We start from the raw sequence: 219,964 nt of genomic DNA on the forward strand, positions 1-219,964 counted from the left end.
GCTGATGTATGTCTGCGAACGCGACGGCTTCATCTCGATGGACGACAAGGTCCCGCTGCGCGGCCACTATCAGCCGGTGCGGTAGGCGCTTCAGCCGGTCGGCAAAGCCGCCGGATGTACCTGTCGGAAATATTCTCTCGGAAGCTCCATCCTCAGATAGTCGAAGCCGGCATTGACGTCCGGTCGATCGACGATCGAATATTTGACTGCGCCCTCTTCCTCGGTGCGCCGCAGCGGCAGGCTTTCGGCTACTGCAAAGCCCAGCCGCCTGTAGAGGCCGATCGCCTCCCCGGCATGCTTCTTGCATTGTTACTAATATTCTAACTCTTGGGGAGAAAATGCCATGCAATGGAACACATCGGCGGATTTTGCGCCTCTTGTTCTCTTTGTCGGAGCCGGGCACCAGCGGAGGATCGTCAGGACGCTCCGGGACGCAGCCGAAGTTCTGATGGTGGACTGGCCGTTTGAAGATGGAGAGGAATATGTCGCGGCGGTGAAGGCTTGCGCCGATGCCGTCATGGGGCAGGCGGGGATGAACGAACTCAGGGAATTGCTTCTGAGGGCCGCCAGAGAAGCCGGGATGGGGGTTCTGACCGTTATTCCCGACAGCGGCAAGACGATGGCCGAAATGGCCGCGTGAAGCCCACTGACGACGCCATCATTGATCCGGCCAAAGCGTGCCGACGCAGGAGATGCAAATGCAGCGAACTGCCCGGTAGGGACGCCACGCCGGTGTAAATAGATCCGCACGGGCTGAGCTTGATAGCCGGGCGGCGTGGTAGATATCGGGCAATAAAAAAACCCGGGAAAACCGGGCTTCTTTGCGTTGTTTCCTGACCGCTTGGGCGGCCTGAAACTGGAATGGTGCCCAGAAGAGGACTCGAACCTCCACACCCTTTCGGGTACCAGCACCTGAAGCTGGCGCGTCTACCAATTCCGCCATCTGGGCGACGGAGAGCGATGTAAGGGGGCGGCTCCTGACTGTCAACCGGGTTTTTGAAGTTTTTCTGACAGTTGGCGAAAAACAGTTGATCACATGCGAGGGAGTTGCCGGAGGGCAGGCATAGCGCTTCACTCGGTACGCCCTATATAGAGGAAATATCGAAGGGAATGCCCCATGCCCGTTGCCCGCACGCTTCTGTTCGCCGGTCTCCTTGCTGTTTTCGCGCCAGCCGTGGCGGGCGCTGATTCGCTGAAGCTGGGCAAGCCGGGGGTCGGGCCGCTCAACACCGGATCGACGCTCTGCGATTTTCGCGGCTGCTTCGGTTTCGGGCCGCAGCAATGGCATCGCCCCGCCTATGTCCAACCGAATTACCGCCCGCGCGGCGCGGGGCCGACCTATTACCTGCCGGGTGCCGCCGGGCGGCCGCAGCTAACCTATGATCCGCCGCCGGTGCGCCGGGTGCAGCCGAACGCTCCGAACAAGCATATCGCCTGGTGCACCAATGAATACCGCTCCTACAATCCGAGGACGGATCACTTCCTCACCTATGAGGGCGTCTACAGGGTCTGCCGCTCGCCCTATCGCTGAGAGCGTTGCGGTCAGCTTTCCAGCGAAGCGCGGTCGACATGGCCGAGATCGCGGCCGGGCTCGACGATATCGCGGACCCGCTGCTTCAACTCCTTCGGCCCGGGAAAGCCGCCGTCGCGCTTGCGTTCCCAGATCAGGTCGCCATTGACGCGGATCTCGAAATTGCCGCCGGTGGCGGGGATCAGCGCCACCTCGCCAAGGCTGTCGGAAAAAGTGTGCAGCAGTTCCTGCGCCATCCAGGCGGCGCGCAGCAGCCAGTTGCACTGGGTGCAGTAGAGGATCGAGACGCGGGCTTTTTCGGTCATGGCGATTTCCTTTCGTTCGCGTGGATTTAAGCCCTTGCGGCGTGCTCACGCAATGGCGCGCAAGCATCTTGCGCGTCGTTCGCCGGCATGGTCTCTTCCATAGTCGGTCATACCGGGGAGATCCCATGCGGATAGCAGTCATCGAAAACATGAGGAATACCGGTCTCGGCGCGCTTGCCAGAGCGCTCGATGAGGCGGGAGCTCATATCGAGTGGTTCCGCGTGTGGCAGGACGGCGTCTTGCCGACGGATATTTCCGGCCACGACGCACTGGTCGTTCTTGGTGGCGAGCAGAGCGCGCTGGATGACGAGACGCATCCCTATCTGCCGGAGCTCGTGCGGCTTTCGCGCCGATTCGGTGATGCCGGCAAGGCTGTGCTCGGCATCTGCCTCGGCAGCCAGATCCTCGCCCGCGCTTATGGTGCCGACAATCATCTCGGCACCGCCCGTGAGTTCGGCTGGCACGGGATCGGTGTCACCGGGGAAGGCCGGGCCGATCCGCTGCTGTCGGCGCTTGGCGGTGAATTCACCATTTTCGAATGGCATGCCGACACGTTTTCCCTGCCCGAAGGTGCGGTGCGTCTGGCGACGAGCCCGGTCGCCGAGAACCAGGCCTTCCGCATCGGTCGCGCCGTCTATGGCACCCAGTTCCATTTCGAGGCCGACCGAGCAGTTGTTGAGCAATGGAAGGCGGAATTCCCTGATACGATCGCCCGCATCGCCCCCGGTTGGCTGGAGAACCATGCCGAACTGGCGGCGCGGCATGGCGTCGCCGCCGATGCCGCCGGCCTTGCCATCGCGCGTGCCTGGGTCAGCCTGATCGAACCGGCAGAGATCGGAATATTGGCGGAGGCCTCGGCTTGAGAGGCGACGCAATGCCGGCGAGCGAACGCGAGAAGATGGCGGCAGGCGAATGGTATTGCTGCCTCGACGACGACCTCGATCTCTTGCGCCGTCAGGCGCGCCTTGCGGTCCATGCGCACAACACGCTGCCGCCGGACGCGCGCGGCGCCATGGCGCCAGTCCTAAGGGCGCTCTTAGCGGGCGTGGCACCCGATGTCTTCATCGAAGCGCCGTTTCACTGCTCTTACGGCATCAACATCACGCTCGGCGAGCGCGTCTATTTCAACGCCGGCTGTACCATCCTCGATTCCGGCCGGGTGACCGTCGGCGACCGCACGATGTTCGGTCCCGGCGTGCAGATCTATTGCGCCGAACATCACAAGGATGCCGCCCTTCGCAGCGCCGGCATCGAGATCGCCCGGCCGGTTGCGATCGGCAGCGATGTCTGGATCGGTGGCGCCGCCATCATCCTCGGCGGCGTCACGATCGGCGATGGTGCAATCGTCGGCGCGGGCGCCGTGGTGACCAGGGATGTGCCGGCGGGCGCCACCGTAGTCGGCAACCCGGCGCGTCGGATAAACGCCGTCTGAAATTCGGCCTGCCTCGCCTCCCTCGACAATGGCGCCCGCTCCGCTAGATCACGTGGCCAAGGGGAGAGATATCATGACAGCACAGAACCTACCCATGGAAGGCGGCTGCCGTTGCGGCCGCGTGCGGTTGAAGATCAGCGCGCCGCCGCTGCTAGCCATGGCCTGTCACTGCACAGGCTGCCAGAGGATGACCGCGAGCGCCTATTCGCTGAGCGCCGCCATCCCCAGCGAAGGTTTCGAGGTGACGAAAGGCGAGCCCGTCATCGGCGGCCTGCACGGCGTTACGAAACATTATTTCTGCCCGCATTGCATGAGCTGGATGTTCACCCGCCCGGAAGGCATGGACTGGTTCGTCAATCTGCGTGTCACGATGCTCGACGACCCCAGCTGGTTCACCCCGTTCATCGAGACCTGGACGAGCGAGAAGCTGGCCTTCGCCGAGACCGGCGCGGTGCACAGCTACGCCGCACTGCCGGAGATGGCGGCCTATGAAGGGCTGGTGAAGGAATATATGGGTCGGGGATGAGTCAAAACTGCCGGTATTTCGCAAATGGCAGGCCATGCTTCGCAACATATTCGTTTTGCTCCGCGATCGCCTCGGCGTTTTCAATTCGCCAAAGTCTTTCGCGTTCTTCGCGGCAGCGTTTCATCATCGCTTGTCTTTTAATCGACGGCCTGGACTTTGCCGCCCTTGTTGGGATCGGTATCTGCGCCTGCCGCCGATCCAGGCTTTCCGGTTGCTCGGCTTTCATTCTTCATGGCACAACCTCCCTAGCAAATGCTGGCGCATTGGCGCTGGCATCATACCTTGCGCAGTCTAGGCGATACACCCCGGAAATGCGACTTCCGGGCTACCGACGGGCTTTCGTTGGACGACTGATAGGGCCTGACCACTTCTCCTCCGTCATGCTCGGGCTTGTCCCGAGCATCTGCAGCCGGTTGATACGTTGGCAGATCCTCGGCACAAGGCCGAGGATGACGGAGAATAAAGAGCGAGGCTTGTCAACAAGCCAAGGAGACCCAGGTCTCGTCGTCAAAAAAGGCTCTGCGAAAGCCTATTCGTCGCCCATCTTCAACGCGGCGATGAAGGCTTCCTGCGGAATCTCCACCTTGCCGAACTGACGCATGCGCTTCTTGCCGGCCTTCTGCTTGTCGAGCAGCTTGCGTTTGCGGGTGGCATCGCCGCCATAGCATTTCGCGGTCACGTCCTTGCGCAGCGCCGAGATCGTCTCGCGGGCGATGACGTTGCCGCCGATTGCCGCCTGGATCGGGATCTTGAACATGTGCTTCGGGATCAGCTCCTTGAGCTTCTCGCACATGTCGCGGCCGCGCTTTTCGGCGGCCGTCCGGTGCACCATCATCGACAGCGCGTCGACCGGCTCGCCGTTGACGAGGATCGACATCTTCACGAGATTGCCCTCGCGGTGATCGGTGAGCGTATAGTCGAAGGAGGCATAGCCCTTCGAGATCGACTTCAGCCGGTCGTAGAAATCGAAGACGACTTCGTTGAGCGGCAGGTCGTAGGTCAGCATTGCGCGCGTGCCGACATAGGTCAGCTCGATCTGGATACCGCGCCGGTCCTGGCAGAGTTTCAGAATGCCGCCGAGATAATCGTCCGGAGTCAGGATCGTCGCGCGGATCCACGGTTCGTGGATTTCCGAGATTTTCACGACATCGGGCATATCGGCCGGGTTGTGCAGCTCGCGCTCCGAGCCGTCGGTCATGAACATCTTGTAGACCACCGACGGGGCGGTGGCGATCAGATCGAGGTCGAACTCGCGCTCCAGCCGTTCCTGGATGATTTCGAGATGCAGCAGGCCGAGGAAGCCGCAACGGAAGCCGAAGCCGAGCGCCGCAGACGATTCCATCTCGAAGGAGAAGGAGGCGTCGTTGAGGCGCAGCTTGCCCATGGCGGCGCGCAGATCCTCGAAATCGGCGGCATCGACCGGGAACAGGCCGCAGAACACCACCGGCTGCGCCGGCTTGAAGCCCGGCAGTGCCTGTGCCGTCGGCCGCTTGTCCTCGGTGATCGTATCGCCGACGCGGGTATCGGCCACTTCCTTGATCGAAGCGGTGATGAAACCGATCTCGCCCGGGCCAAGGCTGTCGACATTGACCATCTTCGGCGTCAGCACGCCGACACGCTCCACCTGGTATTTCGCATCCGTGCCCATCATGCGGATCGTTTGACCCTTGGTCAAAACGCCGTCGATGATGCGCACGAGAACCATGACGCCGAGATAGGTGTCGTACCAGCTGTCGACGAGCAGCGCCTTCAGCGGTGCTTTGTCGCCGCCCGGGCTCTTCGGCGCTGGCAGCTTGTTGACGATCGCCTCCAGCACGTCGGGAATGCCGAGGCCGGTTTTAGCCGAAATCAGCACGGCCTCCGAAGCGTCGATGCCGATCACTTCCTCGATCTGTTCCTTGATGCGGTCGGGTTCGGCGGCCGGCAGGTCGATCTTGTTGAGCACGGTGACGAGCTCGTGATTGTTGTCGATCGCCTGGTAGACGTTGGCGAGCGTCTGCGCTTCCACGCCCTGGCTGGCGTCGACGACGAGCAGCGAGCCCTCGCAGGCCGACAGCGACCGCGAGACTTCATAGGCGAAGTCGACGTGGCCGGGCGTGTCGATCAGGTTGAGAATGTACTTCTCGCCATTGTTTGCCTGGTAGTGCAGGCGCACGGTCTGGGCCTTGATGGTGATGCCGCGCTCGCGCTCGATATCCATATTGTCGAGCACCTGCTCGGACATTTCGCGCTCGGCAAGGCCGCCTGTCGTCTGAATCAGGCGGTCGGCCAGCGTCGATTTGCCGTGGTCGATATGGGCCACGATCGAGAAGTTGCGGATATGGGACAGCGGAGTGGTCGAATTGGTGCTCATGCGCGCCATATAGCAGCGCCGCCCCCTGCCGCAAAGCGGTAATTATCCCGCTGTTTACGCTATTTTGCGGGCCGGCCGGAGGCGTGTCAGACCGGCCAGGTCTCCAGCCGCCAGGCCGAATCCCAGAACATCCATTCATATTGCGAGGCGCGCACGAAGACATCGGTCATCTCTGTGCGTTCCGCCGGCGAGGCGGCGCGAGCGGCGATATCGGTCAGCGCGATCACTTCGCGGGCGCCGGCGGCAAATTGCGGATCGCCATAGGTATTGATCCAGGCCTGGAAGGCATTGCCCTCGATCGCCGGCCGGCTCTTGATCGCCTCGCCGACATGCCAATAGATCCAGAAGCAGGGCAGGATTGAAGAAAGTGCCACCGCGTAGGAGCGATGATAGGCGGTGGCGAGCAGAAAATTCGTATAGGCAAAGCAGGCAGGCGACGGTTCGGCCGCTGTCACATCTTCGGAAGTGATGCCGAACTGGGTGAGGAAGCCGGCATGCAGGCCCTGCTCGACGGTGATCGCCTTCTGCGCCGAACCGAGAAAGCGCAGCACCTGCGCATTGTCGGGCGCCTTGGCAGCGACGATCGCAAGGCAGCGCGCATAATGTTTGAGGTAAAGCGCATCCTGCAGAATGTAGTGCCGGAAAACCTCCGGCGGCAGCGTGCCGTCCGAAAGGCGCGTGAGCAGCGGCAGCACCTCGATCTCGGCCATGATGGGCGCGATCCTGTCCCAGGCGGCTGCCGTGAAGCTTTCCGTCAGTTCCGTGCTCTGCGTGCTGGCGTCCATCACTCTCTCCCATCGAATTGCGTTGCCATATATCGGTGACGCCGAGGCGAAAGCAAGATTGGTTTGCCGCCTCCGTCGCGGCTTGATTCCATCATCAGATCATGTATTTCTCTTATAGTAGAATCTGGGATCGGATATGGAAGAGCAACTGGAACAGGCAATCGGCATCCGTATCCGCAAGCTGCGGCTGGACAAAGGATTGACCCTTGACGATCTCGCCACGGCCTCCGGCGTCAGCCGGGCGATGATTTCGCGCATCGAGCGGGCGGAGGCGAGCCCCACCGCCTCGCTGCTGGCGAGGATTTGCGCCGCGCTCGGCTTGTCGTTGTCTGCCTTCTTTGCGGAGGAGGGGGAGCAGGCCTCGCCGCTTGCCCGCCGGCAGGAGCAGCAGGTCTGGCGCGATCCGGAGACCGGTTATCTCAGGCGGTCGGTTTCGGCACCCGGCACCGCCTCCGACGTCGATATCGTCGAAATCGAGTTCCCCTCTGGCGCCCGCGTCAGCTTTCCCCCGCATGCCGCCTCCCATGGCATGACCCAGCATATCTGGCTGTTCGACGGCGAGTTGGAGATGACGGCAGGCGAGGTGGTCTACCGGCTGCGCCCAGGCGATTGCCTCTTCATGCCGGTCGGCGAAGGCCATGTCTTCCACAATCCCGGCAACGCGCCGGCACGCTATTGCGTCGTGCTCGATCGCGGCGGCCGCTAACAGCTTCAGTTCAGGAGAAGACCATGCCCGATATCCGTATCCTTTCCGCCGAGGAGGCGCGCGCCGCCATTCCGGCGCTTGCGCAAGTGCTTGCAGATTGCGTCGCCGGCGGCGCCTCCGTCGGCTTCATGCAGCCCTATGGGCCTGAAGAGGCCGAGCACTATTGGCGCGATGTCGCCGATGCCGTTGCGACGGGCGGCAATCTGCTGGTGGTCGCCGAACTGGAGGGCAGTATTGTCGGCACGGTGCAGGTGGGGGCCGCGCAGATGACCAATCAGCCGCATCGCGGCGATCTGAGGAAGCTCCTGGTGCATCGCTCCGCCCGGGGGCGCGGCATCGCCCGGTTGCTGATGGAGGCCGCCGAACGCGAGGCGGCAAGGTGGGGCAAGACCCTGCTGGTGCTCGATACGGCAACCGGCAGCGATGCCGAGGCGATCTATCCGCGCCTGGGCTGGCAGCGGGTCGGCGTCATCCCGGATTATGCGCTGTGGCCGGAAGGCGGCTTCTGCGACACCACGCTGTTCTACAAGCGGCTCGCCTGATTGCGTCGGCTGGGCTCATTTCGGACGGCCGAAGGCGGAAAGCGTCTCATGCAGCCTCGCGCCCGCGGTCCATTGCGCAGCATGCCAGCCGAATTGCCGCGCCGCGTCGATATTTTCCGCCATATCGTCGATAAACGCGATTTCGCCGGGCAGGACGCCGGCCCGCTCGGTCGCCAGCCGGAAAAAATCGGCCGACGGTTTGCGATGCCCGAGCGCTGCGGAATAGAGGATACCGTCGAAATGCGCGCCAAGGCCGGCCTCTTCCATCAGATAGTGCGCCCGCCTGTGTTCCTGGTTGGTCGCCAGGAACAGCGCGACACCGCTTTGCTTGAGGGCGGCGAGCTCTTCCAGGAGCGTGAGATCAAGGCGGGAATCGTTTGCAAACCAGTAATCGATCAGCGTCGCGGCGCTGAGATGCGGCGCGATCTGTTCCAGTACTTTCGCGAGGCTGGGCTCCAACGGCTCACGGCCAACGATGATGTCAGCCCAGCACGTCTGCAAGAATTCCCGCTGCAGCAGCTCGGGTCGCAGCCCGAGATCGCGCTCGAGAAAGGTGAAATGCGGCAGGCCGTCAGCCGGCCGGCCATGAATGAGCACGCCGTCGACATCGACCATCAGCACTTTCATGCGGAAATTCCTCGTTCTCGAAGCAGCGGCGAGGGTGGCGTTATTGCGCTGGATGATCAAGAGCTCGCCGCACCGCTTTTTTGTCGCGGCAACCCCGTGTAAATCTCGACCTTCAATCACAGGCAGGATCTGAAATGCGCGTCATCTATTCCGAAGACCATAAGCTGCGTGACGCCAGGACCGAGCTCTACGCCGGTCAGCTGGTGACGCCCTTCGAGGCGCCGTTCCGGGCCGAATGGATCCTGGCGGCGGTGAAAGAGGCGGGCTTTACCGATGTCGTGGCGCCCGTTGCGCACGGGCTGGAAACGGCTGGAAAGGTGCATGATCCCGCCTATCTCGATTTTCTCGCCACCGTCTGGGATCGCTGGGTGGCGGCCGGTTTCACCGGCGAGGCGATCGCCAACTCCTTCCCAGTGCGCCGCACCAGCCAGCGCGTGCCCGACAATATCGTCGGCGCGATCGGCCATTACGCCAACGCCGCCGATACCTCGATCACCAAGGGCTCCTACGAGGCGGCGATCGCCTCGATGCGTTGCGCTTTGACGGGCGCCGATTGGCTGGCAGAGGGCCATCGTTTCGCCTTCGCGCTTTGCCGGCCGCCCGGCCACCATGCCGGCATCGATCTTTTCGGCGGCTATTGCTTCATCAACAATGCGGGCGTGGCGGCGCAGCGGCTGCTTGATCGCGGTGCGAAAAAGGTCGCGGTGCTCGATGTCGATTTCCACCATGGTAACGGCACCCAGGATCTCTTCTATCACCGAGGCGATGTCTTCACCGCCTCGCTGCACGGCGATCCGATGCACGCCTTCCCCTATTTCCTCGGCCATGCCGACGAGGAAGGCGAGGGGGCGGGAGCGGGCGCCAACCGCAACTATCCGATGCCGCCGGGCACGCCCTGGGAGGCCTGGTCGTCGACCCTTGCCGATGCGCTCGCCCGCATCAAGACCTTCGGGGCCGAGGCGATCGTCGTGGCGCTCGGCGTCGACACCTACGAGCGTGATCCGATCTCCTTCTTCGGGCTCACTTCTGACGATTTCACCCGCATGGGCGCGATGATTTCAGCCGCCGGCCTGCCGGTGCTCGTCTGCATGGAGGGCGGTTACGGCGTGCCGGAGATCGGCCTTAACGTCGCCAACGTGCTCAAGGGTCTGGAAGCCTGATTGCCTGGTATGACCGACGAGATCGTTCCATCCGATATCCCGACACCCCGCATGCTGAGCTGGGCGCGCAACTCGGCCATCTACCGCCTGGAGCGGCGGATGATGACGGAAAAGCAGCTCTTCGACGCCATCACCCGCAAGGCCAGGGAGAAGTTCGAGGATATCAGCGCGGGCCAGATCAAGGCCGTTGCCGATTTCGCCGTCAAATTTGCCTATGACAACAAGGTGCTCGACGATAGCGCCTTTGCCGAAATCAGCACGCGTTCTGCCGTGCGCGGCGGCAAATCGAAGCGCGCGATCGCCCAGAAGCTGACCGCCAAGGGCGTCTCCGGCGATAAAGTCGAGGTGGCACTCGAGGCGGCGGACGATCTCTATGCCGCGGCCATATTCGCCCGCAAGCGCGCCTTCGGCCCGTTCCGCCGCGTCGAGCTCGACGACAAGCGAAAGGCGAAGGAGCTTTCGGCTTTCGCCCGCAACGGCTTCAGCTTCGAGATTGGCAAGAAGGTCTTCGACATGAGCTTCGAAGAGGCCGAAGAGGTCATCCTCTCCGGCCGCCTCTGATGCATCAGGTCTTTTGCTGCCTGGATCAGAAGTTTGAATTTGTGGGTTGCAAATGGCCTTCGTATGAAGAGCGCGCAATCGGAGGCGGACATGGAAGACAGAACCAACGACGGCGCCGGCGTGCTGGCAATCGAAGGACCTGCAACATCCGGCGGCCTGGCGGCCGGCGCGCTGATGTGCCTGATGTCCATGTCCTCGATCCAGTTCGGCGCCGCACTTTCCTCCTCCGCCATTGCCGCCTATGGGCCAGCCGGTGCCAGTTGGCTGCGCCTGGCCTTTGCCGCCCTCATTCTGGCCGTCGCCGTCCGCCCGCGCATATTCAGCTATACGAGAGAGCAATGGACGAGTGCTCTGGTTCTCGGCACGACGACAGCGTTGATGACCATGAGTTTCTTCGCGGCGATCGAGCGCATTCCGCTCGGTCTCGCCGTGGCGATCGATTTTCTCGGGCCGCTTTCGGTCGCAACCATCGGCTACGGTCTCAGTCGGCGCCTGGTCTGGCCGCTGATTGCCGCGCTCGGCGTTCTGGCTCTTGCCCATGACGGTGAAGGCTGGGTTGGAAACATCCAGGGCATTCTCTTCGCCTGTGGCGCGGGAACCGGTTGGGCGATCTATATCGTTCTCACCAAGAAGATCGGCGCAAGCTTCAAGGGGCTGGAAGGGCTTTCCATGTCGCTGATGGTTGCCGCTGTCGTCGCGACACCTTTCGGCTTCGCAGGCGCCGTGCCGGCGCTTGACAGCTACGGCCTGATCGAAATGGCGGGCCTTGCCGTTCTCGTGCCGCTGCTGCCCTATACGCTGGAGCTGATTGCCCTGCGGCGCATGCCGACAACCTCCTTCGGCATCCTGATGAGCCTCGAGCCCGCCATTGCGGCTCTTGCGGGCTTCGCCATTCTGACGCAGCCCCTGACCCTTCTGCAGATGGCCGGAACGGCCCTGGTCGTTGCCGCAAGCGCCGGCGCCACCTTTTCCGCAAAGCAGTAGGAGATCAGCCCGTCTTCCTCGTCGGGTCGTCGAGGGCGGGATTGTAAAACAGCGACAGCGTCAGGCTTTTGGCAATCCGCTCGGCTGTCGCCATGAACCAGGCCTTTGCCTCCGGCGTTGGCGCGATATCGTCGAGCGTTGCGGCAAACAGCGACAGCCACTTCGGAAAGAGATCGGGCGTCAGGTTCTGGACACCGGTATGCGCCTGCACCGGCTTGCCGCCATAGGCGCCGCTGCGGAAGGCGACCGCCGACCAGAAGCTCTTCATTTTCTCCATATGCGCCGGCCAGCGGCCGGAGAGCCTGGCGTCGAACACCGGGCCGAGATCGGGATGCGCAAGCACTCTGGTATAAAAGGTCTCGACCAGCCTGCCGACAAAGGCCTCGTCGACGCCCATTTCTCGCATCTCGGCCTCAGCCCTTTCGCGGATCGCCGCGATATGGGCAGGGCGCCCCTGAATCTCATTGTCCATTGCAAAACCCCGGCGCCGCGTGATGCGGCGCTCTTTCATATAGGTGTTTAAGACAGCGAGCCAAAGTCATCGGTACCCGCTTGCGGCAATCTGTCAGCCAAGGCACTTCCATCACTTCCCACGCCCTTGACCGTCATCGCTTGCTTCTTTAGATTTAGAATAATTCTAAAATTGGAGAAGACCATGCTGGCGCGGTTTTTCAGATCCTCGAAACGATCGTTCGAATCGCTGTCCGAGCAGGAGATTCTCGCCCTCGCGATCGCCTCCGAGGAAGACGATGCCCGCATCTATCTCGCCTATGCCGACAGATTGCGAAGTGAATTTCCGGCCTCGGCCAAAGTCTTCGAAGATATGGCCGAGGTCGAGGACACGCATCGCAAGTCGCTGTTCGAAATCCATCGCCAGCGTTTCGGCGAGCGCATTCCGCTGATCCGGCGCGAGCATGTCGAGGGCTTCTACGAGCGCAAGCCCGACTGGCTCAGGGCAAATCTTACCCTGGAGGCGATGCGCCGGGAAACCGAGGCGATGGAGGAGCAGGCCTATCGTTTCTATGTCGAGGCGGCAAAACGCACCTCGGATGCCTCGACGCGCGAGCTTCTCGGCGATCTCGCTCTTGCCGAACAGGGGCACGAGGATATCGCCCGCATGCTCGGCGACAAACATACACCTGAAGATGTCAAGCATGACGAGGACGCGACGGTGCATCGGCAATTTGTGCTGACCTATGTGCAGCCGGGCCTTGCCGGGCTTATGGACGGCTCGGTCTCGACGCTGGCGCCGATTTTCGCCGCCGCCTTTGCCACGCAGGATACGTGGCAGACCTTCCTTGTCGGCCTGTCCGCCTCCGTCGGCGCCGGCATCTCGATGGGCTTCACCGAAGCCGCCCATGACGACGGCAAGATTTCCGGCAGGGGCTCGCCGGTCAAACGCGGCCTTGCCTGCGGCATCATGACGGCGCTCGGCGGCCTCGGCCACGCACTGCCCTATCTGATCCCGCATTTCTGGACGGCGACGATCACTGCCGCGATCATCGTCTTCTTCGAACTCTGGGCAATCGCCTTCATCCAGAACCGCTACATGGAAACCCCCTTCCTGCGCGCCGCCTTTCAAGTCGTGCTTGGCGGCGGCCTGGTGCTCGGCGCGGGTATCTTGATTGGGAATGGGTGAACTGCGGTCGGGCGCAGCCCGAGCAATCGATCCAGTGAATCGATTGCAGCAGCGAACGCCCGGAGCCATGCGGAGGGCCGGGAGACGGTGCGGCAAACGCAACCCATTAAGAGTGCCGCAAACTCCACGACGATTTTATATCACCCGCCGCAGGCACAACAATCAGCCCTCATCATGAGGCGCCTCGCGCCCCAGGATGAGGCTGGAGAGAGGGCGCGCCAGCATCCGTGCCCTTCGCTTACGCTTCGTGCATTCGCGGCTTTGCCGCTCACCCCCTCATCTGCCTGCCGGCATCTTCTCCCCGCTGGGGAGAAGGGGACTCGTGGCGGCGCCGCACTCCTCTTGAGACCTTTGATGCAGGAATGATGACCGTGCGGCTCGCTCCCCTTCTCCCCAGCGGGGAGAAGATGCCCGTCAGGGCAGATGAGGGGGGTGAGGAGCGTCAACGACGAACACCTTGAGCGAAGCGAAAGGTAACGGTCGACGCGTTTCCAATTTCCCCAAAGCAAAAGGCCGGCTTTCGCCGGCCTTTTTTCCCCACATTCCCCCCGGAAATCCTTACCGCAGTGCGCCGACCAGAACGTCGCGGCCGTTCTCGATGGTGACCCAGCGGCCGGCATTGTAGCTCGACTGGCGCTTGACGAAGGAATAAGGCGTCGCAAACCACGGCTTGACCTCGGCGGCGAGGTTGTCGAGCACGAAGTCGCCCTCGGCGCTGCGCAGCGTCAGTACCGCATGGCCTTCACCATCCGGCTTGCGCACGACGGTCATCAGCAGATCGGCAGCCGAAAAGCCGCGCTGGATCAGCATACGGCGCTTCAAGAGCGCGAAATCCTCGCAGTCGCCGGCGGTGGTCGGATAGGCCCAGACCTCATCCTTGCCGTAAATTTCCTTGTCGGTCATCGGGGTGATCGTGCGGTTGACGGTGGCGTTGACCGAACGCACCAGCGACCACTTTGCCGGCGTCATCTCGACCGGGCCGGAATTGCGGTTTGCACCGCATTCGCTGCGGTGGATCTGACAGAAATCATAGTGGCCGATCGGCTGGGATGTGGCATTGCCCGTTACCATGGAAGCATTTCTGCTGGGGGCCGGTATGGCGGCCGTCGCCATCGCAAACATGGCCATCATGGCCACAAAAATACCCTTCATCCGCACGCCCGCTCTTCCTCGCATCGCCCCTTATTTATTAACAAAGTGTTAATGGAGAGGGCCGAGAAGAGTCAATCGTTACTTCTTGGGAGCGCCTTGCGACTCGCCGACATGGTTAAAATGCAACGGCTCGGGCACTCGCGTCAGGGGAATTTCTTGGCCGGTGCCGTTCAAACGGGCATCTGCCTGCTTGTCGATGAACGGATGACACCTTTGACGGCGCCGAGGAGAAGCGCGATATCGCTCGGCCGGGACAGGCGGTGGTCGCCGTCGCGGATGAAGGTCAGCACCACGTCGTCGGCAGGAAGATGCTCCATAAGTTTCATCGCATGCGCATGCGGCACGTCCGCGTCTTTCATGCCCTGAAGGATATGCACTGGGCAGCCCGTTTCGATGATGCCGTCGAGCACCCGGTTGTCGCGGCCGTCCTCGATCAGCGCCCTGGTGTAAATGTTCGGCTCGGGACTATATTGCGACCGTTCCTCGAAATAGCCGCGCTCGGCAAGCGACTTGCGCTCCCTGGCCTTGAGGTTCGGTTCGATCAGCTCCGAGGTGAAATCGGGTGCCGGTGCAATCAGAACCATTCCTTCAAGTTTTGGGCCGTCCTGCCGCGCAAGCTCCTGCGCCAGCCTGAGCGCGATCCAGCCGCCCATCGAGGAGCCGACCAGGATCACCCGTTCTGGGGCGACATGGCGGATGACGGCCAGCGACTCCTCCAGCCAGCGCGAGATCGTGCCGTCGCGGAAGCTGCCCCCGGAGAGCCCGTGGCCTGAATAGTCGAGGCGGATGCAGGCGAGCCCAAGCTCCACCGCCAGGCCATCGAGTTCCACCGCCTTGGTGCCGCTCATATCGGAGCGATAGCCGGATAACCAGACGAGTGCTGGCGCGTCGCTGCCGGCTTGCGCCGGGCGGACGATGATAGCGATATCACGCGCAGCCTCACCTTCGCCGACCGTCAGGAACTGCGGCTGGGCATTCGGCATTTGATCGGACATCGGCGAAACTCCTGTTATTTTGGCCTAAAAAACAGATTCTTGGCAGGCTGACAGCGGGTGATTTTTCCGCTAAAGGATGATATTGACTCCGTTGCAGCGATGACGCGACACGTTTGTGCACCCCGATATGGGAGCGCGAGGCTGCAACGTTCCGAAACAACGCGAGGAGAATACGACCATTCGCAGACCTTTTAAAACCGACGCGCCCGTGAAGGACGGACCGCGCTCGAACCGAGAAATCCGCATTCCCAAAGTTCAGCTGATCGGAGCTGACGGCGAGAATATGGGCGTCGTGCCTACCGACCAGGCCTTGAGAATGGCTGAGGAAGCCGGCCTCGATCTCGTCGAAATTTCCCCGAATGTCGAACCGCCTGTGTGCAAGATCCTCGATCTGGGCAAGCTGAAATATGCCAACCAGAAGAAGGCTGCCGAGGCGCGCAAGAAGCAGAAGATCGTCGAAGTCAAAGAAATCAAGATGCGCCCCAATATCGACACCCATGATTATGAGGTGAAGATGAAGGCTATGGGACGCTTCTTCGACGAAGGCGACAAGGTCAAGGTGACGCTGAAGTTCCGCGGCCGTGAAATGGCCCACCAGGAACTCGGCATGAAGCTGCTGCAGCAGGTCAAGGCCGATACGACCGAGTTCGCCAAGGTCGAAGCCGAGCCCAAGCTCGAAGGCCGCCAGATGATGATGGTGCTGGCGCCGAAGTAAGCGCCAGGCACTTTTTCGCCCCAAGGCCGTCCGCAAGGGCGGCTTTTGTGCTTTCGGCCACTGTGGTTTCTGCCTCGCATTTGCAGGGCGCGAAGATTCCTCCGCGGCCCCGTTGCACTTTCAAGACGCTGCGGTTATAAGCGCGCGTCCGAACTGACCGGCAGGGCATGCCGTGGCAGTTTCGAATGCTTGCGGAACGGTTCGTCACTGAAGCCGCAGATCAACAACAAACGCTCCCGCACCTTGTTGCGACGGCCGGAGAACCGGACTTCGCGGGAAGGGCTTTTTGATGAAGCGCGCAGGGAGGACAGAAGGAGTAGCAAAATGCCCAAGATGAAGACGAAGTCCTCTGCCAAGAAGCGGTTCAAGATCACCGCGACCGGCAAGGTCAAGGCTGCCGCTGCCGGCAAACGCCATGGCATGATCAAGCGTACCAACAAGTTCATTCGCGATGCACGTGGCACCATGGTTCTCGCAGAACCGGATGGCCGCAAGGTTATCAAGAATTACCTGCCGAACGGTCTCTGAGACTCGTCCGCGAACGCTAGATTTAAGGAGATCATGATATGGCACGTGTAAAAAGAGGCGTCACCTCGCACGCCAAGCATAAGAAGGTTCTGAAGGCCGCAAAGGGCTTTTACGGCCGCCGCAAGAACACCATCCGGACTGCCAAGGCTGCTGTCGATCGTTCGAAGCAGTACGCTTACCGCGACCGCAAGGTCAACAAGCGCAACTTCCGTGCGCTCTGGATCCAGCGCATCAACGCCGCGGTCCGCGAATTCGGCCTGACCTACGGCCGCTTCATCGATGGCCTGAACAAGGCCGGCATCGAAGTCGACCGCAAGGTTCTCTCCGACATGGCGATCCACGAGCCGGAAGCATTCGGCGCGCTCGTCAATGCTGCCAAGAAGGCTCTTGAGTACCTCAAGGAAGCCGGTACGGCCAACGAGTTTGAAGGCGCGGTCAAGTAACCAGCGCTTCCCAAGCTTTGAATTTATGATTTTGGGAAACCCGCGCTGGTTTGGGCTAGCGCGGGTTTTTCTTTCTTTATATCCCTGCGCCGGCCTCTCCAGCCTGCCTTTAGAACGCCGCCTGATCTGGACGGAAAGAAGACAATGTCAGATATCGACCAGCTTAAATCCTCTTTGCTTGCCGAAACTGCTGCCGCTGGTGACGAGGCGGCGCTCGAAGCCGTGCGCGTTTCCGCGCTCGGCAAGAAGGGCTCCGTTTCCGAACTGTTGAAGACGCTCGGCGCCATGACGCCGGAAGAGCGCCAGACCCGGGGTGCTGCGATCAACGCCCTGAAGAATGCGGTGACGGACGCCATTGCCGAACGCAAGTCGGTGCTGAAAATGGCGGCGGTCAATGCGCGGCTGAAGGCTGAGACGGTCGATGTCAGCCTGCCGGTGCGCTCTTCGCCGGCCGAGCGCGGCCGCATCCATCCGATCAGCCAGATCGTCGATGAGATTACGGCGATCTTCGCCGATATGGGCTTCTCGATCGCCGAAGGTCCGGACATCGAGACGGATTATTACAATTTCACCGCGCTGAATTTCCCCGAAGGCCACCCGGCCCGCGAGATGCACGACACCTTCTTCTTCCATCCGGACGAGAATGGTGAGCGCAAGGTGCTGCGCACCCATACCTCGCCGGTGCAGGTGCGCACCATGGAAGCGCAGAAGCCGCCGATTCGCATCATCATTCCCGGCAAGACCTATCGCCAGGACAGCGACGCCACGCATTCGCCGATGTTCCATCAGGTCGAGGGCCTGGTCATCGACAAGAAGGCCAATGTCGCCAACATCCGCTGGGTGCTCGAGGAATTCTGCAAGACCTTCTTCGAGGTCGACAGCGTGACCATGCGTTTCCGCCCGTCCTTCTTCCCCTTTACCGAGCCCTCTTTCGAGGTCGATATCCAGTGCGACCGCTCCGGTCCGATCGTCAAGTTCGGCGAAGGCACCGACTGGATGGAGATCCTCGGCTGCGGCATGGTCCATCCGAACGTGCTGCGCTACGGCGGGCTCGATCCGGACGAATATCAGGGTTTTGCCTGGGGCATGGGCCTCGACCGCATCGCCATGCTGAAATACGGCATGCCCGACCTGCGCGACTTCTTCAACGCCGACGTCCGCTGGATGACGCATTACGGCTTCCGCCCGCTCGACATGCCGACGCTGTTCGGCGGCCTCAGCGCTTGAACGGAGAATTGGGACGATGAAATTCACGCTCTCCTGGCTGAAAGAGCATCTGGATACGGATGCCGGCCTCGATGAAATCTGCACGCGCCTCACCCAGATCGGCCTGGAGGTCGAGGATGTCGACGACAAGGCGGCGTTCAAGCCCTTCGTCATCGCCAGAATTGTCTCGGCGGAAAAACATCCGCAGGCCGATCGCCTGAAGGTGCTGATGGTCGACACCGGCGCCGGCGCGCCGGTCCAGGTCGTCTGCGGCGCGCCGAACGCGCGCGCCGGCCTTGTCGGCGCCTTCGCGGCACCCGGAACCTATGTCCCCGGCATCGATGTGACGCTTGCCGTCGGCAATATTCGCGGCGTCGAAAGCCACGGCATGATGTGCTCCGAAAAGGAGTTGCAAATCTCCGACAGCCACGACGGCATCATCGATCTGCCCGACGATGCGCCGGTCGGAAAGAGTTATGCGGCCTATGCGCATCTCGACGACCCGGTCATCGAGATCAACCTGACGCCGAACCGTCCTGACTGCACCTCGATCCACGGCATCGCCCGCGATCTCGCAGCCTCCGGACTCGGTACGTTGAAGCACCGGCCTGCGCCGTCCTTCCCCGTCGAAGGCGGGACGCCGGTGAAGCTGACGCTCGATCTCGACGATGCCACGCTCTGCCCCGGTTTTTCGCTGCGTCTGGTGCGCGGCGTCAAAAACGGCCCGAGCCCGCGCTGGATGCAGCAGCGGCTGACCGCCATTGGCCTGCGCCCGATCAATGCGCTGGTCGATATCACCAATTACATGACCTTCGATCAGGGCCGGCCGATGCATGTCTTCGACGCCGCCAAGGTCAAGGGCAACCTCACCGTCCGCCGCGCCGTCGAGGGCGAGAGCGTGCTGGCGCTCGACCAGCGCGAATACAAGCTCGGTCCGAACAACGTCGTCATCTCAGATGAAGACGGCATCGAATCGATCGGCGGCATCATGGGCGGCGAACACTCCGGCTGCGACGAAAACACCGTCGACGTGCTGATCGAGTCGGCCCTCTGGGACCCGATGAACATCGCCAAATCCGGCCGCGGCCTTGGCATTATCACCGATGCCCGCTACCGCTTCGAGCGCGGCGTCGATCCGGAGTATATGGTGCCCGGTCTCGAGCGCACGACGGAACTGGTGCTGGAACTCTGCGGCGGCACCGCCGCCAGGGCCGAGGTCGTTGGCTACAAGGGTTACGAACCAAGGATTGTCGATTTCCCCTATTCCGAGGTCAAGCGCCTGACGGGGCTCGACGTCTCGGATGCGGAAAGCAACAACATTCTGACCCGCCTCGGCTTCACCGTCTCCGGTTCCGGCGAGCGTGTCTCCGTCGCCGTTCCCTCCTGGCGTCCCGATGTCGACGGCAAGGCCGATCTCGTCGAGGAGGTCATGCGCATCCACGGCGTCGACAATATCAAGCCGGCGCCGCTCGAAAGCCATGCTGTCGTCAACGGCAAGATCCTGACGACGCTGCAGATCCGCACCCGCCTGGCCAAGCGGGCGCTTGCGTCGCGCGGCATGCTCGAAGCCGTCACCTGGTCCTTCATTCCGGAAGATCAGGCCAAGCTGTTCGGCGGCGGGTCGCCGGCCCTCAAGCTTGCCAATCCGATTGCCGCCGAAATGTCGGATATGCGCCCGTCGCTGCTGCCGGGCTTGTTGACCGCGGCCCAGCGCAATGCCGACAAGGGGTATGCCGACGTCGCCCTCTTCGAAGTCTCCGGCACTTATGAGAACGACCGGCCGGACGGTCAGCGCCGCGTTGCCGGCGGCATCCGCCGCGGCACGGCCTCGCTTGCCGGCGGCGGTCGCGCCTGGTCGAACGCCGCCAAGGGCGGCGGCAAGCCGGTCGACGTCTTCGACGCCAAGGCCGATGCGCTCGCCGTCATCGAAGCCTGCGGCCTGCCGATGGGCAATATCCAGATCGAGCAGGGTGGGCCGGAATGGTATCATCCCGGCCGCTCCGGCACGATCAAGATGGGGCCGAAGGTCGTGCTCGGCTATTTCGGTGAATTCCATCCGCTGACGCTTGAGGCGCTCGATGTCTCCGGCGCGCTCTGCGGTTTCGAGGTCTATCTCGATGCCATGGCCGAGCCGAAAAAGAAGGCGACCCGCACCAAGCCGGCGCTCGATCTTTCGCCCTTCCAGGCGGTCAAGCGCGATTTCGCCTTCGTCGTCGACAGGACGGTGGAGGCGGGCGCCATCATCAAGGCTGCGACCGGGGCAGACCGCAAGCTGGTCACCGGTGTCAATGTCTTCGACATCTTCGAAGGCGCTTCCGTCGGCGAGGGCAAAAAGTCGGTGGCGATCGAGGTTCAGATCCAGCCGGCCGAGCGCACGTTGACGGATGAGGATTTCGAGGCGCTGACGCAGAAGATCGTCGCCAGCGTGACAAAATTCACCGGCGGCGTTCTCCGAAGCTGATCCCGTCGGCCTCACCAAAACGAGAGACCGGCCGCCAAGGCGGCCGGTCTTTTCACGTGTGGAGATGATAGAGTTTGCTGACGATCGTCCAGCGGCCGTCGATCTTCAGCAGCGAGAGATAGTCGGTAAAGCGCATCCCGGCGAAATCGTCGGTGACCTTGACGCTCGCCGCGTCGCCCTCGACATCGACGTTCTGGATATCCATGAAGGGCTGCGTGCCGGGTGGCGCCGGCTCCTCCGCCAGGATGGCGGCGATGAATTCGTCCCGCGTCAGCCATTCGACGGCATTCTGGTAATAGCCGATGATCGAGCTTTTCGGGTGAAACGCCTTTTTCAAGGCCGCCTCATTGCCGAAGGCCATGCCTTCGACATAGAGATGAACCGTCTGTTCGACTGCCTGCCTGTCCGACATGTTTTCATCCCGTTTTCCGAGATGGCGTTAGATAGTTTCGTCGGCCGAGAAGGCAAGCCCGGCCGTTGCGTTAGAGCCTTTCCTGGTTAGATTGAAGCATTCTGCCGGAGCAGGTTTTCGTCAGGGCAGAGGCGATTGGCGAAGGGCATACCCCAGGTACGTCCGAGCCGATCGCCTCTGATCCTGGCGGAAAGATGCCCGGCCCTTCGGGTTGGCTGAAACGGGCCGGCTGATCGACCGGCCGGCTTGGCCGTAGAACTGGGCTACGACGCGCGCCGGCCGGTCGACCATCCGACTCCGTTTGAGCCACCAGAATGCTGCAATCTAACCAGGAAAGGCTCTAGGCCGGGCTTGGCCGCTCACAGGTTCGTCATCGCAAGCGAGGCATCGGAATAGCGTTTTCCCGCCACCTCTGAGACGGGGATCGCCGCGCTGAGTTCTGCAAGCTCCGCCGCGCTGAGCCCGATATCGGCGGCGGCGGCATTCTGTTCGAGATGATGAAGCTTGCGGGCGCCGGGAATCGGCACGATGTCGTTGCCCTGGCTCAGTACCCAGGCCAGCGCCAACTGCGCCGCCGTCACGCCCTTCTCGGCGGCAAGCCTCTCCAGCGTCGCGACGAGAGCGGCGTTGGCGTCGAAATTCTCCGCCTGGAAACGCGGCACCTGCCGGCGGAAATCGTCCTCGGCGAGATCTTCGACCTTGCGGATCGCGCCGGTGAGGAAGCCGCGGCCGAGCGGGCTGTAGGGCACGAAGCCGATGCCGAGTTCGCGGCAGGTGGCAAGCACATCCGCCTCGGGATCGCGTGTCCACAGCGAATATTCGCTCTGCAGTGCGGCGATCGGATGCACCGCATGGGCGCGGCGGATGGTGGCGCTGCCGGCTTCCGAGAGGCCGAGGGCGCGAACCTTGCCTTCCCTCACCAGCTCGGCCATGACGCCGACCGTCTCCTCGATCGGCACGTTGGGGTCGACGCGGTGCTGGTAAAACAGATCGATGGTCTCGATCCCAAGCCGTTTCAGCGAGGCTTCGGCGACGTCCCGAATATGCTCGGGGCGGCTGTCGACGCCGGCGATCGCGGCCGCACCGGCCTTGCTGGTATCGATCTTGAAGCCGAACTTGGTGGCGATCACCACCCGGTCGCGGAATGGTTTCAACGCCTTGCCGAGAAGGATTTCGTTGGTAAAGGGGCCATAGACTTCGGCGGTGTCGAAAAAGGTGACGCCGAGATCGACGGCGCGATTGAGCGTCCTCACCGATTCCGCTTCGTCGCTGGCGCCATAGGCAAAGCTCATGCCCATGCAGCCGAGGCCGACGGCTGAGATCGTGAGATCGTTTCCGAGTTTCCGGGTTTTCATGATGCGCTCCTTTTCTGAGCTGGGACCGAAGGAGCATGATGCCGAAAAGTGTGAGCGGTTTTCGGACAACCTCATGCTCTCAAAGAGGTCTTGCGGTAACGGGCAGACCATATCCTTGCCGCATCGGTCAGAAAATATATGCAATTTATAACGGCTTGTTCTATCATTTCGATCAATGAACAGAACACAGCTCTCGCAACTCGCCGTTCTCGCCGCCGTTTCCGAGCATCGCAGCTTCCGCACCGCAGCCAAGGAACTCCTCGTCGCGCCATCTGCGATCAGTCATGCGATCTCGAGCCTGGAGGAAAGTCTGGGTGTCCGGCTTCTGGCGCGCACCACCCGCAGCGTCGCGCCGACGGAGGAGGGGCGCCTGCTTCTCGACAGACTGCGGCCGGCGCTTGAGGAGATCGATATTGCCCTGGAGGCGGTCCGCGATACGCGCGCCAGGCCGGCCGGCAACCTGCGCATCACTGCGCCGCGCTTCGCCTCCGATCTCCTGCTCGCCCCGCGCCTTGGTGATTTTCTCAACCTCTATCCGGATATCACCCTGGAGATCGCCAATGAGGATGGCTTCACCGATATCGTCAAGGAGGGGTTCGATGCCGGCATAAGGCTGGAGGAGAGCCTGGAGGCCGATATGATCGCGGTCAAGATTTCGCCGGATCTGACGACCGTCATCGCCGCCTCGCCCGACTATTTCGAGCGCTATCCGAAGCCGGAGCATCCACGCGATCTCGTCCATCACCGCTGCATCAAGCGGCGCTTTACCAACGGCTCCATCTATCGCTGGGAATTCGAAAAGGACGGGCAGGAATTGGTCGTCGCAGTCGACGGGCCGCTTGTTGTCAGCGAGGATCGGCTGGCGCTGCTTGCGGCGCTGAACGGCGTCGGCCTTGCCTATCTCTTCGATATGCGGGTGGATGACGAACTGGCGAGCGGCAAGCTGGTGCGGGTGCTGGAAGATTGGTGCGCGCCCTATTCCGGGCCGTTTCTCTATTATCCCAGCCGGCGGCAGATGCGCCCGGCACTGCGGGCCTTCATCGATTTCTTCAAATATGTTTAGGAAGATCCGGGCGGCGGGTAGAGACCCGCCGCCCGTTCTCTTCACTGGATCAGGCAGCCTTTGCCTTCTGGTTCGCCGCCGTGGTGGCGAGCTGGGAGAGGATCTTGTCGGTCGCCGTTTCCTCCTGCAGCGTCTGGTCGAGCAGGCTGACGACGTCCTTGAAGCCGAGCGTCGCGGCCCAGGTCTTCAGTGTGCCGTAACGGGCGATTTCATAATGCTCGACGGCCTGGGCAGCGGAAATCAGGCCGGCATCCAGCGCCGGCGTGCCCTTGAATTCCTCCATGATTTCCTCGCCCTCGGCAATAATGCCCTGGATCGCCTCGCAGGTCTTGCCCTGGGCGCGTTTGCCGATCTTCTCGAATGCCTGCTGCAGGCGCTCGACCTGGCCTTCGGTTTGCTCCAGGTGCTTCTGGAAACCCGCTTTCAGTTCGGAGGACTGGGCGGCGCGCGCCATCTTCGGCAGGGCGCGCAGGATCTGCCGTTCGGCAAAATAGATGTCCTTGAGCGTATCGTAGAAGAGATCTTCCAACGTCTTTTCCTTGGCCATTTTCTCGATCCTTGTTCTGGGAAAGGCCGCGAATGCGGCGACACACTAAGAAGCAAGGATTACGCAAATTGTTCCCGATCGATTTCGGGTGGACTGGAAATCTGCTCCGGGCGATGTTTCCTGCCATCGATGCGGGAGGAAGGAAACGTCATGCGCAAGCCGGGTTCGATGAAGGGTCTGGAAGATCTTGGCCGGATAAGGCTGTCGCAGAACTTCTTCTTCCGTGATTTTCTGCACTCCGAAATTGCCGATTTCCACCGCATTCCCAATATCCCCGACGATCCCGATCTGGCGATCGAGGCGGGCAGGAGGCTTTGCCAGGAATTGCTGGAGCCGCTGGAAACGACCTTCGGGCGCCTGCATATCCGCTCCGGCTATCGCTCGCCTGATGTCAACAGGTTCGGCAACGACAACAATCTGAATTGCTCGACCAATGCCGCCACCGCTGCCCATCACATCTGGGACATGCGGGACTTCGACGGCTGCATGGGGGCGGCGGTCTGCATCGTCGTGCCTTGGATGCTCGACCGCTACAATGATGGAAGCGACTGGCAGCGGCTCGCCTGGTGGATCCACGACCATCTGCCCTATGCGTCGCTCTGCTTTTTTCCCAAGCTCTGGGCCTTCAATATCCAGTGGCACGAACGGCCGAAACGGGTGATCCAGAGTTATATCAGCCCCCGCGGCATCCTCACCAAACCGGGCATGGCGAACTGGGAAGGGAAGCATTCCGAGTGGTACGAAGGTTTTCCTGCCCTCAGAAGCTGATGCGATAGCGGATGTGCCCGTCGCTCTCGACATAGCTGTCGTAGAGCGCCCGGGCCGTCTTGTTCTGCTCGCTCGTATGCCAATAGAGCCGCGACCAGCCCTTCGCCTTGCCGAGGCCGACGAGATCGTCCATCAGCGCTCGCCCGATGCCTTTGCCGCGTGCCTCGGGATCGACGAACAGGTCTTCGAGATAGCAGTCCCTGCCGCGGATCCAGGTGCCCTCATGGGTGAGATAGAGCGCAAAACCCATGATCTTGCCGTCGACCTCGGCGACCCGCATGGCGATCGCCGACGCCGGATCGAAAACCCGGCGCCAGGTGGAATCGGTGATATCGGCATCGACCGTGACTTCGTAAAAGGCGAGGTAGGCGGCCCAGAGTTCGCGCCAGCGCGCTTCGTCTTCGGGGCGGGCATCGCGGATCGTCACGGTCATCGGCTCTCCCTCTTTCAGTTGCCGGCTTCGTCGAGCAGCGCCATCGCGTCATCGGATAGCTGAAGTGTCGCCGATTTCGCCAGGCTTTCAAGCTGCGAAAGGCTGGTCGCGCTGGCGATCGGCGCCGTCACGCCCGGTTTGCGCAAGAGCCAGGCAAGCGAAATTTCCGCGGGCTTGGCGCCGGTCTCGGCCGAAACCCTGTCGAGCGCGGCAAGAATGCGCATGCCTTTGTCATCCAGGTATTGCGAGACCCGGCCCTCGCGGGCCCGGCCCCGCGTATCCGCCTTGTTGCGGTATTTACCGGTGAGGAAGCCGGCGGCGAGGCTGAAATAGGTGATGACGCCGATTTCTTGCTTGATGCAAAGCTCGGCCAGCGACCCCTCGAAGCTTGAGCGCTCATAGAGGTTATATTCCGGCTGCACCACATCATAGCGCGGCAGACCGGCCTTTTCGGCAGCGTCGAAGGACGCTTGCAGCAGCGTCGCATCATAATTCGAGCAGCCGATGGCGCGGATCTTGCCCTGCTGCTTCAGCTTGGCAAAGGCGCCGAGCGTTTCCTCGTGCGGCGTATCGGCATCCGGCCAGTGCGAGAGATAGAGGTCGATATAATCAGTCTGCAGCCGACGGAGCGAATCCTCGACGGCCTTCAGAATATAGCTCTCCTTCAGCGTCTTTCCCTGTCCCATGTCCGAGCCGACCTTGGTGACGATCACGGCCCTGTCGCGGGAGACACTTGCCTGTTTCAGCCAGCGCCCGATGATCTCCTCGGAATCGCCGCCCTTGTTGCCCGGAACCCAGGCGGAATAGACATCGGCCGTATCGATCGTGTTCAGCCCCGCATCGAAGAAGGCGTCGAGAATGGCGAAGGATGTTTTCTCGTCGGCCGTCCAGCCGAAGACATTGCCGCCGATGACGATCGGCGCGACCGAAAGACCTGTTTTTCCAAGCCGGCGCATTTCCATGACGCTCTCCAAAAGGGTGATGGTAATTGAAATCGTGGACACGGCAGGACGCCGCCTTGCGAACAACCTAGCGCGATCCGGGCATGAGGGAAGGCAAACTTCCGTGATTTCCTGTCGCGCCATTGCGCCGCGGCCAGGGCCTGAATATGGTTCGCGGACATTTGTTTCGGGAGGCTTGGATATGCTGCGTTTCGGTATCATTTCAACAGCGAAGATCGGCCGCGACAATGTCGTTCCGGCGATCCAGGATGCGGAGAACTGTGTCGTTACGGCAATCGCCAGCCGCGATCTCGCCCGCGCCAGGGAGATGGCCGACCGCTTCTCGGTGCCGCATGCCTTCGGCTCCTACGAGGAGATGCTGGCTTCCGATCTCATCGACGCCGTCTATATCCCGCTGCCGACCTCGCAGCATATCGAATGGTCGATCAAAGCAGCCGATGCCGGCAAGCACGTGCTCTGCGAAAAGCCCCTGGCGCTGAAGGCAGGCGATATCGACGAAGTGATCGCCGCCCGCGACCGCAACCGGGTGGTGGTCACCGAAGCCTATATGATCGCCTATTCGCCGGTGTGGCGGAAGGTGCGGGCGCTGATCGAAGAAGGCGTGATCGGCTCGCTCCGGCATGTGCAGGGCGCCTTCACCTATTTCAATCGCGATGCCGCCAACATGCGCAACATCCCCGAGCTCGGCGGCGGCGGCCTTCCCGATATCGGCGTCTATCCCGTCATGGGCACGCGGTTTTCCACCGGCAAGGAAGCGCTGCGGATCCAGGCGGTCACCGAGCGCGATCCCGAATTCGGCACGGATATCTATTCGAGCGTCAAGGCCGATTTCGGCGATTTCGAGCTGAGTTTCTATATCTCGACGCAGATGGCCAACCGCCAGGTCATGGTCTTCCACGGCACCGACGGTTACATCGAGGTCAAATCGCCGTTCAACGCCAATCGCTGGGGCCCCGAGGAGATCGAGCTCGCCGACCGCAGCCACAATCAATCGCGAATCTTCCGCTTCCAGGACAGCCGCCAGTACAAGCGTGAGGTCGAAGCCTTCGCCCGGGCGGTGAAGGACGGCAACGAAGAGCTCGTCACGCTGGAAAATTCCAAATTGAACCAGAAGGTGATCGACGCGATCTACCGGGCCAGCGAGAAGGACGGCTGGGAAGCCGTCTAGCGCAATTTCGAGAACTATTCGGCGCGGAAGACGAAGCGCGAATAGCCGAAGAAGCTGAAGACCATCGAGGCGATGCTGGCGATCATCATCGCCGCCAGCGGCTGGAGCGCCGGCAGCGACAGCAGAAGCGCGGAATAAAGCCCGTAATTGACAAGCGCTGTCGTTACCCCGATCGAGCCGTAGCGGAAGCCTTCGACGGCGAGCGACCGGCCGGAGCGATCGAACGTGTAGCGCCGGTTGAAAACCCAGGTCACTGCCATTGCGCAAGCGATCGCGACAAGCCGTGCCAGGAACGGCCCAAGCGGCGTCAGATGCAGCAGCGCCGACAGCATGCCGGCATCGACGAGGAAGCCGATGCCGCCGGCGATGGTGAAGCGGATGAGCCTTCTCACGCCGCATCCGCCTTGCCGGGACGCCTGCTCGATGCCGGCGCTGTCTGGCTGAGCGGTGCCTTGACCATGCTCGGCGTCTCCAGATTCATATAATGGATGCGAAGCTGTTCGGCGCGGGCGCGGGCCACCGAATCCAGGATGACGCCGGCAGTGAACAGCATGAAAGAGATCATCATCAGTGCCATCGACAGCACCCAGGTCGGCATGCGGCTGACGAGACCCGTTGCGAAATATTCCGCCAGCACCGGCGCCATAAAGCCGAGGCTCGCCAGCATGAAGCTGGTGCTGATCGTGCTGAAGAAGGCGAAGGGCCGAGTTTCCTTCATCAGCATCGCGAACATCCAGAGGATCCTGCCGCCGTCGCGGAAGGTCGAAAGCTTGGAATGCGAGCCTTCCGGCCGGCGGCCGTAATCGAGTTCCAGCTCGCTGACCGGCAGCTTCAGCCGCGAGGCGTGCACCGACATTTCGGTTTCGATCTCGAAGCCGCCCGAGACCGCCGGGAAGCTCTTGACGAAGCGGCGCGAGAAAGCGCGGTAGCCGGAAAAAATGTCGGTGAAGTCGGGGCCGAAGATCGTCCGGTAGAGCAGGTTGAAAAGCCGGTTGCCGAGCGCATGGCCCTGACGGCCGGCATCGGCATGCACGCCGCGCCGGGTTCCCACAACCATATCGGCCCGCTCGGTCAGCAGGGTGCGCACCAGCTCTTCGGCGTCCTCTGGTGCGTAAGTGCCGTCGCCATCGGCGATGATGTAGATATCGGCCTCGATGTCGGCGAACATGCGGCGCACGACGTGGCCCTTGCCTTGCCGCCGCTCGCGAACGACATGCGCGCCGGCCAGCATCGCCTGCAGCGCGGTGCCGTCGGTGGAATTATTGTCGTAGACATGGACCGCCGCATCCGGCAGCGTCGCGCGGAAACCCCGCACCACAGGGCCGATTGTCGCCGCCTCGTTATAGCAGGGAAGCAGGACGGCAATATTCGGATTATCGGTATGCGATCGGGCCATGACTCTACTCGTTACACTGAAAGCCGCACGCAGCCTAAATCACCCGCCGTTAATAAGACCCTATGACGCAGGCAAAATCGGCGCCTGGCGCCACGGCTTTACACTTTCTTGATCGGCGACGGCTAAGCTTCGGCCATCTGGAAACGAAGCGCTAACCACGATGAACGCCGTGCAGCCGATCGCCAATGCCGCATCCGTGACCACCGTCCAAAGGGGCGGGCTGGGCAGGCTGATGATGCGCCTGTGGCCAACCGTCATCACCTATAGCGTCCTTCTCGCCGCCATCCTCCTCGTCGCCAAGCTTTGTACCGCCACCGATTATGTCGGTCCCGACAATGACGACGGAATGCGTCTGGTCGAGGTCCGCGATTTTCTTGCCGGGCAGGGTTGGTTCGATCTGATGCAATATCGCCTCGGCCTCGGTGGCGGCACGCTCATGCATTGGTCGCGGCTGATCGATCTGCCGATCGCTTCGCTGATCTGGTTCTTCGGCCTGTTTGCGCCGCGCGAAACGGCCGAGGCGCTGGCGCTTGCCGTCTGGCCGGTTTCGCTCGTCCTGCCCGCCATGCTTGCCATGGCCGTTGCCGGGCGCCGGATCGGCGGAATTGCCGGCATGCATATCTGTCTCGGCATGACCGGTCTTGCGATCTACACGGGCAACCGTTTCGCGCCGGGAGCCATCGATCATCACAATGCCCAGCTGGCGCTGGTTGCGACGATGGTGGCGATGCTGCTGGATCCTCAGCGGCGCGGCTGGAGTTATGCGCTTGCCGGTATCGCCGCAGCGGTCGCCATCGCCATCGGCGCCGAGACGACGCCTTTCGTTGCCGCCGTCTGTCTGACCATCGCTTTTCTCTGGGCCTGGGAAGGGGAAAAATTCGCCGCTGCCGCGAAGGCCTTCGGGTTGGCGCTGGCGATTGCGATCAGCATTCTCTTTGTCGCAACGGTACCGCCCCGCCTCTATTCGACGGTCACTTGCGACAATCTCTCGCTCGGTTATTACAGCCTGGCGGCGATCGGCGGCGGGTTGCTGCTGTTTTCGGCGGTTTTTGCCAGCCGCCTGCGCCGGCCGTTGCGCTTTGCCGCACTTGGCCTCGTCGGCGCCGGCGTTCTCGGTTCGGCGATGGTGATCGCGCCGCAATGCCTGAGCGATCCGCTCGCCGGTCTCGATCCGATGCTGGTCGAACTCTGGCTGAAGAATGTGTCGGAAGCGCAGTCGGCCTTCGTTCTTCTTCGCACCGATCCCTCCTCCCTCGGTGGCTTCTATGCGGCCGGCCTGTTCGGCATCGCGGTCTGCATCTTCCGCATCGTTCGGCGCGACCGCATGCAGATCCACCTGGTTCTGCTTTTCCTGCTCGCCATCAGCTGGGCGATCGCGCTGGTCCAGGTGCGCGGCAGCACTTTCTCGAACCTGCTCTCCATTCTGCCGCTTGCCTTGCTGATCATCGATATCAGACGGATCTCCAACAGCGACAGCGAGAACGTTTCCACCGCCTTCGTCTATATCGTGACGGTGCTGGCCAGCGTTCCGGCCGCCTGGGCAGTCGGCGGCGGACTTATCTCGCTGCAGATGGAGAATGGCGCGCAGAAGCAGGCGGCGGAAAAGCTGCATTCCTGCACATCGAAAGCGGCGCTGGCGCCGCTCGCCGGGCTTCCGGCCGGACTGGTCTCCGCACCCTCGGAAATGGGCGTGCCGATCCTCCGTTTCACGCAGAACCGGGTTCTCTCCGCGCCCTATCACCGCAATCAGGGCGGCATGCTGACGGAATTGCATATCGGGCTGGCGGAGCCGCAGGAGGCGGAAGCTTTCCTGAAGGGGGCTGATGTGACGGTGCTTGGCTTCTGCCCCGGTGACCTGCAGACGCGGGAGATCGCCAAATTGAAGCCGGATGGGCTCTACGCCGAACTCGGCAAGGGCAATATTCCGCCCTATCTGGAAAAGCTTCCGAAGGCGGCTGAGGTGGGTGTTCAGTTCTTTCGCTATCGGCCGGCGGCGAACTGACGCCGGCCTTTCGGCTGACCTTTAGTGGGAAACGCGCGTCGCGGGGCGAAGCCGCGTTTTGGCATAGAGCCCGAGAACGAAGAGCATCAGGCCGCCATTATAGCCGAGAACGGCATAGACGAAGGCCAGGATGGAGACCGGCCCGGGCGAGGTGATCGCCGCCGCGGCAAAGGTTATTCCGATCAGCGCGGCGATCAACGCGATCGCGGCAGCCGAGCGCGTTTGCCCGGCGGTGATGCCCAATGCTGCTGCTGTGAGAATAATCATTTCAGCACCTTCCCAGTGATAACGAGGGGAAGCATAGGAAGCGCCAGCTAACAAAGATTTACCGGCCGCCCCGGCCGAAAAGCCTTTGTATTGCGGTGGTTAGCAATCCCTTTCGTCTATAACGCGCATTCTAACTATGCGTTCCGCAACCAAACGGATTTACCCGATTTCGCTGCGATCTCGACAGCCGGGGAAACAGGCTTGTGCCGCGGCCCCGACCTTCCAGTTTGCCGCCGATCGACATAGAAAGAAGAGATGAGCAACCTCTTCGACAGCGATTCGCCGACCAACCTTGCCGAATACTCGGTTTCGGAGCTTTCCGGCTCGATCAAGCGCACCGTCGAAACGGCCTTCGACCAGGTTCGCGTGCGCGGCGAAATCTCCGGCTATCGCGGGCCGCATTCTTCGGGCCATGCCTATTTCGCACTGAAGGACGATCGCGCCCGCATCGACGCCGTCATCTGGAAGGGCACCTTCTCGCGGCTGAAGTTCCGCCCGGAAGAGGGCATGGAGGTGATCGCCACCGGCAAGGTCACCACCTTTCCCGGCTCCTCGAAATATCAGATCGTCATCGAGACGCTGGAGCCGGCCGGCGCCGGCGCGCTGATGGCGCTGATCGAGGAGCGCAAGCGCAAGCTTGGCGCCGAAGGTCTGTTCGATGCCGCCCGCAAGAAGCGGCTGCCCTTCATGCCCAAGGTGATCGGCGTCGTCACCTCGCCGACCGGCGCCGTGATCCGCGATATCCTGCACCGCATCTCCGACCGTTTTCCCGTGCATGTCCTCGTCTGGCCGGTGAAGGTGCAGGGCGAGGGCTCTGGCGAGGAGGTGGCGAACGCCATTCGCGGCTTCAATGCGCTGGAGCCGGCCGGTGCCATCCCCCGCCCGGACGTGCTGATCGTCGCGCGCGGCGGCGGCAGCCTGGAGGATCTCTGGAGTTTCAACGACGAAATCGTCGTGCGTGCGGCCGCCGAAAGCCGGATACCGCTGATCTCGGCGGTCGGCCACGAGACCGACTGGACGCTGATCGACTATGCCGCCGATGTCCGTGCCCCGACGCCGACGGGGGCGGCCGAAATGGCCGTGCCGGTCAAGGCGGAGCTTGAGGCGCAGGCCGCGGCCCTTGCCGCGCGGCTGCAGGGCTGCATGAACCGGCAGATGGATCAGCGCCGCCAGTCGGTGCGCGCTCTGATGCGGGCATTGCCGTCGCTCGATCAGCTTCTCGCCTTGCCGCGCCGGCGTTTCGACGAGGCGGCGGCCGGCCTTGGCCGCGGGCTCGAACTCAACACCATCAACAAGCGCCGCGGCTTCGAGCGCGTCGCCGCGCATCTGCGTCCCGATGTGCTGGCCAACCGCATCGCCGAGCGGCGGCAGACGCTGAATGAGCGAATGGTGCGGGCCGAGCGCATGGTCGAGCGGCTGATCGACCGCTCGAAATCCCGCGTCGGCCGCGCCGAGGCGGTCTTTGCCTCGCTGCCCGCCCGCCTGCAGGCGCAGACCGGCCGCGCCCGCGACCACCTCGCCAATCTCATCCGGCACGCCGACACCGCGACATCCCATCGGCTGATCCGCGCAAAAGCAGCCCTCGCGGCGCAGGATCGCGTGCTGCAGTCGCTCTCCTACAAGAATGTGCTGAAGCGCGGCTACGCGGTGATCCGCGACGAAGAGGACAGGCCGGTGTCGCAGGCTTCAGTCCTTTCGACAGGCGCCGCAGTCTCGATCGAATTTTCCGACGGCCGCATCGGTGCGGTGACCACGGAAGGCAGCGCACCGCCTGCCTCGCTGAAGAAGCGGCCCGCCAGGGAAACCGGCGATCCGTCGAAGCAGGGAAGTCTGTTTTAGAGCGGTTCCTGGCGGCCGACGCGCTGGTTGCTGTCATGGGTCCCCGGGTCGAGCCCGAGGACGACGGAGGGTGAGGTGCCTATGAGGCAGGGACCGCAAGCGCGTCGTGGTTTGTTGAAGCGGAGTGTAGGGAGTCTGTGCGGCAGGTAGGGCAGCGTTACTGTCGTTGCCGACGCAATTGCCACGCAAAAACCGCTGGCGCGCCTTGCTGAAATTCCTCCGGACGTTCCTATCTTGCCGCTCGGGTCCTCCACCTCCGTCCTGCTCGGGCTTGACCCGAGCATCCATGCCGCAAGCACGTCGCTACATGGTGAAGTCACTCGAAATCCGAAAGAAACTTCCTCAGCAGCCGGTCGAGTTCCGTCTTGTCGGCAGCGCTCAGATTCCCCGTCAACAGCCGCTGATTGGCGACATGCGCATCGACGGCCGCTTCCACCGTCGCCAGCCCCTTATCTGTCAGCGCGATCAACACGCTTCGCCTGTCATCCGGGTTGACGATGCGCTCGACGAAGCCTGATTTCTCCAACTGGTCGATGCGGTTCGTCATCGTGCCGGAGCTGACCATGGTCATCTCCAGGAGCTCGCCCGGCGAGAGCCGGTGCGGCGCGCCGGAGCGGCGAAGCGTGGCCAGCACGTCGAAGGCGGAGGTGGAAAGCCCGTGCTTCAGCAGCACCGCCTCCACTTCGCGGCCGAGATGGGTTCCGAGGCGCTTCAGTCGCCCGAGGATGCCCATCGGTTCGACGTCGAGGTCCGGGCGCTCGCGGCGCCATTGCGCCAGGATTCTGTCGACATGATCTTGCTTCTCTTCACCCATGTCACATCGATAGCAGGAGATATCTTGACGTCAAGATAAATTGTGCTATCCTGATTTTATCTTGATATAGAGATTCTTGAAGTGAAGACAAGCTCACGATATTTCGCCGATGTGCTGATCACCGCCGTGGCTCCGGCCATCTGGGGCAGCACCTATTTCGTCACGACATCCTTCCTGCCGCATGGTTATCCGCTCACCGTCGCGATGCTGCGCGCTTTGCCGGCAGGCCTGCTTCTGCTGCTCATTGTTCGCAAGTTGCCGACGGGCATCTGGTGGGGCCGCGCCTTCATTCTCGGCGCGCTGAACTTCGCGTTCTTCTGGGCGATGCTCTTCGTCTCGGCCTACCGGCTGCCAGGTGGCGTTGCCGCAACGGTCGGCGCGGTGCAACCGTTGATCGTCATCGCGCTGTCGCGCCTTTTCCTCGGCAAGGCGATCCGGCCGCTTGCCGTGCTGGCTGGTCTTGCCGGCATGGCCGGCGTGGGATTGCTGGTGCTGACGCCGAAGGCGGGGCTCGATCCTGCGGGCGTGGCTGCCGGTCTTGCCGGCGCCGTCTCGATGGCCTTCGGCACGGTGCTGACGCGGCGCTGGGCGCCGCCGGTGTCGAACCTCACCTTCACCGCCTGGCAATTGACGGCGGGCGGGGTCCTGCTGATGCCTTTTGCGCTTTTCCTCGAACCGGCGCTGCCGGAACCGACCATCGCAAATATCGCCGGCATTGCCTATCTCGCCCTGATCGGCGCGGCCTTCACCTATCTGCTGTGGTTTCGCGGCCTGTCGCGCATCGAGCCCTCGGCGGTCGCCTCGCTCGGCTTTCTGAGCCCCGTCGTCGCCACCCTGCTCGGCTGGCTGGCGCTCGGCCAGAGCCTGGCGCCGGCGCAGATCGCCGGCTTCGCCATGGTGCTTGCCAGCGTCTGGCTCAGTCAGCGCGCGACGACGCCGGTCAGGCCCATTCGCCCTGCCGCATCACCGGAACCCGCGAACCATCCGGCTTGAGACCGTCGATATCGACCTTACCCGAACCGATCATCCAATCGATATGGATGAGGCTGGAATTGCCGCCCTGCGCCTTGATCTCTTCCTGGCTCAGTGTCGCGCCGTTCAGGAAGCACTTGGAATAGCATTGGCCGAGCGCGATGTGGCACGAGGCGTTTTCGTCGAACAGCGTGTTGTAGAACAGGATGCCGCTCGCCGAGATCGGCGAGGAATGCGGCACCAGCGCCACTTCGCCGAGCCGGCGCGCGCCCTCGTCGGTATCGAGCACCTTGTTCAGGACCTCTTCACCGCGCGATGCCTTCGCCTCGACGATGCGCCCGGCCTCGAAGCGCACCTGGATATTGTCGATCAGCGTGCCCTGGTGCGACAGCGGCTTGGTGCTGGACACATGGCCTTCGACGCGCAGCGCATGCGGCGTGGTGAAGACTTCTTCGGTCGGAATGTTCGGATTGCAGGTGATGCCGTTCTTGGCGGTGGAAGCGCCGCCATGCCATTCATGCCCGTCGGCAAGCCCGACCGTCAGGTCGGTGGCCGGTCCCTGGAAATGCAGTGAAGCGAAGCGCTCGCCGTTCAGCCAGGCGGAGCGCTTGGCCAGATTGGCATTGTGTTCGGCCCAGGCGGAGACGGGATCGCTGACATCGACGCGCGAGGCGGCAAAGATCGCCTTGGCGAGCTTGGCGATGGCGATCGGTTCAGGATCGTCGGGGAAAACCACCTTGGCCCAGGACGGATTGGGATAGGAGACGATGTTCCAGTTGATGTCGAAATTCGAGATCTTTTCCAGCGCCGGCTTGTAGGCGGTCGATGTGGCGCGGTTGGCGCGGCCGACCTTACCGGCATCCTGCTCGGACAGGAGCAGCGGATTGTCGCCGGCAACCGCAAGGCGCGCCGCCCCGTTGGCATAGGCCTTGGCCATGCCCTCATAGAGCCAGTCGGAGGCGCGGTCGAAGCTCTCGTCGCTGCCGTGCTGATAGCGCGCCAACGTCGTTTCCTCGTCGGAATAGAAGGCGGTGACGAGGCCGGCGCCGGCCTGATAGGCGTGGCTGGTGATCAGCCGAACGAGCGGCAGCGCCACCACAGGCGCGGTGATCACCAGATCCTGACCCTTGCGCAGCTGCAGCCCGACCTTGACGGCGACCTCAGCCAGCTTCTCCAGCTTGACGGGATCAATGGTGTTCTGGCTCTGGGGCATGAAAGTCATGGTTCAACCTGCCTTCTGTCGTCGACGCTAGGGCAATTCCAGGAAAAGTGCGAAGCGGTTTTCTCAGGCAAAGCGCGAAGCGCTTTTGCCGGGAATTGCGTAAATCCAAAAGATTGGAGCGGTTCTGCGCTTCCGTGAAAAGCTGAACCGCTCCAAGAGGCTGGCAGACTTAGACCCGTTTGCGGCGAAAATGAAGCGTCGTGTCGCTGAATTGCGGGCGGCCGGCTGGATGTCCGGCCGCTGGCTGCGCTTCAGGCGGCGGCAGGCAGCCTGAGAAGGATCGAGTTGTGCTTCTCGAGGAATTCCGTCAGCCGCTGCGGGTAATCCTCGCCAACGGCGGCCTTCACGCTCGCGCGCTCGGACAGCGCCTGGCGCCAGCGCTGCACCCGCTCGAGCCCATCGAAGATGCCCCTGTCGCCGAGCGTATCGAAGAGATCGAAATAGCGGAAGACCGGCGCGAAGACGGCGTCGACCAGGCTGAAGCTGCTGCCGGCAAAATAGGGCCCGTCGCCCAGCGCCGCTTCGAGCGTCGCGAATTTGGACATCAGCGCTTTGCGCTTGGCGTCTAGCTGCAATTCATCCTGCGCCGTTTCATAACCCCAGAGATCGGAAAGCACCGAGGAGCCGAATTCCATCCAGCCGCGATGACGGGCGCGGGTCAGCGGATCGGCGGGATGCAGGGCGGCACCCGCTTGCGTTTCCTCCAGATATTCGCAGATGACGCTGCTTTCGAACAGCACGGCCCCGCCGCCATCCTCTTCCTCGATCTTGAGCAGCGGCACCTTGCCGAGCGGTGAAATTTTTAAAAACCAATCCGGCTTATCGGCAAGATCGATGTTGATGCGCTCAAACGGCACGCCCTTTTCGAGAAGCGCGATCGCGGCGCGCTGCACATAGGGGCAGAGATGATGGCTGATGAGGGTAAGCCTGCTCATGGAAATCTCCTGGTTATAATCCATGCAAATGCATCTAATATCGCTTGCGGCGGAATTCAAGATAGATGTAATTGCATTTATGTCCGAAAAAATGCCGAAACCGAACCAAGCCTGCACGCGTGCCTGGACGAGCATCATGCGCGTCCGCGAACGCTTGCTCGGCGCGATCGAAGCCGACCTGAAAGCGGCCGGCCTGCCGCCGCTTGCCTGGTATGACGTGCTGTGGGAACTGGTGCGCGCGGGGGATGGCAGGCTACGCCCCTATGAGATCGAAGAGCGGACTTTGCTTGCGCAATATAATCTTTCCCGCCTGGTCGACCGGCTCGAAAGAGAGGGGCTGGTCCGCCGCGAAGTCTTCGCCGAGGATGGACGCGGCCGCTGGGTGGTGATTACCGAGGACGGCCGGCGGCTGCGCGAGCGCATGTGGGCCGTCTATGCCGGATCGATCGAGACCCATATCGGTTGCAAGCTTGCCGAAGACGAGGCGAAGATGCTTGCCGGCCTGCTCGACCGCTTGCTTTGAGATCAGGCGACCAATGGCGCGCCGATAGCTTTCAGCGCTTTCAACGCATCCTTCGGATCGAGCCGCACCTGCAGCCCGCGCTGCCCGCCATTGATATAGACGAGCGGTTCGGCAAGGGCGGCTTCCTCGATTGCCGTCGGCACGCTCTTCTTCTGGCCGAAGGGACTGATGCCGCCGACATGATAACCCGTCAGCCGCTCGGCATCGGCAGGCTTCATCATATTGGCCGATTTGCCATGAAAGGCGCTCGCCAGCTTCTTCATGCTGACCTCGCGATCCGACGGCACGACGACGCAGACCGGCTTGCCGTCGACCTCGGCCATCAGCGTCTTCAGCACCCGATGCGGCGCTTCGCCCAAGGCCTCCGCCGCCTGCAGCCCGACGCGCTCGGCGCCGGGATCGTAATCATAGGTGTGGACGGTGAAGGCGACGCCTGCCTGGGAAAGAAGCTGTGTCGCGCGCGTGGTCTTGGACATTGGCCGCCTATCGGCCCGCGAAAGTGCCGGCGTAGACCTCCGGCTTGAACCCGACCAGCAGCTTGCCCTTCGCTGCCAGCACCGGACGCTTGATCATCGACGGCTGGTCGAGCATCAGCGCGATCGCCTTGTCGCGGCTCAGATTTTCGCGCTCGGAATCGGGCAGTTTGCGAAACGTGGTGCCGGCGCGGTTGAGCACGGTATCGAGGCCGGCCTGATCGATCCAGGATTCGAGATGGGCGCGGTCGATGCCGAGCGCCTTGTAATCGTGAAATTCATAGGCGACGCCGTGGGCTTCCAGCCAGCTGCGGGCCTTTTTCATCGTGTCGCAATTTTTAATGCCATAGATGGTGACAGTCATGCCGATCGATCTCCTGTGATGGCTGCGGGATAACATGCGGGAAGGGTGGCGCAAACGCCGCGCGGCACTTATCCCCGCCGCTCAATTCTCCAGCGTGCCGGCCTTGCGAGAGGCGTTGCTGGGGCTGCCGCAGGCGATCTTCATCAGGTCACCGCGCCGCCGCACCAGCCGGTCGGATGTCCGGGTCAGGATCAGCCCGTCCTGCGGCGCATGCAGGTCGAGGCTGCCGCCCGACTGCCCAGGCCGGGTGACGATCGTCGCCAGAAGCTCGCCCTGCACAATCCTTTCACCGATATTGCGATGGAAGAGCACGGCCCCGCCTTCTGGCGCGCGGAGGATCTCGACATTGTCGAGCGGCACGGCCGGGCCTAAAAATGCGGTTGCCTCTGTCCCGCCGTTGACGATCCCTCGCGCCGCAAGGAAACGCCAAAGCCCGTCCGCATCCCGCTTTGCCAGCGCCGGATCGACGTCGCGCTTGCCGCGCAGCTCGAGGGTGACGGAAAGCCTGCCCGGCAGCCGGGACCGGCGCTCGCCGGGAACCTCATACTTCCAGGCAAAGCCGACGGCTTCCTCGAAGGCCGAGCTTTCGCCATCCGAAAGCAGCACGGCCTGCAAGTCGAGCGCGGCGGCAAGATCGGCCGCTTCAGGCCAGAAGGCCTCGTCGATATAGGCATATTGCAGGGATTCGTCGTCGCAATGCAGATCGAGGACGAGATCGGCGCCGAGCGCCATGTGCAGAAGCTGCCGCTTCAATCTGTCGGTAGCCGGGCAATCATCGAGGTCTTCGATCAGCGTCGCCCGGTCGGCAAGGGAGATCAGCGGGAAATCCCGGTTGAAATTGGTGCGGGAGCCGAGGTCGAATCGGCCCTGCAAATCACCGAAATGCGACTGCGCCGCACCGATCGGATTGGCCTGCGGCACGACGGTGATGCCGCCGGCAATCCCGTCTTCGCTTTCCGCCTGCCGCAGCCGCTCGCAGAGGAAATGCAAGAGCGCCGTTCCCGGCAGCTCGCCGGCATGCAGTGCCGCCTGAATATAGATCTTCGGCGCCTTCGAATCGCGACCGAAAAAACGCAGCACCGGCAGCCGCCACTCCGTTCCCGGCGTATCGCCCGGGATGATGATCTCTGAAACATCCATGCTGTCTTCGCTCTCCGTTTGCCATCACCAACCGGCTTGCCGAGCTTTATGCGCGGAATTCGCGGAAGCGCAAGCGTGGTCCGCGGATGTCCTTGCCGTCAGCCGAGCAGCGGCCAGCGATCGATGATGTGGTGTTCGGTCTTTCCGAGAAGGCTGTGGATCAGCAGGAATTCCTGCGCCGTCCATGAAACCGGTTGGTCGAGGCTCGTCGGTGGCACCGCTTTGCGGTCATAGAGCAGCGTCATATGCGGCGTAAAATTGCGATCGATATTCACGCAATCCGGTATTGTGCATGCCGACGCCCAACTGGACATGCAGGCGCACGAGCGGCATCAGCCCGCCCTTGCTGCAGAGCACGAGAGGCCGCGCCTTGCGTTTCCGCTTGAAGCTCGCGATCCTGTCGAAGGTGACGGCAATCGGCGCGCCCTCGACTGTGGCGGCGGCCTGCCGGGCCGCGAAGATCACGTCCTCCGGCAAACATTTCATAGTCGCCGATGCCGATAACGCTCACATGCAGGGTCGTCAGCCGCGGCTTTCCAGAAAGGGAGAAGGTCTTGCCATAGTCATCGGCGATCGAAGCCGCTTGCCGTTCGACGATCGCAGGCGGGCGGAGCGCAAAGAAAAGCCTGTGGCCGCCGTTCTGGCTTTCACCCACCCGCCTGCGCCGATTTTGACCATGGTCGAAATCGAAAGAAATCTGGTCCATGCCTGTCAGGTCGTCATGACCGCCTCGCGCTCCAAAAACGGGTGAAAGATACGCCGGCAAGGGAGAATATCAAGAACAAAAAAAGAACACGAGGCGCAAGAATCGGGTTGAAACAGCGGCCGTCCCGTACGATTTTGGTGGCAATCGAAAAACGTGGAGGCTGCGTCATGGCCCAGACGATCCATCACTATCTCATGTTCGAAACCGCAGGCGGTTTCTGCGGCATATCCTGGAGCGACGCCGGTATCACCCGCTTCCAGCTGCCGACGAAGTCAGCGGAAGCGACCGAACGCCTGCTGCTGCGCCGCCTGCCGGAGGCCGAACCCGGCGCGCCGACGCCTGAGGTGCTCGAAACGGTCGCTGCCGTGAAGCGCTATTTCCAGGGCGAGGAGACGGATTTCTCAGGCGTTGAACTCGACCTTGCCGGCCAGGATGCCTTCTTCAGGGAGATTTATGCAGCGGCAAGGCGTGTCGGCTGGGGCCACACGACCACCTACGGCGCGCTGGCGAAAGAGCTTGGCGCCGGGCCGGAAGCCGCCCGCGACGTCGGCCAGGCGATGGCGAAGAACCCTGTCGCGCTGATCATTCCCTGCCACCGGGTGCTGGCGGCCGGCGGCAAGATCGGCGGCTTCTCGGCGCCCGGCGGTTCGTCGTCGAAGACCCGCATGCTGGAACTCGAAGGCGTCAACCTCGCCCCGCCGCCGCCCGCCCAGCAGTCGCTGGGGTTTTAAGCGACGGGGGCAGGCCAGCCGGGATATCGGTTGCTCAATGCGGGCTGGCCGTCGGCCGGATAATTATCTCGCTGACATCGACATCGTCAGGCTGGCTGACGGCATAGAGGATCGAATGGGCGACGGCCTCGGGGCTGATCGTGACCGCCCTGAAAGCCTTCATGGCGTCGCGCGCTGTGGGATCGGTGATCGTCTCGGCCAGTTCCGATGTCGTCGTGCCGGGCGAGATGACGGTGACGCGGATGCGATCGGTCTCCTGCCGCAACCCGTCCGAGATCGCACGCACCGCAAATTTCGTCGCGCAATAGACGGCGGCCGTTGGCGAGACACTGTGGCCGCCGATCGAAGCCAGGTTGATGATCTGCCCCGATCCCTGCGCTTTCATGATCGGCCGGGCTGCGGCGATGCCGTAGAGAACACCCTTGATGTTGACGTCGACCATCCGGTCCCACTCCTCCACTTTGAGAGCATCGAGCGGCGAGAGCGGCATGAGGCCGGCATTGTTGATAATGACGTCAAGCCGGCCGAATTCCAATCTGGCAAAACCGGCAAAAGCCTCGACTTCGGAACGGTCGGTGACGTCAAGCTTCCGCAGACGCACCGTTCCGCCCCTGGCTTCGATTTCACCGGCGAGCCTCTCCAAGCGCTCGGTACGCCGCGCGCCGATTACGATATGGGCGCCCGCGGCAGCCAGCACCTTCGACGCAGCCTCTCCGATGCCGCTGCTGGCGCCGGTGATGGCAATGACTTTTCCTTCGATACCAGACATTTCAAGCTCCTTTTGCAGGTTGAGGTTTCCTCGGATGTGCGATCAGCTGGGAAAATCGACGCCGGCGTCGTCTTCGCCCAGGCGTCGGTTATCTGCGGCGAAGCACCATGCCGCCATGATGGAGAGTATTGCCGTCGGCAAAATCGCCGTCGGCCGTAAAACCGGCGTCGTCCCAGTATTCGATGTGGCTTCCGGCGACTTCGTAACGGCCTCGATAGGCGCTCTTTCGGTTGCCGCGGGCATCGTCGTAACGGCCATTGGGCAAAAGTTCGTGGCGCACACGGCCGTCATCCGTGACCCACATGCCGACATAGGGATGATGCTGCATCGTGTTCTCGCCTGTTGGTTCGTGCATGGGCTCGGTCGTTCCTCGCCGTGACCCGAGCCCAGAGATAACGCTTCCTTCTGCAGTGATTAAGTTGCCAATCCTGGATGCCTTGGTTAGAAATGCTAACCAATGGTCGATGATCTCGAAGGCATTTCGGTCTTTCTCGCGGTGGCGGAAGCGCGCAGTTTCCGGCTGGCCGGCGAGCGGCTCGGCGTCACCCGCTCCGCCGTCAGCCAGGCTTTGCAGCGTCTGGAGGATCGCCTTGGCGTCGCGCTCGTCCAGCGCACCACACGCAGCGTCAGCCTGACCGAAGCCGGCGAAGTGTTTTTCGATGCGGTTCGCTCGTCGGTGCGGCAGGTCAGGGATGCGATGCAGACGGTGCAGGACATGCAGGCGCGCCCGAGCGGCCTTCTCAGGATCACCGTTTCCTCGATCGCCGAGAGTTTTCTGTCGGGCACCTTGTTGGCCGGCTTCATGAAGGCTTACCCCGACATCAAGCTCGATATCGCCGTCACCGATGACGAATTCGATATCGTCGAGGCGGGCTTCGACGCCGGTGTCCGGCTGGGCGAAGTCATCGAGCAGGATATGATCGCGATCTCCGTCTCCGCGCCGCAGCGGCAATGCGCCGCCGCATCCCCCGCCTATCTCGAGCGCCGCGGCCGTCCCCGCCATCCCGGCGAACTCCAGGCCCACGCCTGCATCGGCTGGCGGCCGCGCCCGGACACGGCGCCCTATCGCTGGGAATTCACCGAGAATGATCGCGACTTCGACGTCGCCGTCGATCCCGCGATGACGACGAACGACATGGGCATGATGATCCGCATGGCCTGCGCCGGCGCCGGCATCACCTTCGGCATGGTGGAAACCTTTCAGCCCTATCTCGACCGCGGCGAACTCGTGCCGCTGCTCCAAGATTTCTGCCCACCCTTTCCGGGCTTCTATCTCTATTATCCCCGGCGGCAGCGGCAGCCGCTGAAGCTGCGGGCGCTGGTGGACCATATCCGCGCCTTCGGCAGGCGGTAGATAGAGTCCGGCGCAGCGGCGGATCCTGGCGAATTGGTCTGAGGCTTCCCGGACCCTCTCATAGCCTTCCTTGCCGCCGATCACGCGATCTTGCCACGCAGACCGTCGGCCAGCGCGGAAAGAGCATTGGCGAGTTGCGCCGCTGTTTCCGGCGGCGGCAGCGGTATCTTCAGGCTTCGCGCGCCGGTGGCCGTATCGCGCTCTACCCATGGATGCGCCGTCGCATCGGAATCGCTGGCCGCCGCCAATGCGGCAACAAGCTGAGCGCCGATCTGGGCCAGGGCTTGCCACGGATCGGACGCGGCAGTGTGCGACGGTGCGGCAGCGGGTTCGGTTGGCGCGACCGCTTTCGTTCCCTTGTCGGGCTCGGCGTCCGCTTTGAAATCTTCGGCGGATCCAGGCCCGTCGGCGGTGACGAAATTCGCCACCTCCTCGGCCGGCGCCACGGCCTCGCCTTCACCCATGGTTGCTGCCGGCACGCGGTTTTGGTATCCCCCCAAGCGGAGCAGCGGTCGCGCTCTGCCCCATTCCGTTGCCGGAGACCATATGCTGGAAGACGTCTTTTCCATTCCGACCAGGGCCTTGATCCGCCAGGGCGGGCGGGCCTGTTTTTATCGCCTCGTCAATACGAGTCCCTTGCTGATCCAGGTGCAGTCGGGAACGAAGATCGTTATGGCGGATGATAAGGCTTTGCGCCTCGAGGCTGGCGCCTATGGCCTGCTGCCCGACTATCGGCCGTTGACGATGGAGAACATTCCCAAGGCGCCGCAGAAGTACCAGACCCTGGCGCTTCCTGTTCCGAGACAGCTCTTCGAGGATGCCTATACCAGGATGGGGTCGATTGCCGTCCCATCAAGGCCTGTCCCGGCAAGCGCCTCGAACCTGCCGGAGGAAGCCGCGGCCTTGTTTGACTATTGCTGCCGGCCCGGCAATCTGACCAGGCTTCCCGTCGCCATTGCCAAGGCTCGGTTGATGGAACTGATCACCTGGTTCGCGCTCTGCGGAGCGGTGCTGGGGCAATGCCAAAGCCCTAGGCTCGAGGACCGGCTGCGGCAGATGATCGAAAGCGATACGGCCGTTGATTGGACGCTGGGGCAGGCGGCGCGCGCGTTCGCCATGAGCGAAGCAACGCTCAGGCGCAAGCTGGCGGCCGAGGGGACCGGCTTCAGCGAGATCTTGAGCGATACGCGGATGAACCGTGCCTTGGCCCTCATTCAAACCACGACGCTGCCGATGGCCCAGGTGGCGCTTGAGGTCGGTTACGACTCGCCGTCGCAATTCGCGGCGCGATTCAAGGAGCGGTTTGGCGTCAATCCACGCTATGTGCGGAGCGGACCTGAGCACTTTGAGCGGATCGGGGCAGAAGTTGAGCGGAGCGGGGCAGATATGCTGCCGGGCTGACGCTAGTTTTCCTGCATTATCAACCGCAGGAAAACAGCATGCGTTTTATCACAGCAGCACTTCTCGCCGCCTCCGTCTTTGGCGCCACGGCCGCCCAGGCCGAAATGAAGCTCACCTCCAGGGATTTGACTGCAGGCAAGCCAATGGCCGATGCGCAGGTCTTCAACGGCTTTGGCTGCACGGGCAACAACATCTCGCCGGAACTCGCCTGGTCGGGTGCGCCTGATGGAACCAAGAGCTTCGCCGTCATGGCTTACGATCCGGACGCTCCGACCGGATCGGGCTGGTGGCACTGGTCGGTGTTCAACATTCCCGCCGATGCCGCCAAGATTGCCACCGGCGCCAGCAGTGAGAAGAAACTTCCTGCCGGCGCTGTGGAAGGCCGCACGGATTTCGGAATGTCGGGATATGGCGGCGCCTGCCCGCCAGCCGGCGATGCGCCACACCACTACCAGTTCACCGTCTACGCGCTCTCGGTCGACAACCTGCCGCTTCCCGAGACCGCGCCGGGCGCCATGGTTGGCTTCTATATCAGGGCAAATACGCTCGCCAAGGCCTCGATCGAGGTCACCTACGGCCGCTGAACCCTGCTGACCTCTGGGCGACGGGCTCAGGCCGGCCGATAGATCTGCGCCACCGCGCCGCCTGGAAAGGCTTTCGAGCTCATTAGCTTGAGAGACTTTGGCGCGGTGAGTCAGACGACGAGGCTGTCGATGGCGCGACGCACAGCTGCGCCTATCGCGCCGCAAAGCGCTGCTTTGCCGAATCCGTGAACGGCGTGAACAGTGCGACGAGCGTGCCTTCCGGATCGCGAAACTGCACCGACCGATTGCCCCACGGCATCAGTTTAGGCGCATGAACAAGGTCGACCTTATCCTTCAGTCGGGCATATTCTGCGTCGACATCGTCCACCATGAACTCGATGATCGCCGTTCGGTTGGCGCCGGCCTCGGCGCTGCCTTGCTTGAACAGCGGCACGGTTTCCAAGCCGCCAATGGCGAGTGCCGCAGAAGGGGTAACGATCTCGGCGAAAACCGGCGCCAACCACTCGGCAGATTGTCGGGTGACCATTTCGTAGAAGCCGACCATAGCCTTGATATCACCGGCGATCAGCCGGATTGAGGCAAATTTCATGAGCTTTTCCTTTCGATAAGACCGCAGAACTGCGCGCGGTATCGCTGCGGCCTTGTCGCACAGGCCTGTTGCCAGCATTATGGCAACAGGAGTCAATAGTAATGCGCAAAGCCGACCGTCTGTTTCAGATCATTCAGATCCTGCGCCGTACGAGCAGGCCGGTGACTGCCGCGGCAATAGCCGAAGAGATCGAAGTGTCCAGGCGTTCAGTGTACCGCGATATCGCCGACCTGATCGGCCAAGGCGTCCCGATCGTCGGCGAGGCTGGCTTCGGTTATGTGCTCGATCCTGGCTATGACATGCCGCCCTTGATGCTGACGCCCGACGAGATCGAGGCGATTGTGCTGGGTACGCAATGGGTCGCAACACGCGGCGATAAGGCGTTATCCGCAGCGGCACAGGACGTACTGAGCAAGATCGCCGCCGTTATCCCCGGAAGGCTGCGTCCATACATCGCCGAGCCCAGCGTTGGAGCAAAGCCCGGCAGGATCGTTCCGACAGACACGGTCGACGCGAACGAACTGCGCCATGCGATCCGTGAAGATCGGAAGCTTCGCCTGCATTATCGATCCGATACTGGGGAGGAGACTGAACGGGTCGTGTGGCCGGTTATCCTCGGTTACGGTGAAGCAACGCGCTTGATTGTAGCCTGATGCGAGCTGAGGCAGGACTTCCGTCACTTCCGAACCGATCGCATGTTCAAGATCGAGGTGCTGGAGGCGAGCAACGGGCTACGGAAGGGCGACCTGCGTCGCCGCTGGGAGCGATGGCGCGAGGAGCAGCGCTCTCGCTCCGACCACTGATCATCGGGAGTCGCCGAGCAGCGGATGGCAGGGTCGGGACTGGGAAGGGGGTGACGGCCGACGAGGCTGTCGATGCGCGCCGACCGCGCAATCTTGGTGAAAGCCCCATGTCTGGCTATATTACTGGAAATAAGCTGGAGGCTATCATGGGAAGTTCACAGAAGCGCGCGATCCAAAACTATCGATCTCGCCTTGGCGAGCGTGGTTTGGCGCGCTTCGAAGTGCTCGGCCGGGACGCCGATCGCGACCTTATCCGATCGCTCGCCCGACGCCTGTCGGAGGACACGCCTGAGGCTTCGGAGCTTCGCGCGGCTGTCAGCAAGTCGATCGCCGGCGAACCGCCGAAGCCTGGCGGAATTCTCGCCGCATTGCGTCGTTCACCGCTGGTCGACGCGGAACTCGATCTTTCCCGACCCCGTGAAGAGGGGCGCAAGGTCGACCTGTGACGCGCTTTCTTCTGGATACCAACATCCTCAGCAATATTGTCAAACCGCAGCCATCGGAATCGCTCCTGGCATGGATGTCGACACAACGCGACGAAGACTTGTTCATCGCCTCGCTGACCGTCGCCGAGATCCGCTGAGGCATTTTGGAGAAGCTAGGCGGCAAGAAACGCGACGCTCTCGATAAGTGGTTTTCGGGGCGCGAAGGGCCGCAGGCGCTGTTTGCAGGCCGCATCCTGCCGTTCGACGACAAAGCGGGCTTGATCTGGGCGCGACTGATGGCGGAGGGGAAAGCGGCAGGCAAGCCGCGCAGTGGGGTCGATATGATCATTGCCGCTGTCGCCGATGCCAACGAGTGCGTGGTGGTAACGGATAATGAAAAGGACTTTGCCGGACTCCGGATCGTCAATCCGATCCGTAGAATGACAGATTGATGCATAACTCCTCAAATGGGAATCGATTTGAGGAGTTATGCGGCAATTCCAAGTGTCACAGCGTCCCTTGCGCGTCTCTCAAACGCACGGTGCTGTGGCGCTGACGGCTATGCTCACTCCCACTCGATCGTGCCGGGCGGCTTCGACGTCACGTCATAAACCACGCGGTTGATGCCGCGAACCTCGTTGATGATGCGCGTTGCGGCGCGGCCGAGGAATTCCATGTCGTAGTGGTAGAAATCGGCGGTCATGCCGTCGACGGAGGTGACGGCGCGCAGTGCGCAGACGAATTCGTAGGTGCGCCCATCGCCCATGACGCCGACGGTCTGGACGGGCAGCAGCACGGCAAAGGCCTGCCAGATGGCGTCGTAGAGGCCGGCCTTGCGGATTTCGTCGAGATAGATCGCATCGGCTTCGCGCAGGATCTCCAGCTTTTCGCGGCTGATGCCGCCGGGGCAGCGGATGGCAAGGCCGGGGCCGGGGAAGGGGTGACGACCGATGAAGCTGTCGGGCAGGCCGAGTTCGCGGCCGAGCGCGCGCACCTCGTCCTTGAAGAGTTCGCGCAGCGGCTCGACGAGCTGCATCTTCATGCGCTCCGGCAGGCCGCCGACATTGTGGTGCGACTTGATCGTCACCGACGGGCCGCCGGTGAAGGAAACGCTCTCGATCACGTCGGGATAGAGCGTGCCCTGGCCGAGGAAATCGGCGCCGCCGAGCTTCTTGGCTTCTTCCTCGAAGGTCTCGATGAACAGCCGGCCGATGATCTTGCGCTTGGTTTCCGGGTCGCTGACGCCTTCGAGCTCGCCGATGAAACGGTCGGAAGCGTCGACATGCAGCAGATGCAGATTGTAGTGCTCGCGGAACATGGCGACGACGTTGGCCGCTTCGTCCTTGCGCATCAGGCCGTGGTCGACGAGGATGCAGGTCAGCTGGTCGCCGACCGCCTCGTGGATTAGCAGTGCGGCGACCGAACTGTCGACGCCGCCCGAAAGCGCGCAGATGACGCGCTTGTCGCCCACCTGCTTGCGGATCTCGTCGACCGCCTTCTGGCGGTAGGCCGACATCGACCAGTCGCCCTTGATGCCGGCGACGTTATGGATGAAGTTGCCGATCAGCTTGGCGCCGTCGGGCGTATGCACGACCTCGGGATGGAACTGCACGCCGTAATATTTGCGCTTCTCGTCGGCGATGAAGGCGTAGGGGGCGTTGGAGGAGGTGGCGACCACCTCGAAACCGTCGGGCAGTGCGGTGACGCGGTCGCCATGGCTCATCCACACCTGATGGCGCGAGCCGGAGGACCAGAGGCCCTCGAACAGCTGGCAGTCCTTGTCGACGTCGAGGAAGGCGCGGCCGAATTCGCGGTGATGGCCGCTTTCGACCTTGCCGCCGAGCTGCATGCACATCGTCTGCTGGCCGTAGCAGATGCCGAAGACCGGCAGGCCGCTGTCGAAGATGATCTGAGGCGCTCGCGGCGATCCCTCGTCCACCGTGGAGGCCGGGCTGCCGGACAGGATCACGGCCTTCGGCTGAAGGCGCCTGAAGCCCTCTTCGGCCGATTGGAAGGGAACGATCTCGCAATAGACGCCGGCCTCGCGCACGCGTCGTGCGATGAGCTGGGTCACCTGGCTGCCGAAATCGACGATGAGAACGGAGTCGGGATGTGCTGTCTGGGTCATGGCGAGGCTTTAATGAAAAGCGCTTCGCCTTGCAATCCGGGAAATCGGCGGCGTCGGGTTTTTATTGTTCCGATTGTCCCCCGCGCGGCTGACGCGCGGCGCTTTCGACTGGTCAGAACCAGAAAACCCCGTCCTCCAGCGCCGTGAACAGGCTGTCGACGCCGTAGGAGAGCTTGCGGTCGACGATGTGCAGATATTCGGTCCAGCCGGAAATATGCTGCAGCTCGACCGCGCCGTCGGAAATGCCGCGAAGGCCGATCAGCGGCAGCTTGTAGCCCTGGCAGGCGCGCAGCACCGCATAGGTCTCCATATCGACCATGTCGGCGTCGATGGTGCTATAGGCGGTCCCCGAGATGACATTGCCGCCGGTGGAAAGGCTGGCTTCGGCAATGCCCGGAATGCGCAGCGGCAGCTCGAGCGTCGCCGGCAGGTCGAGAAAGGGTGTGCGGCCCTTTTCGAAGCCGAGCGGCGAAGCGTCCATGTCGCGGTAGGAAACCGAGGTTACCTGATAGATTTCCGTCTGCTCCAGCTTCGCGGAGCCGGCCGAGCCGAGTGAAACGACAAGATCCGGCAGGTCGTCGGCGGCATCCAGCCGCGCCAGCGTCTTGGTTAGCGCGACCGCCGCCTCGACCGGACCGACGCCGGTCATCAAGGGTTCGATGCGCGACCGCAGGAACGGGCCGTATTCGGCCTCCGCCGCCATGACGAACAGCATGGATTTTCCCGCGACCGACTTCAGTTCGAACTTCATCCCGTAATTCCTTCTCTGCCGCGAATCACCATCATCGTTCCGGTCATGGAGGCGATGAGTTTCGCCGGCCCGTCGCTGATCGCGTAGCCTCGCCCGTCGGCAACGATGATGGTGGAGCCGGGTTTGGTGATTTCCCCGCGGAACAGGAAACGATCGCCACGCCCCGGCGACATGAGATTGACCTTGAATTCGATCGTCAGGATCGAGGCTTCGGGGTCGATGACGCTGTAGGCGGCAAAGCCGCAGGCTGAATCGAGCGCTGCGGAAATGATGCCAGCGTGCAGGATGCCGTGCTGCTGTGTCAGTTTGACGTCGAAGGGAAGCTCGATCTCGACGACGCCGTGCTCGACGCGCGTCAGCTCCGCGCCGATCGTCTCCATCGCCGCCTGCCGCGCAAAATTGCGGCGGATTCGCGCGCGGAAATCGCCCCTGTCAGTCTCGCTCATGTCTGCCCCTCTTGCAGCCGGGAAAGTGGCATGGCGGGCCGGATTCGACAAGCTGCACATTGCTGAAATCGGTCTCAGCGCCGATGGAAAGCTGCGGCCGTGTCGCCGGGGCAACCTTTCGTCTTTCCGTCGCCATGCAAGCGGGTGATGCAAGCCGGTGCGAAGACGATTGCAGCTTCGCGCCTAGCGCGTATTCTCCGCGTCATGTCTCGAAAGAACGGAGCGCCGGCGCATGACGACGATATCGCAATCGGTCCGGCATTTCGAGACCTGGCTGGCCGATGAGCTCGGCGGCGATTTCGTCAACGAGGATCTTCTTGAGAAGCACGAGAAGATGCGCAGCGGCGGCTTCGTCTTCCTGCGCGCCACCTATTGGCGCTGGTGCGAGATCATCCTCGATATCTGCCCGGAACTTGGCCGCGCGCCGGAGGTGCTGGCGATCGGCGATACGCATCTGGAGAATTTCGGCACCTGGCGCGATGCCGAAGGCCGGCTCGTCTGGGGCGTCAATGATTTCGACGATGCAGCGGTGATGCCCTATGCGCTGGATCTCGTCCGTCTTGCGGCAAGCGCCGTGCTGGCCCGTGGCGACGACGGTCCCTCGGTGCGGATGATAAGCGAGACGATCCTCAGCGGCTATCTCAGAGGCCTTGAAAATCCGCTGCCCGTCATCCTCGAGCGCGATCACAAATGGCTGCGCAAGGCGCTGATGCTGCCGAATTCCGAGCGCCGGGAATTTTGGGAGAAATACGAAATGCTGCCTCCTGGCAAGGAGTCGCCGCAATCAGCCTATGTCAAGGCGCTGACAACTGCGCTACCGCCCGGCTCGGGAGCCTTCGTGGCGAAGCCACGCAGCGGCGGCACTGGTAGCCTCGGTCGGCCGCGTTTCGTCGCCTATGCCGAATGGCAGGGCGGGCCGGTGCTGCGTGAGGCCAAGGCGCTGCTGCCGTCCGCCTGGTCGCTTCGCCACAGACCTGAGGACGTGGCGATCCATGCGGGAGAGATCGCCAATGGGCGGGCGCGGTGCGCCGATCCGCACTACCAGGTTTCCGGTCGCATACTCGTTCGCCGGCTCTCGCCGAACAGCTGTAAGATCGAAATCGACCGGCACCCCGAAATCCTGCTTTCGCCGACGATGCTCGAGCTGATGGGTTTTGAGATCGCCAATTGCCATTCCAACGATGCGGCGGCGGTCGCCGCGATCCTCGGCGATATCAAGGCGCGGGGAAGCGAATGGCTACACGAGGCGGCAAGGGCCGCGGCATCAAGCGTCAGCGCCGAGCAGAAAGCCTATTCGCGGTCTGGCTAGAGCCGCACGATGTGCTGATCCCAGGCGACGTCGCTACGGGTCGCCAGGAAATCGCCGTCGTAGGAGGAGACGGCAAAGCCGCTCTTTGCCGGCGCGATGCCGGCCGCGTCCGCAATGGTGGTCTCGGCCAGCACCTTGCCCGTCCCTGCGTCGATGGTCACCGAGGCGCCGCCCTTCGGCGAGGTGATGCCGACCAGGCCCTCGCGGCGATTGACGGCGATCGCTCCGACGTAATTGGCAAGCCTGCGCGTCGTCTGCTCCGGCAGGTCGATGAAGGAAAGGTCTTCGCCCTTGGCGAAATGGCCGACAAGCGGCGGCAAATCCTTGCGGTGGCCTTCATACTGGCAGGCAAACCAGATGCGGCCCTTGTCATCGAGATCGACGTGGCGGGTGGAAAGCTCCGCCCATTGCGCCGGCAGCACATGTTTTTCGATGAGCGCCCCGGTTGCCGCGTCGATCAGCACCAGCGACGGCTGCATCTCCCCGAGATTGAGTTTGGTGCGGCCGAAATCCGGATGCGTCTCGATGCCGCCATTGGCGACGATGAGAAGGCGTCCGTCGTCGGAAATCGTCATGTCGTGCGGACCGATGCCATAGGTCTCGTATTCGCCGATGCGAGCAAAGCGGTTGCTGGCGTCGTAGATGCCGATCATGCCGCGATTGCCGTCGAAGTCGTTCTCGCTAGCGTAAAGCAGACGACCATCGGCAGAAAAGGCACCGTGGCCGTAGAAATGCCTGTCTTCCCTGGCGCTGATGAGGATCGGCTCGCTTTTGTGCCGGGGATCGAAGATCATCGCATAGGTGCCGGGCCGGCGCGCGAAGGCGACGGTCCTGCCGGTGGCGGCGCTGAAGGCCATGCCGTGAGCGCGGGCAGGAAGCTTGACCTGATCGATGATCTCGCCGCGCTCGGTCACGGTGGCGACGGCAAAGGAGCCGTCGGCCGCCCGAATGCCCGAGGCATAGACTGCATCCGCCCGCTCCAGGGCCATCAGCGATCTCGGCGCCAAGGTGGCGAGGAAACCGAGTCCGGCCGCCTTGACGAAATTGCGTCGGTCGATCGCGGCGCTCCGCATCATCGCTTCAATCTCCGTCCGAAAAGGAAAAGCCGGCCGAAAGTCCGATGGCCGCGCCATAGTCGTCGCTGATCCGGGTGATCAGATCACGGCTTTCGGCCAAAAGCGTGTCGAGCTTGGCCTTTTCCGCATCGCTGGTGGCGGCGTCGATGTCGGGGTTGAGTTTCGGCACGCTGTCGAGCAGCGATTTGAAATCTTCGTCGATTGAGGCGGCGACTGCCTGTTTGTCCGGCGGCAGAAGCTCGGCCATGCCGGCCTTCTGCCAGAGCGTGCGCAGCCCCTCCAGATTGGCGGTCATCGATTTCCAGGTATTCTTCGAGCGCCAGTAAATCGCCATGCGCGGACGCGGCGGCGTATCCTTGCCCTTGTAGAACTGTTCGAGCCGCTGGTCGCGGACATTCTCCGCGCCGTGGACGAGAATGCCGAGCAGCGCGGTCACGGCCTCCTTATTGTCCATGAAATCGTCGCTCTGCGGGCTTGGATGTTTCCAGCTCGCCTGCACGCCGTCGGGTTTTTCCCAGGCAGCGACGACTTCGCCGGCCTCACGCTGGATATTGCCGGCGACCGCGGCGCCGTAGAGGCAGCGGAAGCCGCCCTTCTGCTCGATCAGATCGTCCGCGCCGTTGCCGTAAAGCACGTATTCCAGCGCCGTCAGGCCCTGCAGCGCCACGCTCTTGCCGGCGATCGCATCGACCGTCGCATCCTTCGGATCGGCCTTGGCGATCAACGCCTGCACCTGCTTCAGCCCCACGCCTTTGCGGTCAGGGTAGAACAGGATGTGCTCGAAAAGATTGTCCTGGATGACAGGCCCGGTCTGGACGATTTCGATGATCGACCAGTAGCGGATCGTATCGTCGAACGCCGATTTCGCCTTGTCGAGCGTCTGCTGCGTGCCGCCGTCGCAGAGATCCTTCATCGCCGTCGTCAGCCGGGCGGCCGATTGCTGCATGTTACGATAGCCGGGCCGGATCACCTCGTCGACGGCGCGCTGCATCACGGCGGGAACGGCATCCTCGTTCAGCCCTGCCGGAGGAGCGGCGGTCTGGGCGGCCGCCGATGTGGCGAGGCCGATCAGAGTGAGGCAGAGCAGGGGGTGCCAAAGGCGCATCAAAGTGACTCCAGGAATGTAATCAGGGCTGCCCTGTCGTCTTTCGACAGGGAGGAGAAAGCGTTGCGGGCCTTTTCAGCTTCGCCGCCGTGCCAGAGGATCGCTTCGGTGAGATTCCGCGCACGGCCGTCATGCAGGAAAAAGCTGTGTCCGCTGACAGTCCGGGTCAGTCCTATACCCCATAGCGGCGGCGTGCGCCATTCACGTCCGCTTGCAAGGCCGACCTGCTGTCCGTCGGCAAGCCCCTCGCCCATATCGTGCAGAAGAAAGTCGGAATAGGGCCAGATCAGCTGGAAGGACTGTGCCTTGTCGGGCGAATCCCGGCGGGTGACGAATTTCGGCACATGGCAGGAAATGCAGCCGCTTTCGTAGAAGATTTGCTTGCCCCGCAGGGTCTCGGGGAAGCTCGCCTTGCGGCGCGCGGGTACGGCAAGGTTTTCGGAATAGAAGGTCACCAGGTCGAGAATGGGACCCGGCGCTTCTTCTTCTCCCAGCCGTTTCTGCACGCCGGTCGGCATATCGAGGCATTTCTCTTCCGCCTTGGTGCAATCGCCATGCGCGTCCGGATGGTCGGGTGTCGAAATGCCGATATCATTGGCGAAGGCATCGGCATTCTGATCGCGCACCGTGGCGTTCTGCGCCTTCCAGCCGAAGCGGCCGAGCGCGATCTTGCCGCTGCGGTGGTCGCGGACGATCGCCGCCTTGCCGGAAATGCCGTCGCCATCGGCATCGTCGGGGTCGGTATGGGCAAGAATATCGGCCTCGGGGATCGCCTCGATTAGCCCGAGGCCGATCATGGCAGGGGCGACACGGGCCGAGATCGTCGTCGCGGCATCGAGCGGTCCGTAGGCAAGGTTGGTTGCCGCATAATGCGGCCGGCGCAACGACACGGTCTCGCCGTCGCCAAGTGTCACCGTCTCCTCATCGTAGCGGATCGCCATCCGGCCCTCGGCGGCAAGGCCGGGAACGGCAAGATCCTGCAGCTGATGGCCATAGACCGGATCGGGGAAATTGAGGGTATCGGCACTCGCTATCGCCTTTTCTTCCTCCGCCGTCCCGGCCGCACGGGAAAGCCGCAGGAACATCGAGACGGCGCTTGTGCCTCCCTCCGGCGGTTTGCCGCGGCCGTCATTGAGGTGACAGCTCATGCAGGAGCGGGCGTTGAAGAGCGGCCCGAGCCCATCGGAGGCCTGCGTCGAAGACGGTGAGGATACCCAGAGCTTGCGGAAAAGCGCGTTGCCGAGCTTGAAATTCTGCTCTTCCTCGAATGGGATATTGGCCGAAATATGCGAGAAACTGTCTTCGGTAACGGGATCGATCGAGGTTGCGCCGCCCGCCTGCATCGCCTCATATTGCTCGGCCTTGGAAAAATCCTTGGTCGGTTGGGTGACGTCGGCGATGCGTTTCAGATCAGCCGCGGAAAGATCGGTGCGTTTGGTTGGAAGATCGAAACCGGCGGCAAAAGCCACGGGCGCTCCGGCAAGGGCCGCGAAAACGGCGAGGCGAAGGAAGAGACGGAATTTTGAGAGAAGGTGATGAGCCCGAGCGGCAAGCTTGAGGGTGCTGACGCGCGCTTCCCTTTCCACGCCCTCATTCCTGTCCTCGGGCTTGACCCGAGGGATGTCACAGGAATCCAGTGCGCCCGAGTCCTTGGGCGCGGAAGACTTCCCTTTGACCAAGTCATTCACGGCGCCGACGCGCCGTGGCTGGATTCCTGTGACATCCCTCGGGCAAAGCCCTGAGGGCACAGGAATGAGGGAAGTAACAAATCGCATTTCAGAGTCCGGGCCGCCTCGAAAGCCGAAGCGGCCCGCCTTTTGCTTATTTGAAGACGGCGTTAGGATTATCCAAGCTGTCGGAACCTTCAAGCTGAACTGTGCCGAGATCGAGTGCGGCAATAACGCGCTGTACCGATTTCGTCTGGTCGATCAGCCCGTCGATAGCGGCCTGGACGACGGCATTGCCTTCCTTGTTGCCCTCGCCGATCATCTGGTCGTACTTCTCGACCGTCTCGCCGCGCTTTGCCATGGCGTTCATGGCATCGAGCGTCTTGTTGAGTTTGCCTTCCAACTCCGCATCGAGCGCCTTGTCCTTGGCGGCCACCAGGTCGTGCAGCGACGGGCCGGTGAGCTTGGTGCCGTCGACGCGCGTATAGTTGCCGGTATAGGCGGCGGCGATGCCGATCGCGTCGTTGAGATGCGAGTTGTAGGTATTATCGGAGAAGCAATCATGCTCTTCTTCAGGATCGTGCAGCAGCAGGCCGAGCTTCATGCGCTCGCCGGCAAGCTCGCCATAGGAGAGCGAACCCATGCCCGTCAAGATCGCAACCAGGCCGGCCTTCGGGTCGGCTTCGACGTTCTTCGTCGCAGCGCCGTCCGCCTTCCAGTTATCGGTCATTTCCTGCAGGTCGGACACCAGCAGCGTGGAGGCGGATTTCAGATATTCAGCGCGGCGGTCGCAATTGCCGTGCGTGCAGTTCTTGAGATCGTAATCGGTTGCCGGGCGGTCGCCGGCGCCGGGTCCCGTGCCGTTCAGATCCTGGCCCCAGAGGAGGAATTCGATAGCGTGGTAGCCGGTGGCGACGTTGGCTTCGATGCCGCCGGCCTCGGCGAGCGTGCCGGAGAGGAATTCCGGCGTCAGCTTGGAGGCGTCCACGTCCTTGCCGTCGATCTTGATCGTCTTGTTGGCGATGACATTGGCCACATAAAGCGAATTTTCGTCGCTCTCGGTGCCGTAGGAGGGGTCGACATAGTCGATCAGACCTTCATCGAGAGGCCATGCATTAACCTTGCCTTCCCAGTCGTCGACGATCGGATTGCCGAAGCGATAGACTTCCGTCTGCTGGTAGGGAACGCGCGCCTTGATCCAGGCGTCCCGGGCGGACTTCAGCGTCGCGTCATCAGGCGCCTTCAGGAAGGCGTCGATCGCGGCGTCGAGCGCCTTCGCCGTGGTCAGCGAGTCTTCGTATTTCGCATGCGCCACCTCGGCATAGTGTTTCACCACGGCGGCCGCATCGGTCTCGGCATGCGCGGGAAGGGCGAGCAGGGCGGCGGGGGCAATCGCCACCACCGCTGCGCGGAATGTATTGAGCTTCATGATCCTCTCCTGTGACGGATCTTCCGTCTAAATCGGGCTCCGTCTCTTCGCCCAAAAGCAAACTTGTGTCAAATGCTCTAGTTTGGAATGGTTTTAAGGATGGAGAGGGCCTGCAAACGCGCTTGTTTTGCAGCGGATTCGCCCGGAAAATCGGCAGCCGCCGCGCGCTTTCGCCGCGGGCTCAGCCCTTGCGCTGCATGCGGCAGAAGAAGAAGCCGTCCGTGTCGGTGGAAGCCGGCGTCAGCGTCAGCGTCAGCCCGTCGGAAGAGTGCGGGCGCGGGGCGTCTTTGCCGAAGAGGCCATCCCAGGCGGGCAGGGCGCTGACGATTTGGAAATCGGGAGTGTCAGCCGTGAAGCGGCGCACCTGTTCCTCATTTTCCTGGGGCAGCACCGAGCAGGTGACGTAGATCAGCTCGCCGCCCGGTTTGACGAAGCCGCCTGCCTGCGCCAGTGCGTCCTGCTGCTGGGCGGTACGCTCGTCGAGGTTCTTTGCCGTCAGCCGCCATTTCGTGTCGGGACGGCGGCGCCATGTACCGGTGCCGGTGCAGGGCGCATCGACCAGCACCTTGTCGCAACGCCCGGCAAGGCCGGAAAGCCCCCTGGCGTCGTCATGCACCTGGACATTGCGCGTGCCTGCCCGCTTCAGCCGCTCGATGATCGGCGCCAGCCGTTTGCGGTCGGCGTCATAGGCGTGAACCTGTCCCTTGTTCCGCATGGCGGCCGCCATGGCGAGCGTCTTGCCGCCGCCGCCGGCGCAATAATCGAGAACCTGGTCGCCCTCATGGGCGAGCACCAGATCGGCGACGATCTGCGATCCTTCATCCTGAACTTCGAACCAGCCTTTTTGGAACGATAGCTCGGCCGTCACGTTGGGAAGACGCGAGGCGCCTTCGCCGGCGGCAATCCGGATGCCGTAGCGGGCGATCTTCGCCGCCTGCGCGCCGGCTCTTTCGAGCGCCTTGACGGCCTTGTCGCGGGAGGATTTTAAAATGTTGGCGCGCAGATCAAGCGTCGGTCGCGCCGCGAGCGTCTGTGCCTCGGTAAGCCAGTTGGCGCCGAAGGCCTGTTCGAAGGAGGGTTGGATCCATTCGGGAATATCACCGCGGATATGCGGCGGCGCGTCGTCGAGCGAACGGCTTGCAAAGGCGGCCGCGGCATCGGCGCTCAGCGGCGCCGGCGCGAACTTGTCGTCCGCCAGTTCGGTGGCAAGACTGTCCGGTGTAAAACCCCATTGGCGAAACATGACGGCATAGGCAATCGCTGCGGCACTGTCGTCATCCATCAGCCAGGCATGGGAAAGCCGCATGCGCAGGGCGTCATAGACGATGTTGCCGATCGCCGCACGATCGCCGGAACCGGCGAAGCGGTGCGCAAGGCCCCAGTCCTTCAGCGCGTCGGCAACGGGCCGCTTGCGGGCATCGATATCCGCGAGCACAGAAATCGCCCCTTCGAGGCGGCCGCCCAGACGCATTCACTAGTCTCCTGTTGCCGTGGTATGCGATTGATCCGCGCTGGATTGTTCGCAAGTCTCAACCGCGTGGTAACCGCGATTGACGGCAAGAGCAAGCGCCGCTGACGGCGCAGCTGGGTTGTCAGGCTCGACTGTCAGCCTTAGCTGATCACCCCCGGCTGTCAGCTTAGCTGATCACCTGGTAGCAAACCTTCGCGGTGCCGGAGCTCACCATGCCGATGTTTTGTGCCGCAGCGCGTGAGAGGTCGAGCACCCGGCCACGGATGAACGGACCGCGATCATTGATGCGAACGACGACGGTGCGGCCATTGTTGCGGTTGGTGACCTTGACCTTGGTGCCGAATGCAAGCGAACGATGTGCGGCAGTCAAGACGGCAGGATTCATACGTTCTCCGGAAGCAGTTTTGGAGTGAAGTGCGTACCATGAAGCACCGCCGCAGCCATTTCCAGCAAAACTCTCCGCCGGAAGCAGGCAAGAGCAGGCTGCAATAGTTACGGCAGCGACAATAGAACGACGTATTTTCTTCAAAACAGAGTATCCCTCAACTATTGAACTCACGCCCTTGCAGGCGGCGGGGCTTAAATCTGTGAAAAAGTGGCGAAAAAGTGCCGCGCATGATCACGGAATGTTACAGATTGCAACATTCGTGAGCGCGGTGACGGAATTTCGGAAGCGGGCAGTGATCGCTGAGCCAGAAAAAACGCAGTGAAATCAGTTAAAATCCGAACGAATTTTTCAGTGAAGCGGTTAACATCCCCGCGTTCACAAAAATCGCGAAAATTTTTTTCCGGCTTCGCCATATTTTCCGCCACATTTGCGCAAATTTAAAGGCCGTTAACCATAATATACGGCCAAAATCGTCCCGCCAAATGGGGAAAGTAGGTATTTCCTACTCATTTTGGGTGCTGATGCTGGGCATATGAAACGCTTGGGCTCTAACCCCGCCAGGAGCCGTCCTGCCACAATTGCGCTAGCGACATCGGATAGTTCGGGAAGGAGAATTCGAAGCCGGCGGCCTTGAGTTTCGCATTCGAAACCCGCTTGTTTTCGCCGTAGAAGGAGCGCGCCATCGGCGTCAGCTCGGCGGTCTCAAACGCCTGCTCCGGCGGCGGTTCCACGCCCATCAGTCGCGCCGCCTCGACGATCACATCCTGCGGCGGGCCAGGGCGATCGTCGGTGATATTGTAGATGCCGCCGAGGCGCTGGTCCGACAGGAAGCGGGTCGCCGCGCCGATATCCTCGACGCGGATGCGGTTGAACACCTGGTCCTTCTTGATCAGCCGCCGCGCCGTGCCTTTTTCCAGATTGCAGAAGGCGTTGCGTCCCGGCCCGTAAATACCGGAAAGGCGAAGCACCGCCGCCGGCACGCCGCGCTCCCGGCCCATTGCCAGCCAGCCCTCTTCCGCTTCGAGCCGCTCCTTCGAGCGCCCGGAAACCGGCACGCAGGGCGTTTCCTCGTTTATCCAAGCGCCCTTGTGGTCGCCATAGACGCCGACGGTGGAGAGATAACCGATCCATTCGAGCCCGTGTGGCAGGCTTGCGCCGTCTTCGCCGAGCAGCCGCAGCAGCGGGTCGGCCTTTCCAGGTGCGATCGACTGCACGAGATGGGTGACATCAGCCAGGGCCCGGCGCAATTCGTCCTCCATGGTCTCGCCGTCGAAAAGGAAGGCTTCGACGCCGTTCTGCCGGAGCACGTCCATCTTGTCGGCCGAGCGCGTGGTGCCGGAAATGCGCACGCCGCCGCCGGCGAAGGCCTTGGCGATCGCCGTGCCGGAATAACCGCAGCCAAAAATCATCACATGCATCAGCCCACTCCTGCCAGCCGCCATTCATTCAGCACGTCGTCGTCGGTCTCATCAGCCCTTTGTGTCGCAAGGCCTGAAAAGTCGCCAGCCTCCATCAGTCGCGACAGCGCCCACACCGCCATTCCCCGCACCACCGGCGAGGCATCGTCGGCGAGCAGCCGACATTGGGCGATAAGAGCCTTCTCGCCGGAATTGCCGGCGGCGATCAGCACATTGCGGATGAAGCGATCGCGGCCGATCCGCTTCACCGGCGAGCCGCTGAAGAAGGCGCGGAAGGCGGCATCGTCAAGTGTCAGCAGAAAGGCGATCGACGGCTCCTGCAGATCGTCCCGCGCCTTCAGCTTCATCTCGGAGGCCGCACTTGCGAACTTGTTCCAGGGACAGGCGGCGAGACAATCGTCGCAGCCATAGATGCGATTGCCGATCGGCACCCGCAGCGCGGGGTCGATCGGACCCTTATGCTCGATGGTAAGATAGGAGATGCAGCGCCGCGCATCGATCTGATAGGGTGCCGGAAAGGCGGCCGTCGGGCAGACGTCGAGGCAGGCGCGGCAGGAGCCGCAATGATCCGTCTCTTTAGCGTCGACGGCGAGATCGGCGGTGGTGAACATGCTGCCGAGAAACAGCCAGGAACCGTGCGCGCGGCTGACGAGGTTGGTATGTTTGCCCTGCCAGCCGAGCCCGGCTGCCGCTGCCAGCGGCTTTTCCATGACAGGCGCGGTATCGACGAAGACTTTGACATCGGCGCCGGCCCGCGCCGCAAATCGCGTGGCGATCTCTTTCAGCCGGCCCTTGATGATGTCGTGATAGTCGCGGTTGCGGGCATAGACCGATATCGCCGCTCTATCGGATTTGCCGAGGATGCCGCGCGGATCTTCCTCCGGCGCATAGTTGAGGCCGAAGACGACCACGGATCGCACCTCGCTCCAGAGGGTGCGCGGATCGCCGCGCCGCTCTCGCGTCTCCGCCATCCACTCCATCGTGCCATGGCGCCCGGCATCGATGAACTGGCCAAGGCGCTCTTTGGCTTCGGGAATCGCGTCGGGCCGCGTGATGCGGCAGAGATCGAAGCCCTTGGCGGCTGATTCTGCCCGCACGAACATGGTCAAATTGTCGCGGCGGCGGCGCTCTTTGTCATCTCTATCGGCTTCGGGCATGGAGAGCCCTCGTCAGAAATCCAGATCGGCATAATGCGAAACCGGCGTCAAGCCGCGCACCCGCTCGGTCAGCATCGGCCGGAAGGAGGGGCGCGATTTCAGCCGCTGGTACCAGTCCTTGACGACGGGCGCATCCGCCCAGTCGATCTCGCCGAGATAATCGAGGATCGAGATCGAGGCCGCGGCGGCAAGGTCGGCATAGCTCATCCGCTCGCCCGCCAGCCATTGGCGCGAGCCGGCAAGCCAGGTGAGATAGCGCATATGCTGGCGGATATTCGCGCGGGCCGTGCGTAAAATCTTCGAATCCGGCGCGCCGCCGCCCTGATCTGATGTCATCTGCAACTTGTAGACCCGCTCGCGGGCGAGCGGCTTGGTCACGTCGTTTTCCATCTTCTGCATGAACCACTCGCTCAGCCGGCGGATTTCCGCCCGCTGGAAAGGGTCCTCGGCGAGCAGCCGCCGGTCGCGCTTCAACACGCCATGCGTCTCATCCAGGTATTCGGAAATGACGGTCGCGCCGCAGAGCGCCCGCATGCTGTCGTCGACATAAACAGGCAGCGTGCCGGCCGGGTTGAGCGCCAGGAAATCCCTGCGTTTCTCCCATGTCTGCTCCTCGATCAGATCCGCCTGATAGCCGTATTCGGCCAGGATCAGCCGGACGAAGCGAGATGCGGATGACATGGGATGATGATAAAGCGTGGGCATCGATACTCGAGCTTCGTGATTGCTGTTACAGGACTGTGTGGCAGCTCAGTTATAGCGCCCTAGTCATGACTCATTGGTTGAAGCTATAGGAGCTTGGCCCCGCCAATACAAGCGAATCGGATTTTACGCCATCTGACAATGGCGAGATACGGTCTAACGAACGAATGGAAGCGGCGGCCTGATCGACCCAAGCGGTCAGGCCCGACCGACCTTTAAACGGAGACAATGTATGGATTATATCAATGCTGCGCTTCTCGGTATCATCGAGGGGATTACCGAATTTCTGCCGATCTCGAGCACCGGCCATCTGATCATTGCGGAGCAATGGCTCGGCCACCGGTCGGACATGTTCAACATCGTCATCCAGGCCGGCGCCATCCTCGCCGTCACCATCATCTACTGGCGTCGGCTGCTGGATCTGGTGCTTGGCTGGCGGGAGCCTGAGAATCGCGATTATGCCGCCAAGCTGATCGTCGCCTTTCTCATCACTGCGATTCTCGGACTTATCGTCAAAAAGCTCGGCTTCGAACTGCCGGAGACCGCGACGCCGATTGCCTGGGCGCTGATCATCGGCGGTTTCTGGATGATCTTTGCCGAATGGGCTGCGGCACGCAAAGCCCCCCATAAGGAGATCACCTGGCTCGTCGCCATCCTGGTCGGCATCGCCCAGATCGTCGCCGGTGTCTTCCCGGGAACCTCGCGCTCCGGCGCCACGATCTTCGTCGCCATGCTGGCCGGCACCGGCAACCGCGCCGCAGCAACCGAATTCGCCTTTCTCGTCGGCATTCCCACCATGTATGCGGCGAGCGGCTATGAATTGCTGAAGACCTTCAAGGATGGCGGCGCGGCAAACGAAGACTGGACCGCACTCGGCATCGCCTTCGTCGTTTCCACCATCGTCGCGTTCATCGCCGTCAAATGGCTGCTGGCCTATATCAGAAGCAACCGGTTCACGCTGTTTGCCGTCTACCGCATCATTCTCGGCGTGTTGCTGCTCGGCATGGCCGCAACCGGCTTGATCGGCTGAGGCATCCCAACGCATTTGCATTCGCGCCGCGCCCCGGCGCGAATGCAATTTGCCGCGTCGAGCTTGCGGGCAGGCATGCGATTGCCAGCTGAGGGCGCCGTCAGATAACAATAAAAAGAGGTAGGTGCCTGCTGCTGTTTTGAAGCGGGCAAGACCGGGCGTTCATTATGGAGCGTCCTGCTTCAGGCGCTCCGACCGCTACGTGTCTTTATGAAAGATGCCGGCGGGAGGCCGGCCTTTCGTCAATGGCTGATCGAAGCCGTCGAGCAAGGATCGACGCCGTAGGCCGGCGAACAGCCGCCCTTCACTGCTGCGACCGAGCCGGACGCAACGAAGGAGCCTGCGAGGATAACCAGCGCCGCACACGCAAACAGGAGCGCGATTGACTTGCCCATCGAGAAATGCCTTTCACAGTGATTGCCGCACGCGATCCCAAGCGTTGAGTCCGTTGGAAGACGCGCGGGCTTGGTAGTCAGTGGAATGGCAAATAGCAATAAACGTTCCTGCTAAATTTGGCGTTAATTCCACAAAATTTCCGATGCGTCTTTTATGCAACGGCACTTGGTCTGACTGGCACAACAACATTTCAAACTTGCGCCGGCTTTGCTTGAACCGGCAAAAGAAAACGCCGTCCGCGGCATGCGCGAACGGCGTCGTTCCGACGGTTCAACAAATTGGTCAGGCGGCCTTGCCGGTGCCGGTATACTGGCCGTGCGGACGATAATGCACAAGATAGGAGCCGAGCACCGATGCGGCCATGGTCGGCGCAATGCCGAGGCCCTGCAACGTACGACCTTCCGCCTCGGCCGCAGCGGAAACGATGTTGTCGTGCTTCAGCATGCGCACCTGATCCGGCGTGACCGGCGGCGTTATGAAGGGGATCAGCGACGCGATGCTGCCGATCATCGACGCTATACCGAAGGGCAGGGAGACCAGCGGGTTTTTGCGGCACGTCACCTTCAGCATCGTCTCGAGACATTCGCGGAAGCTCAGCACCTCGGGCCCGCCAAGCTCATAGACCTTGCCACCGGCGACCTTGCCGTCGACGGCGCGGGCGACGGCCTCGGCGACATCCTCGACATAGACGGGTTGGAATTTCGTTTTGCCGCCGCCGATGAGCGGCAGGACCGGCGACATGCGGGCCATGTCGGCAAACTTGTTAAAGAAGCTGTCCTCCGGGCCGAAGACGATCGACGGGCGGAAGATCACCGCATCGGGCTTGACGGAGAGTATGGCGGTTTCGGCGCGGCCCTTGGTGCGGCCATAGCCGGACTCGGACTGGGCATTGGCGCCGATGGCTGAAATATGGGCGAGCGTGGCGCCAACGCCGCGTGCCGCTTCAGCAACCGCGCGCGCGCCGAATTCCTGCACGGCGTCGAAGGTGTTGCGGCCGGTCTCGTGCAGAATGCCGACGCAGTTGACGACATGATCGGCACCGTCGACGGCGCGGTCGATCGAATTGCGATAACGCAGGTTTGCCTGGACGAAGGAGATCTGCCCGACATTGCCGAGCGGCTGCAGGAAACCGGCGAGATCGGGACGGCGCACGGCGACGCGGATGCGATAGCCGCGTTTGGCGAGCGCCCGAACGACGTGCCTGCCCACGAAGCCGGACCCTCCGAACACGGTGACGAGCGGCGGCAGGTTGGCAAGGGTCATGGCAGGTTCCTCGAAAGGCTTGGCAGGATGCTGTATCGGCACCGTCTTAGCCCAATCCCGGCGCGACGGGAAGGCCTCTCGCACCGTCAGTTTTTGCGAATGCGAACTCGCCTGACGCATCGTGCGAAAGGACGCATGGCGCTCTAGATGCCTTCGACGACGACCATCTCCGCATCCGCCACTTCCTGGCGGATTTTGGCGGCGATCTGGTATTCCGGTGAATTGTAGCAGTCGACCGCATGCTGCATCGAGGGGAATTCGATCACCACGTTGCGGGCGCGCGCCTTGCCCTCGAGTTCGGTCAAGGCGCCGCCGCGTGCCAGGAAATTTGCGCCGTATTTTTCGAAGGCGGGCTTCGCCGCCGCCACATAATCCTTGTAGCGCTCGGCATCGCGAACATCGACGCGGGCGATCCAATATCCCTTAGCCATGGTCTTCTCCCTTTTGCGTTGCTGTCTGTCAGCGGTTTGCCGGCCAGCGCGCGGCAACCATTTCGTTGAGCACGGCGCGAGCGGCATGCCGGGGATCGGGCGCCTTGACGATCGGCCGGGCAACGACGAGATGCGTCGCCCCCGCCTTCAGCGCATCGAACGGCGTCATCACCCGCTTCTGGTCGCCATGCTCGCTGCCCGTCGGGCGAATGCCGGGCGTGACGATCGCCATGTCGGGTCCGACGATCTCGCGCACCTCGGCCGCCTCGGCCGCCGAGCAGACGATGCCGCCCATGCCGGCGGCGCGCGCCTGCCCGGCGCGGCGCAGCACCAGGCTGTGCGGATCCTGGCTGTAGCCGGCGTCGGCAAGGTCTTCGGCATCCATCGAGGTCAGCACGGTGACGCCGAGCAGGCAGAGGCCGGAGCCGGCGGCCGCCTCGACCGCGGCCTTCATCGCCTTGGGATAGGCATGCAGCGTCAGCATCGACATGCCCATCTTGGCAATGTTCTCGACGCCTGAGGCAACGGTGTTGTCGATGTCGAGCAGCTTCATGTCGAGGAAGATCTTCTTGCCGCTTGCCGCAAGATCGCGGGCAAATTCCAGCCCGCCGGCAAAGACCAGCTGATAGCCGATCTTATAGAAGAGAATGTCGTCGCCGAGCATGGAAACCAGTTTTTCCGCTTCGCCGATCGTTGGAACATCCAGGCCGACGATCAGCCGCTCGCGTGCGTCCATTTCAAGTCACCCCCGCCAGTCTTCGATGGGTGTCCAGTCGCATGTCAGGGCCAGATCCGCAAGGCCGAAAGCATAGAGATTGCCGCCGCCGCCCGGCTGGTCGCGGTCGCGGCCGATCGGTCTGCCGGCCAGGTGGCATTTGAGCAGCGTGCCGACGCCGCCATGGCCGACGAAGGCGATCGGGGCTGCCGCATCATGTGTGGCAAGAACGGTCTTCACCGCCGTAACGATGCGGGCCTGCGCGTCGACGGCGCGCTCCCAGCCTTTGAAGCTTTCTTCCGGATGGGCGAAGAACCAGTCGGCCGCTTCCTCGAATTGCGGCGGCGGCAGGAAGCCGGTGGCCGAACGGTCGTTCTCGTGCATGCCGTGGACGATCTCGATCGTCACGCCGGAGGCTGCCGCCAGAATTTCGGCCGTCTCGATCGCCTTGGTCTCGTCGCTGGAGATGATGCGCCGCAATTGCCGCACCCAGCCGCTCTCGGCGGCTTTGCGCGCCCGCGCCGCGCCGAGATCGGAAAGCCCCCATTTCGGCACCGGCACATTGGCGTCGATCCTCACCTGCGGATGGGTGATATAGAGCCCGAACATCAGCCGCGCCTGTAGATCCAGAGCTGCGCTGGCGGAATGTTGCGCATGACGAAGTCGAAATGCTGAATATGGTAGCGGTCGGGATTGGCGGCGATCGGCGAGATCGCGCCATAGGAGATCTGCACCACCGGCCGCCCCGGCGGCAGGCGGTCGAGCAGGCTTTCGAGCAGCGAGACGCGCATCGCCATCGGGAAGTTCAGGAGCGGAATGCAGGAGATGACACAATCGAACGTCCGGTCGCCGAATGCACCCAGCGTCGCCTGCAGATCGAAGGCATCGCCATTGATGAAGTGGACGCCGGGATAGGCGCGCTGCAGATGCTGGTGGAAATCCGTCGAATATTCGATCGCCACCAGATTGTCCGGCTTCACGCCGCGGCCGAGGATCGCCTTGGTGATGGCGCCCGTGCCCGGGCCAAGCTCCAGCACCGGCAGCCCGGAATGCATGTCGATGACGCTTGCCATGCGCTTGGCGGTGATCGACGAGGTCGGCACGATCGAGCCGACCGTCTTCGGCCCCTGCATCATGCCCCGGAAGAAACGAATTTCCTCATCGAATTTCTTGCCGAAGTGTTCCTTGACCTTGACCCTTAAGCGCATTCTCCACCCATCCGCATGTTGATCGATTGTCTTAGTATGCCGCTTGTCGCTGTCGGGACAAGGATTTTCGCAACAAGGACATCGGCATCAACAACTCATGCGGCTTTCGGCGCCGATCGCGGCACGAGACCGGCAAGCCTTTGGCTGAGATGCTCGGCGTCGACAGGCGCGCGCAGCTTCTTGTCGGTATTGTCGAAATAGAGATAGACGTCGCGGCCCTTGTTGGACGCTGCGAGCGGCGCCAGCACCCGCGTCGCATTTTTCGGTTCTCCGCCGGTTGCCCAGGCGCGGACGCGTTCGGCCCATAGGTCGAGTGCCTCGTCCTCATAGCCGCTGACATAGAGTTGTTCGGAACCATGTAGGCGGCAATAAACGAAATCGGCGGTGATATCCATCAGCAATGGCCATTCCACCGTGTCGGCGCAGACGAGGGCGACATTATGTCGCCGGAGCATCTCGATGAAGGCAGGAGAGCGGAAGCTGTCGTGGCGGATTTCCAGCGCGTGGCGGAGCGGCTGATCGCCGTCGCTTCGAAGCCAGGCGCGGCCTTTGACGTGCCCGTCATGCCGCTTGGCGAGTGCTTCAGCCGCATCGCGGTGCTGCGGCAGCAGCGCCAGGAAATTTTCGAAAAGATCGGGGTCGAAGGCCATGTTCGGCGGGAATTGCCAGAGGATCGGCCCAAGCTTGGGGCCAAGCCGCAGCAGGCCGGAGGCGAGAAAATTGGCGAGCGCCGTCTCGATCTCGCGCAGCCGCAGCATATGGGTGATGAAGCGCGGCCCCTTGACCGCGAAGACGAAATTCTCGGGTGTTTCGTCGCGCCAGCGGCCGAAGCTGTCCGAACGCTGCAGGCTGTAGAAGGTGCCGTTGATCTCGATCGACGGGAAGCGCCGGGCGGCATAGGAAAGTTCCTGCTTCTGCGGCAGGCCTTCCGGATAGAATTGGCCGCGCCAGGGCGCATAGGTCCAGCCGGATACGCCGATGCGCACCGTTCCCGTCTTTTTCGTCATCGGATCCTCCGTTTTTACGGGAGGAGCAATCCTCCGCTTAACAGGAGGAAAAACGGAGCCGGGCGGCCTTCGTTCCCGTCAGACGCGCATCGGCATCAGCACGTAGAGCGCATCGTCGCCCGCCGTGTCGCGGATCAGCGTCGGCGAGCCGGCATCGGCCAGCAGGAAGATCGCTTGCTCGCCGGAAAGCTGCGCGGTGATGTCGAGCAGGTATTTGGCATTGAAGCCGATTTCCATCGCATCCGTATCGTAACCGACGGCGACTTCCTCGGTGGCGCTGCCGGAATCCGGATTGTTGACGGTCAGCATCAGCTGCCCTTCGGACAGTGCCAGCTTCACGGCGCGGCCTCGCTCGGACGAAATGGTGGAAACACGGTCGACGGCCTGCGCGAAGGTCGTGCAATCGACGCGCATTTCCTTGTCGTTGCCCGTCGGGATGACCCGCTGGTAATCCGGGAAGGTGCCGTCGATCAGCTTCGAGGTCATGACGATCGAGCCGATGGTCAGTCGGATCTTGGCATCGGAGACCTCGACGGTCACCGTCACCTCCGGATTGTCGACCAGCTTCTGCAATTCTCCCACAGTCTTGCGCGGAATGATGATGCCGGGCATGCCTTCCGAGCCGGAGGGCGCATCGACATCGGCGCGTGCCAGCCGGTGGCCGTCGGTGGCGACCGCCCTGAGCTTCAGGTCGCCATTGCTCTCGATCGTGTGGAAGAAGATGCCGTTGAGATAATAGCGCGTCTCCTCGGTCGAGATCGCAAACTGTGTGCGGTCGATCAGCATCTTCAGGTCGGTCGCCTTCAGCTTGAAGGAATGCGTGAAGGTGCCGGCGGTCAGATCGGGAAAGTCGGATTCCGGCAGGCACTGCAGCGAGAATTTCGAGCGGCCGGACTGCACGGTCATCGAGCCGCCGTCGGTGCTGGTGGCGAGCAGCACTTCCGAGCCGTCGGGAAGCTTGCGCACGATATCGTAGAGAAGATGGGCCGGAACGGTGGTGGCGCCTGCTTGTTCGACGCTGGCCGGCGTCGCCTCGGTGATTTCGAGGTCGAGGTCGGTCGCCTTCATGTCGAGGTTCTGGCCGTCGGCCTTCAGCAATACGTTGGACAGGATCGGGATCGTGTTGCGACGTTCGACCACGCGGTGCACGTGGTTCAGCGATTTCAACAGGTTTGACCGCTCAATAGTAATACGCATGGAATGCTACCGCTTTCGACCGTGACTGTCCGGGCGCATCGAGCACCCGAAGAATGCTTTCCCGGCCTGAGACCGGAGGAGTGGACGGGCAAAATGGCAGACTTCAGCATCGGATTGCAAGAGGCATGGAGAGCCAAGCGCCTGCATTTGCGGTTTTCCCGGGCAATTCTCACAGAAATCCGAACCCTTGCCGAAGCCGTGCCGCTCGCCCATAAAGGCGCGACGACGGCGGGACGAAAGCAAATGGCATGAATGAGGAAACGACAGAGCAGGCCGCCACCCGGCGAAGCTTCCGCCTGCACAATATGGCGGTACCGGCGCGGCCGCTGGAACCGGCGCTCTATCTGGTCGCCACCCCGATCGGCAATCTCGGCGATATCACGCTGCGGGCGCTGGAAACACTGGCCGGCGCCGATGTGCTCGCTTGCGAGGATACGCGCGTCACCCGTGTGCTGCTCGACCGCTACGGCATCCAGAACCGCCCCTTCGCCTATCACGAATACAATGCCGACGAGGCCGGCCCGCGGCTCCTCCAGGCGCTGGAGGCCGGCCGCTCGGTGGCACTGGTGTCGGATGCCGGCACGCCGCTGGTCTCCGATCCCGGCTATCGGCTGGCGCAGCAGGCGATTACGGCAGGTTACCGCGTCATTCCCATTCCCGGCGCCTCGGCTCCGCTTGCAGCCCTTGTCGGCTCCGGCCTGCCGAACGACGCCTTTCTGTTCGCCGGCTTCCTGCCGGTCAAGGACAAGGCCCGCCGCGACCGTCTCGGCGAACTTGCCGCGGCCCCCGCGACACTGATCTTCTTTGAATCGCCGCATCGCATCGGCGCCACGCTTCTTGCAGCCGCCGACGTGCTGGGCAGCGCCCGGCCGGCCTCCGTCTGCCGCGAGCTGACCAAGACCTATGAGGAGTTCCGCCGCGGCACGCTTGGCGAGCTCGCCGCGCATTACCGGGAGGTGGACAACGTCAAGGGCGAGATCGTCCTCGTCGTCGGCCCGCCGGAACCGGTGGAAACGCCGGAGGCCGATGTCGAGGCCGTGCTGGCCGATCTCGCGAAAACCATGCCGACGGCCAAGGCCGCGACCGAGGCGGCCCGTCTCACCGGCCTGCCGCGCAAGGTGCTCTACCAGCGCCTGCTGGAGCTGAAGGGCGCCGATGGGCGATAGCGATCTCACCGCCTTGAAAAGGAAGGCGCTGCGCCGCGGCCTGATGTCGGAATATGTCGCCGCCGTCTTTCTGATGCTGAAGGGTTACCGCATCCTGGCGCTGCGCCACCGCACCCGGCTCGGCGAGATCGATATTATTGCCCGCAAGGGCGATCTCGCCGTCTTCGTCGAGGTCAAGGCCCGCCATGGCGAGGCGGCGGCCATCGACGCCGTCTCCGCCGCCGCCCAGAAGCGCATACGGGCGGCAAGCGATCTCTGGCTCGCCCGCCAGCCGGATCAGGCCCGGCTTTCCCAGCGTTATGATATCGTCGCGGTGATGCCGGGCCGGCTGCCGCGTCATTTCCTTGACGCCTTCTGACCTGGTTTCAACCCATCGCTGTCCCGATCGTTAAACTTTTAGTTCCCGCGTGAACCAGGTTCTTACGACTGTCTGTTACCCAAATCTCGGTTGGGATAAAGATTTGGGGGGTGTTTCATGGCCTGGAAGCTGATGCTTGCAAGTGCGGTCGCCATGGCCGCGCGCTCGGTGCCTTATGCCGTGGCGAAGCCGGCCGGCAAATCCTTCGTCGCGCATGCAAGCGATCTCTTGCCGCTGAAATCGACGCCGATCAACCCGGACTGGATTATCAGCGGCAATCCGCAGGCCCGCACCGCCGAACATTCGCGCGGTCATGACGAGGCCTCGCTGACGGCGATCTGGGACTGCACATCAGGCGAATTCCGCTGGTATTTCGGCTGGGACGAGACCGTGATGATCCTCGAAGGCGAGGTCCATATCACCGCCGAGGACGGCACCGAACGCACGCTCTGCGCCGGCGACGTCGCCTTTTTCGCCGGCGGAACCTGGGCGAGCTGGCGGGTCGATACCTATGTCCGCAAGGTCGCCTTCCTGCGCAAGCCTTTCCCCAAGCCACTGGCGATCGCCTATCGCCTGCGCAACATGCTGCGCAACGGCGGCAATCAGGGCATCGCCGCCTGAAAAGCGCCGCCGGCCATCATGCGCGGCTAGTCGGGCTGGGGCGGGGCGGTCGTTTCCCCCTCTAAAACCTCACAGGCAAACAGGATCGGATTGTCGAGTTCCGGCGCGGTCTGCTTGTTCAACAGAACGGCGACCGCGGCGGCGGCGACGTCCTGGATCGGCTGCTTCACCGTCGTCAGGCGCGGCGTCGTCATGCTGGCGAGCGGGATGCCGTCGAAGCCGACGATGGAAAGGGCCGCGGGAACCGGAATTCCCAGATCATGCGCCGCCCGCATGCAGCCGATCGCCTGCTGGTCCGAACTGGCAAAGATCGCCGTCGGCCGCTCGTTGCGGGCGCGGGCCAGAAGATAATTTCCCGCCGAGCGGCCGCTCTCATAGTCGAAGGCCGCCTCGGTGATCAGCGGCGGTCCGGCCGTTTTCGCGCTGCCGTCCGCCTGCTCACCCGCCTGCTCGATTGCGTCGAGATAGCCCCTCAGGCGGTCGTTGGCGGGGACCGAGTGTCCGGGCCCGGAAATGAAGCCGATGCGGCGATGGCCTAGCTTCAGAAGGTGCTCGACGCCAAGGCGAACACCCGCGCGGTGATCGGCGGCGATGCCGGAATATCCGGGCATAAGACGGTCGACGACGACGATCGGCAATCCTTTCGGCAGCTTGATCGTATGGAAATCATTGCTGGGGACGAGAATGATGCCGTCGACCTTCCGGCTCGTCAGTTGCTTGATCCGATCGGCCTCCTTGGCCGCATGATCGAGCGAGGTCATGACGATGATATTATAGCCGTGATTGGCCGCCGCCTGTTCCGCCGATTGCACAAGTTCGGAGAAGAACGGATTGGTCAGATCCGGGATGACGATGCCGATCAGGCGGCTGACCTTGCTGCGCATGCTTCTTGCCGATGGATCGGGCAGATAGCCCAGGTCCTTGATGATGCCTTCGACGCGCGCCCGCACGTCCCTGGTCACCGAGGGATGATCGTTCAAAACCCTGGAAACGGTGCCGGTGGAAACACCCGCAAGCTTGGCAACATCCCTGATCCCGACCTTTGACATGACAGAAATAGATGCCCTTCATCTTCGCCTGCGCAAGGCCCCCGACGGGGCCTGATCCTGGCTTCCAGCTAATGGTCTTCAGGCCCCTAGTCAAAGGGCCGTGTCTCGATTCCGGCGTCCGACCATCAGAGCAGCGCCTACCCAGAGGTATGGAAACGGTTCATCGCGCACATGTCAATATGCGTCGAACGTGGCGGTGCAGTTCGCTCTCGGGGGCTGTTTTGCTCGCTTGACAATTTTTGGAGGCGTGTTACCCATTTGGCGTTGGAAACGGTTCATTTGCCGCGGGCAACTCAGATGGAGCTGAGCCCAGGGCCGTTCGGAGGAAAAAATGTCCAATTTTAAGCGTGAATCCGTCTTGATCAATGCACCGCGCCGTGCGGCCTTGAAGCTCGGCCTCGCCGGCACCCTGGTGCTGGCGCTGTCCTGCAGCGTGTCGCCGGCCTTTGCGGCCGAGAAGCCGAAGGTCGGCCTGATCATGAAATCCTTGTCCAATGAGTTCTTCAAGCAGATGAAGGCCGGCGCCGACAAATATGCGGCCGAGAACAAGGACAAGTTCGATTTCAAGGCCGTCGGCATGAAGGACGAGCGTGACTTTGCTTCGCAGGTCGACGCCGTCGAAAACTTCGTCACCCAGAAATACGATATCATCGTCGTCGCACCGGCCGATTCAAAGGCGATGGCGACGCCGCTGGCAAAGGCGGTCAAGGCAGGCGTCAAGGTCATCAACATCGACGTGCCGCTCGATGCCGATGCCAAGAAGAAGGCCGGTATCGATCTGGCTTTCTTCGGGCCTGACAACAAGGAAGGCGCAAAGCTTGCTGGCGATGCGCTGGCCAAGGATCTCGGAGCCGGCGCCAAGGTGGTCATCCTCGAAGGCAACCCCGAGGCCGACAACGCCAAGGAGCGCAAGGAAGGCTTCATGGACTCGGTCAAATCGGGCAAGCTCGAGCTTCTCGATAGCAAGACCGCCCATTGGGAGACCGAGGAAGCCAATACCGTCATGACGAATTTCCTGACGAAGTATAAGGATATTCAAGGCGTGATGGCCGCCAACGACTCCATGGCCCTCGGCGTCGTCAAGGCTCTCGATGCCGCCGGCCAGGCCGGCAAGATCAAGGTTGTCGGCTTCGACAACATTCCGCCGGTTCAGCCGCTGATCAAGGATGGCAAGATGCTCGCCACCGTCGAGCAGTATGGCGCCCAGATGGCGGTCATGGGCATCGACTATGGCATGCGCGAACTTGCCGGCGAAAAATTCACCGGCTGGGTCAAGACCGACGTCAAGCTGGTCACCTCTGCCGATCTGAAATAATCGGATCGTCGGTTGTAAAACCAAAGAAGCGCCGGCTGCTGGCCGGCGCCAACCGCTACCAAACCGATTGATGCGTTGATCGCTCCGGAGGAGGCTTGTTTTCGAGCCTCTCCGATGCGCCTTGCGCGGAGGATCGTATAAGCGTGCATGAGGTCGACGTGTCAGACGCAGCAGATGACGACATCCTGAGGCTGGAAGGGATCGGCAAGCGCTTCCCGGGCGTCGTGGCGCTCAAGGATGTTTCGATGCGGATCGGCCGCGGCAAGGGGCATGTTCTCCTAGGCGAGAACGGCGCCGGAAAATCGACCCTGATCAATCTGCTCGGCGGCGTCTTCAGGCCGGATGACGGTCATATCCTGTTCGACGGCACGCCCTATCACCCGGCCTCGCCGCTCGAGGCGTTCAAGGCCGGCATCCGCGTCATTCACCAGGAACTGCACCCGCTATCCAACCTGACGGTTGCCGAAAACCTGCTGTTTGAGCATTTGCCGCGCCGCTATGGGCTGGTGAACTACAAGGCGATGAACGCGAGGGCCGCCGAACTGCTCGAAGAGGTCGGCCTCGATGTCGCCCCGACGACGCTGGCGAGCCGCCTCAGCGTCGCCCAGCTGCAACTGGTCGAGATCGCCAAGGCGCTGTGTTACGAAAGCAAGCTTCTCGTTCTCGACGAACCGACCGCGACCCTGACCTCCAAGGAGGTCGATCGCCTGTTCGAAATCCTGAAGCGGCTGAAGGGCCGCGGTGTCACCACCCTCTATATCTCGCACCGGCTGGAGGAAATCTTTGAAGTCGGCGACGATGTGACGGTGCTGCGCGACGGCCAGCATGTGATCACCCGGCCGCTGGCAGGCCTTGCTATTCCCGATATCGTCGAGCTGATGGTCGGGCGCAAGCTTGCCGATCACGGCATCTTCAAAGGCGACAGCACAATCTCCGGCGAAGCGCTCGGCGTCTCCGGCCTGAAGGTGACGCGCAGCAGCCCGGAATTGTCCTTCTCGGTTGCCAAGGGCGAAATCGTCGGCATTGCCGGCCTGGTCGGCAGCGGCCGCACCGAGGCGGTGCGCGCCCTCTTCGGCGCCGACCTGAAGGCCTCCGGCGAGATCCGCCTGGACGGCGAGCCGGTCGAGATCCATTCGCCTAGGGATGCGGTTGCCGCCGGGCTGTGCCTGGCGACCGAAGACCGCAAGATGCAGGGCCTGATGCTCGACATGAGCTGCGCCCAGAATTCCACCATCACCGATCTCGCCAAGATCTCCCGCAACGGGCTGATCAACCGGAGAGCGGAGGACGACCATTCGCAGCGCCTCGTGCGCGAGCTGCGGATCAAGACCCCCTCCATTCATCAGGCGGTCAGAACTTTTTCCGGCGGCAATCAGCAGAAGGTGGTTATTGCCAAATGGCTGTTTCGCGGCCCCAAGGTGCTGATCTTCGATGAGCCGACCCGCGGCATCGACGTTGGCGCCAAGGCCGAGATTTACGAGCTTTTGTGGAAATTTGCCGCCGAGGGAAAAGGTGTGCTGGTGGTATCTTCGGACCTGCCGGAGCTGATCGGCATTTGCCATCGCATCATCGTTTTCTCCGACGGCAAGATATCGGGCGAAATCGCCCGCGAACAATTTGACGAGAGCAGGATCCTGTCGCTCGCCTACAAGGAGTACAGCCGTGTCCGCCAGCATTGAAAAACAGACCGAGGCAAAAGAAGCGCGCTTCTGGGACAAGCTGATCCGGATCTCGATGAAGGAGGCGGGCGTCGCCATTGCCCTCGTCCTGATCCTGGCGTTTTTCTCGGCGACGGCGCCCTATTTCGCCACGCCTGAGAATTTCCTGAAGATCTTCGTGCAGATCGCCATCAACACCGTGCTGGCCGCGGGCATGACCTTCGTCATCCTGGTCGGCGGCATCGATCTCTCGGTGGGATCGCTGCTTGCCCTTTGCACGGTGATCGGCGCCACGATCATGATCAATCCGGCATTTTCGCCGTGGCAGGCGATCGTTCTCGCCTGTCTGGCCTCGATGGGCACCGGTGCTGCGCTCGGCGCCGTCAACGGCTGGATCTGCGAGAAGTGGAAGCTTCCCTCCTTCATCGTCACCCTCGGCATGCTCAACGTCGCCAGCGGCCTGGCCCGCGTCGTCAGCGACAATTCGACGATCACGGGCCTGCCGCAGCCCTTCGTCGATTTCGGCAACCTGATCTTCTGGGGCATATTCCCGTCGATCTTCCTGATTGCGATCATCGTCGTGCTCATCGGCTGGTTCGTGCTGCGCTACACCGTCTTCGGCCGCTTCGTCTTCGCCATCGGCACCAATGAAGAGGCCGTCCGCCTGTCGGGCCACCAGCCGAAACGATACAAGATCGCCGTCTTCACCATCTCGGGGCTGACGGCCGGCATTGCCGCCATGGTCTATCTGCTCCGCCTCAATGTCGGCAGCCCGGTCGCCGGCATCGGCTACGAGTTGAATGCCATCGCCGCGGTCATCATCGGCGGCACCAGCCTGTCGGGCGGCAAGGGTTCGATCATCGGCACGCTGGTCGGTGCCTGCATTCTGCAGGTGTTGTCGACCGGATTGCAGCTGCTCGGCGCCGACGACAACATCAAGCCGATCGTCATCGGCGCCGTCATCGTGCTCGCCGTCATTCTCGACAGCTATCGCGGCCGGCTGATGCGGATCCTCGAAACACGGTAATCGGCTGGCGCCGGAAGCCCTTGATTGACCGTTGCGTTTGATACCGGGCCGACCTACATCTGTCCGGCATTAAGCGAGGGACGGAAATGGCCAAGATCACCAATGTAGCGGTCCAGATGGATCATGTCGCCGGCATCAATATTGCGGGCGACTCCACCTTCGCCATGAGCCTGGAAGCCCAGGCGCGCGGCTACCGGCTGTTCCATTACACGCCTGAACGCCTGAGCTTCCGCGACGGCAAGCTCTTTGCCAGCGTCGAGCCGATGCTGCTGAAGGACGTCAAGGGCGATCACTTCGAGCTCGGCGCGCCCGAGCGCGTCGATCTGTCCACAATGGATGTCGTGCTGCTGCGCCAGGATCCGCCCTTCGACATGGCCTATATCACCTCGACGCATCTGCTCGAGCGCATCCATCCGAAGACGCTCGTCGTCAACGATCCGGCCTGGGTGCGCAATTCGCCGGAAAAGATCTTCGTCACCGAATTTGCCGACCTGATGCCGAAGACGCTGATCACCAAGGATGCAGCCGAAATCCGCCGCTTCCGCGACGAGATGGGCGATATCATCCTCAAGCCGCTCTACGGCAATGGCGGCGCCGGCGTCTTCCATTCGACCCGCGACGACCGCAATCTCTCCTCACTGCTCGAAATGTTCGGCCAGCTTTTCCGCGAGCCCTTCATCGCCCAACAATATCTGCCGGACGTGCGCAAGGGCGACAAACGCATCATCCTGGTCGACGGCGAATTTGCCGGCGCCATCAACCGCGTGCCGGCCGAGCACGACAGCCGCTCCAACATGCATGTCGGCGGCCGCGCCGAGGCGACCGAACTGACGCCGCGCGAACAGGAAATCTGCGAGCGCATCGGCCCGGCGCTGAGGGAACGCGGCTTCCTGCTCGTCGGCATCGATGTGATCGGCGATTATATGACCGAGATCAACGTCACCTCTCCCACAGGCATCCGCGAGGTCAAAAAATTCGGCGGCGCCGATATCGCAGGCCTGCTCTGGGATGCGATCGAGCGCAAGCGCGGCTGAGCCGCCGCGACCCCATGCCCTGCTGTGATCGGGTACAACCCCGGTCACAGGATATATCCGGCTGCGTTCCTTGATTGTTCTTGTTTTATTCTCGCTTCCATGCCAGATTGCAACCGCTGGCCCTGAAGGGTTGCAGGCGGTATAAGAGTTGGCGGGCAAGGGGTGGGCATATGGTCGCGCGTGTCAGTACGGTGGCATTTCAGGGCATCGAAGGCGTGCCGGTCGAGGTCCAGGTCATGGTCGCGCCCGGCAAGATCGGCATGCAGATCGTCGGTCTGCCCGACAAGGCGGTGGCCGAAAGCCGGGAGCGGGTGCAGGCCGCCCTTCACGCCTCCGGCCTGTCGCTGCCGGGCAAGCGGGTCACCGTCAATCTGGCGCCCGCCGATCTGCCGAAAGAGGGCTCGCATTTCGATCTGCCGATCGCGCTTGCCCTGATGGCCGCACTCGGCGCCATTCCCGCCGATGCGCTGTCGGATTATGTCGTCGTTGGCGAGCTTAACCTCGACGGCACCATCGCCGCCATTTCAGGCGCTCTGCCGGCTGCCATCGGCGCCAATGCGCTCGGCAAGGGGCTGATCTGCCCGGCCGAAAGCGGCGCCGAGGCGGCCTGGGCCGGCGCCGAGGTCAATATTCTTGCCCCGCGCAGCCTGATTGCCCTTGCCAATCATTTCCGCGGCACCCAGGTCCTCACCCGGCCGGAAGCGTCGATCCGCGCCAATGCCGCCAATCTGCCGGATCTCGCCGAGATCAAGGGCCAGGAAAGCGCCAAGCGCGCGCTCGAAGTGGCGGCCGCCGGCGGCCACAATCTCTTGATGGTCGGCCCTCCCGGCTCCGGCAAGTCGATGCTGGCGGCACGGCTGCCGTCGATCCTGCCGCCGCTCTCGGCCGCCGAACTGCTTGAAGTGTCGATGGTCCATTCGATCGCCGGTCAGCTCACCGGCGGCAAGCTGTCCGATCGCCGCCCCTTCCGCACCCCGCATCATTCCGCCACCATGGCCGCCCTCGTCGGTGGCGGCATCCGCGCCCGGCCCGGCGAAGCCTCGCTCGCCCATCACGGCGTGCTCTTCCTCGACGAGTTTCCCGAGTTCACGCCGCAGGCGCTGGATGCGCTGCGCCAGCCGCTCGAAGGCGGCGAATGCGTCATTGCCCGCGCCAATCACCGCGTCTCCTATCCGGCCAAATTCCAGCTGATCGCGGCGATGAACCCCTGCCGCTGCGGCATGGCCGGCGAGCCCGGCCATACTTGCGCCCGCGGCCCGCGCTGTATGAGCGACTACCAGGCCCGCATCTCCGGCCCGCTGATGGATCGCATCGATATCCGCATCGATGTGCCGGCCGTCTCCGCCGCCGATCTCATCCGCCCGTTGGCCGCGGAAACCAGCGCCGACGTCGCCCGCCGCGTCGCCCGCGCCCGCGAACGCCAGCAAGAGCGCTTCGAGGCCGCCGGCGCCAAGGGCATCGGCACCAATGCCCGCTGCTCCACCTCGATGATCGAAAAACTCGCCGAACCCGACGCCGCCGGCCTGCAGCTCCTGCGCGACGCCGCCGAAAAAATGAAATTCTCCGCCCGCGGCTACCACCGCGTCCTCAAGGTCGCCCGCACCCTTGCCGATCTCGACGGCAAGGCGACCGTCGGACGTATACATCTTGCCGAAGCGATTTCTTACCGGATCGCGGGGGAGAGGCTGACGGCGGCGGCGTAAGCAGAGGGGCGGCTGCGCAGATATTTTGAAGTATTGGTCGGCCGCCTAGCGATGCGGATCGCGCTTGCGCTGCGGGCTGCTACTCAGCGACATTCCCACTGAGCGCTGCCGGATTATGAAATTACATCGCCGCCGGCGAACCCAAGCTTCGGGACGATTGATTGCTGCCATAGCGGGCGTGCTGCCGGCTGCGATCGCCGTTGGCACGGAGGCTGATCTGCCGCAAGTGGTGCCGAGGCTGCCTGAGATGCCGATTTGAGCGTCCCACTGTGTTGCTTATCCGTTAGGGGTAAGGGCTTCTCCTCACTTCGTCGCTCTTTACAAATATTAGCTTCGGCTGAAAAATTTCGAGAAGGATGTCGGTACGTTCGACATAGTCGATCGGAGGTAACGGATGAGAAAGCCTGTTGCCGGGGATGCTTATGAGTAACGAATATCCGGGCTCGAATGCCAAGCCCTTGGAAGTGCTAGACTTGGCAAATGCCTACTCTCGCGCTTCCAAACTCCTGTTCAGCAGTGGTCAGAAGCAAGTTGTGCTATCCATTGCGCCGGCTCGGATGTGCGCCATTCACGCTATTGAACTCTACCTAAATGCCTTTCTCCGCCACGAGGGCGTTACTCCAAAGGAAATACGAAAACGGATGCACAACCTCGCTGAGCCAACGTTTGTTGCTAAACTTCAACTGAGAAAAAAGACCGCCCGGCATCTGGAGGCAATGACAGCAAAGCGTGAGTACATCATATCGCGCTATGCTCCGGAGCGAGCGAGAGAGCACACGGAGTTGAATCGTTTGACCGCAACGCTGAAGGAGGTCATGGCGAAGGTTGGCAAACATTTGGATTCAACTAGCTCAGGTGGAACATCGACATTCGTTATTGCGAACTAACGCAGAACTTCGTCCCACTTCGTCTGGAATGCAGGTGAACGGCACAAAAGAAGGGGCGGCGAAGCGCCCCGATATTTTGCAAGACAAATTGGTTGAGAAAAGCTCGGCCACAGCCAAGTTTAGCCCCCAAGCCCCTCAAACAGCGCCGTCGAGAGATAACGCTCCGCAAAGGACGGAATGATCACCACGATGTTTTTTCCGGCGTTCTCGGGACGGCTGCCGACCTTGAGCGCCGCCGCCAGCGCCGCACCTGAGGAGATGCCCACCGGCACGCCTTCGAGCCTTGCGACCAGGCGCGCCTGTTCGAAGGCCTCGTCGTTGGTCACGGTGACCACTTCGTCGTAGATGCCGGTGTCGAGGATTTTGGGGGCGAAGCCGGCGCCGATACCCTGGATCTTGTGCGGGCCGGGATTGCCGCCGGAGAGGATCGGCGAATCGGCGGGCTCGACGGCGATGATCTGGATCTCGGGCTTATGGCTTTTCAGCACCTGGCCGACGCCGGTGATCGTGCCGCCGGTGCCGATGCCGGAGACGAGGATATCGACGGTGCCCTCGGTGTCGTTCCAGATTTCCTCGGCGGTCGTCTTGCGGTGGATTTCGGGATTGGCCGGGTTTTCGAACTGCTGCGGAATGATGGCGTCGGGCAGCGACCCTGCCAGTTCCTCCGCCTTGGCGATGGCGCCCTTCATGCCCTTCGGCCCCTCGGTCAGTACCAGCTCGGCGCCGAGCAGCGCCAGCATCTTGCGGCGCTCGACCGACATGGTTTCCGGCATGGTGAGGATCAGCCGGTAACCCTTGGCGGCGGCGGCAAAGGCGAGCGCGATGCCGGTGTTGCCGGAGGTCGGCTCGATCAGCACGGTCTTCCCGGGGGTGATCTTGCCCTGCGCTTCCAGGCTTTCGATCATCGCCACGCCGATGCGGTCCTTGACTGAGGCGATCGGGTTGAAGAATTCGAGCTTGCCGATCAGGTTGGCCACCACGCCCTTTTCCCGCGCCAGCTTGTCGAAGCGCACGAGCGGCGTGTTGCCGATGGTCTCGGTGATCGAGGAATAGATGCGGCCGCGGCCGGGCTTGTGCGACATGAGTGCCTCCCTTTGAAATCCTGCTTCTGAAATCGAGGAGGAGAATAGGGTCAAAGGCCTGAAGAGGCTAGACCGCGTTGATGCCGGGAGAGCGGGACGCGGAGAAAAAAAGCTTTGAAAACCGTTGTCTGCCGGATGTTTATTTCAGGCCGCCCGCGTGGCGATGAAGGCCGCCGTGCCGGCCAGGATGCCGGCCGCGACCCGGTTCAGCGCCTGCAGGGCGCGCGGCTTTTTCAGCATCGTGCGGGCCCGCGAGGCCAGCAGCATATAGGGAACCAGCACGACGATCAGCACCACGAAGGTCACCGCAAGCAGCATCGCGTAGTCGCGCAAGCCGATATGGCCGATATCGATCAGTGTCGGCGCCAGCGCGACATAGAACAGCATCGTCTTCGGATTGCCGAGTGTCACCAGCAGGCCGGAGAGGAAGGAGAGGCCGATATTGCTGGATTTCTTCGCCGCGATATCCTGCGGCAGCAGCCCGGCAGTCCAGAGCTTCCAGGCGATATAGCCGAGATAGAGGGCGCCGGCGATCTTGATGGCGATGAACACCTCGGTAAAGGTCTGCGCCACGAAGGCAAGGCCGAGAATGACGGCTGTCAGATAGGTCATGTCGCCGAGCACCAGGCCGAGGCCCATGAAGAAGGTCTCGCGGAAATTCGAGCCGAGCGCGCGGGCGACGATCGCGGTGATCCCCGGCCCGGGAATGGCGGCGGCGATGAACAGCGCTCCGGCATAGGCGATCAGGGCGGTTAGGCTCATCTTTGATATCCACTGGATTGCGTGACCTCTCTATAGGCGCGTGTTGCGGCCTCATCAATGCTTCGGCGCTGATCGGTCCATCACCATCAGGAATAGGTCTGCGGCACCATGATCCACTTGGAAAGCGATCCGGCCTTGCTAGTTCTCTCTCTGCACGCGCGCCGTCGGCACCCTTGCGCTTTTCGAAAAGGCGCGCGGCGTTCTTGAGATTTCATCACCAAGGAGAAAATGCATGTCCCCGACCACAGCCGAAACCCGCAGGCTCCAGCCGCTCAAGACGCCGTCCACCCTGCCGACCAACGCCGTCACCGATATTTCGGCGGCGCTGACCGCGCTGCTCGCCGATGTCTTCGCGCTCTATCTGAAGACCAAGAACTTCCACTGGCACATGTCCGGCCCGCATTTCCGTGACTACCACCTGCTGCTCGACGAACAGGCCGAGCAGATCTTCGCCATGACCGACGACATTGCCGAGCGCGCCCGCAAGATCGGCGGTGTGACGCTGCGCTCGATCGGCCAGATCGCCCGCCAGCAGCGCATTTCCGACAATGACGCGGATTTCGTCACCGCCGAGGACATGCTGTCGGAACTGCGTGAGGACAATGGCCAGCTCGTTTCGCTGCTGCGCGAGGTGCACGATCTCTGCGACGAGCACAATGATGTCGCGACCGCCAGCCTGATCGAGAACTGGATCGACGAGGGAGAGCGCCGCACCTGGTTCCTGTTCGAAACGACCCGGCCGCAGAAATAATATCGCCAGCCGGGCGTGGTCTCATCTGTGCGGCACCCCGGCTCTCAGCTCTGCAGCGCCCTCGGCCGCAGCCATCTCGGGCTCCATCCGAGGTTCATGCCGGAGGCGGCAATGAGGATGATTGCGGCACCCGCGATCTGCAGCGGCTGCAGCGCGTGGCCGAAGGCCAGCCGGTCGACGAGGATTGCCGCGATCGGATAGAGGAAGGAGAGCGCGCCGGTCAGATGCGTCGGCAGCCTCTGGATGGCGCCATAGAGCAGCACATACATCAGCCCGGTATGGACGACGCCGACGGTAACAAGGATCGCCCATGTCCCGAGATCCGCGGGCGGATGGGAAAAATCCGTCATCGGCGCCAGCATCAGCATGCCGGTCGCGACCTGGATCAGCGCGATCAGATGCGGCGGCGTGCCTTTCAGCCATTTCGCGGCAAGCGCTGCCAGCGCATAGAAGAAGGCCGCGCCCAGCGCCATCAGGATGCCGAGGCCGTAGCCGTCTGATGTACCGCCGCTCCCGCCCGGTTTCGCCTGGACGATCGCCATCATGCCGGCAAAGGCGAGCACCAGCCAGAACAGCTTTGTAGCGGTGATCTTTTCGCCGAGAAACAGTGCGCCGAGCACCAGCAGCATGAAGGGCTGGGTATTGTAGACGGTCGTGGCGATCGAGATCGTCGCATGCGAATAGGAGGCAAACAGCAGCAGCCAGTTCAACACGATGGCGATGCCGCCGAAGATGGCGATGCCGAAGGCGCGCAACGTCAGGATACCCGGCCGCAGCAGCCCGAGCGCGCCGCAGATGACGAGCAGGGTCAGCGCGCCGAACAGGCAGCGCCAGAACACCACGCCGCTGACCGGCTGGCCCGACATGACGACGAACCAGCCGATCGTCCCCGAGATCAGCATCGCTGCCGTCATCTCCGCCATGCCTCTTTTGATGTCGCCGCTCATGATCGCCTCCGTTTTCGATGGCATGATAATATTGCGGCGGCGCGCGATTTTATATAAGGATGGAAAGGATTATGAACGACATCGCCTAATAATATGAGGAAATTTTGAAGTCATGCCTAACGATGTGCAATCGCTCGACGAAACCGATCAGGCCATTCTGGAAGCGCTGGCCGGCAATGCCCGCATCTCGCTGAAAGAATTGGCACAGCAGGTGGGGCTTTCCTCTCCAAGTGCTGCCGAGCGCCTGCGCCGGCTGGAGGAGCGCGGCGTCATCAAGGCCTTCACCATCGACCTCGATCCTGCCGCCGTCGGTTATCCCCTGCAGGCGATCGTCCGTGTGCGGCCCTTGCCGGGACAGTTGCACATGGTCGAGCGGCTCATCCAGGAGATTCCCGAAATCGTCGAATGCGACAAGGTGACCGGCGAGGATTGTTTTATCGCCCGCCTGGTGATCCGCTCGATGGCGGAGCTCGACGGCCTGCTCGACAGGGTCGCCGAACGGGCGGAGACCAACACCGCGATGATCAAGGCGTCGCCCGTCAAACGTCGCCTGCCGCCGCTGTCGCGGGGGAAATAGAGGCGGCGCAACGGGTTAGAAATCCGCCATCGGCGACAGCATTGCCGGAAAGTGCGGGACGTCGTCGCCGAGACCGCGGAGCATCAGCACCGTGCCGCTTTCCAACGGCTGCGCAGCGCCCGTCCAGTCGAGCTTATCGGGACGAAAAAACACGTCGACGGCGGCGGAGGCGATGTCGAGCCCGCCGAGGATTTCTGCCAGTGTCGGCATCTCCGCCGCCACGATGTCGAGAAGACTGAAGCGGCCCGCCGCATCCGTCTTCCAGGCGATGGCGGCTGCCTGATCTTCCAGGAAGCTGACGCGCACATCGGGATCGAGCTGCGTGTTGATGAGAAACATTGCCGCATTGGCTGTCACCGCGAGGGATGTCGAAACCGGGCTCCGTCTTTCCAGCAGCGATTGCAGCAGCGCAAGATCGTCCGCGTCAGTCGGCGCAAGCAGCCGAGCCGGGCCGGCGAAAGGAGAGGGGACGGGGGCCGCTCCTTCGTATCGATGCTGCGCGATCGCGCGAAAACCGTAGGCCTCGTAGAGCGACGGCTTGTCGGTATAGAGGATGACGGCTTCAAAACCCTGCCGTTCGCACCAATCGAGCGCCTTCACCGTCAGGTCGCGGTAGAGCCCGCGCCCGCGCCATGGCGGCCGCACGGCGCCCGATTGCAGCCCGGCGGCATGGACGAGCCTGCCGTTGAGAACGAAAGGCAGTGCAAAGGCTGAGATATTGGCCGCAAGTCCGCCCTCGGCATCGAACCAGCCGAACGGCATGCTGGTGGGATCGGGGCCGCCGAGCTGCTGCAGCGGGCCGATATCGATGCCGAAAATATCCTGGAGCAGGCAGACCAAAGCCGCCCAGCCGGCCGGGTCGCCGAAATAATCCTGCCGGAAGAAGAGGCCCGCGCTGTCGGGGCGCTTGGTCATCACACCCCGGTGGAACCGAAGCCGCCGGCGCCGCGCATCGTCTCGCTGGCCGTGGCGCTCTCGGCCACCCGCGCCTGGGTCACCGGCGCGATCACCATCTGGGCGATGCGCATGCCGCGCTCGACGGTGAAGGCTTCCTCGCCGAGATTGGCAAGCAGCACCTTCACCTCGCCGCGATAGTCGCTGTCGACGGTGCCGGGCGAATTCAGGCAGGTGATGCCGTGTTTGAAGGCAAGACCGGAACGCGGCCGCACCTGGCCCTCGAACCCCTCGGGGATCTCGAAAATGAAGCCGGTCGGCACCAGCGCCCGTTTGCCGGGCAGCAGCGTCAGCGGTGTATCGCCATCGACGGCGGCGCGCAGGTCCATGCCGGCCGCTCCCTTGCTTTCATAGGAGGGCAGGTCGAGGCCTTCGCCATTGGTCAGGCGGATGAGGTTCAGCGCCGGGCGCGTATCGTGATGAATGGTCATGCCCCATTACTTTGCGCAGCAAACGCCGAGGTCAATTGCAAAGCCGGGCTTTAATCGCTAGATACGCGGCAATTCCACAGGATTCACAGTATGGCCGAAAGTCTCGCCGAGGCGGTCTCCCGCCGCCGCACATTCGCTATTATCGCCCACCCGGACGCGGGCAAGACGACGCTCACCGAAAAGCTGCTGCTGTTCGGCGGCGCCATTCAGCTTGCCGGCGAGGTCAAGGCGAAGAAGGATCGCATGCAGACGCGCTCCGACTGGATGAAGATCGAGCGCGAGCGCGGCATCTCGGTCGTCACCTCGGTGATGACCTTCGAATATAACGACAATGTCTTCAACATCCTCGACACGCCCGGCCACGAGGATTTCGCCGACGACACCTATCGCACGCTGACGGCCGTCGACGCCGCGGTCATGGTCATCGACGCCGCCAAAGGCATCGAGCCGCGCACGCTAAAACTCTTCGAAGTCTGCCGCATGCGCGATATCCCGATCATCACCTTCATCAACAAGATGGACCGTGAAAGCCGCGATCCCTTCGAGATCCTCGACGAGGTGGAGGAGAAGCTGGCGCTGGATACGGCGCCGATCACCTGGCCGATCGGCCGCTCGAAAACCTTCTGCGGCTCCTACAATATTGCCGCCAACACGGTGCGCGGTTCGGATACCGAGATCGAGGGAACGCCGGTCAACGGTCCGCAGGCTGTTGCCGACCGGCTGCCGGAAAACGAGCGCCGGGCTTTCGTCGAGGAGACGGAGCTTGCGATCGAAGCCTGCCGCCCCTTCGACCGCGAATCCTTCCTGGAAGGCCATATGACGCCGGTCTTCTTCGGCTCGGCGCTGCGCAATTTCGGCGTTCGCGACCTGATCAACGCGCTTGGCGATTTTGCGCCGCCGCCGCGCGACCAGGTCGCCGATATCAGGACCGTGCACGCGACCGACGACAAGATGACCGCCTTCGTCTTCAAGATCCAGGCCAATATGGACCCGAACCACCGCGACCGCATCGCCTTTGCCCGCATCTGCTCCGGCAAGCTCGAGCGCGGCATGAAGGCAAGGCTTGCCCGCACCGGCAAGCAGCTCGGCCTGACGGCGCCGCAATTCTTCTTCGCCTCGCAGCGCCAGCTTGCCGACACCGCCTATGCCGGCGACGTCGTCGGCATTCCCAATCACGGGACGCTGCGCATCGGCGATACGCTGACCGAAGGCGAAGCCCTCGTCTTCCAGGGCGTGCCGAATTTCTCGCCTGAGATCCTGCGCCGCGTGCGCCTGGAAGATGCGATGAAGGCGAAGAAGCTCAAGGAAGCGCTGCAGCAGATGGCCGAAGAAGGGGTCGTCCAGCTGTTTTCGCCTGAAGACGGCTCGCCGGCAATCGTCGGCGTCGTCGGCGCCCTGCAGCTTGACGTGCTGAAGGAGCGGCTGATGGCCGAATACGGCCTGCCGGTCTCCTTCGAAATGTCGCGCTTCTCCGTCTGCCGCTGGATCTCGGCCGATCAGCCGGCCGATCTGGAAAAATTCCTCACCGTCAAACGCGGCGATATCGCCCGCGATCTCGACGGAGACCCGGTCTTCCTCGCCCAGGACGCCTTTTCGCTGCGGTACGAATCGGAACGCCATCCGGCGATCAAGATGGTCGCCATCAAGGAATATCACGCCGCCAAGGCGGCGTGATCGCTGCGGCGCCAGCTTAATCCTCGCGATCGAACCGCGGCAGCGGTGCGATATTCTCCACCCAGGGCAGGGCCGAGCGGCACCATATCTGTTTCTTCGGTGCCAGTTCCCGCCGCTGGTCGATGCCGCCGAGGCGAATGCCGATGGCGCCGCCTTCGCCATCGGTGCGATAGAGCGGCGATCCGCAGTTCGGGCAGAAGAATTGCCGGCTGAGGCCGCCGCTGTCGCCATATTTCGTATAACCGCGCGGCTCGCCTGCTACGAGCGTGAAGCTTTGCGGCCGCGCCGGCGCGGTAATGCGATAGGCCGAGCCGGTCAGCCGCTGACAATCGGTGCAATGGCAGATCGACACCCGCTCCGGATCGATCTCGGCCTGGTAGCGGATCGCTCCGCAATGGCATCCTCCGGTGATATGCATCGGCGTGTCCTCATTCCGCCGGCGGCGTGGCCGGGTGCGTGGCGTAGAAGGCCTTGGCATCCGCCGTGAAGGCGGCCCGCTGATCGGCCTTGGTATAGAACATATGCCCGCCGCGATAAAGTTTCAGCCCGACGCGGCCGCCGGCAAGCGACGGCGGCAGGTGATCGACAACATAGCGGCTGACGCCGTAAGGCGTCACCAGATCGCTGTAGCCATGCGCGATCAAAAGATGGAAGGCCGTGTTCGACGCAAGCAACTGCCTGATGTCGTCGGTGGCGCTGGCCTGCAAGCGCGATCCGCCGCCGCGCCCGCCGCCCCATTCCCAGCGCCGGCTGATATCGCTGTCGAGCAGCGAATAGGTCATCTCGGTTTTGAAGCCGAGCTCGTTGCGGGCATAGTCGGCAAAAGCGCCGCCATAGGCGCGGGTGAAGCCGTCGAGAATGGCGTCGTCGCCGCGGTCGTAATCCGATTCCGGATAGGCGTCGGGGGCGGCAAAGGCGGCATCGTAAGGGCTCATCACCTCGCCGCTGCCCCCGTCCGAATGTTTGACGAAGGAATTGCCGAGGAAGCCGCGGTTGCGCGTGACGATATCCTGAGGGATACCCGTCAGGTCGGCGATCCTGCCATAGAAGGCGGCGGCCTCAGTGCCCGTCGGCGGCGGCCCGGCGAGCGTCGTCAGATAATCGCCGAGCGCGAAGGTTTCCGCTGCGCGCTGCTTCTCTTCGTCAAAGGCGTTGTGCCGGTCGAGTTCGGCCGCCGCCAGCGACGGCAGCTCCAGTGCTGCGCCGAGTGGGAATTGATCGGCGTTGAACATCAGCTGACCCTCGAGCAGCGGCGAAAGCATTACCGCGCCGGCAACGATAATGCCCTGGCTTTCCTGCAGCGCCGAGGCGACCTTGGCGGCACGGAAGCCGCCGTAACTTTCGCCGAGCAGATATTTCGGCGCGTTGGAGCGGTTGTTGTGCGCGACATAGAGCGCGATCGCCTTGGCGATGCTCTCAGCGTCCGCGTTGACGTTGTAATAATTGGAGGCGTCGTCGGCCTTCACCGTCCGGCTCCAGCCGGTGCCGATCGGATCGATCATCACGAGATCGGTGAAATCAAGCCAGCTCTGCGGGTTGTCGACGAGCTGCGCGTGCGCGCCGTCGCGGGCCTGAGGCCCGAAATCCAGCACCTTGGGCCCGACCAGCCCGAGATGCAGGAAGGCGGAAGCCGCACCCGGGCCGCCGTTGAAGGCAAAGGTCAGCGGCCGGTCCGGGCCTGCATCCTTTGCAACATAGGCGGTGTAGAAGATCGCGCCGGTCGGCGCGCCGTCCTGGCCGAAGAGATCGAGCGTGCCGGCGGTCGCGGTATAGGCAATCTTCCGGCCGCCGATCGTCAGTTCGTGCTCGGTGACGGAATCGGCCGGCAGCAGCTTCAGCACGCCATCACGCGCACTGCGCTCGACATTCTCTCCAGATTGACCGCTTTCCTCAGCCGGGGAAAGGGCAGGGGCGAGCGACACCGCCAGAACGGCAAACAGAAACAGGGGTCGTAAACGCAAAGTGTCTCCTCCGGCGGTGCGGGCTGCGCCTTAGAGATAGCGTAACATCCGCGAACGGCGACCGGCATCAAGAGATGGTGATGGGTCGGTGAGGGCTCAGCTCACCTTTTCCACGGCATGGACATTGATCTCGACCGACCGGCCGGCCTTCCAGCCGTTGATCGCCGCTCCGAGCCCCAGCGCGACGAAGAGGGCGGCGCACCAGGAAAAGCTGCCGGTCCAACTGCGGATGAGGCCGACGATCAGCGGGCCGATAGCGGCAAGCAGGTAGCCGACGCATTGCGCCATGCCGGAGAGATGGGCGGCGACATCGGGATCGCGCGAGCGCAGCACGATCGTCGTCATCGCCGCCGCGATCAGCCCGCCCTGGCCGATGCCCTGCAGCAAGGCCCACAGCCAGACCGTCGACAGCGGCGCAAACAGCAGGCCGAGCAAGGCGATAACGGCGACGCTGCAAAGACTGGCATTGATCAGCCGCTGGTCTTTGCCACGCACGGCGATATGCGGCACGATCAGGCAGGATGCCGCCTGCACCATCACCGACAGCGAAACGATCGCCCCGGCGCTGACGCCGTCGAGGCCGCGTTCGCGCAGGATCGGAACCAGCCAACCGAAGACGCAATAGGCAAGCGCCGATTGCAGCCCCATGAACAGCGTCACCTGCCAGGCCAGCCGGTCCCGCCAGAGGCCTTTGACATGAAATCCGTTTCGCCTGGCCTGGCTGCCGCTGCGCAGAACCTGCGGCAGCCAGAGCAGGGCGACGATGAGCGCCGGCAGCGCCCAGGCGGCGAGGGCGCCTTCGAGCGAGCCGCAGAGCGCGTGCTCGATCGGCAGCGTCAGCCCGGCCGCACTGGCCGCACCGGCGCAGAGCGCCATGGTGTAGAAGCCGGTCATCAGCGCGGCGCGCCCCGCGAAATCCCGTTTCACCAGCCCCGGCAGCAGCACATTGCCGATGGCGATACAGGCGCCGGCGAGCGCGGTGCCGATGAAGAGCAGCGGCACCGAGGAAAGCCCGCGCAACGCAGTGCCGAGGGCCAGAAGCAGGATAACGCCGAGCAGCGTGCGTTCCGTGCCGAGGCGCTGGGCAAGACGTGGCGCAAGCGGCGAAAAGGCGCCGAGGCAGACGACCGGAAGCGTCGTCAGCAGGCTGGCGCCAAGCGCGCTGAGGCCAAGTTCCGCGCGGATTTCCGGCAGCAGCGCCGAGGCGCTCGAAAAGACCGGGCGCAGGTTGAAGGCGATCAGCACCAGGCTGGCGCCGAGCAGCAAACGATCCGCGGCACCGCGCAGCGGTGTTGCCTGCGGCGCCGGCAGGCTGCCGGCCTCGGCGTCCACAAGCAATTCGTCTGATACGTCGAGTGTCGTGACGGCATCGGCGGAAGATGTGGTCATGACAGGATCATCCGCTCGAGGGCGGCAAGAACCGGCGCCATGAAGCGGCGCACCGCCGCATCCGCTTGGTCGGGATCGCCGGTTTCGATGGCGTCGACGATATCGGCATGCGCCTGCATATCCGGTTCGGGAATATCCCCGCCGAGGGTGGCGGCGATCGTATCGGCGATCGAGGCCGAGAAGAAATCGTAGATCTCGATCATCGCCCGATTGCCGGAGGCGGCAATGACGGCCTTGTGGAAGGCGAGGTCGCGTTCAATGAAAGCCGACTGATCGCCGTCCTCGTAACTGCCGCGCTCGGCAAGCAGCCGGCGAAGCCCGGCAACCGTCGCCGGCGTCTTGCGGACCGCCGTCAGCCGCGCGGCCTCGACGTCGAGCGCCAGGCGTGCCTCGAACTGGTCGCGCAGGCTCGCGCGCCGCGCCATGGTCAGCGGCCGGCCGGCATCGCTGGTCGCGCGGACATAGGTACCCGACCCCTGCCGCGTTTCGAGATAGCCTTGGGAGACCAGAACCCGCACCGCCTCGCGCACCGTGCCGCGGCTGACCGAAAGCATGGCCGACAGCGCGGCTTCATTCGGCAATTTCCCGCCGACCGCCCAGCGTTGGCCGAGAATATCGCTGCGGATCGCCTCGATTGCCGCATCGGCGAGATTGGTCCTGCTGATCGCCCGCATCCCACTACTCATAAAGTCATCTGATGACTTTATGAGTAGTGGGCTCGCGATGGTTCGTCAATGCTGATGAAATCACGGCAATAAAAAAGGGCCGCCTCGGCGACCCTTTCCATGAGTTTGGCCTCAAACTGGCCTGGACTGTCTATGCAGCCCCAGGAAGGCGGGGATTACAGCGAGGGCTGCCTCGCTTTCATCATCTCTCCCATGCCCGTTACGAGGTCCGAAATCTCATTAGACATTGGATCACCTTCCTTTCGTTCTGTTGCTGATAGCTCGAAGGTAGGCTGATTCTTCGCAGATGCAAGAGAGAAATGCGATCAATGCGCCGCCTTGATGAAGGTGCCGTTCTGCAGTTCGCGCATCGCCTGCATGATTTCCTCGCGCGAGTTCATCACGATCGGGCCGTGCCATGCGACCGGCTCCTCGATTGGCTTGCCTGACACAAGCAGGAAACGGATGCCCTGGTCGCCCGCCTGCACCGTCACTTCGTCGCCGCTGTCGAAGACCACGAGCGTGCGGTTGCCGGACATGTCGCGAATGTTCAACTCCTCACCGTCGACTTCCTTCTCGACGCGCACGCCGAAGGGTTTCGACGCATCGCGAAAGGTGCCGGAGCCGGCGAAGATATAGGCGAAGGCGTTGCGATAGGTGTCGACCGGCAGACGCTTCTTCCTGCCGGGCGGCACCGAGACGTCGAGATAGATCGGCTCGGCGGCAACGCCGTCGACGGGACCGGCCTTGCCCCAGAAATCGCCGCAGATCACCCGCACGGCCGTGCCGTCATCATCGACGACGACAGGGATATCGGCGGATTTGACGTCCTGATAGCGCGGCGCCGTCATCTTCAGCGAGGAGGGCAGGTTTGCCCAGAGCTGGAAACCGTGCATGCGGCCGGCGAAATCGCCCTTCGGCATTTCCTGGTGCATGATGCCGCTGCCCGCCGTCATCCACTGGATATCGCCGGCGCCGAGCAGGCCACGGTTGCCAAGGCTGTCGCCGTGTTCGACGGTGCCGGCAAGCACATAGGTGATTGTCTCGATGCCGCGATGCGGGTGCCATGGGAAACCGCGAATATATTCCTCCGGATTGTCATTGCGGAAATCGTCCATCATCAGAAAGGGATCGGTCATCGCAGGATCGCCGAAGCCGAAGACGCGGTGCAGCTTCACGCCCGCGCCTTCCATGGTCGGTGTGGCGGTACTTTCATGTTTGACGGGGCGGATCGACATGATGTCCTCTTGAAGGTTCAACTTGGCGGCAACTATAGCGGCCCGGCCGCTAAGCGCGAAGCCTGCCCTGCGCACAACGCAGTGTTCACAAAAGAACACAGGCTTTCGCCGAATTTGAACATCCCGAGCGCCACGAAACCGTCACCTTGCACTTGCAAACCGGTCGCGCGTTAAGCTGTTGTTAGCCGCGACGGCAGAGAATTTAGCATGCCCGCCGATGCGGCGGCGGGTCCCGGAGCAAGAAAGTCATGTGTCGCTGGGCAGCCTATCGCGGAGACCCTCTCTATCTCGAGGAACTGGTATCCTCGCCCGCCCATTCGCTGATCGAGCAGTCTCATTGCGCCACCCGCGCCAAGACGGCGACCAATGGCGATGGCTTCGGCATCGCCTGGTATGGCGACAGGCCCGAGCCCGGCCGCTACCGCGATATCCTGCCGGCATGGTCGGATTGCAATCTGAAGAGCCTGGCGCGGCAGATCCGTTCGCCGCTCTTCCTTGCCCATGTCCGCGCCGCCACCGGCGGCGGCACGCGCCGTGACAATTGCCACCCCTTCACCCACGACATCTGGTCCTTCATGCACAATGGCCAGATCTCCGGCTTCGAGCGTCTGCGCCGTCCGATGGAGGCGATGCTCGACGATGAGCTGTTCAATGCCCGCGGCGGCACGACCGATTCCGAGCTGATGTTCCTGCTGGCGCTGCAATTCGGCCTGCGCGAAGCGCCGATCGCCGCTATGGCGGATATGGTCGGCTTCGTCGAGGAGCTGGCCGAAAGCATTCTCGGTTCGATCCTGCTGCGTTTCACCGCCGCCTTTTCCGACGGCAAGACGCTCTATGCCATCCGCTATGCCACCGATCGCAAGGCGCCGACGCTCTATGCCTCACCTGCCAGCGCCGGTTATTGCCTCGTCTCCGAGCCCTTGAACGACGATGTCGACGCCTGGGCCGAAATTCCCGATGGCAGCGCCGTCACCGTCGGCGAAAACGGCATCGATGTCTCAGAGTTCCGGCCGGGAAAGCGAAGTGCCGTCCAGCCGCAGCGCATGGCTATCCCTGCCTGAAACTCTCGGCGATCAGCGCTGCCAGCCTATCGGCAACCTCTTCCTTCGCGAGGTCAGGCCATCGCTCGACGCCGTCGTGACGGATGAGTCGGACGCTGTTGCGGCTGCCGCCCATGATGCCGGTCGCCGGCGAGACGTCGTTGGCGACGATCATGTCGGCGCCCTTGCGCTCGAGTTTCGCCCTCGCATTGCTTTCCACGTCCTGCGTCTCGGCGGCAAAGCCGATCACCAGCTTCGGCCGCATCGTATGATGGCCGACGGTTTTGAGGATGTCGGGGTTTTCGGTCAGCGCCAATGTCGGGATGGATTCGCCCGGATGTTTCTTCAGCTTCTGGTCGGCGGCCGAGGCAACGCGCCAGTCCGCCACCGCCGCCACCATCACGGCGATATCGGCCGGCAGCGCCGCGAGCACCGCGTCGCGCATTTCCTCCGCCCGCTCGACATGCACGGTGCTGACGCCGACGGGGTCGGCGATCGTCACCGGCCCCGAGACCAGCGTCACTTCGGCTCCCAGTTTGGCAAGGGCAGCGGCGATCGCATGTCCCTGCCGGCCGGATGAGCGGTTGGCGATGTAGCGCACCGGGTCGATCGGCTCGTGCGTCGGTCCTGAGGTGACGATCGCCTTGCGCCCCTTCAGCGGCTTCTCTCCGTCGTCGAGCATGGTTTCGGCCGCCGCGACGATATCAAGCGGCTCCGCCATCCGGCCGAGCCCGGCCTCCCGGCTCTCCGCCATCTCGCCGGCCATCGGTCCGACGAAGCGGATGCCGTCTGCCCGGAGCAGCGCCGCATTGCGCCGCGTCGCCGGATGCGCCCACATGCTGGGGTTCATTGCCGGTGCCGCCAGCACCGGCCTTTGGGTCGCCAGCAGCACGGTCGAGGCGAGATCGTCGGCAAGCCCATTCGCCATCTTCGCCATCAGGTCGGCCGTGGCAGGGGCGATGAGCACGAGGTCGCAGTCGCGCGCCAGCCTGATATGGCCGACATCCTGTTCGTCCTCACGCGAAAACAGATCGAGGAAGACGTGGTCGGCGGCCAGCGCGCCGACGGCAAGCGGCGTGACGAATTCCTGCGCCCCCTTGGTCATGATCGGGCGCACACTTGCACCGCGCTCGCGCAGCCGGCGGATCAGATCCAGGCTCTTATAGGCGGCGATGCCGCCGGAGATGATGAGGAGGATGCGTTTGCCGCTGAGAGCCATGGCTTTCTACCCGTCGCCTTATTGACCGGGCCCGACCCTAAGCCTTTGGCGCAGAACATGCAATCGCGGGGGGAAAGGCATCGGATCTGCTCAAGAGCGGTGAATAGTTGCGTAGTGAAGACCCCTCCCCAACCCCTCCCCACAAGGGGGAGGGGCTTAGATGCCGCGCCGCCTATATCCGTTTCATCGTCTCATCCGCAGAAAGGCCGATGTCTGTCGCAGTTGGTGCAACGTGTTAGGGGAGGGGTTGGGGAGGGGTCTTTTCCGGTCGATGGCGGTAGCCCTCGCCGTCTCAGCTGCGGGTGATCGAAATGCCGCCGTCAACCAGCGACGCCGTGCCGGTGACGAAGCTCGAATCGTCGGAGGCGAGGTAGAGAACCGAGCGGGCGAGTTCGTCCGGTGTGGCGACCCTTTTCAGGGCATGCATAGCGGTGACGGCAGCCTGCTTGTCGGCCGTATCGTTCATGTCCCGGTACATGTCGGTATCGACCGCACCCGGCAGAATGGCATTGACGCGCACGCCCTGCGGTCCGAATTCGGCGGCGAGCGCCTGCGTCAGCCCGATCAGCCCGGATTTGCTGGCGGCATAGGCGGCGACACCGGGAAAGGCGAAGCTGTAGCCGACGAAGGTCGAGGTGAAGATCACCGAGCCGCCGCCATTTTGCGCCATCGCGCCGATCTGATGTTTGGCGGCGAGGAAGGATGCGGTGAGATTGACCGCCAGCGCCTCGCTGAAACCTGCTTCCGAGACACCGGTGCTCGGACCGGCTTCGCCGATGATGCCGGCATTGTTGAAGGCGATGTCGAGCTTGCCGTAATGGGTCACGGCGGCCGCGACGAGTGCCTTGTGATAGTCTTCCGACCGGACGTCGCCGGCAACGGCCACGGCATCGCCGCCCTCTGCCTTGATCTCCGCGACAAGACTGTCGAGTTCGGCTTGACGGCGGGCGCCGACGATGAGCTTGGCGCCTTCTGCGGCAAAGAGCTTTGCCGTGACGCGGCCGATGCCGGAGCTTGCGCCGGTGACGATTGCGACCTTGTTGTTCAAGCGGTTCATGGTTCCATCTCCTGTGTTCACGCGAGGCGGCCCCTGCCGTCCCTTCCGTTGAATGGAAGATGGCATTTTCTTTTCGTTCGGATTAGTCTCCAGATCGGGGAATTCGAATTCGGAAAGACCGAACAATGATCAGGATCGAAGGCATTGCCGCTTTTGTTGCCGTCGTCGAGGCCGGCTCGGTCAGCGAGGCGGCCCGGCGGCTCAGGCTCTCCAAATCCGTCGTCAGCGAAAGGCTGGCAGAACTGGAGAAGGCGCTTGGCGGCATGTTGCTGCACCGTACGACGCGCAAACTCACTCTGACCGAGGACGGTGCGGTCTTCCTGGAACGGGCCGCGCGCATCGTGCGTGAGATCGAGGAGGCCGCCGCCGACATGGCCGAGCGGCGCGGCACGCTATCCGGGCCGATCCGCATCGCCGCCCCCGTCACCTTCGGCCGCATGCATCTCGGCCCGGCGCTCTACCCCTTTCTTGCCGACCATCCCGATATCGAGCTGACGCTCGATATCGACGACCGGCGTGTCGATGCGGGCTCGGACGGCTATGACGCCATCATCCGCAACGGCCCGATCGCCGACAGCCGACTGGTCGCCTGGAAGCTGACGCGCAGCCGCCGCCTGCTCTGCGCCTCGCCGGATTATCTCGCCCGTCAGGGCACGCCCGCGTCGCTGGCCGAGCTGAATGGCCATCGTGGCATCTTCTACACCAATCGCGGCGTCGCCGACTGGCGCTTCCAGACGCCGGAGGGTGCGGTCGTTGTCCGCGCGAAACTGGCGCTCGCCATCAACAATGGCGACATGCTCCGCGACGCCGCAATTGCCGGTCTCGGCATCGCGCTGCTGCCCGCCTTTATCGCCGGCCCGGCTATCCGCGAAGGCAGGCTTGCCGAAATCGATGTCGGTCACAGGCCGGAGGCCGAATTCATCTATATGGCCCATCCGGAGGGACGAAATCCCTCGGCCAAGCTGCGCGCGATTGCCGATCACTTGAAGAAGAGTTTCGGCGATCCGCCCTATTGGGATATTGCGGATAATCCGTGAATTCGAAGGCTCGTCAGGATGAAGATATGCCGCCATCCCATGCCGTGAAGTCCGCGTTCCCGCAGGAAAGGTACTACCTCTCGCGCGGCACCGGCGCTTATCGACGCGCCAGCCTGGCGCTTTTCCTCTCCGGCTTTTCCACCTTCTCGCTGCTTTATTGCGTGCAGCCGCTGCTGCCGATCTTTTCGCAGGAATTTGCCGTCAGCCCGGCGGAAAGCTCGCTGTCGCTCTCGCTCTCCACCGGCTTCCTCGCCCTCGCCATCGTCTGTGCCGCCGCCGTCTCGGAAGGGCTCGGCCGCCGCAGCCTGATGTCGATATCGCTGGTCGGCGCCGCCTTGCTGACGGTGGCCACGGCCTTTGCCCCGAACTGGCATCTGCTGCTCGTCGTCCGCGCCTTGCAGGGCTTCGTTCTCGGCGGCGTGCCCGCCGTCGCCATGGCCTATCTCGCCGAGGAAATCGATCCGCGCGGCCTTGGCGCCACCATGGGCCTTTATGTCGGCGGCACGGCCTTCGGCGGCATGTCCGGTCGCGTTCTCACCGGCATCTTCGCCGAATATCTCGGCTGGCGGCCGGCGCTTTTCCTCATCGGCGCCATTGGCCTTGCCGCCGCGATCGGCTTCATCGCCCTGCTGCCGCCGTCGAAGAATTTCGTCCGCCGGCCGGGCTTCGATCCGCGCTTTCACGCGAAAGCCTGGCTCGGCCATCTCAAAAATCCGGCACTGCCCTTCGTCTTCGCCATCGCCTTCCTGGCGATGGGCTCCTTCGTAACGATCTACAATTATGCCGGCTTCCGTCTCGTGGCGCCGCCCTATAACCTCAATCAGACCGAACTCGGCCTGATCTTCGCCGTCTATCTCTTCGGCATCGGCGCCGCCTCGATCGGCGGCCTCATCGGAGACCGGATCGGGCATTTTCGCGTGCTTCTCTTCGGTCTGGCGCTGACGGCCGCCGGCAGCGCCCTGACGCTCTTCGCCCCTCTGCCATCCATCATTCTCGGCATCGTGGTGCTGACGACCGGCTTTTTCATGAGCCATTCCATCGCCAGCGGCCTCGTCGGCAAGCTTGCGCATGGCACCAAGGGCCACGCCTCGTCGCTCTATATGCTCGCCTATTATGTCGGCTCCAGCCTGATGGGCTCGGCCGGCGGCTGGTTCTTTGCTGTGGAAGGCTGGGCCGCCGTCGTCCTCTTCACACTTGCCATGCTGGCGCTCGCCTTTATCTCCGCCTGTGTCGCCCAGCACTTCGTGAGGAGAAAAGCATGATCCGCATAGACCGTCTCGATCATCTCGTGCTGACCGTCGCCGATATCGCAGCCACCTGCGACTTCTATTCCCGCATTCTCGGCATGTCGGTCGAAACCTTTGCGGAAGGCCGAAAGGCGCTGAAATTCGGCAGACAGAAGATCAACCTGCATCAGGCCGGTCACGAATTCGAACCCAAGGCAACACATGCCGTCCCCGGCTCCGGCGATCTCTGCTTCATCGCCGAGACGCCGCTTGCCGACGTCATCGCCCATCTACGGGCGTCGGCCATTGTGGTCGAAGAAGGCCCGGTCGAACGCACCGGTGCGACCGGGCGCCTGCGCTCGGTCTATTTCAGAGACCCCGACGGCAATCTCGTCGAAGTTTCAAATCTGATCGATTGACGCATCTGTGCCGCAGGCTGTTCTTTGGCCGCTGTGGCGAAGTCGGGATCGACAGAACCGGTCACGTCGGCAAGCCATCCCCAATCGTCGGAAATCGGCTCGAGAATAACCGCCCGCCCCTGGCGCCTGATAGTGACGGCATCGCCTTCGAAGCGGAATTCCTTGGGCAGCCGGACGGCCTGGGAACCTCTTGACCAGAAGATCTTGGCTGTTTCCACGTCATCGCTCCTGGTGGGTATGACAACAGTCTATAGCAAGTCGAGAACTGTTCAACCAAGCCGGATATAGGGCACATCCTTCTTCGCCACTTCATCAAGCGCCTCCTCATAACCGGCATCGGCATACCGCATGACGCCGAGGGCGGTGTCGTTGGTCAGCGCGTGGTCGAGCCGCTCATCGGCGGCATCGCTGCCGTCGGCGACGACGGTGACGCCGCAGCTCGTCATGTAGCCGGCATAACCGCCGCCGCCGGAATGGACGACGACGAGATCGGCCATCGACGAGCAGAGCATCATCGCATCGATCAGCGGCCAGTCGGCGATCGCATCCGAGCCGTCCTTCATCCGCTCGGTCATGATATTCGGATGCGCCATGGCGCCGGCATCGAGATGGTCGCGGGAAAAGGCGATGGGGCCTTTGAGCTCGCCGCCTAGGACCAGCGCGTTGACGCGCCGCGCCAGCATCGTGCGTTCGCCGTGGCCGAGCCAAGCGATGCGGGCCGGCAGCCCCTCGAAGGGAACATGCTCGCGCGCCAGACGGATCCAGTTGGTGATGATCCTGTTGTCGGGGAAGAGTTCGAGCAACAGGTCGTCGATGCGGGCGATATCGCTCTCCGCGCCCGAGAGCGCCATCCAGCGGAACGGGCCGATCGCCCGGGCAAACAGCGGCCTCAGATAGGCTTCGGTGAAGATCGGAATGTCGAAGGCATTGGCGACGCCGCCCTCTTTCGCCTGGGTGCGGATGAGATTGCCATTGTCGAAGACTTCCGCGCCGCGCTTCTGGAATTCCAGCATCGCCGTCACATGCTCGACGATCGAGGCGCGGCTTGCCGCCATCAACTGCCCCTGGCCGTCGTCGCGCAGCCCTTTGACCTGATCGAGGCTCATGCCCTTCGGCACATAGCCGTAGACGAGGTCGTGCGCCGAGGTCTGGTCGGTGACGATATCGGGCACGATGCCGCGCCGGGCGATTTCGGGATAGACCTCCGCCGCATTGCCGACCAGCCCGACGGAAAGCGCCCGCTTCTCCTTGACCGCTGCATCGATCATCTGAAGGGCGGTATCGAGATCGGGGGCGATTTCCTGGAGATAACCGATCTGCTGGCGCTTGCGGGCCCGTTCCGGGTCGATATCGACACAGAGGATCGCAGCCCCCGCCATGCGGCCGGCGAGCGGCTGTGCCCCGCCCATGCCGCCGAGGCCGGCCGTCAGCACGAACCGGCCGGCAAGATCGCCGCCGAAGCGCCGCTCGGCAATGCGCATGAAGATCTCGTAGGTCCCCTGGATGACGCCCTGGCTGCCGATATATTGCCAGGCGCCGGCCGTCAGTCCGCCCCAGCAGATCAGTCCCATGCGCTGCAGCTCGTAGAACACCTCGGCCTTCGCCCATTGCCCGACGATATTGCAGTTCGCCATGATGACGAGCGGCGCCTTGGCGTGCGTCCGCACCAGCCCGATCGGCTTGCCGGACTGGATGAGCAGCGTCTGGTCCTCTTCCATCTCGGTCAGCGCCTTGACGATGCCCTTGTGCGCCGCCCAGCTGCGCGCCGCCTTGCCGAGTGCGGCATAGACGATCAGGTTTTCGGGATCCTCGCCGACGGACAGCACGTTTTCGAGCAACCGCAGCAGCGCTTCCTGCCGCCAGCCCTTGGCGCGCAAGTCCGGTCCGCCGGGAATCGGAAATTTCGGATGACGTGGATTGGCCTTCGGCATCGGGGGTTCCTTTTTGCGTCTCTGCTCTTTCTCTTCTCCCCGGTGGGGGTCCGAAGGACGGGTCGAGACCTGTGGCTCGACCCCGGTAGGTGGCCCGAAGGGTCGGATGAGGGGGCCACACGGTACAACATTCATTGCCCTTCGCTTGCGCTCAGTCACTCGCGGCTTCGCCGCTCGCCCCCTCATCTGTCCTTCGGACATCTTCTCCCCGCTGGGGAGAAGGGGAAAAGCTCAGTCTTTACTTCTCCGGCAGCGATTCCACATAGGCAAGCGCTGCATCGAGCAAACGCCGTCTCAGCCGATCGTCGCCATAAACCTCGGCGGTGGCCCGCACCCAGCCCTGCATCACCCGCTCGCCCGACAGCATCTGGATCACACCGGGCAGGGCCAGCGCCCAGCCGTCATTGCCTCTGCCGAGGCGGATCAGCATGCCGTCATGACGGGCGCCGCAAAGAAGATTGCCATTCAGCAGGAAGGCCCGACCGCCGAACATCGATTTTTCGGCAAGGCCCGGCCGGTCGCCGAGTTCCTCGCGCAGCAATTCTTCGAGGCCGGGATCGCGCGTCATGGTTCAGGCCTTCGTTTCCAAAGCGTAGCGGGCGATCTCGATCCCCATCGCCTTTTCGACGACGGGATAGACGGTGGGATCGAGCACGCTTGCCGACAGCGGTATGAGGTCCTTCGGCACATGCAGGATGAAGACGGACATGCCCTCCTGCAGCTGGCCGACGCTGAGCGGCTCCCCCTCCGGCGACAGCGTGGTGATCACCGCTGGGAAGGTCGCAAGCCGGCCGCCACCCGCATCGTCGACCGCCATATATTCGTTCATCACATGCAGCGTCACCGACTTTTCGCCCGTGCCGACGGTGACCGTGCCGATATCGAAAGCTTCCCTGGTGTAGACGACGTCCTTTCGAGATATGACGCCCTCGGCGAGGATATGCCCGCCCGTTGTCTTGCAGATGGCGTCGATCACAGCAGATCCGCCGCGTTTCTCCGCCGCGATGATCGCCTCGCCGAGCGCAAGCGCCATCGAGATGCCCCCGAGTGCTGCATGGCTGCGGACATAGGACGCGCGCAGCGGATTGCGGCAGCTGGCGATAAAACCGCCGGATTGGTCGGCGGCCGCGCGCAGCACCGGCGAAATCTTCGCCGTCGCCCCCTTCACCACCAGTTCGATATAGCGGTTCTCGGCGCGATTGCCGCCGACGGCGGTCTGGATCATTTGCTCGGGTGAACCGGCCATGCCGATCGAGCCCATGTCGCCGGTGGGATGGGCGCGGATATCGCCGACCGCGTCGACTACCTTGGTGCCGAGGATCGCCGAGGGCAGCCAGCCGTTCAGCGTCGAGGATTTGCCGTTCTGGCCGATGATCAGCCCGGAAAGCCTTTCACCCAGCGCCTCCTGCAAGAGCTGCACCGCCTTCACATAATCGATGCCCTGCATTTCCCAGGGCGTGGTGGAGGCGGGGGCGCCGATGGCGGCAGCGGTAGCAACCCAGTCCTCGTCCTGCAGTTCGTCGATCGAGACCAGCTCCGGCTTGCCGACATTGACGGCCGCAAGCCCGAGCATCCGCCCATGATCGGCCCAGCCGCCGCCGCCGGCGGCATAGACGGAGCCGCCCTTGACGGCGGCTTCGACGTCTTTCTCAACCAGTATGCGTCTCATCAGCCTTCTCCCGCTTCAAATCCTTGTCCATCTCGCGCACCGCTTCGAACAGCACGGAGGCACCGAGCGCGATATCGTCATTCTCGGCCCATTCGTCGGGGCAATGGCTTCGGCCTTCCCGGCAGGGCACGAAGATCATCGCCGCCGGCGCCACCTTGGCGATCCAGGCCGTATCGTGCCCCGCGCCGGACGCCATGCGTCGATATTTGGCACCAACACGGACGCAGGCAGCTTCGAGCGTCGAAAGCAGCCCGGCATCGTCGGGCGTCGGCAGATTGTCGGATACCCGGTTCGGCGCCGCGATCGTCACGCCATAGGCGTCCGCGAGCTTCTCGACATGGCCGTCGAGCCAGCGGCAGAAAGCTTCCATATCGTCGCGGATTTCGGCGCGGCCGTCGATCAGCAGCACCACTTTCGACGGTACGACATTGGCGGCATTCGGCTCGATCCGGAATTCCCCGACGGTCGCTGCGAAGTGGCCCGGCATCTTGGCAAGCTCGGCGGCGGCGTTGCGGATGTCGAGCACCAGCTGGGCGGCCGCCACCAGCGCATCCGCCCGCCGGTCCATCGGCGTCGTGCCGGCATGGTCGGCCCGGCCCTCGACGGTGATCTCGATGCGGGTGATGCCGGAGATCGCGGTGACGATGCCGATATCCTCCCGTTCGGCTTCGAGCACCGGCCCCTGCTCGATGTGTAGCTCGAGGAAGCCTGCCAGATCGGGCCGCTTCTGCTGTGCCAGCACGTCTGGACTTCCCCCCACCTCGGCGATGCCTTCGGCCAGGTCGCGCCCGTCGCTGACGCGCGAAAGCCAGGCCTCCGGCAATTGCCCGGTCATCCCGCGGCTGCCGATGCAGGAGACACCGAAGATGCTAACCTCCTCGGCGAGGAAGTCGACCACTTCGAGATCGTGGTCGAGTTCGATCGCCTTGTCGCTCAGTGCGCGCGCCACCTCAAGCGCCGAGATCACCCCGGCAATGCCGTCGAAACGGCCGCCGTCCGGCACCGTGTCGGAATGCGAACCGAGCATGATCGTGCCGAGCCAGGGTTTGCGGCCGGTGCGCCGGCCGATCAGATTGCCGGCGGCATCGATCCGCGTTTGCAATCCGGCGGCCTTCATCCGCGCTTCGATATAGGCCCGGCCTTCGAGAAAGAGCGGCGTGAAGGCCCGCCGCGTCCAGGGATGGCCGGGCTCGGTAATTGCGGCGAGCGCCTCGATATCCGCGGCGATCCGGCCGGCATCGACGGGCAGATTGCGGCTCATGCGGGCGCTCCGGCAACGACCTGGCGCGGCAGCGGCCTTACGAACCGGCCGGTGCCGGGTTCGGCCAGCACCTTGCCGCCCTCGGCGATCTTCTCGCCTCTGAGATAGGTGGTCGCAACGGTCCACGGCAGGCGGATGCCGTTATAGGGGCTCCAGCCGACGACGTTGTTGCCGCTTGCGGCGGCGTCATAGACGCTGTCCCGCGGTTCCAGCACGATGATATCGGCATCCTTGCCAGGGGTCAGCGCCCCCTTGATATGGTCGAGCCGGAAATGCCTGGCCGGATTTTCCGCCATCAGCTTCGCCGCCCATGTCAGCGGAATGCCGCGCTCCCTGGCGCCTTTGACGAAAAGCGGCACCATTACCTCCAGACCCGGAACGCCGGAGGCGTTGGCGAGCATGTCGGGATTGGTCTTGCGGTTCTCCGACCAGCTGACGTGATCGGTCGAGACCAGCCAGACATCGCCGTCGGCCACCTTCCGCCAGAGCCTCTCCACCTCGGCGCGCGGCCGCAGGGGCGGATTGATCTTCGCCTTGCCGCCGAGGCGCTTCACGTCGTTCTCTTCGTCGAGCGTCAGATAATGGATGCAGCATTCGACCGTCGCGGCAAAACCGTCACGTCGATAGGCGCGGGCGATGTCATAGCCGCGCCCGAGCGAGCAGTGCACCACATGGGCCGGGCAGCCGGTCGCAACCCCTGTCTCGAAGATCGTATGCATCGCCAGCAGTTCGGTGATCGGCGGTCGTGACAGGCCATGCGCCCGCCAGTCGGTGATGCCGCTCGCCTTTACCGCAGCCATGTAGCTGCGCACCGCCTCGTCATCCTCATTGTGCACGCCCGCCGTCAGCCCCGTCGGCGCGATCGCCGCAAAGCAGGCGTCGAGCAGGGCCGGCGGAATGCGCGGGAAACGCTTGGGATCGGTGCCGAAGGTCGAGAATTTGAAGGCGGCAACGCCTGCCGCGACCATCTCGCCGATCCGCGCCGGGCCTTCTTCCGGATCGACCGTGCCGTAAAGCGCGAAGTCGACACGCGCCTGCTGCCCGGCATGGTCGATCTTGCGTTTGACCGCCGCCGCCGAGCAGACGAGATCGCCCTCGTCATAAGGCATATCGACGATCGTTGTTACGCCACCGGCCGCCGCCGAACGCGTCGACCAGATGAAATCCTCCTGATCCTTCTGGGAAAGCGAGTGCACCTGGGCGTCGATCGCACCGGGCAGGATCAGCGCTTTGCCGAGCAGATGCCGTTCACGCGCCGCAGGCGGCACGCCGAGGCCGACCTCGGCGATCTTGCCGTCACGGGTGGCGACATAGCCTTCCTCGAGAATGCGGTCCGGCAGCACCACCGTGCCCTGCAGAACGAGATCGAAGTCCATGACGCTTCCTCCCTAAGCTGAGTTCAGAGTGCCTGCGGCTCGTGGCGGGGCAGCCGCTCCTCGATATGCTCCAGCGATCCGAGCGCAAAGAAATCGTCGAAGGAGGCGATCGGAACCTGCTCGGTCAGCCTCGAGAGGAAGTCGTCCGAACCGAGTTCCTCTTCGATCGCCTCGACCTCGGCCGAAAGCGGCCTGTCCACGATATAGAAATCCGCATGTTTGCGCACGACCTCGTAGAGCATGGCGGCGACGCCCTGCGGTTCATCGCCGAGAATGTCTATCGCCTGGGCCGAGAGCAGCGCCTCCAGCGCCGCCAGACGCTTCAGCGCCTGCATCTGCCGTTCGAAGCGCTCGATGACCAGCGGCAAGAAGGCCGCCTCGTCCTCCAGCCCGGCTGCCACCACCAGCGACTGCGCCGACACCGGATTGGACATCGACAGCACGCGCGAAAAAATCTCGCCGGCAAGCTTGATGATCGGCCCGAAACCGGTGGCGATCCGTCCCGGCGGCACCAGATTGACCGGCAGGTCGCGCCGCTGGCCGTTGCCGAGAATGACGCAGCGGTTGAAGGCATTGCGCGCCGCATGCGCCATGCAGAGTGCGGCCGATTCCAAGAGGATCGTCACATCGAGCGGCAGCGAACCGCCCGAGGTCATCACCCGGCCTTCGACCACGACGGGATTGTCGTCCGAACGGCCGGTGGCGGCAAGGATCTTATGGCCCGTTGACAGCAGGTTTTCGATCACCGCGCCGAACACCTGGGCAATCATGCGCAGGCTGAGCGGATCCTGCACATGCGTCGCGACGGGCCAGTTCCAGTCGTCGGAGGCATTGCAGAGCCAGGCGCCGATCAGCGCCTCACGCGCCGTGCCGACATGGCGGACCGCCTTCCAGGGATCGCGGGAGGCGCCGAGCGCGCCGGCCGCCATCATCGCCGTCGCCAGCAGGATGCGGATCGAGGCGGCGGCATCGCGTGTCGTTTCCGCAGCCGCGGCAAAGCTCACCGCATTGATGCTGAGCGAGGCGAGGCTGTCGCGCGGCGCCATCCGCACCGGCTGCAGCCCGGCCGCCCGGAAAGCCTCAGCCGCTTGCATCCGGTTGCCGCGATAGACCGCTTCGCCGACGCCGGTCAGCACCGCGCCGATCTGCCCCATCAGGCCGATATCCGCACAGCCGATCGAGCCGGTGCGGCGTACGACCGGAATGAGATCGGCGTCCAGCATGGTGATATAGGCCTCGATCAGCTCCGGCGTGCAGCCGACCTGGCCGGTCAGCGCCGTATTGACGCGGATCGCCATGGCGTTGCGCACGACATTGCAGGAAAACGGCGTGCCGGTACCGAAATGATGGGCGCGCACCAGGCCGAGATTGAAGGTGTCGAGTTCGTCGGCCGACCACTCCACATCCTTCATGGCGCCGACGCCGGTTGTCGAGCCGTAGACCGGCATGCCTGAAGCAATCGCATCCTCGACGATCTCGCGGGCAATGGCGATGCGGGCCATGCCGGTCGCCGAAGCCGAAATCCTCGCCTTGCCCGCACCGATCGCCGCCATCTCGGCAAAACCGAGCGGCCGTCCGGAAAGTTCGATGCCAGGGCGTTCGTGCTGCATGTGCCAGATCTCCTAGAACAGGATGATTTTAGGCCGGTCCGGCCGAAAATCTGAATCCTGTTCTACATTAAAGAGTCAGAGCATGATGTCGCCCGAAAACCGCTCACACTTTTCGGCATCATGCTCTAACGGTGAGACTAAGCGGCTCCTCCGTCACATGGGATATCCTAAATGCCGAACACAGCATGTTTACGGACGGATCAGCTCAGCATCCAGGCAATATAGAGAAGCGTCAATGCGATGATCCACAGCGCAATCCTGGCCGAACGGTTATGCCGCGCCTCGGCCTTGCCGATTGCCTCTGCCGTCTGTTCGTCGAACCGTAAGCCGTGTTCGCTCATATACAGAAGCTGGTGATGGAATTTTTCGGTCTTCGCCGCGATTTCCGGCACGGCTTCGGCAAGCTTCACCGCCGCCTTCAGCCCATCCTTGAGATCGGTGGCGATCCGCTTTGGCCCGAGATTGGTGCGGATCCAGTCGCCGACGACGGGTTCGGAGGCCTTCCACATGTTGAAGCGCGGGTTGAGCATGCGCGATACGCCTTCGACCACGACCATGGTCTTCTGCAGCATCACCAGCTCCGGCCGCGTCGCCATGTCGAAGAGTTCGGTCACTTCGAAAAGCAGCGTCAAAAGCTTGCCCATCGAGATCGTCTCGGCAGGCTGCCCATGGATCGGCTCGCCGATCGCCCGGATTGCCTGGGCGAAACTCTCGACATTGTGGTGGCCGGGCACATAGCCCGCCTCGAAATGCACCTCGGCCACACGGATGTAATCGCGGGTGATGAAGCCGTAGAGGATTTCGGCGAGGAACCGCCGCTCTTTTTTGCCGAGCCGTCCGACAATACCCATGTCGACGGCGACGATCATGCCGCCCGCATCGACGAAGAGATTGCCCGGATGCATGTCGGCATGGAAGAAGCCGTCGCGTAGCGTATGGCGCAGGAAGGACTGGATCAGCGTATCAGCAAGCAGGTTGAGATCGTGGCCGGCCGCGCGCAGCCCCTCGACGTCGGACATGCGTGTGCCGTCGATCCACTCCATGGTGATGACGTCGCGCCCCGTTCGCTCCCAGTCGACCTTCGGCACGCGGAAGCCGGGATCTCTCTCGGTATTCTCGGCGATCTCGGAAAGGGCGGCCGCCTCCAGGCGGAGATCCATCTCCATCTTTGTCGTCTGTTCCAGCGTCTTCGTCACCTCGACCGGCCGCAGCCGCCGGCTCGAAGGCAGGAAGCGCTCCTGCATATGGGCGACGAGATACATCGCCTCGATGTCATGGGCAAAACGCTGGCGCACGCCCGGCCGCACGATCTTGACGGCGACCTTCTTGCGGCCTTCCGGTGTCTCGACCTCGGCCGGATGCACCTGGGCGATCGAGGCCGCGGCGATCGGCTCGTCGAAGCTCGCATAGAGTTCGCCGATCGGCCGCCCGAGCGAGCCTTCGATATTGGCCTTGGCGGCAGCCGAGGGAAAGAAGGCCATCCGGTCCTGCAGTTGCGACAGGTCGTTGGCGAATTCGACGCCGACGACATCCGGCCGTGTCGCCAGGAACTGGCCGATTTTCACATAGGAGGGGCCGAGTCGCTCGACGGCGTGCGCCAACCGGTCGCTGCGCTTCTGGTGCCGCGCCTTGCTTCGCTCGAAGATCGTCACGAAGGATTTGGCGAGCGCCACCGGAGGCGGCAGCCCTTCGGAAGGCAGAGCCGAGACGACGCCTTCGCGCACGAGCACCCAGCCGACGCGCCAAAGGCGGAAATAGGCCCCGAAAGTGCTCATGCCACAGTGCCCCGCAGAGGGAGGTTTGTCTTTTTTTCTTCCCTCATTCCCTCAGAGCTTCCAGCCCGAATGTAGCGCGGCGATGCCGCCGGTATAATTGGTGTAGCTGACGCGCGAAAAGCCGGCCTGGCGGATCATTGCCGCGAAATTCTCCTGGTTCGGGAATTTGCGGATCGATTCCACCAGATACTGGTAGGGTTCGGCCTCGCCGGTGATCGCCTTGCCGAATTGCGGAATGGCATTGAACGACCAGGCGTCATAAATCTTGTCGAGAAGCGGCATGTCGACTTCGGAAAATTCGAGCACCAGCAGCCGGCCGCCGCGCTTCAAGACGCGATAGGCCTCCGACAGTGCGACATCGATCCGCGGCACGTTGCGGATGCCGAAGGCGATCGTATAGGCGTCGAAGCTGGCGGCCTCGAAGGGCAGTTCCTCGGCATTCGCCTCGACGAAGGTGAGATTGCCGGAAAGCTTCTTCTTTTCCGCCCGCTCGGCGCCGACGCCGAGCATCGAGCCGTTGATATCGAGCACGGTCGCATGCGCCTGCCGGCCCGAAGCCTCGACGATGCGGAAGGCGATGTCGCCGGTGCCGCCGGCAACGTCGAGCACCTTGTAGCCCGGCTCCTTGCGCGGGTTCAGCGCCGAAATCATCGCATCCTTCCAGGCGCGGTGCATGCCCATCGACATGACGTCGTTCATGATGTCGTAGCGTTTGGCGACCTTGTGGAACACCTGGTTGACGAGGCCCTGCTTCTCGCCGTCAGACACCTCGCGGAAGCCGTAGGAGGTCTCCATGCCGCCATCGGCGGAAGTGCGGCTTTCTGACATCAGACTGCTCCGTTCCTTGATATTCAGCCGCGCAGGCCATAGCGAAAGACCGCGCGCGACGTTATCACTGGGCCACGCTCTCCGCGGACCACTGGCGCTATAGCGCACATCGTCCTCGGTTGAAACACGTTAGATACAGATGGGTTAAGATGCCGGAATTGCCAGAAGTCGAAACGGTAAAACGCGGCCTGGCGCCGGCGATGGAGGGGGCTCGCGTCGCCAGGCTGGAGCTGCGCCGCGGCGATCTGCGCTTTCCCTTTCCGGAGGCTTTCGCCGACAGGGTTTCCGGCCGCACCATCGTCGGGCTTGGGCGGCGCGCCAAATATCTGCTGGTCGACCTCGACGACGGCAACACGCTGATTTCGCATCTCGGCATGTCCGGCTCTTTTCGCATCGAGGAGGGGGGCGTCGAGGAAGGCGCCGGAGCCGCCACGTCTGGCGAATTTTACCATGCGCGCTCGAAGGACGAGAAGCACGATCATGTCGTCTTTCATCTGGAAGGGGCAAGCGGCCCGCGCCGCGTCGTCTATAACGACCCGCGCCGTTTCGGCTTCATGGATATGGTCGAGCGCGCCGATCTCGCCGCCCATCCCTTCTTCCGCGATCTCGGGCCGGAGCCGACCGGAAACGAGCTTGGCGCCGCCGATCTCGCCGAGCGCTTCCGCAACAAGGCGCAGCCATTGAAGAGTGCGCTGCTCGATCAGAAGAACATTGCCGGTCTCGGCAATATATATGTCTGCGAGGCGCTGTGGCGCGCGCATCTTTCGCCGGTCCGCGCCGCCGGCACGCTGGTGACCGCAGGCGGTAAGCCGAAGCAGCAGCTCGACCTGCTCGTCGCCTCGATCCGCGACGTCATCGCCGATGCCATCGCCGCCGGAGGATCGTCGCTGCGCGATCATATCCAGACCGACGGATCGCTCGGCTATTTCCAGCATTCCTTCTCCGTCTATGATCGCGAAGGTGAGGCTTGCCGCACGCCCGGCTGCGGCGGTACGGTCGCCCGCATCGTCCAGGCGGGCCGCTCCACCTTCTATTGCGCCACCTGCCAGAAGTAAGCGAAAACCGGGAGAACAGCATGGCCTATGAGACCCTGATCGTCGAAACCCGAGGCAATGTCGGCCTCGTCACGCTGAACCGACCGCAGGCGCTGAACGCGCTGAATTCCACCGTCCTGAAGGAGTTGAAGGAGGCCTATGCCGCCTTCCACGCCGACGAGGCGGTCGGCGCGATCGTCATCACCGGTTCGGAACGCGCCTTTGCCGCCGGTGCCGATATCAAGGAGATGCAGGCGCTTCAGTTCGCCGATATCTATAAGAGCGATTTCATCAGCGGCTGGGATGAGGTCGCCAAGGCCCGCAAGCCGGTGATTGCCGCCGTCAGCGGTTTTGCGCTCGGTGGCGGCTGCGAACTGGCCATGATGTGCGATTTCATCATCGCCTCGGAGACGGCGAAGTTCGGCCAGCCGGAAATCACCCTCGGCGTCATTCCCGGCATGGGCGGCTCGCAGCGGCTGACGCGCGCCGTCGGCAAGGCGAAGGCAATGGATCTCGTCCTCACCGGCCGGATGATGGATGCCGCCGAAGCGGAGCGGTCGGGACTCGTTTCGCGTGTGGTGGCGCCCGAGCGTCTGATCGAGGAAGCTCTCGCCGCGGCCGAAAAGATCGCCTCGCTGTCGCAGCCCTCGGTGATGATGGCCAAGGAGGCGGTCAACCGCGCCTTCGAGACGACGCTGGAGGAGGGGCTCCGCTTCGAGCGCCGGCTGTTTCACAGCCTCTTTGCCACCGACGACCAGAAGGAAGGCATGGCGGCCTTCGTCGAAAAGCGCAAACCGGCTTTTAAGCACCGTTGAATGCTTTTCAGCATTTGCCGGTGGCAAAGCGTGAAAATCCGCGTTGACGTGGGCCGGCTTTAGAGTTATATGCCCGCCCACGGTTCGGAAAGCCGGTTTGGTTTTCCGCGATTGCTCCCGCATTGCTGGATTTTGTGGCCGCAGGGCCCGCGGTAATGGCGGAGTTTGTTCGAATTCTTGAGAGAGGCATCCATGGCCAATACAACTTCGGCGAAAAAAGCGACCCGCAAGATCGCCCGCCGTACCGACGTCAATAAGGCTCGTCGCTCGCGCGTTCGTACTTTCGTTCGCCAGGTCGAAGAGGCCATCGCATCCGGTGACGCCGACAAGGCGAAGGCCGCTTTCCTGGCCGCTCAGCCCGAGCTTGCCCGCGCCGCCAGCAAGGGTGTGCTGCACTCCAACACGGCATCCCGCAAGGTTTCGCGCCTGGCCGCTCGTGTGAAGGCTCTTTCGGTTAGCGCGACCGCGTAATCTTCCGTTAACGACTTCATCTTTATGATTAGCCCGGTAATTTTACCGGGCTTTTTCGATTCCGCCGATCGGCCCCTGTATGGTTAATCCTGCGACTGTTTCGTGTCAGTGCCATGACAGGAAAAAGCATTCAGAAACAAAGACTTGCGCAAGGATGCTTTCACGCCGCGCGACTCTGCCCCGACCTTCCGGGACCAGGGGGGAGTCAAGAAGATTTTTATTTTTTTTCTTTCCATGCGTGTCAAAATAGCCCGAACGGGGAATCTCCTTGATTCAAAAGCGATTCTTTTTTGACGCTGGTGTGACGCCCGAAAACGGCCCCCGGAGTCAATGCCCGCTTCTTAATTTTGCGTAAAATTCATCGTTGATATTGCCTTTTGATCCTGCCTAAATGGCTTTCAACAAAGGGCGCGGACATCACCTGCAGAGGCTCGGTCTTAACTGCCACGTCGGCAGGGCGATAAGTTTGTGCCATTTGTTACGGAGCCTTGCGCTTCCGTTTTTTCAAGCACTCGACGGATTTGGGCCGTAACGTGGCTGTTACGGGCAGGGATGTTTTGTGCCTTCAGTGGCCACACGTTTAAGGCGAGGCCGCCGGAGAAGGTTAAAGTGATATTGCGTTCGGGCTGATCGGTCGAAAACGAGGATCGACCGCTGGCCTGGCACGGAAAGCCGATGAAGGTTGCCGCATGAATGCGGTTCCTGCAACGGCGTTTTGTGCCGGTCCCTTCGGGGGCAGTGTTTGAGTGAACCGGCAGGTAAGCGGCTTCATGAGGATGCCGTCGGCCCGCCAAAGCGGGGAATAATCGGGCGGCTATTTTAGCGGAAGCCGCCCGGTGGAATTGAAAGGCGGCATTATGCAGATGAATACGATGACGACGGGCGGGCTCGACAATGGGGATGTGGCACCGCAGGCGTTTGGCTCCATTCGCCTCGAAGTGGGAGAAGCACAGGCGGAAATGAAGCACGGCATCTTGTTTGAGCGCGTCAGCGCGCGCTTGAAGGCCCAAGTCGGTCCTGACGTCTATGCCAGCTGGTTCGCCCGGCTGAAGCTGCATTCGGTATCGAAGAGCGTGGTTCGCCTGTCGGTTCCCACCACCTTCCTGAAGTCGTGGATCAACAATCGTTATCTCGATCTCATCACCGGCCTGTTCCAGGCCGAGGATCCGGAAATTCTGAAGATCGAAGTCCTGGTGCGCACGGCGACGCGCAGCGGCACGAAGGCGCTCGATGAGGCGGTCCAGCCCGAGCCGGTCGTTGCCCCCCAGGCGCGCCGCCCCGCAAGCGCCCAGCCGGCCGGCCAGGCCGTCCAGCAGGCGGTTTCCTCAGTTGCTGCGGCAAGGCCCGCAAGCTTTGGTTCGCCGCTCTTCGGTTCGCCGCTCGACAGCCGCTTCACCTTCGACACCTTCGTCGAAGGCAGCTCGAACCGCGTCGCGCTTGCGGCTGCGAAGACGATCGCCGAAGCCGGTTCCGGCGCCGTGCGCTTCAATCCGCTGTTCATCCATTCGGCGGTCGGCCTCGGCAAGACCCACCTGCTGCAGGCGATCGCCAATGCAGCGGTGCAGAACCCGCGGGCGCTGCGCGTCGTCTATCTCACCGCCGAATATTTCATGTGGCGCTTCGCCACCGCGATCCGTGACAATGACGCGCTGACGCTGAAGGATTCGCTGCGCAATATCGATCTCCTGATCATCGACGACATGCAGTTCCTGCAGGGCAAGATGATCCAGCATGAATTCTGCCATCTGCTCAACATGCTGCTCGACAGCGCCAAGCAGGTGGTCGTCGCCGCCGATCGCGCCCCCTGGGAGCTGGAATCGCTCGATCCCCGCGTCCGCTCGCGCCTGCAGGGCGGCGTCGCGATCGAATTCGACGCACCGGATTACGAGATGCGTCTCGAAATCCTCAAGCGCCGCCTGGCGGCCGCCCGGCTCGAAGATCCGTCGCTCGAAATTCCGGCCGACCTGCTGCAGCACGTCGCCCGCAACATCACGGCCAGCGGCCGCGAACTCGAAGGCGCCTTCAATCAGCTGGTCTTCCGGCGCTCCTTCGAGCCGAACCTGTCGATCGAGCGCGTCGACGAACTGCTGGCCCATCTGGTCGGCTCCGGCGAGCCCCGCCGCGTGCGCATCGAGGATATCCAGCGCATCGTCGCCAGGCACTACAATGTCTCGCGCCAGGAACTGGTCTCGAACCGCCGCACCCGCGTCATCGTCAAACCGCGCCAGATCGCCATGTATCTGTCGAAGACGCTGACGCCGCGCTCCTTCCCCGAGATCGGCCGCCGTTTCGGCGGGCGCGATCACACGACCGTGCTGCACGCCGTGCGCAAGATCGAAGAGCTGATTTCCGGAGACACCAAGCTGTCGCACGAGGTCGAGCTTCTGAAGCGGCTGATCAACGAATAACCATCCGATTTTCGCAAAGTTTTGACGGCTGGAAGCGATTCCGGCCGTTTTGCTTTATGAGCTTTTTATTCTATACCTCCGGCCGTCCCCTGCATGTCCGATTTGGAGCGGCGTGCATCGGACAAAGACTGAAGCGCCGGGAGGGCGCATGGGAGGATAATCAATGAGTTTTAGAAAGATCGCCGTTCTCGGCCTCGGCAAGGTCGGACGGCTGGCGGCCACGCTTTTGCATGAGGGCGGTTTCGAGGTCATCGGCGTCGATGCGCAGCTGCCGCTGAGCGACGTTCCCTTCAAGTGCCGGGCCGGCGATATTGCCGACGTCCAAGTGGTCGGCGAACTGCTGTCGAATGTCGAGGCGGTGCTTTCCTGCCTGCCTTACCATCTGAACATCGAATTGGCGCGCGCCGCCCATCTCGCCGGGATTCATTATTTCGACCTGACCGAAGACGTTCCCACCACCAATTTCATCATCGAACTGTCGAAGACCGCCCGCGGCCTGATGGCGCCGCAATGCGGCCTGGCACCGGGTTTCGTCGGCATCGTCGGCGCCAGCCTGGCCGACGGCTTCGAGCGCTGCCGGTCGATCCGCATGCGCGTCGGCGCCCTGCCGCAGCATCCGACCGGGCTGCTGGGTTATGCTTTCAACTGGTCGCCGGAAGGTGTCGTCAACGAATATCTGAACGATTGCGAGGTCATCGAGGGTGGGGTGCGCAAGCTCGTCTCGCCGATGGAATGGCACGAGACCGTCTATGTCGGCGGCGTCAAGCTCGAAGCCTTCACCACCTCGGGCGGCCTCGGCACCATGTGCGACACCATGCTCGGCAAGATCGACAATCTCGATTACAAGACCATGCGTTATCCCGGCCATATGGAGCTGATGAACTTCTTCTTCCACGAGCTTTTGATGCGCGACAAGCGCAAGCTTGCCGGCGAGATCCTGACCAATGCCAAGCCGCCTGTTGAAGACGATGTCGTCTATGTCCATGTCGCCGCCGAAGGCACGGAGAACGGCAGCCTGCGCCGCAAGGAGTTCGTGCGCGCCTATTACCCGATCGAGATTGCCGGCGCCCGCCGCACGGCGATCGCCTGGACGACCTCGGCCTCCGTCGTTGCCGTCATCGAGATGGTCCGCGACGGCCTGCTGCCGGCCACCGGCTTCCTGCACCAGGAGCATATTCCGCTGGAGATGTTCCTGAAGACGCCGACCGGCGGCCTGTTCAAGGCGGGCGCCACTACAGCGCCGCGCGTCTCTTCAGACGCGCAAAGGACGCTGTAGCACTTTGAATTGCTGCATAATTTTATCCTTAAAGTCGATTTCGATTTAAGGAATTATGCAGGGCCACGGCTGAGAATATTTTCCGGTGCGGCGGTAAGGTTATCGCCGCGCCGGAAACAATCCGTTATCCGATGTCAGCAGGCGAGATCGGCGACGACGGAATCGAGGATCAGCATGCCCGCCGGCGTGCAGCGCAGCCGCGAATTGCCGATCCGCTCGATGAATTTGTGTTCGAGCAGGAATTCCTCGCGTTTCGGGTCGAGGTCGCGGCCGGAAAGCTGCTGCCAGCGGGCAAGGTCGACGCCTTCCCTGAGCCGCAGCCCCATTAGCAGCAATTCGTCGGACTGTTCCTCGTAGCCGAGCCGCTCCTCGTCGAGAATGCCGTGGCCGTCGCGCTCGACCATGTCGAGCCAGGCTTCCGGCTTGCGCTCGGTCGCCGTCGCGATCTTTTCCGGCCCGCGCGTCAGCCGGCCATGCGCGCCCGGGCCGATGCCGGCATAATCGCCATAGCGCCAATAGGTCAGATTGTGCCGGCTTTCCGCACCCGGCCGGGCATGGTTGGAAACCTCATAGGCGGGCATGCCCTCGCGCGCGGTGATCTCCTGCGTCGCCTCGTAGAGCACGGCCGATTGCTCGCCATCCGGCACGATCAGCTTGCCTGATTTGTGCAGGCCATAGAAGGGCGTGCCCTCCTCGATGGTCAGCTGATAGAGCGAAAGATGATCGACCGCGTAGGAGATCGCTTGCCTCAGCTCTTTTTCCCATTGCTCGACCGTCTGATCCGGCCGGGCATAGATCAGGTCGAAAGACATGCGCGGAAAAATGTCGCGCGCCAGCCGGATCGCCTTCAGCGCATCGGCGACATCATGCAGCCGGCCGAGGAATTTCAGGTCCCGATCATCAAGCGCCTGCACGCCGAGCGAGACGCGGTTGACGCCGGCCGCCCGATAGCCGCGGAAGCGCTCGGCCTCGACGCTCGAAGGGTTGGCCTCCATGGTGATCTCGATACCATCGGGCACGTGCCAGTGCCGGGCAATGCCGTCGAGAATTGAAGACACCGTTGCCGGATTCATCAGCGACGGCGTGCCGCCGCCGAGGAAGATGCTGGTCACCGTCTTCGGCCCGCTCATCGCCCGCACCGCCGCCATCTCCTTCAGGAAGGCAGCGGTAAAGCGCTCCTGGTCCACCGGCTGGTGGCGCACATGGCTGTTGAAATCGCAATAGGGACACTTCGCCGCGCAGAAGGGCCAATGCACATAGACGCCGAAGCCGGGCTCGCCGGTATCGGGCAGCAGCGCCGCGTCGCGCGAGGGGCTTGGAGTGTCGAAATTGTCCACGTAGCGACCTTATGCCTCCAGGCAGGTTTCGACAAAGAGTTTGAAGGCGCGCGCCCGGTGCGACAGCGCCTGCGGCTTGCCGATGTTCCAGCCGTGTTTTTCCTCGCTGCTCATTTCCCCGAAGGTGATGTCGTAACCCTCTGGCTGGAAGACCGGATCGTAGCCGAAGCCCTGGGTGCCGCGTGGCGGCCAAGCGACGCTGCCCTCCACCTCGCCACGAAACAGTTCCGTGTGGCCGTCCGGCCAGGCAAGGCAGAGCACGCTGACGAAACGCGCGGTACGCTGTTCAGGCTTGGTCGCGCCCGCATCCTGCAGCGCCTTTTCCACCTTCGCCATCGCCATGTCGAAATCGCGCGTGCCGTCCGATGTCTCCGCCCAATTGGCGGTGTAGACGCCGGGATCGCCGTCAAGCGCGTCGACCACCAGTCCGGAATCGTCCGAAAGCGCCGGCATGCCGGCTGTTTTGGCGGAGGCCACCGCCTTGATCGTCGCATTCTCCTCGAAGCTGGTGCCGGTTTCGTCAGGTTCGACGAAATTCAGCTCGGCTGCCGATTTGGCGGTGAAGCCGAGCGGTCCGATCAATTCCTGGATCTCGCGGATCTTGCCGGCATTGTGGCTGGCGACGACGATGGTCTTCGTTTCGAGCTTGCGCATTCAGATATCCTGTTCGATGCCCCAGATTTTAGCCTCCGCGCATTCCAGGCTGTTGCCGGCGGGATCGCGGAAATAGATCGAGCGGCCGCCATTCGGCCAATGCACCTCGGATTCGATCGCCACACGGGCCGCTTTCAGTCGTTCGGCCATCGCATCGATGTTGCGACCGGAGACCCTGAAGCAGGCATGGCCCGCTCCGGTCGTGCCATGCGGCGGCACCTGCAGCGCGTCGGGCGCCGGTGGTTTGACCGTTTCCTCGGGATTGAAGATCAGCAGAACGCCGGGGCCGCAGCGGAAGAAGACATGCCGGTTGGCGGCGCGGGTGATCTTTTCGAGTCCGAGAACGTTCTCGTAGAACGCCTCGGCCTCATCGAGATCGCGCGCATAGAGCGCCGTTTCCAACATGCCTTCCAGCATGGGGTTCATCCCGCAATTGCCTGTTTCTGCAGGGCGACGAGTTCGCCGATGCCGTTCTTGGCAAGACCCATCAGCGAGGTGAATTCCTCTTCGCTAAACGGCGTGCCTTCGGCCGTGCCCTGGATCTCGACGATCCCGCCGGTGCCGGTCATGACGAAGTTGGCGTCGGTCTCGGCCGAGGAATCCTCGAGGTAATCGAGATCGATCACCGGCTGGCTGGCGAAGACGCCACAGGAAATGGCGGCGACATGATCCTTCAGGACCCGGTCGACCTTGATCATGTTGCGGCTTTCCATCCATTTCAGGCAGTCGTAAAGCGCAATCCAGCCGCCGGTGATCGAGGCTGTCCGCGTGCCGCCATCGGCCTGGATGACGTCGCAATCAAGGGTGATCTGGCGTTCGCCGAGCGCCTGCAGATCGACGACGGCGCGCAGCGACCGGCCGATCAGCCGCTGGATCTCCTGCGTGCGGCCGCCCTGCTTGCCGGCCGCCGCCTCACGCTTCATGCGCTCGCCGGTCGCCCGCGGCAGCATGCCGTATTCGGCCGTGACCCAGCCCTTGCCGGTATTGCGCAGCCATGGCGGCGTCTTTTCTTCGAGGCTGGCCGTGCAGAGCACATGCGTATCGCCGAATTTCACCAGGCAGGAGCCTTCCGCATGCTTGGAAAAATTGCGCTCGAATGAGACCTTGCGCATCTGGTCGATTTTTCTGCCTGAAGGCCGCATTCTTATCTCCTGGGGTTTGTTGACCGCTTCTACGATTGGCGGCGCCCATTTGCAAATTCCCTTTTGCCACGGCTGCGAGTTTGACTTACTTTTCGGGAAGTATCATCAGCGCGGGTTCGTAAGCTTCATGGGCATCAGGTCGACATCGGTTTCGGATGCCGTTGCTGCGCTGGACGAGCGCTCCAGGGAGATTTTTCGCCGCATCGTCGAAGGCTATCTGGAGAGTGGCGAGCCGCTCGGTTCGCGCAACCTGTCCCGCCTGCTGCCGATGTCGCTGTCGCCGGCCTCGGTGCGCAACGTCATGAGCGATCTCGAAGATCTCGGCCTCATCTATTCGCCGCATATCAGCGCCGGCCGGCTGCCGACCCAGATCGGCCTGCGCTTCTTCGTCGATGCCTTCATGCAGGTCGGCGATCTCTCCGCCGAGGACCGCGCCAGCATCGACCGTCAGGTGCGGGCCGAAAGCGGCGGCAATCCGGTGGAATCGATGATGAACGAGGCGAGCCGCATGCTGTCGGGCATTTCGCGCGGCGCCGGCCTGGTCATCACCTCGAAAAGCGATCCGGTGCTCAAACATGTCGAGTTCATCCGGCTGGAGCCGACAAAGGCGCTGGCCGTGCTCGTCGGCGATCACGATCAGGTGGAAAACCGCATCATTGAGCTGCCGGCGGGCGTCACCTCCTCGCAGCTGGCCGAGGCGGCGAATTTTCTCAACGCCCACATGTCCGGCCAGACCCTGCCGGAGCTGCGCAAACAATTGAGCCAGCTGAAGGATAACGTCCGTCACGAGCTCGACGCCCTGTCGCGTGATCTCGTCGAGCGCGGCATCGCCGTCTGGGCCGGCAGCCCTGATGAGGGCAAGCCGGCGCAGCTGATCATCCGCGGCCGCGCCAACCTGCTTGAAGGCCTTGCCGGCGCCGAGGATCTCGACCGGCTGCGGCTGCTGTTCGACGATCTCGAAAAGAAGGACAGCCTGATCGAGATCCTCAATCTGGCCGAAACCGGCTCGGGCGTGCGCATTTTCATCGGCTCGGAAAACAAGCTCTTCTCGCTGTCCGGCTCGTCGCTGATCGTCGCGCCCTATCGTGACGATGACGATCGGATCGTCGGCGCCGTCGGCGTCATCGGCCCGACGCGGCTCAATTATTCCCGCATCGTGCCGATGGTTGATTACACGGCCCAGCTCGTCTCCCGGCTTTCGCGCAATCCGCTTTGACGCCACTTTGAGGAAGACCGCGGAATTTTCGCTTCTTTGTCACGCAGACTTGATTTTTTCCGGTCAAACCTCGATATCGGGCGCATCTGAAGACACCCACCGGAGACCGTCATGACCGATGACACGACGAAAAACGGACCTGACGCAACTGCGGCCGATGCCGCAGCCGACGCTGCCGCCTACGTCGAGAACGATATCGCGCAGGAAGAGGCCCCCCAGCCTGATGCACTCGAGCTTCTGAAAGCCGAAAACGGCGAGCTGCGCGATCGCTATCTGCGCCTTGCCGCCGAAATGGACAATCTGCGCCGCCGCACCGAGCGTGAGGTCAAGGACGCCAAGTCCTATTCCGTCGCCGGTTTCGCGCGTGACATGCTGGCCGTCTCGGACAATCTGCGCCGGGCGCTGGATGCCATCCCGCCGGAGGTCAAGGACGCGGCCGATGCCGGCCTGACCACCCTGATCGAGGGCGTGGAGATGACTGAGCGTGCCATGCTCTCGGCGCTCGAGCGCCACGGCGTTCGCAAGCTGGAGCCGGTCGGCCAGAAGTTCGACCCGAATTTCCATCAGGCGATGTTCGAGGTGCCGAACCCCGAGGTGCCGAACAACACCGTCGTCCAGGTCGTGCAGGCAGGCTTTTCCATCGGCGAGCGCGTGTTGCGCCCGGCCATGGTCGGCGTCGCCAAGGGCGGCCCGAAGGCGGCCGAAGCCGAAAGCAATTCCGTCTTCGACGAGAAGGACGCCTGAAGTTGTTTTCCTTCTCTTGTGTGAGAGAAGGAAAACCAAAAGATCAGATGCGGGCGACGCGTTCGATCAGAAGATCGAAGAAACCGTCCGCATCGACATGACGCATCACCTTCGCATTGCGCTTTCGATCCGTCACATGCCACCAGTCGACCACCGTCATGCCGATGGTGAGTTCGGATTGGACCTCGATCGCGACATTGCAGTCCCGGCCCTGGAAAAGCTCCGGCTTCAAGAGGTAAGCGATCACGGTCGGGTCATGCAGCGGCCCGCCGTCGGAGCCGTATTTCTCGATATCGAAGCGCTCGAAGAATTCCAGCATCTCGACCATCGCCTTTGCCGGCGCCGTGCCGATCTCGGCCATGCGCTTCACCCGGTCCTTGCGGGTCAGCAATTGGTGCGTCACGTCGAGCGGCATCATCACGATCGGCACGCCTGAGCGGAAGACGATATCGGCGGCCTCGGGGTCGACATAGATATTGAATTCGGCCGCCGGCGTGATGTTGCCGCCCTCGAAGAAGCCGCCGCCCATCATCACCAGTTCGCGGATGCGCGGGGCGATGTCGGGCGCCTTCTGCAAGGCCAAGCCGATATTGGTGAGAGGCCCGAGCGTGCAGAGCGTCACGGTGCCTTCGCCCTCACGCCGCAGCGCCTCGATGATGAAGTCGACGGCATGGCCGGGCTGCAGCGCCATCGTCGGCTCGCTGAGTTCAGGACCGTCGAGGCCGGTCTTGCCGTGCACATGTTCGGCGGTCACCAGCTTGCGGGCGATCGGCGCGTCGGCGCCGGCAAAAACCTTGGTCTCCGTCCGGCCGCAGAGTTCGCAGACGATGCGCGCATTGCGGCTGGTCAGCGCCAACGGCACATTGCCGGCGACGGTGGTGATCCCCAGCACATCGAGCTCGTCGGGGCTGCCGAAGGCCAGCATGATGGCGGCCGCGTCGTCCTGACCGGGATCCGTGTCGATGATGATCTTTCTTGCGCCTGCCATCCAATGCACCGTTTTCTTCATTTCTCGTCGCAAATCGGCACATTGCGCGCCGGCACGTGTTGATGCGAGGCAGCAGGCGCTTTGTCAAGCAGCCCCGGCCGTCACCTTGAAATTGCGGGTGGCGCCGAGACGTCGCCTGCGTCTTGCAGCGCCGGGGTGCTGTCCCCATATTAGCGGCATCCGGATGCTGCCCTTAAGGTCCGGGATGGTCGCTTGCATCAAGGACTTGAAAAGAGATGAGCCGCATTACCCCTTTTGCCAGCCCGTTGCTTCTGGGCTTCGATGCCATGGAAAAGACGCTGGAGCGCATTTCCAAGGCAAGCGACGGATATCCGCCCTACAATATCGAACGCATCGGCGCCGACAGCGGCGCGCCGGAACGTCTGCGCATCACGCTCGCTGTCGCCGGCTTCGCCGAGGAGGAACTGGATGTTTCCATCGAGGAGAACCAGCTTCTGATTCGCGGCCGTCAGGTCGAGCAGGGGGAACGGGACTATCTCTATCGCGGCATCGCCGCCCGTCAGTTCCAGCGCACCTTTGTTCTTGCCGACGGCATGCAGGTGCTCGGCGCCGGTCTGAAGAACGGTCTGCTCTCCGTCGATCTAATTCGCCCGGAGCCGGCGCGCATGGTCAAGAAAATTAACATTTCGGTCTCACAGTAGCACAACGGTTTGTCGAACCGTTGGTCCCTTCTTCCGGAGGAACAGGAATGTTGATGAAAGAAGCCACGTCTCACTTGACCAAATCCGAGCTTGCCCACATCGGCAGCGGCGAGGTCGCCTATATCAGAAAAATGCGCACCGAAGAGGTCGCCAAATGCTTCCCCGAGGCGCCGGATATCGATCCGAACGTCGATCTCTGGGCACTGTTCGGCGCCGACGGAACACCGATTCTTCTGACGGACAACCGCTCCAGCACCTTCTTCAAGGCTGCCGAAGACGAACTTAAGACGGTCAGCCTGCACTGACCGTCAAGATAGTGCCTGGCGCGTTGTGCCGCTCTTGCGGTGCACTATCGCTTATTCGATTTCGCTGCGGAGGCTGCGTGAGGATAGGCTAATCGTCGTTCGTGCTGTGCCGTGTGGCCCCCTCATCCAACCCTTCGGGCCACCTTCTCCCCGCTGGGGAGAAGAGGAGGCAAGGCGCGCAGACACTGCCCAACCGAACTCTCCGCTTAAAGGCGCTCCGTCCAATTGGGGCGATAGCGAAGCGGCAATCTCCCTCTTCTCCCCAGCGGGGAGAAGGTGGCCCGCAGGGTCGGATGAGGGGGCCACACGGCACGCCCGTCACTATTGCCCTTTAGCCGCCGTTGAAACTCAGATCTTCCTGAACGTCAGATAGGCCGAAGACCGGCCCTCGCGTCGGGCCTTGGCCTCGTAGCGTGTGCTCGGCCAGCCCTCATAAGGCGTCAGCCAATCCGAGGCATTGTCGGCCATCCAGTCGAAGCCGCCATGGTCGCGGCATTTGAGCAGCGTCCAGTTGACATAGGTATCGATGTCGGAGGCGAAGCAGAACAGGCCGCCGGGCTTCAGCACGCGATGAAAGCGGTCGAGATTGGTCTTCGAGACGAAGCGCCGTTTCCAGTGCTTCCGCTTCGGCCAGGGGTCGGGATAGAGCAGGTCGATCTGGTCGAGCGAGGCGTCCGGCAGCCAGTCGAGCAATTGGGTCGCGTCGTCATTATAGACGCGGATATTGCGCGCGCCCGTCTCGCCGACGCGCGACAGCAGCTTCTGCATGGAATTGACGAAGGGTTCGACGCCGATAAAGCCGGTGGACGGTCTTTCCAGGGCGCGGTGGATCAGGTGTTCGCCGCCGCCGAAACCGATTTCCAGCCGCAATCTTTCGACCGGAGCCGCAAAAAGGGATGTCAGCGGCTCCAGCGGAGCCGCTGAGAGATCGATAAGGAATGCCGGCAGCAGACTGTTCAGCGTCTCGGCCTGATGTTCACGCAGGGCCTTGCCCTTGCGGCGACCGAAAAAGGCTTCGGTCGCCCGGCCGCGGCGTTCCATATCCGTCATGCTTTATCTCAGGCCTTCAGGCTTTCCTTGAGCGCCTTCACCAGATCGGTGCGCTCCCAGGAGAACGAGCCGTCACGGCCGGCCTTTCGGCCAAAATGGCCGTAGGCGGAGGTCTTGGCGTAGATCGGCTTGTTGAGGTCGAGATGGCGGCGGATGCCCGACGGAGACAGGTCCATGTTCTTGCGGATCGCCGCTTCGACCTGATCTTCGCTGATCTTGCCGGTGCCATGCAAGTCGACATAGATCGACAGCGGCTGGGCGACGCCGATGGCGTAGGAGATCTGGATCGTGCAGCGGTCGGCAAGGCCGGCGGCAACAACGTTTTTCGCCAGATAACGGGCGGCATAGGCGGCCGAACGGTCGACCTTCGTCGTGTCCTTGCCGGAGAATGCACCGCCGCCATGCGGGGCAGCGCCGCCATATGTGTCGACGATGATCTTGCGGCCGGTGAGGCCGGCATCACCGTCCGGTCCGCCGATGACGAACTTGCCGGTCGGGTTGATGTACCACTTGCAATCGTCGGCGATCTTCAGTTCGCCGAGCGCTTCGCGGATATAGGGCTCGACGACGGCGCGGACTTTCTTCGAATCCCAGCTCTCGTCGAGATGCTGGGTCGAAAGCACGATCGAGGTCGCTTCCGACGGCTTGCCGTCGACGTAACGCACGGTCACCTGGCTCTTGGCATCGGGGCCGAGCTTGGCGACTTCGCCGTCGCCCTTTTTGCGGGCGACTGCCAGCAGCTGCAGGATTTTGTGGGAATAATAGATCGGGGCCGGCATCAGATCCGGCGTTTCGCGGCAGGCGTAACCGAACATGATGCCCTGGTCGCCGGCGCCCTCGTCGCCCTGCTGGTCGGCAGCGCTGTCGACGCCCTGAGCGATGTCGGCCGACTGCGAATGCAGGAGCACGTCGATCTTGGCCTTCTTCCAATGGAAGCCGTCCTGCTCGTAGCCGATATCCTTGATGGCGCGGCGGGCGGCGGCCTTGAACTTCGACGGATTGATGACGTCCTTACCGTCCTTGTCCTTCTTCATCAGGCTCGGGGGAAGGCGGACTTCACCGGCGATGACGACGCGGTTGGTGGTCGCCAGCGTTTCGCAGGCAATGCGCACGCCCCACGGGTTGACGCCTGTCTTGGCCGCTTCGCGGTAGACCAGATCGACGATCTCGTCGGAGATGCGGTCACAGACCTTGTCAGGGTGACCTTCGGCAACAGATTCGCTGGTAAAGAGATAGTTCGCGCGCATTCCGGGATTCCCCTCAAAGAACAAAAGCTAGCTAGTAGGTACTCAGTTCGAGGCCCGATGACAAGCGCAGAAGGACATAAATATATCTTTATATCCGCGGCAAAGTGACAAATTTTGCCCTAAAAACGCAAAAAAGGCGGCCTTTCGACCGCCTTTCGGATTTTGCGATGGGGGTGGCTCAGTCGGAATCGGCCTCGGCTGCCAGAGCCTTCACCAGCTCCACGACCTTGCGGCGAACCTTCGGATCGGAAATCTTGACGAAGGCGCGGTTGAGCTGCAGTCCTTCGGACGAGGAGAGGAAATCGACGACGTAATTCGAGCTGGAGGCTTCCGCCATGCCGCCGCCGGCGCCGGAATGTTCGCCGGGTGCGTCCTCGAAGAAAAAGGAAACCGGAACATTGAGGATGTTCGAGATATTCTGCAGGCGGCTTGCGCCGACGCGGTTGGTGCCCTTTTCGTATTTCTGAATCTGCTGGAAGGTGATGCCGAGGCTTTCGCCGAGCTTTTCCTGGCTCATGCCCAGCATTGTTCGGCGAAGGCGAATACGGCTGCCAACATGGATGTCGATCGGATTCGGCTTCTTTTTGTTTTCAATCATGGTCGTGCCCTAGCTAAGAATTTCAACCTGTTTAACCGGCATGCCCCTGATCCATCCCAAACGCCACGTTGCAGGTGGTGAGAACCCACCTTTGAACATAGGTTCGGAACGCCGATTGTCATCACTATGCAATTTTAGGGGTTTTTGGTCAATTCAACCCGGAAATAAAACCTCTACGAGAAACCAGCGCAATCAAAATGAGCAGGATCTCGGTCAACCAGAAGTATGTTTGCCGGGAGTATGTCGTTCGGGCTTCTACGCCTGGCCTATCAAGAGTTGCATCAATATAGCCGATTTGTTCGAGGTCGAGGCCGGCAACAATCTCGCCTCGTGCATTCACAATTGCTGAAATACCGCTGTTGGCGTCGCGAATCAGCGGCAATCCGGTTTCAACAGCCCGCACCCGCGCCTGTTGGAAGTGCTGATAAGGGCCGGGCGTCGCACCGAACCAGGCATCATTGGTGATATTGAGGATCGCATTGGCGTCTTTGATGTCGCCGGTCATTTCCTCCGGGAAAATGATTTCGTAGCAGATTAGCGGATAGAGATTGAGCCCGCCGGGCAGCGCCAGCAGGTGCCGGCTCACTGCTGCTGAAAACCCTCCCGGCATCTCGACGACGTTCTGGATGCCGAATTCGGTGAGCAGGTCCTCGAAGGGCAGGTATTCGCCGAAAGGCACCAGATGCACCTTGTCGGAGGCGGCGACGATCTGACCGCGGCCGTCGATGACATAGATGGAATTATAGTAGCGCGCCGGCGTGCCCGGCCCCATCTCCTCGGCGCGCACCGCGCCGGCGATCAGGATCTGGTTGTCGTCGAGCGTATCGGCGATCCGCGTCAGCGCATCCTGGTTGTCGGTCAGGATGAAGGGGATCGAGGTTTCCGGCCAGACGATGATATCGGGCTTGCGCCCGCCATTTTTCGGCGCTTCGGCCGACAGCTTCAGATGGGTCTCGAAGATCGCATTGCGGTCGGCATCGTTATCCATCTTCGCAGCTTGGTCGATGACGGGCTGCACAAGCCGCACCACTGGCTGCTTATCTTCCGGCAAGGCCGCCGCCCGCGGCGCCAGATAGAGGGCATAGGCGCCGTAACCGAGATGGGCGGCAAACAGCAGGACGGCGAGCGCGATGCCCGCCCGTGCGCCTTGCCGGGTGCCGGCAAGGGCCGGCGCGGAGAAAATGAAGACGGCAAGGGCCGTCACCCCCATCGCCCCGATCACATGCGCCGACTGCATCATCAGCGGAACCGGCATCATGCCGTAGCCGATGGCGTTCCAGGGAAAGCCTGTGAGAACAACGCTTCGCAGCCATTCCATCAGCCCGAAGCTGGCCGCAAGTGCGGCGATCCGTCCCATGCCGTCGGACCAGAAGATGCGGGCAAGTGCGGCCGCCAGGCCATAGAAAATCGCCAGGCAGGCCGGCAGCCCGAGAATGGCGAGCGGCAGCGCCCAGGCGAATTCCTCCTGATCGACCAGCAGCGCATGGCCGAGCCACCAGAGACCGGCGACGAAATAGCCGAAGCCGAACAGCCAGCCGGTGGCAAAGGCCGGCCACAGCCTGCCGATGAGGCCGCTTTCCGGCGAAGCCGCCGCCCCGTCGATCAGCCAGACGAGCAGCGGGAAGGAGACGAACATTGCCGCGAAGAAGCCGAAGGGCGGCAGCGCCAGCACGGCGAATGCTCCGGCGGCGATGGCCAGCAGCGACCGTTTGAAACCCCAGACGAGGATAACCCTGTCCGCAAGCCGCTCCATGCGCACTCCCATCAAAACCGCGAATCAACCCGTTCGCAGTCTTTCAAAAAAGCGGCTCTTTGTCCTGTTAATGAAGATCGCCCGGAACCGTGCAGCCATTCCGGGACAACGACATGCACAAAATACAGTTTTAGTTGGCGGTCGATTCCGCCGGCCGGTCGTCGCCGGCGTCGGAGCCGGGCGGGATGTCGCCATCCACCTTGGCGCGGCGGCGGATCGCATGGCGCTTGCGGGTGATGCGCAGCCGCTTGATGCGGCGCGGATCGGCGTCGAGGATGTGGAATTCGAAACCGGGCAGCGCCTGGACGACCTCGCCGCGCACCGGGATGCGGCCAAGTGCCGAGAAGATCAGGCCGCCCAGCGTATCGACCTCGTCGACCTGCTCGCTGATGTCGAAATCCGGCCCGATCGCCGCGGCGATCTCTTCCAGTTCGACGCGGGCGTCGGCGATGAAGACGTCTTCGGCGACCCGCTTGAACATCACCTCTTCGTCGTCATGTTCGTCGTCGATATCGCCGACCACCATTTCGACGATGTCCTCATGCGAGGCGAGCCCGTCGGTGCCGCCATATTCGTCGATGACGAGCGCCATCTGCGTGCGGTTCACCTGCATGCGGCGCAGCAGGTCGGAGGCCAGCATCGACGGCGGCACGAACAGGATTTTGCGGATGATGCCGGCTTCCGTCAGCGTCTTCTGCAGGTCGACGCGGGCGAGATCCAGATTCTGCTTGGCCGGACGCGTGGTCTTCTGGATGTTTTCGGGCGCGACTTCGATCGCCGGCAGCGCCGGCAGGGCAACGGCCGGTTTCGCCGGGCCGCGGCGCTTGTTGCGCGCCTGCTTGGCGACATAGGAGAGCAGGTCGCGGATATGCACCATGCCGCGCGGATCGTCGAGCGTATCGGCATAGACGGGCATGCGCGAGCGGCCGGATTCCTCGAACAGGATCATCAATTCGCCGATGGTGATGTTCTGGTCGACCGCCTCGATATCGGCGCGCGGCACCATCACGTCGGCGACGCGCACCTCGCGAAAGCGCAGGATATTGTGCAGCATTGCCCGTTCGTCGGGCGAAAAGGCGTCGTCGCCGGCCGCGTCGGTCATCAGCGCGTCGGCAAGATCCTCGCGCAGCCGCGAGCCCTGCTGCGGGCGAAGGATGCGCGCGGCGCGCGACCAGAAGGATTGGGATCGGCCGGATGGCCGACTACTACTGCCCGCCTCGTCGGAAGAGGAGGATGGCTCGGAGTCCTTGGCGTCTGCCGCCGGCTTCGTCGTAAAGTCGCTCATGGTTCCATTTTAAGGTCTTGACCCTCGTAAGGATCAAATAGGCCGAGCTGCGCCAAAATGCGAGTCTCCAGCCCCTCCATAATTTCGGCTTCGGCACTATTCATATGGTCGTAGCCGAGAAGATGCAAGAAACCGTGCACCAGAAGATGGGTCAGATGGTCGTCGAAACTCTTTTCGAGTTCGATGGTTTCCCGCTCCACCGTCTCCCGGGCGATGATGATGTCGCCGAGCATCGGACCGGGCATCTTGCCGGGCTGCACCGGAAAGGCCGGAAAGGACAGCACGTTGGTTGCCTTGTCCTTCCCCCGCCATTCGGCGTTGATGTCCTGGATCGAGGCGTCGTCGGTGAAGACGAGCGACACCTCGGGCGGCATCGTCGGGAAGGGCTGCTTCTCGCTGTCGCGGAGATAGACCACGGCTGCCCCGAGCACACGCTCGCAGAAGGACAGCAACGTTTCCTCGCCCGGCCAGCCGATGTCGTCGACGCTGATCTGGATGTCGAGTTCGGCCATCAGTCCTGCCGGCTGACTGCTTCGGTTTCGACGGCATAGGTGGAATCATAGGCCCTGACGATGCGTCCTACCAGCGGATGGCGGACGACGTCGGTATCCTTGAAGCGCACGATCGAGATGCCCTCGACGCCGTTGAGAAGCTGCAGCGCCTCGACGAGGCCGGATTTGACGCCGCGCGGCAGGTCGATCTGGCTCGGGTCGCCGGTGACGATCATCCGGGCGTTTTCGCCGAGACGCGTCAGGAACATCTTCATCTGCATCGATGTCGTGTTCTGCGCCTCGTCGAGGATGATGGCGGCATTGGCGAGCGTGCGGCCGCGCATGAAGGCGAGCGGCGCGATTTCGATGACGCCGGCGGTGATCGCCCGGTCGACCTTGTCGGCGGGGATCATGTCGTAAAGCGCGTCATAGAGCGGGCGAAGATAGGGATCGACCTTTTCCTTCATGTCGCCGGGCAGGAAGCCGAGGCGCTCGCCGGCTTCGACGGCCGGACGCGACAGGATGATCTTTTCGACCGCGCCGCGCTCCAGGAGTTGGGCGGCATGCGCGACGGCGAGATAGGTCTTGCCGGTGCCGGCCGGGCCGACGCCGAAGACCAGCTCGGCACGCTCCAGCGCCCGGATATAGGCGTCCTGGGTCGGCGTGCGGGCGATGATCGTCTTCTTGCGGGTGGAAACCTGCGCCATCGTCAGCTTGGCCTTGCGCTCCATCGTGGGAAGGCTGAGCTGGTCGTCGGCGGCGACCGCCATGCGGATTGCGCCCTCGACGTCGGATCGTTCCACGCTGCCACCTTTCTGAAGCTTTTCATAGAGATAATCGAGCGTGCGCCGCGCCTGGTTGGTGGTCACGACATCGCCTGTAATGACGACCGAATTGCCACGGGCCCGTGCATCGATGTTGAGCCGTTCCTCGAGCAGCTTGAGGTTCTGATCGAATTGACCGAAGAGCTCGCTGGCGAAGCGGTTGTTCTCGAACGTCAGGACGAAGTGATTGGTGTCGCTCGGCGTGCGGGGGTGGCGCGGTGAAGAAGAAACCAATTCTTGTCCGTTCAAGCGGTCGGGCTCCTTGAGTTAAACCGCAGCCTCTGCGCGTTCGGCAAACAGGCTGTTGTTTCCGGTTCCTGTGATTCGCACTTTAATAATGTCACCGATTTGCGATGCTTTTGCATCAACATTCACGGATTGAAGCCAGGGAGAACGTCCGATCAGCTGTTCCGGCATGCGACCGGGCTTTTCCAGCAACAGGTCGATCTCTTTGCCGACGCAGGATTCGGCAAATTCCTGCTGCTGCTTCACGAGAAGCGCTTGCAGGCGTTCCAGCCGTTCTGCCTTGATCTCTTCCGGCACCTGGTCCTTCAGTTCCGCGCCGGGGGTGCCCGGCCGTGTCGAGTATTTGAACGAGAAGGCCTGCGCATAGCGCACCTTCTTCACAAGTTCTAATGTATCCTCAAAATCCTCGTCTGTCTCCCCCGGAAAGCCGGTAATGAAATCGCCGGACAGGGCGATATCGGGCCGCACCGTGCGAATGCGTTCGATCAGCGAGAGATATTCGGCCGCCGTGTGGCGCCGGTTCATCGCTTTGAGGATCCGATCGGAGCCCGATTGCACCGGCAGGTGCAGATAGGGCATCAGCGCCCGGAGATCGCGGTGGGCGTCGATCAGCCGGTCGTCCATGTCGCGAGGATGGCTGGTGGTGTAGCGCAGCCGCGCGAGGCCGGGGATCTCGGCAAGCCGGTAGAGCAGGTCGCCGAGGCTCCATGCCTCGCCCCGCGGCCCGGCGCCGTGCCAGGCATTGACGTTCTGCCCGAGCAGGGTGATCTCGCGCACGCCGCCTTCGACCAGCTTTTCGGCTTCCTCGACGATCTGGGCAACCGGCCGCGACACTTCCGAGCCGCGCGTATAGGGCACGACACAGAAAGTGCAGAACTTGTCGCAGCCCTCCTGCACCGTCAGGAAGGCGGTGACGCCGCGGGCGCGGATCTTCCGGCTCTCGGCGATCGGCAGGTGCTCGAACTTGTCCTCGATCGCATATTCCGTATCGACGACCCGCTGGCCCTCCTTGGCCCGGCGCAGCGCTTCCGGCAGGCGATGATAGGTCTGCGGGCCGATGACGACGTCGACGGCGGGTGCGCGGCGCAGGATTTCCTCGCCTTCGGCCTGGGCGACGCAGCCGGCAACGCCGATCATCATCTCCCGGCCGTCCGCCGCCTTCCTCTTTTTCATGTCGCGCAGCCGCCCGAGCGCCGAATAGACCTTCTCGGCCGCCTTCTCTCTGATATGGCAGGTGTTGAGCAGAACGAGGTCGGCCTCTTCCATATCCTCGGTCGGTTCGTAACCGTCGCGAGCGAGCGCATCGCTCATCCGCGTGGAATCATAGACGTTCATCTGGCAGCCATAGGTCTTGATGAAGACCTTGCGGCTGTTGGAGCCGTCGCGGAGTAGCTGTTCCGGGGCCTGGAGGAGGGCGCTTTCCTGTGTCATGGCGCGCTATTTAGTGGTTTTTGCCGCCCGAGAAAATCGAAATCTTACGTTAGGAGATTTCCCGCCCGCGCAGGCGGCTGTTCAGCAGGTTGCGAATGCGTGAGGCGATGGTCGCGCTCACCTCCTTGCGATTGGTGTCGGCGCGGTATTCCACCGCCTCGCCGAAGGAAACCTCGGCGTCGATGGCGCCGCAGCGCACGATGTCGAGGAGGTGCGGCAAGAGCTCGATATCGCCTGGCCAGGCGGCAAGCGGCCGGTGATAGCGGCCCATGGCGATGCCGTGCACCCTTGTATAGGCAACCGCCACCGGCTGCACCACCACGGTTCCGGTCGGCGAGGCGGGCACGGCCATCGCGGCGGCGCCGAACAGCGAAGATTTGACCTCCAGCAGCCGGTTGCCGTCCGAGGTCGTGCCCTCAGGGAAGAGCACGACGATCTCGCCGTCGGCCATGCGCCCGGCGATCTCGTTGGCCTGATGGCCGGTTTTGCGCCTCTCCTCGCGCACGACGAAGACGCTCTTCTGCAGCTTGGCGAGCGTGCCGAAAATCGGCCAGTCGGCCACCTCGATCTTGGCGATGAAGGCGACGTCGGCGACCGCCGACATCACCATGATATCCATCCAGGAGGAATGGTTGGAGCAGAGCATCAGCGGCCGCCGCTCTTCCAGCCTGCCGGTGACGCGCACACGGATGCCGAGACAATAGCAGACGATGCGGTGCCAGACACGCGGCAGCCGGCGCCGCAGCCGCCAGTCGAAACGGAGCGCCAGTATCTGCAGCGGCATGAGCACGATGCTGACGGTCAGAATGACGACCGCAGCACAGGCAATGCGCAGCCAGGCGATCAAAGGCTGGTCCCTCGGGCGGCCATCGCTTCAGAGATCGTCCTTCTTCAGCGGGATGCCGTAGAGCTCCAGCCGGTGGTCGACCAGTTGGAAGCCGTGCTCGCGGGCGATGCGCTCCTGCAGCGCCTCGATCTCCGGCGAGCGGAATTCGATGACCGTGCCGGTCTTCAGATCGATCAGGTGGTCGTGATGCTCTTCCGGCACCGTTTCGTAGCGCGAGCGCCCGTCGCGGAAGTCGTGGCGGGCGATGATGCCGGCATCCTCGAACAGTTTCACGGTGCGGTAGACGGTCGAGATCGAGATCTTCGCATCGACCTTCACCGAGCGGCGGTAGAGTTCCTCGACGTCGGGATGGTCTTCGGAGTCTTCCAGGATGCGCGCGATCACGCGGCGCTGCTCGGTCATGCGCATGCCGCGTTCGGTGCAAAGCTCCTCAAGGGTCTTGGCTACATCAGACATGGCCGGCCTCTAGGGATATTCGTGTTTCGAAAACGCCGCACGGCGTTGCGCCGTGCCTGCGTCCATGTTTCTCGCTGGCAGGGAACTACCGAAGAACGCGCTTCATGACAAGCGCCGTGGAGAGGGCGCCGTTTTCCTGCTTGTAATAACCCTTGCGTTCCCCGACCTTTTCGAAGCCGAGCTTGCGATAGAGGCCAAGCGCTGCCGTATTGCCGTCGTCGACCTCGAGAAACATGCTCTCGCCGCCGCGGGCGCGCGCTTCCCGCATCGCCGCCTGCATCAGCCGCCAGCCGAGCCCGGCGCGGGCGACCTTGGCCTGGACGGCGATCGTCAGGATCTCCGCTTCGCCCGCAACATGGCGGGCCAGGATGAAGCCGGGAAGCGGCTTTTTCAGGATGGCGTTGGTCTGGCGCGCGACGAAGCCGAACACGGTCTCCTGCATCAGCAGCCCGTGAAATTCACCGTCGCCCCAGGGCCGGGCAAAACGCTCGCCGTGCAGGACGGCGACGTCGCGGCAATCCTCGCGCTCCATCGCAATGATCTCGAATTCCGGCTTCAGCGTCAGATAGGCTTCCAGCATCGTCATACTCGTCGGGCAATCGCATACCCGGCCTGCGGCTTGGCATCGGGTCCGCGCAGATAAAGGGGCTTCGGCTTTCCGGCATCGGGGGAGGCGGCAGCACCGAGGCGCGCCACGATAGAGATCGGGAAACTGTTGGTATGATCGCTGCCGGCGTCGGCCTTCAAGAGCGGCGTCGCCGAACCGGTGATCTCCCCGTCGAAGCTTTCAGCAAAAGCTTGCGCTTGCGCAATGCTTAGCGCCCGTGGCGCGTCAAGGGGAGAACCGTCTGATGAAAAGGACTGGAGGTAGATTTCGTCCCGCTTGGCGTCCATCGCTGCCAGCACGGCGCGATGAGGCGTCTTCTCGCGCTGGGCTGAGGCCATGACCTCGAGCGTGGTGACGCCGACGGCGGGCACATTGAGCGAAAGCGCAAAACCGCGAGCGGCGGCAACCCCGACGCGGATGCCGGTGAACGAGCCGGGACCGATGGTGACGGCAATCCGGTCGATATCGGATAGCGTCATATCGGCCTGTTCCAGTGCGCGATCGACGATACCGATCAGATGTTCAGCATGCCCCTTGCCGATCATGTCCGATGCCTCCCCCAGCATCGTATTCCTGCCGCTGTCGTAAACGGCGGCAGCGCAGTCTACACCTGCCGTGTCGAGCGCCAGAACAATCATGCCATCAATTTCCGAAAAATCTATTGTCGCCGGATGATAAATTCATCCGGCCGAACGGGAGATGAACGGCCGGACGAACGAACGTTTTTAAGCGGCGATCACTTCCTGCACTTCCGGGACGAAATGGCGCAGCAGGTTCTGGACGCCATGCTTCAACGTCGCCGTCGAAGAGGGGCAACCGGCGCAGGAACCCTTCATGTTCAGATAGACCTTGCCGTCCTTGAAGCCGCGGAAGGTGATGTCGCCGCCGTCCTGGGCAACGGCCGGCCGCACGCGGGTCTCCAGCAGCTCCTTGATGGTCAGCACGATCGATTCGTCGCCTTCGTCAAAGAACTCGTCGCCGGCATCGACGTCCTCGGAAAGGATCGAGGCATCACCCATGACCGGCTTGCCGGACATGAAGTGCTCCATGATCGAGCCTAAAATAGCCGGCTTAAGATGCTGCCATTCGGCATCGTCCTTGGAGACGGAAATGAAATCATAGCCGAAATAGACGCCGGTCACGCCCGGGATTTCGAACAGGCGGGCAGCAAGCGGCGAAGCTTCGGCTTCCGCAGCGCTGCGGAATTCGGCCGTGCCGTTTTCCATCACCACCTTGCCCGGCAGGAACTTCTGCGTGGCGGGATTCGGCGTGGCTTCGGTCTGAATGAACATCTGGGTCTCCATGCGGCGGCCCATGGCTTCGCCGTCTTTAGAATTCTTCAAAAGAAGATAAGCCGATTGCCGGTTCCATTCAAGAGATTTTTACTCAAGAAATTCTCAGCAGAGGGCGTCGATTTCCTCATTGGTCAGCGTATCCGGCAGCACCGTGACCGGGATCGGAAACGCCGCCGCGCGGCCGGCAATCGACGAAACCAGCGGTCCCGGACCTTCCTTCGCCGAACCGGCGGCCAGAACGAGGATCGCGACATCGCGGTCGTCCTCGATCACCGCGTTGATCTGTTCGGCCGCACCGCCTTCGCGGATGACGATCTCCGGCTCGATGCCGATGGTCTCGCGCACGATCTGGGCGATCTTGGCCACCACCGCCTCGGCCTCCTCGCGCGCCTCGGCCCGCATGATCGCCTCGACGCCCAGCCATTGCTGGAAATCCCCGTCGGGGATGACGTAGAGCAGCACCAGCCCGCCATTGGAATTCTTCGCGCGCCGGCCGGCATAATGAACGGCGCGCTGGCATTCGGGTGTCCCGTCGATTACCGCCATGAATTTGCGGCGATGACCTTCGAGCCGTGAGAGTCGCTTCGATACCATGGCGCGGACTCTGACACCCGAAGCAGAAAAATTGCAAGCTCAGTTTTTCCTCTTCTCCCCTCGGGAGAAGTTCCCTCTTCCCCCAGCCGGGAGAAGAGGAGATGTGCCTTAATAGAGGAAGCCGATGACGTCGCGGAGCTGGCGCATCGTCACCTCGGCGCGTGCCCTGGCGCGTTCGCCGCCCTTGCGCAGGATCGCGTCGATATGGCTGGTATCGTCCATCAGCCGGCGCATCTCGCCGGTGATCGGCGCCAGCACATGGATGGCGAGATCGACCAGCGCCGGCTTGAAGACGGAGAACTGCTGGCCGCCGAATTCGGCAAGCACATCGGCCTTGGATTTGTCGGCCAAGGCGGCATAGATCGCCACCAGATTGTCCGCTTCCGGCCGGCCCTGCAGCCCTTCCACCTCGCTCGGCAAGCCGTCCGGATCGGTCTTTGCCTTGCGGATCTTCTTCGAGATCGCGTCCTCGTCGTCCATCAGATTGATGCGCGACAGGTCGGAAGGGTCGGATTTCGACATTTTCTTGGTGCCGTCGCGCAGCGACATGACGCGTGGCGCCGGCCCGCCGATCAGCGGCTCGACCATCGGGAAATAGGCATGCACCGGCTCGTTGCCGACGGTGATGTCGACGCCGTAACCGGTTCTGCGAATATGCTCGGCATAATCGAGATTGAACTTCATCGCGATGTCGCGGGCAAGTTCCAGGTGTTGCTTCTGATCCTCGCCGACCGGCACATGGGTGGCGCGATAGACGAGAATGTCGGCGGCCATCAGGCTCGGATAGGCGTAAAGGCCGAGCGAGGCCTGCTCGCGGTCCTTGCCGGCCTTGTCCTTGAACTGTGTCATGCGGTTCATCCAGCCGATGCGGGCGACGCAGTTGAAGATCCAGGCAAGTTCGGCATGCTGCGGCACGGCCGACTGGTTGAAGACGATATGTTTTTCCGGATCGATGCCGGCGGCGATGAAGGCGGCGGCGATCGAGCGCGTCTGGCTCGGCATGTCCTCATGCACCAGCTGGGCGGTGAGCGCATGCATGTCGACGACGCAATAGATGCAGTCATTGCCTTCCTGCAGCGCCACGAAGCGGCGGATCGCGCCGAGATAATTGCCGAGATGCAGATTGCCGGTCGGCTGCACGCCGGAGAATACGAGTTTCTTGAATTCGCTCATGTCGTCCTCGATAGGCTGGTGGAGGGCCCACAGCTTTGGTTTGCTGCATGGCAGCAGGGTTGTTCACCCATGTTGCCAACGCCGCGGCTTATGCACGGGCAACCGGTCGCAATCAAGGGGTTCAGGCAGTGGCATGCTGGATCAGATCGAAGCTGTTGCCGTAGGGATCGCAAAACACCGCGACCGTGCCGTAAACCTCATGCCGCGGCTCTTCGAGAAAGCGCACGCCGGCTGCCAGCATTGCGGCATGGTCGCGGGCGAAATCATCGGTCTTCAGGAAGAAACCGACGCGGCCGCCGGTCTGGTTGCCGATCGCCGCCCGCTGCGCCTCGTTTGCCGCCTGCGCCAGCAGAAAGGCGGCGCCCTCTCCACCTTTGGGCCTCACCACCACCCAGCGCTTGCCCTCCGGTTGTTTCTCGTCCTGAAGGCAATCGAAAGCGAGGGCGTCGCAGTAGAAAGCCTTGGCGCGATCGTAGTCGTCGACGACGAGGGTGACGAGGAAAAGCGACTGGATCGTCATGTCATATCTCCCGATTGAGATGTTTATTCCAATTTTGATCGGCAATATCCGTTATTTTAAGCCAAAATGATCAAGTTGTTTACTCACAATTGAGTATAAAATTTCACAGAAAAGCTTTTATTGAACTGAAAATCCTCGATCGCGCAGGGGCGTGCGATGGCCGCCCTGTCAACCGCCCGGAGGGACCATGCAGAACGCCAGTTTGCTCGCCATGGCAGGCCTTTTCGCCCTACAATCCGCAACCGGCGCCGTCGGTCAAGACAGCAAGAGACCGGCCATCCATATTCCCAAGCAGGAGGCGCGCCTTGCCTACACGGTCCAGACCGTCAGCGTCCGTGCCGGTTGTTTTCCCGAGCGTCTTCGGGCGGTGCTGTCGCATATCGCCGCAAAAACCGGACGCCGGCCGATGATCACCTCCGGCCTCAGGCCGCATCCCCGACGCCATGGATCCCTGCACGGCAAATGCCTGGCGGCCGATATCAGGATGCCGGGCCTGTCGGAGCGCACCATCATCGCAGCCGCCAGAAGCGCGCCGGGCATCGGCGGCATCGGCACCTATTGCAACGGCATCGTCCATGTCGATGTCGGACCGCAGCGGCGGTGGGTGGATTGTTGACGCAGAGTGGTTGTTCCGGTTTGTGGCCGGCGAAGACCCCTCCCCAACCCCTCCCCACAAGGGGGAGGGGCTAACTTGGCGCACTGTATGGCGCCAGGCAGCAACCTTTCTGCGGATGAAACAGTGAAGTGGAACACGTCGGGTGCGGCATCTAAGCCCCTCCCCCTTGTGGGGAGGGGTTGGGGAGGGGTCTTGAATCGTGGCTCGACGATGCCGGCATGCAACGGGCCGGCAGCGGCAATCTCCCTAGCCTTGCGGGTCCTTTGCCGGCACCGGCTTGCGGTTCAGGTTGCGCCGGATCATGCCGAGATTGGCTCCGCCGATCAGGAAGGCGGCGGCGAAATAGACCAGCATGGAGATCGCGATCAGCAGGCCCAGCGTGCCGATCTTGGTCAGAAGCGGCGCGCCGGAGGCAAGCGCAGGCGCGAAGTGCTGTTTGAGGAAGACGATGGCGCCGCCCATGACGGCTGCGGCGACGATCAGCAGCGCAGTGCGTTTTGCCAGCGCCCATTCCCATGTCAGATGGCCGCGGCGCAGAAGCGTGGTGAACAGCAGCATAGTGCTGATCCAGCCGGCGGTGGCTTCGGCAACGGCGATGCCGGGCGCGCCCATATAAGGAAAGAGGGTCAGAGCCGTAGCGCAGTTGGTCGCAACCGCGATCGCCGAAAAGCGCATCGGCGTCTTGGTGTCCTCTCGCGCATAGAAGCCCGGCTGCAGCGCCTTGATCAGCACGAAGGCGGGCAGGCCGATGCCGTAGATCGCCAGGATCGAGCCGACGACGGCTGTGTTTTCCTGATGGAAGGCGCCGCGCTCATAGAGCACGCGGATGATCTCGTCGGAGAGGATCCACAACGCGAAGGCGGCGGGGATCGTCAAGAACAGCACGAATTCGATCGAGCGGTTCTGCAGGTTTCCGGCCTCGCGCAGATGGCCGCCCTTCAGCGCCCGGGCGAGTTCCGGCAGCAGCACCACGCCGACGGCGACGCCGACGACGCCGAGCGGCAGCTGGTAGATGCGGTCGGCATATTGCAGCGCAGCGATCGCGCCGTCGCGCGACGAGGCGATCGCCTGGCCGATCAGCTGGTTGATCTGGGTGATGCCGCCGGTCACCGCCGCCGGCACCGCCAGGATCAGCAGCCGCTTGACATTCGGCGTCATCTTCGGGAAGCGGAAGCCGATGCTCATGCCGGCCGCCAGCACGCCGACATAGACGACGGCGAGCTGCAGGACGCCGGCGGCAAGCACGCCCCAGGAGAGATACCAGGCCGTCGTCAGCGGATCGGCGCCGGTATAGAGCGCATAAAACAGCGCCCCGATCATCACCACGTTGAGGAAAACCGGCGCGATGGCCGCCGCGAAGAAATGATGCAGCGAATTCAGCATGCCGCTCATCATCGCCGTCAGCGACATGCACATCAGATAGGGAAACATCACCGCCGCCATGCGGATGGTGATCGAGAATTTTTCTGGATCGTCGGCAAAGCCCGGCGCGATGACGAAGCGCACCAAGAGCGGCATGGCAAGCTCCATCACGATGGTGATGAGCAGCAGCACCGAAAACAGCACGCCGAAGACTTCTTCGGAAAAGCGCTTGGCGCCATCCGTGCCGTTCGCCTCGATCTCCTTGGCAAAAAGCGGCACGAAGGCGGCGTTGAAGGCGCCTTCGGCAAACAGCCGGCGGAACAGGTTCGGAAAACGGAAGGCGGCATAGAAGACGTCGGCCATCGGCCCGGTGCCCAGGGCGGCGGCCATCAGCGTTTCGCGGGCGAAGCCGAACATGCGGCTGCCGAGGGTGGCGCCGCCGACGGTCGCGAATTTCTTGACGAGACTCATGCGTATTGACTCATGCGTGTGGGGCTCATGCGGGCGAATCGGCTTTCTTGTCGGCTGAGGGCGATGTCCGGGCGGTGGCGGCCGGCGCGATGATGCCGGAGGGCATGCGCTCGCGCAGTTCGTCTTCCTCCTCGGCCATGACGGCCTTCATCCGGGCGGTGATGTTGGCGCGCTTGCTGTCGCCGGAGATTTTCTGTCCCACAAGATCGGTGACGTAGAAGGTGTCGATCACCTTCTCGCCGAAGGTGGTGATGCGGGCCGACTGGATGTCGAGCGACAGATCGGAGAGCACGGCGGTGATCTCCGACAGAAGTCCCGGCCGGTCGAGGCATTCGACCTCGATGACCGTGAATTTGTTCGACAGGCTGTTGGTGATGTTGACCGACGGCGGAATGACGAAGGCCTTGTTCTTCTTGCGGTTGCGCGCCCGCGTGGCGATCACCTCCGGCAACCGCTTGCGGCCGGACAGCACGTCCTCGATCATCCGTCCGATCGTGCCGGCACGACGCAGTTCGTCGGCATCGTCGGAAAATTCGCGGCTGACATGGATCGTATCGAGCGCCCGGCCGTCCGACGTCGTGAAAATCTGCGCGTCGACGATGTTGGCGCCGGCGGCGGCACAAGCGCCGGCAATGACGGCGAGCAGGCGCGGGTGGTCGGGCGACAGCACGGTGATTTCGGTGATCGCGTGGAAACTGTCGGTGCGCACCGTCGTGGCGAGCGCCTGGCCTGCCTTGTCGGCCTGGCGGATGAAATGGGCGTGACGGATCTGGTCCTCAAGCGGCACGGAGAGCAGATAGGGCTGGTAATGCAGCTTGGTATAGGTGTTGCGGTCCTTCTGGCTCCAGTCGGAGAGCGCGCCGCGCAACGCCTCGGCGGCGGCGTTCGCCCGCTCCTTACGCGAGACTTCCGAGAAACCGCCGGCCAGCAGCAGCTCGGTTTCATAATAGAGGGTACGCAGAAGCTGGCCCTTCCAGCCGTTCCAGACGCCGGGGCCGACGGCGCGGATATCGCAGATCGTCAGGATCAGCAGCATCTTCAGCCGGTCGAGCGACTGCACCCGGTCGGCGAAATCGGTGATGGTCTTGCGGTCGGTAAGGTCGCGGGTCTGCGCCACCATCGACATGGTCAGATGTTCCTCGATCAGCCAGACGACGATCTCCGTCTGTTTCTGCGACAGGCCGAAGCGGGCGCAGAGCTTGCGGGCGACGCGGGCGCCGGCGACCGAGTGATCCTCCAGCCGGCCCTTGGCGATATCGTGGAGAAGCACGGCGACGTAGAGCGCCTCGCGGTCCTCGATGTTCGCGATCAGCTTGTTCGCCAGCGGATGCAGATCCTCGGACCGCGACTTGTCGATCTCGGAGAGCACGTCGACGGTGCGGATCAGATGTTCGTCAACCGTATAGTGGTGATACATGTTGAACTGCATCATCGCGACGATCTTGCCGAATTCGGGAATGAAGCGGCCAAGCACGCCGGCCTCGTTCATCCGCCGCAGGATCAGCGCCGGATCGCGTTTTGATGTCAGGATCGACATGAACAGGCGGTTCGCCTCGTCGTTTTCCCTGAGCCGGTTATCGATCAGCGCCAGCGAACGGGTGACGCGTTTCAGCGCGTCCGGGTGGAATTCCAGCCCGTTGATGTCGGCGACGTGGAAGAGCCGCAGGATGCTGACCGGATCGCGCTTGAACACCTCGGCGTCGGCGAGCGCGATGCGGCCGCGGTCTTCGACGAATTCGACGCTGCCGGCGATCTTGCGGGTGCGATGGGTGAAACGGCTGATGACGCCGGTGAGGCCGGGGATCGACTTCGCCTGCTGGTCTTCGAGCGCGGCGCAGAGGATGCGGGTCAGATCGCCGACATCCTTGGCGACGAGGAAATAGTGCTTCATGAAGCGCTCGACGGCCGAAAGGCCGGGGCGGGTGTGATAGCCGAAGGCTTCGGCGATCTCGCGCTGGATGTCGAAGGACAGCCGCTCCTCGGCCTTGCCGGTGAGGAAATGCATATGGCAGCGCACCGCCCAGAGGAAATCGTCGGCCTTCTCGAGCAGGCGGTATTCGTGCTTTGACAAGACGCCGAGCTTGACCAGTTCCGCCTGGTCGCGCACGTGATAATAATATTTCGAGATCCAGAACAGCGTGTGCAGGTCGCGAAGCCCGCCCTTGCCTTCCTTGACGTTGGGCTCGACGAGATAACGTGTATCACCAGCCTTGCGGTGGCGCTCGTCGCGCTCGGCAAGCTTGGCGGCGATGAATTCAGGGCCGGTGCCGGTGACGATTTCCTTGTCGAAGCGGGTCTCGAGCTCGGTCCCCAACCGCTGCAGGCCGCAGATGTAGCGCATCTCAAGGATGGCGGTGCGGATCGTCATGTCGGATTTCGAAAGCGCGATGCATTCCTCCACCGTGCGGGTGGCGTGGCCGACCTTGAAGCCCATGTCCCAGAGGACGTAGAGCATGAATTCGACCGCCTTGTGCGTCTCCTCGGTCGGCCGCGGCGGGAAAAGGAAGAGCAGGTCGATATCGGAGCCCGGCGCCAGCGTGTCGCGGCCGTAGCCGCCGACGGCGGTGACCGTGAACTTGTCCTTCTGCTGCGGAAAGATATGGGCGGTGGCGAAATTATAGAGGACGGTGATGATCTGGTCCTGCAGCCAGGAAATCCGGTAGGCGCAATTCAGTCCGCCGCCATCGGCCATCAGCGCGGCCCGTGCCTTCTGCCGGCCTTCCGTGCTTGCCTTTTTCAGGACGGCGAGAAGGTCCGCGCGCAGCACGTCGGGCCGGTTGCGGTTGGCCTCGGCAACGGCGTCGCACTGCTTCTGCAAGAGGTCGACGTCGAGGATATGGGAAAGATCAAGCTCGCGCATCGCTGTCGCCGGGGCAGTTTCCTGTTCATGCCGGGCGGCCGGATCCGGGCTCGCCTCGTGTTTCGTCTGCATGCGCTATAACCCCTTCGTCAGGCGATCGACACGCGCCCTCATACTGCAAGAACCTTTAAATTTGGCGAAATGGTGTTGGTAAGCCGCGCGACAGCTTTCCCGAAAAACTCAGAGGGCGGCCCGCGCATTCAGCAAATGCAGCACCTGCCGTGTCTCTCTCATGATCTCCTCGAGCGACTGCCGGTCGCATTCGCGATAGCCGGCCTTGGCGATCGACGTGCCGAGTTCTGAGATCATAGCGCAACAGCGGGTGATTTTCAGCATCCCGATCGGCGACGTCCAGCCGCGCGCATTGCGGTCGGCGTCGGCGCGCCGCATCGTGTCGAGCATCGAGCATATGAGCGACAGACGCTCCGTTTCGCGAACCAGCTTTTCCATGAACATCGCGTGCCGCTACCCTATTTCAGCTTCTTCTTGAGGTCGTAAAGCGCGTCCATTGCCTCGCGCGGCGTCATGTCGTCAAGGCTCATCGCCTTCAGCGCCTCCTCGACCTTGGACGGCCCGCGGGCCGTGTCCTCGCGCCGCACCGCCACCTGGAAGAGCGGCAGGTCGTCGATCAGCTGGCTCGCCGGGTTCTTGCGGTCGGCATCCTCCAGGCGGGTGAGCACGTCGCGGGCCCGCGCCACCACCGAGGCCGGAAGCCCGGCCAGGCGGGCGACCTGGATGCCGTAGGAGCGGTCGGCCGCACCCGGCCCGACCTCATGCAGGAAGATGACGTCGCCGTCCCATTCCTTGACGCGCATCGTGGCGTTCGATAGCCGGCCAAGCTTTTCCGAAAGCACGGTCAGCTCGTGGAAATGCGTGGCGAACAGGCCGCGGCAGCGATTGGCCTCATGCAGGTGCTCGACGGCGGCCCAGGCGATCGACAGGCCGTCGAAGGTGGCGGTGCCGCGGCCGATCTCGTCGAGGATGACCAGCGAACGGTCGCTCGCCTGGTTGAGGATCGCAGCCGTTTCGACCATCTCGACCATGAAGGTGGAGCGCCCGCGCGCCAGATCGTCGGAGGCGCCGACGCGCGAGAACAGCCGGTCGACGATGCCGATATGGGCCGAGGTCGCCGGCACGAAGGAGCCCATCTGCGCCAGGATCGCGATCAGCGCGTTTTGGCGCAGGAAGGTCGACTTGCCGCCCATGTTGGGGCCGGTCAGCAGCCAGATCGCGCCGTCCTTGTCGCCGGTTTTCGGCGACAGATCGCAATGGTTGGCGACGAAGGGGCCGCCCGCCTGCCGCCGCAGCGCCTGCTCGACCACAGGATGACGGCCGCCGTCGATGGCAAACATCTTCGAGCCGTCGACCTGCGGCCGGCAATAGGCCTGCTCCTCGGCGAGCAGCGCCAGGCCCGCGGCAACATCGATGACCGCAAGCGCCCGGGCGCCGGATTTGATCGCCTCGGCCTCAGCAACCACGGCCGCCGTCATCCTCGCGAAGGCGGCGAGCTCGATCGTCAGCGCCCGGTCGGCGGCATTGGCGATACGGCTTTCGAGATCGGCAAGTTCGGTGGTGGTGAAGCGCATCGCGCTCGCCATCGTCTGGCGGTGGATGAAGCGGGCCTTGGCCTCAGCCGTGTCGGTCATCGGCGAGGCATTGCCGGCCGTGACCTCGATGAAATAGCCGAGGATGTTGTTGTGCTTGATCTTCAGCGACCGGATGCCGGTTTCCTCGGCATATTGCAATTGCAGGCCGGCAATGACCCGGCGCGACTGGTCGCGCAGCGCCCGGACCTCGTCGAGCTCGGGGCTGGCGCCGTCGCGCAGGAAGCCGCCGTCTCGCTTCAACAGCGGCAATTCCTCGGCAAGCGTCTCGGCGAGCAGGCTTTCGAGTGCTTCGGGAAGCGCCTGCAGCCCGGACAGCGCCTGGCCAAGCTCTTCCGGCAGCATCGCGCTGGCCAGCGCAGCCGCAACGTCGCTCGCCGCCTGAAGGCCCTGGCGGATCGCCGAGAGATCGCGTGGGCCGCCGCGGTCGAGCGCCAGGCGCGACAAAGCGCGCGGCATGTCGGGCACGTGCTTCAGCGTGTCGCGCAGCTTGCCGCAGAGCGAGGGTTCGTCGATCAGGAAGCCGATCGAATCGAGCCGGGCGTTGATGCGGGCGGGGTCGGTCAGCGGCGACATCAGCCGTTCGGCCAGAAGCCGTGCGCCGCCGCCGGTGACGGTGCGGTCGATCGCTTTCAAGAGCGAGCCGTTGCGGTCGCCCGACAGCGTGCGGGCCAGCTCCAGATTGGCGCGGGTAGCGGGATCGATGAACAGCGTCGACGCCGCACTTTCCCGCTCCGGCTTTCCAAGCGGCGGCCGCTCGGCGATCTGCGTCTTCTCGACATAGGCGACGGCCGCGGCCGCCGCTGCCAGCTCGGCACGCGAGAAGCTGCCGAAGCCGTCGAGCGTCGCGACGCCGAAATAACGGGCGATCCGGCCTTCGGCGCTGGCGCTGTCGAAAAGCACGGAAGGCTGTGGCACCGCGGTGCGGCCGAGTACGTCGAAGACCGGTTTCAGTTCCGGATCGTGGAAGATCGTGTCGGGCAGGATGAGTTCGCGCGGATCGATGCGCAGAATATCGGCAAGCAGCCGCGAGGCTTCGGTCTCGGCCAGTCGGAAGACGCCGGTGGAAATATCGATCCAGGCCAGCGCCAGCAAGGGCTCGGCGCCACCGCGAATGCGGGTCAGCGCCATCAGATAGTTGGATTCCGAGGGCGAAAGCAGCTTTTCCTCGGTGATCGTGCCTGGCGTGACCAGGCGGACGACATCGCGCTTGACGACGGATTTGCCGCCGCGTTTTTTCGCTTCGGCCGGATCCTCGACCTGCTCGCAGACGGCGACGCGGAAACCGAGCGAGATCAGCTTCTGCAGGTAATCGTCGGCCGCATGCACCGGCACGCCGCACATCGGGATATCCTGGCCCATATGCTGGCCGCGCTTCGTCAGCGTGATGCCGAGCGCGCGCGAAGCCTCCTGCGCATCCTCGAAGAACAGCTCGTAGAAATCGCCCATGCGATAGAAGAGCAGCGAACCCGGATTGTTCGCCTTGATCTCGATATATTGCTCCATCATCGGCGTGGCAGAGGCACGGCTTTCCGCCGTGGCAAGCTCGGCAGCCGAAAAGGCTTCGTTCTCTGTGTCTATTCGTGCGTTCACGGAGGTGCAGTTTTTCCCAAAAAAACAGGTGCCAACCCTATCCGCGCGCCGCTATAGATGACAACAGCATTTGAGGAAGAGCGAAGCGTCGCCCACAGGACGTTGGAGGATTTATGCCCGATATCGATAAGAAGGACCGGCCGGCGACATCAGTTACCGACCAGGAGGCGCTCGATTTTCACGCCACGGGCCGGCCCGGCAAACTGGAAGTCGTCCCGACCAAGCCGATGGCGACGCAGCGCGACCTGTCGCTTGCCTATTCGCCGGGTGTCGCCGTGCCCGTCAAGGCGATCGCCGCCGATCCGCAGACGGCCTATGATTACACGGCCCGCGGCAACATGGTCGCGGTCATTTCCAACGGCACGGCGATCCTCGGTCTCGGCAATCTCGGCGCACTCGCCTCCAAGCCGGTCATGGAAGGCAAGGCGGTGCTGTTCAAGCGCTTCGCCGACGTCGATTCGATCGACCTCGAAATCGATACGGAAAATGTCGACGAATTCATCAATTGCGTGCGCTTCCTCGGCCCCTCCTTCGGCGGCATCAACCTCGAGGATATCAAGGCGCCGGATTGTTTCGTCATCGAAAGCCGGCTGCGCGAGCTGATGGATATTCCCGTCTTCCACGACGACCAGCACGGAACGGCGATCATCGCCGCCGCCGGCCTGATCAATGCGCTGGAATTGACCGGCCGCGACCTGAAGACGACGAAGCTCGTCTGCAACGGAGCCGGTGCTGCGGCGATCGCCTGCATCGAGCTCATCAAGGCGATGGGTTTTGCGCCCGAGAACGTTATCCTCTGCGATACCAAGGGCGTCATCTACCAGGGCCGCACAGAGGGCATGAACCAGTGGAAATCGGCGCATGCGGCAAAGACCGACGCGCGCACGCTTGAGGAGGCGATGGAGGGCGCCGACGTCGTTTTCGGCCTGTCGCAGAAGGGCGCCTTCTCGGCCGAGATGATCCGCTCGATGGCGGATCGGCCGATCATCTTCGCCATGGCCAATCCCGATCCCGAGATCACCCCTGAGGAGGTGGCCCGCATCCGCGACGACGCCATCATGGCGACCGGCCGTTCGGATTACCCGAACCAGGTCAACAATGTCCTCGGCTTTCCCTATATTTTCCGCGGCGCTCTCGACGTCCGTGCTTCCACAATCAACGACGCGATGAAGATCGCCGCCGTCAAGGCGCTGGCAAACCTTGCCCGCGAGGATGTGCCGGATGACGTCGTTGCCGCCTATCAGGGCAACCGGCCGCGTTTCGGCTCGCAGTACATCATCCCGGTTCCTTTCGATCCGCGGCTGATCTCGGCGATCCCCGTCGCGGTCGCTGAAGCCGCGATCGAGACCGGCGTCGCCCGCAAGGTCATCACCGATATGGCGGGTTATGCCCGCGAGCTTTCGGCGCGCCGCGATCCGATCGCCTCGACGCTCGCCAGCCTCTATGAGCGGGTGCGCCGCCGCCCGAAGCGCATTGTCTTTGCCGAGGCCGAGGAAGAGCAGGTGCTGCGCGCCGCATTGTCCTACGCCAATCAGCAGCTCGGCACCGCCGTCCTGCTCGGCCGCGAGGACCTGATCCGGTCGACGGCCGAACGCGCCGGCATCGATCTCAACCGGCCGGGGCTTGAAATCGTCAATGCCCGTATTTCCACCCGGGTCGAGGCCTATATCGATTATCTCTATGCCAGGCTGCAGCGGCACGGTTATCTCCACCGCGACGTCCAGCGGCTGATCCACAACGACCGCAACCATTTCGCCGCCACCATGGTGGCGCTCGGGGATGCCGACGGCATGGTGACGGGCATCACCCGCAACTATTCCACCGCGCTGGAGGATGTGCGCCGCTGCATCGACGAGAAGCCTGGCCACCGCGTCATCGGCGTGTCGCTGGCACTCTGCCGCGGCCGCACGGTCTTCGTGGCCGATACCGCCGTGCACGACATGCCGACGGCCGAACAGCTTGCCGATATCGCCGAAGAGGCGGCGGGCCTGGCGCGGCGCATGGGCTATCAGCCGCGCGTCGCCATGCTTGCCTATTCCACCTTCGGTCATCCCTCGGGCGAACGCTCCGAGCGGGTGCGCGAGGCAGTGAAGATCCTCGACAAGCGTCGCGTCGATTTCGAATATGACGGCGAGATGGCGGCCGATGTCGCATTGAACCGCAAGGTGATGGAGCAATATCCCTTCTGCCGCCTGTCCGGCCCTGCCAACGTGCTTGTCATGCCGGCCTTCCACTCCGCCTCGATCTCGACCAAGATGCTGCAGGAGCTCGGCGGCTCGACGGTGATCGGCCCGATCCTCGTCGGTCTCGACAAGCCGGTGCAGATCACCTCGATGGGCGCCAAGGACAGCGACATCGTCAACATGGCGGCGATCGCCGCCTATGGCGCGGGTTCGTAAACTCGCTCTGTCTCCCGTATGAGACGGCATTCTGTGCCCGGCCGACAACATGTCGGCCGGGCACAGCTTTTCTGGCTTACCCACCGAGGCCATGGTTGAAAGGGTTTTCCTGATAAGTCATACTTTTGATACAAAGTGCGGGCCATAGATTTTATATTTTCATCAGCCCTTTAGGTTCCCATGCCGGAAAATGCATCCCCCCATTTCATTGCCCGATTTCAGGGGGCAACTTTCGACGATATGGTCGAGGCTCTGACCAAGGGGTTCGGTTCGTTCGACGCATGGCGCAACGGCCGAGAGAAACCACTCGACTGGAAGGTCGGGTTTTGGGGCGATGAGAGGTTGTCGCTGGTCAGCAACCAGGATTCCGGCGGCTGGGGTGCAAGAACGGCACAGGGAACACCGGAAACTCTGGCCATCATCGTTCCGCGCATGGGGGCTCTCGATGTCGGCTTTGGCCGGTCCGTGGCCGAAGCGATCCCGGGGCGGCTGTTGCTGACGAACAATCTTGAGCCGGAACGGGTTTCCGTGAGGGCAGCGCCGCACCGGTCCGACACACTCAGCCTCAGCTGGTCGATCATCGCTCAGACCGTCGCCGCCGTATTGGAGACCCCGCTGACCGGGGCAATGGACCTAGCGCCGGTCGTTGATCGTTCCACCGCGGCGGGACAGTTGATCGGCGGTCTCGCCCAGACCATGATCATCGGCATGCGCAACGACGGCCCGCTGCTCCACTCGCCAATTGCGATGTCGAACCTGATCCAGGCCTTTGCCGATCTGGTGGTGCGCTTGGTTCCTCACCGGCTCTCGCATCTCCTCGACAAGAAAATCCACCTGATCGCCCCGCGGCATGTCCGTCGCGCAATGGAATTCATGCATGCCAATATCGCGCAGCCGTTGACGATGCAGAGTGTCGCGGAGGCGGCGGGCATTTCCATTCGCGCTCTTGAAGTCGGTTTTCGTGCCTTCAAAGGAACGACACCGTCTGCCTACCTCAGGACGATCCGCTTGCAGGCGGTCCGGGAGGATCTGCGCGATCCTTCCAACCGGCAGCCGTTGCGGGACATCTGTCTGAAGTGGGGATTCTTTCACCTCGGCCGTTTTGCGGCAACCTATCGGGCGGCGTATGGAGAGAACCCGTCGGATACGAGAAGGCGATACGATATGTGAGGGCACGCCGTCGAAGAGCCTGCAGCGCCGCGCGCCTTTTCAGACGCGCACAGGGCGCTGCGGCAGTTTGACAAGCAGACGGCTCAGCTCGCGAAGCGGCCGGCGTCGGCGCCGTAATAATTGAGGTAGCGGTCGGAGATGCTGGAGATCGGCAGCACGATCAGCACGTCGGTCGTGTTGAAGGCATGATCGATGACCGCGCTGGAGCCGACCATCGCGCCGAGGCGCATATAACCCTTGATCAGCGGCGGCAGCGCCATCAGCGCCCGCTTCGGGTTGACGGCTTCGACCGGCATCAGATCCATGTTGCGGGCGAGATGCGGCAATGCGTTGACGGCCCATTCGTTCTTCGCCAGCACATTGTGGTAGAGGAAGGACAGCGCCAGCGCATGGCTTTCCAGATAGACGCCGGGGAAGGAGGCGCAGCCGAACATGGCGCTGACGCCGTGTTTCAGCGCATAGGCCCAGTTGCCCTGCCACAGAAGCTCGACGGTGCGCTTGGTGCGGTATTCCGGCAGTACGCAGGAACGGCCGAGCTCCATGAAGCGCTTGTCCGGATGTTTGGCAAGAAGACCCTCGATCTCGAATTCGGAAGCCGAGTAAAAACCGCCATTGGCCGCGGCGACATCCTGGCGCAGCAGCCGGTAAGTGCCGACGATCTGGTCTTCCGGGTCACCCTCGATCGTGCGGTCGAGAACGAGAAGATGGTCGCAGACAGCGTCATAGGCATCGACATCGCGCTGGCGGCGCATGGCATCCTGCGGCAGCTGCGCCTTCATTTCGTCGACGAAGACGCGGTAGCGCACGGCCTGGGCGGCATCGATCTCGCGCGCCGTGCGGGCAAGGCGGGTTTCCAGATTGCCGATGCGGCCGAGGATATCGCCGTCCGTCTGCGCAGCCGCCGTCGAGGGCCGTGCAGCCTCCGCGGTGGTGTCACGATTCAGGATGTCGATGGCGGACATGACGATTCTCCCGTTGCCGGCTTATCGACGCCATAAAACACTTCTCTGCGACAGGAAAGTGACATATCGAATTTGTGAACGCAAGAAGCGTGCCGGCCCCGCGGCACGTTACCGCGCCTCCGCCCGGCGGGCGGAAAGTGCGGCGACCGCCTGAACTTCGGTCAGCAGCCGCACTGGGTCGACCGGCTTGACCATGACGCGGTTGGCGCCGTTCAGCAAGACCTGGCGGCGCGATTCGTCGCTCTTGTCGGCGGTCAGCACGATCACCGGCACCGAGGCAAGGTCGAGCCGTCTTTCATGGCCGCGCAGGCGTGCGAGCATATCGATGCCGTTGCCGCCGGGCATCGACAGGTCGCTGATGATGATATCGGGCCGGGCGTTCGCCTCGCATAGGGCGCAATCGAGCAGCGTCTCGAAATCCTCGACATGGCGCACCTTATGCCCCCCCTTCTCCAGCACGACGCGCACCAGCATGGCATTGATCGGATCGTCCTCGCCAAGCAGGATGTTGAGCCCGCTGGCGGCAACCATCGTCTCCCCCGTCGAAAGGCCGAAGCCCGGCTGGTTGTCGTTCAGCGCGTCGCGCTTCTCCATGCCGCGCATGCGTCCGCGCAGCACGTCGATCAGCGACTGTTCGCGCAGCGGCCGGATGAGCCAGGCATCGAAGAGGTCGAGCGGATGGGCGCTGCGCTCTTCCGGATTGACGAGCAGGACCTTGCGCAGGCCAAGCGCGGCGATTTCGGCGCGATCGGCAAGATGGGCGGAAAATTCCGCCGACATGCGGTGATCGATGATGATATCGGTCGGCCGCTGTCCGCTGTTTGCCAGGCCGAGCAGCGTTGCCCGCGCGCTCTCGCCGTCGCTGACCAGGTGGCAGAGGCCGCCGAGCGCGGTGATCGTCTCGGCGATGGCGGTGCGCGCAGCCCCCGCCGGCGCCAGCAGCACGACGCTGTTGCCGGCAAGCAGCGTATTGCGCCTGTCGGGGCGCTCGCTGCCGATCTCGACAGGGAAGCGGATGGTGAATTCGCTGCCTCTGCCCTTTTCGCTGGCAACCGTCAGCGCGCCGTTGAATTCGCGCATGATGCGGGCGGAGATGGCAAGGCCGAGCCCGGTGCCGCTGCTCTTGTCGGCGACGGTCCCGCCCTGCTCGAACTCGCCGAAGACGCGCGCCTGCTCCTCCGCCGTCATGCCGGGACCGCTATCGGTGACGGTGATCGACAGGTCGTCTGCCTCGAGCGACACGCGAATGAAGACGCCGCCGGCCTGGGTGAACTTCACGGCATTGCCGATGACGTTGAACAGAACCTGGCGCAGCCGCGCCGGGTCGAAGCTCATATTCTCCGGCACGTCTGAAGACACCGTGGCGCCGATCTCGATGCCTTTTTCATGCGCCCGGTGGGCGAGCATCTCGACGACGCTTTCCAGAAGCTTGCGCAGCGATTCCGAGCGCGGATGCAGCGCGAAGCGGCCGACCTCGATGGTGGAGAAATCGAGCAGGTCCTCGACCAGCTGTGTCAGCGCGTGGCCGGACTGGCGGATATTGGCGAGATAGTCCTGCTGCTCCTGCGTCAGCCGCGTCTCGGCGAGCAGATGCGTCATGCCGAGGAGGCCGGAAAGCGGCGTGCGCACCTCGTGGCTGACGGTGGCAAGCAGCCTCGATTTGGCGGCGCTGTTATATTCGGCCTTCTGCCGGGCCTCTTCGCGGCCCTGGGCGATCAGCCGCTCATCGGTCACATCACGCGCCACGCTCTGCAGCAGCAGGCGGCCGTTTGCCGGGTCGCGGGTGACGACGTCGCGCCAGAGAAAGATGCGCTGGCCGTCCGGCGTCGAGATCTCGACGTCGAAGCAGTGCGGTATCGGGCCGGGGCGGAAGGCAAGCCCGATCTCCTCGCAGCTCCGACCCTCCGGACGCAGCCGCCCGGTCAGGCGGCGAAACGTGTCGTTGGCCGAAATGATGCGCCGGTCCATGCTGCGGCTGACGGTGATGTCGCCGAGCACGTCGTGCACGTCGGCAAACAGCTTGGCGCCGTCGTTCCAATCCGGCAGCGATTTGCCGCCCCGCGGCGGCTTGCGCCGCCGAACCATCAGCACGGCATAGCTGGCGATGACGGCAAGGCCGAGAACGACAAGCCCGCCCGAAAGCAGCAGAGGATCGCCGGCATGGGCAAGCAGTGTCAGGATCATCGCGGCAAGCAGACCGGCGCCGCCGAGCCAATAGACCAGCAGGCGGCGTGTCGTTGCAGGCCCGATCTTGCCGTCATCGGCTGCCTCAGGCGCCGATGCGACCGGCCGCGGGAAAGAGACCGCCATCCGCTTTTCATGCGGTTTGGCGGCGGGTCCGCCGAAGGCGGCGGACAATCTTTCCTGCAACTGTCCCAGGTTCTGCATGCTATCTGGCTAACATGAGGCCTCTTCCGAATGCCTTCAGGAATTCGATAAGATTTTAGCGGCCGGCCGTTTTCGGCACCATCAGCTCGTCGAGAATGACGCAGGCCGCACCGATGGTGATGAAGCTGTCGGCGAGATTGAACACCGCGAAGGACCAGCTTTCGGTGTGGAACAGAATATAGTCGATCACGTGGCCATAGGCGAAGCGGTCGACGAGATTGCCGATCGCGCCGGCGATGATCAGCGCATAACCGAGATGGGCGAGCCAGCGGTCCTTCGCCGTGCGGTACCACAGCCAGGCGACGAAGGCGACGATGATGAGCCGCATGCCGACGATGAACCAGCCGTCCATGCCCTCCAGCATCGAAAAGGCGACGCCGAGATTGTAGGTACGGTAGAGCGCCAGCATCGGAATAACCGGCACGGCCTCCTGCAGCGGCAGGTAATGATCGACCGCGATCTTGACGATCTGGTCGAGGAGGACGGCGACGATGATGAAGAAGAGGATCGGCGCCGGGCGCGAAAACAGCGCGGGGCGGGCATGCGTCTGTTCGGTCATTTGCCCTCGGCAAGTGAGAGGAGATGGCGGCGCGCCTCGAAAAGCATGACGGCGGTGGCGACGGCGAGGTTCAAGGAATCGGCGCGGCCCTGCTGCGGAATGCGGGCAAGCGCGTCGGCTTGCCCGGCGAGCTGCTCCGGCAGGCCGGATTGCTCGTTGCCCATCAAGAGCACGACGGGTTTCTTCCGGTAGTCGATGGTGCGATAATCGACCGCGCCGGCAAGATGGGTCGCAACCACGCAAACGCCCGCCGATTTCCGCCAGGCGAGGAATTCCTCCGGCGTCGCGCGTGCAACCGGAACGGCGAAGACCGAGCCCATGGTGGCGCGCACGGTCTCGAGCGAGAAGGGATCGGTTGCCTCTCCGACCAGAATGACGCCGGACGCCCCGGCCGCATCCGCTGTGCGGATGATGGTGCCGAGATTGCCGGGATCGCGCACGCGGTCGAGCGCCACCCAGGTCTCGCCCTCTCTCGGCCGGATGTCTTTGAGCGGCATCCAGCGCTGGTCGAAGATGCCGACGACCATCTGCGGATTGTCGCGGCGGGTGATCGAGCCGATCACCTTTTCGCTGACTTCGAGCACCAGCCCGCCGGAGGCGACGGTCTTGGCCGCCATCTGCTCGACCAGTGGCTTGCCCTTGGCGGCCTTGGCGTAGACCAGCGTGCGGATCGTCCAGCCGAGTTCGATCGCATCGATGACGAGCTTCAGCCCTTCGGCGAGGAAAGTCCCGCTCTCCTCCCGCGACTTCTTGTTCGTCAGGGCCTTGATGTCCTTGATGATGGGATTGGCAAGCGAGGTGACTTCCTTCACCTGGCCGACCCTGCGCGGTCCCTGATCGTGGAAGTCCTTGCTCATTTCGGCACCCAGCGGGAAAAGAGGGAGGTGGAAAGCGCGCGGCCCGGCGTCTTGCCGTCGAGGCCCGCTTCGCGGATGACCAGTTCGCCGGATTCGACCACGCCGCCGGCGCCCCGCATCGTCTCGCGCATCAGCTCGTGGATCGAATAGAAGCTGGCGCGGATCGAATAGGCCGTCAGCACCAGGCCGACCGCCTGCGGCGACAGGATCTCGCGGCAGACATCGAGCATCAAGGGCAGATGCTCGAAGAGATGCCAGACCTCGCCGTTCGGGCCGCGGCCGAATTTCGGCGGATCGGTGAGGATGATGTCGTATTGGCTGCCGCGACGTTCCTCGCGCAGGATGAATTTCATCGCATCCTCGCAGATCCAGCGGATCGGCAGCTTCTCCATGCGCCCGAGCGCCTGGTTTTCCCGCGCCCAACCGATCGCCTTCTTCGAGGCGTCGACATGGGTGACTTCGGCGCCGGCCGCGGCGGCAACCAGCGAGGCGACGCCGGTATAGCCGAAAAGGTTCAGCACCTTCAGCGGCCGGCCTGCCTTTTCGACCTGCTCCTTCATCCAGCTCCAGTGCACGATCTGCTCCGGGAAGACGCCGACATGACGGAAGGAGGTGAAACGGCCGTAAAAATCGACGCCGAGCAGGTTGAGCGGCCAGGTCTCGCCGAGCACCGCCTTCGGGAAGCGCCAGCGACCGCTGCCTTCCTCGTCGGTATCGCCGGTGAAGACGGCATCGATCTTTTCCCAGGCATGGGCCGGCAGCGAAGGCCGCCACAGCGCCTGGGCCTCGGGACGGATGATGCGGTAAGGTCCGTATTGTTCCAGCTTTTCGCCGTTGCCGCTGTCGATCAGGTGAAAGTCGCCGGCCCCGAGCGATTCGAGGATGACGGGCACGCGCTCGATCGGGCGCTCGCCGCTGCGTGTCGTCAACGGCCGTTCGGCGGCCGCCGGCACGGCAGCCTCGCGCACCGTCTCACGGGCAGCCGGTGGCCGCGCGACCGGCTTGGCCGGCCGGCCGGCCCGATCGTCCCTGCGGCTTTCACCGGAAGGACCTGATGTCTTCTTCTGGCCCGGCCGGCGTTCTTTCTGTTTCAACGTGCTCTTCCGCGTCTCTGTCGGGCACAGCGCCCTTTGAATTATGCAGTAGCCCAGAAAAGCGTGCCGGATCAACTGCGCGCCGGCGGGGCATGTATTTCAAGCCTCGGATGACTGCCGGCGAAGCCAGCTTTCTGCCGCATACAGGGCTGCGACATGCATCGACTGCATGACGACCGCGCCGGACTGCAGATCGCCCAGGATGGCGGCAAGATCCGCAAACAGCAGTTCGACTTTCTCGCCGGGGTCGAACCGCGGTTGCCCGGCGCGGCTGAGGCCGAGCGCCAGCCAGCTCGTCACCGCGTTGCTGTGGCTCGCGGCATTCGGATAAGAGGTCAGCAGCTTGACGAAGGTCGAGGCTTCATAGCCGGTCTCCTCCCGGAGTTCGCGCAGGGCCGCCGCCATCGCCGCATCGCCGCTCCCGCTGTCATCGCGCTCGACGCCGCCTGCGACGAGACCGTGGATGATCTCGCCGCGGCCGTGCCGGTATTCCCGCGTCAGCAGCACGCGCCCGTCGGGCATCACGGGCACGACGTTGATCCAGTCGGGATAGTCGAGCACATGGAAAGGCGCGACGACGATTCCGTCGGCGGTGAGGCAATCGTCGCTTCGCAGCCGGATCCAGCGATCCTCGTAGGTGATGCGGCTTGCCGTCACGCTCCAGGGCTTCAATTCGTCACTCATCGCCAATTCCTTGCTCCGGAACGAGCGGGATAACATTCCTCTCCGCCTGGCAAAAGCCTTTCCCGCTGCGATAAGGTGAACGAATCGGAGATGGGGTTATCGAATGGATTTCACCGGCGAAGAACGCATCGCCGCGCCGCGGGATGTCGTCTGGGCAGCGCTCAACGATCCCGAGATCATGCGCGGCTGCATTCCAGGCTGCCAGAGCATCGAGCGGCTGTCGCCGGACACGTTCGAGGCGACGATCAAGGTCAAGTTCAGCCTGCTGTCGGCCACCTTCCATGGGCTGTTGACGCTTTCCCATGTCGATGCACCGAAGAGCTATACGTTATCGGCCGAAGGCAAGGGTGGTCTTGCCGGCTTTGCCAAAGGCAGCGCCGATATCGTGCTCGAAGAAAACGGCGCCGAGACCATCCTGCATTATCGGGCAAAGGCCGAACTCGGCGGCAGGCTTGCCCAGTTCGGCGCACGCCTGCTCGATTCGACCTCGCAGAGGCTCGCCGAAGGGTTCTTTTCGGATTTCAATGCCGCCGTCGTCGCGAAGATGGCGGCCGGCTGATCCCGAGCGCTTTGGGCTTGGCGGGGATAGGGGCTTGGGTTAAATCGACGTCATGACTTGGACAATCAGGCCGCCGCGGGCGGGAGACCAGGAAATACTCGCGGAGATTTATCTTTCCGTGCGCCGCGAAACATTCGTCTGGGTCGACCCGGGCAAGTTCCACCGCGAGGATTTCGCCGCTCATACCAATGGCGAGACGGTCTTCGTCTGCGAGCATGAAAATGGCGGAGTTGCCGGCTTCCTGTCGCTTTGGCCAGCCGATGATTTCATCCACATGCTCTATATCCGCCGGGACTTCCAGGGCCTTGGCGCCGGTACGGCGCTGCTGCAGGCGCTGCCGGAATGGCCGCAACACCGCTACCGGCTGAAATGCCTGGTGAAAAACCGGCGGGCGAAGGCGTTCTATCTCGCCCATGGTTTCCGCGTGACCGGCAACGGCACGTCGCCGGAGGGCGATTATGAGGAGCTGAGCTTTCTTCCGGTCTGACCGGCGCGAGCGTCGTCGAAACCGAGCCGCTTTACCGTGCCGGAAGCTGTCCGGCGATTTCCTCGGCGCGGCTCTTGTGGCGGTCGGCCTCACCCTGCCAGCGGATGGCTTCCTTGGCTTCGGTGCGGGCGCGCTTGCGGTGTTTGCCCTGGCCGAACCAGGTGGCGGCCGCGCCGATCAGCATGCCTGCGATCAGGGCAACCACCAGGAAGACGAAGAAGGGCGCCGAAACCGCAAGCACCTGATCTTCCGGCCGGAACGGATTGAAGGCGAGCGTGACGCTTTGCCGGTTGGCGACGCAGAAGACGATGAGGACGACGCCGAGCGGCAGCAGAATCAACAGGTTGACGATCTTCTTGGCCATTTGAGCTCTCCATGCGTCGGCGCTTTGTACTTATGCATCGGCCCGAAAATCGATTCCGATTTTCGGGCCGATGCACTAGCAGAATAGGAAAACGGCCATCGAGTTCAAGTGCGGGTTTCGTCGCAGGCCGCTTAGGTCGCTCAATCCTCTTCGTCGGCCTGACCGGGATTGAGCCGCTCGCGCAGCTCCTTGCCGGTCTTGAAGAAGGGAACCCATTTCTCCTCGACGAAGACGGTATCGCCGGTGCGCGGGTTGCGGCCGGAGCGCGAAGGGCGGTTCTTCACCGAAAACGCGCCAAAGCCGCGCAATTCGACGCGGTTTCCCGCAGCCAGTGCATCCGTGATCTCGTCGAGAACCGCGTTGACGATATTCTCGACGTCGCGATGATAGAGATGCGGGTTGCGTGCCGCAACAATCTGCACCAATTCGGACTTGATCACCTTCGCCCCCTTAAATTATTGATTTCTTATCAATCGTGGCCAACCTGCCAAACTGAAAGCAGCCCGTCAAGAAGCAACTTTGGGGGCAGGATTCCATTGATATCCTGGCCTTTCAAGAGATCATCATAACCGAAGATCGTAATCAACCGCGAAACAGCCCCAGCGAGCAGAAACGGCGTATTGCTCTTCTTGTCCCAGTCCACCATCGGCAGGTCGGCGTCGACGCCGCGCGACTTGAGATAGGCCCGGATTTCCGCCTCGCCGCCGAGCGTATCGACGAGTTTCACCTTGAGCGCCTGGCGGCCGGTATAGATCGTGCCGTCGGCGAGTTTCAGCACCTCGTCGCGCGGCAGCTTGCGCCGGTCGGCGACCAGATCGACGAACCAGTTATAGCTGTCGACCACCATGTTGCGGATCATCGCCTTGGCGTCCTCGCTCGCCTCATGGAAGGGCGAGGGCTCGGCCTTCAGCGGCGAAGATTTGATCTCCTGCAGCGACACGCCGATCTTGTCGAGCAGCGGCTGGATCTGCGGATACTGGAAGATGACGCCGATCGAGCCGGTGATCGAACTGTCGCCGGCAACGATCGTATCGCCGGCGGTGGCGATCATGTAGCCGGCGGAGGCGGCCAGCGTGCGCACGTCGGAGACGACGGGCTTCTTGGCTGCGATCGCGCGGATCGCCTTGAAGATTTTTTCGCCGCCATAGGTCGTGCCGCCGGGCGAGGAGATCGAAATCACCGCCGCCTTCACCTGGTCGTTGGTCTCGACCTTCTTCAGCCGCTCCAGAAGCTCGTCGTCGTCGACGATCAGCCCGGTTATCGTCACATGGGCGATATGCGGGCGGCTCGTCTTGGTGTCGCCGAAGGCGAAGCTGTAGAAGGCGAAACCGAGCGCCACGAAGAGGGCCACCGCCGCGAGGCGCCAGAACCAGAGCTTGCGGCGCAGCCGCCGGCGATCCGCGATCATCGAACTGTCCATGAGATACCTCCAGCGCTTGCCCCGGCTTCGGCATGCCCGCCGATGGGTCCGGTGAAATAGGTGGCAGCGGCGCGCACGAATGCCACTTTTTGATGTTTTTCCGTTTTGTTGCTTGTTGCAGAAAAAATTCCATATTGGCAAGCCAATGTAATAATGCGAAACGAACTGTGATTGGCGGCCGGCCTTGTTACGAGGCGCTGCGGTCACCGCACATGGAACGAGACCTATGCTCGATACCCTGAAGAACAACGGACATGCCGCCTATGCGGGCTCCGGCCGGAGCGCCTATGGCGATGCGTTGTTTCATTCCGCCCGCGTGCGGCGGCTGAAGATTTTGCTGCCGGTGGCAGCCCTCGTCGTCGCGGCCGGCCTGACGGCGGTAGCCTTGGTCAAGATCTATCTGCCCGAGAACATCAAGATGGAAGGCGCCAAGATCGAGAACGGCAAGGTCGTGATGGAAAAGCCGGCGATCGCGGGCCGCAATTCCGACGGCGTCAACTATTCGATGCTTGCCGAACGGGCGCTGCAGGATATCCGCAATCCCGATCTGATCACGCTCGAGACCATCAAGGCGGCGGTGCCGATGAATGACGGGCTGATCGCCCGCGTCGTCGCCTCGACGGCCGATTACAATCGCGCCACCGACAACCTGCATATGACGGCCCCCTTCACACTGGTGCTGAGCAGCGGCCTCAACGCGAATTTCCAGTCCGCCCACCTCGACATCAAGGGCGGAAACATGCGCAGCGACGACCCCGTCACCATCACCAAGGACAATGCCTCCATTGTTGCGAAGACGCTCCAGATAACCGATAAGGGGCGGGTGATCACATTCGAGGGGAATGTTCGCATGAATGTCGATCCATCCGCCATCCATAAACAGGGCACTTAACCAGCCGGGTCATCCATGACAAAAGATTGTCGTTTTTCCACTTGCAAGACCGGTATGGCATTCATCGCCGGCGCATTTGCCCTTATTCTGATGGCCCCGGGCGCGGGCGCACAGCAGGCTGCCACCATGTCGGGCATGAAGCTGTCCAACGACCAGCCGATCCAGATCGAAAGCGACAAGCTGGAGATCCACGACCAGGAACACACCGCTTTGTTCACCGGCAAGGTCAAGGTCGTCCAGGGGACGACGACGATGCAGTCCGGCAAGATGACCGTCTATTACAAGGACAAGGCGGCAAAGCCAGCCGCTGACGGAACGCAACCCGCGGCCCAGCCGGCGCAGTCGGCCTCGCTGGCATCGGGAAGTGCCGATATCGACAAGATCCTGGTGACCGACAAGGTGCTGCTGACATCGGGCACGCAGACGGCGACCGCCGATGACGGCGCTTTCGATATGGCCTCGCAGACCTTTATTCTCACGGCGGATCAAGGCAACAAGGTTATTCTGTCGGATGGACCGAACGTCTTTACCGGCTGCAAACTGACCGTTCACATGCAAACCGGTCAGGCGGAGCTTGAAAGCTGCGGCGGGCGTGTCCAGATTCAGCTCGATCCAAAATCGCAGCCGAATGCGCAGCAAAAGCAGAACTGAGAAGCCGGCCTCCCACGTGAAATTATCATCGCTATCCACCATGTTTGGCCAGCCCGGGCCACCAGCTGCGGGCGCCGCCGACAAAAGCCGCTATCAGGGAACGCTGATCGCACGCGGTCTGACGAAGACCTATGCGACGCGTCGCGTCGTCAACGGCGTCTCGCTGGTGGTGCGCCGTGGTGAGGCCGTCGGCCTGCTCGGCCCGAACGGCGCCGGCAAGACCACCTGTTTTTACATGATCACCGGCCTCGTGCCAGTGGATGAAGGCACGATCGAGATCGACGGCAACGACGTCACGACCATGCCGATGTACCGCCGCTCGCGTCTCGGCGTCGGTTACCTGCCGCAGGAAGCCTCGATCTTTCGTGGGCTGACGGTGGAGGAAAATATCCGCGCCGTCCTCGAAGTGCATGTCAAGGACAAGGCCGAGCGCGAGCAGAAGCTCAACGAGCTGCTCGAGGAATTCCATATCCAGAAGCTGCGCAAGAGTGCCGCCGTCGCCCTGTCGGGCGGTGAGCGCCGCCGCCTCGAAATCGCTCGCGCGCTGGCGACGGACCCGACCTTCATGCTGCTCGACGAACCCTTTGCCGGCGTCGATCCGATCTCGGTCGCCGACATCCAGAATCTCGTGCACCACCTGACGGCCCGCGGCATCGGCGTTCTCATCACCGACCACAATGTGCGTGAGACGCTGGGCCTGATCGACCGCGCCTACATCATCCATGCCGGTGAAGTGCTGACCCATGGCCGGGCGAACGACATCGTCAACAATCCGGAAGTGCGCCGACTTTATCTCGGCGACAATTTCAGCCTCTGAACGGCTGATGATGCCAAAGACGGGGACGCTGCCGCGGTCGTCCTGAAACGGCGCAGACCTTTCGCCGATACCTGTCCCACCGCAGAAATTAACCGCGCCGGCATAGTTCCGCTTGACCAAATGAGATAAAAAAGCAATTTTTGGGCCAGTTGGATTTCCGTCGCCTGAAGTGTGATCGGACGCGGTTTCCCGGAGGAATCGAGGGAGTTTCGCGTCCGTCATGGCACTGTCCGCCAGTCTTTTCCTGCGCCAGAACCAATCCCTGGTGATGACACCGCAACTGATGCAATCCATCCAGTTGCTGCAGATGACTCATGTCGAGCTCACCCAGTTCATCGCCCAGGAAGTCGAGAAGAACCCGCTCCTCGAATTTCCGTCGAATGACGGCGAGGCAGGGGCCGAACGCGGCGAAGCCGAAGACGAACCTTATGGACATTCGCCGGAGGATGCAGGCTCGGACGACGGTTACGACAACCGCACCGAAGCCCTCTCCAGCGATTGGTACGACAACGGCGGCAGCGCCAGCACCAGCCGGCTGAACGACGAGCTCGACGCCAATTACACCAATGTCTTTCCCGATGACAGCGCGCCGCAGCGCCTCGATGCGCCGGAGCTCGTCGGCCAGTGGAAATCGATGCCGGGCAGCGGCGGCGAGGGCGCCGATTACGATCTCGACGATTTCGTCGCCGGCCAGGTGTCGCTGCGCGATCATCTCGCCCAGCAGATCCCTTTCGTCCTTCCCGACATCGCCGATCGGCTGATCGCGCAGAACTTCGTCGATCAGCTTGACGATGCCGGTTATCTGCAAGTCGATCTCGTCGAGACCGGCGAGCGGCTCGGCACCAGCCTGACTGCGGCCGAGCGCGTGCTTGCCGCCCTGCAGACGCTCGATCCGCCGGGGGTCTTCGCCCGCAGCCTGTCGGAATGCCTGGCGATCCAGCTCAGGCAGAAGGACCGATACGACCCGGCCATGCAGGCGCTCGTCGAAAACCTCGAACTGCTGGCGCGGCGCGATTTCGCTACGCTGAAGCGGCTCTGCGGTGTCGACGAGGAAGACCTTCTCGATATGCTCGGCGAAATCCGCCAGCTCAATCCCAAGCCCGGCAGCGGTTTCGAGACCGGCGTATCGGAAGCGATCATGCCCGATGTCGTCGTCAGGCCCTCTTCGGAGGGTGGCTGGCTGGTCGAGCTCAATCCGGATACGCTGCCGCGCGTGCTCGTCAACCAATCCTATTTTTCCCGCGTGACCAGGAATGGCGAGGATCACGCTTTCCTCTCCGAATGCCTGCAGAGCGCCAATTGGCTGACGCGCAGTCTCGACCAGCGGGCGAAGACCATCATGAAGGTGGCGAGCGAGATCGTCCGCCAGCAGGATGCCTTCCTGCTGAACGGCGTCGACCACCTGCGCCCGCTGAACCTGAAGACGGTCGCCGAAGCGATCAAGATGCATGAATCCACCGTCAGCCGCGTCACCTCGAACAAATATATGCTGACGCCGCGCGGCCTCTTCGAGCTCAAATATTTCTTCACCGTCTCGATCAGCGCCGTCGCCGGCGGCGACAGCCATTCGGCCGAGGCGGTGCGTCACAAGATCCGCGCGCTGATCATGCAGGAGAGCCCGGATGCCGTGCTCTCCGACGACGATATCGTCGACATGCTGAAGAAGGGCGGCGTCGATCTCGCCCGGCGCACTGTTGCCAAATACCGGGAAGCCATGAACATCGCCTCCTCGGTGCAGCGCCGTCGCGAAAAGCGGGCGCTCGCCAAGGTCTCGGGCTTCTGACGCCGCAATGCTTCGGTCTTGATCGAAGCATCCAGCTCCAAATCTCCGCTACTCCTCCGATGTCCTGATCATTGGAAAGCCGACAACCATGCCGCAAAATCCGAACCTTACCAGAGAGCTTCTTCTGCTGCTGGCGCTGGCGACCCTGTGGGGTTCCTCCTATACCTTCATCAAGATCGGTGTCGAGACGATCCCGCCGGTGACGTTGATCGCCGTCCGCACGCTGATTGCCGGCTGCATCCTGCTTGTCGTCCTCCGCTGCCGGCGAATCCGCCTGCCCACGGACGGCGCGACGTGGCGGCGGTTTTTCGTTCAGGCCTGTCTGAACAGCGTCATTCCCTTCACGCTGATTGCCTGGGCGGAACAATCCGTCGATGCCGGGCTGGCGGTGATCCTCAATTCGGCAACGCCGATCTTCACCTTCCTGCTGACCGTGCTGATCGCCCGCCATGAGCCGGTGACGGCGCGAAAGCTTTTCGGCGTCATATCAGGGCTTGCCGGCATCTGCCTGGTCATCGGCGTCGAGGTGCTCGGCGGTCTCGGCGAAAGCCTGATGGCGCAGCTCGCCATCATCCTGGCGACCGCCTGCTATGCAGGTGCAGCGATTTTCAGCAAGAACTTCAAGGGGCTCGATCCCGCCGTGCCGGCGGCCGGCTCGCTGATTTCAGGCGCGGTCATTCTCTTGCCGCTCAGCCTCGTCGTCGACCGGCCGTGGGCGCTCGATCCCTCGGCCGCATCGATTCTGGCGCTGCTGGCTCTTTCCGCCTTTTCGACGGCGCTGGCCTTTGCGATCTATTTCCGTCTCGTCCAGACGCTGGGTTCGGTCGCAACGACGTCGCAAGCCTACCTCCGGGTGCCGATCGGCGTTGCGATCGGCATCGTTTTCCTCGGCGAAAGGCTGAGCCCCACCGCCTGGATTGGACTCGTTTGCGTCATTCTCGGTGTCGCAGCCATGACGATCCCGGCAAGGATGAATGCAATCAATGCGAGAAACCTTTAGAAGTCAATGGCTCATGGTCGGCCACAGGCCCTGTTTTCTTTGGCGTCAGCTACACGCGATGCGAGCATTAGCAATCGCAGTTTTTCGCCCTATTGACTTTCTGTCAACGGCTGGCTAGAAGCCCGCCGCAATCGATGCCGCAAACGGCGTCTGGAGTTATCCCCAGCATCAGAAGGGCACCAAGGACCAGCAGGCTGACGCCGATCTTGCTTGAGATTGCGCGAAGTGCTTGGATGAACCTGAGGCTTGGCGTAAACTGATACCCGCAAACGACGACAAGAAGGGAAACTCCATGAGTGTGCGTGTGTCCGGTAAACATATGGAAATTGGTGAATCGTTCCGTCAAAAGATCGAGGACCAAATTGGTATGGCCATCACGAAATACTTCGACGGGGGGTATTCCGGCCAGGTGACCGTGGAAAAGGCGAGTTCGCGTTTCTCCGCCGACTGCAAGCTTCATCTCGACAGTGGGGTGGTGCTGCATGCGGCCGGTGAAGCGACCGATCCCCAGCTTGCTTTTGACGCCGCTTCGGAGCGCATCGAAAAGCGCCTGCGCCGCTACAAGCGCAAGCTGAAGGACCATCATGCCGGAAACCATCTGAACGGTTTTGCAGAAGTCTCCTACACGGTCATGGACTCTGTTCCTGATCACGAAGATGAAATTCCCGACGATTTCGCCCCGGCAATCGTCGCTGAAAGCACGAAGCAGCTGAAGACCATGTCGGTCGCCACCGCCGTGATGGCGCTCGACATGACCGACGAGCCGCTTCTCCTGTTCCGCAGCCCCGGCAAGGAACATTTGAATATCGTTTACCGTCGGCACGACGGAAATATTGGCTGGATCGATTCGGCCAATATCAAAGGCTGAGGTCAGGGCGGTGAGCGGCGGTATTGCCGCCGCTCCTTGCATTTGATCGAGGCGACAGAAGGAAAAAGAAATGGCATTGGCAGATTTGCTCCATCAGGATGCGATCATTCCCGCCCTCAGAGTAAATTCCAAGAAACAGCTGCTTCAGGAATTGGCCGCAAGAGCCGCCAGGATCACCGGGCTCTCCGAACGGGAGATCTTCGACGTCATCCTGCAGCGCGAACGCCTTGGCTCGACCGGCGTCGGCAACGGCATCGCTATTCCTCACGGCAAGCTGGTCAACATCCATTCGATCGTCGGCATTTTCGCCCGGCTGGATCAGCCGGTCGATTTCGAGGCGCTGGATGACCAGCCTGTCGACCTCGTCTTCCTGCTGCTGGCGCCGGAAGGCGCTGGCGCCGATCACCTCAAGGCCCTGTCGCGGATCGCCCGCGTACTGCGCGATCACGATCTGGTCGCCAAGCTGCGCGCCACCGATTCCGCCTCGGCGATCTACGCCTTCCTCAACGAAGAGCAGACGTCGAACGCCGCCTGAACCATGTCTTGCAAAACTGTGCAGCAGTTTTGCGATCATGCGATGCGCGCCAGGCCGAAAAACCGCCGGATTTCCCTGGTTCAGCGGGAGTTCTGCCGGCGGCTTCGCAAGGAAATCCCGCTATATCCTGGCTGCGACGTCTTCACCCGAAGGGATCGAAGGCTGCGCTCCCGATTTAAGGCAGGCGAGCGAGCCGGCGACCGCCGCCCGGCGCAACGCTGAGGCAAAATCCAGGCCCTCATCGAGGCTTGCAGCGAAATAGCCGCAGAAAGTATCGCCGGCGCCGACCGTGTCGACGGGGTCGATCTGCAGTCCCTTAGCCCTCGCAATCGCCCCCTCGCGGACGGCGACGACGCCGTCGCCGCCGAGCGTCACGATCAGCGTCTGGCCGGTTTCGGCATGCAGGCGCGTCAGGGCCGCCTCGCGCGCTTGCGCGTCCATGCCGTCCTGCCCGGCGAGCCGCTCGAATTCGGTCTCGTTGGCGATGACGATATCGGCGAGCCGGCCGAGACGCGGCGCATCGGGAATCAATGGGGCAAGGTTGAGGATGCTGGTGACTCCCTTGGCGCGGGCGGCCGACAGGGCACGCTCGACAGCCGCCGTCGGCACTTCGAGCTGCAGCATCAGGATATCGCCCTCCTGCATGCCGCCGACCGCGGCGTCGGCATCGTCAGGCGTGACCAGGCCGTTGGCGCCGGGAACGACGGCGATCATGTTTTCGCCGTCGCCGCCGACCAGGATCAGCGCCGTGCCTGTGGGACCGTCGACATGTTTGACGAGGGAGAGATCGGTTCCCGCTTCATCGAGCAGGGAAAGGGCATCGGCGGCGAAGCTGTCCTTGCCGACGGCGCCGGCCATATGCACATAGCGGCCGGCGCGGCGCGCAGCCAAGGCCTGGTTGGCACCCTTGCCGCCGGCGGCGGTGGCAAAGCCGTTGCCGGCCACCGTCTCGCCGGGCTTCGGCAGGCGCTCGGTGGTGGCGATGAGGTCCATGTTGATGGACCCGAAAACTGTAATCATCAGGGGTGTCCCGTCCTCTGGCGCATGCGGGCGACGTCATGCTCCTGCTGTTTCGTGCGGGCGAGAGACTGCCCGAAGCGGTCACTCCTCGTCAACCACCCGGAGCTTGAGAAGACCGGTGCGGCTTTCCACCGATTTGGCCGCTGGTTCGCCGTCGCGGTCCGGCTTGACCTCGCTGCCGCCCGCCTCGAATTCCAGCGCTTCGATCTTGGCGCCGCGCCTGGTCAGTTTGTCGGCCGAGGTGACCACCATGTCGATGTCCTTCTGCGCCATGGCGAAATGACCCTGCAGCTTGCGCACCCGTTCGTCCAGGCGGCCGAGATCGTCCATCAGGATCGCCACCTCGCCCTGGATCAGATGCGCCTGCGCCCGCATGCGCTGATCCTTGAGCACGGCCTGGATGACCTGGATCGACAGCATTAGCAGCGACGGCGAGACGATGACGACACGGGCGCGATGCGCCTTCTGCACCACCGGCTCGAAATTCTCGTGGAGTTCGGCGAAGATCGATTCCGACGGCACGAAGAGAAAGGCCGTATCCTGGGTTTCCCCCTGGATCAGATATTTCTCGGAAATGTCCCTGATATGGATCTCCATGTCGCGGCGAAACTGCTGGCCGGCGATCTTGGCGGCCTCCGGGCTGCCGGCGTCGCGGATCGCGTTCCAGGCTTCGAGCGGAAATTTCGCATCGATCACCAGCGGCGGCGCGCCGTTCGGCATGCGGATCGTGCAGTCCGGCCGCGACCCGTTGGAGAGCGTCTGCTGGAAGGCATAGGCGCCCATCGGCAGGCCGTCGGCGACGATGGTTTCCATCCGGGACTGGCCGAAGGCACCGCGCGTCTGCTTGTTGGAAAGAATGGCCTGCAGCCCGACGACATCCTTGGCGAGCGTCTGGATATTGTTCTGTGCCGCGTCGATCACAGCCAGCCGCTCCTGCAGCCGCTGCAGATTTTCATGCGTCGATTTCGTCTGTTCGGTGATCGTCGAGTTGACGCGCTGCGACATGCCGTCGAGGCGTTGGCTGATCGCCTGGTTCAGCTCGCTCTGCCGCGCGCCGAACACCTCAGTCATCACAGCGATCCGGCCCTGCATCTCGGCCTGAATCTTGAGAAGCTCGGCCATGCGCGCGTCGCTTTCAGCGGCACGAAAGCTTGCCTCCTCCGCCTGCTCGTGGCGAAGGCTTGCGCCGCGCAGCAGCAGCACGATCACCAGCAAGACAAGAGCCAGCAGAACCCCGCCGGCAAGCGCTAGCATGGCCGGACTGATCGAGGCAAACGACAAAGTGAACGAATCGGGACTAGCGGTCATGTGGCAACCATAACAGAAGAAGCGGCAATATATAGATCAAACCGTGAACGGATATAGCGGCCCCAATGTCCTCGCAGGCCAAGGCGCTTGCTGGCCTCAAGGGTCGTTCCGGCACCGCTGCCGGCCGAACAGCCTGGGGCGAATATGGCGAAATTCCGGGCGGCGATGCAAAAAAGCGTCTTCCCCGCCTGCCGGATAATTCCATAGTCGGAAAAGATGGGTTATGGGAACGCCATGACCATCAAGCCACTCATCATTCTTCCCGATCCCATTCTCCGCCAGATCTCCAAGCCGATCGAGCGGGTCGACGCCGACCTGCAGCGTCTTGCCGACGATATGCTGGAAACCATGTACGACGCGCCGGGCATCGGCCTTGCGGCGGTCCAGATCGGCGTGCCGCGCCGCATGCTGGTCATTGACGTATCGCGCGAGGGCGAGGAGAAGCAGCCGCAGGTGTTCATCAACCCGGAGATCGTCAAATCCTCCGACGAGCGCTCGGTCTATGAGGAAGGCTGCCTGTCGATCCCGGATTATTATGCCGAGGTCGAGCGCCCGGCTATCGTCTCGGTCAAATATCTCGACCGCAACGGCAAGGAACAGACGGCTGAGGCCGACGGCCTGCTCGCCACCTGCCTACAGCACGAGATCGACCATCTGAACGGCGTGCTGTTCATCGATTATATCTCGCGGCTGAAGCGGGAGATGGTGATCAAGAAGTTCACCAAGGCGGCGAAGTCCAAGGCGCTCTGAGCGCCGCGTTGAAAATTCGCCGGCGGGGCATTATGATATCACCGATATCATGACGGAGGTGCTGAATGGGTGATTTGCTTATTCGCGATGTTCCGGAGGCAATGAAACGGCAGCTTCAGGAAAGCGCGCAGCGCAATGGCCGCAGCCTGTCGGAAGAGGCGATCGAAATCCTCCGCCGGCAGATCGCCGCGGAGCGCTCGGGCGTTTCGGCCGGGCAGCGCCTGCGTGCCCTGATGGGTGACGAACGATTGAGCGATGATGAGGTGGACGCCATTGCCGCCTCGCGCCACGAACCCGACCGTGAACCGCCGCGTTTCGACAGATGATCGTCCTCGATACGAATGTGATTTCCGAAATGCAGGGGAGGACCCACAGCGAGCGGATATTGAACTGGCTTGACGGCTACGACGTTGAGGCGCTTTTCCTGACGACGATCGCCGTCGCCGAAATGCGCTATGGTCTCGAACTGCTCGACGATGGCAAGCGAAAGACAGCGTTGGTTTCCGACTTCAATCGGATCGAGTCGGAATTTGCAGGCCGTATCCTCGGGTTTTCCCTCAGTGCGGCCAACCGCTACGGCCTGCTGGCTGCGGAGCGCAGAAAGGCCGGGCGGCCGACGGAAACGAAGGATGCGATGATTGCCGCCATCTGCCTTGCCAACGGCGCCACGCTCGCCACCCGCAACACCAGAGATTTCGAGGGGCTTGATCTCAAGCTCGTAAACCCGTTTGAAGAGGGTTGACCCTCAATTGGCGAGATAGAATGTCGCTTCGCATCATCTTCATGGGAACACCCGAGTTCTCGGTTCCGACCCTGCGCCTGCTCGTCGATGCCGGCCACAAGATCGTCGCCGTCTATACCCAGCCGCCGCGGCCGGGCGGGCGGCGCGGCCTCGATCTGCAGAAGTCGCCGGTGCATCAGGCGGCCGAACTGCTCGGTCTTCCGGTTTTCACGCCGGTCAATTTCAAGGATGCCGAGGAGCGCGAGAGGTTTGCCGCCCTCAATGCCGATGTCGCCGTCGTCGTCGCTTACGGCTTGCTGCTGCCGGAGGCGGTTTTGAACGGCACCCGCGACGGCTGCTACAACGGCCATGCCTCGCTGCTGCCGCGCTGGCGGGGTGCCGCACCCATCCAGCGGGCGATCATGGCGGGTGACGCAGAAACCGGCATGATGGTGATGAAGATGGATAAAGGCCTCGATACCGGCGCCGTCGCGCTGACCCGAAAAGTCGAGATCGGCCCGAACATGACGGCAGGCGAGCTGCACGACCGGCTGATGCAGGTCGGCGCCAAGGCGATGGCGGAAGCCATGGTGAAGCTTGAGATGAACGGCCTGTCGCTGACGCCGCAGCCGGAAGAAGGCGTGCTCTATGCCGCCAAGATCGACAAGGCCGAGACGCGCATCGATTTCGCCAGGGATTCCAAAGATGTGCACAATCATATCCGCGGCCTGGCGCCTTTTCCGGGCGCCTGGTTCGAGCTCGAGATCGGCGGCAAACCGGAGCGGGTGAAGGTGCTGGGATCCGAGCTGGCTGAGGGCGAGGGGGCTGCCGGGCAATTGCTGAGCGATGATCTCGTGGTCGCCTGCGCCTCCGGCGCGGTGCGCCTGACGCGGCTGCAGAAGGCAGGCGGCAAGCCGCTGGCTGCAGCCGATTTCCTCAGGGGCATGCCGCTTGCCGCCGGCACGAGGCTTTCCTGATGCCGCGGTTCCGCATGACCGTCGAATATGACGGCGGCCCCTATGTCGGCTGGCAGCGGCAGGAGAACGGCCCCTCGGTGCAGGGCGCGATCGAAGCGGCAGTGTTGTCGCTGACCGGCGAGACCGTCTCGATCCGCGGCGCCGGCCGCACCGACTCGGGCGTCCACGCCATGGGGCAGGTGATCCATGCCGATCTTTCCAAAGACTGGTCGCCCTACCAGCTGCAGAACGCCTTGAACGCACATCTGAGGCTTGCCTGCGAGCGTGTCGCCATTCTCGATGTCGCGGCGGTTCCGGAATTCTTCGATGCCCGCTTTTCGGCGCTGCGCCGCCATTACCTCTATCGCATCGTCAGCCGCAAGGCGCCGCTGGCGCTGGAAGCCGGCAAGGCCTGGTGGGTGCCGAAGGCGCTCGACCACGAAGTCATGCATGCCGCTGCTCAGCGGCTGGTCGGCCGCCACGATTTCTCCACCTTCCGCGCCGCTCATTGCCAGGCAAACAGCCCGGTGCGCACGCTCGACCGGCTGGATGTGACGCGCAGCGGCGAGCTGATCGAGATCCGCGCCACGGCGCAAAGCTTCCTCCACAACCAGATCCGTTCCTTCGCCGGCACGCTGAAGCTCGCCGGTGAAGACAAATGGACGCCTGACGATGTCGAGGCGGCTCTGGAAGCGCGCGACCGCAAAGCCTGCGGCCCGGTGGCGCCGCCCGACGGGCTCTATTTCCTGCAGGTGGATTATCCCGACGTGATCCCCGACCGGCGCAGGCCGGTCAGCGATCCCGATGACGATCAATCCTAGAGCCTTTCCTGGTTAGATTGAATCATTCTGTTGGCTCAAACGGAGTCGGATGGTCGACCGGCCGGCGCGCGTCGTAGCCCAGTTCTACGGCCAAGCCGGCCGGTCGATCAGCCGGCCCGTTTTAGCCAACCCTCCCGCAGATTTGCCTGGCAAATCTGCAAGACTTGGAAATCGCCGGACGCACTTATCGCTTCGCCACGGCGAAGCGGTGCGGCCGGTGGGCCGGGCATCTTTCCGCCAGGATCAGAGGCGATCGGCTCGGACGTACCAAGGGGTATGCCCTTCGCCAATCGCCTCTGCCCTGACGAAAACCTGCTCCGGCAGAATGCTTCAATCTAACCAGGAAAGGCTCTAGGCTCGATCAGACCGGATAGAGGCCGAGGAAGTGCTGCAGATATTCCGAAAGGATCATCGACGGCACCAGCAGCACCAGCGTCATTGCGCCGACCATCAGCGCGTGGCCGTGGCAGATCATCCGCAGAATGCGCGCCAGAACGAAGACCTGCGCCAGCATGAAGGCCAGCAGCAGCAGCGAGACCAGGCCGACGGAGCCGGGAAGGAAGACCACCATCGCCAGCAGCAGCCCGTTGATATAGGAGAGCGGCACGCCGAGCCAGTTGACGCTGACGACGACGGGGGCGAAACGCTCACCCATGCGGAAGGCAAGCAGCAGCAGCCCGGCAAAGACCAGCGGCACGAACCAGTTGGCGAGTTCGACGAAGCCGAGCCGGATATAGAAGGCAAAGCCGACATCGGCTTCCGGCGGCATCGACCGCAGAAAGACCTGCCGCCACCAGAGCCAGGAAATGCCCATCGGCGGCAGGCACCAGGCGATCGCCCAGAACGAGCGGTTGACGCCGCGCTCGGACATGTCGAGGTAGCGGAAGCCGCGCGGATCCAGCCGGATCAGCAGCCAGAGGCCGGCCAGATAATACTGGACTTCCCTAAGTCCCGGCATGGGCGAACCAGTGGGCGATGAAGGTTTCGTAGATCGCCGTCAGCATCTCCAGATCGGTAACGGCCACGCGTTCGTCGACCATGTGCATCGTCTGGCCGACAAGGCCGAACTCGACGACCGGGCAATAATCCTTGATAAAACGTGCATCCGAGGTGCCGCCGGTGGTCGAAAGCTTGGGCGAACGGCCGGTCACGCTCTCGACGGCCGACGACAGCGAGGCGATCAGGGCATTGTTGCGGGTCAGGAAGACGTGGCTCGGCCGGTCGGCCCAGACGATATCGTATTTCACCGGTTCGCGGCCTGGCCGCAGCCGGCCGTCGCCGGCGGCGGCTTGCAGACGGCGCAGGATTTCGGCGCGCAGCGTCTCGGCCGTCCAGCTGTCGTTGAAGCGGATGTTGAAACTTGCCGATGCCTTGGCCGGAATGACGTTGGTCGCCGGATTGCCGACATCGACCGTGGTCACTTCGAGGTTCGAGGGCTGGAAATCGTCGGTGCCGCCGTCGAAGGGCGGGTCCATCAGCGCCTGCGTCAGCTGCAGCATGCCGCGCACCGGATTGTCGGCAAGATGCGGATAGGCGGCATGGCCCTGCACGCCGTGCACGGTGATCCTGCCCGACAGCGAGCCGCGCCGGCCGATCTTGATCATGTCGCCTAGCCTGTCCGGATTGGTGGGCTCGCCGACCAGGCAGGCATCCCAGCGCTCGCCGCGCTCAGCCGCCCATTGCAACAGCTTGATCGTGCCGTTGATCGCCGGGCCTTCCTCGTCGCCGGTGATCAGGAAGGAGATCGAGCCCTTGGGCGGTCCGCTCTTCTCGATATGGCGGGCGACGGCGGCGACGAAACAGGCGATGCCGCCCTTCATGTCGACGGCGCCGCGGCCGAACAGTTCGCCCTTCGATATCTCGGCGGCAAAGGGCGCATGTGTCCAGGCAGCCTCGTCACCGACCGGCACGACATCGGTGTGGCCGGCAAACATCAGATGCGGGCCGTCGCTGCCGAGGCGGGCATAGAGGTTTTCGATGTCGGGCGTTCCCGCCTCGCTTGCTTTCACCTTATCGACGGTGAAGCCGAGCGGCGCAAGCATGGCGTCGAGCGCCAACAAGGCGCCGCCTTCGGCTGGTGTCACGGAGGGGCAGCGAATCAGCGTCTGAAGATTGGCGACGGGATCGGTAGCGGTCATGGCGTCGAACTATCCGGCGGGAATGGCAAAGACATGGCAAGGCGGCGGCGCCTCGCTCAAAAAGACGCCGTCTGTTTACCGGATCAATGTCCTGGTGTCATCAGTCTCTGAGCAGCTCGTTGATGCCGGTTTTGGAGCGGGTCTGTTCATCGACGCGCTTGACGATGACGGCGCAGTAGAGATGCGGCGCCGGCTTGCCGTTGCCCATCGTCGCATTGCCCGACGGCATCGAGCCGGCAACGACGACGGAATAGGGCGGCACTTCGCCGTAGCTCACTTCGCCGGTGGCGCGGTCGACGATCTTGGTCGACTTGCCGATAAAGACGCCCATGCCGAGCACCGAGCCTTCGCGGATGATGCAGCCTTCGACCACTTCCGAACGGGCGCCGATGAAGCAATTGTCTTCGATGATCGTCGGGCCGGCCTGCATCGGCTCCAGCACGCCGCCGATGCCGACGCCGCCGGAAAGATGCACATGCTTGCCGATCTGCGCGCAGGAGCCGACCGTCGCCCAGGTATCGACCATCGTGCCTTCGCCGACATAGGCGCCGAGATTGACGAAGGAGGGCATCAGGATGGCGTTCGGGGCGATATAGGCCGAGCGGCGCACGACGCAATTCGGCACGGCGCGGAAGCCGGCGGCGCGGAAATGGTTTTCGCCCCAATTTTCGAATTTCGACGGGACCTTGTCCCACCAGGTGGAATTGCCGGAGCCGCCCTTGACCACATCCATGTCGTTGAGGCGGAAAGACAGCAGCACGGCCTTCTTCAGCCACTGATTGACCGTCCAGGCACCGTCGGCGCCGCGCGTGGCGACACGGACCTTGCCGGCATCGAGCAGGTCGAGCGCTGTGTCGACGGCATCGCGAACCTCGCCCTTCGTCGACGTGTTCACATTGTCGCGATTGTCGAAGGCGGCTTCGATGGTCTTTTCGAGGGATGCGAGGTCGGTGGCGCTCATGAGAATTCCTTAAACTTCGATCTTTATCGTGGAGACGGCGGAGTCTCCGGAACGCGGTTGGCGGTGTTTATCCTGCTCTACAGCATGCAGCCGTAGAACGGAATGATTTTTCCGACAAGATCATACCTGGATTCAAGGCGTTATAGCGACATATCCGGCTTCGTAGCCGGCAATACTGAAAGGCATTTCGATATGGCGAAGGGACGAAACGGCGGTTCGCGGCGCAAGGATGGCGTATGGGACCCGCTGAAGAGCAGCTCGACCGACCGGCAGCGCGCCGAAGCCGTGCCGAAGACGCCGCAGACGATGTCGCCCGCCTATCGTCTCGCCTATGTCGACGAGGACTTCCTCTGCCGCGAGGAGCTGCGGCCGATCCGGCTGCAGCTGGAGCTATTGAAGACGGAGATGATGCTGACGGAGCGCGGCATCCGCTCGACCGTCGTCATGTTCGGCGGCGCCCGTATTCCCGCCCCTGGCCAGAGCGCCTGGGCGGCGCGCAACGATATCCAGCGCGCCAATCTGGAAGCGGCTTCCGTCTATTATGACGAGGCGCGCAAATTCGCCCGGCTCTGCTCGAAATATTCGGCGACCCTCGGGTTCCAGGAATATGTCATCGTCACCGGCGGCGGTCCCGGCGTCATGGAGGCCGGCAATCGCGGCGCGGCCGACGAGGGTGCGCCCTCGATCGGCCTCAACATCGTGCTGCCGCACGAGCAGGCGCCGAACGCCTATGTGACGCCGGAGCTCAGCTTCAACTTCCACTATTTCGCCATCCGCAAGATGCATTTCATGGTGCGCGCCAAGGCGATCGCCGTCTTTCCCGGCGGCTTCGGAACGCTCGACGAATTCTTCGAATGCCTGACGCTGATCCAGACCGGCCGCATGGAGCGCCTGCCGCTGATCCTTTTCGGCGAGGCCTTCTGGCGCAGCATCGTCAATTTCGATGCCCTGGCCGAATTCGGCACCATCGCGCCCGACGACGTCAAGCTGATCAGCTTCGTCGACACGGCCGAGGCCGCCTGGAAGATCATCCAGGATTTCTATGAGCATCGCGAATAGCGGCTCAGCGTCTCGACCGTGAGACCTGTCTCTTTCCCCGCCCGGCGGGGAAAGAGCGGAGGCAATGGTTCGCCCAACCTTACAGTAAGGGGGCTTACAGTAGCGGGCTTACCGCAGCGGCCTTACAGCAGCGGCCGGTCCGGCATGTCGTCGATTGAGATGACGCCGTCCTTGTTGCGGTCCATCCGCGCAAACAGCTTGTCGAAGGCGGCGACGGCTTCCTGTTTGGAAATCTGGCCGTTCTGGTCGGTATCGATCCGATGCATCATCAACGAGGCGCGCATGATGTTGCCGCCATGGCGCATCCAGCGATGCCCGTCACGACCATCGTGCCCGTCGCGTGGCGGCCGTCCCTGGTCGTCATTATCCGGCGTCGCGGCGGCGGTATCCGTATCCTTGTTTTCGCCGGCCTGCTGCTTGCGCTGATCTCGCATCGCCTGCATCTGCGTCTTCTGGTAGGCTTGGATTTCGCCCGGCGTCAGCGAGCCGTCATTGTTGGTGTCGATCGCAGCGAAAACCTTGTCGAGGCCGGCAGTCGCCTCCTCCTTGGTGACCTTTCCGTCCTTGTTCGCGTCGAACTGCTTGAGCATTCTGACATAGGTGACTTCGCGGAAGGCGGCAGCTCCTGGACCATGTGGACCGTGCATGCCGGGGTGCTGACGCGGCCCGTCGCCGGGTGCGGCATGACCTGCCCCGGCGGCTGCGCCGAAGATCAGGGTGGAGGAAAGCGCTGCCAGTATCAGCTTGTTGCGGTACATCGTATTTGCCTTTCGTGAGGTGTCCCCTCACGAAGAAAGCTACGGCAGGTGGGCGGAAAGACCCAGTTAAACATCGGTAAGCTGAATGAAACTTTGGTAATCCGTCCGTCGCCGTCAGCCGGGGGCTCAATCAGCCCGGACCGGCAATCTTGCCGAGAAAGGCAACGAGGTCGTCGGTGACGAAGTCGATATGATCCTCTTCGCCGCTGGTCTTTTCCCACCATTCGACGAGCGTGTCTTCCAGATTGCGCGGCACCAAGAGCACGGTCTGCATGCCGAGCGCCTTCGGCACCGTCAGGTTGCGCGGCAGATCCTCGAACATCGCCGCCTTGCTCGTTTCGACGCGTTTTAACGCCGTGAACTTGTCGTAGGTCGCCTGCGCCGGCTTCGGCACATAGTCGGCGGCGACAATATCGAAGATGTCGTCGAAATGCTCGAGAATGCCGAGCGCGCCGGCCGTCATTTCCGCATGTTTGACGCTGCCATTGGTGAAGATGAACTTTCGCCCCGGCAGCGCCTTGATCGCCTGGCCGAGTTCCGGCTGCGGCGTCAGCGCCGAATAGTCGATCGCATGCGCCTTTTCGAGAAAGTCGTTCGGGTCGATGCCGTGATGGATCATCAGCCCCTGCAGCGTCGTGCCATGCTCGAGATAATATTGCTTCTGCAGCCTGCGCGCCTCTTCCCGCTCCATCTGTAAGAGCGCGGCGACATAGGCGGTCATGTTCTTGTCGATCTGCGCGAAGAGATTGACATGATGCGGATAGAGCGTGTTGTCGAGGTCGAAGACCCAGTCTGTGACGTGCGCGAAGTCGGTTTTGTCAGGCGTGCGGTCGATCTTTGTCATGGCGGACTTATGACATGGGTGCAGCCGCAAGGAAATCGGCAAGAATAAAATAGACGCCCGATTTTCGGCGGACGTCGCATGCGCGGAATGCTAGAAAGCGGATATGCTTTTCGAACGCCCCGACGATGATACGCTCTATGACGCCTTGATCGCGCGCAGCGCCGATTATGAGGGCCAGGCCAATGTTTGCGTCAAGACGACAGGCATCTTCTGCCGTCTGACCTGCCCGGCGCGCAAGCCGAAGCGGGAGAACACGCTATTCTTCGAGACGATCGCTGCCTGCATGCATTCCGGCTTCCGTCCCTGCCGGCGCTGCCGGCCGCTGGAGCAGCCGGGCCGGGAGCCGATCGTCGACGCGCTGCTGGCCGCGCTTGACGGCGAGCCGGAGGTTCGCTGGACGGAAGACGAGCTGGTGCGCCGCGGCCATGATCCCTCGACGGTGCGCCGCGCCTTCAAACGGGCGCTCGGCATGACCTTCCATGATATCGTCCGCTATATCAGGCTCGGCGAAGCGGCCCGGCAACTGGCCGATGGCGCGCGGGTCATCGATGCGCAGATCGACGCCGGCTACGAGTCTCCGAGCGGCTTTCGCACGGCTTTTCAGCGGCTCGTCGGCAAGGCGCCGGCGCTTTCGCAGAACCGCGAACTGCTGTTTGCCGACTGGTTCGACACGCCGCTCGGACCGATGATCGCGGTTGCCGACAAAACCTGCCTGCATCTTCTCGAATTTCACGACCGCAAGGCGCTGCCGAGCGAGCTCAAGGCACTGCAGAAACGGGTCCGCTCCTCGGTCGCGATCGGCCGCAGCCCTGTCATCGATCAGATCGAGGCGGAGATCCGGGATTATTTCGAGGGACGGCTCACCGTTTTCGCGACGCCATTGGCGCTCGGCGGCACAGCCTTCGAAAAACATGTCTGGGCAAAGCTGATGGCGATCCCTGTCGGAAAGACGCGCGCCTATGGCGATCTCGCAAGGGAGATGCAAAGGCCGGAGGTGGTACGTGCCGTCGGCCGCGCCAATGGCGCCAACCAGCTGGCCATCATCGTGCCATGCCATCGTATCCTCGGCGCGGACGGATCGCTGACTGGCTACGGCGGCGGGCTCTGGCGCAAGCAATGGCTGCTGCGCCATGAAGAAAAGATCAGCACACAGGCGAAGATGGAGGAGACAGCATGAATCAGACTGAGAAGGCCAAGGCATTCGCCGCGCTTCACCAAAAGGGCAATCCGATCGTCCTCTACAATATCTGGGATGCCGGCACGGCAAAGGCGGTAACGGATGCCGGCGCCAAGGCGCTGGCGACCGGAAGCTGGTCGGTTGCCGCGGCCCACGGGTTCGCCGATGGCGAGAAACTGCCGATGTCGGTGCTTGTGGAGACGGCGAAATCCATCATCGACTTCGTCGATCTGCCGCTTTCGGTGGATTTCGAAGGCGCCTATTCGGCGGAGCCCGTGGCGGCGGCCGCCAATGTCGCCAGGCTGGTCGAGGTCGGCGCCGTCGGCATCAATTTCGAAGATCGGGTGGTTGCCGGCGAGGGGCTCTATCCCGCCGAGAGCCAGGCGGCCCGCATCCGCGCCATTCGCGCCATGGCCGATGGCAAGGATATTCCCTTCTTCATCAACGCCCGCACCGATCTTTTCCTGGCCGAGAGCGATCTTGCCAAGCATGCCGGTCTGGTGGACGAGGCGATCGAGCGGGGCAGGGCCTATGCGGCGGCCGGCGGCAACGGCTTCTTCGTGCCCGGCCTGATCGATCCTGGCTTGATCGAAAAGATCTGCGCCGCATCGGCTCTGCCGGTCAATGTCATGATGCGGGCCGGCGCTCCCGATGTGAAAACCCTGGCAAGGCTCGGCGTCGGCCGCATCAGCTATGGGCCGGGGCCCTACCGGTCGATGATGGAAAAGCTGAAGCAGGAGGCGGCGGCGATTTACAGCCCGCTCTGAGATATTTTCGGGCCGCATCCGCATGAAAGGCTGCGGCCCGAAAATGACATCCCGCTCCGCTCAGGAACGGAAGCGCAGATTGCGCCGTGTCAGCTGGTCGACCGAGGTGCAGCCCATCAGCTTCATGCCGCGCTCGATCTCGGTGCGTATCGTCTCCAGCGCCCGTTCGACGCCGGGCCGTCCGGCGGCGGCAAGCGGGAAGAGATAGTAGCGGCCGAGGCCGACGGCTTTGGCCCCCAGCGACAAGGCTTTCAGAACATGCGTGCCCCGCTGCACGCCGCCATCCATCATCACGTCGATCCGGTCGCCGACCGCATCGACGATTTCGGCCAGCTGGTCGAAGGCGCTGCGCGAACCGTCGAGCTGGCGCCCGCCATGATTGGAGAGCACGATGCCGGTGCAGCCGATCTCGACGGCGCGCTTGGCGTCTTCGACCGACATGATGCCCTTGAGGCAGAACTGGCCGCCCCAGGCGCGTACCATCTCCGCCACGTCGTCCCATGACATGGAGGGATCGAGCATTTCGGTGAAGTAGCGGCTGATCGACAGCGCGCCGCCATCCATCTTGACGTGGTTTTCGAGCTGCGGCAGCCGGAAGCGCTCATGCGTCAGCCAGTCGATCGCCCAGGAGGGCTTGATCGCAAACTGCGTCATGCCGGCAAGATTGAGCTTGAAGGGAATGGCAAAACCGGTGCGCTTGTCGCGCTCGCGGTTGCCGCCGGTGATGCTGTCGACCGTCAGCATCATCGCCTGCACGCCGGCAGTTTTCGCCCGCGCCATCATCTCGTGGTTGAGGCCGCGGTCCTTGTGGAAATAGAACTGATAGACCTGCGGCCCGGCGCTGAGCTGTCTGGCTTCCTCAAGGCTGATCGTGCCGAGCGAGGAGACGCCGAACATCGTGCCGTGTTTGGCCGCCGCCGCCGCCACCGCCCGCTCCCCCTGGTGGTGAAACAGCCGCTGCAGCGCCGTCGGCGAGCAATAGACCGGCATCGCCAGCTTCTGCCCCATGACCGTCACCGACATGTCGACCTCGGCCACGCCCCTGAGAACATCGGGCACCAGATCGCAAGCCTCGAAGGCGGCGGTATTGCGCCGATACGTCACCTCGTCATCGGCCGCACCGTCGATATAATCGAAGATCGGCCCGGGAAGACGCCGCTTGGCCATGCGCCGGAAGTCGTGGAAATTATAGCAGTCTGTAAGGCGCATCTGTTTGCTCGACCCGTTTGGTTTTCAGGCCGCAACCTAAAACACGATTCGAAATCTTGCCAAGGCTACATCGGACGATTTGCGACCTGTCGGATGGATATTGGGGCTTGGGTGGGTTTGCAGGCGGACAATGATCTGCGGCGAGCGCACCTCATGCAGAGGCTGAGCGGTCTCTCCCTGGCCTGTGCCTCGGCGCGGCATCCTCCAACCTGCCTCATCCTGAGAGCCTGTGAATGTTTGGTAGCGGAGGCGATTGGATTGTGATTCTGTTGGGTCGTTGATTTGCTTGGGGGATGATGGTGGGCGACGACCTGTTCGAAGGATTGCCGGTGCATGGAGCGCGGCGAAGTGCTCAGGTGGGACGCGGAGCGGCGCGCATGCGTGAGCCGGTGCGCGATCAGATCGAGTTGCGTGCCGTCGATATCGACAGCTTGATCGGCCAGGATCATGCGGTGCGGGTCATTTGGAACTATGTCGAGGGACTGGATCTGAGCACGCTCGAAGATCGGATCAAGGCGCGTGAGCACCGGCCAGGCCATCCACCGATTTCGCCACGGCTTTTGCTGGCGCTGTGGCTCTATGCCAGCAGCGACGGCGTCGGCAGCGCGCGGGCGCTGGAACGGCAGTGCGGGAGCCACGACGTCTATCGCTGGCTGTGCGGCGGTGTCTCGGTGAACTATCACACACTGTCGGATTTTCGGGTTGGTTGCGCCGATTTGCTCGACCGGCTGCTTGCCGAGCATCTGGCGGCGCTTGCCGGTGCCGGCCTCGTCACTCTCGATTGTCTGGCGCAGGATGGCGTGCGGGTCCGGGCAAGCGCGGGTGCGGCCTCGTTCGGCCGCAAAGCGACGCTTGATCGGCATCTTTCCATTGCCGAGGCGGTTGTGGATCAGCTCAAGCACGAGGTCGATGCGCGTTCGGATGCCAGCACTCGGCGCATCGAGGCGGCCAGGGAGCGGGCGGCGCGCGAGCGCGGCGAGCGGCTCAGAGCAGCCCAGGTCGCTCTTGACGAGATCGAGCGCCATCGCCAGGCGCGCGAAGAAAAGCGCGGCAATGGCAAAAAGCCGAAGGAGCCGCGCGCCTCCAGCACGGATGCACAGGCGCGGGTGATGAAGATGGCCGACGGCGGCTTCCGCCCGGGTTATAATGTGCAGGTTGCGAGCACGGCCGGTGAGCAGTTCGTGGTCGGGCTCGAGGTGACCAATGCCGGCTCCGATCGCGGCCTCATGCGGCCGATGCTGGAGCGGTTGCGCGCGCTAAGCGGCCATCTGCCGCGGCGCTATCTCGCCGATGGCGGCTTTGGCAGCGCTGAAGATATCGAGTGGGCGCACGGCGAAGGGGTTGAGGTCTTTTGTCCGCCCACTCAGTCCAAGCACGGAACCGATCCCTTCTTGCCGCGCCGCGGCGACGGTCCGGGTGTGTCGGCCTGGCGGGCCCGCATGGCAAGCGAGGCGGGCAAGGCTCAGTACAAACCCCGATCGATCTGCGAATGCGTCCATGCCCGCTGGCGCAACTGGAATCTGCGACAATTGACGGTGCGCGGCATCGAAAAGGTCCAGGCCGTCGTGCTCTGCTACGCACTCACCAACAATATCTTGCAAGGCCATCGGCTTGCCAAGGGCTGAGCCACTGTCACCACCCAGACACCAACACGCGACCATCCGAACGCAGCGCGCAATCGCCTGACGCTCGACTGCATCGGCCAGCCAAGATCGGCCAAAAACGCGCCGGATTCAAAAGCTTCACAAGCTCTGAGGCGCGCAGCCCGCAGGGCGAAGCCTCGAAGGACACGCCGCGGCATCGCTCCTTGCATCATCGACCGCCAGTGCACCCGCCCCTCCCTTCGAGGTCCCTCCGGGGCACCGCAGGGTGAGGCTCTCTTGAATGCCGGCGATATATTCGCTCAGGGAACGATCAGCGTGCCGATGCCGTGTTCGGTGAAGATTTCCAGCAGGACGGAATGGGCGGTCTTGCCGTTCAGGATGACGACGCCCTGGACGCCGGCCTTGATCGCGTCGATGCAGGTCTCGACCTTGGGGATCATGCCGCCCGAGATCGTGCCGTCGGCGATCAGCGCATGGGCTTCGGCGACGGAAAGCTCCTTGATCAGCTGGCCGTTCTTGTCGAGCACGCCGGCCACATCGGTCAGGAACAGCAGCCGGGTGGCGTTCAGCGCCCCGGCTATGGCGCCGGCGAAGGTATCGGCATTGATATTGTAGGTGGCGCCGTCGCGGCCGGGCGCGACGGGGGCGATCACCGGGATCATCTCGGAGCGGGCAAGCAGATCGAGCAGCGTGCGGTCGACCTCGACCACCTCGCCGACGAAGCCGAGATCGAGCACCCGCTCGATGTTGGAATCCGGATCCTTGACGGTCTTGCGCGCCTTTTCGGCGAAGACCATGTTGCCGTCCTTGCCGCACAGGCCGATCGCCCATTCGCCGGTCTGGTTGATCAGCGCGACGATTTCCTTGTTGATCGAGCCGGCGAGCACCATCTCGACGATCTCGACCGTCTTCTGGTCGGTGACGCGCAGCCCGCCCTCGAATTTCGATTCGATGCCCATCTTGTTCAGCATGGCGCCGATCTGCGGGCCGCCGCCGTGAACGACGATCGGGTTGACGCCGGATTGCTTCAACAGTGCGATGTCGCTGGCAAAGGCCTTGCCGAGCTCGGGATTGCCCATGGCGTGGCCGCCATATTTCACGACGATCGTCTTGTTCTCGTAACGCTGCATGAAGGGCAGCGCCTTGGCCAGAAGCCGTGCCTGCAGTTCGCTTTCGGACTCGTTCATGGGGACCCCGCGGAATTGTTCGCGGCCTTTTATCGCAAGTTTCCGACAGAGGGAATAATCCAGAGGGCAATAGTTTTTCGTATCTGGCGCGGAGCCGGCGGCCTTTGCCGTGCGGCGCATGCAAGCGTGATATGAGGAACGGCATGCAAGGCGATGAGATTGCAGACCTGATCGGCCGCGTCGCGCTCGGCGACCGCAGGGCCTTTGTTGCCCTTTACAATCAGACCGGAGCGAAACTTTTTGCCATCTGCCTGCGTATCTTGAAGGATCGCACGGAAGCCGAAGAAGCCCTGCAGGAAATCTATATCAGCATCTGGCAAAGGGCTGGAAGTTTCCAGGCAGCCACGGGTTCGCCTTCGGCATGGCTTTCGGCGATTGCCCGCAACCGGTCGATCGATACGCTGAGGACGCGCAAGCCTGTCGCCGACGAATTGGACAGCGCCTACGATCTTGCCGACGCCGCACTCGACCCGGAAATGCAGACGGTGACGAAGGATGAAGGAAGGCGGATTGACACCTGCATGGAAGAGTTGGAAGCTGATCGTGCGGTCGCGGTGAAACGGGCTTATGTCGAAGGGCTGAGCTATCAGGAACTGGCCGATCAGTTTGGTGTGCCGCTGAACACGATGCGGACCTGGCTCAGGCGCAGCCTGTTGAAACTGAGAGAGTGCATGGAACGATGACATCGCCCGACAAAAGCAAGGGAGACCGCTCCCGCGACGAGGTTCTCGCCGGCGAATATGTGCTCGGCGTCCTGTCGCTGCAGGACCGGCGGGTGGTGGAAGAGCGCATGCGCCACGATCGGCCCTTTGCGGCGATCGTCAGCCGCTGGGAAACCAATCTTTCCGCCTTCAATGACGAGTATGAAACCGCCGCTCCAAACCGGGAAACCTTCAAGCGGATCGAGGCACGGCTTTTCGGCGATGCTGAAAAACCGGCATCCTTTTCGCAAGGGCTCTGGAATTCGGCGGTTTTCTGGCGCTCGCTGAGCTTTGCCTGCATCGTCGTCGCCGTCAGCGCCGTCATCTTCGCCTCCGGCGTGGTGCCTGAGCCGCAGGGACCGACACCGCTGGTGGCCTCGCTTTCCGGCCAGAACAGCGCCATCAATCTTCTTGCCTCCTACGAGCTGCAGAGCGGCCGGCTGAAGATCGTGCCGGTCGCTGCCGGCAAGCCGGAGGAGAAGTCGCTGGAACTCTGGCTGGTGCCGGGCAGCGGCCTGCCGAAATCGCTCGGCGTCTTCCAGCCGGGCGAAAGCGGCGAACTCGTCATATCAGCCGATCTGCGCGGCCATCTCGCCGATGGCGCAACGCTGGCCGTCAGCCTCGAACCCTTCGGCGGCTCGCCGACCGGCCAGGCCACCGGTCCGGTGATCGCCAGCGGCGCTTTACGCCGGCCATGATCGGGCGCCGGCCGCAAATCGTGCCGGCCGTAAAATCATTTTCTCTTCCCTGAAACTCTTTGGCGCGGCCCCCCGTAGTTCGAAATGTCCGGACGACGCTCAGGCATAAAGCCCCGCGGATGGTGTCCGGTGAGGAGAAAATCATGATCAAGTCCGTATTGCGCGGCTTCGCGCTCGCCACCGCCCTGTCGGCCGTCGCCTTCGCTGCCGCCAAGAACCCCGAAGTCGGCGGCGCGGCGATGTTCGCCACCAAGAACATCATCGAAAACGCCGTGAATTCCAAGGATCACACGACGCTGGTGGCAGCCGTCAAGGCAGCCGGCCTGGTCGGCACGCTCGAGGGCAAAGGTCCCTTCACCGTCTTTGCGCCGACCAACGAAGCTTTCGCCGCCCTGCCGAAGGGCACAGTCGAGACGCTGCTCAAGCCGGAAAACAAGGCGACGCTGACCAAGGTTCTGACCTGCCATGTGATTGCCGCCGATGCGATGGCCAAGACCGTTGCCAAGATGATCAAGGATGACGGAGGCGAGCACGACATCAAGACCGTCGGCGGCTGCGTGCTGAAAGCCAGGGAAAGCATGGGCAAGATCACGCTGACCGACGAAAACGGCGGCGTCTCGCATGTCACGATCGCCGACGTCAAACAGTCGAACGGCGTCATTCATGTCGTCGACAAGGTGCTGCTGCCGAAGATGTAAGATCGCCGGTATCGGCAGAGGCAGGGGCGCCCTTCGGGGCGCCCCTTTTATTTCCAGTTTGCGATGCCGACGGTTTGCGCGATCGCCTGGCGCAGGTCGTCCAGTCCGTCGCCCTTTTCCGATGAGGTGGACAGCACGCCGGGATAGGCGGCCGGGCGCTTGCGGATCTTGTCCGCGGTCTCGGCAAGCAGCTTCGGCACGGCGGGCGCCTTGATCTTGTCGGTCTTGGTCAGCACGATCTGATAGGAGACGGCCGCCTTGTCGAGCAGATCGAGCACGTCATCGTCGTTCTTTTTGATGCCGTGGCGGCTGTCGATCAGCACATAGACGCGCTTCAGCGTCGCGCGGCCGCGCAGATAGTCGAAAACCAGCTTGGTCCACTTGTCGACCATGTCCTTCGGCGCCTGCGCATAGCCATAGCCCGGCATGTCGACGATCGCCATCGGCGGCATGTCGCCGCTTTCGCCGGAATAGCCATCCGGAACGAAATAATTGAGCTCCTGGGTGCGCCCCGGCGTGTTCGAGGTGCGCGCCAGCCCCTTCTGGCCGACCAGCGCATTGATCAGCGACGACTTGCCGACATTGGAACGGCCGGCGAATGCCACCTCAAGCGGCCCTTCCGGCGGCAGGAAGTTGAGCGACGGGACGCCGCGGATGAAGATCCATGGGTGGCCGAAGAGCGGCTTTTCGGTTTCGGGCATACGGGCTCGGCAATCCTAGGGTTCGGTCTTAAGTCGGCTTCGTGGTTTTGCGGACAGATGTCAAGCTTCGAGGTGGTCTGCGCTTCGCGCCTCGGTCCGCCCGGAAATGAAAAGCCCCGCCGGAGCGGGGCTTGAGAGCGTCATTTCGACGGCGCCGGTTTTCGCCGGAACAGGCCCTTCAGATTGTCGAAGAGTTCGACCTTGACGCCCTGGCGCTTCATGATCACCGACTGCTGCGCGACCGAGAGCGTGTTGTTCCAGGCCCAGTAGATGACCAGGCCGGCCGGGAAGCTTGCCAGCATGAACATGAATACCAGCGGCATCCAGTTGAAGATCATCGCCTGGGTCGGATCGGGCGGCGTCGGGTTCATGCGCATCTGCAGGAACATGGTAACACCCATGATCAGCGGCCAGACGCCGAGATGCAGTAGGGTCGGCGCCTCGAAGGGCAGCAGGCCGAACAGGTTGACGATCGACGTCGGATCGGGCGCCGAAAGGTCCTTGATCCAGCCGAAGAACGGCGCGTGCCGCATTTCGATGGTGATGTAGATCACCTTGTAGAGCGAGAAGAAGATCGGGATCTGCAGCGCCACCGGCCAGCAGCCGGCGATCGGATTGATCTTCTCTTCCTTGTAGAGCTGCATGGTCGCCTGCTGCAGCCCCATGCGGTCGTCGGCGAATTTCGCCTTCAGCTCCTCCATCTTCGGCTGCATGCGCTTCATGTTCGCCATAGAAGCATATTGCTTGCTGGCGAGCGGGAAGAACAACGCCTTGACGACGATGGTGGTGCACAGGATCGCCACGCCGAAATTGCCGAAGAAGCGGAAGAAGAAATCCATCAGCTTGAACATCGGCTTGGTGATGAAATAGAAGTAGCCCCAGTCGATCAGCCGGTCGAACTTCGGGATCGAATAGCTGGCCTTATAGCCGTCAATGACGGGCACTTCCTTGGCGCCGGCGAAGACGAGGTTCTTGAGCTCGATCGATTGGCCCGGCGCGACGGTGAAGGCGTCGTCCTTGTAGTCGGCCTGATAGCGCGGCTGGCCATCGGCAAAATGCGAGAAACGCGCCTCGTAGGCTGACGTCTGCGGCGGAACGATCGTCGCGGCCCAGTATTTGTCGGTGATGCCAAGCCAGCCGCCGGTGGATTTCGGCGGCATGACGGCTTCTTTCTCGGCGGCGGTATACTTGGTTTCAATCAGGCCGTCGTCGCCGATGACGCCGATGAAGCCTTCATGCAGCACGTAGACCGAGGGCGTCGTCGGCTTGTTGTAACGCGTCACGCGGCCGTAGGAAGACAGCGATACAGGAGCCTGGCCGGTATTTTCGATCTTGTCGGCGACGGTGAACATGTAGCGTTCGTCGACCGAGATGGTGCGGGTGAAGGTCAGGCCCTTGTCATTGGTATAGGAGAGCGTCACCGGGGTCTTGTCGGTGAGCTTGGCGCCCTCGGGCGCGGTCCAGAGCGTCGAGGCGCCGGGAACGCTGCCCGTCGCGTCGCTGCCGATGTAGCCGAGTTCGGTGAAGTAGCCGTCCTTGGTTTCCGCCGGGCTGAACAGGGTGATGGTCGGGCTCGAGTCGTCGACGGTCTCGTGATAGCCCTTGAGCTTCAGGTCGTCGAGCCGGGCGCCGGCAAGGTTGATCGAGCCGGAAAGCGCAGGGGTATCGATGACGACGCGCGGGTTCTTGGCGAGCGCCTGTTCGAGCGTCGCCGTGGCGACGGCCTGACCGGAGGGGGCCGTACCGCTGGTCGGAGCGGGCGTCGCGCCGTCGGCCGCGGGCTGCTGCACCTGTTCGGTCTTCTGCTGCGCCTTCTGGGCTTCCTGCGCCTTGCGCTGGGCCTCGATGCGCGGATTCATATAGAGAAACTGCCAGCCGAGGACGATCAGCACCGAGAGAGCGATCGCAATGAAGTAATTGCGGTTTTTTTCCATCATACGTTCCTGGGGCGTCCGTCTCCGGAGCGCCGGGGTTTCGGCCTGGTTTCCACGCGAAATTTCAGTTCCGCGGCCAATTCTTTGAAGGACGCCTCAAGCACGTCCCTGCGCGCGACAACCACATAGTCGTGTCCGGGCTGCATTGCAAACCCCGCATGAAGCCGCACCGCCTCTTTCAGGCGGCGGCGCATCCGGTTGCGTTCGACTGCGTTGCCATGTTTTTTGGTGACTGTGAAACCGACGCGGGCTTGGCTGTCGGGTTCCTTCCGGTCGAGGACTTCGAGAAGGAAGAGGCCGCCGCGGCGTTTTTCGCCCTCGCGAACGGCAAGAAACTGCGGGCGGCTTTTCAGCCGCCCGACAGTGTGTTTTTCTTCGTTGGTCGTCAATTCGCCCGCCATCTCTTCTCGGGCAACCCGGCCTTAAGCCGAAAGACGCTTGCGGCCCTGCGCGCGGCGGCCGGCGATGACCTTGCGGCCACCCTTGGTAGACATGCGCGCACGGAAGCCGTGGCGACGCTTGCGAACAAGCTTGGATGGTTGGTAGGTACGCTTCATTTATTTAAACACCGCGGAGTGCGGCCCTTCTTGAATTTGCATGATGCAAGGAGCGTTGTTTTTCGAACGGGCGGGCCATGAAAGGCCTGAGTGACCGGACGTGCGGCGGCTTATACGGACGAAGCCGGTGAAAGTCAATTATACCGGATGATTTCACCTCGCGCCGGTAGCTTGAGAAGTATTTTCGCATTCCGGTGTTAAGAAATTGGACATGCGCCGACTGGTTGTGCTTCGGCGTCGGTGCAGATCGATCGCCCGGTTTTCCAGGGCTTTTGCGTCCTCGCCAGGGCCGATACGGAAGATTTCCCCTAGCCATAATCGTAAATATTGGAAATCGAACTTTAATAAATTTCTCCGATATTCGGATCATCGGCTGGCAATTTGCTTTCCAGGCAGTGGCGTAGGTAGGAGACAGTGCATTGAAGATCCGTGGCAAAATTAATCTGCTGGTATGCGTGATGGGCTCCGTCGCGCTTCTGATCGGCGCAACGGCATTGTCGGCCATGCATGAATACAGCCGCAACCTGACGGCCTACGAGCAGGCGGCCGCCCGTGCCTATGCCGGCGAACGCCTCAACCGCTTCGTCACGGCCGTGGTGATGGAATCGCGCGGCATCTATGCCGCCAAGACGATCAAGGATACGCCGAACTTCGCCAAGGGCTTGCTGGCCGGCCTCGACGAGATCGACAAGGTTATCGCCGGTTGGGCGCCGCTCGTTCCCGAAGATGAGAAGGGCGATTTTGCCAAGCTTTCTGCCCGCGCCGCGGAATTCCGCACCTTCCGCGCGGAAACGGCCCGTCTCGGCACCGAAGTCGGCCCCGAGGCCGCCAGCGCCCAGGGCAATAATGAAGCCAACCGCGCCAACCGCAAGGCGTTCCAGGCGGAGATCGACGCGGTCGTCGCCATCGATAAAGCCGCGCTGGAGACCGTCAATGCCGAGATCGAAAGCTTCCGCTCCTGGGTGCTGATGCTCGTCCTCAGCATCACCGGCGTCGGCATCGCGGCCGGCATCGGCATGGGCTTTTATATCGGCACCAGCCATCTGAGCCGCCCGATCAAGCGCGTCACCCATGCGATCAACGCAGTCGCCGACGGCAATTTCGAGGCCGAGGTTCCCTTTGCCGGACGCCGGGACGAAATCGGCGAGATGGCCGCGGCGGTCGCGGTCTTCAAGCAGAACGGCCTTGCCGTCAAGCGCCTGAACGCCCAGGAGGCGGCGATGCGCGCCAAGAGCGACGACCTGCAGTCGAGCATGTCGGTCGTCGTCGCCGCGGCTGCGGCCGGCGATTTCAGCCACCGCATCGACAAGGACTATGAGGACGAGAACCTCAACCGGTTCGCCGGCAACATCAACACGCTGCTGTCGAGCGTCGATGCCGGCATCGGCGAGACCCGCCGCGTCATCGCCAGCCTTGCTGAGGGCGACCTCACCCAGACGATGCGCGGCAGCTTCCAGGGCGCCTTCGCCGAGCTGCAGCAGAACGTCAACAACACCTTCGTCACCCTGCAGGCGACGATGCGCGAGGTGCGCGAGACGACCGAAGCGATGAACGGCAACACCGCCGAGCTGCGCAATGCCAGCGACGACCTGTCGAAGCGCACCGAGCAGCAGGCGGCCGCCCTCGAACAGACCTCGGCAGCGCTCGATCAGATCACTGCCGTCGTCCAGAACTCAACCGAGCGGGCGCATGAAGCAACCGTCATGGTTTCCGAAGCCAAGGACAAATCAGGCGCTTCCGGCGTCGTCGTGCGCAACGCCGTCGAGGCGATGGGCCGCATCGAGCAGGCCTCGCGCGAAATCAGCCAGATCATCAACGTCATCGACGAGATCGCCTTCCAGACCAATTTGCTGGCGCTGAACGCCGGCGTCGAGGCGGCACGCGCCGGCGAGGCCGGAAAGGGCTTTGCGGTCGTCGCCCAGGAAGTGCGCGAACTCGCCCAGCGCTCGGCAACGGCCGCCAAGGACATCAAGGCGTTGATCACCAAGTCGGGCGACGAGGTGCAGGTCGGCGTTAAGCTGGTGCAGGCGACCGGCGAGGCACTGGCGGAAATCGGCACCCGTGTCATCGCCATCAACGACCATATCCATTCGATCGCCACGGCTGCGACCGAGCAGTCGACCGGCCTCAAGGAGGTCAATACCGCCGTCAACCAGATGGACCAGGTGACCCAGCAGAATGCCGCCATGGTGGAGGAGACCTCCGCCGCCACCCACAGGCTTTCGGCCGAAGCCGGTGGGCTGGTCAGCCTCATTGCCCGCTTCAAACTGGCCGATGACACCAGGGCACCGGTGGCGCTCGTTCGCAACGAGCCGCAAAGACCGGTCGCCTCGCCCGCCCGCCGCGCCATCGCCAAGGTCGCCCGCGCCTTCGGCGGCAATGCGGCCGCGGCCGAGCAGAACTGGGAAGAGTTCTGATCTGTTGTTGACCATCGCCATTTTTAACGCCGCCTCCGGGCGGCGTTAGTTTTTTCTGCCCGGTCCGCGCTGGGCAAAGACCCCGCCCCAAACCCCTCCCCACAAGGGGGAGGGGCTTAACCTGTCGCACCGGCGCTTTCCACTTCATCCTCCCATCCGCGGAAAGGCTGATATTTGCTGCGCGGGGGCCGCAAATTAGTCCCTCCCCCTTGTGGGGAGGGGTTGGGGAGGGGTTTTGTACTCCTCTCGGGCGGCGTTTCTTTGTGACGACATGACGCTGCTCGCAAAGATTTGAAAGCGGAGCCTTTTGGTCTAATATAGAGACCCAGGGCATGATGCCGAAAAGTGTGAGCGGTTTTCGGACGACATCATGCGCTAGCTAAAGAATCGAGAACAGGATTGGTTGCGGGCCGACCGGCCTGAAACCAATCCTGTTCTAGATGGGGGCGGCTGCAGTGCTGCCGATCGGGCGAGACGAGAATGCCGGTACAAGATCAGGGCGACAATCCTTCGGCGGAAATCCCCGCGGCCGGCGAGGCGGTCAGGGCGCCGTGCCCGTCTGCTGGCATGTTCGGTGGATTGTCGGGCAAGCTGCTCTGGCTCACCGTCGTCTTTATCATGCTCGCCGAAATCCTGATTTTCTTCCCCTCGGTCGCCAGCATGCGGATACGCTGGCTGCAGGACAGGCTGAACACGGCCGCTGCCGCCGCGATCGTCATCGACGGACTCCAGCCGGTCGAGCTGCCGCGGGCGCTGCAGAAGGAGACCCTGGAGGCGACCGGCACCAAGGCGATCGTGCTGCGCAAGGACGGTACCTCGCGGCTCTTGGCGACGACCGACATGCCGACCTCGGTCGATGAAGCCTATGATCTCACCGATGTGCCGCCGGCAACGGCGATACGCGATGCGCTCGACACCTTGATCTTCGGCGGCAGCAGGATGATCCGCGTCTACGGCCCGGTCGGCGACACCAATACCGGCGTCGAGGTCGTGATGAAGGACAGGCAGCTGCGCACGGCGATGTTTGCCTATTCCCGCAACGTTCTGCTGCTGTCGGTGCTGATCTCGCTCTTTACCGCGACGCTGATCTTTTTTGCGATCAACCGCATCCTGATCGGCCCTATCCGCCGGCTGACCGGCAGCATGCAGCAATTCTCCTCCGATCCTGAGAACCCCGCCCATATTTACATCGGCGATGGCGGCCGCGACGAACTGGCGGTCGCCGGCCGCAACCTTACCTCGATGCAGATGGAGCTGCAAAAGACGCTGAAGCAGCAGAAGAACCTCGCCGCGCTCGGCCTCGCCGTCTCCAAGATCAATCACGACATGCGCAATATCCTCGCCTCGGCGCAGCTGATGTCGGACCGGCTGGTCGATGTCGACGATCCGATGGTCAAGAGTTTTGCCCCGAAGCTCCTGCGCACCATCGATCGCGCCGTCGGTTATACCACCGAGGTGCTGTCCTACGGCAAGGCGAGCGAATCCGCCCCGCGCCGTCGCCATATCCCGCTTTTGGAACTAACCCAGGACGTCAAGGACATGCTGGCGATCGATCCGCAAAGCGGCATCGAATTCACCGAGCAGATCGGCGCCGATCTCAAGGTCGATGCCGATGGCGAGCAGCTGTTCCGGGTCATCCACAATCTCTGCCGCAACGCGCTGCAGGCGCTGACGGCGCCGGGCGAGGGTGTCCCGGGCGCGGTCAGACGCATCACCGTCGCCGCCCAGCGCGTCGGCAGCGTCGTCAGCATCACCGTGGATGATACCGGGCCTGGCATGCCATTGAAGGCGCGCCAGAACCTCTTTGCCGCCTTCCGCGGCTCCGCCCGCTCCGGCGGCACCGGCCTCGGCCTGACGATCGCCCGCGAGCTGGTGCTCGCCCATGGCGGCACGATCGCGCTTGTGGAAAAACCGACTGTCGGAACCCAGTTCCGCATCGAGATCCCTGATCGCCCGGTTTCGCTGGAGGATTACCGCAGCCGGACGCACCTTGAGAAGTGACCGGATTTGGAAAGCCGCGGCCGCAAATTTTTAAACGGCGATTTTTTCAGAAATGCTCTTGCATTGTCCCGAAGGACGCTTTAGAGGATCGCCCACGCAAGCGGCACCGCCGCAGTTGCACGCACCCGTAGCTCAGCTGGATAGAGCACCAGACTACGAATCTGGGGGTCAGGAGTTCGAATCTCTTCGGGTGCGCCATTTCCTCTTTTTCATTGCAAGACTATGTTAAGGCCTTGAACGGGAAGCTCAAATCCGCCGTTCTAAATCCTTCATTCCGCTTATAACTTAGCCTATCGGCGAAGCTTAGTTTCAGCACCGCGCGGCGATTTTCCAATCTCCCACAATTCCCTGAACATCGAAGCCCAGGCAGGACTTCAGATTTTCTTGGCGATACCGCCGCGATATGGCAGAATGAACACATGAAGAACAACGTAGATATTTTCGACGATCTTAGCCGTCGCATCGACATGCTGGCAGAGCGTTCAACCTTGACGCGCAGCCAGATTATCGAAGACGCGCTTTCCCATGGTCGCTCTCTTGCGTGGCAGGAAAAATGGATCGCGGGCGTTCAGGCGGGGATCGAAGGCGCCGACAGAGGCAACTTCGCCACGGATGAAGAAATTGCCGCCGTGCTGAACAAATACAGTCAGGCATAACAGCCCCGTTCGCCTTGTCTGGACGAAACGCTATCTCAAAGAGCTTGCCGGCATCAACGATTATATCGGCGAGAGAAACCCGCGCGCCGCGGCGCGCGTCGTCAATGACATTCATTCAAAGACGGAGAAGCTTTTATCCGCCAATCCCTTCATAGGGCGTGCCGGCGAAATCAGAGGAACACGCGAGCTTGTTATTCCGGCAACGCCTTACATCGTTGCCTACCGCGTTCGAGACGACCATATCGAAGTTCTGTTCGTCCAGCACGGCGCGCGTGAGTGGCCGGACGAGGTCTAATCGTCCTGGCAATGCGCCGACGAAATCAGCGTGCGACGCTTCATCCCCGCCATCAAGTGATAGCGTACTTCCCTGGTCCCTCGAAGGAGCTATGTCCGTTGATAGGGGAAGAAAAGGCTGATGCGAGGCGAGGGAGTTTGCCGTGGCAATTTCAGAATTATGGACGGTCTCCAACCGACATCAATTTCCCCTGCCGGACTTTCAGAACGGCGATGAAATCAGCTTCCCGGCGCTTTGGTGTCGGCATTGCTTGATCGGTTTACAAAATCGGGAGACGCCGTCTTCGATCCCTTCGTGGGCTTGGGAACGACGTTCTTCGTCTGCGAGCAGAAGGGCAGAATCCCTTACGGGATAGAAACCGACCGGCAGCGATATGAATGGGTTAGGGAACGCATCACGACAGAGGATCATCTCTTCTCCGGTGATAGCGCGGGGCTGGCAGCCTTCGGCCTTCCCGAGATGGAATTCTGCATCACATCGCCGCCATACATGCCGCATTGGCATAAATGGAACCCGCTTGACAACGGCGATCCCAATTATGACGGCTATGACGTTTATCTGAAACGCATGCAGGAAATACACGGCCAGATCTGCCAACGCTTGAAGACGAATGCCTATCTTGTCGTTCAGGCCGACAATCTGACCAGCGAAAAATTCTCTCCCCTTGCCTGGGATCTTGGGCGAGCTTTGTCAGAGGTCATGATGCTTGAAGGGGAAATTATGGTCACATGGTCTGAAGCTGTGGAAAGCGGCAACTGCTTCACCCAATGCCTCGTGTTCAAGAATGCAAGCTGATGAAAAAAGCTTGCCGCGATGGCCACTCTGTGACCCAAGGAAGCCAAGCGAAAAACTATTGCTCGGCCGGGAAGTCTCTTTCAAAGTCTTCCTTTTCTTTCTTCCCGTACGCGGATGAGTAATAGCCACTACAAATCAGATATGAGCACTCATCCGGATCGCCCATTTCCCATCCCGGCAGGCAGGTGACCACGCGCTGGAATTTCTCGTTGCAAAGTCCGTGGTTTGCCAAGAGCCGCGGCTCATTTCCGAAATACGCGCTTATGGCTTTCTGGCGTGTCCATGCCGGAACGACTTTCCAATCAGCGGCGCCGCCCTCAGCGCTCACATTGCCGGTCGCACAGCGACCAGTTGGAAATCACGACCGGCTGATCGCAGGAAAAAGCCTGGACGGCGCTTCCCAGCAGGATCGAAACCAATGCCAGCAGCCGCTGGCCATAGACCATCGCGCTCTGCTTCCTCATGCCGATCTTCCGCATCCTGGTCTCCACCGCGTGCAATTTCCTGTCCCTGACGGGAACAGGCGATCTCCAAAGACGCCCTAAGATTTTTTTCCTAGTTCATGAAACGTTCTTACGCCGGATTGCTGGCCGTTGCAACCATGGAATGTTGAAGTCGAAGAATATGTGGCGATTGGCGATGTGGACGCTGGGCCGGTCTTTCCAACAGCACGCGTGAAAGACGACAAAAGCCACACCAATGCCGGAAGCCGCTGGCTCGTGCCCCTTAGTAGAGGCAACGAGCCTAACAGAGCCCCAATTGCCCTGACCCTACTCCTTGATCGGGATGCCGGCTTCGATGGCAGCTTCGATAAAGGCCTGCCGCGCCTCTTCCCGGTTTCGTTTGCCCGACATGACATCGGCGCAAACCGCGCACGCCCGATCGAGCGCCGGGCCCTCTTCGGTCGGCCAGTCTTCGACCAACGCCCATGTTGCGGCCTGGGTCGTCTGGATGACCACCCACTGATCCGGGCCGTCAAGGGCCAACGTCACCGGCTTCTTCCAAATGGTTTGCATCGTCTCAGGATCTCCGCTGCGTGCTCTCTGCCGCCTCCTCACATAAGGCGGTTTATCCCGCGTGGCGAGGCGACGGCTTGAACGAGATGTTTTTTCCAGCAACGCCGACTGTAGCTTATGCGGCGCCTCTCAAAAATCCTGAGCGAATTCGCACGCCAGCAATGTCTTGCCTGGCAAGGCATCCCCCTGGCCGGCGACGATGGAAACTCTTCCAGCAAGTCCCGGCTCGGGCTGCTGATCGGCTGGGAGCTCGCGCGCATAGCCCTTGGTGGAGGTTCCAAGCAGGTCCGAGGTCTCCGGCTTCAATCCGTATTTTTTCGCCAGATCGTCAGCGCGTTGGCCCTCGACCAGAATTCCGACCGCATTGCTGGCAAAGAAAACCTCCGTCGACTTGAAGCCGTCGCGGCCGATCTGGCTCGGGATCTTGTAGATCGCCGCACCGAGCGACGAGGTGTCCGGCTTGGCCAGAGCTTCCGCGGCATCATAGATTTCGGTTGCCGATGTTATCGAATAGGGCGGCTTGCACAGGGCGGCATCGAAGAACTTTTCATTGGCGGAAGCGGCCATGACCTGTTCGGGCTGAAATGTCTGAAAAGCAACGCATAGCGAGAAGGCAGCGGTGCGAATTTTGGCGTTATGCATGTGATATTCCCAAGAATGGCAGTAGCGGGCCGCGTTCGATTATAAGTCCGGATGCTCAGGGGATTCGGAACGGCATTGCCACCTTAAGTTTAGCTTTCGGTCTTTTTCGAAAGTGCTGCGAGATGTTTAATTGGAGGTCGCTGTTCGAGATAGAGCATCACAGTCCCTTACGACGGCGGGAGAGCCATGATCGCAGCCTATATCGATGAAATCATCATGTTTTGCGCCGGCCTGTGGATGACCTCGGTGGGCTTTTGGTTATCTGTCGCTGCCCGGCTACTCCGCCAATCCGCTCGTCACTTCAAGTGGATGGGGTCCCATGCTGCTCGCCATCGCCGTCGTTCTGGCTGCTGCTCATAGGCTCGCCATTTCGGGTATGGGAGAGGCTTGGAGGCTCAGGCTGGAGTAAACCAATGAACAATATGATGGCTTGCCCATCGTGCGGATCGGGCGAAACAGAATCGATCGTGCACGGCGGTTCGTACATTCTTCGATGCGTCGCCTGCGGCGAAGCCATCGTCGCGACATCATTCATGGCGATGTTCGACTCGGGTGACGCGTTTTCAGCCTTTGCCGATGCAGGCCCCGGAAAACACCCTGCGCCGGAGACGCTCATCGCTCGTGGACCGCTTCGGCAGATCTCGGCGACAATCAGCGGCGTGGCGCGTTACGGAACGCTGATACGTCTGGTCCCTGACCCGAAGGATTGAAATCCGACTTGGCGTCGTTTGACGGGGCGAGCGGCTGAGTTGAGGGTGCTGAGGCCATGCAGGATGACGCTGCCTGATATCGCCGAGCCTAGTCGAGCGACAGCCGTACTGCGCACCAATCCCATACCGCATCGACCGCCTTTCGCGGTGATGACGAGCGTTTGCGGATCAGGAAATAGTCCGGCTCGATGACTGTCGTCTCATCGATCACCTGCACCAGCCGCCCGGCCTCGAGATCAGCCGCCACGAACGCCCGGCAGGCCAAAGCGACGCCCTGGCCGGCCAGCGCCGCATCGAGCGCCAGTGTCGTATGGTTGAACACCGCACCCGGCAGCTTCTCGCGCGATTGCAGGACGAGCGGCCAGGGGCTGACCGCGTCATGCAAAAGCGGCAGCTTGCGAAGCGCATCGGCCGTCAGCGGAAGGGGCAGGCCCTTGACCAGATGCGGGCTGGCGACGGCGACCAGTTCCTGGCGGAACAGCAGCCTTGTTTCCAGCGAGGCCGGGAAGGGCCCGCGGGTCAGCCGCACCGCAATGTCCACCTGATCGCGGTCGAAGTCCGACAGCGCCTCGGTGGCGACCGTTCGCAGTTCCACGTCGGGCAGGGCGGCTTTGAACTCGGCGAGGCGCGGGATCAGCAGCTTGGCGGCGACCGTCGGGGTGACGCTGATCGTCACGGCGTCCGGCCGGGCGAGAAGCCGTCCGGTCGCATCGCCGAGCGTGTCGAAGGCGCGGGTCACATCCGCCAGATAGGCTGCGCCTTGCGGGGTCAGGGCCAAGCCGCGCGGCAGGCGTTGAAACAACATCAGGCCGAGTTGATCCTCCAGCGCGCGGACCTGCTGCGCCACCGCACCCTGAGACACTCCCAGCTCCTCGGCGGCGGCGCGGAAATTCAACCTGCGGCCCGAGACCTCGAAGGCGCGGAGCGCATTCAGCGGCGGCAGCTTGCGGCGGGGCGGGGTCATCGGCGCATTCCAGTAGATTTTCTACAGTCTGGCATGTTTCTTTCTGAGGCGAAAGTCGGGGCTGTCTCTGGCATACTGCTTCGCAATTCAACGATTGGAGGCTCCGATGTCCAAAGAAAAAGTCGCTCTCATCACCGCAGGGGGTTCCGGCATGGGTGCTGCCGCCGCAAGGAAGCTGGCCGCGGACGGCTATCACATTGCGGTGCTTTCCTCGTCGGGCAAGGGCGAGGCGCTCGCCAAGGAATTGGGCGGTGTCGGTGTCACCGGCTCGAACCTGGTGAATGGCGATGTGAAGCGGCTCGTCGATCTGGCCATGGGGAGATGGGGGCGGATCGACGCACTGGTCAATTCCGCCGGCCATGGGCCGCGCGCGCCGATCCTCGACATCACCGACGAGGACTGGCACAAGGGCATGGAGGTCTATTTCCTCAGCGCCGTGCGGCCGATCCGGTTGGTCACGCCGATCATGGAAGCCCAGGGCGGCGGCGCCATCGTCAACATCTCGACGGCATGGGCTTTCGAGCCGTCGGCGATGTTTCCCACCTCGGCCTTCGCCAGGGCGGGGCTGGCAAGCTTCACCAAGATTTTCGCCGATACCTATGCGGCGAAGAACATCCGCATGAACAATGTCCTGCCCGGCTGGATCGACAGCCTGCCCGCCACCGAGGAACGGCGCGACAGCGTGCCGATGGGCCGCTATGGCACGTCCGAGGAAATCGCCGCGACCGTCGCCTTCCTGCTCTCCGAGGGCGCCGGCTACATCACCGGCCAGAACATCCGCGTCGACGGCGGCATTACCCGTTCCGTCTGAGCCAGACCATGGAAGCAGATCATGAAGTCGCGCCGCCGAACCTCGCGGATATAGACGCTTCCGCATGGCGGGCGCTTGAAACGGCGGCGACAAGCCCGCAGTCGGGTTTCCGGTTCTTGAACCTCTGCTCGGTGGATTCAGAGGCGAGGCCGCAGGCGCGCATGGTGGTCTTGCGGCGCGCCGACGGTCCATCACGGGTTCTGGAATTTCACAGCGACAGCCGCAGCCCGAAATGGCTGGAGCTTTCGGCAAATCCCCATGTCACGGTCCTCGGCTTCTCCACGCAGACGCGGCTGCAGTTTCGGCTTCAGGGAACGGTCGAACTGCATGCCCCCGGCAGCGAGCCGGCGAACGACGCCTGGGACAAGCTCTCAACCTGGACGCGGACGACCTACACCGGCGGTCCGCCCGGGGACGAGTGTGGTCTTGACATGATCGACGAGGCGGTTCTGCCGAAGCCTGCGGATGACGCGAAGGGAAAGCCGCACTTCGGCCTGCTGATCTTTCGCGCCCGCACGCTGGACTGGTTCCAGTTGCGCCGGCAGGGCAATCGAAGGGCGCTGCTGACCTATGAGGAGACGGGCGCGCTTGCGGCCTGTCGATGGGTCAATCCATGACGAGGGCTATGACATTGGACCATGACAGGGGGCCATGACACGGGGTGGGCGCGCCCTCATGGGCGCAGCCGGACGACGATCGAAGCTCCAGGGACGCGCAATTGTTCGGCCATCGCCTGCAGATCTTCCCCGTCCGTTCCCGCCAGAACAATACGGCCATCCATGATCGGCTCCCGCATCCAGGATTCGATGACGACCTTGTCGTTGATCAGCAACTGCGTTTGCCGTCCCAATGCGGCTTGCGTGAAATCGCGGAATTTGGCGGCGCTTTCCGGCGTGAGCACGATAGTCAGCCCCCGGTCGTAAGAGATGGGGGACTGGGCGACCTCGGCGCTCTTCACCGCCAGCGCGACAGGCGCGATCGCCTCAGGCCCGGCATTGCCCGTCGCCACCGTCTCTTGCGATGCTGGTGGCGAAGGCGGCGTCGAAAGCGCATCGAGTATGCCTGACCCCGCCTTTTCAGATGGCAGCGGCTCGATATGCAGATCGGGCCTCTAAGACCTTGGCCGTCAGCACGGCGGGGAGCGGCAGGCGCGCCGGCATGTCGTCCCGCAATATGTGGGTGTAGGTGCGCAGCGTAAATCCGCCTGTGGTCACGCTCACGATCTCGGTGGTTTCGACCGTTGAACCATCGTCCAGCGACACGACGAATGTGACGCTTCGGGTCTTGCCGGCGCGTTTGATGGATGCCAGCTGATCGGAGGTAAGGTTCTTTACCCGTTCGGGAAAGGCCGCCATCATCTTTGCGATCGCCGGCTGCTGCGACTGGCTGAAGGCCGCTGGATCGACGTCTTCGGACATGGAAAGGGTCGCCATGCGCGCGGCCGCGTCGGTGGACTCAAGGGTCCAGGTCGACGCTACGGTGACATTGACGCCGCTATAATCCTCGATCCGCGACCCTGCCGCGGGCTGCCCGATCTGCATGAGCTGGTCCTGATGGAATTGTCCGGTCGCAAGCAGCTGCGCCTCCGGCGCCAAGGCGGTGACAATCAGCAGCGGGTTTTGCTCTATCTTGCCGATGATGCCAGTGACGCCGTTCTCCGAGGTCGCGGCCCCACCCGGTCCATTGGCGGCCATCTCCCGCATATGCGCCAGGATCCGATCGACGCCGAACAGATTGGTGGGAAAGCCGTTCAAATCCGTTTCAAGTTCGAGCGAGCTTGTGCCATAGGCCGTCAGGGAATTCTGATAGAGCAGGTTCATCTGATAGCTGTCGGCAGGACCGGCGGTGCCTTCCGGCAGCTCGGCATTGAGGGACCAGCGGACGCGCATGCCGTTTTCATCCCGCGACAGAACCGTCATGCGGGGGTGAAATACGCCGCGCGCCGTCACCGAGGCGCCCGGCTTGTCGAACCAGAACGACATGTCGCTTTCGGTGGCTTTTTGCACGCTGTAGCCATGCTCGACGCCGGTCGCCGGCGCATAACCGGGGATGGTGACGCCATCCTCGGACTGTGCCGGGCCGGAGAGCGTGACGCAGACGCAAAACCAGACAAGTCTTTTCCACCGTGGTAATTTCATGCTGGCTGGCCTCTGACATCCCTGCCGAGATCCTAGCAGGAAGACCTCGGTGATATAAGATCAAAGATAAGAATATTTTCCTAGTTTGTGAATGATGCTTGCGCTAGGTTGCACGCAATTGCAACCATGGAATGCTGAATGTCGAGCAAATTTTTTCCCGTTGTCGAGGTGGTCGTCTGGACGCGCTTCGGCCGGCGCCTGCAGAATTCCCGGCCTCGCAAGGTTGGCGTCTTGCCGAAGGATCGACCGGCAACGACGGCGAAGGGCTGATGGTGGAATTCAACCCGCGCGACAAGAGCCGAACCACTGCCGGGAAGACGCGGGCGATGGTGCGCAAGCATACCGCGCCGCCCGGCGGGAGCGATGACGGCAGCCTCCGCTGGCAATGGCTGACGATCCAGCTGCTGGAATCGCCGGCGTTCACGACGTTGAGCGCCAATGCCTGCCGCGCCTTCTTCCGCATCGTCATCGAACACACCGCCCATGCCGCTCTCGAAAACGGCAAGCTTGTGGTGACCCATCCCCAGTTCGTCTCCTACGGTGTCACCGGCGAATATGTCGCCGATGCGCTCGATGAGCTGGCCTATAAGGGGCTGATCAAAGTTCACCGCGGCCGGGCAGGCAGCGGGGTCGCGCATCCCAACCGGTTCACGCTGACATTCGTCGGTGACCATGAAGGTGCGCCGGCGACCGACGAGTGGAAACAATGCACGGTGGAAAGGTGCCGGAAATGGTCCGAGACCGACCGCAAACTTGCCGCCGACAAACGTGGGCGTGTCGGCCGGAAGAAAAAAACGCCACTTCGGGATCCCGAAATCCCACCGCTTCGGGATCCCGAAATTCGCCGCGCTTCGTGAGCTGTGACCCTCAGGAAAGAGTGAAGGATTTCAATGCCGCAGCCAATTTCGGGATTCCGAAGTGCTATATAGAGTTTGGTGGGGACGCAGGCACTTTGCCACGATCAGGAACTCCGTCTCCCGCCCGCCGATCCTTCCGGCCGAAACTGTGCGAAGCAGAAGGCCGAAAGCCTCATAAAGCCAATAAAGCGGGGGAATCCGGTCCTTGAGCGCATGCACCTGCGTCGACACATACTCGCCGACGAAGACGATATCCATGCCGAGCTCCTTCAAAGTCCCGGCAATCTCCGAATGGGATGCCTCGGCGGCGTGCTCGACACGAAAGGGGGCATAACCCGGCTTTCCTGCGTTTTTCTGCCGCAGGACGTAGCGATAGAACAGGACGTGGGTCCACCAGGGCGTAAGGTCGGTGAAGATCCCTTTGGCCGAGTTCAGGATCGGACCCTTGACGAAGACCAGACCGCCGGGAGACAGGGTGTCATGGGCTCTGAGCAGGGCGGCGCGCGGGCTTTCCAGATGTTCGAGGACGTCCCAGAAGACACAGGCGTCGAAGCGGCGATCTCCATAGTCGATGGTCTGCGCATCGCCGAGAATCCGCTCGCAAGCGTCCCGGTTCCTCTCGAGCTGCTCCTTCGAGATATCCAGGACCGTATATCTCGCGCCTGCCAACGGGATATGCGTGCGCGAGCCGCCGCCAACCTCAAGAATGTCGGTGTTGATCTTGCTGGAAAACGCTGATTGCGCATGCGACAGCGCGTCGTTTACCCACGGCGAAGCCATCATCGTCCCTCCCCGGAGAGATTAGCGTCTGCGACCATAAGTAAGCATTAATATAATATTTAAGCAATATTTAACTTAAGAAGTCGATTTGCCTAAAGCGCGTTGCGTCAAACTTGATTCATGCGACGCGCTTTAGCTCTTTGTTTTCACGCATGTCGTTGCCGCAAAACCGCGGCACACTTTTGCGCGACATGCTTTAGTTTCGCGCAATCTTCCTGATGTACCCGCAGGTCTGATGATCTCAGAGGCGCTGCGGCCGGAGGAATGCATGATGGTGGGAATTTTTCGGGCCCTGGCCGTCCTGACGATGATGACGGCGCTTGCCGGCTGCATCGACCATGCCAATGATCCGGTGCTCCTGGCGGTCGGCGTACCGGTCAATCCGCCTGCAGTTGCGCACGGCCTTTGCATGACCGACGGCAACGCCATGTATCGTGAGGCGAGGAGACAGTATGAGCTGCGCGCCCAGCTGACTGGCTATGCCGAGGCCGATGAGCTGGAGGCGGAAACGATAGCGCGCGCTGCGGCCCACCGGCAATATGTCGCCTGCCTCTCCGGCCAGGGCTACCGGACATTATACGCGGATTGAGAACAGAGAATTCGTAATTCCGCCCGAGCGCCGCTTGAGCTCTTGCACCGATCGCGGCTTTTCACGTTTTTTGGCGATTTGGTCACGCCGGATCGCCTGCAATCACGAGTTTTGGAAGTTGCATGTGAACCGGGAACTCCGCGGCCGAGAAAGGCATTTTCATCAGGTAAATCCACTAAGGAGGGTTTATCATGAAGATGCTCAGACTTATCCCTTCCGCCACAGTGCTCAGTGCCATTCTCGCCCTCGCGTCGATCGCTCCAGCGCAGGCGGCACCCGTCCAGGCGGTTCGGCCGCCGGATGTCCAGTCCGCGAAAATGGTTCAATATAAACCACATGCCGGATCCTGGCATGGCTATCAGGGTTTTCGCACCGAGCGCCCCGGCACCCGCCGCCATTCCGACGGTTACTGGTATCCGCTTGCCGCCTTCGGCGTCGAGGCCGGCACCACGGGCTCAATCGTTCGCCAGCCGGTGAACAGACCGGCAGCCCCGGAAATGTGCAACCCTACGTTTTCTGGATCGATCGGTCCCGGCAGCATGCCCTGCGATAACGGCTATTGAGCCGGCAAATGAAAGAGGCGGCGATGAGCCGCCTCTTTCTCGATCATGGGGCCGCTCACATATCCGTGACCTCCATTTTGGCGCCGTAGTATGTGACAGATCGCCTTCCTAACTCCGGGGCGTAAATTCCCTGAATCCTCCCAAGGAGACGATTATGACCACCACCTTCAAGACCGGCGTGGCCGCCACCGCCCTCAGTGTAATCCTCGGCCTCTCTGCCTTTTCGGCCACGGCAGCTCCCCTCCAGTCGAGCGCGACGGAGCAAGGTGCGACAGCGCGCCCGGTTGCGCAGGAAACCAAGGTTGAACATGACAGGCGCACGACCGGTTCGATCGGCGAGCGCGCGGAAAGCATGGGTTCGACACACTATATGATGAACCCGAAGAAGCCCCTCAACATGGATTGCAAACTCGGCTTCAACCCGACAAGCAGCTCCAGCTGCAATTATTGACGAGCGCTCGGCCGTTCGCGGCTGAGTTGGCAGACTTCGTCGGCAATCTGGAGGCGGCCATTTAGGGCCGCCTTCTGCGGTAGAGCGCCGGTGCAATCGTCCTGCATAAAATCTTGCATCAACTGCAAAAATGCAATAAGTAAAAAATTAACGGAGATTTTCGACAGGAAAAGCCGTGCAAATCGCCTGCACCTCAAGATGTTCGACGCGCCTGCCTTGGAATTGCCATGCTCGCCGCGATGGTCGCTTTTCATAATCAAACGAATTTCAGACAGGTGGGATAGTCATGACCGCAAAGGCTGCATGCTCCGATTTCCTGCATTTTTTCCGCTCCTGGATCAGCAACCCCCTGCGCGTCGCCGCCATCGCGCCCTCGGGCGATTCGCTTGCCAGGATCATGACCAGTGAAATTGCCGCCCTCGACGGGCCGATCATCGAGCTCGGCCCCGGCACCGGCGTCTTCACCCGGGCGCTGCTGGCGCGCGGGGTCAGCGAGGCGGATCTGACCCTGATCGAGTACGGCCCGGAGTTCATCACCGCGCTGCAGGCGCGTTTCCCGATGGCGCGCGTGCTGCAGATGGATGCCGCCCAACTCGCTCATGCCGATATTTTCGAGGGGGAGCCGGTCGGCGCTGTTGTCAGTGGCCTGCCGCTTTTGTCCATGTCGCCGCGCAAGATCGCCTCGATCCTGGCCGGCGCCTTCGCCTATATGCGGCCGGGCGGGGCCGTCTATCAGTTTACCTATGGCCCGCGCTGCCCAGTGCCGCGGCCGATCCTCGACCGTCTCGGCCTGAAGGCGGTGCGCATCGGCGGCACGGTGCGCAACCTGCCGCCGGCCTCCGTCTACCGGATTTCCCGCCGCAAGCCGCTGGAACTGTCGCGCGAGCGTTTCAGCTATCGTGAGAGCGACGCTGAACTCGACGATGTCGCCGCCTTCTCCAACGAGACCGGCGGCTGACCGATGATGCCGGGCGGAAATGGCTGACAGCAAACGGACGGCGACTGGGGAAGGCCGACGGCAACGCAAGCGGCGGCAGACGCGCGAGCGCATCGAGCAGGCGGCGGTGAGCCTCTTTCTCCAGCGCGGTTTCGAGACCACGACCGTCGAAGACATCACCGAGGCGGCCGACGTCTCCAAGCGCAGTTTCTTCGATTATTTCCCCTCCAAGGAAGAGGTGGTGTTCGCCTGGCAGGATGGCTTCGCCGATCGGCTGATGGCGGCGATCGCCGCAAGGCCGGCAGAAGAGCCGTTGGTGGCTGCGGTCGAGGCGGCGATCACCGCCACCGTCATCGCCGCTGTCGACGAGCGCAGTCTGGCGCTTGGTGAACTCATCCATCGCACGCCGGCCCTGAAGGCCCGCGACCAGCTGAAATATGCCAGGCTCGAACAGAAGCTCGCCGAGGCGCTGCTTCTGCGCAAGGGAAATGATCCGCAGGAGCGGTCGCGCATGCACATCCTCGCCGCGGTCGTCATCGGCGCGCTGCGCGTCGGAGCCGAACTCTGGCGGCAGCGCCCGCCGGATGCTGCGCCGCAGGATATTGCCCATGAGATATTCGCCGAGCTATGGACGATCCTGGCGGAATTCGGCGACGAGGCGAAGGCCGGGCGTTGATGCGTCTCGATGAAACCGCGCGCCCTGTGGCATTTTCAGCGCCGTCCCTGTCCGGGCCTGCGGCGCCCTCCTATATGTGCAAGCGTCGTCACGGCATTCTCAATATCACCATGATGAGCGGATCATCATGCCCGCATCGCTTTCGGCCAGGCGCCCCGCCATGGCAGGTGAACCGGGCGGCACCCGACCGCTCCACCGACTTTAACGATTTCATTGACCAGGAGAGGAAAGATCATGTCCAGTCATAACGCAGCCAAGTCAGGCACCTTCAAGATCGGCGGCGAGATCGCGGTCAACCGTCTCGGTTTCGGCGCCATGCGCATCACCGGCAAGGGCATCTGGGGCGAGCCGGACGATCATGCCGAATCCATCCGCACGCTGCAGCGCCTGCCGGAACTCGGCGTCAACTTCATCGATACCGCCGATTCCTATGGCCCCGACATTTCCGAATGGCTGATCAAGGAAGCGCTGCATCCCTATGGCGGCAAATCCGTCGTCGCCACCAAGGGCGGCCTGACCCGTCACGGCCCCGATATCTGGCTGCCGGTCGGCCGCCCGGAATATCTGATCCAGCAGGCGCATAAGAGCCTGCGCAACCTGGGGCTCGAGCAGATCGACCTTTGGCAGCTGCACCGCATCGATCCGAAGGTGCCGGCCAAGGAGCAATTCGATGCGATCAAATCGCTGCTCGATGCCGGCCTGATCCGCCATGCCGGCTTGAGCGAAGTCTCCGTTGCCGACATCGAGGCGGCCTCGAAACACTTCAAGGTCGCCACCGTGCAGAACCGCTATAATCTGGTCGACCGCACCAGCGAGGACGTGCTCGATTATTGCGCCAAGCAGAATATCGGCTTCATCCCCTGGTTCCCGCTCGCCGCCGGCGATCTCGCAAAACCCGGCTCCTTGCTCGATACGATCGCCAAAAAGCACAATGCCGCGCCAAGCCAGATCGCGCTCGCCTGGGTGCTGAAACGCAGCCCGGTCATGCTGCCGATCCCCGGCACCTCGAAGGTCAAACATCTCGAAGAAAACGTCGCGGCCGTCGATATCACGCTGTCGGACGAGGAGTTCTCGGCGCTCGATGCCGAGGGCCGGAAAGTGTTCAAGGCGGCGTGAGGGGGGCTGACCGGCGGCGCCCAAGACCCCTCCCCAACCCCTCCCCACAAGGGGGAGGGGCTAAGGTGCCGCACCGCTTTACATAAACTCTATCGTATCAATCCGTCGAACGGTAACAGCCAGCAAGACCTCTGCTTTTGGTCGCCGCCGGACACCACAGCTTAGTCCCTCCCCCTTGTGGGGAGGGGGTGGGGAGGGGTCTTGGACTGGGCGAACCATCGGCGATCGGTGAGGCCTCATTTTTCAGCAGAATTTAACCACTTGGTCAAACATGCCGCAAAATGAGGCGGCTGTCTGTGGTTTTGAGGGCAAGCATTGCGTCTAGCGCATTGCTGCATTGCGGTATTTTCGCTATTCCCGATCAAATGAATGGGGTATCACTATCTTCGTAAGCAGCGCACTCCTCCTCCCAGCGCTCTTACATCGGACTGACAACACTCCTCCTCCCAGTTGTCGGTCAGGATCAAGAGCCTGGCGCACCTCCTCCCGCGCCAGGCTCTTTTCGTTTTCCTAATCAAGCTCTTCCTGCTCCGCAATTTGACTCCGCAGCCGTCGTCGGCCTATTTGAACGCGCGCCGCCTGTCGGTGCGCGAACCGGTTGGAGTTTGGTCATGATCGGCAAATGGCGCGGCCCGCGGGCGGCTCTGACAGGTCTTCTGCTGGCGGTGTTTGCGCTTGCCGGCTGCGGCGGCAGGCCGGTCGGCGTCATGCAGGCGGCCGGCAGCGTGCCGCCCGGCACGTCGAAGGTCGATCTTCTCGTCGCGACGACGCGCGCTGCCGACGACAATCCCGCCGTGCTATTTTCAGGCGAACGCGGCACCGGCCTCACCGTCAATGCCGTCGATGTCTCGATCCCGCCCGAGGCCAACCGCAAGGTCGGCCAGGTGCAGTGGCCAAAGCGGCTGCCGGCCGATCCCTTGCGCGATTTCGTCACCGTGTCGGTCGATCCGCTCGAAGGCGAGCGGGCGGGCGAGACCTGGCTGAAGGGCCATATGCCTAGGAGCCGCCGGGTGCTGGTCTTCGTCCACGGCTTCAACAATCGCTATGAGGACGCCGTCTACCGTTTCGCCCAGATCGTTCATGATTCGCATGCCGACGTCGCGCCGGTCGTCTTCACCTGGCCCTCGCGCGCCAGCATCTTCGATTATAATTACGACAAGGAAAGCACCAACTATTCCCGCGATGCGCTGGAGGAGCTGCTGACCCGCACCGCCGCCAATCCCGCCGTCAGCGACGTCACCATCATGGCGCATTCGATGGGCACCTGGCTGACCGTCGAAGCGCTCAGGCAGATGGCGATCCGCAATGGTCACGTCGCGTCCAAGATCAACAACGTCATCCTCGCCTCGCCGGATCTCGATGTCGACGTCTTCGGCCGCCAGTTCGCAAGCCTCGGCAAGGACCGGCCGCACTTCACCATCTTCGTCTCCAGGGATGACCGGGCGCTGGCGCTGTCGCGGCGCATCTCCGGCAATGTCGATCGCCTCGGCCAGATCGATCCTTCGGTCGAGCCCTATCGCAGCAAGCTTGAGACGGCCGGCATCACCGTGCTCGATCTCACCAAGCTCAAGGGCGGCGACCGGCTGAACCACGGCAAATTCGCCGAAAGCCCCGAAGTGGTGAAGCTGATCGGCGACCGGTTGATTGCCGGCCAGACGATCACCGATTCCAATGTCGGCCTCGGCGAGGCGGTCGGCGCGGTGGCGATGGGCGCTGCCCAGACCGCCGGAAGTGCCGTCAGCGTCGCCGTCAGCACACCGATCGCCATCTTCGATCCGCGCACCCGCCGCAATTACGACGCCCAGCTGAAGCGTCTCGGCCAGTCGATGAACAACACCGTCGGTTCGGTCGGCGACAGCGTCGGCGCCGGCCTGCCGGAAAGCCAGTAAAAATTCCACCGCGCAATTCCAGCAAAAGTGCCCGGCGGTTTTGTCGGGAAAAGCGCAAGACGGAAATTCTCTAGGCATCACCACCGATCTGATATATCAGGGTGGCGAACGGCAATTCTGTCTGCCGTCTGGGTGGGTTGATAGCATGGCGGATGAGACGAGGAAGAGGGTGGTTGTCGTCGGCGCGGGCGTGATCGGCGCCTCGATCGCCTTCGAGCTGCAGCGGCGCGGACTTGCGGTGACGCTGATCGACAAGGGCGAGCCGGGACGCGGCACCTCATTCGGCAATATGGCAAGCATCGCGCTCGATTTCGCCGCCGGCTCGGGCCCTTCGACCTGGAAGAAAATGCCCGGCTGGCTGCTCGATCCCGAAGGTCCGGTCTGGCTGCGGCCCTCCTATGCCGCCAAGATGCTGCCCTGGTTCCTGCGCTTCCTTGCCGCCGGCCGCCCGTCGCGCCTGAGAGAGATCGAGGATGCCGGCATGAACCTGTCGCAGCGCGCGCTTGGCGATTTCAGGCAGATGCTCGAGGCGATCGGCGCGCCCGAGCTGATGACCGACGAGGGGTGTCTGGCGATCTACGAGACCGAGGCGGAATTTGCCGCCGACCGCGGCCATCTCGCCATAATGCAGCGCTACGGCCTCGAATTCGAGGTGTTGAGCAACGGCGCCATCCAATATTATGAGCCGGCGCTTTCGCCGTCGATCGCCAAAGCCGTTCTGCTGCCCGACAACAAGTCGATCCGCGATCCCTATCAGCTGGTGGTAAAGCTCTTCGACGCGGCTAAGGCCGCCGGCACGCGCTTCGTTTCCGGCACCGTGCGGAATATCGAGCGCAAGGGCGATGGCACGGCCGTCGTTCTTCTCGAAGACGGCGGCCGCATCGAGGCCGGTTCCGTCGTGCTGGCCGCCGGCGTCCACACGCGCTTCCTCGCTGAAAAACTCGGCGAGCCGATCCCGCTCGAAACAGAGCGCGGCTATCACACCCAGATCATGAAGCCCGGCATCTCCATGCGCTATTCGATGATCTGGCCGGCCCGCGCCTTCATGGTGACGCCGACGGCGGGCGGCATCCGCGTCGGCGGCAATGTCGAACTTGCCGGTCTCGATGCCGCGCCCGATTTCCGCCGCCCGCGGGTGTTGGTGCGCCACGCCCAGCGCGCGCTGCCTGGACTGAAACTCGAGGAGGCAACGGACTGGATGGGCCACCGCCCGGCGCTGCCCGATACCATCCCGATCATTTCCCCGTCCTCGAAGATGCCGGGTGTTTTCTATGCGACCGGCCACGGCCATCTCGGCCTGACCTATGCCGCGACGACAGCGCGGCTGATCGGCGATATGGTGACCGGGCTCAAACCATCCCTCGACATCGCCCCGTTCCGCATAGACCGATATTAGGATTTACTGTCGATGGCGGCGTCGGCCGTCACATCCGAACTGGAGTTTACGACATGAGATGGAAGCGCACGATCCAGCTGCTGGATGTCCATGCCGAAGGCGAGATCGGCCGCGTCGCGATCGGCGGCGTGCCGAAGATCCCCGGCGACACCATCGCCGCCCAGCTGCATTGGCTGAACACCGACCCGAAGGGCGACGAGCTGCGCCGCTTCCTCTGCCTGGAGCCGCGCGGCGCGCCGATCGGCTCGGTCAACCTGCTGCTGCCGGCAAGACATCCCGACGCGGATGCCGCCTTCATCATCCTGCAGCCCGACCAGGCGCATGCCAGCTCCGGCTCGAATTCGATCTGCGTGACGACGGCGCTTCTCGAAGCCGGCATCGTCGAGATGCAGGAGCCGGAGACGGTGGTGACGCTCGAAACCGCGGCCGGCCTCGTCAAGGCGACGGCAACCTGCCGCGACGGGCGCTGCGAAAAGGTCAAGCTCACCATGGTGCCCTCCTTCGTGCATCAGCTCGATGTCGAGATCGACACGCCGCATTGGGGCAGGATCAAAGCCGATCTCTGCTACGGCGGCATCTTCTATGCGCTTGTCGATGTCGGCCAGATCAATCTCAAGATCGAGAAGGCCAACGCCGCCGGTCTCGTCCAGGCCGGCATGATCCTGAAAGAACTGATCAACCGCGACATCAAGGTCGTCCATCCGGAAATCCCGGCAATTTCAGGCGTCGCCTATGTCATGTTCCGCGATACCGAGGCCGACGGCACGGTGCGCACCTGCACCACCATGTGGCCGGGCCGGGCCGACCGCTCGCCCTGCGGCACCGGCAATTCCGCCAACCTCGCCACGCTTTATGCCCGCGGCAAGGCCAAGGTCGGCGATAGCTTCACCTCGAAATCGATCATCGGCTCCGAGTTCGAGGTCGGGCTGCAGGCGGTGACTGAAGTGGCCGGCCGCCCGGCCGTCATCCCCACAATCACCGGCCGCGGCTTCACCTTCGGCCTGACCCAGGTCGCCCTCGACCCCTTCGACCCGCACCCCGGCGGCTTCGCGCTCACGGATGTCTGGGGGCCATCGGCGGGAGAGATCTGAACGTCTTAAGGCCATGGTGGGCCGGGTGGACATCGGCATCAGCCAGGCAGGCTGACGGCGAGGGTGGCTGTTGAACGTTTGCGGGCAGGCCGCGGGGTCGCGTCAAATGCGCGCTCCGAGCACCTGCGCAGCAGCGAGGGATCGTCGACCACATGCGCCGGCACCGCGTAATAGCGGCGAACCGTGACCTCCCTGCCGGCAGCGCGGTAGCTGAACGGTTCGGAGCCATCTGCTTCGAACTCCGCGCGCATCGCGGCGTCGACGCGCAGATATAACGTGCCCTTCATGACGAACCCGAACTGCGCGCCGTTTCGGACGAGGGCGGATCCGCCGAAGAACCGCCTTATATCGATGGCGCCCGGTGGGGCGATCTGGCTCGCAAATTCGAGCGCCAGGCTGCGTGTCGCCTCGTTACCCATGGTGCCGCCCCGCCAGAGGATCGAAGAAGCCGGTGATCGCGCTGAGCCGGCCATCGGACATGGCAGCGAAACTCGTCCCCGTTTGCAGGACGGTCTCGTCCTCGTGGCGCAGTTCCCAGCGTGCCAGCGAGCGTTCATTGTGATGGAGGACGCCCAAAATTATGAACCGGCCTGCCGGTACGCTCTCCTTGAAACCGGCCATGTAAGCCGCGAGACCGGCTCGCCCAGCGATCGCTCCATTCGGATCGCAATAGGTCACATCGTCGGCGAGGCATGCCAACATTTCCGGCTCGCGTGCGTCAGCGTCCAGCGACCAGATGGCCGCATATCGATTCCATAGCGCCTCAGGCGTCATAACAGTGTCTCCAGTTGATTGAATTCGTCTTCGATCGCCTGCCGCAGGCTGGCCTTGTCTTCGCCGCCGCGAATGAGCACGAGCAGGCCTTGATAGAAGGCAAGGAGGCGGACAGCTGTCCTGTCGGCCTTGGTTCTGTCCGTTTCGCGGGCCAAGCTCGGCGGCTCGCCGAGCCTCGAGCGGAACGTGCTGCGAAGAAGACCGAGCGCTGCCTCGACACGGGGATGCGTTTTGACGTCACCGCCGAACTCCACAGCCATGTTGGTAATCAGGCAGCCCAGGGAGCCATTGTCGGGCTCATGCAGCAGTGAAAGGAACAGTTCGCGCAAGCCTTTAAGGCCGCTCCCCGGCGGCGCAAATCGCTCGAGCCGCCCCTCCAGGACCGCCCGATTGTAATGTCTGAACGCCGCGTCGAAGAGCCCGGCCTTGTCGCCGAAGGCGTGATAGATGCTTCCGCCTTTGAGGCCTGTCGCCTCTTCGAGGTCTCGGATCGACGCACCTTGATAGCCGTGCTTGCGAAAGACCTGCATCGCCCCCTTCAGCACCGCCTCCTCCTCGAATTCCCGCGTTCTGCCCACACTCGCCTCTGTTCTTTATTGGTCGTTCTAGAATGACTGATCAAGAATGCGAATGCAAGAGCCTTTCGTGGCTCATTCGTAAACACCACGTCCGGTGGCCTTTGCTCACGCTGGGTGCGCTGCATCGCGCTTTCGGATGGGATAGGATGACGTTAGCGGAGCATCCTGGCCGTATTTGCATAAAGTGTGGGCTCGCTGGCCTGGATCACTGCATGGGCGGCGCGCACCTTGGCCGCAGAATGCCCGCCTTTTCCTTGCAGGCATTTGTGGGGCACCACAGGATGGGCTCTCTGAAATGCAGGCGTTCCGGAGGGCGAGGTGTTGGTGTTGCGTGCTTGATTGAAAGCGCCAACCTCTCCTTCGGCCCGACAGACGAACGGATCGTCCCATCAACCGCGCTGCAAAATCCTGCTGCCAATCTGATCTGCGGTGGTGATTTCCTCGATCGGCGCCGGTCTGCCCAGCAGATATCCCTGGCCGATGTCGCAGCCGAGAGCCTGGAGCCGCTGGAGCTGGCTCTCTTCTTCGATGCCTTCGGCCGTGATCGTCACGCCCAGTCCGGCGCCGAGAGCGATAATCGCCTTGATCACCTTGTCCTGCTTGTCATTGGTCTCGAAGGAAGCGACGAAACTCCTGTCGATCTTGATCTTGTCGAACCGGTAGCTCGACAGCTGCGAGAGGCTGGAATAGCCCGTCCCGAAATCGTCGAGCGCAATCCGGACTCCCGCATTCACCAGATCGTCGAGGACAATCCGCGCCGTGACGGCGTCCTGGATGATGGCGCTCTCCGTTACCTCGAGCTCGACCCGATGCGCGGGCAGACCGACATCGCCCAAGATCTTGAGGATTCTGAGGCCCAGCAACCGGTCGCTCAGCTGGATCGGAGAGAGGTTGAACGACAGGACAAACTCGCTTGGCCAGGACAGCGCATCGGTGCAGGCGCAGCGAAGCAGCCGGTCCGTCAATTCGACGATCAGGCCGGCATCCTCGGCCACGGGAATAAACTCGCTCGGCGGGATGAATTCGCCGGACGCCGTTTTCCAGCGCGCCAGCGCCTCGAAGCCGATGATCTTCTTCGCCTTCAGGTCGACGAGCGGTTGATAATAGGGAACGATCTGGCCGTTGCGGATGGCCGTCCGCAGATCGCCTTCTATTCGGATGCGTTTCGCCAGCTCGTCCTGCATCTCGGGCACGAAGGGCTTCACCAGATTGCGCCCCTGCTTTTTCGCCACATACATCGCGCAGTCCGAATGCCGGATGACTTGGCCGAGCTCCTCGCCGTTCTCCGGATAAAGTGCGAAGCCGACGCTGGCGCCGAGATCGACGGCGGCGCCATTGAATGTGAACGGCTTGCCGATCGCGCTGACGATGCGGTTCCCCAAAGCGACAAGATCGGGATTTCCGATGCGCCGCGCCAGAACCACAAACTCGTCTCCGCCAAGGCGGAAAACGTGCTCGCGGGGAAAGAGCAGGGAGAGCCGCTGTGCGACGGTCTTCAGCACAGCGTCACCGTGATCGTGCCCCAAGAGATCGTTGACCTTTTTGAAGCCGTCGAGATCGATGCTGAACACGGCATAGGTTTCTTCTGCCCTTTGATCGGTCATCGCCTGGGCGCATAGGGAATCCAGAAATCTGCGGTTCGGCAGCTCGGTCAGCGTGTCGTGACAGGCAATCCAGTCGACGTTCTTTTCGGCCTGCAGCCGGCGGTCAACCTCCCTCGACAGATCCCGGATCCGCAGTGCGGAATAGATGAGCCCCAGGAACCCGGAGATATTCAGGGCAAGCAGCCCGTGATCAAGCGGATAATCGTGATGCCGTTCGATGAACTCATCCAGCCCCTCATGCCAATGGAAGCACCAGGAGAGGCCGAAGAGAAGCAGGAAGATCGCGAGCCAAGCCAATATCTCCATCTGGGGTCTGGTCGGTCGGATGCGGGGCATAGAACAGGCTCCTGTTGTGTGAAGAGCCCTCATGGCCAGTTCGCAGGACCGCATCGTCCCAGGCGGTGGTCGAAGACCGCCACAACTCATTCGGGCGGAATTGAGAGGCCGGCTTGCCGTCGTCGATCAAGCGCGCACCGGCACGTCCAAAGATATCTTTGAACGTCCAAGGTTAATGGCGGGTTGCCTAGACGAAGCCGCGGGCATTTGGCTGCGCACAACGGATAGCTTTCCCGCAAATCGGATCATGCCTCGAACCAAAAATCCGCTTGACAATTTTGATGACGACTATCATTAATCACCTATGATGATGAATGTCATTAAAATAATTGCGTCAATCCGCCGGCCGTCGGGGTATGACAGGATTTTCCAGAACCACGGCGATTTCGTGCCGAAGGCCTTTTCGTTCCTTGGCGCCTGACGCCGCAACCGACTTCGAATTGGAGAAAGCCCCGTGAAGGCATTCGTCGTTGATAAGTACAAGAAGAAGGGCGCTTTGCGCCTGGCCAGCCTGCCGGAACCGGAAGTGCAGGACAATGCTGTCCTTGTCCGGATTCAGGCCACGGCAGTGAACCTGCTGGACTCCAAGGTCCGGGACGGAGAATTCAAGCCTCTTCTTCCCTATCGTCCGCCCTTCGTCCTCGGGCATGACGTTGCCGGAACAGTTGTCAAAGCCGGACCCAGGGTGAAGCGGTTCAAGGTCGGTGACGAGGTCTATGCACGGCCGCGCGACCATCGGGTCGGCACATTCGCCGAATTCATTGCCATCGATGAAGCCGATGTGGCGCTGAAGCCGAACAACCTTGGCATGACGGAGGCGGCGTCCATTCCGCTGGTGGGGCTGACCGCCTGGCAGGCGCTGGTCGAGGTGGGCAAGGTGAAGCCGGGCCAGAAGGTCTTCATTCAGGCCGGTTCCGGCGGCGTCGGGACGTTTGCCATCCAGCTCGCCAAGCACCTCGGCGCGATGGTGGCGACGACGACGAGCGCCGGGAATGCCGAGTTGGCGAGAAGTCTCGGAGCGGATGTGGTCATCGACTACAAGACCCAGGATTTCGAAAAGATCTTGTCGGGCTACGATCTCGTGCTGAACAGCCAGGACCCGAAGACGCTCGAAAAATCTCTGGGCGTGCTCAAGCCGGGTGGCCGGCTCATTTCCATTTCCGGTCCGCCCGATCCGGCATTCGCGAGCTCGCTCGGTCTCAACCTGTTCCTGAAACTGGTGCTGCGCCTGCTGAGCCGCGGGGTTCGCAAAAAGGCGAAGCGTCTCGGCATCCACTATTCATTCCTGTTCATGCGCGCCGACGGGCGGCAATTGGGTGAGATTTCCCGCCTGATCGAACAAGGCGTGATCCGGCCGGTCGTCGACAAGGTGTTTCCGTTCGAGAAGACCGGCGATGCGCTGGCCTATGTCGAGACCGGGCGCGCCAAGGGCAAGGTGGTCATCGCGGTCGCAGACTGAGGTCGACCTGACCGAGATGGCGCGCGTCCTGAGACGAACGCCGGAAATAACTTCCAACTCTGAAAGTGACAAATGACCAGCAAGAAACTCTTTGAGCCTTCCGTACTCGGCTCGCTCACCCTATCCAACCGCATCGTCATGGCGCCATTGACGCGCAACAGAGCAGGTGTCGGGTTTGTGCCGGGCGATCTCATTGCCGAATATTATGCGCAACGGGCCTCGGCCGGCCTGATCATCTCGGAAGCGACCCAGATTTCACAGCAGGGTCAGGGCTATCAGGACACGCCCGGCATCTACACGCCGGCGCAGATCGACGGTTGGCGCAAGGTGACCGACGCGGTGCATGCCAAGGGCGGCCGCATCTTCCTGCAACTCTGGCACGTCGGTCGGGTATCGCATGTCGACCTGCAGCCGGATGGGCAGCCGCCCGTGGCGCCCTCCGCCATCAGAGCCGAAACCAAGACCTTTGTGAACGATGCCTTCGTCGATGTGTCGGCCCCTCGGGCGCTCGAACTGCGCGAGATCTCCGGCATTGTCGAGGATTTCCGCCGGGCCGCCGCCAATGCGATTGCCGCCGGCCTCGATGGTGTCGAGGTTCACGGCGCAAACGGCTACCTGCTCGACCAGTTCGCCAGGGACGGGGCCAATAGCCGCACCGACGCCTATGGCGGCTCGATCGAAAACCGGGCACGGCTGACGCTCGAGGTAACGGCTGCGGTCGTCGAGGAAGTGGGAGCGGAGCGAACCGGAGTTCGGATTTCACCTGTGTCGCCGGCCAATGGAATATCCGCAACCGATCCGCAGGCGCAGTTCAACTACATCGTCGAGAAGCTCGACGAGATGGGCATCGCCTACCTCCATGTCGTCGAAGGTGCGACGGGCGGGCCGCGCGATGTTGCACCCTTCGATTACCAGGCGCTTCGCCACAGGTTCAGGAACACTTATATCGCCAATAACGGCTACGATCTGGAACTCGCCACCGCGAGGCTGGAGCAAGGGCTCGCGGATCTGTTCGCCTTTGGCAGGCCGTTCATCGCCAACCCGGATTTTGTCGAACGCCTGAAAGCCGGTGCATCACTGGCCAATCTCGATATGGCGACGCTCTATGGCGGGGGCGCGGCGGGCTATACGGATTATCCTGAAATGGCCGCGCCGGTCGGCGCCTGACGGGATAGGGCCGCCTATACGGCGGCTCTATTATCCCGCGTTCGATTTTTGATGGCGTCGCGGCAATCCGTCAGGCAGGCGTCGAGCAGTTCGTCCGCCAGCGGGGAATCGTCCGGGCAGGCCCTCGACAGCACGATCGCACCGACGGCCTGAGCAAGGATGGTGATGGCTTGCGCGCGGCCCCCGGCGCCGGAAGCGTGATGTTGTGCAAGACCGCCCTCGATCGCGCGCACCAGCCTATCTATTCCTGCAGCAAAAACGGCCTTCGTTTCCTCGGGCTGCCGAGCGGCGTCGCAGCTCAGCGCTGCCGCGGTGCACCCCTGGCCGCGCCCATCCCGGTGCTCGCGCGCGAGATAAAGTTCCATGACGGCGAGGACGTCATAACCGGCATAGCGCCTCAAGGTCTCGCTCAAACCATTCTCGGTCGCCTCCGCGATCAACTCCTCCTTGGAGCGGAAGTGATTGTAGAAGCCGCCATGGGTGAGCCCCGCGCGCTCCATCAACTCCGCCACGCCCACGCCATCGAACCCGCGCTCGCGAAACAGCTCTGACGCGGTGGCGATAATCCGCTCGTGGTTTTCCTGCTTCTTTTCCTTGGTGATCCGCACCTTACAGCCCTTTCGACGGCCATGCCCAAGCTATGATGTCGGGCGTCATTATAGCTTGAGCCATTGATGATGTATACCATTAATAATGGCGGTCGGTCCAAGGAGTGTTTTATGACGGAAGCATACGGACCTTCAGCCCCGCGCGTCCTCTCAAGATGCGCAGGCGGAGTTGTCGCGCCTTGAAGAGGCAGCAGCGAGAAGCGAGCTTCCTGTTCTAATAGACGAACGGATCCACCCCCGCCGCCTGGGCGCCCGGCTCTTTCGGATAGATCACGCCCTTGCGCAGGATGATGTTGGCATAGAGCCGAGGCTCGCTGGTCTGGATCAGCGCATGGGCGGCCTTCACGCGGCCGTAGAAATCAGGGCCGATCAGCGGTACCACCTGCCGGTGTGGTTCATGGCGGGCGCAGCAGTCGATCATCTCCTCATGCACCGGATCGAGTTTGTCGCGCTCGGCCTTGACGGTCGAGCGGAATATCGCTTCCGGCACGAAATCGTCGATCGGCAGCACGCTGAGCACGGCGTTGAGAACCGGAATGAGATGGTGGCCGTCGAGCCGGATCAGCCGGCGGGCATGTTCGACGCCCGGATAATTGCCGTCGACGATGGCGATCTCGTCGCCGTGGCCCATGGCCCGAAGCGTGAAAAGCAGCTCCGGGCTCAACAGCGGATCAAGTCCCTTCAGCATGGTCTACCTCCTTGAAGAGTACGTTTTGATCTGTGAGGTAACGCGCAAAGATCGGCAGGCTGGCGCCGCCGATGGCGCGCGCCTGGGCGCCGACCGCGCCCTCGATGATTTCGGGCATGACGACGCCCTGCAGGTCGAGCTTGGCGGCTTCGTCGATCGTGGCCTGCACGACGCGGCTGCGCACCCAATGGGGAAAGCCGCCGTCGATGACGGCGGCGCTGAAATCGACGATCGAGGCGGCCGCGACGATCGCCTGCGCCAGCGCCTTGGCGGTGTCCTGGATCCAGATTTCCATCGGCTCGCCGAAATCCACCCAGTCGTCGGCGGAATACCAGAGCGGCTCGGGATCGATGCCGCGCTCGCGCAGCATGTTTTCCAGCACGAAGATCGAGGCGATTTCGAGCAGCTGCTTGGTTTCGCCGTTCCTGTCGCGCACCGGCAGCGGCCCGATGGCGCCCGCCGTGCCGGTGCGGCCGGAAAAGATCGCCGAATTCAAGACGATGCCGCCGCCGATGAAGGAGCCGATGAAGAAATAGACGAAATCCGGGTAGGACGGCCCGACGCCGAACACCAGTTCGGCCCCGCAGGCGCTGGTCGCATCGTTCTGCATGAAGACCGGATGGGAGACGCGTGCGGCGATATCGGCCTGCAGGTCGACCTCGCGCCAGACCTCCATGGCGCCGGGCGGCGCGCCCACCTCTTCGGCCCAGTTCCAGAGTTCGAAGGGTGCGGCGATGCCGAGGCCGGCGATGCGGCCACGCTGCTTGTCGTCGAGCCGGTCTTCAAGCTCCTGAATGCCCGAGGTGACGAAGGCGAGGATTTCTTCCGGCAGCGGATAGGCATAGGTGCGGTGCAGCTGCATGCGGATGCGGCCGACGAAATCCATCAGCACCAGATCGGCGCTGCGCCGGCCCATCTTCAGGCCGAAGGAATAGACGGCGTCCGGGTTGATATGCATCGGGATCGACGGCTGTCCCACACGGCCGCGCACCGGCGCCCCGCGCGACAGCAGCCCTTCCTTCTCCAGCACCCGCATGATGACCGAGACGGTTTGGGCCGACAGGCCGCTGCGGCGCGCGATATCGGCCTTCGACAGCGCGCCGTAGAGGCGCACCAGCGACAGCACGAGCCGTTCGTTATAGGCCCGCACCCTGACCTGGTTCGCACCTCCGGCCGGATTCAAAATTGGCGGCGGGACCGGCGTCTGTTCCGGTCCATCCAAAGACGACATGGCCGCTCCTCCCGATTGTTGGCCTATGCCTGATTTCCACGGAGCATGCCACATCGAATTAATAATTCAATTGGATTTATTTATTGACAAGCCAATTTCTTTTCGCTTTTAATTGCCCTCGTCAAGGGCACGGGACGGCTTTGGAAGTTCACAATCCACGGCGAAGTGCCATATCTTAAAATTCCGGCCCGCAGGGGCGGCGCCGGCAAACTCTGGGAGGAGTTCCATGAAGAAATCTGTTCTCGCTTTCGGCGCGCTCGCGCTTGGTGTCGCCTTTTCCGCTCCGGCGATGGCGGCGGATGTTTCCGCCTGCCTGATCACCAAGACCGACACCAACCCCTTCTTCGTCAAGATGAAGGAAGGTGCGACGGCCAAGGCCAAGGAACTCGGCGTCTCGCTGAAGTCCTACGCCGGCAAGATCGACGGTGACAGCGAAAGCCAGGTTGCCGCGATCGAAAGCTGCATCGCCGACGGCGCCAAGGGCATCCTGCTCACGGCTTCGGACACCAAGGGCATCGTGCCTGCGGTCAAGAAGGCCCGCGACGCCGGCCTGCTGGTCATCGCTCTCGACACGCCGCTCGAGCCGGCCGATGCTGCCGACGCGACCTTCGCCACCGACAACCTGCTCGCCGGTAAGCTGATCGGCCAGTGGGCCAAGGAAACCATGGGCGACAAGGCCAAGGACGCCAAGGTCGGCTTCCTCGACCTGACGCCGTCGCAGCCGACGGTCGACGTTCTCCGTGACCAGGGCTTCATGATAGGCTTCGGCATCGACCCGAAGAATCCGGACAAGATCGGCGACGAAGACGACAAGCGCATCGTCGGCCATGACGTGACCAACGGCAACGAGGAAGGCGGCCGCAAGGCCATGGAAAACCTTCTGCAGAAGGATCCGGGCATCAACGTCATCCACACGATCAACGAGCCGGCCGCTGTCGGCGCCTACCAGGCGCTGAAGGCCGTCGGCATGGAAAAGAACGTGCTGATCGTCTCGGTCGATGGCGGCTGCCCGGGCGTCAAGTCGGTCAAGGAAGGCGTCATCGGCGCCACCTCGCAGCAGTATCCGCTGCTGATGGCGTCGCTCGGTATCGAGGCGATCAAGAAGTTCGCCGATAGCGGCGAAAAGCCGAAGCCGACCGAAGGTAAGTCCTTCTTCGACACCGGCGTCTCGCTCGTCACCGACAAGCCGGTTTCCGGCGTCAAGTCGATCGACACCAAGGAAGGCACCGACAAGTGCTGGGGCTGAGCCCAATCTCTTGAAACCAGAGCGGCCGGGGCTTGATCCCCGGCCGTTTTCGACGGACGATGTGCCGTCGCCCCCACGAACCGGCTCAGAATAGACCGGAAGGATATCGGTGACGGCCCCCGTGCGAGTTCGGCGCACGGATGCGGAGGAGGAACCATGACCGGAACTCAGGAATTCGAACGTGTCCTCGACGGCAGCGACAAGAGCGTCGCCTCCTTCGAGCACCAGGATGTCTCGCTGATCAAGCGTGCCCAGCATTTTCTGCACTCGACGCCGGCCGCCGTGCCGCTGATCGTGCTGGTGCTGGCGATCATCATCTTCGGGGCAACGATCGGCGGACGGTTCTTCTCGTCCTATACGCTGACGCTGATCCTGCAGCAGATCGCCATCGTCGGCATTCTCGGCGCCGCCCAGACCCTGGTCATCCTGACCGCCGGCATCGATCTTTCGATCGGCGTCATCATGGTGATCTCGGCCGTCATCATGGGCAATGTCGCCATCACCTACGGCATACCGACGCCGATCGCCGTGATCGGCGGCCTGCTGGTCGGCGGCCTCTGCGGCTTGCTGAACGGCTTCCTCGTCGCCTTCATGAAACTGCCGCCCTTCATCGTCACGCTCGGCACCTGGAATATCGTCATGGCGACGAATTTCATCTATTCCGCCAATGAGACGATCCGCGACACCGATGTCGACGAACAGGCGCCGCTGCTGCATCTTTTCGCCGCGAGCTTCAGGCTCGGCAGCGCCGTGCTCACCCTCGGCGTCATCGCCATGGTGCTGCTCGTCCTGCTGCTGTGGTATGTGCTCAATCACACCGCCTGGGGCCG

232 protein-coding genes, 2 tRNA genes and 5 pseudogenes (2 of these 239 cut by a window edge) are annotated in these 219,964 nt (G+C 62.7%); 107 read left to right on the forward strand and 132 right to left on the reverse strand.

The window, feature by feature from the left end; translation table 11 throughout:
• Together AMK05_RS01365 and AMK05_RS01375 are read left to right on the forward strand one after the other, a co-directional pair.
• Positions 1–85 carry the 3' end of a hypothetical protein gene (locus AMK05_RS01365; RefSeq protein WP_064835868.1) on the forward strand. It extends 248 nt beyond the left edge of the window, so 85 of the gene's 333 nt are visible here — the last part of the coding sequence; the start codon falls outside the window, past its left edge; it ends in the stop codon at positions 83–85.
• Between the two features lie 258 nt (positions 86–343).
• The gene (locus tag AMK05_RS01375) at positions 344–640 is read left to right on the forward strand and encodes a DUF982 domain-containing protein (protein ID WP_064835872.1); all 297 of its coding nucleotides are present in this window, start codon (positions 344–346) and stop codon (positions 638–640) included.
• Between the two features lie 222 nt (positions 641–862).
• Here AMK05_RS01375 and AMK05_RS01380 read toward each other — a convergent pair.
• A tRNA-Leu gene (locus tag AMK05_RS01380) sits at positions 863–949 on the reverse strand.
• 168 nt (positions 950–1,117) lie between these two features.
• Between AMK05_RS01380 and AMK05_RS01385 the strand changes: the two genes are divergently transcribed.
• Positions 1,118–1,531 carry a BA14K family protein gene (locus tag AMK05_RS01385; protein WP_064835874.1) on the forward strand — a complete coding sequence of 138 codons (414 nt, stop codon included), beginning with the start codon at positions 1,118–1,120 and terminating at the stop codon, positions 1,529–1,531.
• 11 nt (positions 1,532–1,542) lie between these two features.
• Here the strand turns inward: AMK05_RS01385 and AMK05_RS01390 are convergent, their stop codons facing one another.
• Complete coding sequence (locus AMK05_RS01390; protein WP_049735667.1) at positions 1,543–1,836, reverse strand: SelT/SelW/SelH family protein; 294 nt, start codon at positions 1,834–1,836, stop codon at positions 1,543–1,545.
• A 125-nt stretch (positions 1,837–1,961) separates the two neighbouring features.
• Between AMK05_RS01390 and AMK05_RS01395 the strand changes: the two genes are divergently transcribed.
• The 3 genes from AMK05_RS01395 (at position 1,962) to AMK05_RS01405 (ending at position 3,794) form a co-directional block, all read left to right on the forward strand.
• Positions 1,962–2,699 carry a type 1 glutamine amidotransferase gene (locus tag AMK05_RS01395; protein WP_064835876.1) on the forward strand — a complete coding sequence of 246 codons (738 nt, stop codon included), beginning with the start codon at positions 1,962–1,964 and terminating at the stop codon, positions 2,697–2,699.
• Between the two features lie 11 nt (positions 2,700–2,710).
• Complete coding sequence (locus AMK05_RS01400; protein WP_064835878.1) at positions 2,711–3,268, forward strand: sugar O-acetyltransferase; 558 nt, start codon at positions 2,711–2,713, stop codon at positions 3,266–3,268.
• A gap of 73 nt (positions 3,269–3,341) precedes the next feature.
• Positions 3,342–3,794, forward strand: a complete 453-nt coding sequence (locus AMK05_RS01405; RefSeq protein ID WP_064835880.1) for a GFA family protein — start codon at positions 3,342–3,344, stop codon at positions 3,792–3,794.
• Position 3,795: 1 nt separating this feature from the next.
• On the opposite strand, the gene AMK05_RS01410 is transcribed toward AMK05_RS01405, so the two are convergent.
• The 3 genes from AMK05_RS01410 to tenA all read right to left on the reverse strand — a co-directional run bounded on the left by AMK05_RS01410 (position 3,796) and on the right by tenA (position 6,932).
• A complete protein-coding gene (locus AMK05_RS01410; protein ID WP_064835882.1) occupies positions 3,796–4,020 on the reverse strand; it encodes a type II toxin-antitoxin system CcdA family antitoxin in 225 nt (74 codons plus the stop codon).
• A gap of 303 nt (positions 4,021–4,323) precedes the next feature.
• Entirely contained in the window at positions 4,324–6,156 is a 1,833-nt protein-coding gene (gene lepA, locus AMK05_RS01415) for a translation elongation factor 4 (RefSeq protein ID WP_003589180.1), read from the reverse strand.
• A gap of 77 nt (positions 6,157–6,233) precedes the next feature.
• On the reverse strand, positions 6,234–6,932 hold the full coding sequence (gene tenA / locus AMK05_RS01420) for a thiaminase II (protein WP_064835884.1): 699 nt from the start codon (positions 6,930–6,932) through the stop codon (positions 6,234–6,236).
• A gap of 136 nt (positions 6,933–7,068) precedes the next feature.
• Here tenA and AMK05_RS01425 point away from each other — a divergent pair, with 136 nt between their 5' ends.
• Both AMK05_RS01425 and AMK05_RS01430 read left to right on the forward strand, forming a co-directional pair.
• Positions 7,069–7,638, forward strand: a complete 570-nt coding sequence (locus tag AMK05_RS01425; protein ID WP_064835886.1) for a helix-turn-helix domain-containing protein — start codon at positions 7,069–7,071, stop codon at positions 7,636–7,638.
• Between the two features lie 23 nt (positions 7,639–7,661).
• A complete protein-coding gene (locus AMK05_RS01430) occupies positions 7,662–8,180 on the forward strand; it encodes a GNAT family N-acetyltransferase (protein WP_064835888.1) in 519 nt (172 codons plus the stop codon).
• Between the two features lie 15 nt (positions 8,181–8,195).
• Here AMK05_RS01430 and AMK05_RS01435 read toward each other — a convergent pair whose 3' ends face one another.
• Entirely contained in the window at positions 8,196–8,807 is a 612-nt protein-coding gene (locus AMK05_RS01435; RefSeq protein ID WP_064835890.1) for an HAD-IA family hydrolase, read from the reverse strand.
• Positions 8,808–8,941: 134 nt separating this feature from the next.
• On the opposite strand from AMK05_RS01435, the gene AMK05_RS01440 reads away from it, so the two are divergent.
• The 3 genes from AMK05_RS01440 to AMK05_RS01450 all read left to right on the forward strand — a co-directional run bounded on the left by AMK05_RS01440 (position 8,942) and on the right by AMK05_RS01450 (position 11,512).
• Positions 8,942–9,967 carry a histone deacetylase family protein gene (locus AMK05_RS01440; RefSeq protein ID WP_064835892.1) on the forward strand — a complete coding sequence of 342 codons (1,026 nt, stop codon included), beginning with the start codon at positions 8,942–8,944 and terminating at the stop codon, positions 9,965–9,967.
• Between the two features lie 9 nt (positions 9,968–9,976).
• Positions 9,977–10,528, forward strand: coding sequence for a recombination regulator RecX (recX, locus tag AMK05_RS01445; protein ID WP_064835894.1), 552 nt, complete (start codon positions 9,977–9,979; stop codon positions 10,526–10,528).
• 90 nt (positions 10,529–10,618) lie between these two features.
• Positions 10,619–11,512 (forward strand): EamA family transporter, encoded by an 894-nt coding sequence (locus AMK05_RS01450; RefSeq protein ID WP_064841232.1) that lies wholly within the window; start codon positions 10,619–10,621, stop codon positions 11,510–11,512.
• A gap of 4 nt (positions 11,513–11,516) precedes the next feature.
• Here the strand turns inward: AMK05_RS01450 and AMK05_RS01455 are convergent, their stop codons facing one another.
• A complete protein-coding gene (locus AMK05_RS01455; RefSeq protein WP_064835896.1) occupies positions 11,517–11,984 on the reverse strand; it encodes a group III truncated hemoglobin in 468 nt (155 codons plus the stop codon).
• A 183-nt stretch (positions 11,985–12,167) separates the two neighbouring features.
• On the opposite strand from AMK05_RS01455, the gene mbfA reads away from it, so the two are divergent.
• A complete protein-coding gene (mbfA, locus tag AMK05_RS01460; protein ID WP_064835898.1) occupies positions 12,168–13,151 on the forward strand; it encodes an iron exporter MbfA in 984 nt (327 codons plus the stop codon).
• Positions 13,152–13,709: 558 nt separating this feature from the next.
• On the opposite strand, the gene AMK05_RS01465 is transcribed toward mbfA, so the two are convergent.
• Positions 13,710–14,309, reverse strand: a complete 600-nt coding sequence (locus tag AMK05_RS01465; RefSeq protein ID WP_064835900.1) for a transglutaminase-like cysteine peptidase — start codon at positions 14,307–14,309, stop codon at positions 13,710–13,712.
• 164 nt (positions 14,310–14,473) lie between these two features.
• Positions 14,474–15,298: an alpha/beta hydrolase gene (locus tag AMK05_RS01470; protein ID WP_064835902.1), complete on the reverse strand. Its 825-nt coding sequence runs from the start codon at positions 15,296–15,298 to the stop codon at positions 14,474–14,476.
• A 178-nt stretch (positions 15,299–15,476) separates the two neighbouring features.
• On the opposite strand from AMK05_RS01470, the gene infC reads away from it, so the two are divergent.
• The 5 genes from infC to pheT all read left to right on the forward strand — a co-directional run bounded on the left by infC (position 15,477) and on the right by pheT (position 20,651).
• On the forward strand, positions 15,477–16,013 hold the full coding sequence (gene infC, locus AMK05_RS01475) for a translation initiation factor IF-3 (RefSeq protein ID WP_012559640.1): 537 nt from the start codon (positions 15,477–15,479) through the stop codon (positions 16,011–16,013).
• Between the two features lie 324 nt (positions 16,014–16,337).
• Positions 16,338–16,541 carry a 50S ribosomal protein L35 gene (gene rpmI, locus AMK05_RS01480; protein WP_003570998.1) on the forward strand — a complete coding sequence of 68 codons (204 nt, stop codon included), beginning with the start codon at positions 16,338–16,340 and terminating at the stop codon, positions 16,539–16,541.
• Between the two features lie 38 nt (positions 16,542–16,579).
• Positions 16,580–16,984: a 50S ribosomal protein L20 gene (gene rplT / locus AMK05_RS01485; protein WP_027682113.1), complete on the forward strand. Its 405-nt coding sequence runs from the start codon at positions 16,580–16,582 to the stop codon at positions 16,982–16,984.
• A gap of 144 nt (positions 16,985–17,128) precedes the next feature.
• Positions 17,129–18,211: a phenylalanine--tRNA ligase subunit alpha gene (pheS, locus tag AMK05_RS01490; RefSeq protein WP_064835903.1), complete on the forward strand. Its 1,083-nt coding sequence runs from the start codon at positions 17,129–17,131 to the stop codon at positions 18,209–18,211.
• A 16-nt stretch (positions 18,212–18,227) separates the two neighbouring features.
• Entirely contained in the window at positions 18,228–20,651 is a 2,424-nt protein-coding gene (pheT, locus tag AMK05_RS01495) for a phenylalanine--tRNA ligase subunit beta (protein ID WP_064835905.1), read from the forward strand.
• Between the two features lie 52 nt (positions 20,652–20,703).
• On the opposite strand, the gene AMK05_RS01500 is transcribed toward pheT, so the two are convergent.
• Both AMK05_RS01500 and AMK05_RS01505 read right to left on the reverse strand, forming a co-directional pair.
• Positions 20,704–21,063, reverse strand: coding sequence for a nuclear transport factor 2 family protein (locus AMK05_RS01500; RefSeq protein ID WP_064835907.1), 360 nt, complete (start codon positions 21,061–21,063; stop codon positions 20,704–20,706).
• Positions 21,064–21,422: 359 nt separating this feature from the next.
• Complete coding sequence (locus tag AMK05_RS01505) at positions 21,423–22,418, reverse strand: aldo/keto reductase (RefSeq protein WP_064835908.1); 996 nt, start codon at positions 22,416–22,418, stop codon at positions 21,423–21,425.
• A 175-nt stretch (positions 22,419–22,593) separates the two neighbouring features.
• On the opposite strand from AMK05_RS01505, the gene AMK05_RS01510 reads away from it, so the two are divergent.
• Positions 22,594–23,481 (forward strand): LysR family transcriptional regulator, encoded by an 888-nt coding sequence (locus AMK05_RS01510; protein ID WP_064835910.1) that lies wholly within the window; start codon positions 22,594–22,596, stop codon positions 23,479–23,481.
• 49 nt (positions 23,482–23,530) lie between these two features.
• Here the strand turns inward: AMK05_RS01510 and AMK05_RS01515 are convergent, their stop codons facing one another.
• Positions 23,531–24,028 (reverse strand): YciE/YciF ferroxidase family protein, encoded by a 498-nt coding sequence (locus tag AMK05_RS01515; protein WP_064835912.1) that lies wholly within the window; start codon positions 24,026–24,028, stop codon positions 23,531–23,533.
• Between the two features lie 150 nt (positions 24,029–24,178).
• Here AMK05_RS01515 and AMK05_RS01520 point away from each other — a divergent pair, with 150 nt between their 5' ends.
• Entirely contained in the window at positions 24,179–24,796 is a 618-nt protein-coding gene (locus tag AMK05_RS01520; RefSeq protein WP_064841233.1) for a hypothetical protein, read from the forward strand.
• Here AMK05_RS01520 and AMK05_RS01525 read toward each other — a convergent pair.
• A complete protein-coding gene (locus AMK05_RS01525; protein WP_064835913.1) occupies positions 24,786–25,229 on the reverse strand; it encodes a GNAT family N-acetyltransferase in 444 nt (147 codons plus the stop codon). The genes AMK05_RS01520 and AMK05_RS01525 overlap by 11 nt on opposite strands.
• Before the next feature lie 14 nt (positions 25,230–25,243).
• Complete coding sequence (locus AMK05_RS01530; RefSeq protein ID WP_064835915.1) at positions 25,244–26,191, reverse strand: aldo/keto reductase; 948 nt, start codon at positions 26,189–26,191, stop codon at positions 25,244–25,246.
• Between the two features lie 181 nt (positions 26,192–26,372).
• Between AMK05_RS01530 and AMK05_RS01535 the strand changes: the two genes are divergently transcribed.
• The gene (locus AMK05_RS01535; protein ID WP_064835917.1) at positions 26,373–27,359 is read left to right on the forward strand and encodes a Gfo/Idh/MocA family protein; all 987 of its coding nucleotides are present in this window, start codon (positions 26,373–26,375) and stop codon (positions 27,357–27,359) included.
• Positions 27,360–27,373: 14 nt separating this feature from the next.
• Here the strand turns inward: AMK05_RS01535 and AMK05_RS01540 are convergent, their stop codons facing one another.
• Positions 27,374–27,751 carry a GtrA family protein gene (locus tag AMK05_RS01540; RefSeq protein WP_064835919.1) on the reverse strand — a complete coding sequence of 126 codons (378 nt, stop codon included), beginning with the start codon at positions 27,749–27,751 and terminating at the stop codon, positions 27,374–27,376.
• Positions 27,748–28,755 (reverse strand): glycosyltransferase, encoded by a 1,008-nt coding sequence (locus AMK05_RS01545; protein WP_064835921.1) that lies wholly within the window; start codon positions 28,753–28,755, stop codon positions 27,748–27,750. Before AMK05_RS01545 ends, AMK05_RS01540 begins: the two co-directional genes overlap by 4 nt.
• Positions 28,756–28,915: 160 nt before the next feature.
• Between AMK05_RS01545 and AMK05_RS01550 the strand changes: the two genes are divergently transcribed.
• Positions 28,916–30,757, forward strand: a complete 1,842-nt coding sequence (locus AMK05_RS01550; RefSeq protein ID WP_064835922.1) for a hypothetical protein — start codon at positions 28,916–28,918, stop codon at positions 30,755–30,757.
• Between the two features lie 21 nt (positions 30,758–30,778).
• Here AMK05_RS01550 and AMK05_RS01555 read toward each other — a convergent pair whose 3' ends face one another.
• A complete protein-coding gene (locus tag AMK05_RS01555) occupies positions 30,779–31,024 on the reverse strand; it encodes a hypothetical protein (protein WP_064835924.1) in 246 nt (81 codons plus the stop codon).
• A gap of 255 nt (positions 31,025–31,279) precedes the next feature.
• On the opposite strand from AMK05_RS01555, the gene xseA reads away from it, so the two are divergent.
• Complete coding sequence (gene xseA, locus AMK05_RS01560) at positions 31,280–32,863, forward strand: exodeoxyribonuclease VII large subunit (protein WP_064835927.1); 1,584 nt, start codon at positions 31,280–31,282, stop codon at positions 32,861–32,863.
• Positions 32,864–33,179: 316 nt separating this feature from the next.
• On the opposite strand, the gene AMK05_RS01565 is transcribed toward xseA, so the two are convergent.
• On the reverse strand, positions 33,180–33,677 hold the full coding sequence (locus tag AMK05_RS01565; RefSeq protein WP_064835929.1) for a MarR family winged helix-turn-helix transcriptional regulator: 498 nt from the start codon (positions 33,675–33,677) through the stop codon (positions 33,180–33,182).
• Between the two features lie 81 nt (positions 33,678–33,758).
• Here AMK05_RS01565 and AMK05_RS01570 point away from each other — a divergent pair, with 81 nt between their 5' ends.
• Positions 33,759–34,670: an EamA family transporter gene (locus AMK05_RS01570; RefSeq protein WP_064835931.1), complete on the forward strand. Its 912-nt coding sequence runs from the start codon at positions 33,759–33,761 to the stop codon at positions 34,668–34,670.
• Here the strand turns inward: AMK05_RS01570 and AMK05_RS01575 are convergent.
• Both AMK05_RS01575 and AMK05_RS01580 read right to left on the reverse strand, forming a co-directional pair.
• Complete coding sequence (locus tag AMK05_RS01575; RefSeq protein WP_064835933.1) at positions 34,618–35,871, reverse strand: aminopeptidase; 1,254 nt, start codon at positions 35,869–35,871, stop codon at positions 34,618–34,620. The two genes, AMK05_RS01570 and AMK05_RS01575, sit on opposite strands and share 53 nt — an antisense overlap.
• 251 nt (positions 35,872–36,122) lie before the next feature.
• Positions 36,123–36,806, reverse strand: a complete 684-nt coding sequence (locus AMK05_RS01580; protein WP_064835935.1) for a glutathione S-transferase family protein — start codon at positions 36,804–36,806, stop codon at positions 36,123–36,125.
• Positions 36,807–36,885: 79 nt separating this feature from the next.
• On the opposite strand from AMK05_RS01580, the gene AMK05_RS01585 reads away from it, so the two are divergent.
• Positions 36,886–37,329: a MarR family winged helix-turn-helix transcriptional regulator gene (locus tag AMK05_RS01585; RefSeq protein WP_064841234.1), complete on the forward strand. Its 444-nt coding sequence runs from the start codon at positions 36,886–36,888 to the stop codon at positions 37,327–37,329.
• 2 nt (positions 37,330–37,331) lie between these two features.
• Here the strand turns inward: AMK05_RS01585 and ybaK are convergent, their stop codons facing one another.
• The 4 genes and pseudogenes from ybaK to AMK05_RS01605 form a co-directional block, all read right to left on the reverse strand.
• On the reverse strand, positions 37,332–37,805 hold the full coding sequence (gene ybaK, locus AMK05_RS01590) for a Cys-tRNA(Pro) deacylase (RefSeq protein ID WP_064835937.1): 474 nt from the start codon (positions 37,803–37,805) through the stop codon (positions 37,332–37,334).
• 7 nt (positions 37,806–37,812) lie between these two features.
• Positions 37,813–38,166: an ArsC family reductase gene (locus AMK05_RS01595; protein WP_064835940.1), complete on the reverse strand. Its 354-nt coding sequence runs from the start codon at positions 38,164–38,166 to the stop codon at positions 37,813–37,815.
• An 81-nt stretch (positions 38,167–38,247) separates the two neighbouring features.
• On the reverse strand, positions 38,248–39,306 hold the full coding sequence (locus tag AMK05_RS01600; protein ID WP_064835942.1) for a succinylglutamate desuccinylase/aspartoacylase domain-containing protein: 1,059 nt from the start codon (positions 39,304–39,306) through the stop codon (positions 38,248–38,250).
• 98 nt (positions 39,307–39,404) lie between these two features.
• Positions 39,405–40,012: pseudogene (locus tag AMK05_RS01605) on the reverse strand (2'-5' RNA ligase family protein).
• Positions 40,013–40,179: 167 nt separating this feature from the next.
• Here AMK05_RS01605 and AMK05_RS01610 point away from each other — a divergent pair.
• Positions 40,180–40,743, forward strand: a complete 564-nt coding sequence (locus AMK05_RS01610; RefSeq protein ID WP_064835944.1) for a methylated-DNA--[protein]-cysteine S-methyltransferase — start codon at positions 40,180–40,182, stop codon at positions 40,741–40,743.
• 34 nt (positions 40,744–40,777) lie between these two features.
• On the opposite strand, the gene AMK05_RS01615 is transcribed toward AMK05_RS01610, so the two are convergent.
• Both AMK05_RS01615 and AMK05_RS33005 read right to left on the reverse strand, forming a co-directional pair.
• Entirely contained in the window at positions 40,778–41,512 is a 735-nt protein-coding gene (locus AMK05_RS01615) for an SDR family oxidoreductase (protein ID WP_064835946.1), read from the reverse strand.
• A gap of 88 nt (positions 41,513–41,600) precedes the next feature.
• A complete protein-coding gene (locus AMK05_RS33005) occupies positions 41,601–41,906 on the reverse strand; it encodes an Atu4866 domain-containing protein (RefSeq protein WP_442966258.1) in 306 nt (101 codons plus the stop codon).
• A gap of 63 nt (positions 41,907–41,969) precedes the next feature.
• On the opposite strand from AMK05_RS33005, the gene AMK05_RS01625 reads away from it, so the two are divergent.
• A complete protein-coding gene (locus tag AMK05_RS01625) occupies positions 41,970–42,866 on the forward strand; it encodes a LysR family transcriptional regulator (RefSeq protein WP_064835950.1) in 897 nt (298 codons plus the stop codon).
• An 80-nt stretch (positions 42,867–42,946) separates the two neighbouring features.
• On the opposite strand, the gene AMK05_RS01630 is transcribed toward AMK05_RS01625, so the two are convergent.
• Positions 42,947–43,330 (reverse strand): hypothetical protein, encoded by a 384-nt coding sequence (locus AMK05_RS01630; RefSeq protein ID WP_064835952.1) that lies wholly within the window; start codon positions 43,328–43,330, stop codon positions 42,947–42,949.
• An 82-nt stretch (positions 43,331–43,412) separates the two neighbouring features.
• On the opposite strand from AMK05_RS01630, the gene AMK05_RS01635 reads away from it, so the two are divergent.
• The gene (locus tag AMK05_RS01635) at positions 43,413–44,267 is read left to right on the forward strand and encodes a helix-turn-helix domain-containing protein (protein ID WP_064835954.1); all 855 of its coding nucleotides are present in this window, start codon (positions 43,413–43,415) and stop codon (positions 44,265–44,267) included.
• Positions 44,268–44,305: 38 nt separating this feature from the next.
• Positions 44,306–44,851, forward strand: coding sequence for a YbhB/YbcL family Raf kinase inhibitor-like protein (locus AMK05_RS01640; RefSeq protein WP_064835956.1), 546 nt, complete (start codon positions 44,306–44,308; stop codon positions 44,849–44,851).
• A 151-nt stretch (positions 44,852–45,002) separates the two neighbouring features.
• On the opposite strand, the gene AMK05_RS01645 is transcribed toward AMK05_RS01640, so the two are convergent.
• Entirely contained in the window at positions 45,003–45,401 is a 399-nt protein-coding gene (locus AMK05_RS01645) for a VOC family protein (protein ID WP_064835958.1), read from the reverse strand.
• Between the two features lie 101 nt (positions 45,402–45,502).
• Between AMK05_RS01645 and AMK05_RS01650 the strand changes: the two are divergent.
• From AMK05_RS01650 to AMK05_RS01660, 3 genes and pseudogenes are all read left to right on the forward strand, one after another.
• Positions 45,503–46,204, forward strand: a pseudogene (locus AMK05_RS01650) (helix-turn-helix transcriptional regulator).
• Positions 46,205–46,350: 146 nt separating this feature from the next.
• The gene (locus AMK05_RS01655; RefSeq protein ID WP_049730797.1) at positions 46,351–46,650 is read left to right on the forward strand and encodes a hypothetical protein; all 300 of its coding nucleotides are present in this window, start codon (positions 46,351–46,353) and stop codon (positions 46,648–46,650) included.
• Positions 46,647–47,081, forward strand: a pseudogene (locus AMK05_RS01660) (type II toxin-antitoxin system VapC family toxin). The gene AMK05_RS01655 and the pseudogene AMK05_RS01660 overlap by 4 nt, the downstream one beginning before the upstream one ends.
• A 113-nt stretch (positions 47,082–47,194) precedes the next feature.
• Here AMK05_RS01660 and guaA read toward each other — a convergent pair.
• The 3 genes from guaA to AMK05_RS01675 all read right to left on the reverse strand — a co-directional run bounded on the left by guaA (position 47,195) and on the right by AMK05_RS01675 (position 49,954).
• Positions 47,195–48,757, reverse strand: a complete 1,563-nt coding sequence (gene guaA / locus AMK05_RS01665; RefSeq protein WP_064835960.1) for a glutamine-hydrolyzing GMP synthase — start codon at positions 48,755–48,757, stop codon at positions 47,195–47,197.
• A gap of 112 nt (positions 48,758–48,869) precedes the next feature.
• The gene (locus AMK05_RS01670; protein ID WP_064835962.1) at positions 48,870–49,508 is read right to left on the reverse strand and encodes a 5'-methylthioadenosine/S-adenosylhomocysteine nucleosidase; all 639 of its coding nucleotides are present in this window, start codon (positions 49,506–49,508) and stop codon (positions 48,870–48,872) included.
• Positions 49,505–49,954: a PaaI family thioesterase gene (locus AMK05_RS01675; protein ID WP_003544704.1), complete on the reverse strand. Its 450-nt coding sequence runs from the start codon at positions 49,952–49,954 to the stop codon at positions 49,505–49,507. Before AMK05_RS01675 ends, AMK05_RS01670 begins: the two co-directional genes overlap by 4 nt.
• Positions 49,955–50,186: 232 nt before the next feature.
• On the opposite strand from AMK05_RS01675, the gene AMK05_RS01680 reads away from it, so the two are divergent.
• Positions 50,187–51,263 carry a DUF2252 family protein gene (locus AMK05_RS01680; protein WP_064835964.1) on the forward strand — a complete coding sequence of 359 codons (1,077 nt, stop codon included), beginning with the start codon at positions 50,187–50,189 and terminating at the stop codon, positions 51,261–51,263.
• Here the strand turns inward: AMK05_RS01680 and AMK05_RS01685 are convergent.
• The 9 genes from AMK05_RS01685 to AMK05_RS01725 all read right to left on the reverse strand — a co-directional run bounded on the left by AMK05_RS01685 (position 51,260) and on the right by AMK05_RS01725 (position 61,679).
• On the reverse strand, positions 51,260–52,339 hold the full coding sequence (locus AMK05_RS01685; protein WP_064835966.1) for a DUF1513 domain-containing protein: 1,080 nt from the start codon (positions 52,337–52,339) through the stop codon (positions 51,260–51,262). The two genes, AMK05_RS01680 and AMK05_RS01685, sit on opposite strands and share 4 nt — an antisense overlap.
• A gap of 4 nt (positions 52,340–52,343) precedes the next feature.
• Entirely contained in the window at positions 52,344–53,444 is a 1,101-nt protein-coding gene (locus AMK05_RS01690; RefSeq protein ID WP_064835968.1) for an imelysin family protein, read from the reverse strand.
• Complete coding sequence (locus AMK05_RS01695) at positions 53,444–55,219, reverse strand: di-heme oxidoreductase family protein (protein WP_171899736.1); 1,776 nt, start codon at positions 55,217–55,219, stop codon at positions 53,444–53,446. Before AMK05_RS01695 ends, AMK05_RS01690 begins: the two co-directional genes overlap by 1 nt.
• 46 nt (positions 55,220–55,265) lie before the next feature.
• Positions 55,266–56,540, reverse strand: a complete 1,275-nt coding sequence (locus AMK05_RS01700) for an imelysin family protein (RefSeq protein ID WP_064835972.1) — start codon at positions 56,538–56,540, stop codon at positions 55,266–55,268.
• 181 nt (positions 56,541–56,721) lie between these two features.
• Entirely contained in the window at positions 56,722–58,011 is a 1,290-nt protein-coding gene (locus AMK05_RS01705; protein WP_064835973.1) for an RsmB/NOP family class I SAM-dependent RNA methyltransferase, read from the reverse strand.
• Between the two features lie 166 nt (positions 58,012–58,177).
• Entirely contained in the window at positions 58,178–58,540 is a 363-nt protein-coding gene (locus AMK05_RS01710; protein ID WP_064835975.1) for a septal ring lytic transglycosylase RlpA family protein, read from the reverse strand.
• 407 nt (positions 58,541–58,947) lie between these two features.
• Complete coding sequence (locus AMK05_RS01715) at positions 58,948–59,817, reverse strand: SDR family oxidoreductase (RefSeq protein WP_064835977.1); 870 nt, start codon at positions 59,815–59,817, stop codon at positions 58,948–58,950.
• Positions 59,817–60,974 carry a tRNA epoxyqueuosine(34) reductase QueG gene (queG, locus tag AMK05_RS01720; RefSeq protein WP_064835979.1) on the reverse strand — a complete coding sequence of 386 codons (1,158 nt, stop codon included), beginning with the start codon at positions 60,972–60,974 and terminating at the stop codon, positions 59,817–59,819. The genes AMK05_RS01715 and queG overlap by 1 nt, the downstream gene beginning before the upstream one ends.
• A gap of 12 nt (positions 60,975–60,986) precedes the next feature.
• A complete protein-coding gene (locus AMK05_RS01725) occupies positions 60,987–61,679 on the reverse strand; it encodes a glutathione S-transferase family protein (protein WP_003589086.1) in 693 nt (230 codons plus the stop codon).
• A gap of 229 nt (positions 61,680–61,908) precedes the next feature.
• On the opposite strand from AMK05_RS01725, the gene AMK05_RS01730 reads away from it, so the two are divergent.
• Positions 61,909–62,706: an undecaprenyl-diphosphate phosphatase gene (locus tag AMK05_RS01730; RefSeq protein WP_064835981.1), complete on the forward strand. Its 798-nt coding sequence runs from the start codon at positions 61,909–61,911 to the stop codon at positions 62,704–62,706.
• Between the two features lie 242 nt (positions 62,707–62,948).
• Here AMK05_RS01730 and AMK05_RS35060 read toward each other — a convergent pair whose 3' ends face one another.
• The 8 genes from AMK05_RS35060 to dnaN form a co-directional block, all read right to left on the reverse strand.
• Complete coding sequence (locus AMK05_RS35060) at positions 62,949–63,101, reverse strand: hypothetical protein (protein ID WP_003570911.1); 153 nt, start codon at positions 63,099–63,101, stop codon at positions 62,949–62,951.
• A 283-nt stretch (positions 63,102–63,384) separates the two neighbouring features.
• On the reverse strand, positions 63,385–64,365 hold the full coding sequence (locus tag AMK05_RS01735; protein WP_064835983.1) for a complex I NDUFA9 subunit family protein: 981 nt from the start codon (positions 64,363–64,365) through the stop codon (positions 63,385–63,387).
• A 143-nt stretch (positions 64,366–64,508) separates the two neighbouring features.
• Positions 64,509–64,796, reverse strand: coding sequence for a DUF1330 domain-containing protein (locus AMK05_RS01740; RefSeq protein WP_057472381.1), 288 nt, complete (start codon positions 64,794–64,796; stop codon positions 64,509–64,511).
• A gap of 28 nt (positions 64,797–64,824) precedes the next feature.
• On the reverse strand, positions 64,825–65,532 hold the full coding sequence (gene pyrF / locus AMK05_RS01745; RefSeq protein WP_064835985.1) for an orotidine-5'-phosphate decarboxylase: 708 nt from the start codon (positions 65,530–65,532) through the stop codon (positions 64,825–64,827).
• Between the two features lie 6 nt (positions 65,533–65,538).
• Entirely contained in the window at positions 65,539–66,120 is a 582-nt protein-coding gene (locus AMK05_RS01750; protein WP_064835987.1) for a histidine phosphatase family protein, read from the reverse strand.
• Positions 66,120–66,719 carry a phospholipid N-methyltransferase PmtA gene (gene pmtA, locus AMK05_RS01755; protein ID WP_064835989.1) on the reverse strand — a complete coding sequence of 200 codons (600 nt, stop codon included), beginning with the start codon at positions 66,717–66,719 and terminating at the stop codon, positions 66,120–66,122. Before pmtA ends, AMK05_RS01750 begins: the two co-directional genes overlap by 1 nt.
• Before the next feature lie 95 nt (positions 66,720–66,814).
• On the reverse strand, positions 66,815–67,726 hold the full coding sequence (locus AMK05_RS01760; RefSeq protein ID WP_064835991.1) for a DUF72 domain-containing protein: 912 nt from the start codon (positions 67,724–67,726) through the stop codon (positions 66,815–66,817).
• Between the two features lie 78 nt (positions 67,727–67,804).
• The gene (dnaN, locus tag AMK05_RS01765) at positions 67,805–68,923 is read right to left on the reverse strand and encodes a DNA polymerase III subunit beta (protein ID WP_064835993.1); all 1,119 of its coding nucleotides are present in this window, start codon (positions 68,921–68,923) and stop codon (positions 67,805–67,807) included.
• A 248-nt stretch (positions 68,924–69,171) separates the two neighbouring features.
• On the opposite strand from dnaN, the gene rsmI reads away from it, so the two are divergent.
• The 3 genes from rsmI to AMK05_RS01780 all read left to right on the forward strand — a co-directional run bounded on the left by rsmI (position 69,172) and on the right by AMK05_RS01780 (position 71,068).
• On the forward strand, positions 69,172–70,089 hold the full coding sequence (rsmI, locus tag AMK05_RS01770; protein ID WP_064835996.1) for a 16S rRNA (cytidine(1402)-2'-O)-methyltransferase: 918 nt from the start codon (positions 69,172–69,174) through the stop codon (positions 70,087–70,089).
• Positions 70,079–70,447: a YraN family protein gene (locus AMK05_RS01775; RefSeq protein WP_064835998.1), complete on the forward strand. Its 369-nt coding sequence runs from the start codon at positions 70,079–70,081 to the stop codon at positions 70,445–70,447. Before rsmI ends, AMK05_RS01775 begins: the two co-directional genes overlap by 11 nt.
• Positions 70,448–70,564: 117 nt before the next feature.
• Entirely contained in the window at positions 70,565–71,068 is a 504-nt protein-coding gene (locus tag AMK05_RS01780; protein ID WP_064836000.1) for a cupin domain-containing protein, read from the forward strand.
• Between the two features lie 26 nt (positions 71,069–71,094).
• On the opposite strand, the gene AMK05_RS01785 is transcribed toward AMK05_RS01780, so the two are convergent.
• Complete coding sequence (locus AMK05_RS01785) at positions 71,095–72,117, reverse strand: LacI family DNA-binding transcriptional regulator (RefSeq protein WP_064836002.1); 1,023 nt, start codon at positions 72,115–72,117, stop codon at positions 71,095–71,097.
• A gap of 331 nt (positions 72,118–72,448) precedes the next feature.
• Here AMK05_RS01785 and AMK05_RS01790 point away from each other — a divergent pair, with 331 nt between their 5' ends.
• From AMK05_RS01790 to AMK05_RS01815, 6 genes are all read left to right on the forward strand, one after another.
• Positions 72,449–73,432 (forward strand): sugar ABC transporter substrate-binding protein, encoded by a 984-nt coding sequence (locus AMK05_RS01790; protein ID WP_064836004.1) that lies wholly within the window; start codon positions 72,449–72,451, stop codon positions 73,430–73,432.
• Positions 73,433–73,590: 158 nt separating this feature from the next.
• Positions 73,591–75,111, forward strand: a complete 1,521-nt coding sequence (locus AMK05_RS01795; protein ID WP_064841235.1) for a sugar ABC transporter ATP-binding protein — start codon at positions 73,591–73,593, stop codon at positions 75,109–75,111.
• Entirely contained in the window at positions 75,095–76,117 is a 1,023-nt protein-coding gene (locus AMK05_RS01800; protein ID WP_064836006.1) for an ABC transporter permease, read from the forward strand. The genes AMK05_RS01795 and AMK05_RS01800 overlap by 17 nt, the downstream gene beginning before the upstream one ends.
• A gap of 86 nt (positions 76,118–76,203) precedes the next feature.
• Positions 76,204–77,151, forward strand: coding sequence for a glutathione synthase (gene gshB / locus AMK05_RS01805; RefSeq protein ID WP_064836007.1), 948 nt, complete (start codon positions 76,204–76,206; stop codon positions 77,149–77,151).
• A gap of 170 nt (positions 77,152–77,321) precedes the next feature.
• Positions 77,322–78,854 (forward strand): YifB family Mg chelatase-like AAA ATPase, encoded by a 1,533-nt coding sequence (locus AMK05_RS01810; protein WP_064836009.1) that lies wholly within the window; start codon positions 77,322–77,324, stop codon positions 78,852–78,854.
• A gap of 422 nt (positions 78,855–79,276) precedes the next feature.
• The gene (locus tag AMK05_RS01815) at positions 79,277–79,741 is read left to right on the forward strand and encodes a hypothetical protein (protein WP_064841236.1); all 465 of its coding nucleotides are present in this window, start codon (positions 79,277–79,279) and stop codon (positions 79,739–79,741) included.
• A 119-nt stretch (positions 79,742–79,860) separates the two neighbouring features.
• On the opposite strand, the gene cysK is transcribed toward AMK05_RS01815, so the two are convergent.
• Positions 79,861–80,823, reverse strand: coding sequence for a cysteine synthase A (cysK, locus tag AMK05_RS01820; protein WP_064836011.1), 963 nt, complete (start codon positions 80,821–80,823; stop codon positions 79,861–79,863).
• A 144-nt stretch (positions 80,824–80,967) separates the two neighbouring features.
• Entirely contained in the window at positions 80,968–81,585 is a 618-nt protein-coding gene (locus tag AMK05_RS01825) for a LysE family translocator (protein WP_064836013.1), read from the reverse strand.
• Positions 81,586–81,817: 232 nt separating this feature from the next.
• On the opposite strand from AMK05_RS01825, the gene AMK05_RS01830 reads away from it, so the two are divergent.
• A complete protein-coding gene (locus tag AMK05_RS01830; RefSeq protein ID WP_064836015.1) occupies positions 81,818–82,336 on the forward strand; it encodes a Dps family protein in 519 nt (172 codons plus the stop codon).
• Between the two features lie 44 nt (positions 82,337–82,380).
• Here the strand turns inward: AMK05_RS01830 and AMK05_RS01835 are convergent, their stop codons facing one another.
• Positions 82,381–83,283 (reverse strand): DMT family transporter, encoded by a 903-nt coding sequence (locus AMK05_RS01835; protein WP_064836017.1) that lies wholly within the window; start codon positions 83,281–83,283, stop codon positions 82,381–82,383.
• 112 nt (positions 83,284–83,395) lie between these two features.
• On the opposite strand from AMK05_RS01835, the gene AMK05_RS01840 reads away from it, so the two are divergent.
• Complete coding sequence (locus AMK05_RS01840) at positions 83,396–83,860, forward strand: Lrp/AsnC family transcriptional regulator (protein ID WP_064836020.1); 465 nt, start codon at positions 83,396–83,398, stop codon at positions 83,858–83,860.
• A 15-nt stretch (positions 83,861–83,875) separates the two neighbouring features.
• Here AMK05_RS01840 and AMK05_RS01845 read toward each other — a convergent pair whose 3' ends face one another.
• Complete coding sequence (locus tag AMK05_RS01845) at positions 83,876–84,775, reverse strand: GNAT family N-acetyltransferase (RefSeq protein WP_064836022.1); 900 nt, start codon at positions 84,773–84,775, stop codon at positions 83,876–83,878.
• Complete coding sequence (gene dut / locus AMK05_RS01850) at positions 84,775–85,245, reverse strand: dUTP diphosphatase (protein ID WP_064836024.1); 471 nt, start codon at positions 85,243–85,245, stop codon at positions 84,775–84,777. The genes AMK05_RS01845 and dut overlap by 1 nt, the downstream gene beginning before the upstream one ends.
• Before the next feature lie 90 nt (positions 85,246–85,335).
• Here dut and AMK05_RS01855 point away from each other — a divergent pair, with 90 nt between their 5' ends.
• Complete coding sequence (locus AMK05_RS01855) at positions 85,336–86,919, forward strand: peptide chain release factor 3 (RefSeq protein ID WP_064836026.1); 1,584 nt, start codon at positions 85,336–85,338, stop codon at positions 86,917–86,919.
• 16 nt (positions 86,920–86,935) lie between these two features.
• Here the strand turns inward: AMK05_RS01855 and AMK05_RS01860 are convergent, their stop codons facing one another.
• The 5 genes from AMK05_RS01860 to AMK05_RS01880 form a co-directional block, all read right to left on the reverse strand.
• On the reverse strand, positions 86,936–87,337 hold the full coding sequence (locus AMK05_RS01860) for a GFA family protein (protein WP_064836028.1): 402 nt from the start codon (positions 87,335–87,337) through the stop codon (positions 86,936–86,938).
• 10 nt (positions 87,338–87,347) lie between these two features.
• The gene (locus AMK05_RS01865; protein WP_064836030.1) at positions 87,348–88,880 is read right to left on the reverse strand and encodes a S10 family peptidase; all 1,533 of its coding nucleotides are present in this window, start codon (positions 88,878–88,880) and stop codon (positions 87,348–87,350) included.
• Positions 88,881–88,976: 96 nt separating this feature from the next.
• Positions 88,977–90,269, reverse strand: coding sequence for a CynX/NimT family MFS transporter (locus AMK05_RS01870; protein WP_064836032.1), 1,293 nt, complete (start codon positions 90,267–90,269; stop codon positions 88,977–88,979).
• Positions 90,266–90,943 carry a FadR/GntR family transcriptional regulator gene (locus AMK05_RS01875; RefSeq protein WP_064836034.1) on the reverse strand — a complete coding sequence of 226 codons (678 nt, stop codon included), beginning with the start codon at positions 90,941–90,943 and terminating at the stop codon, positions 90,266–90,268. Before AMK05_RS01875 ends, AMK05_RS01870 begins: the two co-directional genes overlap by 4 nt.
• Before the next feature lie 317 nt (positions 90,944–91,260).
• A complete protein-coding gene (locus tag AMK05_RS01880) occupies positions 91,261–92,172 on the reverse strand; it encodes a pirin family protein (RefSeq protein WP_064836035.1) in 912 nt (303 codons plus the stop codon).
• 248 nt (positions 92,173–92,420) lie between these two features.
• On the opposite strand from AMK05_RS01880, the gene AMK05_RS01885 reads away from it, so the two are divergent.
• The gene (locus AMK05_RS01885) at positions 92,421–93,233 is read left to right on the forward strand and encodes a class II glutamine amidotransferase (RefSeq protein WP_064836037.1); all 813 of its coding nucleotides are present in this window, start codon (positions 92,421–92,423) and stop codon (positions 93,231–93,233) included.
• Here the strand turns inward: AMK05_RS01885 and coaBC are convergent.
• Entirely contained in the window at positions 93,220–94,431 is a 1,212-nt protein-coding gene (gene coaBC / locus AMK05_RS01890) for a bifunctional phosphopantothenoylcysteine decarboxylase/phosphopantothenate--cysteine ligase CoaBC (protein WP_064836039.1), read from the reverse strand. The genes AMK05_RS01885 and coaBC overlap by 14 nt on opposite strands.
• A gap of 292 nt (positions 94,432–94,723) precedes the next feature.
• Positions 94,724–95,488 (reverse strand): SDR family oxidoreductase, encoded by a 765-nt coding sequence (locus tag AMK05_RS01895; protein ID WP_064836041.1) that lies wholly within the window; start codon positions 95,486–95,488, stop codon positions 94,724–94,726.
• 125 nt (positions 95,489–95,613) lie between these two features.
• Here AMK05_RS01895 and AMK05_RS01900 point away from each other — a divergent pair, with 125 nt between their 5' ends.
• From AMK05_RS01900 to AMK05_RS01910, 3 genes are read left to right on the forward strand one after another with little or no spacing between them, the layout of a single operon-like run.
• Positions 95,614–96,525 carry a LysR family transcriptional regulator gene (locus AMK05_RS01900; RefSeq protein WP_064836043.1) on the forward strand — a complete coding sequence of 304 codons (912 nt, stop codon included), beginning with the start codon at positions 95,614–95,616 and terminating at the stop codon, positions 96,523–96,525.
• Between the two features lie 26 nt (positions 96,526–96,551).
• Entirely contained in the window at positions 96,552–97,787 is a 1,236-nt protein-coding gene (locus tag AMK05_RS01905) for an MFS transporter (protein WP_064841237.1), read from the forward strand.
• Positions 97,784–98,170, forward strand: a complete 387-nt coding sequence (locus AMK05_RS01910) for a VOC family protein (RefSeq protein WP_064836045.1) — start codon at positions 97,784–97,786, stop codon at positions 98,168–98,170. The genes AMK05_RS01905 and AMK05_RS01910 overlap by 4 nt, the downstream gene beginning before the upstream one ends.
• Here the strand turns inward: AMK05_RS01910 and AMK05_RS33015 are convergent.
• The 9 genes from AMK05_RS33015 to ubiE all read right to left on the reverse strand — a co-directional run bounded on the left by AMK05_RS33015 (position 98,116) and on the right by ubiE (position 108,620).
• Positions 98,116–98,388 carry an antitoxin gene (locus tag AMK05_RS33015; RefSeq protein ID WP_082935606.1) on the reverse strand — a complete coding sequence of 91 codons (273 nt, stop codon included), beginning with the start codon at positions 98,386–98,388 and terminating at the stop codon, positions 98,116–98,118. The genes AMK05_RS01910 and AMK05_RS33015 overlap by 55 nt on opposite strands.
• A 51-nt stretch (positions 98,389–98,439) precedes the next feature.
• Positions 98,440–100,101 carry a urocanate hydratase gene (locus AMK05_RS01915; RefSeq protein WP_064836047.1) on the reverse strand — a complete coding sequence of 554 codons (1,662 nt, stop codon included), beginning with the start codon at positions 100,099–100,101 and terminating at the stop codon, positions 98,440–98,442.
• Positions 100,102–100,339: 238 nt separating this feature from the next.
• Complete coding sequence (locus tag AMK05_RS01920; RefSeq protein ID WP_064836049.1) at positions 100,340–100,669, reverse strand: TfoX/Sxy family protein; 330 nt, start codon at positions 100,667–100,669, stop codon at positions 100,340–100,342.
• Between the two features lie 3 nt (positions 100,670–100,672).
• Entirely contained in the window at positions 100,673–101,770 is a 1,098-nt protein-coding gene (locus AMK05_RS01925) for a DUF917 domain-containing protein (RefSeq protein WP_064836051.1), read from the reverse strand.
• Positions 101,751–103,031 (reverse strand): Zn-dependent hydrolase, encoded by a 1,281-nt coding sequence (locus tag AMK05_RS01930; RefSeq protein ID WP_064836053.1) that lies wholly within the window; start codon positions 103,029–103,031, stop codon positions 101,751–101,753. Before AMK05_RS01930 ends, AMK05_RS01925 begins: the two co-directional genes overlap by 20 nt.
• Positions 103,028–104,407, reverse strand: coding sequence for a dihydroorotase (locus AMK05_RS01935; RefSeq protein WP_064836055.1), 1,380 nt, complete (start codon positions 104,405–104,407; stop codon positions 103,028–103,030). Before AMK05_RS01935 ends, AMK05_RS01930 begins: the two co-directional genes overlap by 4 nt.
• A 23-nt stretch (positions 104,408–104,430) precedes the next feature.
• The gene (locus AMK05_RS01940; RefSeq protein ID WP_064836057.1) at positions 104,431–106,017 is read right to left on the reverse strand and encodes an aromatic amino acid lyase; all 1,587 of its coding nucleotides are present in this window, start codon (positions 106,015–106,017) and stop codon (positions 104,431–104,433) included.
• Between the two features lie 200 nt (positions 106,018–106,217).
• Positions 106,218–107,792 carry a 2-polyprenylphenol 6-hydroxylase gene (gene ubiB, locus AMK05_RS01945; protein WP_064836059.1) on the reverse strand — a complete coding sequence of 525 codons (1,575 nt, stop codon included), beginning with the start codon at positions 107,790–107,792 and terminating at the stop codon, positions 106,218–106,220.
• Between the two features lie 51 nt (positions 107,793–107,843).
• A complete protein-coding gene (gene ubiE / locus AMK05_RS01950) occupies positions 107,844–108,620 on the reverse strand; it encodes a bifunctional demethylmenaquinone methyltransferase/2-methoxy-6-polyprenyl-1,4-benzoquinol methylase UbiE (protein ID WP_064836061.1) in 777 nt (258 codons plus the stop codon).
• 149 nt (positions 108,621–108,769) lie between these two features.
• Here ubiE and mutM point away from each other — a divergent pair, with 149 nt between their 5' ends.
• The 5 genes from mutM to AMK05_RS01975 all read left to right on the forward strand — a co-directional run bounded on the left by mutM (position 108,770) and on the right by AMK05_RS01975 (position 114,624).
• Entirely contained in the window at positions 108,770–109,675 is a 906-nt protein-coding gene (mutM, locus tag AMK05_RS01955) for a bifunctional DNA-formamidopyrimidine glycosylase/DNA-(apurinic or apyrimidinic site) lyase (protein ID WP_064836063.1), read from the forward strand.
• A 20-nt stretch (positions 109,676–109,695) separates the two neighbouring features.
• Entirely contained in the window at positions 109,696–110,469 is a 774-nt protein-coding gene (locus AMK05_RS01960; protein ID WP_064836065.1) for an enoyl-CoA hydratase, read from the forward strand.
• Between the two features lie 192 nt (positions 110,470–110,661).
• Complete coding sequence (gene rpsT / locus AMK05_RS01965; protein ID WP_008524652.1) at positions 110,662–110,940, forward strand: 30S ribosomal protein S20; 279 nt, start codon at positions 110,662–110,664, stop codon at positions 110,938–110,940.
• Positions 110,941–111,797: 857 nt separating this feature from the next.
• Entirely contained in the window at positions 111,798–113,348 is a 1,551-nt protein-coding gene (dnaA, locus tag AMK05_RS01970; RefSeq protein WP_064841238.1) for a chromosomal replication initiator protein DnaA, read from the forward strand.
• Positions 113,349–113,511: 163 nt separating this feature from the next.
• Positions 113,512–114,624: a saccharopine dehydrogenase family protein gene (locus tag AMK05_RS01975; RefSeq protein ID WP_064836067.1), complete on the forward strand. Its 1,113-nt coding sequence runs from the start codon at positions 113,512–113,514 to the stop codon at positions 114,622–114,624.
• Between the two features lie 134 nt (positions 114,625–114,758).
• Here AMK05_RS01975 and hemW read toward each other — a convergent pair whose 3' ends face one another.
• Genes hemW through rph form a run of 4 tightly spaced genes read right to left on the reverse strand, consistent with a single transcriptional unit; the run spans position 114,759 to position 117,757 of the window.
• A complete protein-coding gene (hemW, locus tag AMK05_RS01980) occupies positions 114,759–115,961 on the reverse strand; it encodes a radical SAM family heme chaperone HemW (RefSeq protein ID WP_064836069.1) in 1,203 nt (400 codons plus the stop codon).
• Positions 115,962–115,970: 9 nt separating this feature from the next.
• A complete protein-coding gene (rdgB, locus tag AMK05_RS01985) occupies positions 115,971–116,615 on the reverse strand; it encodes an RdgB/HAM1 family non-canonical purine NTP pyrophosphatase (RefSeq protein ID WP_064836071.1) in 645 nt (214 codons plus the stop codon).
• The gene (locus tag AMK05_RS01990) at positions 116,616–117,041 is read right to left on the reverse strand and encodes a VOC family protein (RefSeq protein WP_064836073.1); all 426 of its coding nucleotides are present in this window, start codon (positions 117,039–117,041) and stop codon (positions 116,616–116,618) included.
• Positions 117,038–117,757, reverse strand: a complete 720-nt coding sequence (gene rph / locus AMK05_RS01995) for a ribonuclease PH (protein WP_049730714.1) — start codon at positions 117,755–117,757, stop codon at positions 117,038–117,040. Before rph ends, AMK05_RS01990 begins: the two co-directional genes overlap by 4 nt.
• A 127-nt stretch (positions 117,758–117,884) precedes the next feature.
• Between rph and hrcA the strand changes: the two genes are divergently transcribed.
• Together hrcA and grpE are read left to right on the forward strand one after the other, a co-directional pair.
• Positions 117,885–118,973, forward strand: a complete 1,089-nt coding sequence (gene hrcA / locus AMK05_RS02000; RefSeq protein ID WP_003570826.1) for a heat-inducible transcriptional repressor HrcA — start codon at positions 117,885–117,887, stop codon at positions 118,971–118,973.
• Between the two features lie 111 nt (positions 118,974–119,084).
• Positions 119,085–119,717, forward strand: coding sequence for a nucleotide exchange factor GrpE (gene grpE, locus AMK05_RS02005; protein WP_064836075.1), 633 nt, complete (start codon positions 119,085–119,087; stop codon positions 119,715–119,717).
• A gap of 43 nt (positions 119,718–119,760) precedes the next feature.
• Here grpE and AMK05_RS02010 read toward each other — a convergent pair whose 3' ends face one another.
• The gene (locus AMK05_RS02010; protein ID WP_064841239.1) at positions 119,761–120,705 is read right to left on the reverse strand and encodes a nucleoside hydrolase; all 945 of its coding nucleotides are present in this window, start codon (positions 120,703–120,705) and stop codon (positions 119,761–119,763) included.
• A gap of 236 nt (positions 120,706–120,941) precedes the next feature.
• Between AMK05_RS02010 and AMK05_RS02015 the strand changes: the two genes are divergently transcribed.
• Entirely contained in the window at positions 120,942–121,367 is a 426-nt protein-coding gene (locus AMK05_RS02015; protein ID WP_064836077.1) for an Hsp20 family protein, read from the forward strand.
• Between the two features lie 47 nt (positions 121,368–121,414).
• Entirely contained in the window at positions 121,415–121,672 is a 258-nt protein-coding gene (locus AMK05_RS02020) for a DUF1150 family protein (protein ID WP_003570822.1), read from the forward strand.
• 348 nt (positions 121,673–122,020) lie between these two features.
• Here AMK05_RS02020 and trmB read toward each other — a convergent pair whose 3' ends face one another.
• The 16 genes from trmB to AMK05_RS02100 all read right to left on the reverse strand — a co-directional run bounded on the left by trmB (position 122,021) and on the right by AMK05_RS02100 (position 136,089).
• Complete coding sequence (gene trmB / locus AMK05_RS02025; RefSeq protein WP_064836079.1) at positions 122,021–122,722, reverse strand: tRNA (guanine(46)-N(7))-methyltransferase TrmB; 702 nt, start codon at positions 122,720–122,722, stop codon at positions 122,021–122,023.
• An 8-nt stretch (positions 122,723–122,730) separates the two neighbouring features.
• A complete protein-coding gene (metK, locus tag AMK05_RS02030) occupies positions 122,731–123,969 on the reverse strand; it encodes a methionine adenosyltransferase (RefSeq protein ID WP_064836081.1) in 1,239 nt (412 codons plus the stop codon).
• A gap of 178 nt (positions 123,970–124,147) precedes the next feature.
• On the reverse strand, positions 124,148–124,567 hold the full coding sequence (locus AMK05_RS02035; protein WP_064836083.1) for a helix-turn-helix domain-containing protein: 420 nt from the start codon (positions 124,565–124,567) through the stop codon (positions 124,148–124,150).
• 148 nt (positions 124,568–124,715) lie between these two features.
• Positions 124,716–126,320, reverse strand: a complete 1,605-nt coding sequence (lnt, locus tag AMK05_RS02040; RefSeq protein WP_064836085.1) for an apolipoprotein N-acyltransferase — start codon at positions 126,318–126,320, stop codon at positions 124,716–124,718.
• 130 nt (positions 126,321–126,450) lie between these two features.
• On the reverse strand, positions 126,451–127,605 hold the full coding sequence (locus AMK05_RS02045; RefSeq protein WP_064836087.1) for a hemolysin family protein: 1,155 nt from the start codon (positions 127,603–127,605) through the stop codon (positions 126,451–126,453).
• Entirely contained in the window at positions 127,602–128,117 is a 516-nt protein-coding gene (gene ybeY / locus AMK05_RS02050; RefSeq protein ID WP_064836089.1) for an rRNA maturation RNase YbeY, read from the reverse strand. The genes AMK05_RS02045 and ybeY overlap by 4 nt, the downstream gene beginning before the upstream one ends.
• Positions 128,117–129,169 carry a PhoH family protein gene (locus AMK05_RS02055; RefSeq protein WP_064836092.1) on the reverse strand — a complete coding sequence of 351 codons (1,053 nt, stop codon included), beginning with the start codon at positions 129,167–129,169 and terminating at the stop codon, positions 128,117–128,119. Before AMK05_RS02055 ends, ybeY begins: the two co-directional genes overlap by 1 nt.
• 18 nt (positions 129,170–129,187) lie before the next feature.
• Positions 129,188–130,597 carry a tRNA (N6-isopentenyl adenosine(37)-C2)-methylthiotransferase MiaB gene (gene miaB / locus AMK05_RS02060; RefSeq protein WP_064836094.1) on the reverse strand — a complete coding sequence of 470 codons (1,410 nt, stop codon included), beginning with the start codon at positions 130,595–130,597 and terminating at the stop codon, positions 129,188–129,190.
• Positions 130,598–130,646: 49 nt separating this feature from the next.
• Positions 130,647–131,444, reverse strand: coding sequence for a lysophospholipid acyltransferase family protein (locus tag AMK05_RS02065; protein WP_064836096.1), 798 nt, complete (start codon positions 131,442–131,444; stop codon positions 130,647–130,649).
• A 27-nt stretch (positions 131,445–131,471) separates the two neighbouring features.
• The gene (locus tag AMK05_RS02070; RefSeq protein ID WP_049730701.1) at positions 131,472–131,900 is read right to left on the reverse strand and encodes a Fur family transcriptional regulator; all 429 of its coding nucleotides are present in this window, start codon (positions 131,898–131,900) and stop codon (positions 131,472–131,474) included.
• Positions 131,901–131,985: 85 nt separating this feature from the next.
• Complete coding sequence (locus AMK05_RS02075) at positions 131,986–132,486, reverse strand: GNAT family N-acetyltransferase (RefSeq protein ID WP_171899737.1); 501 nt, start codon at positions 132,484–132,486, stop codon at positions 131,986–131,988.
• Positions 132,483–133,145, reverse strand: coding sequence for a tRNA (adenosine(37)-N6)-threonylcarbamoyltransferase complex dimerization subunit type 1 TsaB (gene tsaB, locus AMK05_RS02080; protein WP_064836100.1), 663 nt, complete (start codon positions 133,143–133,145; stop codon positions 132,483–132,485). Before tsaB ends, AMK05_RS02075 begins: the two co-directional genes overlap by 4 nt.
• Before the next feature lie 87 nt (positions 133,146–133,232).
• On the reverse strand, positions 133,233–133,799 hold the full coding sequence (locus tag AMK05_RS02085; protein ID WP_049730790.1) for a NifU family protein: 567 nt from the start codon (positions 133,797–133,799) through the stop codon (positions 133,233–133,235).
• A 105-nt stretch (positions 133,800–133,904) separates the two neighbouring features.
• Positions 133,905–134,396 (reverse strand): universal stress protein, encoded by a 492-nt coding sequence (locus AMK05_RS02090; RefSeq protein WP_003583845.1) that lies wholly within the window; start codon positions 134,394–134,396, stop codon positions 133,905–133,907.
• A 108-nt stretch (positions 134,397–134,504) separates the two neighbouring features.
• Positions 134,505–135,569: a tryptophan--tRNA ligase gene (gene trpS / locus AMK05_RS02095; protein ID WP_064836102.1), complete on the reverse strand. Its 1,065-nt coding sequence runs from the start codon at positions 135,567–135,569 to the stop codon at positions 134,505–134,507.
• 121 nt (positions 135,570–135,690) lie between these two features.
• Positions 135,691–136,089, reverse strand: a complete 399-nt coding sequence (locus tag AMK05_RS02100) for a VOC family protein (protein WP_064836104.1) — start codon at positions 136,087–136,089, stop codon at positions 135,691–135,693.
• Positions 136,090–136,276: 187 nt separating this feature from the next.
• On the opposite strand from AMK05_RS02100, the gene AMK05_RS02105 reads away from it, so the two are divergent.
• Positions 136,277–136,705 (forward strand): YcbK family protein, encoded by a 429-nt coding sequence (locus AMK05_RS02105; RefSeq protein ID WP_049730695.1) that lies wholly within the window; start codon positions 136,277–136,279, stop codon positions 136,703–136,705.
• A gap of 246 nt (positions 136,706–136,951) precedes the next feature.
• Here the strand turns inward: AMK05_RS02105 and murJ are convergent, their stop codons facing one another.
• The 4 genes from murJ to mutS all read right to left on the reverse strand — a co-directional run bounded on the left by murJ (position 136,952) and on the right by mutS (position 144,595).
• Entirely contained in the window at positions 136,952–138,538 is a 1,587-nt protein-coding gene (gene murJ / locus AMK05_RS02110; RefSeq protein WP_064836106.1) for a murein biosynthesis integral membrane protein MurJ, read from the reverse strand.
• Positions 138,539–138,563: 25 nt separating this feature from the next.
• Positions 138,564–141,470: a [protein-PII] uridylyltransferase gene (locus AMK05_RS02115; protein WP_064836108.1), complete on the reverse strand. Its 2,907-nt coding sequence runs from the start codon at positions 141,468–141,470 to the stop codon at positions 138,564–138,566.
• A gap of 108 nt (positions 141,471–141,578) precedes the next feature.
• The gene (locus tag AMK05_RS02120; protein WP_007633762.1) at positions 141,579–141,854 is read right to left on the reverse strand and encodes a hypothetical protein; all 276 of its coding nucleotides are present in this window, start codon (positions 141,852–141,854) and stop codon (positions 141,579–141,581) included.
• 14 nt (positions 141,855–141,868) lie between these two features.
• On the reverse strand, positions 141,869–144,595 hold the full coding sequence (gene mutS, locus AMK05_RS02125; protein ID WP_064836110.1) for a DNA mismatch repair protein MutS: 2,727 nt from the start codon (positions 144,593–144,595) through the stop codon (positions 141,869–141,871).
• A 113-nt stretch (positions 144,596–144,708) separates the two neighbouring features.
• Between mutS and AMK05_RS02130 the strand changes: the two genes are divergently transcribed.
• Both AMK05_RS02130 and AMK05_RS02135 read left to right on the forward strand, forming a co-directional pair.
• On the forward strand, positions 144,709–146,994 hold the full coding sequence (locus AMK05_RS02130; protein WP_064836111.1) for an NADP-dependent malic enzyme: 2,286 nt from the start codon (positions 144,709–144,711) through the stop codon (positions 146,992–146,994).
• Between the two features lie 180 nt (positions 146,995–147,174).
• Positions 147,175–148,164, forward strand: a complete 990-nt coding sequence (locus AMK05_RS02135) for a helix-turn-helix transcriptional regulator (protein WP_064836113.1) — start codon at positions 147,175–147,177, stop codon at positions 148,162–148,164.
• A gap of 83 nt (positions 148,165–148,247) precedes the next feature.
• Here the strand turns inward: AMK05_RS02135 and AMK05_RS02140 are convergent, their stop codons facing one another.
• The 6 genes from AMK05_RS02140 to AMK05_RS02165 all read right to left on the reverse strand — a co-directional run bounded on the left by AMK05_RS02140 (position 148,248) and on the right by AMK05_RS02165 (position 154,708).
• Positions 148,248–149,126, reverse strand: coding sequence for a GNAT family N-acetyltransferase (locus AMK05_RS02140; protein ID WP_064836115.1), 879 nt, complete (start codon positions 149,124–149,126; stop codon positions 148,248–148,250).
• Positions 149,127–149,234: 108 nt separating this feature from the next.
• On the reverse strand, positions 149,235–151,514 hold the full coding sequence (locus AMK05_RS02145; RefSeq protein WP_064836117.1) for a PAS domain-containing hybrid sensor histidine kinase/response regulator: 2,280 nt from the start codon (positions 151,512–151,514) through the stop codon (positions 149,235–149,237).
• Positions 151,515–151,569: 55 nt separating this feature from the next.
• Positions 151,570–152,073, reverse strand: a complete 504-nt coding sequence (lspA, locus tag AMK05_RS02150) for a signal peptidase II (RefSeq protein WP_064836119.1) — start codon at positions 152,071–152,073, stop codon at positions 151,570–151,572.
• Entirely contained in the window at positions 152,070–152,930 is an 861-nt protein-coding gene (locus AMK05_RS02155) for a TrmH family RNA methyltransferase (RefSeq protein ID WP_064836121.1), read from the reverse strand. Before AMK05_RS02155 ends, lspA begins: the two co-directional genes overlap by 4 nt.
• Positions 152,927–154,024, reverse strand: coding sequence for a class I SAM-dependent methyltransferase (locus AMK05_RS02160; protein ID WP_064836123.1), 1,098 nt, complete (start codon positions 154,022–154,024; stop codon positions 152,927–152,929). The genes AMK05_RS02155 and AMK05_RS02160 overlap by 4 nt, the downstream gene beginning before the upstream one ends.
• Positions 154,025–154,123: 99 nt before the next feature.
• The gene (locus AMK05_RS02165; protein ID WP_094447722.1) at positions 154,124–154,708 is read right to left on the reverse strand and encodes an NUDIX hydrolase; all 585 of its coding nucleotides are present in this window, start codon (positions 154,706–154,708) and stop codon (positions 154,124–154,126) included.
• Positions 154,709–154,811: 103 nt separating this feature from the next.
• Here AMK05_RS02165 and AMK05_RS02170 point away from each other — a divergent pair, with 103 nt between their 5' ends.
• Positions 154,812–155,267: an SRPBCC family protein gene (locus tag AMK05_RS02170; RefSeq protein ID WP_064836127.1), complete on the forward strand. Its 456-nt coding sequence runs from the start codon at positions 154,812–154,814 to the stop codon at positions 155,265–155,267.
• Positions 155,268–155,319: 52 nt separating this feature from the next.
• Positions 155,320–155,754: a GNAT family N-acetyltransferase gene (locus AMK05_RS02175; protein ID WP_064836129.1), complete on the forward strand. Its 435-nt coding sequence runs from the start codon at positions 155,320–155,322 to the stop codon at positions 155,752–155,754.
• Between the two features lie 31 nt (positions 155,755–155,785).
• On the opposite strand, the gene AMK05_RS02180 is transcribed toward AMK05_RS02175, so the two are convergent.
• The 3 genes from AMK05_RS02180 to sppA all read right to left on the reverse strand — a co-directional run bounded on the left by AMK05_RS02180 (position 155,786) and on the right by sppA (position 157,538).
• Positions 155,786–156,118, reverse strand: coding sequence for a LapA family protein (locus AMK05_RS02180; protein WP_064836131.1), 333 nt, complete (start codon positions 156,116–156,118; stop codon positions 155,786–155,788).
• Between the two features lie 140 nt (positions 156,119–156,258).
• A complete protein-coding gene (locus tag AMK05_RS02185; RefSeq protein ID WP_003544934.1) occupies positions 156,259–156,558 on the reverse strand; it encodes an integration host factor subunit beta in 300 nt (99 codons plus the stop codon).
• 29 nt (positions 156,559–156,587) lie between these two features.
• Positions 156,588–157,538 carry a signal peptide peptidase SppA gene (gene sppA / locus AMK05_RS02190; protein ID WP_064836133.1) on the reverse strand — a complete coding sequence of 317 codons (951 nt, stop codon included), beginning with the start codon at positions 157,536–157,538 and terminating at the stop codon, positions 156,588–156,590.
• Between the two features lie 226 nt (positions 157,539–157,764).
• On the opposite strand from sppA, the gene lptC reads away from it, so the two are divergent.
• From lptC to ptsN, 7 genes and pseudogenes are all read left to right on the forward strand, one after another.
• Positions 157,765–158,430, forward strand: coding sequence for an LPS export ABC transporter periplasmic protein LptC (lptC, locus tag AMK05_RS02195; protein WP_064836135.1), 666 nt, complete (start codon positions 157,765–157,767; stop codon positions 158,428–158,430).
• Positions 158,431–158,445: 15 nt separating this feature from the next.
• Entirely contained in the window at positions 158,446–159,081 is a 636-nt protein-coding gene (locus AMK05_RS02200) for an LptA/OstA family protein (protein ID WP_064836137.1), read from the forward strand.
• An 85-nt stretch (positions 159,082–159,166) separates the two neighbouring features.
• Positions 159,167–159,898 (forward strand): annotated as a pseudogene (lptB, locus tag AMK05_RS02205) (LPS export ABC transporter ATP-binding protein); the annotation flags it as partial.
• 220 nt (positions 159,899–160,118) lie between these two features.
• Complete coding sequence (gene rpoN, locus AMK05_RS02210) at positions 160,119–161,681, forward strand: RNA polymerase factor sigma-54 (RefSeq protein WP_064836141.1); 1,563 nt, start codon at positions 160,119–160,121, stop codon at positions 161,679–161,681.
• Positions 161,682–161,769: 88 nt separating this feature from the next.
• Positions 161,770–162,681 carry a DMT family transporter gene (locus tag AMK05_RS02215; RefSeq protein WP_064836143.1) on the forward strand — a complete coding sequence of 304 codons (912 nt, stop codon included), beginning with the start codon at positions 161,770–161,772 and terminating at the stop codon, positions 162,679–162,681.
• 292 nt (positions 162,682–162,973) lie between these two features.
• Positions 162,974–163,549 carry a ribosome hibernation-promoting factor, HPF/YfiA family gene (hpf, locus tag AMK05_RS02220; RefSeq protein ID WP_003570772.1) on the forward strand — a complete coding sequence of 192 codons (576 nt, stop codon included), beginning with the start codon at positions 162,974–162,976 and terminating at the stop codon, positions 163,547–163,549.
• 70 nt (positions 163,550–163,619) lie between these two features.
• Positions 163,620–164,084 (forward strand): PTS IIA-like nitrogen regulatory protein PtsN, encoded by a 465-nt coding sequence (gene ptsN / locus AMK05_RS02225; protein ID WP_064836145.1) that lies wholly within the window; start codon positions 163,620–163,622, stop codon positions 164,082–164,084.
• Positions 164,085–164,204: 120 nt separating this feature from the next.
• On the opposite strand, the gene AMK05_RS02230 is transcribed toward ptsN, so the two are convergent.
• Together AMK05_RS02230 and AMK05_RS02235 are read right to left on the reverse strand one after the other, a co-directional pair.
• Positions 164,205–165,104: a ribokinase gene (locus tag AMK05_RS02230; protein ID WP_064836147.1), complete on the reverse strand. Its 900-nt coding sequence runs from the start codon at positions 165,102–165,104 to the stop codon at positions 164,205–164,207.
• Between the two features lie 81 nt (positions 165,105–165,185).
• Positions 165,186–166,412 carry a DNA recombination protein RmuC gene (locus tag AMK05_RS02235; protein ID WP_064836148.1) on the reverse strand — a complete coding sequence of 409 codons (1,227 nt, stop codon included), beginning with the start codon at positions 166,410–166,412 and terminating at the stop codon, positions 165,186–165,188.
• 234 nt (positions 166,413–166,646) lie between these two features.
• On the opposite strand from AMK05_RS02235, the gene def reads away from it, so the two are divergent.
• The 5 genes from def (at position 166,647) to truA (ending at position 169,660) form a co-directional block, all read left to right on the forward strand.
• The gene (gene def, locus AMK05_RS02240; protein WP_064836150.1) at positions 166,647–167,162 is read left to right on the forward strand and encodes a peptide deformylase; all 516 of its coding nucleotides are present in this window, start codon (positions 166,647–166,649) and stop codon (positions 167,160–167,162) included.
• A gap of 65 nt (positions 167,163–167,227) precedes the next feature.
• Positions 167,228–167,488, forward strand: coding sequence for a FitA-like ribbon-helix-helix domain-containing protein (locus tag AMK05_RS02245; RefSeq protein WP_064836153.1), 261 nt, complete (start codon positions 167,228–167,230; stop codon positions 167,486–167,488).
• Positions 167,485–167,904, forward strand: a complete 420-nt coding sequence (locus tag AMK05_RS02250; protein ID WP_064836155.1) for a type II toxin-antitoxin system VapC family toxin — start codon at positions 167,485–167,487, stop codon at positions 167,902–167,904. The genes AMK05_RS02245 and AMK05_RS02250 overlap by 4 nt, the downstream gene beginning before the upstream one ends.
• Before the next feature lie 20 nt (positions 167,905–167,924).
• The gene (fmt, locus tag AMK05_RS02255) at positions 167,925–168,860 is read left to right on the forward strand and encodes a methionyl-tRNA formyltransferase (RefSeq protein WP_064836157.1); all 936 of its coding nucleotides are present in this window, start codon (positions 167,925–167,927) and stop codon (positions 168,858–168,860) included.
• Positions 168,860–169,660 (forward strand): tRNA pseudouridine(38-40) synthase TruA, encoded by an 801-nt coding sequence (gene truA, locus AMK05_RS02260; RefSeq protein WP_064836159.1) that lies wholly within the window; start codon positions 168,860–168,862, stop codon positions 169,658–169,660. The genes fmt and truA overlap by 1 nt, the downstream gene beginning before the upstream one ends.
• Before the next feature lie 361 nt (positions 169,661–170,021).
• Here truA and AMK05_RS02265 read toward each other — a convergent pair whose 3' ends face one another.
• The 3 genes from AMK05_RS02265 to dapD all read right to left on the reverse strand — a co-directional run bounded on the left by AMK05_RS02265 (position 170,022) and on the right by dapD (position 172,759).
• On the reverse strand, positions 170,022–170,618 hold the full coding sequence (locus tag AMK05_RS02265; protein ID WP_064836161.1) for a hypothetical protein: 597 nt from the start codon (positions 170,616–170,618) through the stop codon (positions 170,022–170,024).
• Positions 170,605–171,798 (reverse strand): succinyl-diaminopimelate desuccinylase, encoded by a 1,194-nt coding sequence (dapE, locus tag AMK05_RS02270; RefSeq protein WP_064836163.1) that lies wholly within the window; start codon positions 171,796–171,798, stop codon positions 170,605–170,607. The genes AMK05_RS02265 and dapE overlap by 14 nt, the downstream gene beginning before the upstream one ends.
• Before the next feature lie 100 nt (positions 171,799–171,898).
• Positions 171,899–172,759, reverse strand: coding sequence for a 2,3,4,5-tetrahydropyridine-2,6-dicarboxylate N-succinyltransferase (gene dapD / locus AMK05_RS02275; protein ID WP_064836165.1), 861 nt, complete (start codon positions 172,757–172,759; stop codon positions 171,899–171,901).
• Positions 172,760–172,951: 192 nt separating this feature from the next.
• Between dapD and AMK05_RS02280 the strand changes: the two genes are divergently transcribed.
• Complete coding sequence (locus AMK05_RS02280; protein ID WP_049730666.1) at positions 172,952–173,818, forward strand: LOG family protein; 867 nt, start codon at positions 172,952–172,954, stop codon at positions 173,816–173,818.
• A gap of 122 nt (positions 173,819–173,940) precedes the next feature.
• On the opposite strand, the gene AMK05_RS02285 is transcribed toward AMK05_RS02280, so the two are convergent.
• Positions 173,941–174,576: an EF-hand domain-containing protein gene (locus tag AMK05_RS02285; RefSeq protein ID WP_064836167.1), complete on the reverse strand. Its 636-nt coding sequence runs from the start codon at positions 174,574–174,576 to the stop codon at positions 173,941–173,943.
• Positions 174,577–174,706: 130 nt separating this feature from the next.
• The gene (locus AMK05_RS02290; RefSeq protein WP_064836169.1) at positions 174,707–175,420 is read right to left on the reverse strand and encodes a pyrimidine 5'-nucleotidase; all 714 of its coding nucleotides are present in this window, start codon (positions 175,418–175,420) and stop codon (positions 174,707–174,709) included.
• Between the two features lie 103 nt (positions 175,421–175,523).
• Here AMK05_RS02290 and AMK05_RS02295 point away from each other — a divergent pair, with 103 nt between their 5' ends.
• Complete coding sequence (locus AMK05_RS02295) at positions 175,524–176,597, forward strand: bifunctional transcriptional activator/DNA repair enzyme AdaA (protein WP_064836171.1); 1,074 nt, start codon at positions 175,524–175,526, stop codon at positions 176,595–176,597.
• Positions 176,594–177,364, forward strand: coding sequence for an isocitrate lyase/PEP mutase family protein (locus AMK05_RS02300; RefSeq protein WP_064836173.1), 771 nt, complete (start codon positions 176,594–176,596; stop codon positions 177,362–177,364). Before AMK05_RS02295 ends, AMK05_RS02300 begins: the two co-directional genes overlap by 4 nt.
• Before the next feature lie 60 nt (positions 177,365–177,424).
• Here AMK05_RS02300 and AMK05_RS02305 read toward each other — a convergent pair whose 3' ends face one another.
• Positions 177,425–178,573: an alpha-hydroxy acid oxidase gene (locus tag AMK05_RS02305; RefSeq protein WP_064836175.1), complete on the reverse strand. Its 1,149-nt coding sequence runs from the start codon at positions 178,571–178,573 to the stop codon at positions 177,425–177,427.
• Between the two features lie 293 nt (positions 178,574–178,866).
• Here AMK05_RS02305 and AMK05_RS02310 point away from each other — a divergent pair, with 293 nt between their 5' ends.
• Positions 178,867–180,198, forward strand: a complete 1,332-nt coding sequence (locus AMK05_RS02310; protein WP_082935607.1) for an IS1182 family transposase — start codon at positions 178,867–178,869, stop codon at positions 180,196–180,198.
• Positions 180,199–180,476: 278 nt separating this feature from the next.
• Here the strand turns inward: AMK05_RS02310 and argB are convergent, their stop codons facing one another.
• Entirely contained in the window at positions 180,477–181,364 is an 888-nt protein-coding gene (argB, locus tag AMK05_RS02315) for an acetylglutamate kinase (protein WP_003570750.1), read from the reverse strand.
• Positions 181,365–181,507: 143 nt separating this feature from the next.
• Here argB and AMK05_RS02320 point away from each other — a divergent pair, with 143 nt between their 5' ends.
• The 3 genes from AMK05_RS02320 to AMK05_RS02330 all read left to right on the forward strand — a co-directional run bounded on the left by AMK05_RS02320 (position 181,508) and on the right by AMK05_RS02330 (position 183,461).
• Entirely contained in the window at positions 181,508–182,047 is a 540-nt protein-coding gene (locus AMK05_RS02320; RefSeq protein ID WP_064836181.1) for a sigma-70 family RNA polymerase sigma factor, read from the forward strand.
• Positions 182,044–182,763: an anti-sigma factor gene (locus AMK05_RS02325; protein WP_064836183.1), complete on the forward strand. Its 720-nt coding sequence runs from the start codon at positions 182,044–182,046 to the stop codon at positions 182,761–182,763. The genes AMK05_RS02320 and AMK05_RS02325 overlap by 4 nt, the downstream gene beginning before the upstream one ends.
• A gap of 143 nt (positions 182,764–182,906) precedes the next feature.
• Positions 182,907–183,461, forward strand: a complete 555-nt coding sequence (locus AMK05_RS02330; protein WP_064836185.1) for a fasciclin domain-containing protein — start codon at positions 182,907–182,909, stop codon at positions 183,459–183,461.
• 47 nt (positions 183,462–183,508) lie between these two features.
• On the opposite strand, the gene yihA is transcribed toward AMK05_RS02330, so the two are convergent.
• The 4 genes from yihA to rpmH form a co-directional block, all read right to left on the reverse strand.
• Entirely contained in the window at positions 183,509–184,162 is a 654-nt protein-coding gene (yihA, locus tag AMK05_RS02335) for a ribosome biogenesis GTP-binding protein YihA/YsxC (RefSeq protein WP_064836187.1), read from the reverse strand.
• Between the two features lie 140 nt (positions 184,163–184,302).
• Positions 184,303–186,096, reverse strand: a complete 1,794-nt coding sequence (gene yidC, locus AMK05_RS02340; RefSeq protein ID WP_064836189.1) for a membrane protein insertase YidC — start codon at positions 186,094–186,096, stop codon at positions 184,303–184,305.
• Positions 186,096–186,497, reverse strand: coding sequence for a ribonuclease P protein component (rnpA, locus tag AMK05_RS02345; protein WP_064836191.1), 402 nt, complete (start codon positions 186,495–186,497; stop codon positions 186,096–186,098). Before rnpA ends, yidC begins: the two co-directional genes overlap by 1 nt.
• Before the next feature lie 21 nt (positions 186,498–186,518).
• Positions 186,519–186,653: a 50S ribosomal protein L34 gene (gene rpmH, locus AMK05_RS02350; RefSeq protein ID WP_003570740.1), complete on the reverse strand. Its 135-nt coding sequence runs from the start codon at positions 186,651–186,653 to the stop codon at positions 186,519–186,521.
• A 419-nt stretch (positions 186,654–187,072) separates the two neighbouring features.
• Between rpmH and AMK05_RS02355 the strand changes: the two genes are divergently transcribed.
• From AMK05_RS02355 to AMK05_RS02375, 6 genes are all read left to right on the forward strand, one after another.
• Positions 187,073–189,070 carry a methyl-accepting chemotaxis protein gene (locus AMK05_RS02355; protein ID WP_064836193.1) on the forward strand — a complete coding sequence of 666 codons (1,998 nt, stop codon included), beginning with the start codon at positions 187,073–187,075 and terminating at the stop codon, positions 189,068–189,070.
• Positions 189,071–189,550: 480 nt separating this feature from the next.
• Entirely contained in the window at positions 189,551–191,071 is a 1,521-nt protein-coding gene (locus AMK05_RS02360; RefSeq protein ID WP_064836195.1) for an ATP-binding protein, read from the forward strand.
• A 121-nt stretch (positions 191,072–191,192) separates the two neighbouring features.
• A tRNA-Arg gene (locus tag AMK05_RS02365) sits at positions 191,193–191,269 on the forward strand.
• A 221-nt stretch (positions 191,270–191,490) separates the two neighbouring features.
• Positions 191,491–191,727 (forward strand): CopG family ribbon-helix-helix protein, encoded by a 237-nt coding sequence (locus tag AMK05_RS02370; RefSeq protein WP_064836197.1) that lies wholly within the window; start codon positions 191,491–191,493, stop codon positions 191,725–191,727.
• Positions 191,728–191,791: 64 nt separating this feature from the next.
• Entirely contained in the window at positions 191,792–192,022 is a 231-nt protein-coding gene (locus AMK05_RS33030; protein ID WP_442966259.1) for a type II toxin-antitoxin system RelE/ParE family toxin, read from the forward strand.
• A 237-nt stretch (positions 192,023–192,259) separates the two neighbouring features.
• Entirely contained in the window at positions 192,260–192,817 is a 558-nt protein-coding gene (locus AMK05_RS02375) for a DNA methyltransferase (protein ID WP_237352159.1), read from the forward strand.
• Between the two features lie 55 nt (positions 192,818–192,872).
• On the opposite strand, the pseudogene AMK05_RS02380 reads toward AMK05_RS02375, so the two are convergent.
• The 3 genes and pseudogenes from AMK05_RS02380 to AMK05_RS02390 form a co-directional block, all read right to left on the reverse strand.
• Positions 192,873–193,296 (reverse strand): annotated as a pseudogene (locus AMK05_RS02380) (hypothetical protein).
• 291 nt (positions 193,297–193,587) lie between these two features.
• Positions 193,588–193,833: a DUF982 domain-containing protein gene (locus AMK05_RS02385; RefSeq protein ID WP_064836199.1), complete on the reverse strand. Its 246-nt coding sequence runs from the start codon at positions 193,831–193,833 to the stop codon at positions 193,588–193,590.
• Positions 193,834–193,962: 129 nt separating this feature from the next.
• Positions 193,963–194,475: a hypothetical protein gene (locus AMK05_RS02390; RefSeq protein WP_064836201.1), complete on the reverse strand. Its 513-nt coding sequence runs from the start codon at positions 194,473–194,475 to the stop codon at positions 193,963–193,965.
• 413 nt (positions 194,476–194,888) lie between these two features.
• On the opposite strand from AMK05_RS02390, the gene AMK05_RS02395 reads away from it, so the two are divergent.
• Positions 194,889–195,185: a hypothetical protein gene (locus tag AMK05_RS02395; RefSeq protein ID WP_064836203.1), complete on the forward strand. Its 297-nt coding sequence runs from the start codon at positions 194,889–194,891 to the stop codon at positions 195,183–195,185.
• Positions 195,186–195,273: 88 nt separating this feature from the next.
• Here AMK05_RS02395 and AMK05_RS02400 read toward each other — a convergent pair whose 3' ends face one another.
• The gene (locus tag AMK05_RS02400; protein ID WP_064836205.1) at positions 195,274–196,149 is read right to left on the reverse strand and encodes a LysR substrate-binding domain-containing protein; all 876 of its coding nucleotides are present in this window, start codon (positions 196,147–196,149) and stop codon (positions 195,274–195,276) included.
• A 106-nt stretch (positions 196,150–196,255) separates the two neighbouring features.
• Here AMK05_RS02400 and AMK05_RS02405 point away from each other — a divergent pair, with 106 nt between their 5' ends.
• Both AMK05_RS02405 and AMK05_RS02410 read left to right on the forward strand, forming a co-directional pair.
• A complete protein-coding gene (locus AMK05_RS02405) occupies positions 196,256–196,960 on the forward strand; it encodes an SDR family oxidoreductase (RefSeq protein ID WP_064836207.1) in 705 nt (234 codons plus the stop codon).
• A gap of 8 nt (positions 196,961–196,968) precedes the next feature.
• Complete coding sequence (locus AMK05_RS02410; protein WP_064836209.1) at positions 196,969–197,577, forward strand: pyridoxamine 5'-phosphate oxidase family protein; 609 nt, start codon at positions 196,969–196,971, stop codon at positions 197,575–197,577.
• Between the two features lie 56 nt (positions 197,578–197,633).
• Here the strand turns inward: AMK05_RS02410 and AMK05_RS35460 are convergent, their stop codons facing one another.
• Positions 197,634–197,969 (reverse strand): hypothetical protein, encoded by a 336-nt coding sequence (locus AMK05_RS35460; protein WP_082935609.1) that lies wholly within the window; start codon positions 197,967–197,969, stop codon positions 197,634–197,636.
• Between the two features lie 67 nt (positions 197,970–198,036).
• On the reverse strand, positions 198,037–199,098 hold the full coding sequence (locus AMK05_RS35065; RefSeq protein WP_082935610.1) for a hypothetical protein: 1,062 nt from the start codon (positions 199,096–199,098) through the stop codon (positions 198,037–198,039).
• Between the two features lie 138 nt (positions 199,099–199,236).
• Between AMK05_RS35065 and AMK05_RS35940 the strand changes: the two genes are divergently transcribed.
• Positions 199,237–199,368: a hypothetical protein gene (locus AMK05_RS35940; RefSeq protein ID WP_257784954.1), complete on the forward strand. Its 132-nt coding sequence runs from the start codon at positions 199,237–199,239 to the stop codon at positions 199,366–199,368.
• The gene (locus AMK05_RS02420; RefSeq protein ID WP_064836211.1) at positions 199,368–199,955 is read left to right on the forward strand and encodes a hypothetical protein; all 588 of its coding nucleotides are present in this window, start codon (positions 199,368–199,370) and stop codon (positions 199,953–199,955) included. The genes AMK05_RS35940 and AMK05_RS02420 overlap by 1 nt, the downstream gene beginning before the upstream one ends.
• Positions 199,956–199,985: 30 nt before the next feature.
• Here AMK05_RS02420 and AMK05_RS02425 read toward each other — a convergent pair whose 3' ends face one another.
• Positions 199,986–200,735 (reverse strand): class I SAM-dependent methyltransferase, encoded by a 750-nt coding sequence (locus AMK05_RS02425; RefSeq protein WP_064841240.1) that lies wholly within the window; start codon positions 200,733–200,735, stop codon positions 199,986–199,988.
• Between the two features lie 268 nt (positions 200,736–201,003).
• Here AMK05_RS02425 and AMK05_RS02430 point away from each other — a divergent pair, with 268 nt between their 5' ends.
• The 3 genes from AMK05_RS02430 to AMK05_RS02440 all read left to right on the forward strand — a co-directional run bounded on the left by AMK05_RS02430 (position 201,004) and on the right by AMK05_RS02440 (position 202,338).
• A complete protein-coding gene (locus tag AMK05_RS02430; RefSeq protein ID WP_064841241.1) occupies positions 201,004–201,324 on the forward strand; it encodes a hypothetical protein in 321 nt (106 codons plus the stop codon).
• A 191-nt stretch (positions 201,325–201,515) separates the two neighbouring features.
• On the forward strand, positions 201,516–201,887 hold the full coding sequence (locus AMK05_RS02435; protein WP_064836213.1) for a hypothetical protein: 372 nt from the start codon (positions 201,516–201,518) through the stop codon (positions 201,885–201,887).
• Positions 201,888–202,041: 154 nt separating this feature from the next.
• On the forward strand, positions 202,042–202,338 hold the full coding sequence (locus AMK05_RS02440) for a hypothetical protein (protein WP_064836215.1): 297 nt from the start codon (positions 202,042–202,044) through the stop codon (positions 202,336–202,338).
• Here AMK05_RS02440 and AMK05_RS02445 read toward each other — a convergent pair.
• Positions 202,332–202,592 carry a hypothetical protein gene (locus AMK05_RS02445; RefSeq protein WP_064836217.1) on the reverse strand — a complete coding sequence of 87 codons (261 nt, stop codon included), beginning with the start codon at positions 202,590–202,592 and terminating at the stop codon, positions 202,332–202,334. The genes AMK05_RS02440 and AMK05_RS02445 overlap by 7 nt on opposite strands.
• Positions 202,593–202,624: 32 nt before the next feature.
• Here AMK05_RS02445 and AMK05_RS02450 point away from each other — a divergent pair, with 32 nt between their 5' ends.
• The 6 genes from AMK05_RS02450 (at position 202,625) to AMK05_RS02475 (ending at position 209,443) form a co-directional block, all read left to right on the forward strand.
• Entirely contained in the window at positions 202,625–203,296 is a 672-nt protein-coding gene (locus AMK05_RS02450; protein ID WP_064836219.1) for a class I SAM-dependent methyltransferase, read from the forward strand.
• 19 nt (positions 203,297–203,315) lie between these two features.
• Positions 203,316–203,951 (forward strand): TetR family transcriptional regulator, encoded by a 636-nt coding sequence (locus tag AMK05_RS02455; protein ID WP_064836221.1) that lies wholly within the window; start codon positions 203,316–203,318, stop codon positions 203,949–203,951.
• Positions 203,952–204,185: 234 nt separating this feature from the next.
• The gene (locus tag AMK05_RS02460) at positions 204,186–205,067 is read left to right on the forward strand and encodes an aldo/keto reductase (protein WP_064836223.1); all 882 of its coding nucleotides are present in this window, start codon (positions 204,186–204,188) and stop codon (positions 205,065–205,067) included.
• Between the two features lie 611 nt (positions 205,068–205,678).
• Positions 205,679–206,956 (forward strand): alpha/beta hydrolase, encoded by a 1,278-nt coding sequence (locus tag AMK05_RS02465; protein WP_064836225.1) that lies wholly within the window; start codon positions 205,679–205,681, stop codon positions 206,954–206,956.
• Positions 206,957–207,101: 145 nt separating this feature from the next.
• Positions 207,102–208,352 (forward strand): NAD(P)/FAD-dependent oxidoreductase, encoded by a 1,251-nt coding sequence (locus AMK05_RS02470; RefSeq protein ID WP_064836227.1) that lies wholly within the window; start codon positions 207,102–207,104, stop codon positions 208,350–208,352.
• Positions 208,353–208,405: 53 nt separating this feature from the next.
• Positions 208,406–209,443 carry a 4-hydroxyproline epimerase gene (locus AMK05_RS02475; protein WP_064836229.1) on the forward strand — a complete coding sequence of 346 codons (1,038 nt, stop codon included), beginning with the start codon at positions 208,406–208,408 and terminating at the stop codon, positions 209,441–209,443.
• Positions 209,444–209,481: 38 nt separating this feature from the next.
• Here AMK05_RS02475 and AMK05_RS02480 read toward each other — a convergent pair whose 3' ends face one another.
• The 4 genes from AMK05_RS02480 to AMK05_RS02495 all read right to left on the reverse strand — a co-directional run bounded on the left by AMK05_RS02480 (position 209,482) and on the right by AMK05_RS02495 (position 212,735).
• Complete coding sequence (locus tag AMK05_RS02480; RefSeq protein WP_064836231.1) at positions 209,482–209,862, reverse strand: TfoX/Sxy family protein; 381 nt, start codon at positions 209,860–209,862, stop codon at positions 209,482–209,484.
• Entirely contained in the window at positions 209,855–210,217 is a 363-nt protein-coding gene (locus AMK05_RS02485; RefSeq protein WP_064836233.1) for a nuclear transport factor 2 family protein, read from the reverse strand. Before AMK05_RS02485 ends, AMK05_RS02480 begins: the two co-directional genes overlap by 8 nt.
• Positions 210,214–210,795 carry a TetR/AcrR family transcriptional regulator gene (locus tag AMK05_RS02490; protein ID WP_064836235.1) on the reverse strand — a complete coding sequence of 194 codons (582 nt, stop codon included), beginning with the start codon at positions 210,793–210,795 and terminating at the stop codon, positions 210,214–210,216. The genes AMK05_RS02485 and AMK05_RS02490 overlap by 4 nt, the downstream gene beginning before the upstream one ends.
• A gap of 389 nt (positions 210,796–211,184) precedes the next feature.
• The gene (locus tag AMK05_RS02495) at positions 211,185–212,735 is read right to left on the reverse strand and encodes a putative bifunctional diguanylate cyclase/phosphodiesterase (RefSeq protein ID WP_064836236.1); all 1,551 of its coding nucleotides are present in this window, start codon (positions 212,733–212,735) and stop codon (positions 211,185–211,187) included.
• 31 nt (positions 212,736–212,766) lie between these two features.
• On the opposite strand from AMK05_RS02495, the gene AMK05_RS34320 reads away from it, so the two are divergent.
• From AMK05_RS34320 to AMK05_RS02505, 3 genes are all read left to right on the forward strand, one after another.
• On the forward strand, positions 212,767–213,033 hold the full coding sequence (locus AMK05_RS34320) for a hypothetical protein (protein ID WP_143535795.1): 267 nt from the start codon (positions 212,767–212,769) through the stop codon (positions 213,031–213,033).
• Positions 213,034–213,189: 156 nt separating this feature from the next.
• Positions 213,190–214,194 (forward strand): NADP-dependent oxidoreductase, encoded by a 1,005-nt coding sequence (locus AMK05_RS02500; RefSeq protein WP_064836238.1) that lies wholly within the window; start codon positions 213,190–213,192, stop codon positions 214,192–214,194.
• A gap of 72 nt (positions 214,195–214,266) precedes the next feature.
• The gene (locus AMK05_RS02505) at positions 214,267–215,361 is read left to right on the forward strand and encodes an alkene reductase (protein ID WP_064836240.1); all 1,095 of its coding nucleotides are present in this window, start codon (positions 214,267–214,269) and stop codon (positions 215,359–215,361) included.
• Between the two features lie 14 nt (positions 215,362–215,375).
• On the opposite strand, the gene AMK05_RS02510 is transcribed toward AMK05_RS02505, so the two are convergent.
• The 3 genes from AMK05_RS02510 to AMK05_RS02520 all read right to left on the reverse strand — a co-directional run bounded on the left by AMK05_RS02510 (position 215,376) and on the right by AMK05_RS02520 (position 217,888).
• Complete coding sequence (locus AMK05_RS02510; protein ID WP_064836242.1) at positions 215,376–215,969, reverse strand: TetR/AcrR family transcriptional regulator; 594 nt, start codon at positions 215,967–215,969, stop codon at positions 215,376–215,378.
• A gap of 214 nt (positions 215,970–216,183) precedes the next feature.
• Positions 216,184–216,657: an RbsD/FucU family protein gene (locus AMK05_RS02515; RefSeq protein ID WP_064836244.1), complete on the reverse strand. Its 474-nt coding sequence runs from the start codon at positions 216,655–216,657 to the stop codon at positions 216,184–216,186.
• On the reverse strand, positions 216,641–217,888 hold the full coding sequence (locus AMK05_RS02520) for an ROK family transcriptional regulator (protein WP_064836246.1): 1,248 nt from the start codon (positions 217,886–217,888) through the stop codon (positions 216,641–216,643). The genes AMK05_RS02515 and AMK05_RS02520 overlap by 17 nt, the downstream gene beginning before the upstream one ends.
• 226 nt (positions 217,889–218,114) lie before the next feature.
• Here AMK05_RS02520 and AMK05_RS02525 point away from each other — a divergent pair, with 226 nt between their 5' ends.
• Together AMK05_RS02525 and AMK05_RS02530 are read left to right on the forward strand one after the other, a co-directional pair.
• Positions 218,115–219,134, forward strand: a complete 1,020-nt coding sequence (locus AMK05_RS02525; RefSeq protein WP_064836248.1) for a sugar ABC transporter substrate-binding protein — start codon at positions 218,115–218,117, stop codon at positions 219,132–219,134.
• Positions 219,135–219,290: 156 nt separating this feature from the next.
• Positions 219,291–219,964: the 5' portion of an ABC transporter permease gene (locus AMK05_RS02530; protein ID WP_064836250.1), read on the forward strand. It continues 391 nt past the right edge of the window; only the first 674 of its 1,065 coding nucleotides appear in the window; its start codon is at positions 219,291–219,293; its stop codon lies off the right edge, out of view.

The sequence above is a fragment of the Rhizobium sp. N324 genome (assembly GCF_001664485.1).
Lineage (GTDB): Bacteria > Pseudomonadota > Alphaproteobacteria > Rhizobiales > Rhizobiaceae > Rhizobium.

Bases quoted from the DNA above. Each gene is read 5' to 3' on its own strand.
- AMK05_RS01375 (WP_064835872.1), top strand. From the start codon at position 344: ATGCAATGGAACACATCGGCGGATTTTGCGCCTCTTGTTCTCTTTGTC.
- AMK05_RS01385 (WP_064835874.1), top strand. From the start codon at position 1,118: ATGCCCGTTGCCCGCACGCTTCTGTTCGCCGGTCTCCTTGCTGTTTTC.
- AMK05_RS01390 (WP_049735667.1), bottom strand. From the start codon at position 1,836: ATGACCGAAAAAGCCCGCGTCTCGATCCTCTACTGCACCCAGTGCAAC.
- AMK05_RS01395 (WP_064835876.1), top strand. From the start codon at position 1,962: ATGCGGATAGCAGTCATCGAAAACATGAGGAATACCGGTCTCGGCGCG.
- AMK05_RS01400 (WP_064835878.1), top strand. From the start codon at position 2,711: ATGCCGGCGAGCGAACGCGAGAAGATGGCGGCAGGCGAATGGTATTGC.
- AMK05_RS01405 (WP_064835880.1), top strand. From the start codon at position 3,342: ATGACAGCACAGAACCTACCCATGGAAGGCGGCTGCCGTTGCGGCCGC.
- AMK05_RS01410 (WP_064835882.1), bottom strand. From the start codon at position 4,020: ATGAAAGCCGAGCAACCGGAAAGCCTGGATCGGCGGCAGGCGCAGATA.
- lepA (WP_003589180.1), bottom strand. From the start codon at position 6,156: ATGGCGCGCATGAGCACCAATTCGACCACTCCGCTGTCCCATATCCGC.
- tenA (WP_064835884.1), bottom strand. From the start codon at position 6,932: ATGGACGCCAGCACGCAGAGCACGGAACTGACGGAAAGCTTCACGGCA.
- AMK05_RS01425 (WP_064835886.1), top strand. From the start codon at position 7,069: ATGGAAGAGCAACTGGAACAGGCAATCGGCATCCGTATCCGCAAGCTG.
- AMK05_RS01430 (WP_064835888.1), top strand. From the start codon at position 7,662: ATGCCCGATATCCGTATCCTTTCCGCCGAGGAGGCGCGCGCCGCCATT.
- AMK05_RS01435 (WP_064835890.1), bottom strand. From the start codon at position 8,807: ATGAAAGTGCTGATGGTCGATGTCGACGGCGTGCTCATTCATGGCCGG.
- AMK05_RS01440 (WP_064835892.1), top strand. From the start codon at position 8,942: ATGCGCGTCATCTATTCCGAAGACCATAAGCTGCGTGACGCCAGGACC.
- recX (WP_064835894.1), top strand. From the start codon at position 9,977: ATGACCGACGAGATCGTTCCATCCGATATCCCGACACCCCGCATGCTG.
- AMK05_RS01450 (WP_064841232.1), top strand. From the start codon at position 10,619: ATGGAAGACAGAACCAACGACGGCGCCGGCGTGCTGGCAATCGAAGGA.
- AMK05_RS01455 (WP_064835896.1), bottom strand. From the start codon at position 11,984: ATGGACAATGAGATTCAGGGGCGCCCTGCCCATATCGCGGCGATCCGC.
- mbfA (WP_064835898.1), top strand. From the start codon at position 12,168: ATGCTGGCGCGGTTTTTCAGATCCTCGAAACGATCGTTCGAATCGCTG.
- AMK05_RS01470 (WP_064835902.1), bottom strand. From the start codon at position 15,298: ATGTCCGATCAAATGCCGAATGCCCAGCCGCAGTTCCTGACGGTCGGC.
- rpmI (WP_003570998.1), top strand. From the start codon at position 16,338: ATGCCCAAGATGAAGACGAAGTCCTCTGCCAAGAAGCGGTTCAAGATC.
- rplT (WP_027682113.1), top strand. From the start codon at position 16,580: ATGGCACGTGTAAAAAGAGGCGTCACCTCGCACGCCAAGCATAAGAAG.
- pheS (WP_064835903.1), top strand. From the start codon at position 17,129: ATGTCAGATATCGACCAGCTTAAATCCTCTTTGCTTGCCGAAACTGCT.
- pheT (WP_064835905.1), top strand. From the start codon at position 18,228: ATGAAATTCACGCTCTCCTGGCTGAAAGAGCATCTGGATACGGATGCC.
- AMK05_RS01500 (WP_064835907.1), bottom strand. From the start codon at position 21,063: ATGTCGGACAGGCAGGCAGTCGAACAGACGGTTCATCTCTATGTCGAA.
- AMK05_RS01505 (WP_064835908.1), bottom strand. From the start codon at position 22,418: ATGAAAACCCGGAAACTCGGAAACGATCTCACGATCTCAGCCGTCGGC.
- AMK05_RS01510 (WP_064835910.1), top strand. From the start codon at position 22,594: ATGAACAGAACACAGCTCTCGCAACTCGCCGTTCTCGCCGCCGTTTCC.
- AMK05_RS01515 (WP_064835912.1), bottom strand. From the start codon at position 24,028: ATGGCCAAGGAAAAGACGTTGGAAGATCTCTTCTACGATACGCTCAAG.
- AMK05_RS01520 (WP_064841233.1), top strand. From the start codon at position 24,179: ATGCGCAAGCCGGGTTCGATGAAGGGTCTGGAAGATCTTGGCCGGATA.
- AMK05_RS01525 (WP_064835913.1), bottom strand. From the start codon at position 25,229: ATGACCGTGACGATCCGCGATGCCCGCCCCGAAGACGAAGCGCGCTGG.
- AMK05_RS01530 (WP_064835915.1), bottom strand. From the start codon at position 26,191: ATGGAAATGCGCCGGCTTGGAAAAACAGGTCTTTCGGTCGCGCCGATC.
- AMK05_RS01535 (WP_064835917.1), top strand. From the start codon at position 26,373: ATGCTGCGTTTCGGTATCATTTCAACAGCGAAGATCGGCCGCGACAAT.
- AMK05_RS01545 (WP_064835921.1), bottom strand. From the start codon at position 28,755: ATGGCCCGATCGCATACCGATAATCCGAATATTGCCGTCCTGCTTCCC.
- AMK05_RS01550 (WP_064835922.1), top strand. From the start codon at position 28,916: ATGAACGCCGTGCAGCCGATCGCCAATGCCGCATCCGTGACCACCGTC.
- AMK05_RS01555 (WP_064835924.1), bottom strand. From the start codon at position 31,024: ATGATTATTCTCACAGCAGCAGCATTGGGCATCACCGCCGGGCAAACG.
- xseA (WP_064835927.1), top strand. From the start codon at position 31,280: ATGAGCAACCTCTTCGACAGCGATTCGCCGACCAACCTTGCCGAATAC.
- AMK05_RS01565 (WP_064835929.1), bottom strand. From the start codon at position 33,677: ATGGGTGAAGAGAAGCAAGATCATGTCGACAGAATCCTGGCGCAATGG.
- AMK05_RS01575 (WP_064835933.1), bottom strand. From the start codon at position 35,871: ATGACTTTCATGCCCCAGAGCCAGAACACCATTGATCCCGTCAAGCTG.
- AMK05_RS01580 (WP_064835935.1), bottom strand. From the start codon at position 36,806: ATGAGCAGGCTTACCCTCATCAGCCATCATCTCTGCCCCTATGTGCAG.
- AMK05_RS01585 (WP_064841234.1), top strand. From the start codon at position 36,886: ATGTCCGAAAAAATGCCGAAACCGAACCAAGCCTGCACGCGTGCCTGG.
- ybaK (WP_064835937.1), bottom strand. From the start codon at position 37,805: ATGTCCAAGACCACGCGCGCGACACAGCTTCTTTCCCAGGCAGGCGTC.
- AMK05_RS01595 (WP_064835940.1), bottom strand. From the start codon at position 38,166: ATGACTGTCACCATCTATGGCATTAAAAATTGCGACACGATGAAAAAG.
- AMK05_RS01600 (WP_064835942.1), bottom strand. From the start codon at position 39,306: ATGGATGTTTCAGAGATCATCATCCCGGGCGATACGCCGGGAACGGAG.
- AMK05_RS01610 (WP_064835944.1), top strand. From the start codon at position 40,180: ATGGCCCAGACGATCCATCACTATCTCATGTTCGAAACCGCAGGCGGT.
- AMK05_RS01615 (WP_064835946.1), bottom strand. From the start codon at position 41,512: ATGTCTGGTATCGAAGGAAAAGTCATTGCCATCACCGGCGCCAGCAGC.
- AMK05_RS01625 (WP_064835950.1), top strand. From the start codon at position 41,970: ATGGTCGATGATCTCGAAGGCATTTCGGTCTTTCTCGCGGTGGCGGAA.
- AMK05_RS01630 (WP_064835952.1), bottom strand. From the start codon at position 43,330: ATGGGTGAAGGCGAGGCCGTGGCGCCGGCCGAGGAGGTGGCGAATTTC.
- AMK05_RS01635 (WP_064835954.1), top strand. From the start codon at position 43,413: ATGCTGGAAGACGTCTTTTCCATTCCGACCAGGGCCTTGATCCGCCAG.
- AMK05_RS01640 (WP_064835956.1), top strand. From the start codon at position 44,306: ATGCGTTTTATCACAGCAGCACTTCTCGCCGCCTCCGTCTTTGGCGCC.
- AMK05_RS01645 (WP_064835958.1), bottom strand. From the start codon at position 45,401: ATGAAATTTGCCTCAATCCGGCTGATCGCCGGTGATATCAAGGCTATG.
- AMK05_RS01655 (WP_049730797.1), top strand. From the start codon at position 46,351: ATGGGAAGTTCACAGAAGCGCGCGATCCAAAACTATCGATCTCGCCTT.
- guaA (WP_064835960.1), bottom strand. From the start codon at position 48,757: ATGACCCAGACAGCACATCCCGACTCCGTTCTCATCGTCGATTTCGGC.
- AMK05_RS01670 (WP_064835962.1), bottom strand. From the start codon at position 49,508: ATGAAGTTCGAACTGAAGTCGGTCGCGGGAAAATCCATGCTGTTCGTC.
- AMK05_RS01675 (WP_003544704.1), bottom strand. From the start codon at position 49,954: ATGAGCGAGACTGACAGGGGCGATTTCCGCGCGCGAATCCGCCGCAAT.
- AMK05_RS01680 (WP_064835964.1), top strand. From the start codon at position 50,187: ATGACGACGATATCGCAATCGGTCCGGCATTTCGAGACCTGGCTGGCC.
- AMK05_RS01685 (WP_064835966.1), bottom strand. From the start codon at position 52,339: ATGATGCGGAGCGCCGCGATCGACCGACGCAATTTCGTCAAGGCGGCC.
- AMK05_RS01690 (WP_064835968.1), bottom strand. From the start codon at position 53,444: ATGCGCCTTTGGCACCCCCTGCTCTGCCTCACTCTGATCGGCCTCGCC.
- AMK05_RS01695 (WP_171899736.1), bottom strand. From the start codon at position 55,219: ATGCGATTTGTTACTTCCCTCATTCCTGTGCCCTCAGGGCTTTGCCCG.
- AMK05_RS01700 (WP_064835972.1), bottom strand. From the start codon at position 56,540: ATGAAGCTCAATACATTCCGCGCAGCGGTGGTGGCGATTGCCCCCGCC.
- AMK05_RS01705 (WP_064835973.1), bottom strand. From the start codon at position 58,011: ATGCGTCTGGGCGGCCGCCTCGAAGGGGCGATTTCTGTGCTCGCGGAT.
- AMK05_RS01715 (WP_064835977.1), bottom strand. From the start codon at position 59,817: ATGCATGTGATGATTTTTGGCTGCGGTTATTCCGGCACGGCGATCGCC.
- queG (WP_064835979.1), bottom strand. From the start codon at position 60,974: ATGCCCGAAGCCGATAGAGATGACAAAGAGCGCCGCCGCCGCGACAAT.
- AMK05_RS01725 (WP_003589086.1), bottom strand. From the start codon at position 61,679: ATGCCCACGCTTTATCATCATCCCATGTCATCCGCATCTCGCTTCGTC.
- AMK05_RS01730 (WP_064835981.1), top strand. From the start codon at position 61,909: ATGGATTATATCAATGCTGCGCTTCTCGGTATCATCGAGGGGATTACC.
- AMK05_RS35060 (WP_003570911.1), bottom strand. From the start codon at position 63,101: ATGGGCAAGTCAATCGCGCTCCTGTTTGCGTGTGCGGCGCTGGTTATC.
- AMK05_RS01735 (WP_064835983.1), bottom strand. From the start codon at position 64,365: ATGACCCTTGCCAACCTGCCGCCGCTCGTCACCGTGTTCGGAGGGTCC.
- AMK05_RS01740 (WP_057472381.1), bottom strand. From the start codon at position 64,796: ATGGCTAAGGGATATTGGATCGCCCGCGTCGATGTTCGCGATGCCGAG.
- pyrF (WP_064835985.1), bottom strand. From the start codon at position 65,532: ATGGACGCACGCGAGCGGCTGATCGTCGGCCTGGATGTTCCAACGATC.
- AMK05_RS01750 (WP_064835987.1), bottom strand. From the start codon at position 66,120: ATGTTCGGGCTCTATATCACCCATCCGCAGGTGAGGATCGACGCCAAT.
- pmtA (WP_064835989.1), bottom strand. From the start codon at position 66,719: ATGCGCTTAAGGGTCAAGGTCAAGGAACACTTCGGCAAGAAATTCGAT.
- AMK05_RS01760 (WP_064835991.1), bottom strand. From the start codon at position 67,726: ATGACGAAAAAGACGGGAACGGTGCGCATCGGCGTATCCGGCTGGACC.
- dnaN (WP_064835993.1), bottom strand. From the start codon at position 68,923: ATGCGTATTACTATTGAGCGGTCAAACCTGTTGAAATCGCTGAACCAC.
- rsmI (WP_064835996.1), top strand. From the start codon at position 69,172: ATGAATGAGGAAACGACAGAGCAGGCCGCCACCCGGCGAAGCTTCCGC.
- AMK05_RS01775 (WP_064835998.1), top strand. From the start codon at position 70,079: ATGGGCGATAGCGATCTCACCGCCTTGAAAAGGAAGGCGCTGCGCCGC.
- AMK05_RS01780 (WP_064836000.1), top strand. From the start codon at position 70,565: ATGGCCTGGAAGCTGATGCTTGCAAGTGCGGTCGCCATGGCCGCGCGC.
- AMK05_RS01785 (WP_064836002.1), bottom strand. From the start codon at position 72,117: ATGTCAAAGGTCGGGATCAGGGATGTTGCCAAGCTTGCGGGTGTTTCC.
- AMK05_RS01790 (WP_064836004.1), top strand. From the start codon at position 72,449: ATGTCCAATTTTAAGCGTGAATCCGTCTTGATCAATGCACCGCGCCGT.
- gshB (WP_064836007.1), top strand. From the start codon at position 76,204: ATGGCCAAGATCACCAATGTAGCGGTCCAGATGGATCATGTCGCCGGC.
- AMK05_RS01810 (WP_064836009.1), top strand. From the start codon at position 77,322: ATGGTCGCGCGTGTCAGTACGGTGGCATTTCAGGGCATCGAAGGCGTG.
- AMK05_RS01815 (WP_064841236.1), top strand. From the start codon at position 79,277: ATGAGTAACGAATATCCGGGCTCGAATGCCAAGCCCTTGGAAGTGCTA.
- cysK (WP_064836011.1), bottom strand. From the start codon at position 80,823: ATGTCGCACAAGCCCGGCCGCGGCCGCATCTATTCCTCGATCACCGAG.
- AMK05_RS01825 (WP_064836013.1), bottom strand. From the start codon at position 81,585: ATGAGCCTAACCGCCCTGATCGCCTATGCCGGAGCGCTGTTCATCGCC.
- AMK05_RS01830 (WP_064836015.1), top strand. From the start codon at position 81,818: ATGTCCCCGACCACAGCCGAAACCCGCAGGCTCCAGCCGCTCAAGACG.
- AMK05_RS01835 (WP_064836017.1), bottom strand. From the start codon at position 83,283: ATGAGCGGCGACATCAAAAGAGGCATGGCGGAGATGACGGCAGCGATG.
- AMK05_RS01840 (WP_064836020.1), top strand. From the start codon at position 83,396: ATGCCTAACGATGTGCAATCGCTCGACGAAACCGATCAGGCCATTCTG.
- AMK05_RS01845 (WP_064836022.1), bottom strand. From the start codon at position 84,775: ATGACCAAGCGCCCCGACAGCGCGGGCCTCTTCTTCCGGCAGGATTAT.
- dut (WP_064836024.1), bottom strand. From the start codon at position 85,245: ATGACCATTCATCACGATACGCGCCCGGCGCTGAACCTCATCCGCCTG.
- AMK05_RS01855 (WP_064836026.1), top strand. From the start codon at position 85,336: ATGGCCGAAAGTCTCGCCGAGGCGGTCTCCCGCCGCCGCACATTCGCT.
- AMK05_RS01860 (WP_064836028.1), bottom strand. From the start codon at position 87,337: ATGCATATCACCGGAGGATGCCATTGCGGAGCGATCCGCTACCAGGCC.
- AMK05_RS01870 (WP_064836032.1), bottom strand. From the start codon at position 90,269: ATGACCACATCTTCCGCCGATGCCGTCACGACACTCGACGTATCAGAC.
- AMK05_RS01875 (WP_064836034.1), bottom strand. From the start codon at position 90,943: ATGCGGGCGATCAGCAGGACCAATCTCGCCGATGCGGCAATCGAGGCG.
- AMK05_RS01880 (WP_064836035.1), bottom strand. From the start codon at position 92,172: ATGTCGATCCGCCCCGTCAAACATGAAAGTACCGCCACACCGACCATG.
- AMK05_RS01885 (WP_064836037.1), top strand. From the start codon at position 92,421: ATGTGTCGCTGGGCAGCCTATCGCGGAGACCCTCTCTATCTCGAGGAA.
- coaBC (WP_064836039.1), bottom strand. From the start codon at position 94,431: ATGGCTCTCAGCGGCAAACGCATCCTCCTCATCATCTCCGGCGGCATC.
- AMK05_RS01895 (WP_064836041.1), bottom strand. From the start codon at position 95,488: ATGAACCGCTTGAACAACAAGGTCGCAATCGTCACCGGCGCAAGCTCC.
- AMK05_RS01900 (WP_064836043.1), top strand. From the start codon at position 95,614: ATGATCAGGATCGAAGGCATTGCCGCTTTTGTTGCCGTCGTCGAGGCC.
- AMK05_RS01905 (WP_064841237.1), top strand. From the start codon at position 96,552: ATGCCGCCATCCCATGCCGTGAAGTCCGCGTTCCCGCAGGAAAGGTAC.
- AMK05_RS01910 (WP_064836045.1), top strand. From the start codon at position 97,784: ATGATCCGCATAGACCGTCTCGATCATCTCGTGCTGACCGTCGCCGAT.
- AMK05_RS01915 (WP_064836047.1), bottom strand. From the start codon at position 100,101: ATGCCGAAGGCCAATCCACGTCATCCGAAATTTCCGATTCCCGGCGGA.
- AMK05_RS01920 (WP_064836049.1), bottom strand. From the start codon at position 100,669: ATGACGCGCGATCCCGGCCTCGAAGAATTGCTGCGCGAGGAACTCGGC.
- AMK05_RS01925 (WP_064836051.1), bottom strand. From the start codon at position 101,770: ATGAGACGCATACTGGTTGAGAAAGACGTCGAAGCCGCCGTCAAGGGC.
- AMK05_RS01930 (WP_064836053.1), bottom strand. From the start codon at position 103,031: ATGAGCCGCAATCTGCCCGTCGATGCCGGCCGGATCGCCGCGGATATC.
- AMK05_RS01935 (WP_064836055.1), bottom strand. From the start codon at position 104,407: ATGGACTTCGATCTCGTTCTGCAGGGCACGGTGGTGCTGCCGGACCGC.
- AMK05_RS01940 (WP_064836057.1), bottom strand. From the start codon at position 106,017: ATGCAGCACGAACGCCCTGGCATCGAACTTTCCGGACGGCCGCTCGGT.
- ubiB (WP_064836059.1), bottom strand. From the start codon at position 107,792: ATGAGCACTTTCGGGGCCTATTTCCGCCTTTGGCGCGTCGGCTGGGTG.
- ubiE (WP_064836061.1), bottom strand. From the start codon at position 108,620: ATGTCAGAAAGCCGCACTTCCGCCGATGGCGGCATGGAGACCTCCTAC.
- mutM (WP_064836063.1), top strand. From the start codon at position 108,770: ATGCCGGAATTGCCAGAAGTCGAAACGGTAAAACGCGGCCTGGCGCCG.
- AMK05_RS01960 (WP_064836065.1), top strand. From the start codon at position 109,696: ATGGCCTATGAGACCCTGATCGTCGAAACCCGAGGCAATGTCGGCCTC.
- rpsT (WP_008524652.1), top strand. From the start codon at position 110,662: ATGGCCAATACAACTTCGGCGAAAAAAGCGACCCGCAAGATCGCCCGC.
- dnaA (WP_064841238.1), top strand. From the start codon at position 111,798: ATGCAGATGAATACGATGACGACGGGCGGGCTCGACAATGGGGATGTG.
- AMK05_RS01975 (WP_064836067.1), top strand. From the start codon at position 113,512: ATGAGTTTTAGAAAGATCGCCGTTCTCGGCCTCGGCAAGGTCGGACGG.
- rdgB (WP_064836071.1), bottom strand. From the start codon at position 116,615: ATGCGCAAGCTCGAAACGAAGACCATCGTCGTCGCCAGCCACAATGCC.
- AMK05_RS01990 (WP_064836073.1), bottom strand. From the start codon at position 117,041: ATGAACCCCATGCTGGAAGGCATGTTGGAAACGGCGCTCTATGCGCGC.
- rph (WP_049730714.1), bottom strand. From the start codon at position 117,757: ATGCGGCCTTCAGGCAGAAAAATCGACCAGATGCGCAAGGTCTCATTC.
- hrcA (WP_003570826.1), top strand. From the start codon at position 117,885: ATGGGCATCAGGTCGACATCGGTTTCGGATGCCGTTGCTGCGCTGGAC.
- grpE (WP_064836075.1), top strand. From the start codon at position 119,085: ATGACCGATGACACGACGAAAAACGGACCTGACGCAACTGCGGCCGAT.
- AMK05_RS02010 (WP_064841239.1), bottom strand. From the start codon at position 120,705: ATGGCAGGCGCAAGAAAGATCATCATCGACACGGATCCCGGTCAGGAC.
- AMK05_RS02015 (WP_064836077.1), top strand. From the start codon at position 120,942: ATGAGCCGCATTACCCCTTTTGCCAGCCCGTTGCTTCTGGGCTTCGAT.
- AMK05_RS02020 (WP_003570822.1), top strand. From the start codon at position 121,415: ATGTTGATGAAAGAAGCCACGTCTCACTTGACCAAATCCGAGCTTGCC.
- trmB (WP_064836079.1), bottom strand. From the start codon at position 122,722: ATGACGGATATGGAACGCCGCGGCCGGGCGACCGAAGCCTTTTTCGGT.
- metK (WP_064836081.1), bottom strand. From the start codon at position 123,969: ATGCGCGCGAACTATCTCTTTACCAGCGAATCTGTTGCCGAAGGTCAC.
- AMK05_RS02035 (WP_064836083.1), bottom strand. From the start codon at position 124,567: ATGATTGAAAACAAAAAGAAGCCGAATCCGATCGACATCCATGTTGGC.
- lnt (WP_064836085.1), bottom strand. From the start codon at position 126,320: ATGGAGCGGCTTGCGGACAGGGTTATCCTCGTCTGGGGTTTCAAACGG.
- AMK05_RS02045 (WP_064836087.1), bottom strand. From the start codon at position 127,605: ATGAGCGACTTTACGACGAAGCCGGCGGCAGACGCCAAGGACTCCGAG.
- ybeY (WP_064836089.1), bottom strand. From the start codon at position 128,117: ATGGCCGAACTCGACATCCAGATCAGCGTCGACGACATCGGCTGGCCG.
- miaB (WP_064836094.1), bottom strand. From the start codon at position 130,597: ATGACACAGGAAAGCGCCCTCCTCCAGGCCCCGGAACAGCTACTCCGC.
- AMK05_RS02070 (WP_049730701.1), bottom strand. From the start codon at position 131,900: ATGTCTGATGTAGCCAAGACCCTTGAGGAGCTTTGCACCGAACGCGGC.
- AMK05_RS02075 (WP_171899737.1), bottom strand. From the start codon at position 132,486: ATGACGATGCTGGAAGCCTATCTGACGCTGAAGCCGGAATTCGAGATC.
- tsaB (WP_064836100.1), bottom strand. From the start codon at position 133,145: ATGATTGTTCTGGCGCTCGACACGGCAGGTGTAGACTGCGCTGCCGCC.
- AMK05_RS02085 (WP_049730790.1), bottom strand. From the start codon at position 133,799: ATGTTCATTCAGACCGAAGCCACGCCGAATCCCGCCACGCAGAAGTTC.
- AMK05_RS02090 (WP_003583845.1), bottom strand. From the start codon at position 134,396: ATGGTATCGAAGCGACTCTCACGGCTCGAAGGTCATCGCCGCAAATTC.
- trpS (WP_064836102.1), bottom strand. From the start codon at position 135,569: ATGAGCGAATTCAAGAAACTCGTATTCTCCGGCGTGCAGCCGACCGGC.
- AMK05_RS02100 (WP_064836104.1), bottom strand. From the start codon at position 136,089: ATGACGATCCAGTCGCTTTTCCTCGTCACCCTCGTCGTCGACGACTAC.
- AMK05_RS02105 (WP_049730695.1), top strand. From the start codon at position 136,277: ATGCAGAACGCCAGTTTGCTCGCCATGGCAGGCCTTTTCGCCCTACAA.
- murJ (WP_064836106.1), bottom strand. From the start codon at position 138,538: ATGAGTCTCGTCAAGAAATTCGCGACCGTCGGCGGCGCCACCCTCGGC.
- AMK05_RS02115 (WP_064836108.1), bottom strand. From the start codon at position 141,470: ATGCAGACGAAACACGAGGCGAGCCCGGATCCGGCCGCCCGGCATGAA.
- AMK05_RS02120 (WP_007633762.1), bottom strand. From the start codon at position 141,854: ATGTTCATGGAAAAGCTGGTTCGCGAAACGGAGCGTCTGTCGCTCATA.
- AMK05_RS02130 (WP_064836111.1), top strand. From the start codon at position 144,709: ATGCCCGATATCGATAAGAAGGACCGGCCGGCGACATCAGTTACCGAC.
- AMK05_RS02135 (WP_064836113.1), top strand. From the start codon at position 147,175: ATGCCGGAAAATGCATCCCCCCATTTCATTGCCCGATTTCAGGGGGCA.
- AMK05_RS02140 (WP_064836115.1), bottom strand. From the start codon at position 149,126: ATGTCCGCCATCGACATCCTGAATCGTGACACCACCGCGGAGGCTGCA.
- AMK05_RS02145 (WP_064836117.1), bottom strand. From the start codon at position 151,514: ATGCAGAACCTGGGACAGTTGCAGGAAAGATTGTCCGCCGCCTTCGGC.
- lspA (WP_064836119.1), bottom strand. From the start codon at position 152,073: ATGACCGAACAGACGCATGCCCGCCCCGCGCTGTTTTCGCGCCCGGCG.
- AMK05_RS02155 (WP_064836121.1), bottom strand. From the start codon at position 152,930: ATGAGCAAGGACTTCCACGATCAGGGACCGCGCAGGGTCGGCCAGGTG.
- AMK05_RS02165 (WP_094447722.1), bottom strand. From the start codon at position 154,708: ATGAGTGACGAATTGAAGCCCTGGAGCGTGACGGCAAGCCGCATCACC.
- AMK05_RS02170 (WP_064836127.1), top strand. From the start codon at position 154,812: ATGGATTTCACCGGCGAAGAACGCATCGCCGCGCCGCGGGATGTCGTC.
- AMK05_RS02175 (WP_064836129.1), top strand. From the start codon at position 155,320: ATGACTTGGACAATCAGGCCGCCGCGGGCGGGAGACCAGGAAATACTC.
- AMK05_RS02180 (WP_064836131.1), bottom strand. From the start codon at position 156,118: ATGGCCAAGAAGATCGTCAACCTGTTGATTCTGCTGCCGCTCGGCGTC.
- sppA (WP_064836133.1), bottom strand. From the start codon at position 157,538: ATGGACAGTTCGATGATCGCGGATCGCCGGCGGCTGCGCCGCAAGCTC.
- lptC (WP_064836135.1), top strand. From the start codon at position 157,765: ATGCTCGATACCCTGAAGAACAACGGACATGCCGCCTATGCGGGCTCC.
- AMK05_RS02200 (WP_064836137.1), top strand. From the start codon at position 158,446: ATGACAAAAGATTGTCGTTTTTCCACTTGCAAGACCGGTATGGCATTC.
- rpoN (WP_064836141.1), top strand. From the start codon at position 160,119: ATGGCACTGTCCGCCAGTCTTTTCCTGCGCCAGAACCAATCCCTGGTG.
- AMK05_RS02215 (WP_064836143.1), top strand. From the start codon at position 161,770: ATGCCGCAAAATCCGAACCTTACCAGAGAGCTTCTTCTGCTGCTGGCG.
- hpf (WP_003570772.1), top strand. From the start codon at position 162,974: ATGAGTGTGCGTGTGTCCGGTAAACATATGGAAATTGGTGAATCGTTC.
- ptsN (WP_064836145.1), top strand. From the start codon at position 163,620: ATGGCATTGGCAGATTTGCTCCATCAGGATGCGATCATTCCCGCCCTC.
- AMK05_RS02230 (WP_064836147.1), bottom strand. From the start codon at position 165,104: ATGATTACAGTTTTCGGGTCCATCAACATGGACCTCATCGCCACCACC.
- AMK05_RS02235 (WP_064836148.1), bottom strand. From the start codon at position 166,412: ATGACCGCTAGTCCCGATTCGTTCACTTTGTCGTTTGCCTCGATCAGT.
- def (WP_064836150.1), top strand. From the start codon at position 166,647: ATGACCATCAAGCCACTCATCATTCTTCCCGATCCCATTCTCCGCCAG.
- AMK05_RS02245 (WP_064836153.1), top strand. From the start codon at position 167,228: ATGGGTGATTTGCTTATTCGCGATGTTCCGGAGGCAATGAAACGGCAG.
- AMK05_RS02250 (WP_064836155.1), top strand. From the start codon at position 167,485: ATGATCGTCCTCGATACGAATGTGATTTCCGAAATGCAGGGGAGGACC.
- fmt (WP_064836157.1), top strand. From the start codon at position 167,925: ATGTCGCTTCGCATCATCTTCATGGGAACACCCGAGTTCTCGGTTCCG.
- truA (WP_064836159.1), top strand. From the start codon at position 168,860: ATGCCGCGGTTCCGCATGACCGTCGAATATGACGGCGGCCCCTATGTC.
- AMK05_RS02265 (WP_064836161.1), bottom strand. From the start codon at position 170,618: ATGCCGGGACTTAGGGAAGTCCAGTATTATCTGGCCGGCCTCTGGCTG.
- dapE (WP_064836163.1), bottom strand. From the start codon at position 171,798: ATGACCGCTACCGATCCCGTCGCCAATCTTCAGACGCTGATTCGCTGC.
- dapD (WP_064836165.1), bottom strand. From the start codon at position 172,759: ATGAGCGCCACCGACCTCGCATCCCTCGAAAAGACCATCGAAGCCGCC.
- AMK05_RS02280 (WP_049730666.1), top strand. From the start codon at position 172,952: ATGGCGAAGGGACGAAACGGCGGTTCGCGGCGCAAGGATGGCGTATGG.
- AMK05_RS02285 (WP_064836167.1), bottom strand. From the start codon at position 174,576: ATGTACCGCAACAAGCTGATACTGGCAGCGCTTTCCTCCACCCTGATC.
- AMK05_RS02290 (WP_064836169.1), bottom strand. From the start codon at position 175,420: ATGACAAAGATCGACCGCACGCCTGACAAAACCGACTTCGCGCACGTC.
- AMK05_RS02295 (WP_064836171.1), top strand. From the start codon at position 175,524: ATGCTTTTCGAACGCCCCGACGATGATACGCTCTATGACGCCTTGATC.
- AMK05_RS02300 (WP_064836173.1), top strand. From the start codon at position 176,594: ATGAATCAGACTGAGAAGGCCAAGGCATTCGCCGCGCTTCACCAAAAG.
- AMK05_RS02305 (WP_064836175.1), bottom strand. From the start codon at position 178,573: ATGCGCCTTACAGACTGCTATAATTTCCACGACTTCCGGCGCATGGCC.
- AMK05_RS02310 (WP_082935607.1), top strand. From the start codon at position 178,867: ATGATGGTGGGCGACGACCTGTTCGAAGGATTGCCGGTGCATGGAGCG.
- argB (WP_003570750.1), bottom strand. From the start codon at position 181,364: ATGAACGAGTCCGAAAGCGAACTGCAGGCACGGCTTCTGGCCAAGGCG.
- AMK05_RS02320 (WP_064836181.1), top strand. From the start codon at position 181,508: ATGCAAGGCGATGAGATTGCAGACCTGATCGGCCGCGTCGCGCTCGGC.
- AMK05_RS02325 (WP_064836183.1), top strand. From the start codon at position 182,044: ATGACATCGCCCGACAAAAGCAAGGGAGACCGCTCCCGCGACGAGGTT.
- AMK05_RS02330 (WP_064836185.1), top strand. From the start codon at position 182,907: ATGATCAAGTCCGTATTGCGCGGCTTCGCGCTCGCCACCGCCCTGTCG.
- yihA (WP_064836187.1), bottom strand. From the start codon at position 184,162: ATGCCCGAAACCGAAAAGCCGCTCTTCGGCCACCCATGGATCTTCATC.
- yidC (WP_064836189.1), bottom strand. From the start codon at position 186,096: ATGGAAAAAAACCGCAATTACTTCATTGCGATCGCTCTCTCGGTGCTG.
- rnpA (WP_064836191.1), bottom strand. From the start codon at position 186,497: ATGGCGGGCGAATTGACGACCAACGAAGAAAAACACACTGTCGGGCGG.
- rpmH (WP_003570740.1), bottom strand. From the start codon at position 186,653: ATGAAGCGTACCTACCAACCATCCAAGCTTGTTCGCAAGCGTCGCCAC.
- AMK05_RS02360 (WP_064836195.1), top strand. From the start codon at position 189,551: ATGCCGGTACAAGATCAGGGCGACAATCCTTCGGCGGAAATCCCCGCG.
- AMK05_RS02370 (WP_064836197.1), top strand. From the start codon at position 191,491: ATGAAGAACAACGTAGATATTTTCGACGATCTTAGCCGTCGCATCGAC.
- AMK05_RS02385 (WP_064836199.1), bottom strand. From the start codon at position 193,833: ATGCAAACCATTTGGAAGAAGCCGGTGACGTTGGCCCTTGACGGCCCG.
- AMK05_RS02390 (WP_064836201.1), bottom strand. From the start codon at position 194,475: ATGCATAACGCCAAAATTCGCACCGCTGCCTTCTCGCTATGCGTTGCT.
- AMK05_RS02395 (WP_064836203.1), top strand. From the start codon at position 194,889: ATGAACAATATGATGGCTTGCCCATCGTGCGGATCGGGCGAAACAGAA.
- AMK05_RS02400 (WP_064836205.1), bottom strand. From the start codon at position 196,149: ATGACCCCGCCCCGCCGCAAGCTGCCGCCGCTGAATGCGCTCCGCGCC.
- AMK05_RS02405 (WP_064836207.1), top strand. From the start codon at position 196,256: ATGTCCAAAGAAAAAGTCGCTCTCATCACCGCAGGGGGTTCCGGCATG.
- AMK05_RS02410 (WP_064836209.1), top strand. From the start codon at position 196,969: ATGGAAGCAGATCATGAAGTCGCGCCGCCGAACCTCGCGGATATAGAC.
- AMK05_RS35065 (WP_082935610.1), bottom strand. From the start codon at position 199,098: ATGAAATTACCACGGTGGAAAAGACTTGTCTGGTTTTGCGTCTGCGTC.
- AMK05_RS35940 (WP_257784954.1), top strand. From the start codon at position 199,237: ATGTCGAGCAAATTTTTTCCCGTTGTCGAGGTGGTCGTCTGGACGCGC.
- AMK05_RS02420 (WP_064836211.1), top strand. From the start codon at position 199,368: ATGGTGGAATTCAACCCGCGCGACAAGAGCCGAACCACTGCCGGGAAG.
- AMK05_RS02425 (WP_064841240.1), bottom strand. From the start codon at position 200,735: ATGGCTTCGCCGTGGGTAAACGACGCGCTGTCGCATGCGCAATCAGCG.
- AMK05_RS02430 (WP_064841241.1), top strand. From the start codon at position 201,004: ATGATGGTGGGAATTTTTCGGGCCCTGGCCGTCCTGACGATGATGACG.
- AMK05_RS02435 (WP_064836213.1), top strand. From the start codon at position 201,516: ATGAAGATGCTCAGACTTATCCCTTCCGCCACAGTGCTCAGTGCCATT.
- AMK05_RS02440 (WP_064836215.1), top strand. From the start codon at position 202,042: ATGACCACCACCTTCAAGACCGGCGTGGCCGCCACCGCCCTCAGTGTA.
- AMK05_RS02445 (WP_064836217.1), bottom strand. From the start codon at position 202,592: ATGAAAAGCGACCATCGCGGCGAGCATGGCAATTCCAAGGCAGGCGCG.
- AMK05_RS02450 (WP_064836219.1), top strand. From the start codon at position 202,625: ATGACCGCAAAGGCTGCATGCTCCGATTTCCTGCATTTTTTCCGCTCC.
- AMK05_RS02455 (WP_064836221.1), top strand. From the start codon at position 203,316: ATGGCTGACAGCAAACGGACGGCGACTGGGGAAGGCCGACGGCAACGC.
- AMK05_RS02460 (WP_064836223.1), top strand. From the start codon at position 204,186: ATGTCCAGTCATAACGCAGCCAAGTCAGGCACCTTCAAGATCGGCGGC.
- AMK05_RS02465 (WP_064836225.1), top strand. From the start codon at position 205,679: ATGATCGGCAAATGGCGCGGCCCGCGGGCGGCTCTGACAGGTCTTCTG.
- AMK05_RS02470 (WP_064836227.1), top strand. From the start codon at position 207,102: ATGGCGGATGAGACGAGGAAGAGGGTGGTTGTCGTCGGCGCGGGCGTG.
- AMK05_RS02475 (WP_064836229.1), top strand. From the start codon at position 208,406: ATGAGATGGAAGCGCACGATCCAGCTGCTGGATGTCCATGCCGAAGGC.
- AMK05_RS02480 (WP_064836231.1), bottom strand. From the start codon at position 209,862: ATGGGTAACGAGGCGACACGCAGCCTGGCGCTCGAATTTGCGAGCCAG.
- AMK05_RS02485 (WP_064836233.1), bottom strand. From the start codon at position 210,217: ATGACGCCTGAGGCGCTATGGAATCGATATGCGGCCATCTGGTCGCTG.
- AMK05_RS02495 (WP_064836236.1), bottom strand. From the start codon at position 212,735: ATGCCCCGCATCCGACCGACCAGACCCCAGATGGAGATATTGGCTTGG.
- AMK05_RS34320 (WP_143535795.1), top strand. From the start codon at position 212,767: ATGGCCAGTTCGCAGGACCGCATCGTCCCAGGCGGTGGTCGAAGACCG.
- AMK05_RS02505 (WP_064836240.1), top strand. From the start codon at position 214,267: ATGACCAGCAAGAAACTCTTTGAGCCTTCCGTACTCGGCTCGCTCACC.
- AMK05_RS02515 (WP_064836244.1), bottom strand. From the start codon at position 216,657: ATGCTGAAGGGACTTGATCCGCTGTTGAGCCCGGAGCTGCTTTTCACG.
- AMK05_RS02520 (WP_064836246.1), bottom strand. From the start codon at position 217,888: ATGTCGTCTTTGGATGGACCGGAACAGACGCCGGTCCCGCCGCCAATT.
- AMK05_RS02525 (WP_064836248.1), top strand. From the start codon at position 218,115: ATGAAGAAATCTGTTCTCGCTTTCGGCGCGCTCGCGCTTGGTGTCGCC.